Origin of the sequence: Glutamicibacter arilaitensis, from assembly GCF_044793945.1 — a bacterium.
Taxonomy (GTDB): domain Bacteria; phylum Actinomycetota; class Actinomycetes; order Actinomycetales; family Micrococcaceae; genus Glutamicibacter; species Glutamicibacter arilaitensis_B.
The window spans coordinates 1,898,158-2,126,052 of the sequence record NZ_CP084994.1; the positions used below are offsets into that span (position 1 = coordinate 1,898,158).

General features: G+C 58.8%; 233 protein-coding genes, 4 tRNA genes and 1 pseudogene (2 of these 238 cut by a window edge). 56 read left to right on the plus strand and 182 right to left on the minus strand.

Annotated elements, in window-relative coordinates; genetic code table 11:
• On the minus strand, positions 1-2,045 hold the 5' portion of the coding sequence (gene leuS, locus LG294_RS08750) for a leucine--tRNA ligase (RefSeq protein WP_404291712.1). Its footprint begins 475 nt before the window's first position; 2,045 of the gene's 2,520 nt are visible here — the first part of the coding sequence; its start codon is at positions 2,043-2,045; the stop codon falls past the left edge of the window.
• A gap of 495 nt (positions 2,046-2,540) precedes the next feature.
• On the opposite strand from leuS, the gene LG294_RS08755 reads away from it, so the two are divergent.
• Entirely contained in the window at positions 2,541-4,358 is a 1,818-nt protein-coding gene (locus tag LG294_RS08755) for an HNH endonuclease signature motif containing protein (RefSeq protein WP_404291456.1), read from the plus strand.
• Between the two features lie 144 nt (positions 4,359-4,502).
• Here the strand turns inward: LG294_RS08755 and glpK are convergent, their stop codons facing one another.
• Genes glpK through LG294_RS08770 form a run of 3 tightly spaced genes read right to left on the minus strand, consistent with a single transcriptional unit; the run spans position 4,503 to position 8,506 of the window.
• Entirely contained in the window at positions 4,503-6,023 is a 1,521-nt protein-coding gene (glpK, locus tag LG294_RS08760; RefSeq protein ID WP_404291458.1) for a glycerol kinase GlpK, read from the minus strand.
• Between the two features lie 17 nt (positions 6,024-6,040).
• Positions 6,041-6,772, minus strand: coding sequence for an MIP/aquaporin family protein (locus LG294_RS08765; RefSeq protein ID WP_404291460.1), 732 nt, complete (start codon positions 6,770-6,772; stop codon positions 6,041-6,043).
• A 54-nt stretch (positions 6,773-6,826) separates the two neighbouring features.
• A complete protein-coding gene (locus LG294_RS08770; protein WP_404291462.1) occupies positions 6,827-8,506 on the minus strand; it encodes an FAD-dependent oxidoreductase in 1,680 nt (559 codons plus the stop codon).
• A 78-nt stretch (positions 8,507-8,584) separates the two neighbouring features.
• Here LG294_RS08770 and LG294_RS08775 point away from each other — a divergent pair, with 78 nt between their 5' ends.
• Positions 8,585-9,622: a sugar-binding transcriptional regulator gene (locus tag LG294_RS08775; RefSeq protein ID WP_404291464.1), complete on the plus strand. Its 1,038-nt coding sequence runs from the start codon at positions 8,585-8,587 to the stop codon at positions 9,620-9,622.
• 10 nt (positions 9,623-9,632) lie between these two features.
• Positions 9,633-10,499 carry an alpha/beta fold hydrolase gene (locus LG294_RS08780; RefSeq protein ID WP_404291466.1) on the plus strand — a complete coding sequence of 289 codons (867 nt, stop codon included), beginning with the start codon at positions 9,633-9,635 and terminating at the stop codon, positions 10,497-10,499.
• Positions 10,500-10,506: 7 nt separating this feature from the next.
• Here the strand turns inward: LG294_RS08780 and LG294_RS08785 are convergent, their stop codons facing one another.
• The 36 genes from LG294_RS08785 to LG294_RS08960 all read right to left on the minus strand — a co-directional run bounded on the left by LG294_RS08785 (position 10,507) and on the right by LG294_RS08960 (position 43,652).
• Positions 10,507-12,468 (minus strand): primosomal protein PriA, encoded by a 1,962-nt coding sequence (locus LG294_RS08785; RefSeq protein ID WP_404291469.1) that lies wholly within the window; start codon positions 12,466-12,468, stop codon positions 10,507-10,509.
• 7 nt (positions 12,469-12,475) lie between these two features.
• Positions 12,476-13,681 (minus strand): methionine adenosyltransferase, encoded by a 1,206-nt coding sequence (metK, locus tag LG294_RS08790; protein ID WP_404291471.1) that lies wholly within the window; start codon positions 13,679-13,681, stop codon positions 12,476-12,478.
• Between the two features lie 77 nt (positions 13,682-13,758).
• Positions 13,759-14,994 (minus strand): bifunctional phosphopantothenoylcysteine decarboxylase/phosphopantothenate--cysteine ligase CoaBC, encoded by a 1,236-nt coding sequence (gene coaBC, locus LG294_RS08795; RefSeq protein ID WP_404291473.1) that lies wholly within the window; start codon positions 14,992-14,994, stop codon positions 13,759-13,761.
• Between the two features lie 67 nt (positions 14,995-15,061).
• Positions 15,062-15,322: a DNA-directed RNA polymerase subunit omega gene (rpoZ, locus tag LG294_RS08800; RefSeq protein WP_404291475.1), complete on the minus strand. Its 261-nt coding sequence runs from the start codon at positions 15,320-15,322 to the stop codon at positions 15,062-15,064.
• A 10-nt stretch (positions 15,323-15,332) separates the two neighbouring features.
• Positions 15,333-15,896, minus strand: a complete 564-nt coding sequence (gmk, locus tag LG294_RS08805) for a guanylate kinase (RefSeq protein ID WP_404291477.1) — start codon at positions 15,894-15,896, stop codon at positions 15,333-15,335.
• Positions 15,897-15,899: 3 nt separating this feature from the next.
• Positions 15,900-16,235, minus strand: coding sequence for an integration host factor, actinobacterial type (gene mihF / locus LG294_RS08810; RefSeq protein WP_047119171.1), 336 nt, complete (start codon positions 16,233-16,235; stop codon positions 15,900-15,902).
• 134 nt (positions 16,236-16,369) lie between these two features.
• A complete protein-coding gene (gene pyrF, locus LG294_RS08815) occupies positions 16,370-17,206 on the minus strand; it encodes an orotidine-5'-phosphate decarboxylase (protein ID WP_404291479.1) in 837 nt (278 codons plus the stop codon).
• A complete protein-coding gene (carB, locus tag LG294_RS08820) occupies positions 17,196-20,477 on the minus strand; it encodes a carbamoyl-phosphate synthase large subunit (protein WP_404291481.1) in 3,282 nt (1,093 codons plus the stop codon). Before carB ends, pyrF begins: the two co-directional genes overlap by 11 nt.
• On the minus strand, positions 20,477-21,646 hold the full coding sequence (gene carA, locus LG294_RS08825; protein WP_404291483.1) for a glutamine-hydrolyzing carbamoyl-phosphate synthase small subunit: 1,170 nt from the start codon (positions 21,644-21,646) through the stop codon (positions 20,477-20,479). Before carA ends, carB begins: the two co-directional genes overlap by 1 nt.
• Positions 21,647-22,156, minus strand: a complete 510-nt coding sequence (locus LG294_RS08830) for a hypothetical protein (RefSeq protein ID WP_404291485.1) — start codon at positions 22,154-22,156, stop codon at positions 21,647-21,649. It abuts the gene before it with no gap.
• On the minus strand, positions 22,149-23,453 hold the full coding sequence (locus LG294_RS08835; protein ID WP_404291487.1) for a dihydroorotase: 1,305 nt from the start codon (positions 23,451-23,453) through the stop codon (positions 22,149-22,151). The genes LG294_RS08830 and LG294_RS08835 overlap by 8 nt, the downstream gene beginning before the upstream one ends.
• Positions 23,454-23,463: 10 nt before the next feature.
• Positions 23,464-24,426 (minus strand): aspartate carbamoyltransferase catalytic subunit, encoded by a 963-nt coding sequence (locus LG294_RS08840; RefSeq protein ID WP_404291489.1) that lies wholly within the window; start codon positions 24,424-24,426, stop codon positions 23,464-23,466.
• Positions 24,423-24,992, minus strand: coding sequence for a bifunctional pyr operon transcriptional regulator/uracil phosphoribosyltransferase PyrR (gene pyrR / locus LG294_RS08845; protein WP_404291491.1), 570 nt, complete (start codon positions 24,990-24,992; stop codon positions 24,423-24,425). Before pyrR ends, LG294_RS08840 begins: the two co-directional genes overlap by 4 nt.
• A gap of 741 nt (positions 24,993-25,733) precedes the next feature.
• Positions 25,734-26,144, minus strand: a complete 411-nt coding sequence (nusB, locus tag LG294_RS08850) for a transcription antitermination factor NusB (protein WP_096284788.1) — start codon at positions 26,142-26,144, stop codon at positions 25,734-25,736.
• The gene (gene efp / locus LG294_RS08855) at positions 26,144-26,704 is read right to left on the minus strand and encodes an elongation factor P (protein ID WP_404291493.1); all 561 of its coding nucleotides are present in this window, start codon (positions 26,702-26,704) and stop codon (positions 26,144-26,146) included. The genes nusB and efp overlap by 1 nt, the downstream gene beginning before the upstream one ends.
• 83 nt (positions 26,705-26,787) lie before the next feature.
• Entirely contained in the window at positions 26,788-27,318 is a 531-nt protein-coding gene (locus tag LG294_RS08860; RefSeq protein ID WP_404291495.1) for a tol-pal system YbgF family protein, read from the minus strand.
• 2 nt (positions 27,319-27,320) lie between these two features.
• Positions 27,321-28,412 carry a 3-dehydroquinate synthase gene (aroB, locus tag LG294_RS08865; protein ID WP_404291497.1) on the minus strand — a complete coding sequence of 364 codons (1,092 nt, stop codon included), beginning with the start codon at positions 28,410-28,412 and terminating at the stop codon, positions 27,321-27,323.
• A 62-nt stretch (positions 28,413-28,474) separates the two neighbouring features.
• The gene (locus LG294_RS08870) at positions 28,475-28,969 is read right to left on the minus strand and encodes a shikimate kinase (protein ID WP_404291499.1); all 495 of its coding nucleotides are present in this window, start codon (positions 28,967-28,969) and stop codon (positions 28,475-28,477) included.
• Between the two features lie 7 nt (positions 28,970-28,976).
• Complete coding sequence (gene aroC / locus LG294_RS08875; protein WP_404291501.1) at positions 28,977-30,176, minus strand: chorismate synthase; 1,200 nt, start codon at positions 30,174-30,176, stop codon at positions 28,977-28,979.
• A 29-nt stretch (positions 30,177-30,205) separates the two neighbouring features.
• On the minus strand, positions 30,206-31,063 hold the full coding sequence (locus LG294_RS08880; RefSeq protein ID WP_404291503.1) for a shikimate dehydrogenase family protein: 858 nt from the start codon (positions 31,061-31,063) through the stop codon (positions 30,206-30,208).
• Positions 31,033-32,349: an endolytic transglycosylase MltG gene (gene mltG, locus LG294_RS08885; protein ID WP_404291505.1), complete on the minus strand. Its 1,317-nt coding sequence runs from the start codon at positions 32,347-32,349 to the stop codon at positions 31,033-31,035. Before mltG ends, LG294_RS08880 begins: the two co-directional genes overlap by 31 nt.
• Positions 32,350-32,381: 32 nt before the next feature.
• The gene (gene ruvX / locus LG294_RS08890; protein WP_404291507.1) at positions 32,382-32,855 is read right to left on the minus strand and encodes a Holliday junction resolvase RuvX; all 474 of its coding nucleotides are present in this window, start codon (positions 32,853-32,855) and stop codon (positions 32,382-32,384) included.
• Positions 32,848-35,538, minus strand: a complete 2,691-nt coding sequence (gene alaS, locus LG294_RS08895; protein ID WP_404291509.1) for an alanine--tRNA ligase — start codon at positions 35,536-35,538, stop codon at positions 32,848-32,850. Before alaS ends, ruvX begins: the two co-directional genes overlap by 8 nt.
• A 19-nt stretch (positions 35,539-35,557) precedes the next feature.
• Positions 35,558-35,767 carry a hypothetical protein gene (locus LG294_RS08900; protein WP_404291511.1) on the minus strand — a complete coding sequence of 70 codons (210 nt, stop codon included), beginning with the start codon at positions 35,765-35,767 and terminating at the stop codon, positions 35,558-35,560.
• Positions 35,768-35,778: 11 nt separating this feature from the next.
• Positions 35,779-36,150: a DUF948 domain-containing protein gene (locus tag LG294_RS08905; RefSeq protein ID WP_404291513.1), complete on the minus strand. Its 372-nt coding sequence runs from the start codon at positions 36,148-36,150 to the stop codon at positions 35,779-35,781.
• A 301-nt stretch (positions 36,151-36,451) separates the two neighbouring features.
• Positions 36,452-36,601, minus strand: coding sequence for a hypothetical protein (locus LG294_RS08910; protein ID WP_404291515.1), 150 nt, complete (start codon positions 36,599-36,601; stop codon positions 36,452-36,454).
• Positions 36,602-36,863: 262 nt separating this feature from the next.
• A complete protein-coding gene (locus LG294_RS08915) occupies positions 36,864-37,226 on the minus strand; it encodes a holin (RefSeq protein ID WP_404291517.1) in 363 nt (120 codons plus the stop codon).
• 2 nt (positions 37,227-37,228) lie between these two features.
• Entirely contained in the window at positions 37,229-38,635 is a 1,407-nt protein-coding gene (locus LG294_RS08920; protein ID WP_404291519.1) for a peptidoglycan-binding protein, read from the minus strand.
• Positions 38,636-38,730: 95 nt separating this feature from the next.
• A complete protein-coding gene (locus LG294_RS08925; RefSeq protein WP_404291521.1) occupies positions 38,731-39,144 on the minus strand; it encodes a hypothetical protein in 414 nt (137 codons plus the stop codon).
• A complete protein-coding gene (locus tag LG294_RS08930; protein WP_404291523.1) occupies positions 39,137-39,334 on the minus strand; it encodes a hypothetical protein in 198 nt (65 codons plus the stop codon). Before LG294_RS08930 ends, LG294_RS08925 begins: the two co-directional genes overlap by 8 nt.
• Before the next feature lie 209 nt (positions 39,335-39,543).
• Positions 39,544-39,705: a hypothetical protein gene (locus tag LG294_RS08935; RefSeq protein WP_404291525.1), complete on the minus strand. Its 162-nt coding sequence runs from the start codon at positions 39,703-39,705 to the stop codon at positions 39,544-39,546.
• Between the two features lie 8 nt (positions 39,706-39,713).
• Positions 39,714-40,934 carry a hypothetical protein gene (locus LG294_RS08940; protein ID WP_404291527.1) on the minus strand — a complete coding sequence of 407 codons (1,221 nt, stop codon included), beginning with the start codon at positions 40,932-40,934 and terminating at the stop codon, positions 39,714-39,716.
• A 172-nt stretch (positions 40,935-41,106) separates the two neighbouring features.
• Complete coding sequence (locus LG294_RS08945; RefSeq protein WP_404291529.1) at positions 41,107-41,535, minus strand: hypothetical protein; 429 nt, start codon at positions 41,533-41,535, stop codon at positions 41,107-41,109.
• Positions 41,536-41,631: 96 nt separating this feature from the next.
• Positions 41,632-42,981 (minus strand): pyocin knob domain-containing protein, encoded by a 1,350-nt coding sequence (locus LG294_RS08950; RefSeq protein WP_404291531.1) that lies wholly within the window; start codon positions 42,979-42,981, stop codon positions 41,632-41,634.
• Positions 42,982-42,984: 3 nt separating this feature from the next.
• A complete protein-coding gene (locus LG294_RS08955) occupies positions 42,985-43,440 on the minus strand; it encodes a hypothetical protein (protein ID WP_404291533.1) in 456 nt (151 codons plus the stop codon).
• 29 nt (positions 43,441-43,469) lie between these two features.
• Positions 43,470-43,652, minus strand: a complete 183-nt coding sequence (locus LG294_RS08960; RefSeq protein WP_404291535.1) for a hypothetical protein — start codon at positions 43,650-43,652, stop codon at positions 43,470-43,472.
• Positions 43,653-43,682: 30 nt separating this feature from the next.
• Between LG294_RS08960 and LG294_RS08965 the strand changes: the two genes are divergently transcribed.
• Positions 43,683-44,069 (plus strand): hypothetical protein, encoded by a 387-nt coding sequence (locus LG294_RS08965; RefSeq protein WP_404291537.1) that lies wholly within the window; start codon positions 43,683-43,685, stop codon positions 44,067-44,069.
• 8 nt (positions 44,070-44,077) lie between these two features.
• Here the strand turns inward: LG294_RS08965 and LG294_RS08970 are convergent, their stop codons facing one another.
• The 4 genes from LG294_RS08970 to LG294_RS08985 form a co-directional block, all read right to left on the minus strand.
• Complete coding sequence (locus tag LG294_RS08970; RefSeq protein WP_404291539.1) at positions 44,078-44,995, minus strand: hypothetical protein; 918 nt, start codon at positions 44,993-44,995, stop codon at positions 44,078-44,080.
• Between the two features lies 1 nt (position 44,996).
• Positions 44,997-45,974, minus strand: coding sequence for a hypothetical protein (locus LG294_RS08975; protein ID WP_404291541.1), 978 nt, complete (start codon positions 45,972-45,974; stop codon positions 44,997-44,999).
• A 135-nt stretch (positions 45,975-46,109) separates the two neighbouring features.
• The gene (locus tag LG294_RS08980; RefSeq protein ID WP_404291543.1) at positions 46,110-46,742 is read right to left on the minus strand and encodes a hypothetical protein; all 633 of its coding nucleotides are present in this window, start codon (positions 46,740-46,742) and stop codon (positions 46,110-46,112) included.
• 94 nt (positions 46,743-46,836) lie between these two features.
• Positions 46,837-49,995: a phage tail tape measure protein gene (locus LG294_RS08985; RefSeq protein ID WP_404291545.1), complete on the minus strand. Its 3,159-nt coding sequence runs from the start codon at positions 49,993-49,995 to the stop codon at positions 46,837-46,839.
• Positions 49,996-50,030: 35 nt separating this feature from the next.
• On the opposite strand from LG294_RS08985, the gene LG294_RS08990 reads away from it, so the two are divergent.
• Complete coding sequence (locus LG294_RS08990; protein ID WP_404291547.1) at positions 50,031-50,288, plus strand: hypothetical protein; 258 nt, start codon at positions 50,031-50,033, stop codon at positions 50,286-50,288.
• Positions 50,289-50,368: 80 nt separating this feature from the next.
• Here LG294_RS08990 and LG294_RS08995 read toward each other — a convergent pair whose 3' ends face one another.
• The 6 genes from LG294_RS08995 to LG294_RS09020 all read right to left on the minus strand — a co-directional run bounded on the left by LG294_RS08995 (position 50,369) and on the right by LG294_RS09020 (position 52,901).
• A complete protein-coding gene (locus tag LG294_RS08995) occupies positions 50,369-51,022 on the minus strand; it encodes a hypothetical protein (RefSeq protein WP_404291549.1) in 654 nt (217 codons plus the stop codon).
• Between the two features lie 29 nt (positions 51,023-51,051).
• Positions 51,052-51,270: a hypothetical protein gene (locus LG294_RS09000; protein WP_404291551.1), complete on the minus strand. Its 219-nt coding sequence runs from the start codon at positions 51,268-51,270 to the stop codon at positions 51,052-51,054.
• Between the two features lie 89 nt (positions 51,271-51,359).
• Entirely contained in the window at positions 51,360-51,878 is a 519-nt protein-coding gene (locus LG294_RS09005; RefSeq protein WP_404291553.1) for a hypothetical protein, read from the minus strand.
• A gap of 2 nt (positions 51,879-51,880) precedes the next feature.
• A complete protein-coding gene (locus LG294_RS09010; RefSeq protein ID WP_404291555.1) occupies positions 51,881-52,099 on the minus strand; it encodes a hypothetical protein in 219 nt (72 codons plus the stop codon).
• A gap of 13 nt (positions 52,100-52,112) precedes the next feature.
• Positions 52,113-52,535, minus strand: a complete 423-nt coding sequence (locus tag LG294_RS09015) for a hypothetical protein (RefSeq protein WP_404291557.1) — start codon at positions 52,533-52,535, stop codon at positions 52,113-52,115.
• Complete coding sequence (locus LG294_RS09020) at positions 52,536-52,901, minus strand: HK97-gp10 family putative phage morphogenesis protein (RefSeq protein ID WP_404291559.1); 366 nt, start codon at positions 52,899-52,901, stop codon at positions 52,536-52,538.
• 30 nt (positions 52,902-52,931) lie between these two features.
• On the opposite strand from LG294_RS09020, the gene LG294_RS09025 reads away from it, so the two are divergent.
• Positions 52,932-53,123, plus strand: coding sequence for a hypothetical protein (locus LG294_RS09025; RefSeq protein WP_404291561.1), 192 nt, complete (start codon positions 52,932-52,934; stop codon positions 53,121-53,123).
• Here the strand turns inward: LG294_RS09025 and LG294_RS09030 are convergent.
• From LG294_RS09030 to terL, 8 genes are all read right to left on the minus strand, one after another.
• The gene (locus LG294_RS09030) at positions 53,120-53,554 is read right to left on the minus strand and encodes a DUF6093 family protein (RefSeq protein ID WP_404291563.1); all 435 of its coding nucleotides are present in this window, start codon (positions 53,552-53,554) and stop codon (positions 53,120-53,122) included. The two genes, LG294_RS09025 and LG294_RS09030, sit on opposite strands and share 4 nt — an antisense overlap.
• Complete coding sequence (locus tag LG294_RS09035; protein ID WP_404291565.1) at positions 53,539-53,910, minus strand: hypothetical protein; 372 nt, start codon at positions 53,908-53,910, stop codon at positions 53,539-53,541. The genes LG294_RS09030 and LG294_RS09035 overlap by 16 nt, the downstream gene beginning before the upstream one ends.
• 35 nt (positions 53,911-53,945) lie before the next feature.
• Positions 53,946-55,028, minus strand: coding sequence for a hypothetical protein (locus tag LG294_RS09040; protein ID WP_404291567.1), 1,083 nt, complete (start codon positions 55,026-55,028; stop codon positions 53,946-53,948).
• A gap of 17 nt (positions 55,029-55,045) precedes the next feature.
• Positions 55,046-55,390, minus strand: a complete 345-nt coding sequence (locus LG294_RS09045; protein WP_404291569.1) for a capsid cement protein — start codon at positions 55,388-55,390, stop codon at positions 55,046-55,048.
• Positions 55,391-55,402: 12 nt separating this feature from the next.
• Positions 55,403-56,578: a hypothetical protein gene (locus tag LG294_RS09050; RefSeq protein WP_404291571.1), complete on the minus strand. Its 1,176-nt coding sequence runs from the start codon at positions 56,576-56,578 to the stop codon at positions 55,403-55,405.
• A 172-nt stretch (positions 56,579-56,750) separates the two neighbouring features.
• Entirely contained in the window at positions 56,751-57,803 is a 1,053-nt protein-coding gene (locus LG294_RS09055; protein ID WP_404291573.1) for a phage minor head protein, read from the minus strand.
• A 13-nt stretch (positions 57,804-57,816) separates the two neighbouring features.
• Entirely contained in the window at positions 57,817-59,214 is a 1,398-nt protein-coding gene (locus LG294_RS09060) for a hypothetical protein (RefSeq protein ID WP_404291575.1), read from the minus strand.
• Positions 59,215-59,343: 129 nt separating this feature from the next.
• Positions 59,344-60,810, minus strand: a complete 1,467-nt coding sequence (terL, locus tag LG294_RS09065; protein WP_404291577.1) for a phage terminase large subunit — start codon at positions 60,808-60,810, stop codon at positions 59,344-59,346.
• 140 nt (positions 60,811-60,950) lie between these two features.
• Between terL and LG294_RS09070 the strand changes: the two genes are divergently transcribed.
• Complete coding sequence (locus LG294_RS09070; RefSeq protein ID WP_404291579.1) at positions 60,951-61,121, plus strand: hypothetical protein; 171 nt, start codon at positions 60,951-60,953, stop codon at positions 61,119-61,121.
• 261 nt (positions 61,122-61,382) lie between these two features.
• Here LG294_RS09070 and LG294_RS09075 read toward each other — a convergent pair.
• The 9 genes from LG294_RS09075 to LG294_RS09115 form a co-directional block, all read right to left on the minus strand.
• Positions 61,383-61,454: transfer RNA gene (locus LG294_RS09075), tRNA-Gln, on the minus strand.
• 56 nt (positions 61,455-61,510) lie between these two features.
• Positions 61,511-61,581 (minus strand) — tRNA-Met (locus LG294_RS09080).
• A gap of 339 nt (positions 61,582-61,920) precedes the next feature.
• Complete coding sequence (locus tag LG294_RS09085; protein WP_404291581.1) at positions 61,921-62,532, minus strand: hypothetical protein; 612 nt, start codon at positions 62,530-62,532, stop codon at positions 61,921-61,923.
• Positions 62,533-62,733: 201 nt separating this feature from the next.
• The gene (locus LG294_RS09090; RefSeq protein WP_404291583.1) at positions 62,734-63,300 is read right to left on the minus strand and encodes a hypothetical protein; all 567 of its coding nucleotides are present in this window, start codon (positions 63,298-63,300) and stop codon (positions 62,734-62,736) included.
• Between the two features lie 9 nt (positions 63,301-63,309).
• Positions 63,310-63,588, minus strand: coding sequence for a hypothetical protein (locus LG294_RS09095; protein WP_404291585.1), 279 nt, complete (start codon positions 63,586-63,588; stop codon positions 63,310-63,312).
• Between the two features lie 48 nt (positions 63,589-63,636).
• A complete protein-coding gene (locus LG294_RS09100) occupies positions 63,637-64,320 on the minus strand; it encodes a hypothetical protein (RefSeq protein ID WP_404291587.1) in 684 nt (227 codons plus the stop codon).
• Positions 64,310-64,660, minus strand: a complete 351-nt coding sequence (locus tag LG294_RS09105; protein WP_404291589.1) for a hypothetical protein — start codon at positions 64,658-64,660, stop codon at positions 64,310-64,312. The genes LG294_RS09100 and LG294_RS09105 overlap by 11 nt, the downstream gene beginning before the upstream one ends.
• Positions 64,650-64,949 carry a hypothetical protein gene (locus LG294_RS09110; protein ID WP_404291591.1) on the minus strand — a complete coding sequence of 100 codons (300 nt, stop codon included), beginning with the start codon at positions 64,947-64,949 and terminating at the stop codon, positions 64,650-64,652. Before LG294_RS09110 ends, LG294_RS09105 begins: the two co-directional genes overlap by 11 nt.
• Before the next feature lie 110 nt (positions 64,950-65,059).
• Positions 65,060-65,572 (minus strand): hypothetical protein, encoded by a 513-nt coding sequence (locus LG294_RS09115; protein WP_404291593.1) that lies wholly within the window; start codon positions 65,570-65,572, stop codon positions 65,060-65,062.
• Positions 65,573-65,691: 119 nt separating this feature from the next.
• Between LG294_RS09115 and LG294_RS09120 the strand changes: the two genes are divergently transcribed.
• Together LG294_RS09120 and LG294_RS09125 are read left to right on the plus strand one after the other, a co-directional pair.
• Positions 65,692-66,021: a hypothetical protein gene (locus LG294_RS09120; protein ID WP_404285230.1), complete on the plus strand. Its 330-nt coding sequence runs from the start codon at positions 65,692-65,694 to the stop codon at positions 66,019-66,021.
• Positions 66,022-66,076: 55 nt separating this feature from the next.
• On the plus strand, positions 66,077-66,388 hold the full coding sequence (locus tag LG294_RS09125) for a helix-turn-helix domain-containing protein (RefSeq protein WP_404285231.1): 312 nt from the start codon (positions 66,077-66,079) through the stop codon (positions 66,386-66,388).
• A 28-nt stretch (positions 66,389-66,416) separates the two neighbouring features.
• Here the strand turns inward: LG294_RS09125 and LG294_RS09130 are convergent, their stop codons facing one another.
• From LG294_RS09130 to LG294_RS09235, 22 genes are all read right to left on the minus strand, one after another.
• Positions 66,417-66,677 (minus strand): hypothetical protein, encoded by a 261-nt coding sequence (locus tag LG294_RS09130; RefSeq protein ID WP_404285232.1) that lies wholly within the window; start codon positions 66,675-66,677, stop codon positions 66,417-66,419.
• Positions 66,674-67,021 carry a hypothetical protein gene (locus LG294_RS09135; RefSeq protein WP_404285233.1) on the minus strand — a complete coding sequence of 116 codons (348 nt, stop codon included), beginning with the start codon at positions 67,019-67,021 and terminating at the stop codon, positions 66,674-66,676. Before LG294_RS09135 ends, LG294_RS09130 begins: the two co-directional genes overlap by 4 nt.
• Entirely contained in the window at positions 67,014-67,313 is a 300-nt protein-coding gene (locus LG294_RS09140) for a hypothetical protein (protein ID WP_404285234.1), read from the minus strand. Before LG294_RS09140 ends, LG294_RS09135 begins: the two co-directional genes overlap by 8 nt.
• 306 nt (positions 67,314-67,619) lie before the next feature.
• Positions 67,620-68,009: a hypothetical protein gene (locus LG294_RS09145; protein ID WP_404285235.1), complete on the minus strand. Its 390-nt coding sequence runs from the start codon at positions 68,007-68,009 to the stop codon at positions 67,620-67,622.
• Positions 68,006-68,290 (minus strand): hypothetical protein, encoded by a 285-nt coding sequence (locus LG294_RS09150; RefSeq protein WP_404285236.1) that lies wholly within the window; start codon positions 68,288-68,290, stop codon positions 68,006-68,008. The genes LG294_RS09145 and LG294_RS09150 overlap by 4 nt, the downstream gene beginning before the upstream one ends.
• Positions 68,291-68,389: 99 nt before the next feature.
• Complete coding sequence (locus LG294_RS09155) at positions 68,390-69,439, minus strand: RusA family crossover junction endodeoxyribonuclease (RefSeq protein WP_404285237.1); 1,050 nt, start codon at positions 69,437-69,439, stop codon at positions 68,390-68,392.
• A gap of 129 nt (positions 69,440-69,568) precedes the next feature.
• Complete coding sequence (locus LG294_RS09160; protein ID WP_404285238.1) at positions 69,569-70,042, minus strand: hypothetical protein; 474 nt, start codon at positions 70,040-70,042, stop codon at positions 69,569-69,571.
• Positions 70,043-70,269: 227 nt separating this feature from the next.
• Entirely contained in the window at positions 70,270-70,635 is a 366-nt protein-coding gene (locus LG294_RS09165) for a hypothetical protein (RefSeq protein WP_404285239.1), read from the minus strand.
• Between the two features lie 385 nt (positions 70,636-71,020).
• Positions 71,021-71,275 (minus strand): hypothetical protein, encoded by a 255-nt coding sequence (locus LG294_RS09170; protein ID WP_404285240.1) that lies wholly within the window; start codon positions 71,273-71,275, stop codon positions 71,021-71,023.
• Positions 71,276-71,368: 93 nt separating this feature from the next.
• Positions 71,369-71,581 carry a hypothetical protein gene (locus tag LG294_RS09175; protein ID WP_404285241.1) on the minus strand — a complete coding sequence of 71 codons (213 nt, stop codon included), beginning with the start codon at positions 71,579-71,581 and terminating at the stop codon, positions 71,369-71,371.
• The gene (locus LG294_RS09180; protein WP_404285242.1) at positions 71,578-72,231 is read right to left on the minus strand and encodes a DUF6349 family protein; all 654 of its coding nucleotides are present in this window, start codon (positions 72,229-72,231) and stop codon (positions 71,578-71,580) included. Before LG294_RS09180 ends, LG294_RS09175 begins: the two co-directional genes overlap by 4 nt.
• A 157-nt stretch (positions 72,232-72,388) precedes the next feature.
• Entirely contained in the window at positions 72,389-72,970 is a 582-nt protein-coding gene (locus LG294_RS09185) for a hypothetical protein (RefSeq protein WP_404285243.1), read from the minus strand.
• Positions 72,971-73,189: 219 nt separating this feature from the next.
• A complete protein-coding gene (locus tag LG294_RS09190) occupies positions 73,190-73,693 on the minus strand; it encodes a single-stranded DNA-binding protein (protein ID WP_404285244.1) in 504 nt (167 codons plus the stop codon).
• A complete protein-coding gene (locus LG294_RS09195; RefSeq protein ID WP_404285245.1) occupies positions 73,693-73,923 on the minus strand; it encodes a hypothetical protein in 231 nt (76 codons plus the stop codon). The genes LG294_RS09190 and LG294_RS09195 overlap by 1 nt, the downstream gene beginning before the upstream one ends.
• Before the next feature lie 2 nt (positions 73,924-73,925).
• Positions 73,926-75,137, minus strand: a complete 1,212-nt coding sequence (locus LG294_RS09200; RefSeq protein ID WP_404285246.1) for an AAA family ATPase — start codon at positions 75,135-75,137, stop codon at positions 73,926-73,928.
• Between the two features lie 80 nt (positions 75,138-75,217).
• Positions 75,218-76,141, minus strand: a complete 924-nt coding sequence (locus LG294_RS09205; RefSeq protein ID WP_404285247.1) for a hypothetical protein — start codon at positions 76,139-76,141, stop codon at positions 75,218-75,220.
• An 18-nt stretch (positions 76,142-76,159) separates the two neighbouring features.
• A complete protein-coding gene (locus LG294_RS09210) occupies positions 76,160-76,396 on the minus strand; it encodes a hypothetical protein (RefSeq protein WP_404285248.1) in 237 nt (78 codons plus the stop codon).
• Positions 76,393-77,181: a hypothetical protein gene (locus LG294_RS09215; protein ID WP_404285249.1), complete on the minus strand. Its 789-nt coding sequence runs from the start codon at positions 77,179-77,181 to the stop codon at positions 76,393-76,395. The genes LG294_RS09210 and LG294_RS09215 overlap by 4 nt, the downstream gene beginning before the upstream one ends.
• Positions 77,182-77,223: 42 nt before the next feature.
• Positions 77,224-77,373 carry a hypothetical protein gene (locus tag LG294_RS09220; protein WP_404285250.1) on the minus strand — a complete coding sequence of 50 codons (150 nt, stop codon included), beginning with the start codon at positions 77,371-77,373 and terminating at the stop codon, positions 77,224-77,226.
• Positions 77,370-77,573, minus strand: a complete 204-nt coding sequence (locus tag LG294_RS09225) for a helix-turn-helix domain-containing protein (RefSeq protein WP_404285251.1) — start codon at positions 77,571-77,573, stop codon at positions 77,370-77,372. Before LG294_RS09225 ends, LG294_RS09220 begins: the two co-directional genes overlap by 4 nt.
• Positions 77,570-77,851, minus strand: a complete 282-nt coding sequence (locus LG294_RS09230; RefSeq protein ID WP_404285252.1) for a hypothetical protein — start codon at positions 77,849-77,851, stop codon at positions 77,570-77,572. Before LG294_RS09230 ends, LG294_RS09225 begins: the two co-directional genes overlap by 4 nt.
• 38 nt (positions 77,852-77,889) lie before the next feature.
• The gene (locus LG294_RS09235) at positions 77,890-78,165 is read right to left on the minus strand and encodes a helix-turn-helix domain-containing protein (RefSeq protein ID WP_404285253.1); all 276 of its coding nucleotides are present in this window, start codon (positions 78,163-78,165) and stop codon (positions 77,890-77,892) included.
• 280 nt (positions 78,166-78,445) lie between these two features.
• On the opposite strand from LG294_RS09235, the gene LG294_RS09240 reads away from it, so the two are divergent.
• The 3 genes from LG294_RS09240 (at position 78,446) to LG294_RS09250 (ending at position 80,477) form a co-directional block, all read left to right on the plus strand.
• Complete coding sequence (locus LG294_RS09240; protein WP_404285254.1) at positions 78,446-78,925, plus strand: hypothetical protein; 480 nt, start codon at positions 78,446-78,448, stop codon at positions 78,923-78,925.
• Positions 78,926-79,023: 98 nt separating this feature from the next.
• The gene (locus LG294_RS09245; protein WP_404285255.1) at positions 79,024-79,401 is read left to right on the plus strand and encodes an ImmA/IrrE family metallo-endopeptidase; all 378 of its coding nucleotides are present in this window, start codon (positions 79,024-79,026) and stop codon (positions 79,399-79,401) included.
• On the plus strand, positions 79,383-80,477 hold the full coding sequence (locus tag LG294_RS09250) for a tyrosine-type recombinase/integrase (protein WP_404285256.1): 1,095 nt from the start codon (positions 79,383-79,385) through the stop codon (positions 80,475-80,477). The genes LG294_RS09245 and LG294_RS09250 overlap by 19 nt, the downstream gene beginning before the upstream one ends.
• Positions 80,478-80,543: 66 nt before the next feature.
• Here the strand turns inward: LG294_RS09250 and rpsD are convergent, their stop codons facing one another.
• Both rpsD and LG294_RS09260 read right to left on the minus strand, forming a co-directional pair.
• Positions 80,544-81,167, minus strand: coding sequence for a 30S ribosomal protein S4 (gene rpsD / locus LG294_RS09255; RefSeq protein WP_404285257.1), 624 nt, complete (start codon positions 81,165-81,167; stop codon positions 80,544-80,546).
• A 189-nt stretch (positions 81,168-81,356) separates the two neighbouring features.
• Positions 81,357-82,730 carry a replication-associated recombination protein A gene (locus LG294_RS09260; RefSeq protein ID WP_404285258.1) on the minus strand — a complete coding sequence of 458 codons (1,374 nt, stop codon included), beginning with the start codon at positions 82,728-82,730 and terminating at the stop codon, positions 81,357-81,359.
• A 45-nt stretch (positions 82,731-82,775) separates the two neighbouring features.
• On the opposite strand from LG294_RS09260, the gene dtd reads away from it, so the two are divergent.
• Positions 82,776-83,213, plus strand: coding sequence for a D-aminoacyl-tRNA deacylase (dtd, locus tag LG294_RS09265; RefSeq protein ID WP_404285259.1), 438 nt, complete (start codon positions 82,776-82,778; stop codon positions 83,211-83,213).
• On the opposite strand, the gene LG294_RS09270 is transcribed toward dtd, so the two are convergent.
• The 3 genes from LG294_RS09270 to hisS all read right to left on the minus strand — a co-directional run bounded on the left by LG294_RS09270 (position 83,210) and on the right by hisS (position 89,167).
• Complete coding sequence (locus LG294_RS09270; RefSeq protein ID WP_404285260.1) at positions 83,210-85,774, minus strand: AAA family ATPase; 2,565 nt, start codon at positions 85,772-85,774, stop codon at positions 83,210-83,212. The two genes, dtd and LG294_RS09270, sit on opposite strands and share 4 nt — an antisense overlap.
• 201 nt (positions 85,775-85,975) lie before the next feature.
• Positions 85,976-87,769 carry an aspartate--tRNA ligase gene (gene aspS, locus LG294_RS09275; RefSeq protein ID WP_404285261.1) on the minus strand — a complete coding sequence of 598 codons (1,794 nt, stop codon included), beginning with the start codon at positions 87,767-87,769 and terminating at the stop codon, positions 85,976-85,978.
• Between the two features lie 72 nt (positions 87,770-87,841).
• Entirely contained in the window at positions 87,842-89,167 is a 1,326-nt protein-coding gene (hisS, locus tag LG294_RS09280) for a histidine--tRNA ligase (protein ID WP_404285262.1), read from the minus strand.
• 142 nt (positions 89,168-89,309) lie between these two features.
• On the opposite strand from hisS, the gene LG294_RS09285 reads away from it, so the two are divergent.
• Both LG294_RS09285 and LG294_RS09290 read left to right on the plus strand, forming a co-directional pair.
• A complete protein-coding gene (locus tag LG294_RS09285; RefSeq protein WP_404285263.1) occupies positions 89,310-90,668 on the plus strand; it encodes a DUF349 domain-containing protein in 1,359 nt (452 codons plus the stop codon).
• Between the two features lie 58 nt (positions 90,669-90,726).
• Positions 90,727-91,332, plus strand: coding sequence for a hypothetical protein (locus LG294_RS09290; protein ID WP_404285264.1), 606 nt, complete (start codon positions 90,727-90,729; stop codon positions 91,330-91,332).
• 60 nt (positions 91,333-91,392) lie between these two features.
• Here LG294_RS09290 and LG294_RS09295 read toward each other — a convergent pair whose 3' ends face one another.
• The 9 genes from LG294_RS09295 to pdxT form a co-directional block, all read right to left on the minus strand.
• Positions 91,393-93,660 carry a RelA/SpoT family protein gene (locus LG294_RS09295; protein ID WP_404285265.1) on the minus strand — a complete coding sequence of 756 codons (2,268 nt, stop codon included), beginning with the start codon at positions 93,658-93,660 and terminating at the stop codon, positions 91,393-91,395.
• A 221-nt stretch (positions 93,661-93,881) separates the two neighbouring features.
• On the minus strand, positions 93,882-94,856 hold the full coding sequence (gene secF, locus LG294_RS09300) for a protein translocase subunit SecF (RefSeq protein ID WP_404285266.1): 975 nt from the start codon (positions 94,854-94,856) through the stop codon (positions 93,882-93,884).
• Positions 94,849-96,546 carry a protein translocase subunit SecD gene (secD, locus tag LG294_RS09305; protein WP_404285267.1) on the minus strand — a complete coding sequence of 566 codons (1,698 nt, stop codon included), beginning with the start codon at positions 96,544-96,546 and terminating at the stop codon, positions 94,849-94,851. The genes secF and secD overlap by 8 nt, the downstream gene beginning before the upstream one ends.
• Positions 96,547-96,603: 57 nt before the next feature.
• The gene (yajC, locus tag LG294_RS09310; RefSeq protein WP_404285268.1) at positions 96,604-97,014 is read right to left on the minus strand and encodes a preprotein translocase subunit YajC; all 411 of its coding nucleotides are present in this window, start codon (positions 97,012-97,014) and stop codon (positions 96,604-96,606) included.
• Positions 97,015-97,154: 140 nt separating this feature from the next.
• A complete protein-coding gene (gene ruvB / locus LG294_RS09315) occupies positions 97,155-98,204 on the minus strand; it encodes a Holliday junction branch migration DNA helicase RuvB (RefSeq protein WP_404285269.1) in 1,050 nt (349 codons plus the stop codon).
• Positions 98,205-98,213: 9 nt separating this feature from the next.
• Positions 98,214-98,831 carry a Holliday junction branch migration protein RuvA gene (gene ruvA, locus LG294_RS09320; RefSeq protein ID WP_404285270.1) on the minus strand — a complete coding sequence of 206 codons (618 nt, stop codon included), beginning with the start codon at positions 98,829-98,831 and terminating at the stop codon, positions 98,214-98,216.
• A 61-nt stretch (positions 98,832-98,892) separates the two neighbouring features.
• Positions 98,893-99,495, minus strand: coding sequence for a crossover junction endodeoxyribonuclease RuvC (ruvC, locus tag LG294_RS09325; RefSeq protein ID WP_404285271.1), 603 nt, complete (start codon positions 99,493-99,495; stop codon positions 98,893-98,895).
• Between the two features lie 8 nt (positions 99,496-99,503).
• A complete protein-coding gene (locus LG294_RS09330; protein WP_404285272.1) occupies positions 99,504-100,262 on the minus strand; it encodes a YebC/PmpR family DNA-binding transcriptional regulator in 759 nt (252 codons plus the stop codon).
• Between the two features lie 3 nt (positions 100,263-100,265).
• Entirely contained in the window at positions 100,266-100,877 is a 612-nt protein-coding gene (pdxT, locus tag LG294_RS09335; RefSeq protein WP_404285273.1) for a pyridoxal 5'-phosphate synthase glutaminase subunit PdxT, read from the minus strand.
• 211 nt (positions 100,878-101,088) lie between these two features.
• On the opposite strand from pdxT, the gene LG294_RS09340 reads away from it, so the two are divergent.
• A complete protein-coding gene (locus LG294_RS09340) occupies positions 101,089-101,919 on the plus strand; it encodes an aldo/keto reductase (RefSeq protein ID WP_404285274.1) in 831 nt (276 codons plus the stop codon).
• 100 nt (positions 101,920-102,019) lie between these two features.
• Here LG294_RS09340 and LG294_RS09345 read toward each other — a convergent pair whose 3' ends face one another.
• Together LG294_RS09345 and LG294_RS09350 are read right to left on the minus strand one after the other, a co-directional pair.
• Entirely contained in the window at positions 102,020-102,430 is a 411-nt protein-coding gene (locus LG294_RS09345) for a hypothetical protein (RefSeq protein ID WP_404285275.1), read from the minus strand.
• A gap of 533 nt (positions 102,431-102,963) precedes the next feature.
• Entirely contained in the window at positions 102,964-104,106 is a 1,143-nt protein-coding gene (locus LG294_RS09350) for a CapA family protein (RefSeq protein ID WP_404285276.1), read from the minus strand.
• A gap of 72 nt (positions 104,107-104,178) precedes the next feature.
• Between LG294_RS09350 and LG294_RS09355 the strand changes: the two genes are divergently transcribed.
• A complete protein-coding gene (locus LG294_RS09355) occupies positions 104,179-106,191 on the plus strand; it encodes a M3 family metallopeptidase (RefSeq protein ID WP_404285277.1) in 2,013 nt (670 codons plus the stop codon).
• Positions 106,191-106,955 carry a GNAT family N-acetyltransferase gene (locus LG294_RS09360; RefSeq protein ID WP_404285278.1) on the plus strand — a complete coding sequence of 255 codons (765 nt, stop codon included), beginning with the start codon at positions 106,191-106,193 and terminating at the stop codon, positions 106,953-106,955. The genes LG294_RS09355 and LG294_RS09360 overlap by 1 nt, the downstream gene beginning before the upstream one ends.
• A gap of 79 nt (positions 106,956-107,034) precedes the next feature.
• Here the strand turns inward: LG294_RS09360 and LG294_RS09365 are convergent, their stop codons facing one another.
• Positions 107,035-107,589 (minus strand): dihydrofolate reductase family protein, encoded by a 555-nt coding sequence (locus LG294_RS09365; protein ID WP_404285279.1) that lies wholly within the window; start codon positions 107,587-107,589, stop codon positions 107,035-107,037.
• A 317-nt stretch (positions 107,590-107,906) separates the two neighbouring features.
• Here LG294_RS09365 and LG294_RS09370 point away from each other — a divergent pair.
• The 4 genes and pseudogenes from LG294_RS09370 to LG294_RS09385 form a co-directional block, all read left to right on the plus strand.
• A pseudogene (locus LG294_RS09370) lies at positions 107,907-108,368 on the plus strand (Abi family protein); the annotation flags it as partial.
• A gap of 55 nt (positions 108,369-108,423) precedes the next feature.
• On the plus strand, positions 108,424-108,660 hold the full coding sequence (locus LG294_RS09375; RefSeq protein ID WP_404285280.1) for an Abi family protein: 237 nt from the start codon (positions 108,424-108,426) through the stop codon (positions 108,658-108,660).
• A 420-nt stretch (positions 108,661-109,080) separates the two neighbouring features.
• Complete coding sequence (locus LG294_RS09380) at positions 109,081-109,539, plus strand: prevent-host-death protein (RefSeq protein WP_404285281.1); 459 nt, start codon at positions 109,081-109,083, stop codon at positions 109,537-109,539.
• A 128-nt stretch (positions 109,540-109,667) separates the two neighbouring features.
• Positions 109,668-109,892, plus strand: a complete 225-nt coding sequence (locus tag LG294_RS09385; RefSeq protein ID WP_404285282.1) for a hypothetical protein — start codon at positions 109,668-109,670, stop codon at positions 109,890-109,892.
• Between the two features lie 234 nt (positions 109,893-110,126).
• On the opposite strand, the gene pdxS is transcribed toward LG294_RS09385, so the two are convergent.
• The 6 genes from pdxS to LG294_RS09415 form a co-directional block, all read right to left on the minus strand.
• Entirely contained in the window at positions 110,127-111,035 is a 909-nt protein-coding gene (gene pdxS / locus LG294_RS09390) for a pyridoxal 5'-phosphate synthase lyase subunit PdxS (RefSeq protein ID WP_404285283.1), read from the minus strand.
• Positions 111,036-111,200: 165 nt separating this feature from the next.
• Complete coding sequence (locus LG294_RS09395; RefSeq protein ID WP_404285284.1) at positions 111,201-111,797, minus strand: hypothetical protein; 597 nt, start codon at positions 111,795-111,797, stop codon at positions 111,201-111,203.
• A complete protein-coding gene (locus tag LG294_RS09400) occupies positions 111,794-112,402 on the minus strand; it encodes an LppP/LprE family lipoprotein (RefSeq protein ID WP_404285285.1) in 609 nt (202 codons plus the stop codon). The genes LG294_RS09395 and LG294_RS09400 overlap by 4 nt, the downstream gene beginning before the upstream one ends.
• 173 nt (positions 112,403-112,575) lie before the next feature.
• Positions 112,576-113,142 carry an HIT family protein gene (locus LG294_RS09405; RefSeq protein ID WP_404285286.1) on the minus strand — a complete coding sequence of 189 codons (567 nt, stop codon included), beginning with the start codon at positions 113,140-113,142 and terminating at the stop codon, positions 112,576-112,578.
• 23 nt (positions 113,143-113,165) lie between these two features.
• A complete protein-coding gene (gene thrS / locus LG294_RS09410; protein ID WP_404285287.1) occupies positions 113,166-115,178 on the minus strand; it encodes a threonine--tRNA ligase in 2,013 nt (670 codons plus the stop codon).
• A gap of 120 nt (positions 115,179-115,298) precedes the next feature.
• Positions 115,299-115,934, minus strand: a complete 636-nt coding sequence (locus LG294_RS09415; protein ID WP_404285288.1) for a winged helix-turn-helix domain-containing protein — start codon at positions 115,932-115,934, stop codon at positions 115,299-115,301.
• A gap of 79 nt (positions 115,935-116,013) precedes the next feature.
• Here LG294_RS09415 and LG294_RS09420 point away from each other — a divergent pair, with 79 nt between their 5' ends.
• Positions 116,014-117,510, plus strand: coding sequence for an MFS transporter (locus LG294_RS09420; RefSeq protein WP_404285289.1), 1,497 nt, complete (start codon positions 116,014-116,016; stop codon positions 117,508-117,510).
• 55 nt (positions 117,511-117,565) lie between these two features.
• Positions 117,566-118,006: a VOC family protein gene (locus tag LG294_RS09425; protein WP_404285290.1), complete on the plus strand. Its 441-nt coding sequence runs from the start codon at positions 117,566-117,568 to the stop codon at positions 118,004-118,006.
• A 30-nt stretch (positions 118,007-118,036) separates the two neighbouring features.
• Here LG294_RS09425 and LG294_RS09430 read toward each other — a convergent pair whose 3' ends face one another.
• From LG294_RS09430 to LG294_RS09445, 4 genes are all read right to left on the minus strand, one after another.
• A complete protein-coding gene (locus LG294_RS09430) occupies positions 118,037-118,645 on the minus strand; it encodes a GrpB family protein (RefSeq protein WP_404285291.1) in 609 nt (202 codons plus the stop codon).
• A gap of 9 nt (positions 118,646-118,654) precedes the next feature.
• The gene (locus LG294_RS09435) at positions 118,655-122,110 is read right to left on the minus strand and encodes a DNA polymerase III subunit alpha (RefSeq protein WP_404285292.1); all 3,456 of its coding nucleotides are present in this window, start codon (positions 122,108-122,110) and stop codon (positions 118,655-118,657) included.
• Positions 122,111-122,180: 70 nt separating this feature from the next.
• On the minus strand, positions 122,181-122,495 hold the full coding sequence (locus tag LG294_RS09440) for a hypothetical protein (RefSeq protein WP_404285293.1): 315 nt from the start codon (positions 122,493-122,495) through the stop codon (positions 122,181-122,183).
• Between the two features lie 207 nt (positions 122,496-122,702).
• Entirely contained in the window at positions 122,703-123,629 is a 927-nt protein-coding gene (locus LG294_RS09445) for an AraC family transcriptional regulator (protein WP_404285294.1), read from the minus strand.
• Between the two features lie 137 nt (positions 123,630-123,766).
• Here LG294_RS09445 and LG294_RS09450 point away from each other — a divergent pair, with 137 nt between their 5' ends.
• The 4 genes from LG294_RS09450 to LG294_RS09465 all read left to right on the plus strand — a co-directional run bounded on the left by LG294_RS09450 (position 123,767) and on the right by LG294_RS09465 (position 126,725).
• The gene (locus tag LG294_RS09450; protein ID WP_404285295.1) at positions 123,767-124,210 is read left to right on the plus strand and encodes a hypothetical protein; all 444 of its coding nucleotides are present in this window, start codon (positions 123,767-123,769) and stop codon (positions 124,208-124,210) included.
• Between the two features lie 155 nt (positions 124,211-124,365).
• Complete coding sequence (locus LG294_RS09455) at positions 124,366-125,451, plus strand: S-(hydroxymethyl)mycothiol dehydrogenase (RefSeq protein ID WP_404285296.1); 1,086 nt, start codon at positions 124,366-124,368, stop codon at positions 125,449-125,451.
• The gene (locus LG294_RS09460) at positions 125,451-126,080 is read left to right on the plus strand and encodes an MBL fold metallo-hydrolase (RefSeq protein WP_404285297.1); all 630 of its coding nucleotides are present in this window, start codon (positions 125,451-125,453) and stop codon (positions 126,078-126,080) included. The genes LG294_RS09455 and LG294_RS09460 overlap by 1 nt, the downstream gene beginning before the upstream one ends.
• Before the next feature lie 105 nt (positions 126,081-126,185).
• The gene (locus tag LG294_RS09465; RefSeq protein ID WP_404285298.1) at positions 126,186-126,725 is read left to right on the plus strand and encodes a hypothetical protein; all 540 of its coding nucleotides are present in this window, start codon (positions 126,186-126,188) and stop codon (positions 126,723-126,725) included.
• Here LG294_RS09465 and LG294_RS09470 read toward each other — a convergent pair.
• Complete coding sequence (locus LG294_RS09470) at positions 126,722-127,429, minus strand: SOS response-associated peptidase (protein ID WP_404285299.1); 708 nt, start codon at positions 127,427-127,429, stop codon at positions 126,722-126,724. The two genes, LG294_RS09465 and LG294_RS09470, sit on opposite strands and share 4 nt — an antisense overlap.
• 166 nt (positions 127,430-127,595) lie before the next feature.
• Between LG294_RS09470 and LG294_RS09475 the strand changes: the two genes are divergently transcribed.
• Entirely contained in the window at positions 127,596-127,874 is a 279-nt protein-coding gene (locus tag LG294_RS09475; RefSeq protein ID WP_404285300.1) for a glutaredoxin domain-containing protein, read from the plus strand.
• A 98-nt stretch (positions 127,875-127,972) separates the two neighbouring features.
• Here LG294_RS09475 and LG294_RS09480 read toward each other — a convergent pair whose 3' ends face one another.
• Positions 127,973-128,710, minus strand: a complete 738-nt coding sequence (locus LG294_RS09480; RefSeq protein WP_404285301.1) for a biotin/lipoate A/B protein ligase family protein — start codon at positions 128,708-128,710, stop codon at positions 127,973-127,975.
• Between the two features lie 120 nt (positions 128,711-128,830).
• Here LG294_RS09480 and LG294_RS09485 point away from each other — a divergent pair, with 120 nt between their 5' ends.
• Complete coding sequence (locus tag LG294_RS09485; RefSeq protein ID WP_404285302.1) at positions 128,831-129,442, plus strand: uridine kinase; 612 nt, start codon at positions 128,831-128,833, stop codon at positions 129,440-129,442.
• On the opposite strand, the gene LG294_RS09490 is transcribed toward LG294_RS09485, so the two are convergent.
• Positions 129,439-130,257: a thioesterase family protein gene (locus LG294_RS09490; RefSeq protein WP_404285303.1), complete on the minus strand. Its 819-nt coding sequence runs from the start codon at positions 130,255-130,257 to the stop codon at positions 129,439-129,441. The two genes, LG294_RS09485 and LG294_RS09490, sit on opposite strands and share 4 nt — an antisense overlap.
• Positions 130,258-130,329: 72 nt before the next feature.
• Complete coding sequence (locus LG294_RS09495; RefSeq protein WP_404285304.1) at positions 130,330-130,914, minus strand: helix-turn-helix domain-containing protein; 585 nt, start codon at positions 130,912-130,914, stop codon at positions 130,330-130,332.
• A 78-nt stretch (positions 130,915-130,992) separates the two neighbouring features.
• On the opposite strand from LG294_RS09495, the gene LG294_RS09500 reads away from it, so the two are divergent.
• The 3 genes from LG294_RS09500 to LG294_RS09510 all read left to right on the plus strand — a co-directional run bounded on the left by LG294_RS09500 (position 130,993) and on the right by LG294_RS09510 (position 133,717).
• A complete protein-coding gene (locus tag LG294_RS09500) occupies positions 130,993-131,922 on the plus strand; it encodes an NAD(P)/FAD-dependent oxidoreductase (protein ID WP_404285305.1) in 930 nt (309 codons plus the stop codon).
• 46 nt (positions 131,923-131,968) lie between these two features.
• Positions 131,969-132,973 carry a MerR family transcriptional regulator gene (locus tag LG294_RS09505; protein ID WP_404285306.1) on the plus strand — a complete coding sequence of 335 codons (1,005 nt, stop codon included), beginning with the start codon at positions 131,969-131,971 and terminating at the stop codon, positions 132,971-132,973.
• 540 nt (positions 132,974-133,513) lie between these two features.
• A complete protein-coding gene (locus LG294_RS09510) occupies positions 133,514-133,717 on the plus strand; it encodes a cold-shock protein (RefSeq protein WP_096254701.1) in 204 nt (67 codons plus the stop codon).
• Between the two features lie 78 nt (positions 133,718-133,795).
• Here the strand turns inward: LG294_RS09510 and LG294_RS09515 are convergent, their stop codons facing one another.
• The 10 genes from LG294_RS09515 to LG294_RS09560 form a co-directional block, all read right to left on the minus strand.
• The gene (locus tag LG294_RS09515; RefSeq protein ID WP_404285307.1) at positions 133,796-135,025 is read right to left on the minus strand and encodes an FAD-dependent oxidoreductase; all 1,230 of its coding nucleotides are present in this window, start codon (positions 135,023-135,025) and stop codon (positions 133,796-133,798) included.
• Between the two features lie 51 nt (positions 135,026-135,076).
• Positions 135,077-136,348 carry an MFS transporter gene (locus tag LG294_RS09520; RefSeq protein ID WP_404285308.1) on the minus strand — a complete coding sequence of 424 codons (1,272 nt, stop codon included), beginning with the start codon at positions 136,346-136,348 and terminating at the stop codon, positions 135,077-135,079.
• Positions 136,349-136,492: 144 nt separating this feature from the next.
• Entirely contained in the window at positions 136,493-137,467 is a 975-nt protein-coding gene (gene nrdF / locus LG294_RS09525) for a class 1b ribonucleoside-diphosphate reductase subunit beta (protein ID WP_404285309.1), read from the minus strand.
• A 212-nt stretch (positions 137,468-137,679) separates the two neighbouring features.
• Positions 137,680-139,818, minus strand: coding sequence for a class 1b ribonucleoside-diphosphate reductase subunit alpha (gene nrdE / locus LG294_RS09530; RefSeq protein ID WP_404285310.1), 2,139 nt, complete (start codon positions 139,816-139,818; stop codon positions 137,680-137,682).
• A gap of 2 nt (positions 139,819-139,820) precedes the next feature.
• Positions 139,821-140,303, minus strand: a complete 483-nt coding sequence (gene nrdI / locus LG294_RS09535; protein WP_404285311.1) for a class Ib ribonucleoside-diphosphate reductase assembly flavoprotein NrdI — start codon at positions 140,301-140,303, stop codon at positions 139,821-139,823.
• 66 nt (positions 140,304-140,369) lie between these two features.
• Entirely contained in the window at positions 140,370-140,600 is a 231-nt protein-coding gene (gene nrdH, locus LG294_RS09540; protein WP_096284911.1) for a glutaredoxin-like protein NrdH, read from the minus strand.
• A gap of 449 nt (positions 140,601-141,049) precedes the next feature.
• Positions 141,050-141,865, minus strand: coding sequence for a PfkB family carbohydrate kinase (locus tag LG294_RS09545; RefSeq protein ID WP_404285312.1), 816 nt, complete (start codon positions 141,863-141,865; stop codon positions 141,050-141,052).
• A complete protein-coding gene (locus LG294_RS09550) occupies positions 141,862-142,614 on the minus strand; it encodes a YggS family pyridoxal phosphate-dependent enzyme (protein ID WP_404285313.1) in 753 nt (250 codons plus the stop codon). Before LG294_RS09550 ends, LG294_RS09545 begins: the two co-directional genes overlap by 4 nt.
• Before the next feature lie 95 nt (positions 142,615-142,709).
• Positions 142,710-144,434, minus strand: a complete 1,725-nt coding sequence (gene poxB / locus LG294_RS09555) for a ubiquinone-dependent pyruvate dehydrogenase (protein ID WP_404285314.1) — start codon at positions 144,432-144,434, stop codon at positions 142,710-142,712.
• An 84-nt stretch (positions 144,435-144,518) separates the two neighbouring features.
• Positions 144,519-145,298, minus strand: a complete 780-nt coding sequence (locus tag LG294_RS09560) for a YggS family pyridoxal phosphate-dependent enzyme (protein WP_404285315.1) — start codon at positions 145,296-145,298, stop codon at positions 144,519-144,521.
• A 134-nt stretch (positions 145,299-145,432) separates the two neighbouring features.
• On the opposite strand from LG294_RS09560, the gene LG294_RS09565 reads away from it, so the two are divergent.
• Positions 145,433-146,047 (plus strand): DUF2249 domain-containing protein, encoded by a 615-nt coding sequence (locus LG294_RS09565; RefSeq protein ID WP_404285316.1) that lies wholly within the window; start codon positions 145,433-145,435, stop codon positions 146,045-146,047.
• Here the strand turns inward: LG294_RS09565 and LG294_RS09570 are convergent.
• Together LG294_RS09570 and LG294_RS09575 are read right to left on the minus strand one after the other, a co-directional pair.
• Positions 146,044-147,126 (minus strand): PLP-dependent cysteine synthase family protein, encoded by a 1,083-nt coding sequence (locus tag LG294_RS09570; protein ID WP_404285317.1) that lies wholly within the window; start codon positions 147,124-147,126, stop codon positions 146,044-146,046. The genes LG294_RS09565 and LG294_RS09570 overlap by 4 nt on opposite strands.
• 415 nt (positions 147,127-147,541) lie before the next feature.
• Entirely contained in the window at positions 147,542-147,877 is a 336-nt protein-coding gene (locus LG294_RS09575) for an ArsR/SmtB family transcription factor (RefSeq protein WP_404285318.1), read from the minus strand.
• A 180-nt stretch (positions 147,878-148,057) separates the two neighbouring features.
• Here LG294_RS09575 and LG294_RS09580 point away from each other — a divergent pair, with 180 nt between their 5' ends.
• On the plus strand, positions 148,058-148,792 hold the full coding sequence (locus tag LG294_RS09580) for an NADPH-dependent F420 reductase (RefSeq protein WP_404285319.1): 735 nt from the start codon (positions 148,058-148,060) through the stop codon (positions 148,790-148,792).
• A gap of 268 nt (positions 148,793-149,060) precedes the next feature.
• Positions 149,061-149,417 carry a hypothetical protein gene (locus LG294_RS09585; RefSeq protein WP_404285320.1) on the plus strand — a complete coding sequence of 119 codons (357 nt, stop codon included), beginning with the start codon at positions 149,061-149,063 and terminating at the stop codon, positions 149,415-149,417.
• A gap of 849 nt (positions 149,418-150,266) precedes the next feature.
• Here LG294_RS09585 and LG294_RS09590 read toward each other — a convergent pair.
• From LG294_RS09590 to LG294_RS09600, 3 genes are all read right to left on the minus strand, one after another.
• Positions 150,267-152,864, minus strand: a complete 2,598-nt coding sequence (locus LG294_RS09590) for an esterase-like activity of phytase family protein (RefSeq protein WP_404285321.1) — start codon at positions 152,862-152,864, stop codon at positions 150,267-150,269.
• Between the two features lie 145 nt (positions 152,865-153,009).
• The gene (locus LG294_RS09595; protein WP_404285322.1) at positions 153,010-153,366 is read right to left on the minus strand and encodes a hypothetical protein; all 357 of its coding nucleotides are present in this window, start codon (positions 153,364-153,366) and stop codon (positions 153,010-153,012) included.
• A 2-nt stretch (positions 153,367-153,368) separates the two neighbouring features.
• Entirely contained in the window at positions 153,369-153,923 is a 555-nt protein-coding gene (locus LG294_RS09600; RefSeq protein WP_404285323.1) for a DUF6578 domain-containing protein, read from the minus strand.
• Positions 153,924-154,038: 115 nt separating this feature from the next.
• On the opposite strand from LG294_RS09600, the gene LG294_RS09605 reads away from it, so the two are divergent.
• Entirely contained in the window at positions 154,039-155,721 is a 1,683-nt protein-coding gene (locus LG294_RS09605; RefSeq protein WP_404285324.1) for an ABC-F family ATP-binding cassette domain-containing protein, read from the plus strand.
• A gap of 238 nt (positions 155,722-155,959) precedes the next feature.
• Here the strand turns inward: LG294_RS09605 and LG294_RS09610 are convergent, their stop codons facing one another.
• A complete protein-coding gene (locus tag LG294_RS09610; protein WP_404285325.1) occupies positions 155,960-157,699 on the minus strand; it encodes an FAD-binding protein in 1,740 nt (579 codons plus the stop codon).
• Between the two features lie 78 nt (positions 157,700-157,777).
• Here LG294_RS09610 and LG294_RS09615 point away from each other — a divergent pair, with 78 nt between their 5' ends.
• The gene (locus tag LG294_RS09615) at positions 157,778-158,713 is read left to right on the plus strand and encodes a LysR family transcriptional regulator (protein WP_404285326.1); all 936 of its coding nucleotides are present in this window, start codon (positions 157,778-157,780) and stop codon (positions 158,711-158,713) included.
• A 1-nt stretch (position 158,714) separates the two neighbouring features.
• Here LG294_RS09615 and LG294_RS09620 read toward each other — a convergent pair whose 3' ends face one another.
• The 4 genes from LG294_RS09620 to LG294_RS09635 form a co-directional block, all read right to left on the minus strand.
• Positions 158,715-159,380 carry a pentapeptide repeat-containing protein gene (locus LG294_RS09620; protein WP_404285327.1) on the minus strand — a complete coding sequence of 222 codons (666 nt, stop codon included), beginning with the start codon at positions 159,378-159,380 and terminating at the stop codon, positions 158,715-158,717.
• A gap of 53 nt (positions 159,381-159,433) precedes the next feature.
• On the minus strand, positions 159,434-160,408 hold the full coding sequence (locus LG294_RS09625) for an epimerase (protein WP_404285328.1): 975 nt from the start codon (positions 160,406-160,408) through the stop codon (positions 159,434-159,436).
• Positions 160,409-160,527: 119 nt separating this feature from the next.
• A complete protein-coding gene (locus LG294_RS09630) occupies positions 160,528-161,427 on the minus strand; it encodes a VOC family protein (protein ID WP_404285329.1) in 900 nt (299 codons plus the stop codon).
• 156 nt (positions 161,428-161,583) lie between these two features.
• A complete protein-coding gene (locus LG294_RS09635) occupies positions 161,584-162,453 on the minus strand; it encodes an SDR family NAD(P)-dependent oxidoreductase (protein WP_404285330.1) in 870 nt (289 codons plus the stop codon).
• Between the two features lie 243 nt (positions 162,454-162,696).
• Between LG294_RS09635 and LG294_RS09640 the strand changes: the two genes are divergently transcribed.
• The 3 genes from LG294_RS09640 (at position 162,697) to LG294_RS09650 (ending at position 165,886) form a co-directional block, all read left to right on the plus strand.
• Positions 162,697-163,206 carry an Lrp/AsnC family transcriptional regulator gene (locus LG294_RS09640; RefSeq protein WP_404285331.1) on the plus strand — a complete coding sequence of 170 codons (510 nt, stop codon included), beginning with the start codon at positions 162,697-162,699 and terminating at the stop codon, positions 163,204-163,206.
• 227 nt (positions 163,207-163,433) lie between these two features.
• Complete coding sequence (gene hisC / locus LG294_RS09645; RefSeq protein ID WP_404285332.1) at positions 163,434-164,501, plus strand: histidinol-phosphate transaminase; 1,068 nt, start codon at positions 163,434-163,436, stop codon at positions 164,499-164,501.
• Positions 164,498-165,886, plus strand: coding sequence for an amino acid permease (locus tag LG294_RS09650; protein ID WP_404285333.1), 1,389 nt, complete (start codon positions 164,498-164,500; stop codon positions 165,884-165,886). Before hisC ends, LG294_RS09650 begins: the two co-directional genes overlap by 4 nt.
• 78 nt (positions 165,887-165,964) lie before the next feature.
• On the opposite strand, the gene LG294_RS09655 is transcribed toward LG294_RS09650, so the two are convergent.
• From LG294_RS09655 to LG294_RS09670, 4 genes are all read right to left on the minus strand, one after another.
• Positions 165,965-166,654 carry a DNA alkylation repair protein gene (locus LG294_RS09655; protein ID WP_404285334.1) on the minus strand — a complete coding sequence of 230 codons (690 nt, stop codon included), beginning with the start codon at positions 166,652-166,654 and terminating at the stop codon, positions 165,965-165,967.
• A 77-nt stretch (positions 166,655-166,731) separates the two neighbouring features.
• Positions 166,732-167,196 (minus strand): protein-tyrosine phosphatase family protein, encoded by a 465-nt coding sequence (locus tag LG294_RS09660; RefSeq protein ID WP_404285335.1) that lies wholly within the window; start codon positions 167,194-167,196, stop codon positions 166,732-166,734.
• A gap of 13 nt (positions 167,197-167,209) precedes the next feature.
• Entirely contained in the window at positions 167,210-167,836 is a 627-nt protein-coding gene (locus LG294_RS09665) for a GyrI-like domain-containing protein (protein ID WP_404285336.1), read from the minus strand.
• A 16-nt stretch (positions 167,837-167,852) separates the two neighbouring features.
• Entirely contained in the window at positions 167,853-168,947 is a 1,095-nt protein-coding gene (locus LG294_RS09670) for a magnesium and cobalt transport protein CorA (RefSeq protein ID WP_404285337.1), read from the minus strand.
• A 510-nt stretch (positions 168,948-169,457) separates the two neighbouring features.
• Here LG294_RS09670 and LG294_RS09675 point away from each other — a divergent pair.
• Both LG294_RS09675 and LG294_RS09680 read left to right on the plus strand, forming a co-directional pair.
• Positions 169,458-170,795: an MFS transporter gene (locus LG294_RS09675; protein ID WP_404285338.1), complete on the plus strand. Its 1,338-nt coding sequence runs from the start codon at positions 169,458-169,460 to the stop codon at positions 170,793-170,795.
• Between the two features lie 211 nt (positions 170,796-171,006).
• The gene (locus LG294_RS09680; RefSeq protein ID WP_404285339.1) at positions 171,007-172,365 is read left to right on the plus strand and encodes a DUF4232 domain-containing protein; all 1,359 of its coding nucleotides are present in this window, start codon (positions 171,007-171,009) and stop codon (positions 172,363-172,365) included.
• Between the two features lie 288 nt (positions 172,366-172,653).
• Here the strand turns inward: LG294_RS09680 and LG294_RS09685 are convergent.
• The 13 genes from LG294_RS09685 to LG294_RS09745 all read right to left on the minus strand — a co-directional run bounded on the left by LG294_RS09685 (position 172,654) and on the right by LG294_RS09745 (position 185,248).
• Positions 172,654-172,726 (minus strand) — tRNA-Ala (locus LG294_RS09685).
• Positions 172,727-173,253: 527 nt separating this feature from the next.
• A complete protein-coding gene (locus tag LG294_RS09690; RefSeq protein ID WP_404285340.1) occupies positions 173,254-173,712 on the minus strand; it encodes a GatB/YqeY domain-containing protein in 459 nt (152 codons plus the stop codon).
• A gap of 304 nt (positions 173,713-174,016) precedes the next feature.
• Positions 174,017-174,089: transfer RNA gene (locus LG294_RS09695), tRNA-Ala, on the minus strand.
• Positions 174,090-174,171: 82 nt separating this feature from the next.
• Positions 174,172-174,540 (minus strand): ribosome silencing factor, encoded by a 369-nt coding sequence (rsfS, locus tag LG294_RS09700; protein ID WP_404285341.1) that lies wholly within the window; start codon positions 174,538-174,540, stop codon positions 174,172-174,174.
• 47 nt (positions 174,541-174,587) lie between these two features.
• Positions 174,588-176,183, minus strand: a complete 1,596-nt coding sequence (locus tag LG294_RS09705; protein ID WP_404285342.1) for a hypothetical protein — start codon at positions 176,181-176,183, stop codon at positions 174,588-174,590.
• Between the two features lie 81 nt (positions 176,184-176,264).
• Positions 176,265-176,825 (minus strand): nicotinate-nucleotide adenylyltransferase, encoded by a 561-nt coding sequence (gene nadD, locus LG294_RS09710; protein WP_404291714.1) that lies wholly within the window; start codon positions 176,823-176,825, stop codon positions 176,265-176,267.
• 47 nt (positions 176,826-176,872) lie between these two features.
• Positions 176,873-177,082, minus strand: a complete 210-nt coding sequence (locus tag LG294_RS09715; RefSeq protein ID WP_404285343.1) for a hypothetical protein — start codon at positions 177,080-177,082, stop codon at positions 176,873-176,875.
• Positions 177,083-177,188: 106 nt separating this feature from the next.
• On the minus strand, positions 177,189-178,484 hold the full coding sequence (locus LG294_RS09720; RefSeq protein ID WP_404285344.1) for a glutamate-5-semialdehyde dehydrogenase: 1,296 nt from the start codon (positions 178,482-178,484) through the stop codon (positions 177,189-177,191).
• Positions 178,485-178,506: 22 nt separating this feature from the next.
• Positions 178,507-179,652 carry a glutamate 5-kinase gene (proB, locus tag LG294_RS09725; RefSeq protein WP_404285345.1) on the minus strand — a complete coding sequence of 382 codons (1,146 nt, stop codon included), beginning with the start codon at positions 179,650-179,652 and terminating at the stop codon, positions 178,507-178,509.
• 2 nt (positions 179,653-179,654) lie between these two features.
• Positions 179,655-181,238, minus strand: a complete 1,584-nt coding sequence (obgE, locus tag LG294_RS09730; protein ID WP_404285346.1) for a GTPase ObgE — start codon at positions 181,236-181,238, stop codon at positions 179,655-179,657.
• A 126-nt stretch (positions 181,239-181,364) separates the two neighbouring features.
• Positions 181,365-181,619, minus strand: a complete 255-nt coding sequence (rpmA, locus tag LG294_RS09735) for a 50S ribosomal protein L27 (RefSeq protein ID WP_096254657.1) — start codon at positions 181,617-181,619, stop codon at positions 181,365-181,367.
• 49 nt (positions 181,620-181,668) lie between these two features.
• Positions 181,669-181,977, minus strand: a complete 309-nt coding sequence (gene rplU, locus LG294_RS09740) for a 50S ribosomal protein L21 (RefSeq protein ID WP_404285347.1) — start codon at positions 181,975-181,977, stop codon at positions 181,669-181,671.
• A gap of 229 nt (positions 181,978-182,206) precedes the next feature.
• Positions 182,207-185,248: an Rne/Rng family ribonuclease gene (locus tag LG294_RS09745; protein ID WP_404285348.1), complete on the minus strand. Its 3,042-nt coding sequence runs from the start codon at positions 185,246-185,248 to the stop codon at positions 182,207-182,209.
• 496 nt (positions 185,249-185,744) lie between these two features.
• Between LG294_RS09745 and LG294_RS09750 the strand changes: the two genes are divergently transcribed.
• The 5 genes from LG294_RS09750 (at position 185,745) to LG294_RS09770 (ending at position 189,576) form a co-directional block, all read left to right on the plus strand.
• Positions 185,745-186,365, plus strand: coding sequence for a vitamin K epoxide reductase family protein (locus LG294_RS09750; protein ID WP_404285349.1), 621 nt, complete (start codon positions 185,745-185,747; stop codon positions 186,363-186,365).
• On the plus strand, positions 186,358-186,741 hold the full coding sequence (locus LG294_RS09755; RefSeq protein ID WP_404285350.1) for a DUF2809 domain-containing protein: 384 nt from the start codon (positions 186,358-186,360) through the stop codon (positions 186,739-186,741). The genes LG294_RS09750 and LG294_RS09755 overlap by 8 nt, the downstream gene beginning before the upstream one ends.
• Before the next feature lie 159 nt (positions 186,742-186,900).
• The gene (locus tag LG294_RS09760) at positions 186,901-187,485 is read left to right on the plus strand and encodes a GNAT family N-acetyltransferase (RefSeq protein ID WP_404285351.1); all 585 of its coding nucleotides are present in this window, start codon (positions 186,901-186,903) and stop codon (positions 187,483-187,485) included.
• A gap of 186 nt (positions 187,486-187,671) precedes the next feature.
• Positions 187,672-188,967, plus strand: a complete 1,296-nt coding sequence (locus LG294_RS09765) for an AI-2E family transporter (protein WP_404285352.1) — start codon at positions 187,672-187,674, stop codon at positions 188,965-188,967.
• 78 nt (positions 188,968-189,045) lie between these two features.
• Positions 189,046-189,576, plus strand: a complete 531-nt coding sequence (locus tag LG294_RS09770; RefSeq protein ID WP_404285354.1) for a GNAT family N-acetyltransferase — start codon at positions 189,046-189,048, stop codon at positions 189,574-189,576.
• Positions 189,577-190,110: 534 nt separating this feature from the next.
• Here LG294_RS09770 and LG294_RS09775 read toward each other — a convergent pair.
• The 6 genes from LG294_RS09775 to LG294_RS09800 all read right to left on the minus strand — a co-directional run bounded on the left by LG294_RS09775 (position 190,111) and on the right by LG294_RS09800 (position 196,905).
• Positions 190,111-190,344: a hypothetical protein gene (locus tag LG294_RS09775; protein ID WP_404285355.1), complete on the minus strand. Its 234-nt coding sequence runs from the start codon at positions 190,342-190,344 to the stop codon at positions 190,111-190,113.
• Between the two features lie 423 nt (positions 190,345-190,767).
• Entirely contained in the window at positions 190,768-191,184 is a 417-nt protein-coding gene (gene ndk, locus LG294_RS09780; protein ID WP_404285356.1) for a nucleoside-diphosphate kinase, read from the minus strand.
• Positions 191,185-191,221: 37 nt separating this feature from the next.
• A complete protein-coding gene (locus LG294_RS09785) occupies positions 191,222-191,656 on the minus strand; it encodes a DUF4233 domain-containing protein (RefSeq protein ID WP_404285357.1) in 435 nt (144 codons plus the stop codon).
• Positions 191,656-193,011, minus strand: coding sequence for a bifunctional folylpolyglutamate synthase/dihydrofolate synthase (locus LG294_RS09790; protein ID WP_404285358.1), 1,356 nt, complete (start codon positions 193,009-193,011; stop codon positions 191,656-191,658). Before LG294_RS09790 ends, LG294_RS09785 begins: the two co-directional genes overlap by 1 nt.
• The gene (gene ileS, locus LG294_RS09795; protein WP_404285359.1) at positions 193,008-196,247 is read right to left on the minus strand and encodes an isoleucine--tRNA ligase; all 3,240 of its coding nucleotides are present in this window, start codon (positions 196,245-196,247) and stop codon (positions 193,008-193,010) included. Before ileS ends, LG294_RS09790 begins: the two co-directional genes overlap by 4 nt.
• Positions 196,248-196,518: 271 nt before the next feature.
• Complete coding sequence (locus tag LG294_RS09800; protein WP_404285360.1) at positions 196,519-196,905, minus strand: hypothetical protein; 387 nt, start codon at positions 196,903-196,905, stop codon at positions 196,519-196,521.
• Positions 196,906-197,235: 330 nt separating this feature from the next.
• Here LG294_RS09800 and helR point away from each other — a divergent pair, with 330 nt between their 5' ends.
• Together helR and LG294_RS09810 are read left to right on the plus strand one after the other, a co-directional pair.
• Complete coding sequence (gene helR, locus LG294_RS09805) at positions 197,236-199,395, plus strand: RNA polymerase recycling motor ATPase HelR (RefSeq protein WP_404285361.1); 2,160 nt, start codon at positions 197,236-197,238, stop codon at positions 199,393-199,395.
• Positions 199,396-199,506: 111 nt separating this feature from the next.
• Positions 199,507-200,763, plus strand: coding sequence for an exonuclease domain-containing protein (locus LG294_RS09810; RefSeq protein ID WP_404285362.1), 1,257 nt, complete (start codon positions 199,507-199,509; stop codon positions 200,761-200,763).
• A 64-nt stretch (positions 200,764-200,827) separates the two neighbouring features.
• Here the strand turns inward: LG294_RS09810 and LG294_RS09815 are convergent, their stop codons facing one another.
• Positions 200,828-202,030: a glycerophosphodiester phosphodiesterase family protein gene (locus LG294_RS09815; protein WP_404285363.1), complete on the minus strand. Its 1,203-nt coding sequence runs from the start codon at positions 202,028-202,030 to the stop codon at positions 200,828-200,830.
• Positions 202,031-202,262: 232 nt separating this feature from the next.
• Between LG294_RS09815 and LG294_RS09820 the strand changes: the two genes are divergently transcribed.
• The 4 genes from LG294_RS09820 (at position 202,263) to LG294_RS09835 (ending at position 206,798) form a co-directional block, all read left to right on the plus strand.
• Entirely contained in the window at positions 202,263-203,543 is a 1,281-nt protein-coding gene (locus LG294_RS09820; protein WP_404285364.1) for a sensor histidine kinase, read from the plus strand.
• On the plus strand, positions 203,540-204,157 hold the full coding sequence (locus tag LG294_RS09825) for a response regulator (protein WP_404285365.1): 618 nt from the start codon (positions 203,540-203,542) through the stop codon (positions 204,155-204,157). Before LG294_RS09820 ends, LG294_RS09825 begins: the two co-directional genes overlap by 4 nt.
• Before the next feature lie 96 nt (positions 204,158-204,253).
• Complete coding sequence (locus LG294_RS09830; RefSeq protein WP_404285366.1) at positions 204,254-206,359, plus strand: MMPL family transporter; 2,106 nt, start codon at positions 204,254-204,256, stop codon at positions 206,357-206,359.
• A complete protein-coding gene (locus tag LG294_RS09835; RefSeq protein ID WP_404285367.1) occupies positions 206,352-206,798 on the plus strand; it encodes a DUF2871 domain-containing protein in 447 nt (148 codons plus the stop codon). Before LG294_RS09830 ends, LG294_RS09835 begins: the two co-directional genes overlap by 8 nt.
• A gap of 239 nt (positions 206,799-207,037) precedes the next feature.
• On the opposite strand, the gene LG294_RS09840 is transcribed toward LG294_RS09835, so the two are convergent.
• The 11 genes from LG294_RS09840 to LG294_RS09890 form a co-directional block, all read right to left on the minus strand.
• On the minus strand, positions 207,038-208,492 hold the full coding sequence (locus tag LG294_RS09840) for an FAD-dependent oxidoreductase (RefSeq protein ID WP_404285368.1): 1,455 nt from the start codon (positions 208,490-208,492) through the stop codon (positions 207,038-207,040).
• A gap of 18 nt (positions 208,493-208,510) precedes the next feature.
• On the minus strand, positions 208,511-209,290 hold the full coding sequence (gene cobA / locus LG294_RS09845; protein ID WP_404285369.1) for a uroporphyrinogen-III C-methyltransferase: 780 nt from the start codon (positions 209,288-209,290) through the stop codon (positions 208,511-208,513).
• Positions 209,283-210,140: an ABC transporter permease gene (locus LG294_RS09850; RefSeq protein WP_404285370.1), complete on the minus strand. Its 858-nt coding sequence runs from the start codon at positions 210,138-210,140 to the stop codon at positions 209,283-209,285. Before LG294_RS09850 ends, cobA begins: the two co-directional genes overlap by 8 nt.
• A complete protein-coding gene (locus LG294_RS09855) occupies positions 210,115-210,855 on the minus strand; it encodes an ABC transporter ATP-binding protein (protein ID WP_404291716.1) in 741 nt (246 codons plus the stop codon). Before LG294_RS09855 ends, LG294_RS09850 begins: the two co-directional genes overlap by 26 nt.
• On the minus strand, positions 210,855-211,934 hold the full coding sequence (locus LG294_RS09860) for an ABC transporter substrate-binding protein (protein WP_404285371.1): 1,080 nt from the start codon (positions 211,932-211,934) through the stop codon (positions 210,855-210,857). The genes LG294_RS09855 and LG294_RS09860 overlap by 1 nt, the downstream gene beginning before the upstream one ends.
• Complete coding sequence (locus LG294_RS09865) at positions 211,921-213,216, minus strand: sulfate adenylyltransferase subunit 1 (RefSeq protein WP_404285372.1); 1,296 nt, start codon at positions 213,214-213,216, stop codon at positions 211,921-211,923. Before LG294_RS09865 ends, LG294_RS09860 begins: the two co-directional genes overlap by 14 nt.
• Before the next feature lies 1 nt (position 213,217).
• Entirely contained in the window at positions 213,218-214,141 is a 924-nt protein-coding gene (gene cysD / locus LG294_RS09870; RefSeq protein ID WP_404285373.1) for a sulfate adenylyltransferase subunit CysD, read from the minus strand.
• Positions 214,142-214,157: 16 nt separating this feature from the next.
• Positions 214,158-214,856 (minus strand): phosphoadenylyl-sulfate reductase, encoded by a 699-nt coding sequence (locus LG294_RS09875; RefSeq protein WP_404285374.1) that lies wholly within the window; start codon positions 214,854-214,856, stop codon positions 214,158-214,160.
• The gene (locus LG294_RS09880) at positions 214,853-216,553 is read right to left on the minus strand and encodes a nitrite/sulfite reductase (RefSeq protein ID WP_404285375.1); all 1,701 of its coding nucleotides are present in this window, start codon (positions 216,551-216,553) and stop codon (positions 214,853-214,855) included. The genes LG294_RS09875 and LG294_RS09880 overlap by 4 nt, the downstream gene beginning before the upstream one ends.
• Before the next feature lie 100 nt (positions 216,554-216,653).
• Positions 216,654-217,346 carry a sirohydrochlorin chelatase gene (locus LG294_RS09885; protein ID WP_404285376.1) on the minus strand — a complete coding sequence of 231 codons (693 nt, stop codon included), beginning with the start codon at positions 217,344-217,346 and terminating at the stop codon, positions 216,654-216,656.
• A 10-nt stretch (positions 217,347-217,356) separates the two neighbouring features.
• Positions 217,357-218,121, minus strand: coding sequence for an SDR family oxidoreductase (locus LG294_RS09890; protein WP_404285377.1), 765 nt, complete (start codon positions 218,119-218,121; stop codon positions 217,357-217,359).
• Between the two features lie 251 nt (positions 218,122-218,372).
• On the opposite strand from LG294_RS09890, the gene valS reads away from it, so the two are divergent.
• Together valS and LG294_RS09900 are read left to right on the plus strand one after the other, a co-directional pair.
• The gene (gene valS, locus LG294_RS09895; RefSeq protein ID WP_404285378.1) at positions 218,373-220,991 is read left to right on the plus strand and encodes a valine--tRNA ligase; all 2,619 of its coding nucleotides are present in this window, start codon (positions 218,373-218,375) and stop codon (positions 220,989-220,991) included.
• Between the two features lie 201 nt (positions 220,992-221,192).
• Positions 221,193-221,681: a DUF4870 domain-containing protein gene (locus LG294_RS09900; protein WP_404285379.1), complete on the plus strand. Its 489-nt coding sequence runs from the start codon at positions 221,193-221,195 to the stop codon at positions 221,679-221,681.
• Between the two features lie 96 nt (positions 221,682-221,777).
• Here the strand turns inward: LG294_RS09900 and LG294_RS09905 are convergent, their stop codons facing one another.
• From LG294_RS09905 to tig, 7 genes are all read right to left on the minus strand, one after another.
• Positions 221,778-221,960, minus strand: a complete 183-nt coding sequence (locus LG294_RS09905; RefSeq protein ID WP_404285380.1) for a hypothetical protein — start codon at positions 221,958-221,960, stop codon at positions 221,778-221,780.
• A gap of 64 nt (positions 221,961-222,024) precedes the next feature.
• On the minus strand, positions 222,025-223,017 hold the full coding sequence (locus LG294_RS09910; protein ID WP_404285381.1) for a trypsin-like serine peptidase: 993 nt from the start codon (positions 223,015-223,017) through the stop codon (positions 222,025-222,027).
• Between the two features lie 587 nt (positions 223,018-223,604).
• A complete protein-coding gene (locus tag LG294_RS09915; protein WP_404285382.1) occupies positions 223,605-224,213 on the minus strand; it encodes a DsbA family protein in 609 nt (202 codons plus the stop codon).
• Between the two features lie 41 nt (positions 224,214-224,254).
• Complete coding sequence (gene clpX, locus LG294_RS09920) at positions 224,255-225,547, minus strand: ATP-dependent Clp protease ATP-binding subunit ClpX (RefSeq protein ID WP_404285383.1); 1,293 nt, start codon at positions 225,545-225,547, stop codon at positions 224,255-224,257.
• A gap of 167 nt (positions 225,548-225,714) precedes the next feature.
• On the minus strand, positions 225,715-226,374 hold the full coding sequence (locus LG294_RS09925) for an ATP-dependent Clp protease proteolytic subunit (RefSeq protein ID WP_404285384.1): 660 nt from the start codon (positions 226,372-226,374) through the stop codon (positions 225,715-225,717).
• Between the two features lie 51 nt (positions 226,375-226,425).
• On the minus strand, positions 226,426-227,025 hold the full coding sequence (locus LG294_RS09930) for an ATP-dependent Clp protease proteolytic subunit (RefSeq protein ID WP_404291718.1): 600 nt from the start codon (positions 227,023-227,025) through the stop codon (positions 226,426-226,428).
• A gap of 245 nt (positions 227,026-227,270) precedes the next feature.
• Positions 227,271-227,895 carry the end of a trigger factor gene (tig, locus tag LG294_RS09935; RefSeq protein ID WP_404285385.1) on the minus strand. Its footprint extends 710 nt past the window's final position, so 625 of the gene's 1,335 nt are visible here — the last part of the coding sequence; its start codon lies off the right edge, out of view; it ends in the stop codon at positions 227,271-227,273.

Genomic DNA, 227,895 nt, shown 5'->3' on the forward strand with positions numbered 1-227,895 from the left:
ACCTGGCGCAGCGCCTTGTCACCGGTGCTGAAGTCCACGCCCTGGGCGCTGGTGACATCCTGGGCGATGCGCCAGGCGCGGGCCAGGAACTTCTGCGATCCGCTTGGCGACACGTCGGCCCAGTCCACGTCGTCTTCCGGCGGGGAGGCGAAGATCATGGTCAGCCGCACCGCGTCAACGCCGAACTTGTCCAACTGCTCGCCGAGGTCCACACCGTTGCCCAGGGACTTGCTCATGGCCTTGCCGCCGTTGAGCACCTGGCCCTGGTTAAGCAACGCGCTGAACGGCTCGGTCGCGTCGATCAGGCCGAGGTCGTGGATGACCTTGGTGAAGAAGCGCGAGTACAGCAGGTGCAGGATGGCGTGCTCGACGCCGCCGACATACTGGCCTACCGGCATCCAGTCGCGCACTGCCTTCGGATCGAAGGGGCCCTCGGTGTAGTGCGGGGAGACGAAACGCAGGAAGTACCAGGAGGAATCCACGAAGGTGTCCATGGTGTCGGTGTCGCGCTTGGCGGCTTTCCCGCACTGCGGGCAGGCAACGTTGACCCACTCTTCGACGGCGGCCAGCGGGCTGGTGCCCTTGGGTGCCAGCTGCTCGCCGCGCAGATTATCGGGCAGGCGCACCGGCAGCTGGTCATCCGGTACCGGGACCTCGCCGCAATCGGCGCAGTGGATGATCGGGATCGGGGTGCCCCAGAAGCGCTGGCGGCTCAGCAGCCAGTCACGCAACCGGTAGTTGATCGTGTGTTCGCCGGTGCCAGCGGTCTCGACGATCTCAATCGCCTTGGCGACCGCCTCGGTCTTGGTCAGCCCGGAAAGCTCGCCGGAGTTGACCAGCTTTCCTTCGCCGGCCGTCGCGGTTCCCGACACTGCCGGGTCCTCTTCGCCGGTTTCCACGACCACGCGCACTGGCAGGTCGAAGGTGCGGGCGAAGTCCAGGTCGCGCTGGTCGTGCGCGGGCACGGCCATGATCGCACCGGTGCCGTAGTCGGCCAGCACGTAATCCGCGGCCCAGACCGGCAGCTTCTCGCCCGAGAGCGGGTTGATCGCGTAACGGCCGGTGAACACACCGGTCTTTTCGCGCTCGCTTGACTGGCGTTCGATTTCCGAGAGCGTCTTGACCTGCTCCTGGTAGGACTCCAGCGCTTCGCGGTGCTCGTCGGTGACCAGCTCATTGGCCAGCGCGGCATCCGCGGCGACGACCATGAACGTCGCCCCGTAGAGGGTGTCCGGGCGGGTGGTGAAGACCGGGATCTTCACCTCGGCCAGGGACTCGTGGGCCTCGATCTGGAAGGTCACCTGAGCGCCTTCGGAACGCCCGATCCAGTTCTTCTGCATCAGCAGCACGCGCTCTGGCCAGTGGCCCTTGAGCGCATCCATGTCTTCGAGCAGGCGATCGGCGTAATCGGTGATCTTGAAGTACCACTGGTTCAGCGACTTCTTGGTCACTTGGGTGCCGCAGCGTTCGCAGGCTCCGTTGACTACCTGTTCGTTGGCCAGCACGGTCTGGTCCGTCGGGCACCAGTTGACCGGGTGGTCCTTGCGGTAGGCCAAGCCCTTTTCGTAGAACTTGTTGAACAGCCACTGCGTCCAGCGGTAGTACTCCGGATCCGAGGTGTGCAGACGGCGATCCCAGTCGGCGGAGATGGCGTAGCGCTTGAAGCTCTCGGCCTGGGTATCGATGTTCTTGTAGGTCCACTCGGCCGGATGCGCATTGCGCTTAATGGCGGCGTTTTCAGCGGGCAGGCCGAAGCTGTCCCAGCCGATGGGATGCATGACGTCAAAGCCACGCAGGCGCCAGTAACGTGCGACAACATCGCCCATGGCAAAGGCCTCCGCGTGTCCCATGTGCAGGTCGCCGGAGGGGTAAGGGAACATATCCAGCACGTAGCGACGTTCACGGGTGCCATCGTCGGCGGGCTTGAACACTTCTAGTTCATCCCAAACCGGTAGCCACTTGGACTCGAGGTCCTTGAAGTCGTAGGTTCTGGTCTCGTTCGTCGATGATGTCACTGAGCTCGTCTCACAAACTTGCGGAAAAATTTCCTGACGGAAAAACTTGGTATTGTCTCCAGACACAACAAAAGCCCCCAAATTGCCACTCGGGGGTACGGCCTCGGGCCGCTCTTAGACTAGGTCGCGCTGAAAATGCATACAGCGATTCTATCGCAGTTCCCGCCGCACCGGTGCATCGATGAACCGCCAACTGCCCCGCACCAAAAACGGCACGCCATACAGTCGCCTCCCCGCTCCGCTTCGAGCAGACCTTCTCTCGGTGTATCGCTGCCCGAGCGCCATCCGGTGCCGCAGCAATAATCACGCACCACCATCTTCATCCGCAATGCCGCAAAGCCCCGCAGACTCTGGCAGTCAGGGCCTGGAACTAAGCGGTGCGAGCTTTCCCAGTGGCCAACTGCGCTGTGATCCGCCGATCGGCCAATCATCCCTCGATGACCGCGCAAGATTTATTCTGGCGACTTATCCACACATCGAGGGCGAAGCTGAGCAGCAAGATCGCCTAGGCCGAATCATGGAGCTATGAACACGCCAGCACTCATCACAGCGCTGCACACCTTGTGCAGAGCCCCGCTTCAGTTCGGGGCGCACCTCACCGGTGCCATGCTCGTGCAACTGGGAGTCCAATGCCTGGCCCTGTTCACCGCCATCGGCCACCTGGTCCACCAGTCCGGGGACCCGCGGCTCGTCTTGGCCTACTCGGATATGGTGGAGCAATTCGCCCAACAGTTGCACCTGGCTCAGCTGACCATCGCACTGGACGCGGAGGCCAGCGGCGCGCATGCCTTGAGTTTGGAAACCTACGATGCCCTGCGCGACGGTACCTGCAGCTTCGAGGCAAACCCCGAACTAGCCGCCGGCCGCACTTGCTATAAGAGCACCGGGGATCTGCTCGCCGCCTGGCTCGGGCTGAACTACTTCGAGGCTCAACGCCGCATCGAGGATGCCCACTTGCTCATCGGTCGCCGCACCCCGCAAGGCACCATCTGCGAGCCGCGCTTCCCGCACCTGGCTAAGGTATATTCCGAGGGCAGCGCGGACCGCCGCACCATCGCAGCCACCGCACGGCGTCTAGAGAAGCTCGAAACTACCGACACCACCTTCGACGGTATCCCTGCAGAATTGAAAGCACGCGATACCGACGGCCGTTTACTTGAAGAGCACGCTGCAGAGTCGCTACGCGGGCTTGGCCCAAATGCGGCGCGCAAAGAGATCAGCACTCGGATCAGTCTGTACAAGCAACTCAACGGCGATAAGCTGCCGCCGAAACTCGGCCTGTTCATCGGTCCGGTGGTCCAAGGAGTTCACGAATTCACCCTTCGCACTCTTGCCACGCAGGCACAGCTGATCCGCTCGATGGCCGTGCAGTCAAGCGACCCTCGCACCAAGGCTGGCAAAGCGGCTCGCTCCCACGCTCAAGCCGACGGCAATTCCGAAACAATCAACGACCCAGCCTCAGATCCGGTAGCCACTGAGCCCACGGACCTGGCCGCAGCAGAGCCAGTTGAAATATCCGGCTTGCCCGGCACAACCATGGAGACGACGGCCGAAACACCGCAATGGATGCGCACCGAGTTGCCAATGCCCGCTTGGGCCTGCGCAGACCCCGAAACGACCGAGGCTGCACCCGACCAAGTAGCAGCCGGCGGCGAGGATGATGCAAACGGAGAATCTGCTTCCGGATCCGGAGAGGTCAGCGTCGAATTGCGCAGGCTCAACGCGCTCATGGCGATTCTCGCCTCTCCCGCGGTCGGAGGAAAGAGCCATCCGGTTATTCCCCGATTCTTCGTCTATATGTGGCTCAGCGACCTGCAGAATTTGGGCCGGGCCCATGGAATAACTTCTAACGGCGTTCAACTTCCGCCCGGCGAGCTCAGACGGGCCCTGGCAAAAGCAAATGTGATCCCCGTGGTGCTCGGCGGCAACAGCCAGCCCTTGGACATGGGCAGATCCAGGCGCTACCACGAGGGCTACGTGAGGATGGGTGTGCTGGCGCGCGATCGAGGCTGCATAGTGCCCGATTGCACCACGGCACCGGATCAAGTTGAAATCGACCATTACAAGCGCCCATGGTCCGAAGGCGGGACCACGAGTGTTCGTTCCGGGGTGGCAGTCTGTCCCGATGGCCACCACAGCCGCCATGTCGGGCACATCGATATCGTCGACGTCGACGGCCTGCCACACGTCATCCTGCCACCACACCTGGACCCGGAACAGAAACCGCGGCGCAACACCTATTGGGACGCACTGCAGTTGGGTGACGCGCCGATTCCCGACCCCGCCAATTCAGAGTCAGCCGATAGCCCCGAGATGGAAGACCCACCGGAAAACCTCGGTTGATGAGCCCAAATCCTCCAGATGATCGACTGGCATCTGACTGGCACCGCCGGTTAAAAGAAGCAGACCTTGAATCAACGTTCATCGGTTGATTCAAGGTCTGCTTCTTTCCGCTCACCGGCAATGTCGATGGCGGCGAAGGCCGAATTAGGCCTTCGTGTCCTCATCCACCCAGTCGAAGGTGCGAGTAACTGCCTTTTTCCAAAGGCGCAGGCTACGCTCGCGCTCTTCTTCACCCATGGCCGGCACCCAACGCTTGTCCTCGGACCAGTTGGTTTCCAGTTCGCCAAGGCCTTTCCAGAAGCCCACGGCCAGGCCAGCGGCATATGCCGCCCCTAGTGCGGTGGTTTCGGTGACCTTTGGACGAACCACCGGAACACCAAGGATGTCGGCCTGGAACTGCATCAGGCTTTCGTTGGCCACCATGCCGCCGTCGACCTTCAGTTCGGTCAGTGGCACTTCGGCGTCCGCGTTGACCGCATCAAGCACCTCGCGCGTCTGGAAGGCGGTGGCCTCCAGCGCGGCACGGGCAATATGGTTTTTGTTCGCGAAGCGAGTCAGGCCCACGATGGCGCCACGAGCCTCGGCCCGCCAGTATGGGGCGAACAGGCCGGAGAACGCAGGGACAATGTAGACGCCGCCGTTGTCGTCAACCTTGGCTGCCAGCTCTTCGATTTCTGGAGCAGTGGCGATCATGCCGATGTTGTCGCGCAACCACTGCACCAGCGAACCAGCCACTGCAATCGAGCCCTCCAAGGCATACACCGGAGCGTCATCACCCAGCTTGTAGGCCATGGTGGTCAGCAAACCGTTGGAGGAATGCACGATCTCGGTGCCGGTGTTGAAGATCAAGAAGCAACCGGTACCGTAGGTGTTCTTCGCAGTACCGGCAGTGAAAGCCGCCTGGCCGAAGGTGGCGGCCTGCTGATCGCCCAGGATGCCGGCGACAGGAACTTCGCGAAGCAACTGGTTGCCGGCCACCGTTCCGTAGACCTCAGATGAGGAACGAATCTCTGGCATCATCGAAACCGGAACACCGAAGTCCGCCAGAATCTGCTCGTCCCAGGACAGGGTCTTCAAATCCATGAACAGGGTGCGCGAAGCGTTGGTCACATCGGTGACGTGCACACCGCCGTCCACGCCGCCAGTCAGGTTCCACAGCACCCACGAATCGGTGGTGCCGAAAATCAGGTCACCGGCTTTAGCCCGTTCGCGAGCGCCTTCGACGTTGTCCAGGATCCACTTGATCTTGGTTCCGGAGAAGTAGGTGGCCAGTGGCAGGCCGACGCGGTCCTTATAACGGTCCACTCCCCCCTCCTTGGCCAAGTTGTCGACGATGTCCTGGGTGCGGGTGTCCTGCCAGACAATTGCGTTGTACACCGGTTCGCCAGTGTTCTTGTCCCAGACCACCGCGGTTTCCCGCTGGTTAGTGATGCCGACAACTTCGATGTCGTGGCGGGTCAGGTTAGCTTTGGAGAGGGCCTGGCCGATGACTTCGCGGATGTTGTTCCAGATTTCGGCTGCGTCGTGCTCCACCCAACCCGCCGCCGGGAAAATCTGTTCGTGCTCGAGCTGGCCTACCGAGATGACCTCGCCTGCATGATCGAAGACGATGGCTCGGGAACTGGTGGTTCCCTGGTCAATTGCGATGACATATTTTTCACTCATGATTCACATCTCTCTTTCTAGAACAGTAGACCGGCGCCGACGCCGCCTAGTAGACCACCGATGACCGGACCGGTGATTGGCACCCAAGCGTAAGCCCAGTCCGAAGAACCCTTGCCCTTGATAGGAAGGATAGCGTGTGCAAGTCGAGGACCGAGGTCACGAGCTGGGTTGATGGCGTAGCCGGTTGCTCCACCGAGGGACAAGCCGATAGCTACAACTAGCAGTGCGACCGCTAGTGGGCCCAGTTGGTGGGGGGTCTTACCCAGACCGGCGATGACGAAGACGAGCACGAACGTGCCAAATACCTCGGTGACGACATTCCAGCCGTAGGAGCGGATCGCCGGACCGGTGGAGAACACGCCTAGCTGCGTGCCGGCGTTCTGCTTGTCATCGAGATGCTTTTTGTAGGCCAGCCAGGTACCGACCGCGCCGAGGAAGGCACCGATTAGCTGGGCCAAGAAGTAGAGCATGGTATTGGCAAAGGTGATTGCGACGCCCGGTGCATATTCGGTGATATCTGGGTTGATCATGATGCCCAGGGTTACGGCGGGGTTCAGGTGAGCACCTGAGATACCGGCGACCCAGACACCGCAGTAGACGCCTAGACCCCAGCCGAAGCTGATGGCGAGCCATCCGGCAGCGCTACCAAGGGTGCCTTTCAACGCGACATTGGCGCAGACACCGCCGCCCATGAGTAGAAGGATAAATGTGCCGGCTAGTTCGGCAAGAAACACGTGAGTGGACAACATTGACCTCTTAGTGATTTCGTAGGCCGACGGCAATCTGCCGTCGGACGGTGCAGATTACGCGAGGATGACCCCATGGCTGTCTGCAAGTACCGAGAGCGAATGGTCGATCTCGGCTTCGGTCTGGGACTGATCCCAGCCCATTGGTGTCACGAGGTGCGAGGCTACCTCGATGACCAAAGCTTTAGTAACCAACCCGCGGAAGGCGAGATTGGTTCGCCGGATGAAGACGTCAATCAGGCGACCCACCTGCTCATCTTCAACCAAATAGGTGAGTTCTTCGACGGACAGTTCGCTGCTGTGCTCCAGGAGCTCTTCCCGCTCGCCTAGCTGTTCCAGCACCGCGTCTGCCCTGGTGCCGTAGCGCTCGAGCAAGACACGCAGACGTGAATGCGGTGCACGCTGTTCGCGAGCGGCATACCATGCGGCAAGCTCACCATCGTTCTTCGGGAAGTTCTTGCCGCCGCCGATGGCCACGCCTTCGGTGCTGACCTTTGCGCTTTCGCCCAGGAAGGCCAAGGCCTTGCCCCCGAGGTTTTCGGCCAGCGCACGGAAAGTGGTCCATTTACCGCCGATCAGCGAAAGCATCGTGGTGGTATCGGTCAGGCGGGTTTCTTTCACCTGGTAATCGCGCGAGACGAAGCCTGGGGCGGTATCGTCGTGGTTTGGCAGGGGACGAACGCCGGAGAACTTGTAGACGATATCTTCCTCAGCCACGGTGATCCGCGGGAAGACCTGTTGAATCAGGTCGAAGAAGTAGTCCACTTCCTCATCGGTGCAAACTGCAGGCTCACGCATATCGTGTTCCAAGTCGGTGGTGCCCACCAGGACACGACCGAGCATCGGGTAGATCAAAACAATGCGGCCGTCTTCATTTTCGAAGAAGATCTCACGCCCGCCCGTGGCCGCAAGCAGTTCCGGGTGATCCAGCACGATGTGCGAGCCCTTGGTGCCACCGGTCCACTTGGTTTGCTTACCGAGATCCGCGTTAGTCAGGTCAACCCAGGCGCCGGTGGCGTTGATGATGACCTCGGCGTCGAAATCGAATTCCTCACCGGTGAGTACATCGCGTAATTTCGCGGTTCCCGACTCAACTCCTGCAAGTTCAACGTAGTTCGAGGCGCGTGCTTGGTCGTTGGACTTCAATCCGTCACGCAATACATCCAGGGTAAGCCGTTCGGGGTTATGCACGGAGGCGTCAAAGTAGGTAGCCGTGTACTTCACGTCGTCACGCAAAGCCGGCAGATCCTTAAGGGCGGCCTTGGCGCCCTTGAAGTTATGCCACGGGGTGTTGCGTCCCCCAACGCCGGCAAATACGTCATACATGATCAGGCCGGCTTTGATAAGTGCCGCACCTCGTTCGGTAGGCTTTCCCGACTTGTGGCTCAAGAAGCGCATCGGGGCGCTGAGAATTCCGGAGAACGTGGAGAAGATCGGAATCGTGGTCTGCAGCGGTTTCACATAGTGCGGTGCGATCTCCAAAAGGGAGTTGCGTTCCTGCACCGATTCGTGGACCAATCGGAACTCGCCGTTTTCCAGGTAGCGGATACCGCCGTGAATCATATGCGAGCTGGCACCCGAGGCACCCTGGCAGTAGTCGCCTCGTTCCACGAGGGCTACGTCGATTCCCTGCATCGCCAGGTAGCGGAAAGTTGCTACGCCATTGATGCCGCCACCGACAACGAGCACGCGCGCCTTTGGCCGTGCACGTAGTTGCTCTAGCTGGTCCCGATTCACGATTACATGCCCCTTTATTGACGATTGGTACGTGTCAACAGTTAGTCTGGTCACCATGGAACGAAACGGTCAAACGAAATGCACAAACGTGCAGAAATGGTCCGATTGATGCAGATATCCCCCAGCACCGGTCCGTATAAACTGCCCAATCCTGGCACATCCGTGCAAGCCAGCCCGAAGGCGAAGGATGCGCTGCGTGCGGCTCAGTTGTACTACCTGCAGGATATAAAGATGGAGGTGATCGCCCGAGAACTCGGCGTTTCCCGCTCCACGGTCTCCCGCTTGCTCTCCCACGCCAAACGCACGGGGATGGTGTCGGTGAAGATTAATCCCTCCGCAAACATGTCCGCGCTAGTCGGCAACCAGCTCGCCGAGCAGTATGGGATCAGCGTGCATCTGGTCCCCACCGACGGTTCGATGGACGATACCGAACTACTCCAACGCGTTTCTGCGCACGCGGCCTACTTATTGGGCACCATGGTCGCCTCTTCCATGACCATCGGAGTTGCCTGGGGACAAACGATGCAAGCGGTCTCGGCAGCTTTGAACAGCCATCCCACCCATGATTCGGTGGTCGTCCAATTAAATGGGGCTGCAAACCCCGTTTCCAGCGGGGTGCGCTATGCAAGCGAAATCCTCACCCGCTTCGGCCAGGCGTTCACTGCGCGCACCGAGCAGTTCCCAGTCCCGGCCTTCTTCGACAAGGCCAGCACCCGTGAAGCGATGTGGCAGGAAACTTCCGTTCGACGCGTATTGAACATCCAGCAGGAAATGAATTTGGCGGTATTCTCGCTTGGCGCGGCCGATTCAAAGCTTGCCTCCCAGGTGTACCGCGGTGGCTATCTGAGCGAATCCGAAACTAAACAACTCCGAGACAAGGGTGTGGTGGGTGATGTCGCCACAGTGTTCTTCGACAAGCACGGTAACGACGCGAAAATCGATATCAATGCCCGAGCGACCGGACCGACCCTAGCCGCATTGCGTCAGGTGCCACGACGCTTCTGTGTGGTGGCCGGCCGGGGCAAGCTCAATGCCGTGCGTGGGGCACTCAATGGTGGGCTGATCACCGAGCTGGTCATCGATGAGGGCACTGCGATGGCCCTATTGGACGGGTAGGCTTTAAGCTATGAGCCCACGCACTGAATTGGTTACCACCCACGCCCTGTACGGCTCGACCACCAAGGTTTTCAGCTATCCAGCCTGCGCCGATAACAGCGCCGGGGTTATCTTTGCGATCCATGGATTTCGTGGAGATCATCACGGGCTGACCCGAATCATCGAGCAGCTGCCGCAATATACGATCATCGTGCCGGATCTGCCTGGGTTCGGCGCATCGACCTCGATGCAGGTGGATCATGACGTTGATGGCTATGCGATCGCGCTCAACGACCTGGCCGACGAACTTCAGTTACCTGCGGGCGCCATCTTGCTAGGTCATTCCTTTGGCTCATTGGTCGCCGCCAAGCTCGCCACGCAACGCGACTTTGCTGCGCTGCTCCTGCTCAATCCCATTTCCGAGTTGGCCCTTGACTCCTCACAGGCCTTTATCGCCAAGCTCACCGGTTTCTACTACACGCTATGCGCAAAGCTCCCTTCGCGCCTTGGCGAGGCGGTGCTCCGCTCAACGCTGTCCTCGGACGCGATGAGCCTGGTGATGACCAAAAGCAAGGATCCGCAGATGCGTGGATATGTGCGCGATCAGCACCGCGCCTACTTTGGCGGTTTCCATTCTCGCGACACACTCGCCCAGTCCTACCAAGCCTCGATCAGCGGCACGGTTGGCGAGTACTCCCGGGCAATCGGCATTCCTGCGTTGCTGGTTGGCGGCATGCTCGATGAGCTAGGCACGGCTCAAACTCAGGAAACTCTGCGGGCGAGCTTCAACCAAGCGGAACTGGTGATGCTGCCAGAAGTTGGACACCTGATCCACTACGAAAAAGCACCCGAAACCGCCGCAGCCATTACCGAGTTCCTGGCTCGACAGGACGTCTAAACGCGGATCAAAGTACCTCGTCGGGATCCACCGCGATATTGACCACCGGGTCTTTGGCGGCGGACATTCTGGCACGCAGTGCACGCAGGGTCGCGGTAACTGCCGCACCATCAGCGTAGGAGTAAAAGAGCACATAACGGTGTTCGATCGGTGGACCGTCGATTATCGTCGGTCCATGAATCTGAAGTCGGTCGCGCATTGCCGGGTCAAGTGCGGCGATCAACCGTTCGGAACCGGGGCCGGAAATCACCGCGCTGCGCACCGCTGGAGGTAGGCCAAGTTCACGCCGCTCCCCCAGCTCGCGCTCGGCAAAGCTCGCCGGGTCGTAGCGCACCAGAGCGGCACCTGCCGGGCTCGGTGTCCCGGTGAGCACCACTACCCCGGAGCTGCTGGCCATGGAGGCTGCGGTGAACCATCGGCTAAGCACTTCTTCGGTATTGCGCAGGGAATCATGGGCCAGCATCTTGTCGGCATCCAACAGGAGCACCGCGCTGTATCCGGCTTCCACGAAGGGTTCGACCCCCGGAGTGGCGACGACAAGCGCAGGTTTGCCGTTCAACTGCCGCACCGGTTTGGCACCAGTGGAGGAAATCACCGGCACCTTCGGGAAGGCGAGTCCCAGCTCATCTGCTGTGCGGTCGGCGCCGATGCTGGCTGCCCGGATGCGTGGAGAGCTGCATTCTGCGCAACGGTACTCGCGGTATTGCTCTCCGCACCATTTGCAAGCCACATGCTGACCTGAGCCGCCAAGCTGCAGCGGGCCCTGGCATTGTGGGCACCGTGCAAGGGTTCGACAGTCTTGGCAGGCCAGGGCGGGCATGAATCCGGTGCGGGCCACCTGGACTAAAACGGGGCCAGTTTCTAGTGCTTTAGTTGCCTCGCGCCAGGCAAGGGACGGGATTCGAGCCCGAGCCAGTACCGGATCGCGTTCCAGCTCGAAATCGTTGGTGGTGGCCACCACTCGCGCGGTCTGGGCGCGCAAAATCTCACGCGGCACCTTCAGCTCGATGGCCCAGCCGGTAGCGACCAGGCGCTGAGCCTCCACCGAGCGCGAGGGCGAGGCGATCAGCAGCGAGCAGTTTGCATGCGTGCTGCGCAGCAGCGCTACCTCGCGCGCATGCTGGTACGGTGCACGTTGTTCCCGATGGGATTGGTCCGAATCTTGCCACAGGACAATCAGACCAAGATCCGGCACATGGCATTGGGCCGCCGAACGGGTGCCGATCACGATCTGCACGTGGCCCCCGATGGCGCGCAAGAAGTTTCGGTACCGCGGCGTCGGCCCGTCATCGGCCTGCAAGCGCGCATAGCAATCTTTGCCGTAGTGTTCATCCAGGTGCTCGGCTAAGCGTTCCAGGTCGCTGGCATCCGGAACCAAAATCAGGACCCGTTGCGCACGCGCGAGCACCGGGCGGCAGGCATCCAGCAGGAATCCAGGCCAGGAGCCAAAGAAGTTCGGCACCCAGGTGGCCACGGCCCGCAGCGTGTCCCCATTGGCCCAGGCCTGCAGGGTTTGCGCTCCCTGCTCGTAGTGTTCGACCTGGTTCGGTGATTCTGGCAGGGTGGGCAGCTGGTCGAGCAGCTCTTCTTTTTCCACACGCGCGGCGCGTGGCGGCACGGCCAGGCGCACCACATCCCAGACGGTGCCGGCATAGCGATTCGCCACCAGCTCGGCGACCTCAAAAACTTCACGGTGCAAGACGACTTGGTCGCTGACCAGCTTCGCCAGTGCCTTGAGCTTGATCGGCGAGGGATGGTCTTCGAGGATTTCGGTGATGAACCCGGGCAGCTGCTGTGGACCGAAGGGCACCTTGACGCGCGCACCTACGGCCGCTGCTTGGACCATCGAGGGCGGCACCTCGTAGTCGAAAAGCCGGTCCAGATGCGGGACCGAAGAATCAATCAGCACCCGGGCAACCCGTTTGATACGGGCCGGCTCGGGTGCTGAGATCAGGGCATCCTGCTGCACCTGGTTCCTAGGCGTTGAACCAGTTGCGCAACGCGTCCACGCGGTCCAGGCGCTCCCAGGTGAAATCGTTGTCGTCGCGGCCGAAGTGGCCGTGCGCAGCGGTCTTCCGGTAGATCGGACGCAACAGGTCGAGGTCTTCGATAATGCCCAGCGGGCGGAGGTCGAAGATCTCGTTGATGGCGTGGGTGATCTTCGCTGGATCTACCGTTTCGCTACCGAAGGTTTCCACGTAGAGTCCCACCGGACGAGCCACTCCAATGGCGTAGGCAACCTGCACCTCGGCGCGACGAGCCAGACCCGCTGCGACGACGTTCTTGGCTACCCAGCGCATCGCATAAGCGGCCGAACGATCGACCTTCGAAGGATCCTTGCCGGAGAAGGCGCCACCACCGTGACGGGCGAAACCGCCGTAGGTGTCCACGATGATCTTGCGGCCGGTCAGACCGGCGTCGCCAACCGGGCCGCCGATGACGAACGGGCCCGAAGGGTTCAAAATGATCTTCACATTCGAGGTATCCAGATCGATGCGCTCCAGAATCGGCGCAACCACCTCTTCCGCGAGATCTGCCTTAAGGGTTTCCAACTCGTACTCTGCGGCGTGCTGGCTGGAAACCACTACGGTATCCACCGAAACCGGGGTGTCGCCGTCGTAGCCGATGGTCACCTGGGTCTTGCCGTCGGGACGCAGCAATGGCATGCGTCCGTTCTTGCGCACCTGGGTCAGCCGCTCGGAGAGACGGTGAGCGAGGAAGATCGGGGTTGGCATCAGCGAGTCGGTTTCATCCGAGGCATAGCCGAACATCAGACCCTGGTCGCCAGCGCCCTGCAGGTCGCGTGGACCCTCGGCGGTTCCCTCGCGGGATTCCAGCGAGTTGAACACGCCGTCGTGGATTTCCTGGGACTGCTGGCCGATGGACACCGATACGCCGCAACGGGCGCCATCGAAGCCATTAGCCGAGGAGTCGTAGCCGATATCCAAAATGGTGCTGCGCACGATCTCGGGGATCTCGACATAACCGTTAGTGGTTACCTCGCCGGCCACATGCACCAGTCCGGTGGTGGTCAGCGTTTCGACTGCAACCTTGGAGTTCGGATCCTGTGCCAGCATGGCGTCGAGGATTGCATCCGAGATCTGGTCGCAAATCTTGTCTGGGTGTCCCTCGGTGACGGATTCCGAGGTGAAAAGACGAAGTTCGGGGCTAGTTGAAGTCACCTTTTTACTCTATCTGGTCTGACCGACCGATTGCTTTTAGTTGCGACGTTACGTGACCAAGCGCTATATGGCGCGGCTCACTTTATGACGCGTGAATGTCCGATTATTGCGTCGGCGATCTGTTCTATGACAACCCGTGCAACGTCCAGCTTGCTTCCCTTGGCCTGTACGCTCGGGGCCTGCGAGGCGAAAAGCACTTGAATGCTGTTGGTGTCCTCGCCGAACGTCAGCTGCGCGCCGACCTCGTTGACCACCAGCATCTCGCAGCCCTTGCGTTCGAGCTTGGAGCGGCCATAGTCCAGTACGGTGCCTTGCTCATCGCCCGTCTCGGCAGCGAAGCCAACGATCAGCCCGGGCAAGGTGGCATCTTCGGAGCGCGCCTGGACGATCTCGGCGAGGATGTCTGGGTTGCGTACCAAGGTGATCACCGGGGCAGAGTGTTCGTCGCGTTTTTTGATCTTCGAGTTTTCGATGGAGGCCGGACGGAAGTCGGCGACCGCCGCGTTCATGATCAGCACATCGTTGCCCGGCGCCTCGGCAAAAACGGCCGCGCGAAGTTCCAGCGCACTGGAAGCGTGGACGAGGCGGACCCCATGCGGGGCGGGAACTTCAAGATGCGTCGCGAGCAGGGTCACCTGCGCGCCGGCGTCTCGGGCGGCTTGGGCCAGGGCGACGCCTTGGCGGCCCGATGAACGGTTGCCGAGGTAGCGGACCGGATCCAGCGGTTCACGCGTTCCCCCGGCGGTGATCAGCACCCGCTGCCCGGCAAGCATCGGGGTACTCAGCAGTGGTGCGATCTCAGCGAAGATCTCTTCCGGCTCAGGAAGCCTTCCAGGGCCGGTGTCCTTGCCGGTCAGGCGCCCGCTTGCCGGTTCGATGATCTTCACTCCGCGGCTGCGCAGCGTGCTTACATTGGCGCGCGTTGCCTGGTGCTGCCACATTTCGGTATGCATGGCCGGGGCCATCACCACCGGGGCCCTGGTAGCTAGCAGCGTGCCGGTCAATAGATCATCGGCCATCCCGGCGGCGGCCTTGGCCATGATGTCCGCGGTCGCGGGGACGACGAGCACCAGATCTGCCTGCTGGCCTAGCCGCACGTGGTTCACCGATTCGACTGCGTCGAAGACGTTGGAAGTCACCGGGTTCCCGGATAGTGCTTCCCAGGTTGCGTTGCCAACGAAGTTGGCTACGTTCTCGGTGGGAATTACGTCGACGTGATGCCCGGCCTCGCGCAGCAGGCGAAGCAACAACACTGACTTATAGGCGGCGATCCCGGCCGAGACGCCCAAAACTATACGCTTCACGCAGTTCATCCTTGGTGATTTATAACCTGGTGGTTAAAGAAAAAGATGGCGTCCGCACGGGACGCCATCTTTGATATTAGTCTTCGGTGACTTCAGCCCGAGTGATCTTAAGCAGCTGGTTGTCCAATTCGCGTAATGCGATGGTCAATGGCTTTTCGTTCAACTTGGTCTCAACCAATGGACCTACATACTCGAACAGGCCTTCGTTCAGCTGTGCGTAGTATGCGTTGATCTGACGTGCACGCTTGGCCGAATTCAGTACCAGCGCGTACTTCGAGTCGTTGGTCTCAAGCAACGAGTCGATCGATGGGTTAATGATTCCCTCTAGATTGGACACAGGACTCCCTTTAGTCATTCTTCAGCCCCATGAGGGCAACAAGCTCTTCGGCGGCACGTGGAACATCATCATTGACGATGGTTACATCGAATTCTGATTCGGCCGCAAGTTCCAGTTTAGCGGTTTCTAGCCGGCGCTGCTGCTCTTCGGCGGTTTCGGTACCGCGCCCGATCAGTCGGCGCACCAATTCGTCCCACGATGGCGGGGCCAAAAAGACAAATTTTGCGTCAGGCAAAGTCTCTTTAACCTGCCGTGCGCCCTGCAAATCTATTTCCAGCAATACCTTCTTGCCGTTGGCCACCGCGTCATTAACTGTTGAGCGAATGGTGCCGTAGCTGTTTTGCCCGTGCACCACCGCCCATTCCAGCATGTCGTCGTTGTCCACTAGCTGATGGAACTTTTCCGGGCCCACAAAAAAGTAGTGGACTCCATCTTGTTCCCCCGGCCTTGGCTCCCGAGTCGTTGCCGACACTGAGAGCCAAACATCAGGATAATTATCACGGATGTAGGTAGAGACGGTGCCCTTGCCTACGGCCGTAGGGCCGGCTAGAACTGTTACCGACGCAGCGGTCATTGACTACACTTTCGTTTTTGGCGGAGATTGTTTGAAGTGTTCGGTGATTGCCGTGCGCTGTTTGCGTCCCAATCCACGTAAACGGCGGGAAGGGGAAATGCCAAGACGCTCCAGCAAGTTTGCTGCGCGTACTTCACCGACACCCGGCACCGACTCCAAGAGATCCATGACACGCATGCGTCCCACAGCCTCATCTTCGTATACCAAGTCTAGTACCTCCGTGATGGAGATTTTGCCGGCACTGAACTGGGCTTTAATTTCCGCACGGCGGGTGCGGGCGGCCAATGCCTTGGCGCGGGCCCGGATGCGGTCTTCGTCTGAGAGTTCTCGCAGTACCATCGTTCAGCCATCCTTAAATGTGTAGTGGACTAAGGCTATGTTGTGAACATAGCGATCAAACGCGGTTATTGCAAGAGTAATCGCGTTGTGGCTACCAGAAACTGTAGTAGCCACAACGCGATTCTGCTAGTTATTTAGCCTGCGGCCAATAATTCATCGCGAACTTGCGATGCTTTTGCGCGTAATGCGTTTACACTAGGACCCGCCTGGAGGATATCCCGGCTGCTTGTGCCCAGCACCTGATGGTAGCTGCCGGCAAAAGCAGTGGCGATGTCCTGCGCCGTAGCCCCTTGCGCGCCGAGCCCGGGGGTGAGCAACGGAGCCTTGGTCAGACTCAGGTCAATACCCAATTTCTTGGGTGCATCGCCGATCGTTGCGCCAACCACCAAACCGACATGGCCCATATCTTCAGCGCCTGCATTTTCCGCACTGACTTGGTCAATAATCGATTTTGCAACCGACTTTTCCCCGCCGACATGCTGCACAGAGGGTCCTTCGGGGTTCGAAGTCAGCCCCAGGACGAACACTCCGCGACCGGTCTGCGCGGCCAGATCGATGGCCGGGCGAAGGGACTCGTAACCCAAATATGGGCTCAGGGTTACCGCGTCGCTGGCCAGCGGCGAGGCATCGTCCAACCATGCGGTCGCGTAGGCCGCCATGGTCGATCCGATGTCGCCACGCTTGGCATCCGCGAGAGTTAGAATCCCCGCGGATTTTGCTGCGCTGAGAGTTTCCTCCAAGGCAGCGAATCCGGCCGAACCAAATCGCTCGTACAAAGCGACCTGCGGTTTAAGAATCGCTGCCACACCGACCATGGCTTCCACCACGGTCAGTGAGAAAGATCGCACTCCGGCGGCGCTGTTTTCCAAGCCCCACGCTTCGAGCAGCCCTGGGTGCGGGTCAATGCCCACACACAGGGGTCCCGAGGCCTCCATCGCCGCCCGAAGGCGGGTTCCGAAGCTAGGAGGCATCGCGTGCCCCGCGCAGGTTCTTATCGTGCTCCTGCAAGCTGGTGACATCCCACTCATATTCGCGCAGCGCGTCGATTGCCTGCACGCAGGCGCCGAACTCGGCGACGGTGGTGATGATCGGGGTGCCCACCGAAACGGCTGCGGCACGGATCTCATAGCCGTCCCCGCGGGCCTCGGAACCCGTCGGGGTGTTCAAGATCAGGCCGATCTGGCCGGCGTTGATCAAGTCGACGATCGACCCACCGCCCTCGTGGACCTTGCCAACCACCTGGGTTGGGATGCCGTTGCGGCGCAGCACCTCGGCGGTGCCGCCGGTGGACAAGATCTCGAATCCGATGTCAGCCAGGTGCTTGACCGGGATCACGATGGAGCGCTTGTCGCGGTTGGCGACCGAGACGAAGACCTTGCCGCCGGTTGGCAGCGGGTTGTTCGCCGCCGCCTGGCTCTTGGCGAAGGCGGTATCGAAGTACTTGTCGATTCCCATCACCTCGCCGGTGGAGCGCATCTCAGGGCCCAGCAGCGAGTCGACGACCTTGCCCTCCGGGGTGCGGAAGCGAGCGAACGGAAGCACCGCTTCCTTCACCGCGATCGGTGCGGAATCCGGCAGGTGGGTGCCGTCTCCGGTGGCCGGCAGCGAGGTGCCGCGCAGTTCGGCGATGGTGTGCCCGACGCCGATCAGCGCGGCGACCTTGGCCAGCTGCACGCCGGTGGCCTTCGAGGTGAACGGCACCGTGCGCGAGGCACGCGGATTCGCCTCGATCACGTAGAGGGTATCGCTGGCCAGCGCGAACTGGATGTTGATCAATCCGCGCACGCCCACGCCCTCGGCGATGGCCCGGGTGGCTGCCGCCACGCGGTCGCGCACATCCGGGCCCAAGGTGATCGGAGGCAGGGTGCAGGCCGAGTCGCCGGAGTGGATGCCGGCTTCTTCGATGTGCTCCATGATGCCGCCGACGTACAGGTCGGTGCCGTCGAACAGGGCGTCCACGTCGATCTCGATCGCGTCTTCCAGGAAGCGGTCCACCAGCACCGGGTGGTCCACGGTGATTTCGGTGGCGTTGGCGATGTAGCGCTCCAGGTGCGCCTCGTCGTAGACGATCTCCATGCCGCGTCCGCCGAGCACGTAGCTAGGGCGCACCAGCACCGGGTAGCCGATGGTGTCCGCGATGGCCTTAGCGTCGGAGAAGGACACCGCGGTGCCGTTCTTCGGGGCGATCAGCCCGGCGTTGTCCAGCACCTGCTGGAAGGCGCCGCGGTGCTCGGCCAGGTCGATGGCCTCCGGGGAGGTGCCCAGGATCGGCACGCCGGCGGCCTTCAGCTCGGCGGCGAGCTTCAGCGGAGTCTGCCCGCCCAGCTGCACGAAGACGCCGAGCACCCCGCCGGACTGCTCTTCGGCGTGGATGATTTCCAGCACGTCTTCCAGGGTCAGCGGCTCGAAGTACAGGCGATCGGAAATGTCGTAGTCGGTGGACACGGTTTCCGGGTTGCAGTTGATCATCACCGTGTCGTGCCCGGCGGCGCGCAGCGCCATCACCGCGTGCACGCAGGAGTAGTCGAACTCGATGCCCTGGCCGATGCGGTTCGGGCCGGAACCGAGGATGATCACCGAAGGCTTCTCGTGCGCAACCACCTCGGTTTCCTCGTCGTAGGTCGAGTACATGTACGGGGTGAAGGCCTCGAACTCGGCCGCGCAGGTATCCACGGTCTTGAAGACCGGGCGCACGCCCAGCGCGTGGCGGATCCCGCGGATGACAGCCTCGGACTTGCCGGTCAGCGCCGCGATCTGCGCATCGGAGAAACCATGGCGCTTCGCCTCGCGCAGCAGCTCCTCGGACAGGTCCTTGTTCGCGGCGATCAGCTGCGCGGTCTCGTTGATCAGCGCCAGCTGGTCCAGGTACCACGGGTCGATGGCGGTGGTTTCGAACAGGCGCTCGATGGACACTCCGGAGAACAGCAGACGCTGCACCAGCGACAGACGCTCGGTCGAACCCTTCACGATCGAGGCCAGGGTGGCCTCGTGCTCTTCTTCCGGGATCGGCTCGAAGGACAGCTCGGAACCCTTCTGCTCCAGGGAGCGCAAGGCCTTCTGCAGCGCCTCGGTGAAGTTGCGGCCCAGGGCCATCGCCTCTCCGACGGACTTCATGGTGGTGGTCAGGGTCTTATCCGCCGCCGGGAACTTCTCGAAGGCGAAGCGCGGGACCTTGACGACAACGTAGTCCAGAGCCGGTTCGAAGGAAGCCGGGGTCTTCTTGGTGATGTCGTTGGGGATCTCATCCAGGGTGTAGCCCACGGCCAGCTTGGTGGCGATCTTGGCGATCGCGAAGCCGGTGGCCTTGGAGGCCAGTGCCGAGGAGCGCGAGACGCGCGGGTTCATTTCGATGACGACCACGCGGCCGGTATCAGGCTCGATGGCGAACTGGATGTTGCAGCCACCGGTGTCCACGCCAACCTCGCGGATGACCGCGATGGAGATGTCGCGCAGGTTCTGGTACTCGCGGTCGGTCAGCGTCATCGCCGGGGCGACGGTGATCGAGTCGCCGGTGTGCACGCCGACCGGATCGAAGTTCTCGATGGAGCAGACGACCACGACGTTGTCGTTCTTGTCGCGCATCATCTCCAGCTCGTACTCCTTCCAGCCCAGGATGGACTCCTCCAGGAGCACCTCGGTGGTCGGCGAGTACTGCAGGCCCTGGCCGGCGATGCGGCGCAGGTCCTCGGCGTCGTAGGCCATGCCCGAACCCAGTCCGCCCATGGTGAAGGAGGGACGCACGACGACGGGATAGTTCAGTTCCTCGACGGCGGCGAATGCCTCGTCCAGGGTGTGCACGATTACCGATTTGGCGCTCTCGGCGCCGCAGCGCTCGACGACGCCCTTGAACTTCTCGCGGTCCTCGCCGAGTTCGATGGCTTCGATATTCGCGCCGATCAGCTCGACGTTGTACTTTTCCAAGGCGCCGGACTTGTCCAGCGCGATGGCGGTGTTCAGCGCGGTCTGGCCGCCCAGTGTGGGAAGGATCGCGTCCGGGCGTTCCTTGGCGATGATCTTCTCCACGACCTCCGGGGTGATCGGCTCGATGTAGGTGGCATCGGCGAATTCCGGGTCGGTCATAATGGTGGCCGGGTTGGAGTTGACCAGGATGACCCGCAGGCCCTCCTCCTTGAGCACCCGCAGTGCCTGGGTGCCGGAGTAGTCGAATTCGGCGGCTTGGCCGATGACGATCGGACCCGAACCGATGACGAGTACTGATTTGAGATCGGTGCGCTTAGGCATTACTTGCTGTCCTTATCTGCGGCGGAATTCATCGCGGAAACGAAACGGTCGAATAGGTATGCGGCATCGTGTGGGCCCGATGCTGCCTCCGGGTGGTACTGCACGGAGAAGGCAGGGATGTCGAGGCAGGACAGGCCCTCGACCACGCGGTCGTTCAGCGAGAAGTGCGAAACTTCTACCCGCCCGAAGCGAGCCACCGGTGCGGTGACTGCGCCTTCCAGCGGGGCGTCGACGGCGAAGCCGTGGTTCTGGCTGGTGATCTCCACCCGTCCAGTGGATTTGTCCATCACCGGCTGGTTGATGCCTCGGTGGCCGAAGCGCAGCTTGTAGGTGTCGAAGCCCAGTGCGCGGCCCAGGATCTGGTTGCCGAAGCAGATGCCGAAGTACGGCATGCCTGCGTCCAGCACGGAGCGAACCAGCTCCACCTGCTTGGTGGCGGTGGCCGGGTCACCCGGGCCGTTGGAGAAGAACACTCCGGTGGCGCCGGTGGCCTTGATATCTTCCAGGCTCGCGTTGTACGGCAGCACGTGGACGCGCAGTCCGCGCTCGGCCAGGCGGCGCGGGGTCATCGACTTCATGCCCAGGTCCACGGCGGCGACCGTGTGCAGCGGTTCGCCGGTGAAGCCGTGATCGGCCGGTTCCACGGTGTAGGCCTTGTCCACGGAGACCTCGGCGGAGATGTTCCGTCCGGCCATCGCAGGCTGCGCGCTGACCAGCGCGACGAGCTCCGCGTCGCTGCGGTTGGCTTCCTCGCCGGAGAAGATGCCCGACTTCATGGCCCCTGCGTCACGCAGGTGGCGGGTCAGCGCCCGGGTGTCCACGTTGCGGATGCCCACGATGCCGTAGTTGACCAGGTCTTCGTCCAGGGTGCGCTCGCTGCGCCAGTTGCTCGGACGGCGGGCCGCGTCGCGGACCACGTAACCCGAGGGCCACATGCGCTTGGACTCCGGGTCTTCGCTGTTCACGCCGGTGTTGCCTACGTGCGGGAAGGTCTGCACGACGATCTGGTGCGCGTAGGACGGGTCGGTCAGGGTTTCCTGGTACCCGGTCATTCCGGTGGTGAACACTGCTTCGCCGAGGGTGCTGCCCACGGCGCCGTAGCTACGTCCACGGAAGATGCGGCCATCTTCGAGTACCAACACTGCTGGTAGGTTGCTCAGGGAATTCACTTAGTTTGTCTCCTGCTCGGCCGCGTCGGCTTGGTGCGACGCCAGCAACTGATAAATCTTGGCGGTGTCCTCGTGGTAGCGAGGACGGAATCCGGTGTCGAAGGTGAAATCATCCTTCACCCAGGTGATCACGATCAGCCCGTCTTTTTCGACGAACTTTCCGACCATGCCCGAGGAGCGGGTCACCTTCACGTAGGCGGTCCAGGGAATGTGCACATCGCTGGTGCCCGGGCGCATCAGGTGGACGCCGCCCTCGCCGAGTTCCAGGCGGGCATTGGCGCGGACCCCGAGCTGGTGCACGGCGATCCGGTCAAGCCAGTCCTCGAACCGGGTGGTGGCCACGTACATGCCCTCAAAGCTGTGTTCGCTGCTGTCCGCAAACTCGGCGTAGGGTGCCGGGACCCCGGACTGCCGGCGTTTCATATTGCGCCAGCCGATCAGGATCAGCGCACAAAGCAGTACGACGACCCCGATGGTGACCAGCGCCGAGGTGAGTTCGCCGCTAGTCATTGGCAACCCGCGGGCTGGCCAGCGCGCCATCGAGCACTGTGGCGTGGCCGTGGTAGAAGGTGGCGTTCACGGCCCCGGGTAGTTCCATGCCCGCGAACGGCGAGTTGCGCCCCTTGGTGGCCATTGCATAAGGATCGACGATCCAGCGCGCTGCCGGGTCAACCAGGGTCAGGTTGGCCGGCTCCCCCACGGCGATCGGGCGGCCCTGATCGCTCAGGCTGCCGATCTTCGCCGGGGTCTCGGAGGTGATCCGGGCGACGTCGGCCCAGGATAGCAGTCCGGTCTCCACCAGCGTATGCTGCACGATCGACAGGGCGGTTTCCAGCCCTGTCATGCCCATCGCGGCAGCTCCCCATTCGCAGTCCTTGGCCTCGGTGGGGTGCGGTGCGTGGTCGGTGCCGATCACGTCGATGGTGCCGTCGGCGACGCCGGCGCGCAGCGCCATCACGTCTTCTTCGCGGCGCAGCGGCGGGTTGACCTTGAACACCGGGTCGAAGGTCTTGACTTTTTCGTCGGTGAGCAGCAAGTGGTGTGGGGTGACCTCGGCGGTGACCTGGATGCCGCGGGCCTTGGCCCAGCGGATGATCTCCACCGAACCGGAGGTTGATACGTGGCACACGTGCAGGCGCGCGCCCACATGTTCGGCCAGCAGCACGTCGCGGGCGATGATCGACTCTTCGGCCACAGCCGGCCAGCCGGCCATGCCGAGCACCGCTGAGACCTCGCCCTCGTTCATCTGCGCACCCTCGGTGAGCCGCGGCTCCTGGGCGTGCTGGGCGATCACCCCGTCGAAGGCCTTCACATATTCCAGCGCGCGGCGCATCAATAGCGGATCGGAGACGCAGACTCCGTCATCGGAGAACATGCGCACCTTGGCGCGCGAGTCGGCCATTGCGCCGATTTCGCTCAGCTGCTCACCGCCGAGACCCACGGTGACCGCGCCTACCGGGCGGACGTCCACCCAGCCGGCCTTGCGGCCCAGCTCGTAGACCTGCTCCACGACGCCGGCGGTATCGGCAACCGGGGTGGAGTTGGCCATCGCGTGCACGGCGGTGTAGCCGCCCTTGGCCGCGGCCCGGGATCCGGTCTCCACCGTCTCGGCGTCTTCGCGGCCCGGTTCGCGCAAGTGGGTGTGCGGGTCCACGAGGCCTGGCAGCAGCACCATGGCGGAGGCGTCGATCACGGTGGCGCCATCGGCCGCGGTGATGGTGCCGATCTCGGCGATCTTGCCGTCACTGATCAGCACGTCGGCGCGTTCGCCACCGAGCACGGAGGCCTGTCGAATCAAATACTTCATAATCAGTTCCTTAGATCAGGTCGCCGGAGAGGAGCATATACAGGCTTGCCATGCGCACCGCGACGCCGTTGGTGACCTGTTCCAGGACCATCGAGCGTGGCGAGTCGGCGGCAGCCGAAGAAATTTCAAGGCCTCGGTTCATCGGGCCCGGGTGCAAGATGAGGGTATCGCCCCCGTTGGCCTCCAGAGCCATCAGCCGGGTGTCGTCCAGTCCCCAGTAGCGCGAGTACTCGCGCGGATTCGGGAAGAAGGCATCCCGCATGCGTTCGCCTTGCACGCGCAGCATCATCACCGCGTCCACCCCGGAGGCGATGACCTCGTCGAGGCTGTAGCTGATGGTGCACGGCCAAGCGCTCGCGCCCACCGGCAGCAGGGTCGGCGGGGCCACCATGGTCACCGAGGCGCCCAGGGTGTTCAGCAGCCAGAGGTTTGAGCGTGCGACGCGGCTATGCAGGATGTCTCCTACGATCGCGACCTTCAAGCCGTCCAGTCCGCGGCCCAACGGGGAGACTCCCTCGCGCAGCGCCAGCTGGCGGCGCAGGGTGAACGCGTCGAGCAGCGCCTGGGTGGGGTGTTCGTGGGTGCCGTCTCCCGCGTTCACGATCGGCAATCCGATCCAGTCGGTGGCGGCCAGACGTGCCGGCGCCCCAGAATCCGGGTGGCGGATGACAACCGCGTCCGCGCCAATTGCCAGCAGGGTCTGCGCGGTGTCCTTCAGCGATTCGCCCTTGGACACGCTGGAGCCCTTGGCCGAAAAGTTGATCACATCCGCGCTCAACCGCTTGGCGGCGGCTTCGAAGGAGATGCGGGTGCGGGTGGAGTCCTCGAAGAACAGATTCACCACGGTGCGTCCGCGCAATGCCGGAAGTTTCTTAACTTCGCGGGTACCGGTTTCGCGCATTTCCTCGGCGATGTCGAGGATTGCAATGGCTTCGGCGCGGCTTAGATCCGCGGTGGAGAGCAGGTGCTTCATGCGCTGGCCTCGATAATTACTTCGTTGCATGAATCGACTTCGGACAGGTGCACGCGCACCTTTTCGCTTTTCGCCGTAGGCAGGTTCTTGCCCACGTGGTCCGCGCGGATGGGCAGTTCGCGGTGTCCGCGGTCAACCAGAACCGCCAGCCGGACGATGCGCGGGCGGCCCCAATCGGAGAGCGCATCCAAGGCGGCGCGGATGGTGCGACCGGAATAGAGCACGTCGTCCACCAGCACGACGACTTTGCCATCGATGCCGCCTGCGGGCAGGCGGGTTGGCGCCGGGGTGCGGGTGGTGGTGTGGCGCAGGTCGTCGCGATACATGGTGATGTCCAGCTGTCCGACCAGCGACGCGGGGTCAAGCTGGGTCGGCGCGGAAGCGGCGATGCGCTGTGCGAGGCGTTGAGCCAACGGATAGCCGCGGCTTGGAATGCCTAATAGCACCAGATCTTCGGTGCCCTTGTTGGCCTCGATAATCTCGAAGGCCACGCGGGTCAGTACACGTTCGATATCTTCGCCGGTCAATACCGTGCGGGCCACATCGGACTGTGAATTCTCATTCATCGGTGTGCACCTCTCCCTTCTCCGCCTCACGGGACGGGATTTAAAGGAATATTGCTAGTTCAAATTATCACGATCCGGCCGCCAATCCCTAGCGGAAAGCTATGCATGACACTGAATGATCGGTGATGTCTCTCACTGCGGGATTCGGGCTTGCTCAGGCGGCACCTCCAATGGCGGGAAAATACCGCTGCACTGGTGGATCGGGAGGTTGGAATTGTTGTCTTTGCCACAGCGCAACGCTGGAAACACCGAGGACATAAAGTTGAGTTTTCACTCAGCTTGTCCGATGCCTCCGTCCACGCATTGCGTGCCTGCCGCGCCGATTCTTCGATGCGGTTCACCAGTTAGTCAGCAACGGCATTTGTCGGCGACCGAGCCAATGGCCACGATCGGCCGCGGCGCAGAATTTCTGCGGACTTGGCCAGGTGAGGCAGCAGATCCTGCATTCTCGTGCGCGGAACCGAGCGCCCAGCCAACCGCTCGAGGCAAAACGAATCGTATTGGGGCAGGCACGGCCAGTCGGTGGTCACGCGGGGTTGTGTCTAAAGCTGCGCACCCCAGGCTCTGCGTCCCGGGCATCGGGCGGGGCCAACCACATCACGGGGACGATACTCACCGTGGACTAACGCCCTCGTTATCCCCAATTGGCAAAGCTCGGGCTCTGCCGAAAACCTAGGGGTTAAATACCGTAAGCCGAAACCCAGCAGGTTCCGGCTTACGGTAGATCGGGAGAATCGAGGATTAGTCGACCAGGGTGTCCTTGACGCTTTGAATGCGACCGAGCACGCCGTTGACGAACTCGGGAGACTCGTCGGTGGACAACTCGCGTACGTTAACGACGGCTTCGGCCACGGCAACCGCGTCCGGAACCTCGTCGTTGTACAGCAGTTCCCACACGCCGATGCGCAACGCCATGCGGTCCACGGCGGGCATCCGCTCGATGGTCCAGCCCTTGACGTAGCTTTCGAGCACCTCGTCGATGCGGTCCAGATGGGCGGTGACGCCCTCAAGGATCGTCAACGAATACTCGTTGAGCACAATGTCAGAATTTTCGCGGCGCGCGATGGCTACACTGAGCGCATCGACGTCGCGGGCCTCGGCTTCGAAAAGAAACTCAAGTGCACGACGACGCGCCTTGGCGCGGGCCCTCACTAGGAGACACGTCCCAGGTAATCGCCGGTGCGGGTGTCAACCTTCACCTTGGTGTTCTGCTCGACGAACAGTGGAACCTGGATTTCCTTACCGGTTTCCAGAGTTGCCGACTTGGTGCCTGCCGAGGAGCGGTCGCCCTGGAGGCCCGGTTCGGTGTAGGTGATTTCCAAGATGACCGAGGCCGGAAGCTCCAAGTACAGTGGGCTGCCGTCGTACATGGCAATGGTCAGTTCCTGATTTTCCAACAGGTATCCGGCCGAGTCGCCCACGGTTGGAGCAGGCACGGTGATCTGGTCGTAGTCTTCCAGGTTCATGAAGACGTAGTCTTCGCCATCCTGGTAGAGGTACTGGTAGTCGCGGCGGTCAACGTTGGCCAGCTCGATCTTGGTGCCAGCATTGTAGGTCCTGTCCAGAACCTTGCCGCTCATCACATTGCGCATCTTGGTACGGACGAATGCGCCGCCCTTGCCTGGCTTGACGTGCTGGAAGTCGATGATGGTCCACAGTTGGCCATCGATCTTAATGACCTGACCATTCTTGATGTCAGTTGTATCCGCCACGGGTCCTCAAATCCTCTATTTTCGCCAGCATGCACTGGCATTATCAAAAATCCATTTATCACTATAGCAAACCGCGATAACGGCTAATTCCGCGCGCGCTCCTCGGCAAGCGCCAAACACGCGGCAGACGCGTTGACCAGGTGCTGGGCTGAACCCATCTCCTGGCGCTGTTCCAAGGCCGCACGGAAGCGGGTAGCCGCTGCCTTGTAGTCGCCCTTTTCGAAGAAGGACATCGCCAGGTGGTGCTGCATCAGCGGCTCGTAGTAGGTGCCCGAGAATTCATCCACCAGCTTGCGCAGGCGGTTGATCGCGCGATCGAAATCACCTTGCAGGCGGGTCAATTCGGTGTCCAGCACGCGTAGGTGCGCGTTGGTCGGGTCGCTGAAACGCGACTCGGCGATCAGGTTGCCGGCCTGGGCCAGCTCCCCGCGCGCCATGTGAATGACTACCTGGTCGGTAGGAGTGCCCGAACTCATCGAACGGTCTGCGGCTTCTTCATCGGCGATGAAGGGACGCAGGTTGCTCGGGTCGATCAAAACTCCGTCGATGGAGGTGCCCACGCCGTCGTGGTTCACCGATGCGACGTCGATGGCGTATGCGGTGAATTCGCTCATGCTTACTCTCCGATTTCTTGGTAGGCAGCGAATAACAGCGAGTTATCTGGCACCTCGTAGATGCGTGGCTTGCCGATGGCTTCGAGTACTACAAAGCGCAGCTGGTCGCCACGGGTTTTCTTATCGCGCTTCATGCCATCGAGCAGGGCCATCCACTTGTCGTTGCGGTAGCTGGTGGGCAAGCCCAGGGACTTCAGGATGCTGAAGTGGCGATCGGTCACCGCATCGGAAGTGTAGCCAACCGAACGGCCAAGCTCCGCGGCGAAGCACAGTCCGATGGAAACCGCGGCCCCGTGGCGCATCGCGTAGCGTTCGGAAAGCTCGATCGCGTGGCCCAGGGTGTGTCCGTAGTTCAGGAATTCGCGCGGTCCTGATTCCTTCAGGTCCTTCGAGACCACATCGATCTTCACCGCGATGGTGCGTTCGATGATTTCACGCAGCCGTGCGCTGTCCGGACGGATGGCGTCTTCTGGATCTTCTTCGATCAGTTCCAGAATGCGCTCATCTGCGATGAACCCGCATTTGACTGCTTCGGCCAGCCCGGTGACCAGTTCGTTCTTCGGCAGCGTTGCCAAAGCGTCGAGATCCGCAAGCACCCCGGCAGGTGGATGGAAAGCTCCAACCAGGTTCTTGCCTTCGGCGGTGTTGATGCCGGTCTTGCCGCCCACGGCCGCGTCGACCATGCCCAACAGCGAAGTGGGAACGTGAATGACCTTGACCCCGCGCAGCCAGGTGGCCGCGACGAATCCTGCCACGTCGGTGACTGCGCCACCGCCAACGGCAACCACGGCGTCAGTGCGGGTGAAGTCGTTCTTGCCCAGAACTTCCCAGCAGAATGCGGCAACCTGGATGTGCTTGCCCTCTTCGGCATCCGGGATTTCCGCGGTCAGCGAGGTGAATCCGGCTTTTTCCAGATCGTCGCGGACCACGTCCCCGGTGGCGCGCAAGGCCCGAGGGTGGATCACCAAGACCTTCTTAACCGCTGGGCCCAGAAGTTCGGGCAGTTGTCCCAGTAGTCCGTTGCCTACCAGAACCGGGTACGACTCCGCGGCGGTGGCTCCGGTGACTTGAAGTGTGGTGGGTGCTAGTGGCATCCGAGAAGATCCTCCTGATGGTGCTGATCTGTACAGCCTACGCGGGAGCGTACCGTGATTCGCTATCTCGTGGTGTGAATCACATGGCTCTCAATGGCTTCGACAAGCTGCGCAACGCTTAGATTGTCGACCTGTAAGGTCAGATCAGCAAGGGTTTTATAAATATCGTGTCGGGCCTCGTAGAGCTTGGTCCACGTGGTGAGTGTTTGATCACCGGCGAGCAGCGGGCGGTTCGTATCCCCGGCGAGGCGGCGTTTGGCGGTAGCAAGGTTCATCGCCAAGAAGATCACGGTTCCCCCGCGCAGCACCGCCCGGTTTTCTTCGCGCAGCACCGCCCCACCGCCGGTGGCGATCACCCCGGCCTGCAGTTCGGCCAGCGCTTGGACCTCCAGATCGCGGAAGTATGCTTCGTCGTGTGCGGCAAAGATCTGCGGAATCGAACCATGGGCGGCTACGATGTGCGCGTCAGTATCGGCGAAATCGGTGCCCAGTGCCTTGGCCAGCGACTTGCCCACCGTTGACTTGCCGCTGGCCATCGGCCCAATGAGGTAAATCATCTGCCGGCTAGACTCCGGTCGAACCTAGATTGGCGGGAATGCTCGCCAGGTAGCTTTCGATATTGCGCTTGGTTTCGGCTACCGAGTCGCCGCCGAACTTTTCCAACAGCGACTGGGCAAGTACCAGTGCGACCATCGCTTCGGCCACGACACCGGCGGCCGGCACCGCGCAAACATCCGAACGCTGGTGGTGCGCGGTGGTTTCTTCGCCGGTGGCAGTGTCGATGGTGGCCAGCGCGCGGGGCACTGTGGCGATCGGCTTCATGGCCGCACGCACGCGCAGCACCTCGCCGATGCTCATGCCGCCTTCGATGCCGCCGGCCCGATTGGTTTCACGCTTGATTCCGCCCGTGGTGGCCGGCACGATCGCGTCGTGGGCGGCCGAACCGCGTCGGGCCGCGGTGAGGAAGCCGTCCCCGACCTCAACACCCTTAATTGCCTGAATGCCCATCAGCGCGCCGGCCAGCCGGGAGTCCAAGCGGCGGTCCCAGTGCACGTAGGAGCCGATGCCCGGAGGCAGGTTGTAGGCGAGCACCTCGACGACGCCGCCCAGGGTCTCCCCCGCCTTATGCGCGTCGTCAACCTCTGCGACCATGGCCGCCGAAGTCTGCGCGTGGAAGCAACGCAGCGGATCCGCGTCCAACGCCTGCACGTCCGCCAGGCTTGGCAGCGGTGCATCGATGGGCGCCGCGACGGCGCCGATGGCGGTGGTATGCGAGACAAGATCGATGCCAAGCTCGGCCAGGAAGGCCTGCGCTACCGAGCCGAGGGCTACGCGGGCCGCGGTTTCGCGGGCGCTGGCGCGTTCGAGCACCGGACGGGCATCGTCGAAACCGTACTTCTGCATGCCGGTGAAATCTGCGTGTCCGGGACGCGGACGGGTCAGCGGCGCATTACGCGCCATGGAGGCCAGTTCGTCCAGGTCTACCGGGTCCGCGTTCATCACGCGTTCCCACTTGGGCCACTCGGTGTTTCCGATTTCGATGGCCACCGGGCCGCCCTGGGTCTTGCCGTGGCGCACGCCACCGAGGAAGGTAACCTGGTCCTTTTCAAATTTCATGCGCGCGCCTCGGCCGTAGCCCAGACGCCGCCGAGCCAGTGCATCGCGCACCGCTTCGCTGTCCACCGAGACTCCGGCGGGTAGGCCTTCAAGAATTCCAACTAGTGCCGGGCCGTGTGATTCGCCCGCCGTCAACCAACGCAACATGGATTCCATTTTGCCATGACATCCCCGCTTTAACCGCGTCGATGAAGCCCCAGTGAGCGATACATCGCATTTGTGACGTCTTCGCGGGTTTGCGTGTCGAAGTCCGCAGCGCTGAAATAACGGGCTTGTTCCACCGCCTGATGCACCAGCATATGAAGCCCGGAGATCACCGTGCCGGCCCAAGAATTAGCTAGTTTGCTCGGCCACGGGTCGTAGGCGACATCCAGCAGCAGGCCTCGGCCGCGGCCAAGTTTCTCCACCCAGCTATCGGCGGCGCGCGGCGGCAAGGTGCTGATCACCAACCGGTCCGCTTCAATTCCTCCGGGTCCGAGGTCCTGAACCTGGATCAGCTGCACATTCATGCCCAGCTGATCGGCCAGCGCGGTGGCCCGCTGCGCACGGGTGGCATCGCGCACCACCAATTTGAGCTCTTCGACGCCAAGTTCAGCGACGGCTTCGATGGCTGCCAGCGCCGTATTTCCGGCGCCGAGCACGGTGGCGCTTGACGCCTGGCGCAGCTGCGCGTCGGCCAACGCCAGCACGATGCCATCCACGTCGGTGTTCTGCCCAAAGAGCGTGCCGTCGGCCCGCACTACGATGGTGTTCAACGCGCCCAAGCGCGCCACCCGCGCGGAAACCTCGTCCATCAGCGGGACGAAGGAATCCTTCAACGGCATGGTGACCGAGCATCCTGCCCACCCTCCGGCGCGCAGCTTCGCCGCATGCTCCGTCACCTGGGAGGGATCAAGCTCGATGGCTTGATAGTCGATGTCGACACCGAGCAGCTCATAGGCCGCCCGATGCAGCAGCGGTGATTTGGAATGCTTGATGGGTTTGCCGAGAACGCCGGCGTGCCTCACTTGCAGATCTCCGAGTTTGCGTCGCACCAGGCGCGGAATTCATTCTGGTTGCGCAGGTGTTCGTCGTAGTTCGAGGTGAACTTCGTCTCGCCGCTCTGCGTATTGACGGTCACCCAGTAGTAGAAGCCATTGTCTTGCGGGTTCGCCGCCGCCTTGATCGCCGAGGTTGCCGGGGAGCCGATCGGGGTGGGCGGCAGGCCACGGTGCACATAGGTGTTGTACACGTTGCTCGCGTCCCGCTTCTCCTCCTTGGTGAACTGCAGCGAATAGCGGTTCAGCCCGTAGATCACCGTGGAGTCGGTCTGCAGCAGGCCATGGGTTTCGACGTTGGCCGGATCCAGGCGGTTCTGAATGGCGCCGGAGACGATCTCATAGTCCTTCGGCGTGGCTTCTGCCTGCAAAATGGAGGCGATCTTCAACGCCTTGTAGCCTTCGTCCAGGTCGGTGATCCCGGCCTCGGCCAGTGCGTCCTTGGTGGAGTCCACCATGTTGCTCAGCACCTTCTCGGCGCTGGTATCCAGAGCAAAACGGTACTCTCCGGGGTGCAGCCATCCTTCGAGGTTCTTCACCGATTCGGGCAGGCCGAACTTCTCTGGCTGGTTCGCCAGTTCGCCCAGCTTCTTCTCGGTGATGCCGGATCCCTTAGCGATCTCGGCCAATGAGGCCGGCAGCCGCATATTGGCCTGCAGCCCAATGTAGAAGACCTTATCCGGACGATTGTCGACCAATACCTCGGTTGCTTCCGCGGCCGGCATCTGCAGTTTCAGCGGATAGGTCCCGGGGTGGATGACCAGATTTTCCGCATCCGAGTCGGCCAGCGCGTCCATGAACAGCTTGTCGCTGGCCACCACGTCGAGCTCTTCGAGTTTGCGCGAAATCAATGCCGGTCCCCAACCGTCTTCAACGGTGAATTCGACGGCCTGACCGCCCGGGCCCGGGTAGTCGTCCGGGTTGAACTGCTTGACCAGCGAACGGATGAAGTAAAAGGATCCGGCGAGCACTAGCGCGAAGATCAAAAAGGTTGCAAGCATCACCAGATTGCGGCGGCGTTTGCTGCGCTTCTTGCGGGCCTTCACCGCGCCGGCGGCGGGAGCAGCTGCGTGCAAGGGCTCGGGCTGCGCTTCGGGATATTCGGCGGGCAGCGGCTCATGGTGCGGTTCGGACTCCGCCGAATCCGCACCACTGAAAAGCTGCCCACCGGTCAGTTCCGGGGTAGCAGGGGTTGCGAGGCCTTGCGGCTCGCCGGCTGCAAAACGTGCGTAAAGCTCGCGATGTGTTTTACGCTGCCGTTCGCGGCGGGCTTCTTCTCGCATCAACTCTCCCTGTGGATTCTCGCGGCGTGCTGTTATTTCAACACGATGCGGCTGGCTTGAACGCGGACACCATTACGTCGCATTTCAAGCACCTGTTGCAGGATTTCTATGGCGGCCGCCTGGTCGACGACCTGACGATGATCTTGCATGCGGCGCCCCGAGGCGTGCAACGAGCGGTGCGCACTGACCGTGCTTAATCGCTCGTCGACCAAGAAAATCTCAACCTCGATGCTAGCCGCATTTGCCTCTTCGGCCAAGGCTATCGCGTAGTCACGAGCCATTTTTGTGGATTCCGTGGAGTTTCCGGCCAGGGATTTAGGTTCCCCGATGAAGACCTCGGAGACCTCGCGGTCAACAATCATGCGCAATAGCAGGCGCCGATCCGAGTTCTTCTTCGCATCGCGGCGCAAGGTCATCACCGGGGTGGCCAGGATGCCCGATGGGTCCGAGACCGCGACGCCGACGCGGGCCAGGCCCACGTCGACGCCGAACGCAATCTTAGCCATTGGCAAGGGCCGCCCGAATTGCGGCCAGCGCGTCCTCGATCTTCGAGGCGTCTGCTCCGCCACCTTGGGCCATATCGTCCTTGCCGCCGCCGCCGCCGCCGAGCACTCCGGTGGCGGTGCGCACCAGCGCGCCGGCCTTGAAGCCGTTGGCGCGCGCCTCCTCGTTGGTCACCGCGAGCACCAGCGGACGGGAGTTCGACACACCGATCAGCACGATCACCGCGGCCTGCGCTCCGAGCTTGCCACGCAGATCCAGCGCCATGGTGCGCAGCGCGTCGGCCGAATCGATCTCACCGGCGTTGTGTGCCAGCAACCGGGTGTTCCCGATGCTCTGCACTTTTTCCAGCAGGCTAGCCGACTGGGCGAGCATCGCGGCGCTCTTGAGCTCCGCGATCTGCTTCTCAGCGGCCTTCAGCTTCGCAACCGTGTCATTCACACGCTCGGAGACCTGGTTGGAGGGCACGCGGAATAGTCCCGACAGCTCGGAGACCAGCGCACGCTCGGCAGCCCCGTGGCGGAACGCCTCCATGCCCACCAGCGCTTCGACGCGTCGGTTGCCCGAACCCACCGATGCCTCGGAGAGCAAGGTGAGCTGCCCGATGCGGGAGGTGGATGGCACGTGGGTGCCACCGCACAGCTCGCGCGACCAGGCGCCGTTCATCTCCACCACGCGCACGGCGTTGCCGTACTTTTCGCCGAAGAGGCTCATCGCGCCCAGCTGCTGCGCCTCGGCAATGGCCATCTCGTTCGTGATCACCTGGTGGTTCGAGGCGATCGCCAGGTTCACGACCTCTTCGACCTCGGCGCGGGCGGCAGCGGAGAGCGCCTCGGCCCAGGAGAAGTCAAAGCGCAGGTATCCGGCCTTGTTGAAGGAACCGGCCTGGGTGGCGGTCTCCCCGAGCAGTTCGCGCAAAGCGGCGTGCACCAGATGAGTGGCCGAGTGGGCCTGTTCACCGGAGTGGCGGCGGATCGCATCCACCTGGGTGCGCACCAGCGCGTCTGTGGGAAGTTCACCTTCGCGCACGATCACCTTGTGCACGTTCAGGCCCTTCACCGGGGCCTGCACGTCGGTGACCTCGAGGACGAAGCCGTCGCCGGTGATCAGCCCGATATCGCCAGCCTGGCCGCCTGCTTCGGCGTAAAACGGGGTCTCGTCGAGCACGAGCTCAATTTCTTGGCCCTGCTCGGCGAAGTTCACCAACGCTCCGTTGGAAACGATGCCGCGGATCTTCGATTCGCCCACCAGCGTGTCGTAGCCGGTGAAGTTGACCTTGCCGGACTGCGCCAGCTGGTTGAAGACGGTCAGGTCAGCGTGTCCGCCCTTTTTGGCCTTGGCGTCCTTTTGGGCGCGGGTGCGCTGCTCGGTCATCAGTTCGCGGAAACGCTTCTCGTCAACCGCAAGGCCTGCCTCGGAAGCGATCTCCAAGGTCAGGTCGATGGGGAAGCCGAAGGTGTCATGCAAGGTGAAAGCGTCATCCCCGGAGAGGTCTGCGCCCTCGGCCTTGGCTGACTTCAGTGCATCGTCCAGCCGGATGGTGCCCGAGGCGATGGTGCGGCTGAAGGCGCGCTCTTCGGCGTAGGCGATGCGTGCGATGCGCTCGAAATCCTCGGCGACGATCGGGTAGACACCCTTCATCGCGTCGCGGGAGACCGGCATCAGCTCCGGAAGGACCTGCGTGTCCACACCCATCAGGCGCATGGCGCGCACCGCACGGCGGATCAGCCGGCGCAGCACGTAGCCGCGGCCTTCGTTGCCCGGGGTGACGCCATCGGAGATCAGCATCAGCGAGGAGCGGATGTGGTCCGCGATCATGCGCAGGCGCACGTCGTTCGCGTGGTTTGGATCTGCCGGGTCCTCGGTGGAGGTGTAAACGATGCCGGCAAGTTCCGCGGCCTTGTCGAGCACCGGACGCACCTGATCGGTCTCGTACATGTTTTCGACGCCCTGCAAGATCATTGCCAGGCGTTCCAGGCCCAGGCCGGTATCGATGTTGCGCTTGGGCAGTTCGCCCGCCACATCGAAGTCGGTCTTGGAGCGTACCGCGGAGAGCCGGTACTGCATGAAGACCAGGTTCCAGATTTCGACAAAACGGGTTTCGTCGACGGCCGGGCCGCCATCCAGACCGTAGGCCGGGCCGCGGTCGTAGTAGATTTCCGAGCAGGGACCGCCGGGGCCGGGCTGGCCGGTGTTCCAGTAGTTGTCTTCCTTGCCGGTGCCTACCACGCGCTCCGAAGGCATGCCGATCTCGTCTTCCCAAATGCGGCGCGCTTCGGTGTCTTTTTCTTCGCCGTCCTCGTAGACGGTGACCCACAAGCGATCCTTGTCAAGACCGTAGCCGCCGTCTTCCAGCGAACCGGTGAGCAGCTCCCACGCGAAGTGGATCGCGTCGCGCTTGAAGTAATCGCCGAAGGAGAAGTTGCCGCACATCTGGAAGAAGGTGCCGTGGCGTGAGGTCTTGCCGACCTCTTCGATGTCGCCGGTGCGGATGCATTTCTGCACCGAAGTGGCGCGCGTGTAGGGCGCCTCCTCCTGAGCGGTCAGGTAAGGGATGAATGGGACCATGCCGGCCACCGTGAACAACAGCGACGGGTCCGATGAGACCAGCGAGGCGCTGGGTACCGCTGTGTGCCCCTTCGCGACGAAGAAGTCGACCCAGCGGCGTGCAATTTCCTGCGTTTTCATCGTGTTACGGATGATCCCTTCACTTAGCGGTGTCCACGCCCAAGGCGGAACGTAATTCTACTTCGCGGGAGTTCATTCCTTCGCGGAATGCTCCCACTACCTCTGAGATGCGGTCGGCGTACTTGCCGACCTGACGGTTCAGTGCCGCCCCGGAGGATACTTCGGTGTATTTCTTGGTGGCGAGGACACCGAGGCCCACGCCGATAACAACCCACAAAAGCTTTTTCATTCTAGTCTCCCCTAACGGCTGCGGCGGCCCTTGCCGCTGGTGTTCGCATTGATCGCTGCCTGCACACCCGAGGTGAATGCGGTGATCTTGATCAGTGGCTTGCCCACGGTGGCTGCCACCAAGGAGGACAGCGCGGAGACGTTGGCGCTCGCATCGGAAACGTTCGAGGTGATCGCGTCGACCCTCTTGAGCTGGTCATTGGTCGTGGCGACGGTGTTGGCCACCTCGCCAATCAGCGGGGTCGTCCCCTCCGAGAGGTCCTTGATGGAGTTGCGAAGCTCGTCAAACACCTTGCCCAACTTGATGATTGGCACCGCCAACAATGCCACCAAAATGGCAAAGACGCCGGCTGCGATCAGCCCTGCAATATCCGAACCCGACATGTGCTTCCTCTTCTGCTTTGGGTGTTTGCTGCCACTCCAGCTTATCGAATCGCGAAGCGTTATTGGTAGTTAAGCCAATGGCCCGCAACCGAGTCGGTTGCGGGCCATTGAACACGCGCTAGATTTAGCGTGCGTATTTTCCCGCAGTTCCGGGGATGAACGCTCCAAAGCGCGTCCTCCCCAATGTTTATAAGGCGTTCGACCGTGTTAGTGGGTTTGTTCTCACTATTCCAATACAGTCCAAAACAGGCCTAAATCGGCTCGTGCCGGGAGCCAACCGCCACAAAACCGCCACAAGGCACTACTCGCCCCGATCAACCCGAATACTGGTTCGCTGCGCACCTTCGGGAACCATACTGAAAGCTTCATCCCTGGCTGTCTCATAAACGTTGCCATGGACCGCGACGGAACCAATTTCGCCGTCTTGCTCGTAAGTTACTTTTACTTCCATAAGGCGAATCTTACGCTGGATTGACGCTTGCCTTAAATGCGAAAGACCGCCCCACCCTCGTTTTGAGGATGGGGCGGTCTTTCGCTTAGTGCAAGGTGATGGCTCCGTGGATCGCACACTCATTGGTGGCGGTCCACTTGCCTTCAACGGTCTCACCATCAGGCATGATCACAGTTGTTGGGAGCGGGGGTCCTTGTAGAGTTTCCTCACGGGATTTGCTCCATGGCCAAAGCTTCATGCTCTGATCATCTCACACACGGTCCTACTGTGCTTCGTGCTTGCCTGGCTCTTCGTCAGGGATTTTGGCTGGTCCGTGGACAACAATGCGCTGGGTGATTTCGCTTTGTTTTAGTCGTTCTTTCACAGTTTCCGCGAATTCGTCAGCATCAAGTTTTACGGTGACGGATTTTCCAGCGGTGAAATCCGCATTACCAAGGCTCGTTGCCAACGAAAGGATCGCAGACAACAGGCCAACGCCAAGAGCTGTCGGGAGTACGGCTTCCCACGGCACGTCCCATGCAGACACCGCTGCACCAATCGACGCTACCAGTGTTGCAATGAACGATTGAACGAAAGTTTTGGTCAGACGCTCAGCAGCGCCCTTCCAGAATGAGAGGGTGAACATAATTAGAGTCCTAGTCGTTTCTGGGTAATTTCTGCGGCGATGCCGTCCTGGACAAGTCCGGTGCGGCGTTGGAAGTCGCGCACGTTCGCTTCGGTCTGGTCGCCAAAGTCGTTGTCCACGATCTGCTTGGTGTACCCCTCGGAGCGCAGCGCACTCTGCACCCGTCCTACGTCCGCACCGGTGGAACCGTTCTGCAGGTTTCGGTATGTCTTCGAAGGCTTCGAGGCGGTGGGCTTGATTGGCTTCTTCGGACGGCCAAGAGCTTCATACTTGGCTTGAGTGACGGGGCCCCACTCTTGGTCTGGGTAGAGGCCGTGGTCACGCTGGAACGCCTCCACCGCGCCCTTCAACATCGGGCCGTCTACACCGTCGGGGTATCCTGCGTCGTAGCCCAAAAGGTTCAGGGCCTTCGCGATCGCAATATTGTCTTCCTTCGTGTTGCCGCTGGCCGGGGTGGACGGCTTGCCCGAAGTCTTCGACGGCTTGGAACCCGGCTTCACACCGAACTTCTTGAACGCCAGCTGCGGGTCGTAGTGCGAGTTTGGATCCTCCCAGTCCTCCCACAATTCGAAGTGCGTGTGCGGACCCGACTGGTTACCCGAGGAGTCGTTGTAGCCAATGAGGTCACCGGCGTTCACCCAGTCGCCGACCTTCAAGGACGAGAGCGGCATCATGTGGTTGTAGCCGTTGCCTTCACCGTCAGGGTTAGCGACCAGGCCGCCGTTGCCGGTCTTATACGGCGCCCAAGTACTGGACCGGTTGCCGTGCTTCGCGGTGCGGTGAAGCTTCTTGATCGTTCCAGCGAACGAGGCATAGACAGGCTTGCCGGTCTGGCCTGGGCGTGGTGGTGCGATATCAGTGCCAGCGTGGCCTTTGTAGCCACCGCTGCGTTCGTGGTTCTGAGTAAGTCGTCCTTCGAAGGGGCTGATCATTGTGCTGCTCATGGGTGGGGTTCCTTTCGGGTCTGTGAGGTTGAGAAATTCTTGCCAGCGGTTGGTGGCGCGCATCTGGGCCGGGCAGTCTTTGCCTGTCCAGTGCGTGTGGTCCACGACGTCGTCCCGGGTGAGCCCGTGATCTATGCGTAGCTTGCGGACTTCTTCGGCGGCGTTGCGGAAGGCTTGCTCGTAGTCGCCGTCACTGTTGACACAGATCTCCACTGCGATACTGTCCGCGGCCCCTGGTCCTGCGTGCCAGCATTGCGCGGTGTCCGGGTAGGAGCGGATCGCCTCGGTGCCATCGACTTGAATGTGCCAGGATGCTTGGCGCACGTTCCCGGATGACTGGAGATCGGCGTGGGCTTGAGCATTCGCGCCGCGGTCAGCGTTTGCGGTCTCATGGACCGTGATCGACGTACACCGGCTGATACCGCGATACGTCTGGGCGGCGCTCGCGACTAGCTGCTCTTTCACATGTCCACCTTTCGGGCATAGAAAAACCCAGACACCGTTTGCGTCTGGGCATAAGAAAAGCCACTCCGAAGAGTGGCTAATTTGTTGTGCTTATTTTAGTTTTCGATGATACTTTCCATTTCCGACACGATTGAATCAACGGATGTCTCTTTCGCCTTGGCAACAACGTACGCCGCAATCCAGCATGAGATTGCAATGCCAAGTCCCACAACCGAAGCACCAATGAATGCCGGGGTTATCCAAGCAAACTCTAATTTCAGTTCGACTGGTAAAACGCGAGCAGCTGGTAGCCAGGCGAGTAGCCCGAGACCACCTGAAATGAAGATGCCAAGAGCAGCGTACGCGAATGCAGAAAAGCCTTTCTCCGTTTCTTTCAATCCCTTGATCTGGGTTTTGATACGTTCCCAATCTCTTGTACGCATCAAAGTAACACTCTCCTTCGGTACGCTCAGGTTATGGTCTTGTTGAAACTGAATATGTGTTCCTGCGGAACCGCCAATGTCAGCCATTCTCAGGCCCGCCCGTGGCGTAATCGTTCTGTTCGAGGATGCCAGACGATACTGCATTGATCAGCATCGTGTACGCGCAATTGTTGCAAACTACCTGCATTGCCGGATAGGTTCCGGATTCTCCGCCAATTATGAATGCCCCGCCTTGGAATGGGCGTAGTTCCACCATTTCGCCAATGTTCCATGACATCGTGGAGCACACTGGGCAAGCCATTCCATTAGGGGCTTTTTGACTTAACCACGCTATGGTTCTTTTGCGGTGCGCCTCAATGCGCTGTTCTCGGTTCATTTCTGTCATTCAACAAATCATACGATGCAAGCACCCAGGCCCTAATTTGGATGTTTCCAATACAAGTAACCAAATGGGTATAGAGAGGGCCAGCGCTTGCTAGTCCTTGGTTATGGGAGGTCTTCTGCGTTTCCGCCGCCGTCGATGTATTTGGCGGTGAGTTCGCGGATTTGGTCGGGGATGGTGGCTTGTGCTTGCCGCCGTTCTTGTTCGATGGCTACGTCGGTGCGGAGCGCGTCGAGTGCTTCGTCTGTCAGTTCACGCAGGTTCATTGATGCTCCTAGTTAGGGATTCCGGGAAATGTTGTCGGCCAAGGGTCGCCCGTCGTGAAAGTGACTGGAACAATAAGGCAGTTCGCCGCGAAAATTTGGCCATTGTGAACCAGGTTTCCTGCGCTGATACTGAATAATCGCTGCGGGATTCCTAGCGTGTCGCACAACGGGAAAGCGTCGCCTGAATTTCTTGGTCGGAATCCGATAGGTAGCTGTAGAGCAGTGGGGGAAATTGCGCCGGACGCGTTGAAGTACCCGCCAATTGTTACCTTGTTTCTCACGCGCTGAACTTTGAAACTGAATGACGGCGCGCCGTATCCTGCCCAGCCGTTAAGCATGTCCTCTGTGCGATACCGGCGAACCCCTGTGTCTCCCTCAATGACCTCCCACCCCGTGTTCCCGGTGCCGGATTTCTTGAGCCACCGCCACGCGCCCGCCGTGCCAGCGGTGTCGGTGTAATAAGTTCCCGGTGGTGCGGTCACGACACCCAGTGGTGAGCCGACGCCACGTAGCTCGAAAGCGGTAGGGTTGCCGGGCGCGCCAGGGTCGCCGTCCTGCCCGTCGAATTCGCCGTTATTGGCGCGGGTTACTACATCCTCCGCGGCGGCTACTGCGTCGGCGGCAGACTGTGCGGAAGCCGTCGCGGCATCGGCGGCAGACTGCGCGGACAATTCAGAGCCACCCGCGGCGGCAACCGTAGCATCACGCGCAACTTCCGCGGCATCCTTAGCCGAACCCGCCGATACTGCGGAAGTGTTCGCCAGTCCGGCAGACTCCCCCGCCAATAACGCGCTTTCGGAAGCCGACAAAGCCGACCCCGCCGACCCGCTAGCCGACGCGAAAGAATCGTCGGCAGACTGCGCGGCACTAGTCGCGGAACCCTCCGCGTCAACCCGCGCCGCTTCCACATCGCCAGCCAGCGCCTTACCGGCTTCCAACTCCGCCCACCATAAAGGATCGGGTGCGGCTACCGGATCAAGCGTCGCCCTATCCACATGAACCAAATCCGGGTAATCAACCGGCAAAAACTCACCCGGCGCATTTGGATCCGGCAACGGCTCAGGAACGGCCACGTATGCATATTCGGGCGATACTCCGAACCCATGCGAATAAACCTCCCACACCCAACCGTTGCCAGTCGGTGCAAGTTCCACATCGGCACGCCCCGAATCTTTCGGGATTTCAACCGGGAAGCCAACCGGCAAAATCAATTCATCCGGATCACCCACCACCACACGCTCACGCGTCGGAGTAAACCGCAACGTCCCACTAGCAGGGGTGCGAGTACCATCCGCTGTGGGGCGCGTCCGGAAAAATCTAATAAGAGTCACAGCGCAGTCCTTTCGAGGGCATAAGAAAAGCCCGGACCAGGTTGGTCTCGGGCTTGATGTTCAGATTGGGTTATTCGGCAGGTGGCTTGTTGGAGTACTGATCGTGCAAGTCGCGGAGCATCGGAGTCCAGTTCTCGGTTTGCTTTGTGTGGTCGGAGAACTCCTGCCGAAGCGCTTGGGTCTCACGCCGGCCTGCCCGATCCTCCGCATGCAGCATGCCGATGTCCTTGCGAGTCTCGTAGTGGTCCTCGCGTAGACCACGCACGTCACGGCCGAGCTCTTTGAGTAGGCCCATCGTCGCCTCATGCCGTTCGTCCCCTTCTTCGCGGAGGTTGGTGTCATGGCTGTTCTTCACCTGCTCGCGTGCTTCCTTCGCGTCCTTGCCGATCACGGTCAGCTTCTTTCGAAGCGGGAGCCCGACTGTAATAAGTGCTCCCAGGACGATGCCGAGGGTGGTTATGGCTTGGACGATGACAGCTTCAGTCAGCCATCCGGGCATGGCAGCTCCTATAAAAGTTGAGTGATGATTAGACACCCTTGCGGAGGGCATAAAAAATACGCCCTCCACATTGGCGCCAATTGACGAGTGACGATCTCAGGCGGCCACTGTGGACAGGACGCCGGTGTCTGACACTAGAATTTCCCAGAGCGCACCGTTCGGTGACGCAGTGACGAAGTGGCCGTTGCGCTTGATCTTGGCGACGACAACACCGTTGAGCTTGAATTCCAGAATGTCCCCGGTTCCCCACACCTGATTGAACGATGGGGTTTTACGGGTGTCGTTCATGAACTCAAGCTCGTTAGTGAGCCGGAACCAACGTGAGTAATTCCCTGCGTCGTCCCAAGGTCCGAGCATGAAGAAATCTCCGTCACCCTTGTAGTCCGGGGTGATAGACGAGTTCTGGGTGTTGTTGATCTGGATCGACGGCTGAGACCGGCAGTTGTCAATAATCATCGCCGAACGTGCGTTGGAGTACTGGTGCAGCACCCATGCGGTGGTCGCTCCCGGCCAGTTCTGCGTGTTGATCGCATACCCTTGGCCATGGTGATCCTGGTCGATGAACGTCACCGACGAACCAGGTGCGTCCTCCTGCAACCACGGCAAACCTGTAGGTGGCTGTAACGGGGTATATCCGTCCACTACACCGGCTTGGCTCCAAACACCCCACACGCCTGAAGTGTTCTTCGTTTGAGTGAAGACGCCCTTGCTGTTCGTGTACTGGCGGTTATTGCCCGACTGGAGCAGGAATCCTTGCAGGTTTCCCGGGAAGCCGAGGGACTGGGCGACACCGTTGTTCGGTGCTTCCCACCAGCCGTCCTCGAGAACGTCCATGTTCTGCTGCGCGATCAGGACACCAATGGTGACGCCGTCGCCACCGCCACCACCCGGTTTAGGTTCCCAGCCCTGCCAACCGTTGGTGGTGCGCCGGTTGATCCATTCGCGGTTTGGCTGTGCCCACTCTTTCATTTCGGCGTACCCGTACCCAGCAGGATGTGAGCCCTTGCGAATATCGCCGACCTGCACCGGCAGATTCCATACCGACTGCAGCTGCGCCTGGTCATTGAAATACCAGCCGTCAGGCAACGCATCCCACACCATCGTGCCGTGAGTCGCGGTGCGCAACCGGATCGGGCCGAGTGCCTTCGGTGCCCACTCTTGCCAGCCGGACGAGGTGCGCCGGCTGACCTGAGTCGTGCCAACAGCACCCCACGTGGTGAACTCGCGAATACCGAGAGCCCCGGACTTTGCTGTTTCAAGGAAGCCGACACTACTGACCGGTAAGTTCAGGGCATCAGCAACAGCTGGGGACGGGACCAGCCACATGCCGTTAGCGATCGTGTCAAGGTTGCTCGTGGTCGTCAGAGTACCCTTGAACCAGTCCGGGCCAGCTGGACCCACTGGGCCGGGCCCGCCTGCAAGGTTGCTAATCAAACTCCATGTCATGGTCTATTCCCATCGGTAGAGGTCGTTGGTTGATGGCTTGAACCACCACTGGCCTTTTGCTTCTGAAACTGGCGGTATCTCTGAGACCCAGACGAGGAGCTGGTTCGCGCCGCCGACACCTGCGCTTTGGTCGATGAGATCGCCGATGTTGTGAGGCCCACCTCCGGGCACTTTGACGCGTAGTGTTCGGTCACGGAGTGTTCCAGCCGGGGTGTTCCAGACCAGTTCCACGTCGTACCAAGCGTCTGCGTGGAATCCGGAAGTGGCAGTGAGGTTCACTTGGAACGCACCCGAAGAATCCGGGACCACCGGATACGCGGTCGTCGGATAAACGTTGCCCTTGCCACTGCCAGTAGCCGTAACGTTGGTGACCGGCTCAAGATGGAAGATGATATTCGGGACCGCGCCCGGCATGGGTAGGCTTCGCAGGTCAAAAACATTCCCCGTAACTATCGGCATCGTGCCTCCTTAACTAGAAAACCCACCGTCTATGCGGTGGGTTGGTTAGCGAGTTTGAGCAGCGCGTTTGCTTTCGCTTGCGCGACTTGCGAAGACGATAATGCTTGCCTGAGTTCTTCGATGATTGATTCACCGATGAACACCTTTTGCCTCAGCTCGACATTCTCTGCTTCTAGCTTTGTTACGGGATCTTGACCACTGAGTTCCGCCATTTGTCGGCTCCTTAGATTAATGTTTGTGTTATGCGCCCAAAACTTATTGCCCTGATTGCTGTATCCGCTCTCGCGTTGGCCGGATGTGGGGCTTCTGAATCAACTCAGAACGTTGCAGTTCAACCGACAGCGGCAACCGCGGAAGTAGCCGAATCCAGCAGCGCGTTAGATGAGAGCGGAGCCGAGCATTCACAGGTCGCAATTGAAGCGGTGGAGGAACAATTTGCAAACCACGTTGCCTCCCGTTCAAATGCATATGCGCTTCCAGTAGCTCCCAAAAAAGAAAAAGCAATCGAGGCACTTCACGACTATTGCGAAAGCGATAAGCCCATGGATCTTTCTGATACGAAAGAATTGAACGAAACTATGGAGTCGGCCGCTGACCAACGTTATTGTGACGCCCTGGAAACTGAATAGCCCGAGAACTAGGTGATGTGGAAGAACAGTCCATTCGCAGGGTTGAAATAAACATTCGACTGTACGCCTTGGATGCTCGGCAACCCGCTAATTCGTAGGCGCTGATTAGTTATCTCGCTGGCTGAGCCGATGAAGATCTGAGGGAACCGGGCAGCCTGAGTCGATTCAAGCTCACCACGCACCCATATCTTTGTTGCGGTGAGGTCGATTCCATTTGCACGCGCTTTGACTGTCGAGGTACCTAAGAAGTCCAGAGTGGCTCCAGTACTGTCCAGAGCAACCGATGAACTCGTGGACGATGACAAGGCAATACTGTCGCCTCCGCTTCCTGACACCATATTCCCGCCCGGTGCTTGGATCATGTAGATGCTGTTCGGATCGATGACTACATCACCAAACGTTGCTTTCCCGTTCGGTTCGATCTTCGTGACGCCAGCTTTGAGCACTCCACCAGTGAGAAGTTCCAGATCGTTCTTGACCGTCGTGCGTCCCTGAATATCTAGCGTCCCGGAGATAGTCGTGGGCCCGTCAACAGCGAGCAAACCGGTGATCGTAGTGTCGCCACCGATGTCAAGGATGCCGTCCAACGTGGTGGGCCCGGTGACGTTCAGTTCGCCCAGGATGTTTGTTGACCCCGTGATTGTGGTCGTCCCTGAAATTTCCATCGGGCCAGTAACAGATGTTGAACCAGACAAATTGATCTGCCCCGACGCGTTCAACGTGCCCGTCACTGATAGGACACCCGAAACTGTGGCAGTGCCCGCAACCGCCAACAAACCATCCACATAAACCGTGGAACCAGTTGTCCAATGAGTTGAACCGCGCTCCACAGTGGTCGAAGCAAGGTCAGTTTTGGTGCCGTAGTTGCGTTCTTTTCGGTTCTTCCGGGTGATGTTCTCCCCGGTGAGGTCTACCCGACGTGCCACGCTAACCTCCCTTCGGTTGGAACTCGATGTCTACGAAATCGCTCGTAATGTCACCGGAATATTTGAGCACCTGCCACTCACGCCAACCATCGGTGAAGTACGGGTCATCGCGGATGTACCAGTTGATGATCGTTCCAGGGCGTAGTTCCCACAAGTTTCCGAGGATTGGGGAGTCAAGTTTGAGCCTGAACCCCGCCTGCCGCACAGCCCCATTGGTAGCCACCAATGAGGAAGCCGCTTGATCGTAAAGCTCAGGACCCTTCTTGATGTTCTTGAACTGCTCCACACGTTCCAACGCCGGATAATCCGCAATATTCGACGATTGCGATTCTCGGACAAGCATGCCAGGGCTCTTAGCGGTCTTCTTGCCGGAACCTTCACCGACCGCAAACATCTGTGTCGCTACGTCGCGTGCGTTGGTTTTGATCCACAAACCCTCAGCCGGACAATCGACAGCCGAGAAGTTCACTTCGATCTTGTTCAGCGACAGGTCACCAGTACGCAGGGTGAAGCGGACACCGCCAGCGCCGTCCCACTCTGGGCGGAAGTCAACATCTGGACCGTCTGAAAGATCCATGATCTCTTCCATGGCGCTCAGTGCGGTGTCCATGTTGTAGCCGTTGTAGGTACGGGATCGTCCGCCCGTGTAGTCGTCCTCGTAGACCATCGGCACGCTTCGATCCGAACCAGCTACTGCGAGTTGGATGATCCGCTTGATAATGGTGTCGTATTCCAACCCAGAATAAGTTTTCTCCCAGTTGGTGATGTTCTCGTCGCGGACCTCGCTGATTAGGCGTGCATCCCAGAGCGACCAAATATCCTCGTGAGTTAGATCCAAGGTTTGCGAGTCACGGTCATAGTCCGCTTCCCAAATTATCCCCGTATAGACCACGACATTGTCATAATCCACGACGATGCCACGCTGCCCAGGATACGAATCGTTCAGACCCGCAACCGCTGCCACATCAGGATCAGACAAGATCAGTTTGGTTTTTCCGCCGAAACCGTGATTGAAGCCCCGCTCCCATGGTGAGAATTCCGGTTTCAATTCCACCCGGTCAGCCCACGTCTTGCTAGAAACACTCCACACCCGATAACCAGGCATACGGCCTCCTTAGATGTAGGTGTCGTTGTAGCGGACGGTGACGTTTGCGTTACCGGTGATCCACATGGTCTGAGCCAACCCCGGCTTGATCGGTTGAAAATTCGCTGTGGAGAAACCACCCCGAACCACCGAACCGCCGGCCCGGAGAATCCCAGTCCGGTAGTCAATGGTGTGAGCAACGCCAGATACGAGAGGCTGCGTCACCGATACCAAACCGTTGATATTCAACGTGTACGAACCAGAACCAGTCACAGTGACCACAGGCCACGCAGGAACAGTCCCACGATGGAACAACGACGGATAACTAGACCCCGAACCAGTAATCTCGTACGACTCGCCATACTTAAACGGATCAATCGCTTCGAGCGGGATTTGGAATTGGAGGAACGTTCCGGTTACTGCGGTGAACTCCGGTGTGCCTCGCGGGTCGACCGTAGCCCACTGTGTCGGGCCGTGCCCTTCGACCAACAGCTTCGCTCCCCCACGGTGGCCGAGAGCGTTCAAGATGCCCTCGGCCTGGTGGAGGTACTCGTGGTTCTTCGTGAACAGCCGGCCGTTTATGGTGACCAGTCTGTTCTCGTAGTACACGGGGGTTTTGTGGCTTCCGTCGCCGGCGGTGCGTGGTTCGCTGTTGCGTTTCACTGCTGGGCGTTGGTTCCACCCGGGCAGGCTGTTGATTTTCCAGATCCCTTCCCGGCTCGTCCCTGAGAGTGGGAATCCGTCTAGTGTGACTAGCTCACCCAATGCGCATCCCCACCTTCGCTAGTTTGCTTGTGATACGGTCTTCGACGGCTTGTGCTGCTCGCTCAGGATCACCAGCACCGTGCACAATAATGTCGCCGATGCTGATCATTGAGCCCGCTGATCCTGTGTTTGCTGCGTATCCGCCCGCTTGTCCCCCGCCGGCGTAACTGGCGAGGTGTTGCACGCTGGGGTCGTCGGCGTTGATGGCGCCGAGTACACGGTTGTATTTGTTGGCGGAGGTGGCTCGGATGATCCACTCTTCGTCGTCCAAGTTCGCGGCAGGTCGCCCGTCCGAAGTGACACCGAGGATCATGTCAGTGCCCAACCCTGTGCGAGGTAGCTGTCCTCCGTCCTTGTAACCAGGAAGACTGAAATGTCCGCCACGAGAGTTGTTGGTGAGTCCACCGGATCCGCCTCGGTGCACCGTTGATGCGCCCTCGGAGGTGTACAGCGTTTTGACGTTGATGGTGGAGTACCGGTTGCGTGCAGCGTTTCGGAGTTGCTCTTCCGCGGCGCCGGTGATTGCCTCAGCGGTGATCTTCGCGATCCGCTTTTTGGCTGCAGTCTCGTCGATCTTGTTGCCAGCTTCATCTGTGCCGGTTTCGGATACTTCGATACGCCCATCAGGCATTTCGGTGATGATGTAGCCCAACGCCTCCAACGCCCGACGTACCTCCGGGCTGTTCTCCGTGATCTGAACTTTTCCATCCGGTGTGGACTGGACTAGTTCGTGAATCTCAGTGAGCTTTCGCGCCAAGGAATCAGTGTTCGAGTTGAACTGGACATACACGGAACCAGGTATCAGGTTCAGTTCATCTGCAAGACGTTTCGCTTCGTCTGCGTTCATTCCCGCCGCTTCGGCGTTCTTGATGTACTGTTCCCGGCCTTTTCGCATGGTTTCGGAGAGTTCGGCTGTGCTTGCGCCGTTCTCTCGCTGTGCTTCCATGCTTCTGTAGGTTGCTTCAACTACGGCATCGAGAGCGCGACCGTTTTCGCGACCCTTCTCTGTCGTCTCGTCTAACGTCTTACCGTTTTTGGTGATGGTTTCGTTAGCCTTGTCGAATGATTCTTCGAGTGCCCGTAGTGCCTCGTTCTCGTTGAGTTGCACCATGCCAGCGTTGACGAGTGAGTCGTACCAGTCGTCTACAGCGTCAGCGGCTTCCTTTGCAGCCTTCGCAGCGTTCTCATATGCGGTGGCCGTGCCGTCAGCACCCTTAGCAGCATTCTTCGACTCAGCGTCAGCTAAACGCAGCGCGGCAGCGTACTGAGGGAAAATCTCGGCAAGCTTCTCCACTGGCACGCCTGCTTCTTCGGCCTTTGCCGCGAGAATCTCGTAAGTGTCCGCTGCTTGTTCGGTGTTACCGGACTTGACCATCCCAGTGAGGACGGAGTCCAGCTGTTCGAAGTTCTTGGTAACGAACTCCATGTTGCTGGATCCGCGGGAACCGAGCGTCAAAATCTTCGAAATGGTCTGGTCGACGCTGTCACTGATTGAAGGGTCGCCGATGATTCGGAACGCTTCACCTAACCCGTCAACATCAAGCCCGTTGAAGAAGTTACCTTTACCGGTGAAAATGCTTTCGAGGTCTTGTCCAGCCGAACTAGTGCCGAGTAGTAGGGCGTTGAGGTTGTCGATGTTGGCTAGGTCTCCGGAGGAAACCATTGAGCCGATCATTGGGCCGACAGTTGCTAGGGCTAACAGTCCTGCCGCCGCGGTCCGTGCTGCGCCACCCACCTTTCGTGTGCGAGTTTCGAGCTGGGTCATCGGACCTTCGGCGCGTCGTGCTGCTGCGCGCAGATCACGTAGACCGGTGACGGTGCTGATGATGTTTGGTGCGATCTTCATGAACGCACCAGCTACCAGCGCGCCAACACCAACGAGGCTTGCTAGGACGGTGAGCGCGGTTTGAGCAGGCTCGGGCAGGTCGGTGAACCAGCCCACTAGGTCGGCAACACCATCGGCCAGGCTGGCAATGACTGGGAGAAGGCTTGCGCCTGCGTCGATGCCAGCGTCCTTGATATTGTTCCAAGCTACCTTGACCTTGGATTCAGCGGTCGCGTAGCGTTGCGCGGCTTCGTCGGCTAGAGCACTGTTTTCTTCCCACGCCTTGGAACCGAGTTCCAGCGATTCGGTGAGCAGGTCACCGGAGTTCGCGAGGGCAAGCATGACTTGCATTTCCTCGGTGCCCTTGATGCCCATGTCCTTGAGCGTGGCAGTGAGGTTGCCGCCAGCGTCGTTGGTGCGGGCGATACCCTCGGCGACGAGCTGCAGGGCTTCCATTGGTGAGCTGCGGAACTTGGCCGCGAACTCGTCAGCGGAGGTTCCAGCAACGTCTGCGAATGCCTGTACGGATTCGCCGCCCTCATCAACAGCGGTACGCATTTTGAGTAGGACACGAGTTGCTACGCCGCCACCGAGCTCAGCACGCACGCCCATGGATGCGAGAGTGTTGGACAGGGCGAGTACGTCGGCTTCGGAAGCGTTCAACGACGCACCAGCACCGGCGATACGCTGAGCCATCGAAAGGATCTCAGCTTCGGTTGACGCGCCGTCGTTACCTAGTGCGACCAGGGTGGAGCCGAACCGTTCCACGCCTTTGGAACCTTCACGTTCCATCGTGCCCATCACGTTGGAAATCTGGGCGATGTTCGTTGCCGCGTCTTCGGCGGTCAGGTTCGTTGTTTCGCTCAAATCAATCATGGTGTCCGTGAACCCAAGAACATCATCACGAGCAACACCCAGCTGGCCGGCAGCTTCCGCCACACCAGCGATCTCCGCATGCGTGGAGGGCAGTTCTTTGGCGAGGTCGCGAAGCCCGTCTGAGAGCTCCGTGTACCCTTCCTCGGTGTCATCAATGGTCTTGCGAACACCAGCGAACTGGGACTGCCAATCCATGGCCGCCTTGCCAGACAAGGCGAGTCCACCGGTGATCAGCAGACCTGCACCAACCATGGTTTTAGATACTTGATCCCATGATTTTTCGTGCGTTTTCGCTACTGCTGTAAGGCGGCCGATACCCGATTCAGCTTTTGTGCCGGCTTCCTCGGTTTTCTTGGCCGTCTCTTTCGCTTTGGCGGATACCCGGTCCATGTCCTTGAGGAATGAACCGATCTCAGCGCCGACAATGACTCGGAGGTCTTTTACAGCCAAAGGTGACACCGCCTATTTAGTTATGCCTGTCCGACGTGAGTGTCTTTCAGGTAGATCTTTTGTCCCGGCCACGTGTTGCGGTGCTTGTTGGATGTGAACGTTTCGAGTTCTTCACAGACGTGGCAGATCGCGTCGTCGTGGACTTCGAACCTGCCGACGTTGTTGTCACCGCGGGTGACGTGTGCGGGCAGCCCACAACCACTGCATATGGTTTTCAGGTATTTCGTGTATGCGATCTGCATGATTTTGTCTTGGTCGCAGTACTTCCCGTCGTCTTCGCGTACGCCCAGTAGTACGGTGACGGGTATGCGGCAGTCCCGCGCTGTTTCCACCAGGTCGAGCAGGTGGGTCCAGCGCGGGGTTCCGAGGGCATCTACGATTTTGGGACGGTCACCACTGGAATATCTTGGGTAGCACGTGCGGAAGCGTCGGCAAGTAGGCGCATTTGCGCTTCGCCGAGTTTCTCGTACAGGGTGCGGGTCTGGTCGAGGGTGAGGTCGACAAGCGTGCCCTTGTTCATGATGGAGGTTGATTGCGCGATCATGCGTAGGCGTAGTTCGCGTTCAATGACCTTCTTGGTGAACTCGTTTACCCCCAGGCGGACGGATGCGTTCACGTCGGCAGGGTTTTTGATTTCCATGCGTGCAGCGGATTTGAGCGCTTCACGCTTTCCGAGTTCCGCGGCCTTGTCGATTTCCTTGGAGCATTCGGTGAGTACTGCTTCGCGGATCGCATCAATTTCGCTGTTGTTCAGTGAGGTGACGCGGAAGATTTTCTTGGATGCGTGGATGCGCATTTTTAGCGCGTCGATTTCCGCATCAAGTGCGGCATTCGGGTTGTTGTTTCCGCCCAGTGCTTCGTCGCCTTCGGGCTCGGTATCGACGGGTACGCGTTGTGCGTTGAGAGCATCGATCTCGGCGATGAGGTCGAAGCGTGCGTAGAGGTTGACGTTGTGGACGGTGCGTTCGCCCATGGCCAGCCACTCGTCGAGGTCGAGTTCGCTGTTTGGTTCGATGTTCTCTGACACGGTTTGACTCCTGATGTTTAGTGGGGTGGTTACTTGACTTTGAGGGTGTAGCAACGGCGGTCGAAGCCTTCGAATGCTTCGTTGATGATCCGGGCGCCGTTCTCGTCGCGCACGTATTCGATGACGCGGATCCGGTCTGCTGTCATGTTGATCGACACGGTGTTCTCTGGGTTCAATCCCAGCGCTTCAACAGCTGCTTTGAGCTGGTCGCGGGTTACAGTGCCTTCGTAGTGGCGTTTCTCAGCCATGGTTGACTCCTAATGTTTGGGGTGACTCCAAGCTGGTTTAGAGTCCGGGCGGGGCGGGAGTCAAGCACCCCGCCCGGACTGGTCTTTGGTTACGCTGCAGCGACTACAGCTCGGGCGGTGAAGCCCTGGGGGGCGAAGCTCTGGTTGAACTTCTCATAGCCCGCAGTGGCCGGCGACAGCGGACGCGGTGACAGGGTGAGTACCTGCATGACAGATACCTCGTCACCGGTGGTGATTGGGACATCGGACGGGTCTTCACCATCAGCGACCTGACCGATGCGTTCCACTAGGAACCCGCCAATGCCCTTGTCGGTGAACGTAGTCCACGCAATATCTTCGACATCGTCTTTGAAGCGGAACATGTCGAAACCTGCTTCGACGGTGTCCATGCCGGGTGCGCCAGCTTCGATGTCGTCGCAAGGCGATGGGTCAACGACGATAGCGGTACCGGTGATGCCGAATTGGTAGTTGGCAACGGTGACGAGGCAGGTCAGCTGTACACCGGCTGTAACCTCGGCTGCGGTCGGTGACTTGCGATTGGCGATGGTTGGCACCCACCACAGTGCGCGGTTGTTGGTGTTGAGCATCTTTGGACCAGTGGGGGCCATGGTTACTTACCTACTCTCGAGGATGGGGCTTCGGCAAGGTTTGGGAATCGTCCGTCCAGCCATGTTTCGGGTACTGGTCGGCGGACTACCTGACCGGTGGTCTTGTCGTAGACCCGCACTTTCTTGCGTGGGTCGTACGTGCGTTCTGGTCGTACTGGTTCGGTGATTCGGGCTACCACCGCGGGGGTGGCTGGCTCGGTAACCGGTTTGGGGGTTGCCACGGCGTGGCCTCCTTTAGTTGGTGGTGACCCGCCATTGAAGTGGCAGGTAGAACCGGGCCGGGGTGACCTGGTTGTCTGGGAGGGGCACGGCGACCCGGAAGCCGTCGGTGTCTGGTTTCAACGGGTGGTTGCCGATGCGCGTGTTTGTCAGGGCGGCCTGAACCATTTCCGCGCATATGCGGGAGTGCCCGGGGGTGGGGCCGACGCAGTTCGTTTGGGGTGCGTAGTCGTGCACGAGGGTGTCTGTTTTGCCGGTGAGGTCGGGGTCGCCAATGTCGGCGGTGATACCGGAGAAAACTAGGACGTATGGGAGGACATATCCTGCACCGTCTGTAGGGAGCTTCGCGGGGATGGTGCCGTCGTAGATTCGGCCGCCCAGTGCGGTGATTGCTTTCAGAGTGGCCATGAGTTCAGCATGGAATTGTGATGCGCTCATTTATGAATCCATTGCTTTCTCGATGATCTCCGCCATAGCCGCCATGAACGCCGCCCCGTGCTGTTCCGCTGCCGGGCCCATGAATGGTTGGGCTGGCATAACGCTGGTGCCGAATTCCAAATATTGGGCGTAGTTTGCCGATGCGCGCACCTCAGCTGAGGGGGAATCTTGGGTGACGTTGCGCAGGTCGCTTGTTGTGATCGAATTCTTCAAGTTGCCTGTATCCACGGGGGCGAGGGTCTTCGCAGACTTCTCGATATCCTTCGCAGTTTTCTTCACCACGACCTTCGCCATCGCCCCGGTGCGCTTTGACACGTTGCCCAGATTTTTGCCCAGGGTGAGGAATTCTGATGCGTCAAAGCTCATAAGATCCGCCCCGTTCGGTAGGCTTCGGGCATGACTGAAAAACAGGTAAAGCCCGTGAAGTTGACCCGTGCTGCATTCTTCTTCGCTGTACTGGCCGTGCTCGGCTTCATTGCTGGGACTATGGCGCCGATCTGGTCAGTTTTCGGCGGTGTGTTCGCAGTGTTGGCGGTGCTGATTTTGCTCTTATGGTGGATCAACAAACGCAACGGCAGGAACGTCTAAGGGTTTTGTTGGGTTTGGTTTTCCCATGCGATGAAGTCGTGCGCCCAGAGCAGTGAACCGGTCATCCGCTGTTTCAGGATGTACTCAACACCGCCACTGGTGATCAGGTCGCCGCGCTCCCCCACGTAAAGCTTCGGGAGCGGGTTCGCTTCCAAATATGGGAGCTGAATAAGGTATTGGCGGGTTTCGGTTGGTTGCCCTGCAGCGTCACCGGACTGTTCACGCTTCAACTCTTGGACCCGGCACTGGCCAGCCCAAACTAGTTCTCGCGGTGTCCAACCTTCGACCGGTGGGAAAGGCGCTGGGCCTTCGGTGACGCGCTCTACAACGCAGGTCGCGGTCATGCCACCTGCTGCCACTGGGCGGTGGTGTTCAGCCCACCCTTGCGGGATGATCCGGGTTCCGGGGAACGGCATTACAGCACCCGCCATTCCTCAGCTTCTAACCGGCCACCGCCGGGCTCGATGATTTCAAAGACACCACCGAGATCAGGGTCTTCATCATCAGCCTGCCCGCGAAGCCCGCCGGCGAGCTTGCGGAGCGCTTCCGCTACCGCTGGACCGTCGGATGTTAAGTCTTGTGTGCGGATCTTCTTCGACACCAAAACTTCGCTTACTGCGATAGCTTCCAGTGCGTCGGCTGCTGCACGCTTCACAGCCCACCGCGAACCGTCCGCCCAACCCTGCAGTTCCAGATAGGTTTGCAAGGTCTGGTCGTCGATCAAAGGTGGAGTGGCCATGTCTGCGATCAGCACACGAACCTGTCGTATTGGTATTTCGTAGTCCATGACCACCCCTCCTAGGATTGATTTACTGCGTGTGCTTAGGCGGCACCCTTGGACGCGTAAACGCCCGTGGTGAAGCCCTTGTCGATGCCGTACACGTCACGGCCACGGAACCAGATGCTGTCGTCGTTGAACGAGCCAGCATCTACAGGCACTGCTCCACCGCCTGGGCGTTCGCCCTGATCACGCTTGACACGGATGTCGACGTTTTCCTCACCAGAAAGCAGGGTGCGGATGATCGACGGCAGATCCGAGGAACCTGCAGGAACCAGTGCCCAGCCGGTGGACTGCGCTGCGCCGAGACGCTTGCCAACAGCGCGGGATTCCAGCGGGGTCACAACGCCCTTGAATGGGTTCTGCACGCGGGTCTTGGTGACCTTTGAACCGTCAGTGACCTGCATTTCCAGTTCGTACGCGTTCAGGACACGTAGAACCTCGGAGCGCATGCCGGACGAGTGGATCAGGACGAGGTTGGACACGTCCACCAGATCGCCGCGGTGGTCTACGACCTGTGAGAGCGACTTGATCGCAGCATCCAGCGCGTCAGCGCTAAACACCACAGTGGCGACGGTGCCGAAGAACTCGGTGCTCCAGTTGCCGGTAGCGGAGTCGACCAGCAGGTCGGCGACACGGCTGTTCTGGCCCTTGATGGAACCGTTACCGAGCGCTGCGGGGAAGTTCGCGAGTGCGGTGAACTGGCGGGAACGGCGAAGCTCCCACGACAGGCCGTAAGACTTACCGTTCTTGCCGGCACCGTGAGTCAGTTCGGTTTCGCTGAGCGAACCGGACTTGTACTCTTCCAGCTGCTTGACTGGTTCGAACTCGTCGGCGCCCCACAGGTCAATCAGCTTGTGACGGTTGAAGTCGTCAACAGTGATGTTGGTGAGGATCGGCTCGAATTCCTTGACCGCTGCTTTCTGTGCGGCGATAGCCTTCTTGGTGAAAGCGTCACCCAGAAGGATTGGGAAGTCGTCGGTGCTGAATGCTTCGAGCAGGCGTGCTTGTGCGAATACGTCTGCGCCGGTGCGTCCGGTGCCGAACAGTTTGGCGGCTTCGTGTACGCGTTCGTCGTGGGACGATGCGCGGCGGAAGCCTTCCTTTGCAATGTCATGAATAGTCATGGTGTTGACTTCCTTTCTTAGGCGGTTGCGCCGGCGGTGTAGCCGAGCGGCACGACCTCAACGGGTGCGGTGCCGGTGGTCTTGGTGGCCAGCGCTACGCCCCATGGGGTATTGCCGGTTCCGGCGGCGGTGAGTGCGCCTGCGGAGGTGATGAACACTGGCAGGCCTTCGCTGGCCAGTGCGCCGGCTACTGGGATGTTCCAAGAGCCGTCTAGCCAGATGGTGACCTTCTCGCCGCTCAGCGCGTCGATCTGTGCAACACCGCTGATCTGGCCAACCTGTACCGGGTCGCCGGACTTGATGTCCTTGGGAGCGGTGACCGCGATGTGTAGGGCGTTGGTGTAACGCTGATTCTTTGCCATGGTGGAGCCTCCTTAGAGTGCGTTGATGATGTCGTCGTCGGTGATGGTCTTCGACTCGGACACATTGCCGTTGCCTAGTCCGCGTGGGGTGCCTGCGCCCTGGTCGGCTGCAGTTTTGGCGGCGGCTTCGGTGACTTCGGTGCGGAACGCGTCTGCGTCGAAGTCCTCAGCCGTTGCTACGGACTCAGCGAGGCGGGTGTAGAGCGCGGGTGCGTCCTTGCCGAAGGCTTCGGTGACGATGCCCTTGGCCTTGTCGATGCGGTTCGCGGTGGCTTCCTTGGCGCGGTCTGCGGCCTCGGTTGCTCGTGCTTCCTTCTCGGCTTTCAGTTCTGCTTCCAGCGCGGTGGCCCGGCTGGCGGACTCGCGCAGGTCGGCGAGTTCCTTGTCATCAATGGTTGCCATGGTGGCTTCCTCCTGATTTTCGGTTACCCCAGCCGGGACCGGCGGGGAGATTACGGGGTCGTATTCGACGCGTCGGCGCACCTCAACAGGTTCACCGGAGAGGGTGACGTTCACACCGGTCAGTGAGTACTGCTGCCGGTACGTCTTTCGGGAAGTTTCGAAGTAAACGAACGTGTCATCGTGGTCTTCCAAGTACGCCCACGTGTTTTCGTTGGCGTGCGCGTCACGCACTGCAGCAGATAGCCACATGCGAATGTCGTCCGCTGTGGTTTCTTTGACGATGGAACGCGATTCGATGACGCGGGCGGCTTCGAGCACGGCTTCGATCTTTCCTCCACGGCCAGCAACGGTGACGAGGTCTGTCCTGTTGAAAGGGTTGGGGATAATGCGTTCCACAACTTTCTGACCGGATTCGTTCACACTGATATCGGCGCTTGCGCTGATGCTCGCCCCGATGTGTTCGTGGAAGTCGTCAACGAGGTCACGCCATGCAGACGCAACTTTCGCTTCGGCTTGAAGTGCGCCGCCTTCGCCGATGTAAGCGTCCTCTTCCAGCACGATTGCGAGGTTCCGTAGGGATCCTTCGGGACGTTCGAAGCGTTCGGTGTCCGTGTCGTGGTCGATCATGCCCAACGTTCCACGAGGGAAAGCACGCTCAGCGGCTGCTGTGGCCAGCACGTCGGGTTTGTAGTCGCCGCTTGAGCCTTGGCCGGGGCTTATGAGGGTGAGCAGGATACGTCCGGGCCCACGCCGGGTGGCTGTTGCCGCCTCGCGGATCTTTGCCATGGTGTGTCTCCTAGAATGGGAAATTATGGGGTTAGACAACAGGAACGACGCGCCGGGTGAACCGGGTGCTTGCCCGGGGCATGAATGGAAAGTCCATGGCGTGTATCTGCGGAACACGGGTGCGTCGATGGCTATCGTCTGCAAGTGGTGCGGAACGATTCAGTACGAACCGTCACCCACCGACGGGCTGTAGATCCTTCACCGGTGTTGCCACGTAGGAGTCCCGCCAATCAGGCGCGGTGCGTTTGGTGGCTAAAGCGTCCCAGCTGATTTCGCCGTCTGCGAGTAGTTGTTTACGGGTTGGGCCCATAATTGCGAGTTGACTGTCTTCGGTGAGTCCGTCGTACCAGGCGCGTGCGTCCGGGAACGTGTCGGCCGGTTCAGTGACGGTGGTAAAGCCGAGTTCCGACCAAGTTTTGGTGACGTCGATGCGGGCGCAACGGCATTGCGGGTGACCTTCGGGGCCGAACTCGTCAACCTCAAACAAAGTGCCGTGCTTGGCCAAACAAGCCGGGCAGGTGCGCCGGTCAAGGGTGCACTGCCATTTCCAGCCGGTCAGCAGATCCTTGTTCTGCTTCGCGGAGGCGAGCGACCCATTACGGTGCGCATCCAGCATCTCAGTCCGGGCGATACGCTCGGCACGTGCCAGCCCACCATTGAACTGGCCCTCGGTGCGGCGCATAATCTTCCGGGCAACCTCACGCGGGTTATCCCCCACGACGATCCCGCGGATCAGTTCTTTCCGCATCGCGGCCACCGTCCAACCTGCCAACGGTTTCGTGGCCGAATGGATTTGCTGGGTGATGCGGGAGACGATCGCGTCCAACGCATCCGGTGCCGGCGCGTCCAGATCGAAACTCACGCCAGCAATGTTCGGTGGTAGTTGGGTGCGGAGGATAGCTTCATGCGAGGCGACCGCGTCCAGCAGCACATCCGAGAGGTCATTGGTCAGCAATTCGTTTGCGTCCCGTGTGAGCTCATTCAGCGTGGCGCGGGTCTGGCGTAGTGCGGATTGTAGGCGCCGGTTTCGTGCGACTACTGCACGGGTTACCCGGCCTTCCGCACCCTGCAGCAACTCCAGTATCGCCTCGTTGAACAGCGGGCCGAGGGCGTCCCACGCGGTAACCCACGCTCGGGTGAGTTCGATGACCTGGTCATCGGTCATGCGTTGGAGTCGTCGGCGGGCGTCGGCGGCTGCGCGCAGGGTTTCATCTGTCACAGCCACCGACAATCACCACCTATTCGCCTTGCCCGTCACGGAACGCGTCCGCCGCAGCTTGCCCAGCAGCAACTAGCGGATCAAGGAAGTTGCCTTCTTCGTCCGTGAGTTCTTCGAGCCACTCGTCAACGTCACTGACACCCAATGCACGCATGATCAGCTCTGCTAGAAGCAACGGCGGAACATGCCCGTCAGCCTTTTCCAAAGCGTCCATCATCGTTTTCGGATCGATTTTCGAGATGTCTGGGAACACTATGGTCAGCGTCCGGTCGTCCTCATTGGGCAACTGGGTTAGCAACCTGTCACCGTCGCGCACCGTGGTGCCACGCAAAGGGCCACGCGGTGCGATGATCGCCTGGTCGATGATGTAACCGAGGATCTGCCGGCGGGTCTCACGCCACACGTCCTGCCGAGTAAGCATGGTCAGCTCGGTTGGCTTGTCCAATGTCTCTGCGACAGCGCGTGCGCCAGTCTGCCCCGGATCCGCTAACAACATGGTGACCGGGATACCCAGCGCGGTGGCGACCATGGCAGCCAACGGTTTCGCTGAGTTGGAGTCGATGGTGGCGCCGGTCTTCGGGATAGCTTCGAGCTTCGTGTCGTCCGTCGCGTTGACCGAACCGCCCGGCATCATGCCAGCAACTTTTTCAAGCTCACGGCGACCCTGCGCTGCAGTACGCTTTCCGCCCTTGCCGACGCGCTGCCAAACGATCTTTGACAGGGCGTTCATCATGATCGCCCACGCTTCAAGGAATTCCTTGTAACCGCGTGCCCAAGGCAACGCACTATATGCGTCGCCGATGCCGTACTGCCAGCCAGTCAAAGCGTTCACCTTGACGTGGTAGATCGGTGCATCCCAGATGATGTCGTGCTCACCGAACCGCTTGGAACGGATCAGTGGCCGGTAATCGTATCGGGGATGGTAGGTGGTGACTTCATGCTCATTACCGGAGGCGTCGCGTCGGTTCCATACTCGCTTGTAGTAGCGGACGGAGAGGGAATCTTCGGGGTCGGTGATCTGCTCCTGAATTTCTTCAAACGGCAGAACACGTGGCTTCACACGCCCAGTCAAAGGGTTGGTGAATAGTGCGAAGAACACGTTGCCGTCAGTACCTAAAGCAAGCTCGTTACGGGCTTGTGCTTGTGAACCGGCGAATACTTCCCGTACTTCGGGGTCATCTAACCACGCCTGCACGAGCTCGTTCACGCTCTCACCGGTGGCTGTGGTGCCAACACCCTGCCCGAAAACGTACGCTGCACGCAACTCCAAGCCACGCTTGATCAGCGGGTTGGCGATAGCGAACACACGGCACAACTCAGCGTTGCGTCGGCGTGCTTCCGGGGTGAGTTCTCGTTGCCCGTCCTGCAAGATCCGTTCCCAACCAACATCCTCACGAGCCAAAGCCAACTGAGCCATCGACTCAGACAGCGTCTCAACCTGGTGCTGCAAAGTATCAACAGTGCCAACAGGGACAGTTTCAGTGGTGCCAGATTCACTCGCGAATCCTAGCCAAGAGCGAAACCCCACGGGCGGCACCTCAATTCTTTAGTATGGCGACAAGTAATAGCCCTGCTCGTCGACGATGTCGTAATCATCCGGCTGCACAACATCGTCTTCGCCGCCGTCAATCCTGTGCAGGAGCAACTGGTTCACGGCTTGGGACATGGTGTCCAGCTGGTCATCGTTCGCACCTGCAGGGAATGAAAGGGCTTCTTGGGTGAAGTTCTCCACCCAAGGGCACAAGCTCGTTGCTGGTAGGACGATGTTCTTGGAGAACGCTAGCGGTGAGACAGCGGAGACGCGAGCGTACTTCGAGCCGACTGGTTCGACGGGGATCAGCCCGATAATGGTTTTCTGCAACGCGTTCATTACCGCGGGCCCGTTGGCTTTGTCTTCCACGAGTTTCGCGGTTGCTTCGGGCCACTTAGCTGTGAGTGCTGTGATCGCTTCGCAGGTTTCGTTGAAGTTCATCCGCCGGCGCACCTGGTCTAGCAGGTACGCGACGTTGCCGACTCGCAACCAGACTTGGCCGACAACATAGTCTGAGGTGTTCTCACCTTTGAAGGCGAGGTCCCAGGACTGTATGAGTTCGTGGTCTTCGCGGTCGATGCCGGGTATTGTGTGCCGGCCGTCGGGGTGTTCGATCCATAGTGGCTGTTCGTAGCGTGCCCACTCTGTTGGCAGGACTCCACCGTCGTCCAAGGTTGGGTTGCCCTGGTAGAGGGACTGCCACACTTTGGGACCGACCGCGACTCGGATCTGTTCCCACTGCAACGGTGTGCGTTGGCGGGCGGAGTCGAGGAACTCCCCCGGTTTGCGGCCGAGCGGGTCGTTCTCCGTCGCTTCGGCAGGAATGTTGAGGACTGTCCAGCGGTCTGCGTCTTCACCGGCCATGAGACGGCCAGCGAGGTCGTCAGCGTGCCAGCGGGTGAGGACTAGGACTACGGGTGCGCCGGGTGCGAGGCGGGTCATGCCGACTGACTGCCAGAACCCCCACGCTTGCTCTCGATACGTTTTCGAGTAAGCCTGCTCAAGGTTCGATATGGGGTCGTCAATGAACAGTGCGTCAACGGGGCGACCGGTCAATCCGCCACGGATACCGACAGCGCGGACACCGCCCTTGGCTGCGTCGAGCTTCCAACGCCGTGCAGCACCGTTGTCCCTTGCGACTCGTAGGCCGAGGTCGAGGGTTTCGTCTTCGCCGTTGTTCGACGAGATATGGTTTCGGATGTTCCTGCCGAACTCGTCAGCCAAATCTTGGGCGTAGGACACGATAGCTATACGCCGGTCACGGTTGCGGGTGAGGAACCACAGCGGACCAATCGTAGTCACGCGGGTGGACTTCCCTTCCTGCGGTGGCAGGTTGATGATCAGGCGGTCAATCTCGCCGGATTCAACCTTCACCAGGTACTCGTCGATCAGATCCAACGCGGGAGTCTGAATGGTCGTCGGTTCGATAGCCTTCGCGAGCTGGCCGGGAGTCAACCAATCGTGCGTTGGGGCTTCGAACATTCGCGCAGCGTATTCCGCCCAATCAAATGCGGCGGACACGATGCACCTCCGTTTCGTTGAGCATAAACGTCGGTGGGTAGCCTTATGCTCACAGACAACGGCCCAAACTCGTGGGTCGTGATTTGACAAGGACACATTAAATGCAGAAATTCGACATCATAAACAACTCTGAGCGCGTAATCCGAACGGTTGAAGCGACTAATTACCGTTTGGTTGATGGGTATTTCAACTTCAAGAAAGGCGACAGGCTTGTCCTGTCGATTTCATCCGGCGCGGTTTCCATCATCGAAGAGGTCACAGATGGATCGTAGTTGACGGCGGTTAGTATCCGCGTGTGTTTCGCATGAGCCGTGCGCCATCGCTCCGCTAGGTGCGGTGGCGCACGTGCACTGCGTCTTGTTGTGTTGTCGGCTCGTTGGCCGCCGTCAAGTTTGTGGGGCCAGTTTGTTGCCCCGACTGGTGGCGGGCCCGTGTTCATGGTCGGTGGCTAGAGCTCCCACGGTTGGAGCGGTCTCCGACTTTCAGCAAGTGTTTGTGCGGTTGCCTGGGTTCCAGTCAAAACAACCGCATCGTTCCCCGCCAAGGATTTGAACCTCGACTGCCAGATCCAAAATCTGGTGTGCTGCCAATTGCACAAGCAGGGATTGCCGTATGACTGCTACGGCTTGACTGAGCCAATATTTCGTTTCCTTGGACGGAGTGGCAACGCGTGGACTCGAACCACGTTCACCCGCTTATGAGACGGGCGCTCTACCAATGAGCTACAGTGCCGAAGCCCCTTTTCAATTAGGTAGGGGCCACACCTTGCCCCACGCTCCTACGGGAGGTCTGGGGCTTTGTGCGATGCCCGGGAATCGAACCCGGTTGCCATGATGACCCTTGCCTGCTTTCGCTGCTGCATCGCTCCCCGCCTCGTGTGCGGGGCTATACGGTTGTGCGTGCAATTTGGTGCCGGTCTTGGTAGTTAGCTTCACGCCTATGGGGGTTCGTGGCTCTACTCTCGGCTGCTCATGTCGATAAGATTTCCCAATTTGCTGCGCAGATCGTTTCGCTAGTTACAGTTCTTCGATCTTGGCTCTTAGCCTAGGTGCAAAATGGGTGGTTTTGCAACTACTGAGTGCGTGTGTTGCGTTTGGCGCTTGCTTTTTGTTGCATGACTTGGATTACTTCGGCTGGTGTGTGGCCCTCCTGGCGGGTGTTGGTGTCGCATCGTGGGTGGAGCTTTCCGCGTTTGGCCCATGATTTGGCGGTGTTGTAGTTGATTGGGTAGCCGGCGGCTTTCAAGGCGCGGACGATGACGGAGAGCGGCGCGACGTGGTGCCAGGCTTGGGCGATGCGGTCGGTGATGCGCTGCGTTGCGTCGTGTTCGCGGTGGCAGGTGTCGCATCGGCCTGTGGTTTGGGTTTCGTGGCCTTGGATGGTGCCGGCGCATTTGGTGACGGTGCCTTGCTCGTCGAGGTCTAGCGCCCCGCACTCCCCCAATGGACGCTTCACGAGCGGTCGGTCGGCCGCCGAGAGTACACGTCGTTCAAGGTCACGCAGCTCTAGGTAGATATCCCCCACGTATTCACGCTTACGCATCGTCGCGGCCATGGCGCGCAGGTACTCGGCAGCGGGAAGCGACTTAGCAAAGATCCGAGGATTGCTCGGTTCCTCCTGCTGGTTCACCCAGTCCGCCAACTGCATCAACCGCTGCTCAAACTCACCAAGACGCTCCGACATATCCAAATTCACGGGTATCTTCGGCGCCGAAGTCCCAGCAGAACCAACACGAGGCGACACACCCTGATTCGCCAACGTCACCCGCGCCGTGCCTAGAGTGTCCGGCACACGATCCAGCACCGCCCGAAACCGCGTATCGCAATGGTTGCACAAGTAAAGGCCGGAGGCGGTGGAGTACTCACAAACAAGGCAGGCCATAAGTTACTTACCCTTCGATTGGCTTTCATGATTCGGTTGGTTTTGACGATCATATTTCCACAATCGCAGAAGGAGATAGATAAATACGATTCCCCGAATTCTGCGATGTTTCCGGCTTAGAGAAGCCAAAGCTTCTCGGTACTTGTCGACGCGTTGAAGATACAGGTCACGATACCCATATTTAGGCTTACCTTGTCCGGTGGCGGGATGGAGGTACTTGCTAGTCTGTTCGATCACATCCCCAAGTCGTAGGCTAAATACTCGAATCGACCAAGGCGCGTATATAGATAATTTCGTCCATTCCTGTCGAATCTCTTCATTAGATTTGTTGAGCTTTTGAAGGATCACAGTTTGAACATCTTGGGGTGGACTATCGGACAAAATATGATCGAGTGAAGCTTGATAAACCATCACGGAACTCACTAACTTTGCAACATTCTCGCGAACTTTATGGTCTCTTTCAGCACTGCGCTCAATCGCCTGACCGATAAGCGTGAAAACTGCACCCACAATTACACCAGCAAAGCCAACTAGAGCAATGCCATATTTGACCATAAATTCCTCGTCCATGCTCTTATCCTATCCATCCTGATCAAGCACTGATCGGTGCAAATCGAGCCCTGCCGGAGTGGGCGTGCCGGTGATGGTGACCTTGGTGCATGCGGGTACGTCGCCGTACTTTGGGCCGGATGGGCTTTGCACTATGAGTGTGGTGGTGCCGTCTCCGAGGTGTTTTACTGCGATTAGTGCGCCGGAGATACGGTATGGGCCGGTATGTTTCCCGGCGGTGGCGACAAAGTCGACGTGTTTGCCACGGTCTACCCCTGAGAGGTATTTGGCTTGACGGGTGGTGGTCACTTTTTCCTCCTTGTACTTGTGTTTACAACTGCATAGGTTTGTTAATTTTTAGTCTTCGGTGAGTTCGCGTAGGGCTGCGGGGACAATTTGCGGGATTAGTTTGGCTTGGGTTGGGGTGAGTTGTAGGCCGTCGAGGATGGTTTGGATTGCTTGGGCTATGAGGTTGCCTTGTTGTTCGGCGATGCGGACACGGCGTTCTTCGACGCCGGCACGTAGGGCCATGCTGGTCCAGGATGCGAGCTGGTTTTCTGCTTCGCGTAGGAGCTTCCACCAGATGTTCTGTTCGGTCTTCCATGTGGTCATGTCGACTGGGCCTTGCGGGCCAATGCCTTGCTGACGTTCGGTGAGCCCGTACACAAGCGCTTCGTCGTTGAGTGCTTTGACTTTGCGGCGCAGCCAGGAGATTTCCGCGGACTTACCGTGGATTAGGTTGAGGAGCATTTCTACGGGGTTCTCACGCGGTGCGGACGGGTCGATGTGCCCGAGGATTTCCCGTGCTTCCTGCTCCGCCATGCGTTGGGTGGCTGCGGCCTTCGCCTTCGGTGAGTTGCCACCATGCCGCCCGCACCTGGTACCACCGGGTACCGGGGAGGAACCACACGGGTCAGTGGTTTTCTTCTTCGCCCCACAGATCAACTTCCCGTTGACCTCCTGCCCCGGCGCGTACGCTGGTTCGCCACGGTAGCGTTTGATAGCTTTGGTGAGTTCTTGGGCGGTGATCCTAACGGCCATTTACTTCCTCCTTGTACTGGTTGGCGCGAGCGACCATGACGTTTTCCATTTCGGTCATGCGGTCTGCGCAGTGGGTGAAGCGGTATTCGTTGTGCCGGTTTTTTAGGTCAGATTGCCAGCGCGCTTCGGCGTGGATCACGTTCGCTGCATCCTTGTACGCTTCCGCTTTCGCTTCGGCGCGCACGCCTTCGAGCCAGCGGTCGAACTCGGCCCGCGACCTAACAGGCTCTACGCCGTCGGTCACATAGCGGTCGTGCATGTACCGTTCGCGCACGGACTCGGTAACCGGTGCGCCCGCCCCGCCGTGCATTGCGGCTTGTAGCTTCTCATTAGCGCCCATTGGTGGCCTCCCTTATTCGTTTGGCGAGGGTGCGGAGAGATTGCGCTGCGGGGATGCAGGCAGGACCCCACGCACCAACCTCGTCCGCTGCTCTTTCCAACTCCACTACGCGCTCCTCCTGCATGTGCTTTTCCAACACCTCGGCAACATGTTTCAGGTGTTCATCAAGCTGGATCGAACCAGCGAAATACTCATTGTTGTAATAATTTCCGCAACTGCAATGGTTGCCGGGATCTACGAATCCTCCGGGTACAAACAGGTGCGCTTCGAGAATTTCTTGGATGGTCATGGCTTCACCACTTCCGCTTTACGTACATGATGACGAGTGCGGCGATACCCGCGATTACTAGTGATGCAATAAATGCGCCGAACTGCCACAGGCCGTCTATGGTTTCTTGGCTAGGCACCTGGCACCACCGGGCGGTATAGGACGCGGGCGGGCAGCTTTACCTCAATATGCATGAGCCCTTCGTCTTCGTCTTGGTCGGTACCGTACCAACGCGGCGGGTACGGGCTGTCTATGCGGATAAGTTGAAGCACGTTCTGTTCCGCGTCGAGGAGCACCGACTCACCCGGCATCGCTTGGACCTCTTCCACACTGTTCACGAACACCAAATTTTGGTTTGGTTTTGAGTTCGTTAGAACTTCCGGATGGGCGACGGCGATTCTTTCGGCAATACGTGCGTCCACCCATGCGCGGTGAGAATACCCTTGATCCGGTATCGCATGGAACTCTTGCCACTCCGCATTCGTGAGTTCGAGTGGAGCCACCGGCAAAGACGCGAGGTAAGCCCTCACCGCTGCGTTTGCGTCTCCCTTATGTGAGAACTGCGCATAGCCGAAGCCGTTGCGACTTGCGATAGCTTCACCGGCTGCTTCCAGCGCGTCCTGGTTTAGCGGGGTGTTAGTCATCGGTTTTCTCTTTCAAAATAGTTTTGTTCAGAACTTGACGCGTCGTAAATTACGACGTAGACTATTGCTATAAGGCAAACGGCATAAGCCACCAGCCTCACCAGATAAGGACAAAGACAATGAACGCAGCAGCCATGGAACGCCGGATCGCCACCTACGCAATGCACAACCCAGCTGGAATCAAAACCACCCGCACCCTGGGGCCAAAGGCCAGGGCTGCTGGATTCTACGCAGTAACCTGGACCGCTGAGCAGATCGCAGAAATCATCCCAGCCGGTGGCGCAGTCGTTATCTTCGAATCCTTCGGCTACGTAAAGGGCACCGAGCGCTTCGGTCGCAGCACCTTCATTCGCACCGAGGATGCCATCGAGGCAATTGGGGATTCCGGGCAGACCATCATCGCCTACCCATTCGGGGAAGGCCGCACGGCTCGAATTCTCGTAAAGTAGAACCCAGACACTGGCGGGGCTTCGGCCCCGCCAAACCTTCGATAGGAATAAAGCCATGAGCATGACCCCAGCTGATTTCACCATTGCCCGACGATTGATTGGACTAACAGCACAGGAGCTTTCGGAGAAATTGAACGTCCAGCTCCGCTCAGTACAGCGATGGGAATCCGGGCAACACCCGGTCAATGATGGGGTCGCGGGGCTCATGTCCCAGCTGGTTTCGGAGCATTCCATCCTAGTGGGAGAGATCGCTACCCTCGCGATCCAGGGAGAGCAGGTCTCGCTCCCCAAATCGAACTGGAACATCGCCGCTGCTTCCAGGGTGCTGTCCTCGAACCCAGAGGCACGGTTCGACTGGGCCGAGTAGCCCACCCCAGGGAGAATAGGTGCGAGGCTCACTTCCCTACCCTCATTCCGAGGCGTTCGGTAATTTCGGCTACGTCATCGCTCAGATCAACACTTGAGCCCTCAGCGCTTACGTGCAGTTGAGCTAACGCGATCAGGTTGGCTGTGCGCTGCTCGTAAGCGAGTGCGAGGGTGGCGTTCGAGACGGCTGACGTATTGAGGTTCAACTGATCCTCGGCGTTGATCGGCGTGCAGCCAAGTGCATCGTTGGCCATAACCGCAAACGGGTTACCGGGCAGTAAGCTACTCACTTGTTTTCTCCTTGGTTGGTGCGTGCCATACGGTCGGCGTAGGCGATAGCTTCGGCGAATGAATCGAACTCGTCCAGATGATCAAACCCTCGATATACGTTGAAGAGCAGAGTCCCCTCAGAAAGCTTTTCGACTTCAACAGTGACCCGCTGGGGGTTGCTATCCGAGAAGTAGATCGAGAAAATCCGATGCTTTCGAATAACCCCGTCTGACCAGGTGCCGTTATCGAGGCGATAAGGGCCAGTGCGATTCTCTCCCGTGCCGTGGCAGGGTATGCAGTCCCATGAGTCGCCGAATGCGCCATAGAGTTTCCCGCCGCCATGACACGGCTTGCACTTAGCCACGTTCCCCACCTGCCAGTCCTGCGTCTGCCAGCTTGCGGGTTTCGCAGGGGAACGGTGCGTCATCGTAATTGCCTGACGCATCGTACGATGCATCTTCAATGTCATCGATGATCGTCTTCGCTGTGCACTCTCGGCACAGGCGCGCAATCACAATCCGCTCCCCATCTGCATCGAGCTTGAATACATTGCTGTCGTGATCCCACTCGTAAATAGTGATTTCATCGTGCGTTTCTTGGATCTGCTCCAACGCGTTCTTCATGGCCGGGACGCGGTGTAGACCGTTCTCACTCATGGGGTTCACCTTGGATTTCGGTTGGTTTGCAGTCTGTCCAGCACGATGACTTGTGGGATTCGGGGAGTTGGCAAGGCGTGCATTCGTAACCCCGCCCTTGCCTGATTTTGTGGTCACCGTGCCACGAATTGGTGCAGGGGTTCCTGCAGGGTTCACGCGTCTCGTCAAAGAACTGCGCTTCGGTCTGGTCCTCACCGTCCCCGTAGTCAAGTCCGCAAGGTTCACATTCGAGCACTTCACCGTCGAAAGTGGTTTCGGCTCCACAGGCACCACATTTCGGGTACTGGACGCTGCACACTGGAAGGCTCATTCCTGCTCACCGTCCAGTGCCCGGAGAGCATGATCCAGCGCGATGACGGCTGCCTCTGCGCTGATCCAGTAGGCCGAGCCTTCCTGCTCCCACTTGTCGCGCTGGTCCCGCACTCTTGCGTTGGCACGCTCAGCCCGTTCAAGGCGGGTCTTGAGTTCCCCGGCGACTTCGGCGAGGTCATGCCACGAATGCGAGTGCATCGGCTTAGGTTCGCCCTTGAGTGCGTTCGCGGTGGCCAGCAGGATCGCCGCGAGCTTTGGGTTCAGCTCGGCATACTCGGCTTCGGACTCAGCCAAATAGAGTAGGCGGAGCACTGTGGACTTGTCGAGCACGTTGCCGTCATTCACGAGGGCGCGCATCTTCTCGAGGTCTAGTTCGTTGGTCATGGTCGGCCTGCCTGGTGTGCTTCGAAGGCGAGTTTCACGCAGTCAGCGAGCGGCACCGACTCGGGATGATCCGGCGCGTGATCGACTGGGATCGGATGCGCCTGTTCGCAGTCGTACAGGCCGCGTTCCAGCTCGATGCTGGTTCCGAACATGTCCGCCTTCGCTTGCAGTTTCTGGCCGGTGGTGTATTCGACGGTGCTGGTTGCGCGATCAGCCGGCGTGCATCCGACTAATGCCACAGCTATGACCCCTATGGCCATAGCGATGCTTGTCGTTTTCATGTTGGTTTCCCCCTCCGTGCTCCACTCTCAGATGGTGGAGTGTTTGCTTATCGACAGTTGCAAGCCTAGCAACTTGTGGTTGCAACTACAACCACAAAATTATGCGTCCACTGGTTGAATAACAAGCACCTCAGCTAGCGCTTCTGCTCGCCGGGTTTGCGCGTAGTGCTTTCCACACATCCCACGAGTTCGCGACAAGTTTTTACACCCGGACTCCGCGCATTTAGGTCTCAATTTCTGCCCAGGGTTCTCCACTTGCTCCCGTGGCTTACCCGTTACGCCTTGCTTCTTACATGGGTTACACCGCGTGTATTCCTTGCGCGTTGTCCCTCCGCCGCAAATCAGACAGGTTCCGGGAAAATGCTTTGACCGACGTTCCTTGTGAACAATCCTGTCCTGCTCGCGCTTACACTCGTCCGAGCAGTAGTTTCTCTTTCGTACGTGGCATCGTTGGATCGTAAATTCGTTATCGCACATGCAACAGCTGGCAACGGTTCGTCGCCCCTCGTAGGAACATTCCATACTGCAGTACATTGCTTCCGAGGTTGACTTAGGGGCTTCGAACTCGTTCCCGCAGTGCTGGCACTCCCGGCGCAATTTACGTTTCATTGCCGCTTGCGTGCACACCGGCGAGCAATGAATCTTAGGGCTGGAAGAGTTTTCCCATGAGTCGTAAGTCCGGAACAATTCGCCACATTCAGCACAGGGCTTCTTAGGCAGTTCCAAATCTCCGATGAGGTACACCTGTACGACTGTTCGCGCCTCGACCTTCGATACGAACGACTTGCGTGCAGCAATTTCTAGCACCTGATTATCATCAACCCAGGCCACTCGATTTAGACCGTCCAGAACTAGCTTGACCATGTTGTCAACGTCTCGACGCTGACGGGTTCCGTTGTAGAAATGGGCTCGCATCGCATAGGCAGCTTCGGGGTCTTTATTGAACTTTTTGGCAACTTTCAGATACGCGGCCGCCATTGCATGCTCACCGACCTTGGTCTTCTCCGGGGTATAGGCGACCGTCTTACTCCCCTGCTTGGTGAATCTGGCACGGGCTTTTGAGACTGGCTCACCATGGACGGTGAACTCTGCAAGTAGCTTGTGCTGCTCGACCCCCTGCGGGACGAATATTGAAGCCGTAGAATCCATTTTGAGAGCCTTTCAAGAGATTGGACGAGGAAACACCCGTCCGAGTGGTTTGCGTCAGCGTGAACCATGATTGCGTCCGAATTGGGCAGGGTTCGCAAGCACTGAGTGCAACGGTTGGCATAAAAAGTTTTAGAATGGGGCTACGCCCCGGGTTGCTTGGAGTGCTTGACGAACTGCTTTGGCGCCTTCGGGTGTTGCTTCTGGTTTTGTTCCGATGCGTTTGCCGAGCATGGTTTCTGGCCTGTCTCCGAGTTTGATGTCTGCCCAGCAGCAGGTGCAGGTTCGTGCGTTTTCGCCGGCGTGTTCTTCGCAGGGTGGTTCTTGGTGTTTTTTGTGTCGGGATCCTGGGGGTGCGGTTTGGTCCCAGTGTTGGCCGGTGGCTGGGTACATGGCTGGGGTGTGTTTGGCGTAGAACCCTTCGGCGTTGGTTTGGGTGGCGTAGTGGGCTGCTGCGCGGATCGCGTGGTCGAAGTTGTGGCCAGGGAGTCCTCCGTCTTGGTTTGCTTTTTGGAGGATTCGGGCGATTCCGTTGGTGTCGAATTCGGGTCGCATGGCTGCGAGCATCCGGGTGAGTCGTTCGCCTTGGGATTTGGTGAGGATCATGGTTTTTCCTTCCTGAGGTTTTTGCATCAGCATCGTTTTTTCGCGTGTGCGTTAAGTTTCTGGACGATGCTGCTTTTCTTGATTGAATTTCCAAACAGAAAGATGAGAGTTCTAGGTGACCACTTAACTCTTGGTCTTGGTCTTGGTCTTGGGCATTGTTCCGAGCGCGTTCTCGTCAACGTTTAGAACGTGTGTGGAACGCGTTCTAAACACCGTTCCGAGCATTGCTAGAACGGAGCTTCTCCCCCGCTCTGGCCACGTCCCTCCTGCTCCTTCTTGAGCCTATGCTTCTCTTTACGCGCAGCCGCATCCGCCTTGTCTTTGAGCACCTTGTCCTTGGTTCGCTGGTATTCGCCCCATGAGAGAAATTGGTACCCATCTGCGGTTTCTTCCCAGAGTCGTACTTCGACAAGGCGTTTTGCGAGTGATTTCCCGCGGGGCCAAGACTCTATAAACCAGGCGGGCACTGCTCCGTCCGTGAGATAGTCGGTGCAGTAGGTGCCGGAGACGAGCCAGAGACCCAGTGCTTCGAGTCCTGCGACGCGCATTTTTGGGTGCGAGTGCATTTTGTCGTCGGCGTTGAACCATGCCATTAGTCAGTCCTCGCTAACTTGATCAATTGAGGCCAGTCCTCCGTTGGTATTGCGTAGCATTCGTACCAACCTGCACCTCGATTACCTAGGCGATCCGCAGCCTGCGTCCGGCCCTTGAATGCTCGTCTGTACTTTTTCTCTATCTGGGCTTGTAGCCATTGCTCAGCCTCTAGCCCATGGATCAGTTCCCCATAGTCAGCTAGGTCAAGCATTTGGCCACCGCGAGCCAGGAACGTGCCCCAGCGTCGCTGTCCGTGGTTGGTGTTGCCGATTTTGACTACTCCGTCGCCCCATCCGACGACGTAGCGTTGCGGGGTTAGCAAACGTCCTGCAGATAAGTGCGGCGCGGGTTGATCCAACCGAGGTGGGTTCCAATCGCGGATCACTACTTCGCTCCTATATATCGGGCTACTACTTCGTTTCCGGTGGAGTATGCGTCAAAGTGTCCTGCTGGTCGGAAAGCTGCGCGTACACCTTTTTTGATTTGCCATGCCATATTGGCGGCCGCGTTTTGGGTTCCGGTGGTGGTGACTTTGACCCATACCCCAGGGTTTTCTTCGAGGTGTTCAGCTACGTCACTGTGTGCCCGGCGTTCTCGCACATGGGATGGTCCTGGCCGGTATTCGTACTGCGTGGTCATGGTGTTTGCTCCCTCTTTGGATATGTCATGCTTACTAGCTTAGCAAGCGCTAGCGACTAAGATTGCCACTAGCGCTTGCAATTAATTGCGCTACTAATCGAGCTGACTAGGCTTTTCTATCTGCCGTGTCCAGTGCCAGCCGCCTGAGCATTGGTAGTAGCGGATGGGTTCGCTGTGTCCGGTTTCGGCGATGATTTCGGCGCGGATCCGGGCTGCGTCTTTCTTGGTTGGTGCCCAGACTTTCCCGCAGTGAGGGTCTGGGCAGACCGGGCGCGGTGAACGCCACGGATGCGGTTGCGCGGTCATTTCTCACTCCTTTTCGGGTTATGAATCTTGCATTCTTGAGTAACTCCGACTTTCACCCCGCCGTACTGGCTGTGGCCAGGAACGTGGCGTGTACCGTATTTCGTGTTTCCTCGGCAGTCGCGGATCGGCGCACCGGGTCGAACGAACTTCTCCGGGTAGCCGTCTGGAATGTCCCACTTGTACGAATACCCGGACGGCTTGCTTTCGAGCACTGGCAGGTCGCGCCAGCCTGCCCAGCAGTGGTCTAGGTGCGCTTCCCACGCTTCGTTTCCGTCTTCATAGATACCTGTCCAGTGCACGCAGTCGTGGCAGTAGACCCGGTAAACGAGGCTTCCGACGCACTGGCATCCTTTGCCCCAGTGACTACTGCACCGAAGTTCGGCGTCATAGCAGGTCGCTTGATGCGCAGAATCTCTCCCGGACGCTTCCTGAGCCGACCAACCTCGGTATGGTTTCCAGTTGCCCTTATCCACGTGGAACTCACGGTGGTGAGCTTCCTTCGCATCGAACATGGCTTCAAGATCGCCGGGGTGCAAGAACGATCCAATATCGCCGGGAGTTGCTTGCAGAATTAGTTCGCCAGACCATTCGGCGTGCGGCTCCGATGCGAGCAAGTCGAAAATGTCCAACTGCCCGTCGATGACAATCATTTTCTGGTTCCTTTTTGTGTTGATACTGCGTGGGCTCGGAGTAGTTCTTCGAGGGTGAGTCGCTTGCGGACCTGCTGGTCTTGGCTGTGGCACCCGCACTGCTTCTTGTAGGCGCACACCTGAAACGGTGTCCAGCAGCAGGACTTTCGGCAGGCGCTCATGATGCGACCTTTAACGCTCGCTTTGGTGGGAACATTTCGTGTGTGGCAGCGTTCAACCTTTTTCGGCCTTCGATGCGTTTCCATTCAGCCATTTCTTCGGGTGTAACTTCGGCGAGCTCTAGGCCTTCTTCGTAGGCTTGCTTGCGGATCTGCTCGGCCTCCGCCCTGGCGTTGGCGAGTTCTCGGCGTGCGTCGGAGAGTAGTTTGTCTGATGCTTTCTTCGCCCGGATGTTCTCCTTGGCAACGTTGCTGATAGCTTTTTTCTCGGCAGCTGCGAGTACCCGGTCAGCCTTCGCCAGGGTCGTGTCGGCTCGTTTCTTGGCCGCTAATTGGGTTCGTTCAGTGTCCTTCTCAAGGTTTACGCGCTGGGCTTGGACGCGGAGCCGTATGGCTCGGAGTTCTTCCTTCGCAGTTTCACGTTCTATCTGGTGTTCGGCGTTGATCCGTTCGGCTTCGGTGCGTGCTTCGTTGACCAGCTGGTAGGCGTAGGCTCGTGCGTCGGTGACAAGTTGGTGGGCCGGGCGTGCGAGGCGTTTGCGGCGTTCTTCCAACATCCGGTCTAGTCCTGGGTTGCTCATTATTTTTCTTTCTCTTGATGGGTTGGGTGGCCCCGAAACGATTCCTGTCCGGGGCCACCCCGGGGTTTTCAGTTGGTTATGAGGTTGGGCCGTTTGGCCCCGTGATGGGTGCTTCGTATACCCGGTTGCATACTTTGCAGGTCAGCCAACCGCATTTCATGCCTTTGCAGTGCGGTACCGAATACTGGGCCGACAGCTTCCGGCAGCGTGGGCAGACCATTAGAACGGTGCTTCCGACTGCCCGCCGGACTTCCAAGGATCGTTAGCCGGTGCGTTCCAACCGCCACCCTGATTAGCGGTGGGGTCGTAGGTGTTTGCGTTGCTACTCCCCCGATTTGCACCGCCTTCGCCGTTGCCCCGAGCTGTGCGGGTGACCTTCGCGGAGGCGAACGTGAGTGACGGGCCGATCTCGTCTACTTCAAGTTCCATGACGGTTCGACGTTCACCTTCCTTCGTGTCGTAGGAGCGGGAACGCAGGCGACCTTGGGCGATGACGCGCATGCCCTTGGTCAGGGACTCTGCAACGTTTTCCGCGGCTTCACGCCATACGCTGCAGCGGAGGAACAGGGCTTCGCCGTCTTTCCATCCGTTCGTCTGCTTATCGAAGATGCGCGGAGTTGATGCGACAGTGAAGTTCGCAACCGCGCTGCCGGATGGAGTAAAACGCAACTCTGGATCCGCGGTTAGATTGCCGATCACCGTGATAACTGTTTCGCCTGCCATTACTGGTTCTCTCCTTCTAGAATGTCCGCGATAGCGCGGAGTGTTTCGGGCCCGTAGGCGACTCGTGGGTTGCCCGTAGGTTTGAATCCGAGCATGTTTTCACCCCGGTAGATGTGCCCTGCGACGGCGAGCACGTTTTCTCCGTCAAAGTCTTTTGACAGGGTGAAGCTTTCTCGGTCGTCGTCAGCGAGCTGTACGGTCGTACCGTTGACAGTGGTGATCTCGCGCATTGTTACGCGACCTCGCCATCGACGATGGTGTAGGCGCCTTCGTGGTTGCCTTCGACCATTTCCACCCAGATCTGGAAGTCATGTTCCCGGGCGGTTTCTTCGACCAGGGCGAGGGAGTCGGAGTCGAGCAGGCTGCCGTCGCTGATGCGGATGACTCGCAGTGCTGGGTTGAGCGCGATCGCCATGGCCATGGATACGCGGATCTGCTCTGCGGTGGATGCTTGCTTGAATGGCACGCCCTGGTAGGTGACGCCTTCTTCGGTGAAGCCGAGGCCGTCGACTGGGAACTGTGCGGATGCCAGCCCGTCGGCTTTGGTCTTGTCGATCTCGTCTAGCTTTGCGGTGAGCGTGGCAGCCTGGTCGGTGGTTGCGTCGTGCTGGAACTGCAAGGAGCCGCGTTCTTGCCTCTTGCGTACGAGCCGGTTGGTTTCCTCGGCCCCGTCGATCTGTCCGCGCAAAGTTTCGAGGTCTGCGGAGTAGTCCGAAACGTTGCCAAGGAAATCAGTCACCTTAGCCAAGTGCTCCCGGGCCGCCGCTAGCTGTCGTTCCAAATCCTGCACCTTGTACTGTGACTCGTTCAGGTCGGTCAGGTACTTGGCGCGCTCCTGCTGTGCAGTTTCGAACTTGCGGTACTCCCCCAGCAGTTCGGACACGGACACTTCGGTGGCTGGAAGGTCTGCCGGGAGCTCGCCGTACTGGGCTAGTGCGGCTTTGAATTCCTTCACCCGGTTGTTCACTGCCGTTCGCTCCGCGAAGGCTTCCTTGCGTGCGCTTTCCAGCTGTTCCGGATCAAACGGGAGCTCAACCAGATCCAACAACTGGGCGAGCTGCTTCTTGTCATCTAGCAGGGTGAACGCCAGCGGATCCAGCGACAGTTTGCCTACGAGCTCGTCGAGCTTCTGCTGTGCTTTCGGGTACTTCGCACCATCCTTAGACGTGAGGGTGAGCCGGGAACCGGACGGGGTGAACACCCGAGTGACCGTCAGGTCCTCAGTTTCTAGGACGATCTCAGCGCGGTCTTCACCGTCACGGATAGGCTTCGGTGTGGTCTTGCTGTTGGCCCCACCCAAGGCCGCGGCGATGCTGTCGAGGATGCTGGACTTCCCTGCCCCGTTCTTTCCGGCAACAATGACCAGGTTGCCGTCCGGGTCAGGCTTGATTTCGGCGAACTTGGCGCGCTTGTAGTTGGTGGTGGTGAGCGAAATGATTTTCACGGTGACTCCTGTGTTTGTGTGTTTGGTTTGGTGGCCGCCCCGCCCCCAAGCAAGGGCGGCCACCGAATAATTCGTCGGTGTTAGTTCTTGGATGCTTCTTGACCGGCGGTCACGATGCGGTCAAGGGTGAGCTTGTCTGCACCGGCAGCACTTGCACGGTTGTAGAGGCTTCGCAGGGCTTGCGCGTTGCCGGCTAGCGCTTCGAGTTCTTCATCCCACGTTGGTTCCAGTACTGCTGGGCCTTCGTCGTCCTGCATTTCCCCTGTTTCCGGGTCGAAAGCTGGTTCAGGTTCCTGCGGTGCTTGTGGTTCGACTGCTGGTGCCGGGGCCGCTGGTGCGGGTGCGACGACCGGGGCCGGAGCATCTGCCTTTGCCTTGCGGGTGATCTTCGTCGTCTTCACCGGGGCTGGAGCATCTTTCGGCTGCTCCCCCAAGTCCTCCAGCTCCATTTCCTCAGCGCTATACGGCATACCGGCCAGCACGTCCGGAGCAATCACACGGCACGCTTCGGCCTGAGCCTTAGCGGTGAGCATCGCGATAGGGTCCGTCTTGTACTTCGCGTTGCTCGTGTACCCGGCGAGAGTGGCACGCTTGATACTCCAAGTGAATTCCTGCCACCGCTCAGACCCCTTGCGACGGGCGCTGACGGTCACCGACTCGTTAGTGGCTTCGGTACGTTCCACTTGATGCCCTTGCGCCATGACGAGAGCGACCATGGTTCGGGCGTACATTGCTGGTCGCCCGTGCACTACGAAGATGTTCGCAAGCGCGTTCATCGGGTCGAGGCCCACCGACTTGCCGGTGAGGATTGCCGCGGCTGCAGCTTCCGGCTTGCCCATGAAGTCCTTCGGCACGAATGCCGTCTTGCACAGGGCGGTTCCGAGCTGGTGCGCGGCGCCGAGCTCTGCCGCCCATTCGGCCAGCTGGATGGTGCCAGCAGTAGTGGGTAGCGGGTTATTTCCAGTGAGCTCTACGGCTCCGGCGTTGATTGGTTGGATGGTCATGGTGACTCCTTCTAAGGGTTAGGCCGCGTCCGGGAAGTTCTCCCGGATCTTTGCGACCATGGTTTGAAGATTGGTGATCAGGTTCTCGACCTCATCGACCGGCATGATGACCTCGTAACCGCGGTTCAAGGATCGAGCCGCCTCATGCGGGGTGCAGATCGGATTCATGTCGATTGCGATTCGTTCGTCCTCGAACCACAGGCTGACTTCCTCACGACGAGCTACGTCCTGAAATACGTAGACCTCGGAACTCATGCCGCCACGTCCTGGATGTGTGGAATGCTCATGGGTTCGCTGATCAGGGTGTCCCGAGCCTTCGTCGCGTCGAAGGTGGCTTTAGCGTGGAGGAACATTTCGAAGTGTTCGTCGATCTGTTCCGGGGTGCCGGCCAGCTGATACAACGACGTGCCCAACGGCTTGCCCTCGTACCGGGCGTTGATGCCCTCGCGGTCCATCGGCGTCACGTGAGCGACGAACGTTGCGGCAAGTTCCGGGAACGGAACTTGCATATCGCCGTCCATGTAGAACTCACACTTCGCATACGCCGCACACTGCAACGCGGTCTCCCCGTAAACACCCTTGGAAGTTTTCAGGTCGATCATCACCGGCTTGCCACCGGCCAAGAACGGCGACGTGGCGATCAGGTCGAACTTTCCCGAGTACCAGTGCTCACGGTTACCGGCAATGTTCTCGGCCAGCACCGGGGTGACCTGCCATTCCTCAAGGAACGCCAAGTACCCTTCGATGAAACCGAGCAGATCATCAGGTGCGTCAACTTCACCGGTGAGGATCAGATTCTCGGCGAGGTCGTGCACCTCGGTGCCGCGCTCTGCTGCCGCGTCGCGTTCCTTAGTCGGCAATGCTTTGAGGAACCGCACCGCACGTTCAGGATCCCCAACGAGCAAACTGTTCAGTTCGCCAGCGTTCTCCGGGTTAGCCACCCACTCGGCCACGACCTTCGGTGCCCAGCGCACTAATGCTGGCTTCGGGATGCCGCCTCCGAGGATGGTCGTCACGCCGGTGACGTGCTTACCGTCCATGCGGTAACGATGTGATGATTCTTTGAAAACTAGACCCTGCACTTAGATCACTCCCACGTTCGTGTTGATAATTCCTTCGAGCCAGAAAGCCGTTCCCGCCATCAAGACGATCCAGACCCCGAGCCCTGTGACGATGACTCGCTCACCCTTGCTGGTGAGTTTCAACCCGTTTCGTTCCAGCCACCGGTTCATGCTGCATACTCGTTCCTGCGGAGGAACCGCTCAATCGCTGACTCGCGGATCTTCCAGATGCCGCGTCGTCCACCTTGTGTGAACTTGATCGCTGGCAAGTCCCCGCGGCGGATGTACTCGCGGACCGTCTCCTGGTGCATGCGTAAACGCTCTGCAGCTTCGGCAACGATCAACAGCTCGTCTTTGGCTTGCGTGCTCATGGTTGGTTCCCTTCTTGGATTCCCAGCCATTCGTACTGGTGTCCGCCGTGCCGGAATTTAGTCCGGGAGACACTGTTTGCGACCTTGACAATCAGTCCGCGACGTTGCGCGGTGGTGAAGATCGGACCGACCATGTTCTGATGTGGTGCTGGGCGTCCGATCTCCTGCCGGAGGTCGTCTGCTGTGAACTGCCGGCCTTGCGTCGCCCAGCGTTCAACAATGTCCAGCGCGTCTCCGCGCCATTCGGTGTCTTCAATTGCCATTGGTTGTGCAGTCACCGGCGTGTCCTTTCAAAATATTTGTGCAACTACAAGGCTCAAGCTGAGCAAGCAGTGATTGCTTTTTCGGGGTCGAAAAGTACGGTTACGTCCACGCCGAGGACCTCCGAAATACGTTCGGCGGTTTCGGGTTTGCAACTAGTCTTTTTGCCGGACGCTAGCTGGCTAATGAATGCCTGGCTTACGTCGGCTCGGCGCGCTAGTGATCGCTGGGTTGTCTTGCGCGGATCGATTGGTTCACCATTTCTGTAGGCTTCCAGATCTTCTTTGGTGTAGACGAATGTCCTCAATCGCTGCACTGAGGCTAGTCGCATAAACATTCCCTCCTGCCACTTCTTCTTGGTTCTGAACGGGGACATCTGTAGACCTTTCTAGTTATCAGTTCTTGCAACTGGTGATAGTAATATCTTGACACACTGGTTATCACTTATGCAAGTACTGGTTGCAAGTTTTTATTAATGAGACGCTGGGAACTTTGAGCGCACGTCAACCAATTGGTTATCAACACGGGGTTCATGGGGAAGAATTACTGGTTATCAGGTAGAACATGCGTGCGATGGCACCAATGGCAGCGACTGGCAGAGGATTCAACACATGAACACGAAACCAACCCAAGGCATTCGCGAGCTCATCCTCAACAAACGTGGTGACCGCAGCCTAGAAGCCCTGTCCCGTGCATGCGGCGGAGTTCCGACACGCGCCAACCTCGACCGCCTCATCAACAAGCCCGTCCTTAGCTGGCCAAAAGAAAACGCCGTTATCATCGGCCTCGCCAAAGGCCTAGGGGTACGCGTCATAGACGTGGTTACCGCCTACGCCGAATCACTCGGCCTACCAATTGTTTCCGACATGCATGACATGACCTTGCCTGGTGCCGGCGCCTTGCCAGAATCATCTCAAAGAGTCCTGCGGGACATGTCAGAAAACATGCTGTGGTGGCAAGAGCAAGCCGAAATTAGCCATACTCAGCAAGAAGTCGCCAGCGTTCACGAGTTGTTCCCAGCCGACGAACAGCGCCTCGCTGCAGACAAGGGCGAAAAGGGTATCGACCCTGAACAATTGCCAGAGGACTAAGTAACTCCCGGGAGTTCAGCGTGAGCTGATCGCTAGTTGGGGCACCAATGATCTAATTGTCGGTTCAACCTTTTATATTCGTACTTATGTTCGAAGAAGTGCTTTCACGCATACGCCCGAAAATAGTTGAATGCTACCTGCCGCACGGCTGGTGGGGAGCCTACGATCTCACTACCCACACAATCCTCCTGCGTCCCCTCATGGCGCCCATCCAGCGGCGCTCCACGCTCTCGCACGAGACCGCCCACGCATACCTAGAACACACGGGCCATTCACCCCGCCAAGAGCGCCAAGCCGAAGAGCTCGCAGCTTCCTGGCTAATCAAGCACCACGAATTCCAAGCAGCGAGCCGTATCTACGGCACAGCAACCGCGCTAGCCCACGAACTCAACGTGCTCCCCCGAGACATCCACGCATACATGCGCCTACTAGCGCGCACCCAAAAACAGGAGACACCATGGCCACTGGGCGAATAAACGACCTATGGCACCGCAAAGACCGCACCCGTACCACAAGATACGGCAAAGGGAAGCGTTGGCAAGCCGTCTGGACGAACGGGAAAGGCGAAGAGACTAAGAAGTCCTTCGACTACAGAGACGGCGCTCAGGCATGGATAGACGCTCGAACAACAGATTCGGTGATCAACCCGCACGGCCTGAAACCAGACATGCTATTCGAGGACTTTTGGGAGAAGTGGCGCGCCCACCAAACGCATCAGCGCCCATCGTCGCAACGGATGATCACGTCCGCAGGAAACAAAACAATCATCCCCGCTTTCGAAGGCGAATACATGACCAGGATTACCCGGTCGGACGTACAGAACGCAGTGAACGCGTGGCGTGAACGCGGGCTAGCGGCCAGCACGGTGCGTCTTTACTACACGTACGCGAGACAGGTGTTCAAAGAGGCCGTGTACGAAAAGGTCATTCGCGAGTCACCGTGTCAGAGAATTAGCTTGCCGGAGGTGGAGAAAAAACCTTTTAGGTTCAGCAGTGAAACGCTGGCGAAACTATTAGAAATAGTTCCGGAACCATACTCCACGGCAATGAGGGTAGGTGCCGCCACAGGGTTGCGACCCAGCGAGCTTCTTGGACTGACGAAGCAGGATATTGATTTTGCCAATGGGGTGATTCGATTGACCCTGCAGGATTCGAGTAAGCGCACGGGGCAGTTGTTGCGTGGGCCGTTGAAAACGAAGTACTCAAAACGGAATGTGAGCTTCGGACCTGTTGTGAGGAAGATTCTGTTGGATCTTTACAATAATCCGGGGCCGGAGGGTCGGCTATTTCATGACAATGGGGTGGTGCAGATGTGGAAGTTCCACGAGGAGTGGTTGAATGCGCGTAAGTTACTGCCGGAGATTGGCTCGGGGTGGCACCAGTTGCGCCACTATCACGCGAGCGTGTTGATCTCGCACGGGTTCTCACCGGTCGCTGTTGCGGGGCGCTTGGGGCATAAGGATGCCAATGAAACTCTGCGGACTTACGCCCATATGTGGGGCAATGACAGCTCTGAAATGGCTTCGGTTTCAGATACAGTTGTGGCGGCCTAGCAAGGCTAGACCGCCACAAAACCGCTACAGCTAAGCTGGTTCCCTTTGTTTATAAGGGATCAGGTATTAGCGTGCGTAGTACTCGACCACGAGGTTCTCTTCGCAAGTCACTGGGATCTCTGCGCGCTCAGGAGTGCGCAGGTAGGTAGCCTGCAAGGCTTCCAGCTTCACGTCCAGGTAAGCAGGAACTGCTGGAAGCACGCTTGCGTGCTCGCCGGCTGCTGCCATCTGGAAAGGAACCATCTTCTCGCTGCGTTCGTGCACGTGGATCAGCTGACCCGGCTGCACCTTGAACGATGGACGGTCCACGCGCTGGCCGTTAACCAGGATGTGACGGTGCACAACCAGCTGACGAGCCTGCTGGATGGTGCGGGCGAAGCCTGCACGCAGAACCAGGGCGTCTAGGCGGGACTCGAGCAGTGCCAACAGGTTGTCACCGGTCTGGCCGCCAAGGCGCTTTGCTTCCTTGAATGCGTTGAGCATCTGAACTTCGCGGATGCCGTACTGGGCACGCAAACGCTGCTTCTGACGCAGACGAACCGCGTAGTCGCTGTCCTGCTTCTTGCGGGCACGGCCATGCTGGCCGGGACCGTAGGGACGACGCTCCATGTACTTTTCAGCTTTTGGAGTCAGGGCAAGGCCGAGTGCGCGCGAGAGGCGCACGGTACGGCGGGCACGGGCGTTAGCCATAAGTGTGTCCTTTTCGTTTTAGCGACGGAATCTACTGGCCTCCGGGACGGAGAGTGTTGGGGCGTCGCGGCCCTCGACCACTGCAACCTGACTCCCGCACGATGACTCGCGCGGGTTTCATGGCTTGCCAGCCAAGGATCAAGTCTACACGATTGACCCCTGCCAGCAGGTGACCTGTAACGAAGCTCGCTAACGTTTCTTCTTGTCCTTGCCCCGAATGATCTCGCGCAGCCTTGCCAGCCGATCGGCCAGCGAACGCTCCACTCCGTTGGCGGTCGGGCGGTAGTAGTTGGTACCGAGCAGATCGTCGGGCAAGTACTGCTGGCTGGCGATCGAGTGCGGGGCATCGTGCGAGTAGATGTAGCCGACCCCATGGCCTAGTTGCTTGGCCCCCGGATAGTGCGCGTCGCGCAGGTGATCGGGAACCAAGGAGCCTTTGCCTGCCTGCACATCGGCGATGGCCTCATTGATCGCGGTGTAGGCGGCGTTGGATTTCGGTGCCGTGGCCAGGTGCACGGTGGCATGTCCGAGGATCAGCTGGGCTTCGGGCATGCCGATCAGCTGCACCGATTGCGCGGCGGCCACCGCCAGCGGCAGGGCGGTCGGATCGGCCATGCCGATATCCTCCGAGGCGCTGATCATCAGCCTGCGGGCGATGAACCGCGGGTCTTCCCCGGCCGAAAGCATGCGCGCCAGATAGTGCAGGGCAGCATCCACGTCAGAGCCGCGGATCGACTTGATGAATGCGGAGATGATGTCGTAATGCTGGTCCCCATCCTTGTCATAGCGCTGCACTGCCTGGTCCATGGCCAGCTGCACATGCTCGTCCCCGATGTTTATCGGCGGCTTCGCCGAAGTCCCGGCGGCGTTCCAGGCCACCGCGCCGGCGGCCTCCAGCACCGTGAGCGAACGGCGGGCATCGCCCTGGGCCAAGCGCACGATCGCGTCGCGCTGCTCGAGCGGCAGGATCACCTGCGCATCGAAGCCACGCTCGTCGTTAACCGCCCGCTCCAGCAGCGCCGCCACATCCGCGTCGGTCAGCGGGCGCAGGGTCAGCAGCAGGGAGCGCGAGAGCAGCGGCGAAATCACCGAGAAGGACGGGTTTTCGGTGGTAGCCGCGACGAGCACCACCACCCGGTTCTCCACCCCGGGCAGCAGCGCATCCTGCTGGGCCTTGTTGAAGCGGTGGATCTCGTCGAGGAAGAGCACGGTGGTGATTCCGCGCAGGTCGCGGTCGTCCTTGGCTTGCTCGATCACCCGGCGCACGTCCTTCACCCCGGCGGTGATCGCCGAGAGCTCGACGAATTTGCGGTCGGTCGCCCGGGCGATCACGTGCGCGATGGTGGTCTTGCCGATGCCCGGCGGGCCATAGAGGATCACGCTGGCCGGGCCCGCCAACCCGGTGTCCGGATGTTCGGCGAGCTGCCGCAGCGGGGAACCGGGCCCCAGCAGATGCTGCTGGCCGACCAGTTCGTCCAGCGTCTTGGGGCGCATGCGCACCGCTAGCGGCGGGCGCGGGCGCTTGATCGAACCGTCGTCCAGGGCATCCAGCAAATCGTTCACTCCCCCAGCCTACCGATACTCTGGTAGCTGCGAAGAAAGGATCACATGCGCGCAGTATTACAACGAGCCAGCCGGGCCAGTGTTGAAGTCGAGGGTTCGATCGTCGGGCAGCTGCCCAGCCCGGGCCTTGTGGTGCTCTTGGGCATCACGCATGAAGACGAGCAGGCCACCGCACGCAAGGTGGCGCAGAAGATCTACGGGCTGCGCATCCTGGAGGATGAGGCAAGCTGCGAATCAATCGCCGCCCCGCTGCTGGTGATCAGCCAATTCACGCTCTACGCCTCGGTGCGCAAGGGCCGGCGCCCCTCGTGGTCGGCCGCGGCGCCCGGCGCGCACAGCGAACCACTCTACGAGTATTTCGTGGACTACCTGCGTGGACTCGGCGCCGGCGTGCAGACCGGGGTGTTCGGCGCGATGATGGAGGTCAACCTCACAAATTCCGGCCCGTTCACGGTGATCGTGGATTCCGCCGAGCTGGCCTAGCTGCCTGTACCCATCGAAGCGGAATCGGTTTCCACGCTGACTGCAACATCTGAATCGCGCCTGGAGTCAATCGGTAAACGTAAATAATCATTAATCCATTGCTCCAAATCTTTGCTGGACTCTACCGTTAGATAGTGGCTCATATGATGAGGTTGCAATGCAGACATCAGCGCCAGAATCTTCCTGGCAACAATCACCTGCTCATTACGTTCAATTGTCGACGCCGCCCCGAAATCCGCCAATGACAGCATTCTATCTTTCTGATGACTCCCACCGTGCATAACAGAGACCAAAGCTTGGCGTATAGGTACAGATAAGGTACCAATCCCAAGGGCTTCATATGCTTTTATGATCGCAGAGGAGGTGATGCTCTTTTGGCCGTAGATAAATACGCCGAATGCTTCGAATACTCGTCTTAACGCGTTTCCAATACTGATGGCTTCTAACTCTGACTCATGTGGTGTTTCATGATCTTGAGCAAAGTTGTAAATAAACTTAAGGAGCGTCCTGTACTCGTGTAGAGGCTCGTCAAATGATTTTCCTCCTTCGCGAAGCGAAACCTGAATTTCATCATTATTGCCGGTGTTTCGAAGTAACCACGGAACAACTTTCCAAGTATCTTTCGTTTCGTCAGCTATCTGTTCGAGAATTGCCTTCGAAGTCTTTCCTAAATCTTGGAAGATTCCAACGTCATGTGTCAGCATCAGGATTTTCAATCCTCTAGCTGATTGCAACAGGCCTCCGCATTGACTCTCAATGAAGCTAAGAATACCAACACGGTTGTCTACGTCTACGCTAGAAATTGGATCGTCGAGCACCAGCATGGTCTTATTCAAGTCAAGATCTTCAGTAATACATTGCCGTAGGAGAGTAAAGTAATAGCATAAGGCGAGAATGTTCCGCTCACCTACTGATAGTCTGTGTGGCTTTAAGTACCGCCCTCTGCTTTTAATACGGAATTTTCCTGACGCTAATATGTCGCCATCAACAACGATTTTCAATCTACTTGAATCAGCAAAAACCGTAGCAATGTTCCGGTTAATTTCGTCAGCGGCAACTCCTTCGCTTCGTAAAGCCGATGTTAATTTAGCCACTTCTACATCGCAACGTTCTAATTCCCGCTTATACCCATCTACGTAACGTAGCTTGCTTGTCGCTTCTTCCGTGGCATGTTCGTAAGAACTGAGCGATACTTTGACTTCAGCTCTAGTTAGGCGGTCATTAGTAACAAGCGCTTTTCGCTCTAGCTTTCGAACGTTATTCACATTTTCGTTCCATTTGATCTTCTTAGACCCAAGTGTCGACAGATCCTTATGAAGCGTCATAAGCAATGTATGGATCTTAGAAAAATCGACATCCATCGGGGAGTACAAGCGATTCTTTTTGGCCTGAACGGACATATTCCACTCGCGAATGACCTGATCGATCTCTGCAACAAGTCTCTGAATTTTTTCTCCGAGGAGTTCATCCAAAAGATACAGACTTCTACTTAATTCGATTTCTAACTTTCGAACAAGACGCTTGTCCAGCTTTGCAAGAAATAACTTTGCCGGTTCGTCGACGGCTGCCGCAATAGCGTCCAATAGGAGCTTTCTGTGATCCTCACTTACTGCTTGCTGGCACAAGGGACAATGCGTTGGGTGCTCATTCTCAAAAATCTTTTTAGCTTCGCTTACGAGAGCTCCATGATGCTCGAGGGCGAAAGCCACTTGTTTCGATAAGCCCTCACCGGTCGGCGCATCAAGGAAAGCAGCAAATATTTGGTCGTTAAATATTGCTTGTAATCCGTCCAGATCGAATGTCGGTACATTTTCGACAATCAGGTCTCCACTTCGGCTACTTTGCAGTTCAGCTTCCGCAATTTGAAACGCATTTCGCAACTCATCTATGGTTTCGGCGGGCAAGGGCATACTTGAAAATCTGTCCAGAACTTGCTTATTGACTCGAGAATTATTACGGTTCCCCTTTATCCTCCGTTCCCGTTCGGCCCACCCTTTACGTAATTGATCTGAGAGCGCTGCCTCTGACCTCGATACGACATTAAGTGCTGCCTCATATACCGAGGCACTTTCCTCACACTGCTTATCGATCCCGTTTCGGCGGTCGATAGCCTGATCGAGATCATCCTGAGCCTGCCCTGACTTACCAAAGAGCACCAGCGCACGTATTCCGTCGTCCTGGATCCTTACGTTGCTTTCAATGAAACTTTCGTTGAAGACAAGTGTTTGCGCTATAGCCTGCGCTGGAATTGTTTTTTCGTTCTGTCCGCCAACCAGGAGAGTCGACGTGAAATCAATTTCGTGGTCAGATTCATCGATTTCCTGGCGTTCAACTGAATATTGGGCAAAACCTTCCCCAATAGTCGTCTTGCCAGATCCATTTCGCCCGAATACAACAGAAATTCTCTGGTTCCGCTCTGGAAAGAAAGTAAGTTTTGTTGGTTCAACTATTCCGCGACCGCAAAGTTCAATACCAGTAATCATCAATACCATTTTTCTTTTCAAGTCAGCTTGAGCTAGTTGTGCCCAAAGAGGCGTGAAATGCTTTTCACTAGTAAACATAACAAATTCCATAAGTGAAGATGAATATCCGACCTAATATGACCGTTTCATTCACTAGCCAGAAAATACTAAAGTCATCTGTCGCTCAGCGATATTTCGAATGCGAATGAAAAACCAAAAGCCAAGCTGTATCCCAATGGGAACAACTTGGCTTTTGATAATCTTCCATGTCAGGCTTTTAGCCTGATTCCGGTTATCTAGTTACTTCGCTTCGGCCACAGGGGCCTCGGCCTTCTTCTTTTCGGCCTTGAAGTCGATTCCGGCTTCCTTGCGCTGCTGCGCGGTGATCGGCGCAGGAGCCTGGGTCAGCGGATCGAATCCGCCACCGGTCTTCGGGAAGGCGATGACGTCGCGGATCGACTCGGAACCGGTGAGCAGCTGCAGCACGCGGTCCCAACCCAACGCGATGCCGCCATGCGGTGGGGCGCCGAACTTGAAGCCTTCCAGCAGGAAGCCGAACTGAGTCTGCGCCTGCTCGTCGCTGACACCCATCAGCTTGAAGACACGCTCCTGCACGTCGCGCTGGTGGATACGGATCGAGCCGCCGCCGATTTCGTTGCCGTTGCAGACGATGTCGTAGGCGTAGGACAGCGCCGAACCCGGGTCCGTATCGAAGGTGTCCATGAACTCTGGCTTCGGGCTGGTGAATGCGTGGTGCACTGCGGTCCAGGCACCGGCGCCCACCGCAACGTCGCCGGAAGCGACCGCCGCGGAGGCTGGCTCGAACATCGGAGCGTCAACGATCCATACGAAGGCCCAGTCGCCGTCCTTGATCAGGCCGGTGCGGTGGCCGATCTCCACGCGTACCGAACCGAGCAGCGCCCGGGATTCGGCCTTGTCGCCGGCGGAGAAGAAGATGCAGTCACCGGGCTTCGCGCCGGTAGCCTGAGCCAAGCCGGCTTTCTCCTCATCGGAGAGGTTCTTCGCTACCGGACCGGCCAGCTCGCCGTCTTCCTTCAGCAGCACGTAGGCAAGTCCCTTCGCGCCGCGCTGCTTGGCGAATTCCTGCCAAGCATCCAGAGTGCGACGCGGCTGCGCGGCGCCACCGGGCATAACCACGGAGCCGACGTAAGCGGACTGGAACACCTTGAAGGAAGTGTTGGCGAAGTACTCGGTCATCTCGGTCAGTTCCAGGCCGAAGCGCAGATCCGGCTTGTCCGAACCGTACTTGGCCATTGCCTCCGCGTACGCCATGCGGCGGATCGGGGTCGGGACCTGAACGTCGATCAACGACCAGATTTCCTTGACCAGCTTCTCGCCGAGCTCGATGATGTCATCTTCCTCGACGAAGGAAGCTTCGATATCCAGCTGGGTGAATTCCGGCTGGCGGTCCGCACGAAAGTCCTCATCGCGGTAGCAGCGCGCGATCTGGTAGTACTTCTCGAAGCCGCCGACCTGCAATAGCTGCTTGAACAGCTGCGGGGACTGCGGCAGCGCGTACCAGGCACCCGGGCTCAGGCGGGCGGGCACGACGAAGTCGCGGGCGCCTTCCGGAGTGGAGCGGGTCAGCGTCGGGGTTTCGATCTCGACGAAGCCCTCATCGTGCAACAGGTTGCGCGCCGCCCGGTTGACCTCGGAGCGCAGACGCAGGTTGCGCGTGGGAGTTGGACGACGCAAATCCAGGTAGCGGTGGCGCAGACGCGCTTCCTCGCCGACCTCAACGTGCTCATCGATCTGGAAAGGCAGCGCCGCGGCGGTGTTCAAGACGATTACCTCATCGGCAATCACTTCGATCTCACCACTTGGCAGGTTCGGGTTCTCGTTGCCTTCCGGGCGACGCTCAACCTTGCCCTTGATCTGCAGCACGAATTCATTGCGCAGCGGGTGGAAGTCCTCTTCGTCGCGCACCACGATCTGTGCGAAGCCCGAGGCATCGCGCAAATCGAGGAACGCCACACCACCGTGGTCGCGTCGACGAGCGACCCAACCGGTGAGGGTGACCTGCTGTCCAATGTGCTCGGCGCGGAGTTCGCCCAGCTGATGAGTGCGTAGCACTACGATCCTTTCGGTCGGTTGAGACTTGAAATCTCTTCAGTTCTTCTCGATGACGAGTTTAGTGCACCGTAACTAGTTAACGGTGTTGTACAGATCTTCGGCCGGCGGCTGCCAGGTGGCGGCATCCGCGTTGACCTGCTCGCCGGAGCGGATGTCCTTCACCTCGTGGGTGCCGTCTTCCTGGGTGAACCAGACGAACGGAATCCCGCGGCGGTCAGCGTACTTGATCTGCTTGCCGAACTTCTCGGCGCTGGAAGCCACCTCGCAGGCGATCCCGCGGGCACGCAGCGACGCGGCCACGTCCTGCGCCTGGTGCCAGGAATCCGCGTTGGCCAAGGTGACATATACCACCGAAGGCACGCTGCGCGCGGCGCTGACCAGCTCTTCGGCGAGGATGCGCGAGATCAGCCGGGTGACGCCGATGGACAGGCCCACTCCCGGGTAGTTCTTCTTGCCCTTGGAAGCCAGCGACTCGTAGCGACCGCCGGAGCAGATCGAGCCCAGGGACTCATGTCCGACGAGCACCGTCTCGTAGACGGTGCCGGTGTAGTAATCCAGGCCGCGGGCGATGGACAAGTCAGCCATGACCTTGCCCGGCGCACGCTTGGAGGCGGCGTCGATGACCTGGGCGAGCTCATCGAGCCCGGTGTCCAGCAATTCGTGCTCTACGCCCAGGGCGCGCACCTGCTCGACGAAACCGGTGTCCAGGGTGCGGATCGCCGCCAATGCCAGCGCGGCGCGGGCCTGCTCTTCGCTGGCTCCGACCTCGGTGACCAACAGCTGCGCGACCGCGTCCTCCCCGATCTTCTCCAGCTTGTCGATGGCGCGTAGCACCGCATCCGGATCGGCCAGACCCAGCCCGCGGTAGAAGCCCTCGGCCAGCTTGCGGTTGTTCACGCGCAGCCGGAAATCGCCAATAGGCAGGGCGGAGAGCGCGTCCGCGATGGTCAGCGCGAGCTCCACATCGTAGCTGAAGGGCAAGGTCCCCTCGCCGACAACGTCGATATCCGCCTGGGTGAATTCGCGGAAGCGGCCGTCCTGCGGGCGTTCGCCGCGCCAGACCTTCTGCATCTGGTAGCGGCGGAAGGGGAAGGCCAGGTGGCCGGCGTTCTCCACCACATAGCGGGCGAAGGGCACGGTCAGGTCGAAGTGCAGGGCCAGCGCGTTGGGGTCGTTCTTGTCATCGGCCTCTGCGGCCAACCGGGAAAGCCCGTAGACTTCCTTGTCGATTTCGCCCTTGCGCAGCAGCTGCCCGCGGGTTTCCACCGCGCGCGTTTCGATATTTGCGAACCCATGGAGTTCGAAGGTGCGACGCAAGGTGTCCAGCACATGCTGTTCGACCGCCCGCTCGGCTGGAAGCCATTCGGGGAAACCTGATAATGAGGCCTTGCGTGCCATGAAACTCCTTAGTACAAAATGGTTGCCCATCTATCCTACGACGCAACACATTGGATTACTGTGCACGTCGGCTTACTAAGAAACGGAGGTCACAGGTAGAGTAACCTCTAGCAAGTGATCAGTTAGCGAAAGAGTTTCAGCGGTGACCACCAGTCAGAAATCCGACGACAGCCCGAACATCCCCTTGCCACAGGCCCATAAGCCAGTGGCAAAGCCGGTAGTGGCTCAGCCCGTCGACCACAGCACTCCCCTCGAAGAAGCGGCCAAATTTGCCCGTGTGACCGACGATGGGCACGTGTTTGTCATCATCGACGGCACCGAGCATCCGGTCGGGCAGTACCCGGACGCCAGCGAAGAAGAGGCCCTGGCTTACTTCGTGCGCAAGTACGATGACGTCGTTTCGCAGCTGATGCTGCTCGAACAGCGTGTAGCGGCCAAGGCGCCCAGCGGCGACATGCCTAAAACCCTCGATACCCTCGCAGCTACCTTGGCCGAACGCCACCTGGTCGGCGATATCCGCGCCGTCGAGGCGCGGATCGAGTCCCTGCGCGCCGCGGTGAGCACCCTGGCCGCCGCGCAGCGCCAGGCAAATGAGGCGGCCCGCGCCGAGCAGCTCAAGGTCCGCGAAGGACTTGTCGAGCAGGCCGAGGCCCTGGCCGAGAAGCGTCCCGAGCAGATTCAGTGGAAGACCGCGTCTTCCGCGATGAACGACCTGTTCGACACGTGGAAGGAAACCCAGCGTTCCTCCGTGCGCTTGCCGCGCGCTACCGAAGATGCCCTGTGGAAGCGTTTCCGCGCCGCCCGCACCACCTTCGACCGGCACCGCCGCGCCTACTTCTCCCAGCTGGACGCGACCAACTCGCAGGCCAAGACCGTCAAGGAAGAGCTGATCGCCCGCGCCGAAGCGCTGGCGAGCTCCACCGACTGGGCAGGCACCGCCGCCGAGTACCGCAAGCTCATGGACGAGTGGAAGAAGTCCCGCCGCGCCTCGCGCAAGGACGACGACGCACTGTGGAGCCGCTTCCGGGCCGCGCAGGATGTGTTCTTCCAGGCTCGCGCCGCCGAAAACGCTAAGGTCGACGCCGAATACGCGCAGAACCTCATCGTGAAGGAGGCCCTGCTCGAAGAGGCCCGCGCCCTGCTGCCGGTGAAGGATCTGACCATCACCAAGCAGAAGCTGGATGCGATCCGCGGCCGCTGGGAAGAGGCAGGCAAGGTTCCGCGTGCGGATCTGCAGCGTGTCGAATCGGCGCTGCGCCAGGTCGAAGAAGGCGTCAAGGGCGCCGAGGACGAGCAGTGGCGCCGGTCGAACCCGGAGACCAAGGCCCGCTCGAATTCGATGCTCACCCAGCTGCAGGAAACCATCGCTGCCCTCGAAGCGGATCTTGAATCGGCGAAGAAGCAGGGCAATGCCAAGCGGATCGCCAAGGCGCAGGAAGCCTTGGACGCCCGCCAGATGTGGTTGAACACCCTGGAGAAGTCCTCTGCCGACCTAGAGTAGAATCCACAATTCGATAGAACACCCCCTACGCGGCGGCGCTTGCTGGTTCAGTAGCTTCATGGAGAAAGTTACGAGACAGCGCGTCGCCGCGTTGCGTATCCCCGAAGACCTGTTCATAGTCGGCGAACCCTTCACCCGCAATGAGCTCGGCGCCATGGAAACCCATGGGCTGCTGCGCGAATCCATTGGCGGGTGCTTTGTGGAGACCAGGTTCCGTTATGACTCGAGCGCGCGGGCGCGTATCGCCGCGTTCGTCTCCGGTCGCCAGCTGGGCAAGAGCGATGTGCTTTGCCAGCAGACCGCCGCGTGGATCCATGGCTTGCTGCCCCACGTGAATACTGTCTGCATTTCTTCGGCTGCCTATCATCGGCCGTATCGGCCCGGAAACGGGCTGAGCTTCGAATTCGTGCAGCTAGCGATCGAGGAGGCCGATGTGGTGAATCGGCAGCGGGTGAAACTCACCGGATTGCTGCGCACGGTGTGCGACGTGGCCTGCTTTGACCCGTTGCCCATTGCGACGAGCGTGTTCAACCAGATGCAGCGGCTCGATGATCCGTTTCTGAACCTGGCCGCCGTCGGCGAACGGCTCGCCCAGCTCGATTCAGCTCCCCCGGTGGAACGCGCGCTGCGGCTGGTCCAGTCCTACCAGGCGCGAGCGGCCTAAAACCAACGCCGCCACCGGTTGCGCTTTCGCGTCTCGGTGGCGGCGTTCGTTGCACGCGGCTTACCGGCGGCTGCCGGCGGTGGTGCGGTACACGTCGTATACCCCGTCGATGCGGCGGACCTGATTGAGCACGTGGCTCAGGAACTTCGGATCGCCCATCTCGAAGGAGAAGCGGGAGATCGCTACGCGTTCGCGGCTGGTCTGCACGCTGGCCGAGAGGATGTTCAGGTGGCTCTCGGAGAGGATCCGGGTGACATCTGAAAGCAGCGACTTGCGGTCCAGCGCCTCAACTTGAATTTCGACCACGAACACCCCGTGGTGCTTATCCGTCCAGGAGACCGCGACCAGCCGATCCGGCTGCTGGGCCAACTGAGCCAGGTTCAGGCAGTCGGTGCGGTGCACCGAGACGCCGGCGCCTCGGGTGACGAAGCCTTCGATCTCATCCGGAGGCACCGGGGTGCAGCAGCGGGCCAGCTTGACCAGCACGTCGCCCACGCCCTGGACGATGACGCCCGCGTCGTTGCCTGTGGTGGGCTTGGCGAGGCTCGGGTTGACCGTGACTTCCTCATCGACCTGTTCGCCCGCAGGCGGGCCGGTGAGCGCCACCAGATGCTCGATGACGTTCTGCGCACTGGTATGCCCATCGCCCACCGACTGGTAGAGCGCCGAAATGTCCACATGGTGCAGGTTCGTGGATACCGTGGTGAGCAGCTCGTGGGTCATCAGCCGCTGCAGCGGCAGCTGATTGCGGCGCAGCTCCTTGGTGAGCAGCTCCTTGCCCTTTTCGATCGCCTCTTCGCGGCGTTCCTTGCTGAAGTAGGCGCGGATCTTCGCCTTGGCGCGCGGAGACTTGACGAAGTTCTGCCAGTCTTGGGATGGACCTGCGTCTTCGGCCTTGGAGGTGAAGACCTCCACCACATCGCCCTGCTTCAATTCCGTATGCAGCGGAACGAGTTTGCCGTTCACCCGTGAACCGATGGTGCGGTGGCCTACATCGGTGTGGATGGAGTAGGCGAAGTCGATCGGCGTCGCCCCGACCGGCAGCGACATGATGTCGCCCTTCGGGGTGAACACGTAGACTTCGGCGGAGTTGATGGTGTAGCGCAAGCCGTCGAGGAATTCTTCGGAATCGGTGGTGTCTTCCTGCCACTCCATCAAGGAGCGCAGCCATTCCATGTTCTTCTCCGCGGAGAGCATCGAGTCCCCACGCTCCCCGTGCTTGTACTGGAAGTGCGCGGCCACCCCGTTTTCGGCGTGCAGGTGCATTTCGTGGGTGCGGATCTGGATTTCGACCGGCTTGCCTTCGGGGCCCATCACCGTGGTGTGCAGCGATTGGTAGAGGTTCAGCTTCGGCAGCGCGATGTAGTCCTTGAACCGTCCAGGCAGCGGATTCCATTCGGCGTGCACCACGCCCAATGCGCCGTAGCAGTCCTTCACCGAGTCGACGGTGATGCGCACGCCCATGAGGTCGTGGATGTCGTCGAAGTCCTTGCCGCGAACGATCATTTTCTGGTAGATCGAGTAGTAGTGCTTCGGGCGCCCGGTCACCGAGGCGTGCACGTTCAGCTCGCCAAGTTTGCCGTTCAGCCGTTCGCGGAGGCTGGCTAAGTACTTTTCACGCTCCGGGGTGCGGTCCCCCACCATGCGCACGATCTCTTGATACACCTTGGGATGCAAGGCGGCGAAAGAGAGGTCTTCCAGTTCCCATTTGACCGCGTTCATGCCCAGGCGATGCGCTAGCGGCGCGAAGATCTCCAGGGTTTCCTTCGCCTTGCGGGAGCTGGACTCCGGGGACACGTAGCGCCAGGTGCGCGCGTTGTGCAGGCGGTCTGCGAGTTTGATCAGCAGCACGCGGATGTCGCGGGACATCGCGACCACCATTTTGCGGACGGTCTCGGCCGGAGCCGCGTCCCCATAGGTGACCTTGTCGAGCTTGGTGACGCCGTCCACGAGCATCGCGATTTCTTCGGAGAACTCCTTGGTGACCGACTCCAGCGAATAGTCGGTGTCCTCCACGGTGTCGTGCAGCAGCGCGGCGGCGAGGATCGACCCGGTCATTCCCATTTCCGCAAGGATCGTCGCTACCGCCACCGGGTGGGTGATGTAGGGGTCACCGCTTTTGCGCTTTTGTCCCTCATGGTGCTTCTCGGCCACCTCGTAGGCGTGGATCAGCAGGTCCAGATCCGCCTTGGGATGTTTGGACTTCACCGTGCGCAGCAGCGGCTCTAATGTCGGCGAGGTGCTCGGTGTGCTACCTCGGCCCGCAAAACGTACTAGGCGTGAGATCGAGCGCCGCTTCGAATTGTTCAGGTTCGGCGTGTTTGCCATGCCTCGCTCCTTCCCACCGTCACCGGTCATAACGGTGCTAGGTGCCAAGCTTGTGATGCCGGCTCCATGCAATGTTTTAGTTCATTCGTTATAGCACGTTCGCGCGGTGACAACTAATTACGCAAACTTTTCCGAGACCAAAAAGTGCCCCGGATCGAAGGATCCGAGGCACTTCCCGTTCAGCTTATCCGCACGGATTGTGTGGGAAAGCGATTTGCTGCTTAGGCGTCGAGCGTTTCCATCTTCTTGTTGTGCTTGCGCACATCCTCGTCGCGATGGCGCAGCCAGTTATACATCGGCGCCTGGACGAACAGCGTGGATAGCGCCGAGATGATGATACCGACGAACAATGCCAGCGACAGGTCCTTCAGCGTACCGGCGCCCAACAGGTAGGAGCCGATGAACAGAATCGCCGCGACCGGCAGCACCGCCACCACCGAGGTGTTGATCGAGCGCACCAGCGTCTGGTTCACCGCGAGGTTCACCAGCTGCTGGAAGGTGCGCTTCTGCTGCTGTGCAAAGTCCTTGGTATTTTCGCGGACCTTGTCGAACACCACCACCGTGTCGTAAAGCGAATAGCTCAGAATCGTCAGGAAGCCGATGATCGCGCTGGGGGTAATCTCAAAACCGGATATCGAATAGATTCCGGCGGTGATGATGATAACCACGAACAGGCCGACGATTGCCGCTACCGACATCTTCCAGGTGCGGAAGTACGCGGCCATCAGCAATCCGACGAGCACCACGAACACCAGCAGGCCAAGCATTGCCTGGCGTGAGACGTCCTGTCCCCAGGTCGGACCGATGAAGTTACTGGTCACCTCGCTGGATTCCACCCCGTAGGATGCAGCCAGCTCGCCGGCCACCGCGATGGTCTGGTCATCGCTGAGCAGTTCGGTCTGCACGCGCATGGTGCCCGGCGCGATATTCGTGACGGTAGCTTCGGCGCCGGAAGCGGCGCTCTTCACCACTTCTTCGCCAAGGCCGATGTCGGTATTCTCCACTCCGGAAACCATGAATTCCGAGCCACCGCGGAAATCGATGCCAAGGTTGAAGCCGCCCTTGACCACCGGAACCAGAATCGAAGCGATCACCAGGATCGCGGCGATCAGGAACCACATGCGGTGCTTCTGCGTGAACGGGTAGGAACGCTTCCCGGTGTAGAGCTCATTGCCCCACTCTGCGAGCTTATTCATTATTCTCCTCCCGGTTTGCTTCGGCACGGCGGCGTTCGGCGATGGTCATGCGCTTGGCAGCCTCACCGCTCGCCTTGGAGTTCTTCTTGCCCCGGTTCGCTTCCACGTTTTCGTTGAAACGGCGGACCTTGCCAGCGCCGCGGTACAGCGGCACCACACCGAGCAAGGACGGATCCAGCCCGGAGAGGCGGTGTCCGTCGGCAAAGAACTTCGTTCGCGCCAGCAGCATCAGCGTCGGGTGGGTCAAACCGTAAACAACGATGAGGTCGATGATTGCGGTCAGGCCCAAGGTGAAGGCGAAGCCTCGCACGTTGCCCACCGCCACCACGTAGAGCACGACGGCTGCAAGCACGTTGACCGCTTTGGAAGCCAGGATGGTCCGCTTAGCGCGGGACCAGCCCACGTCCACGGCGCTTGCCAGCGAGCGGCCATCGCGCAACTCATCACGCACACGTTCGAAGTACACGATGAAGGAGTCGGCGATCAAGCCGATCGCGACGATCAGACCCGCCACACCCGCCAGGGACAGGCGATAGTTCATCGCCCAGCCAAGCAACACGATCGCCAGGTAGGTGAGCACGCCGGAAACCAGCAGCGACATGATCGTCACCAGGCCCAGTGCGCGGTATTGGAAGAGGGAGTAGATGAACACCAGGACCAGGCCGATGACACCGGCGATGAGGCCGGCCTTGAGCTGGTCGCCACCGAGGGTGGCGGAAACCTGCTGCTCGGACTGGATCTCGAAGCTGATCGGCAGTGCGCCGTATTTCAGCTGCTGAGCCAGCGCTTGGGCGGACTCTTCGGTGAAACCGCCAGAGATCTGCGGGCGGCCATCGGAGATCACCGCGTTGGTGGTCGGGGCCGAGATGACCGTTCCATCGAGCACGATTGCGAACTGGTTCTGCGAACCTTGCAAGGCGATCAGACGCTGGGTGGTTCCCGCGAAGGTATCGGCACCCTGGCTATTGAACTCGATCACTACGACCCATTCGCCGGTGACCGCACCCTGCACGCCACGAGCCAGGTTGGCGTAGGCGTCAGAAATCTGGTCGCCCGGGATTTCCTGCGGGCCGAGAATATACTTCACGCCCTGGCGCGGGTCGCAGGAAATCGTTGGCTTGGTAGGATCCTGCTCGGTGGTTTCACGCTCCGCCAGCACCGTAGGGCAGTCGTAGGCTTCAAACTCCTTGTAGAGCTCTTTGGTGATCCAGTTGGTATCCGAAGGGTTCTCCGGTTCGCCATTTGGTTCTGGCACATCCGCATCGGGGGTGAGCTGTTCCTTGGGCGTCGCCTCGAAGGCACCGGTGATCAGCACCGGACGGAACTCCATATTGGCCGAAGCCTGAATCAGCTCGCGGGTTTCGGCATCCGGGGTACCGGGCATCGAAACGACGACGTTGCGCCCGGACTGGGTGGTGATTTCCGTTTCGGAAACGCCCGAGCCGGCTACACGCTGGCGGATGATCTCCACCGCCTGGTCCAGCTGCTCCTGGCCGATGTTTTCGTCACCCTTGACCCGCGGGGCCAGAATCATCTGGGTGCCGCCTTCAAGGTCTAGCGCAAGCTTTGGGGCGGCACTGGTCTGGCCCGTCGATACACCAGCAACCAGAACTCCGGTTGCGATGATGAAGACGACCAGCAACCACAGCAACGCCTTGCGTGCCTGTTTTACAGGTCCAATTGATGACATCTATTGTGCTTTCTTGAACTGGTGGCGTGATAGTCAACCACCGCGATGGTGCCTGCCTTAGGCGTTGCGGTCGTCCTTGCCTTCGCCGTTCAAACGACGCAGGCTTTCCTCTGGGGATTCGGCGACGGCAGGAGTCTGCGCGGCGTCTTCAACCGGGGCGGCGGCAGGGGCATCGGCGTCCAAGAAAGTCGAGATGGCCTGACGGTGCAAGGTGAGCACGACGCCGTTGGCGACCTCAACAAGAACGCGATCCTGCTCATCGATGCTGATGATGGTGCCGAAGATCCCCGAGTTGGTCATCACCTTGGCGCCCGGAACCGACTTGGTCTTCAGTGCTTCCTGCTGCTTGGAGACCTTCTTGCGGCCGCGGATCATCATGATGATCAGCACTGCGAACAGGGCCACCATCAGGATTATGGATGGGTTGAAGCCGCCACCGGCTGCCTGGGCAAGGACGAGGGAATTCACGTGTAATACCTGCTAACGATTCGTTAAAAGAATTAAGACGCCCGGGCATGCCAAAATCGGGGCATGTGTCGGGCGTCTCCAGTCTAATGGCTGAAAGCAAATCGCCTAGCCATTTACGCGGGCAGAGTAGAGTTATTCACCTAATCCACATCCGTTTCATAGTTTTGAGCTCCGGCAAAAATCGCGTCCTTGGGCATCACAAGTCCCAGATGCTCCCATGCGGAAGGCATCGCGATGCGCCCGCGCGGGGTGCGCCCCATCAATCCTTCGCGGACCAGAAAAGGCTCGGCGACGGTTTCCACCGTCTCGCTTTCTTCTCCGACGGCGATCGCCAAGGTGGACAGCCCCACTGGGCCCCCGCCGAACTTCTTGCACAGCGCTTCGAGCACCGAACGGTCCAGCCGGTCGAGCCCCTTCGGGTCGACCTCATACATTTCCAGGGCCGCCCCGGCAGCACTAGCGTCGATCTGCTCGAGCTTATTGACCAGCGCCCAGTCGCGCACGCGGCGCAGCAGACGGTTGGCAATACGCGGGGTGCCACGCGAACGGCTGGCGATCTCGCTGAACGCGGAGGAAGTCACGCGCAGATCGAGCATCATCGCCGAGCGGCGCAGCACCAGCTCTAATTCTTCGACCGCATAAAATTCCAGATGCCCGGTGAAGCCGAAACGGTCACGCAGCGGTCCGGGCAGCAGCCCGGCGCGCGTGGTCGCACCCACGAGGGTGAAAGGTGGAAGTTCCAGCGGAATAGCGGTGGCTCCGGCGCCCTTGCCGACAATGATGTCCACACGGAAATCCTCCATCGCCATGTAGAGCATTTCTTCGGCCGGACGGGACATGCGGTGAATTTCGTCCAGGAAGAGCACCTCCCCCTCGGTGAGCGAGGAGAGGATTGCGGCGAGGTCTCCGGCATGCTGAATGGCAGGGCCGGAGGAAATGCGCAGTGGTGCGTTCATTTCGGCGGCGATGATCATCGACAGCGTGGTCTTGCCCAGCCCCGGAGGTCCGGAGAGCAGCACGTGGTCGGCGGTCCGCTCGCGGATTTTTGCCGCTTCCAACACCAGCGAAAGCTGCTGGCGCACCCGCCCCTGGCCGACGAAGTCATCAAGGTTCCGGGGGCGCAGAGCTGCCTCGATCACCCGTTCTTCCGGTTCGCTTCCGGCGTTTGTCAGCTGCGTGGAATCATTCACGGGGTCATCCTATCGGGCGCGAGCGCCGGTGGACATGCTGCGCAGTGCCGCACGAAGTATTTCGGAGACGTTGCCGGTTTCGACAACCTCTGGATTCGCTTTGCCCAGCGCCGTCAGCGTGGACTGGGCGTCCTTTTCGGTCCAGCCCAACCCGGTGAGCGCCTCGATCACCTGTGGCTCCCAGACCGAGGCGGTGCCCGGGCGGCCCGTTGCGGTATCCACGCCGGTGGGAACGAGTTTGCCGTTCAGTTCCAGCACGATGCGGCTGGCGCCCTTGGGTCCGATCCCGGAGACCTTGGTGAAAGCGGCGGTGTCCTTGGAGTTCGCCGCGACGCGGACTTCTTCGGGGGTATGCACCGCCAGGATCGCCAATCCGGTGCGCGGTCCGATGCCCGAGATGCCGATGAGCACCTCGAAGACCTCGCGTTCATCGGGCGTGGCAAAACCGAAGAGCGTCATCGAATCCTCGCGCACCACCATTGAGGTGTGCACCGTGGCCTCGCGCCCGAGGTGCAGGGTGGACAGCGTGCCGGGGGTGGCGTGCACAAGCATGCCAAAACCGTTGACGTTGATAACCGCGGTATTCAGGGTTGCCGCCTGGACCGTGCCGGTCAATGAGCTGATCATGCCACTCCTCAAAAATATGTTCGAACGATTCCAGCTTATCGAAGATACCTACGAATGGCGATTAGCGGCGCGTTGCCCGGCGCTTCGAGGAGGCTTCGGCGGCGATCCACGCCTGCTGCGCGGCGGTGAGCTGGTTTGCTCCAATCCGGCCGGCCGAGGCTGAGGCCGAGGCATTGGACCCGACCGCCGCACCACGCCACCCGTGGGCAATGGCCAGAGCCACCGCGTCGGCCGCATCGGCGGGCTTGGGCGGCTCGTCGAGCCGGCAGATCTTTGCGACCATCTTGCCGATGGCAGCCTTGGTGGCCTGGCCGCTGCCGGTGACCGCTGCCTTGACCTCGGTCGGGGTGTGCAGGGCCACGGGAATGCCGCGGCGGGCCGCGGCGAGAATCACGATGCCGGTCACCTGGGCGGTGCCGATCACCGTAGACACGTTCGCCGAAGCGAAGACGCGTTCCAAGGCGAGCACGTCGGGCTGGTGTTTCTCAAGCCAAGCGTCGATCGCGTCGGCGATGGTGAGCAGCCGGGCGTCCAGCGGAGTGCCCGTCGGGGTGCCGGCCACGGTGAAGCCAACCAGTTCAACCTGCCGGTTGGCTGCGACGTCGACCGCGGCCAACCCGCAACGGGTCAGGCCGGGGTCGACGCCTACGATGCGTAAGGCCAAACCGGTGTTTAGTTCTCTTCGTCGAGGGCCGCGCGGACCTCGTCGGAGAGATCGGCGTTGGTGTAGACGCTCTGCACGTCGTCGAGTTCTTCCAGGGCCTCGAACAGGTGCAGGAACTTGCGCGCACCCTCGACGTCCAGATCCACCTTCATCGACGGGATGAATTCCATCTCGTCGGTTTCGTAGGCGATCTCGGCTTCGTCCAGGGCCGCGGCCACTGCACGCAGATCCGAGGGATCGCAGACGATCGCGAAGTTCTCCTCTTCGTCCAGGATCTCGTCGGCGCCGGCATCGAGCACCACCATGAGCAGGTCATCCTCGGTCAGCTCGCCCTTCGGCAGGCGGACGACGCCCTGGCGGGCGAACAGGTAGGAAACCGACCCGGGGTCCGCGACTGAGCCGCCATTGCGGGTGATGCCCACGCGAACCTCGGAGGCCGCACGGTTTTTGTTATCGGTCAGGCACTCGATCAGCAGCGCAGAACCCTGCGGGCCGCGTGCCTCGTAGATGATCTCGGTGTAGTCAACGACTTCGCCGGTCAGCCCCGCGCCGCGCTTGACTGCACGGTCGATGTTGTTGATCGGGACCGAATTCTTCTTCGCCTTGCTGACCGCAAGTTCCAGGGCCGGGTTGCCGGCCATATCGGCGCCGCCGACACGAGCGGCAACTTCGATGCCCTTGATGTACTTAGCGAAGGCCTTGGCGCGCTTGGCGTCGATCGCGGCCTTCTTATGCTTAGTGGTTGCCCATTTGGAGTGGCCTGACATGCTTTAAGCGTCTCCTTGCGTGATATTAATGAAAAATTCGTGGATAGCGCGGCTACCGGTAACTTCCGGGTGGAAGCTGGTGGCCAACAAATTTCCCTGACGTACTGCAACGATTCTACCTTGTGCGCGGCTTTCAGGGGCCGGAACCGTGCTGAGCACCTGCACGTCGGGCCCGACTTCCAGGGCCTCCGGTGCACGGATAAACACCGCGTCGAGGCTATGCCCGGCGAATTCAAGGGGGTATTCGAAGGAGTCGACCTGTCTGCCAAAGGCGTTGCGGCGCACCAGCATATCGATGCCGCCCAGGGTCTGCTGCTTCAGCCCGGCGCTGGAAACAGCCGGGTTCTCCAACCGGTCCGCGAGCATGATCATGCCGGCGCAGGAGCCGTAGGCGGGCATTCCGGCGGCGAGGCGCTCCTTGATGGGTTCTGCCAGCCCATAGCTGCGCGTGAGCCGATCGATCACCGAGGACTCCCCGCCCGGGATGATCAGCGCATCGACCGCGGACAACTCCTCGACGGTCCGCACCGCGCGGGTCTTGACCCCGAGCCCGGAAAGGGCATTGAGGTGTTCGCGGAAGTCGCCTTGGAGCGCGAGCACGCCGATAACCGTCATGAATTTACCTTCGAATATTGCTGGGCTGAGCTGGCGTCGGAAATTTAGCGCCGGATCAACGGTAGTCCTTAATGGCAGCTGACGCGGCGCATGTTTCCCGGTGTGTCGCGGACGCCTTGGTGCGGGCGAACAATATTGATAGCTTGCAATTGAGGTTTGGCGGGAGCTCTGTCGGCCTTCGACTTAACCCGATTCGCCTAGGAGCTGCCCGATGGATGCCCAGTACGAAACCTTAGAACTGCCAGGGGACGTAAACATGCCCGCACTGGCCTTGGGCACCTGGCCGATGCGCGAGCAGGAGGCGCAAGATGCGGTCACCAGTGCACTGCGTCTGGGCTACCGGCATATAGACACCGCCGAAAACTATGAGAATGAGGAAGCGGTGGGTGCCGGGCTGCGCGCCAGCGGGCTGCCGCGCGATCAGGTGTTTTTGACCAGTAAATTCAATAAGCGCTGGCATTCGCTCTCCGGGGTGCACCAGGCGTTTGAAAACTCGGCGCAGCGCCTTGGCGTGGATTACCTCGACCTGTTTCTGATCCACTGGCCGAACCCGGATCAGGGCACGTACATCGACGCGCTGGCCGGACTCGTTGAATTGCGCGAACAGGGAAAGATCCGCGCGGCCGGCGTCTCGAACTTCAAGCCGGCGCATCTGCAGGCGGTGCTAGACGCCGGGTTGCTGCCTGCGGTGAACCAGATCATGATCGACCCCGCGCATCTGAACGCCGAGACGATGGCGGCAAATGACGCGCACGAGGTGCGCACGGTTGCCTATACCCCGCTAGGCCGCATGGGTGATTTCCTGCAGGCCGGGCCGATCACCGCTCCGGCGGCGCAATACGCTAAAACTCCGGCGCAGATCACCTTGCGCTGGCATGTGCAGTCAGGCCGCGGCGCCGCACCCAAGTCGGCGGATCCGCGGCGGCAGGCGGAGAACCTGGAGATCTTCGACTTCGAGCTGACGGATGCGCAAATGCGCGCGATTGATGCGCTGGATTCAGGGGACGGTCCGAAGATGGACTCGGACAGCTTCGGGCACTAGTCCAGCGTCAAACAGCGCTGAACTTCATTGAAAGTTGATCTCCGACCGTGAATCGCGGCTCATGCGCCACTTGCATAGCAGGGTGGCGCATCGACTTCGATTAGCGCACTCCCATGCCGAGGCTCGTGTACGCCTCGACTCCGAAGCCGCTGGCCTGATGCGCCTTGATCACATTGAAGGCCTGCTCCTGGTTTCCGACGATCTGAGCAACCAGCCGGATCGCTTCCGCCAAGTCGACGCCCTTCGGTTCCTGGGCTTCGGCGACAACCGGGAACGCCTCCAATATCGATAGATGACTGACCTGCTGCGGCTTTTCTCCTAGCGCACGGCTCTGGATGGAACCCAATACAAGCGTCAAAGCAGCTCGCGCTTGCCCCACGACGTGGTTGTATGCAACTGCGGCCTCGAACGCCCTATCTTCTCGGTATTGCACGCTGAGTGTGAGACTAGTGAGCAGATCTCGCAACTCCGAGATCTCTTCTTCCAATTTCGCAATGCGGTCTTCGGTCATAATTCACTCCTAAAAGTAGAGGCTGACAAAATCTTACAAAGTACCAAAAGCCCGCCTTCGACAACTGATGCGATGACCATGTGTGGTTCCATCGCCGAGCGACCTTTGAGACCGTTGCAGGTCTCGAAACGGTGCTGATTCCTCGCTATGTCCGGGAAATTGGCCACGCCATCAATGACGTACCCAATCTCGACAGAGCGCCACTTAAGTAATCTTCGTGCCCTCCTACGCACGGCTGGCGCTGCATGCGGTGAAGCCATAGAGAAACCTTGAAAAGTATGTTCTTCAAGCACGACGCCGACGATGACGAGCTCAGACCGCTAGCCGAACTGGAATTCCTTGTCATTCCCGTGGTTTCGGGTAGATTTTTGGAAAGGTTGAGCCACAGATCCGAGAAGTGTTTGGAGCCCCATTGAACAATCGAGCGTTGCCCTGGGCGGTACTATCCGTGAAATTCATGTCGGTCCGGTGCGGAAGGCACATGTTATGTGCCTACTCGATGATCAGCGTGGCCGCTACGCGGGGGCACCTGGCTAATTAACTTCCCAGGGCACCAGCCCGTCGTCGAATGCATCAAAGGCGTTCACGGTTTGCGTGGTGCGCGCAAGCGAAGCCTTCGCATCGGCGGCAGGCAGGCAGTCGCTTACGGTGGCCACCTGGCACCAGCGCACCGGAGAATTGCTGAGCTGATGCGGAACCCAGGCCAGCTCGCTGAGCCCCCACTCATCCTTCGGATTGCGGGTGAAGGTGGCTTTGATGCTGATCCCCTCGCGGTTCAGGATCGTGGGGGTGGCGTGCTTGGCGACCGAGTTGCCCAGGCCGTAGACGATCCAGGTTCCGGCATGCTTCTCGATGGGCAGCACCGAGTGGGTGTGGTGCATGTAGATGAAGTCAATGGCTCCGGATTCGGCCAGGGTGCGTCCGAGCTTGCGTTGCGCCTCGGTGGGTTTGCTGCTGTATTCGGCGCCCTCGTGGATTGCGGCGACGACGAGCTCGGCTCCGTCTTTGCTTGCTTGTTTGGCGCGCTGGATGAGTTTGGGTGCGCTTACCCCGGTATCCACCTGCCAGTCGGTGTCCGCGCGCATCCCGTTCAGCGAATAGGTGCTGGCGATGACCCCGAGCTTCACTCCGTCCACCGTCATGATCGGAGGCGCAGCTGCCTCCTTGGCGGTGCGGTAGGAGCCGGTGGCGAACAGGTCCTGCTTTTCCAAGCTGTCCAGGGTGCGGTTGACCCCGGCGGTGCCCTTATCCACGGTGTGGTTGGTGGCGGTGGTGCAGCCGTCGTAGCCGATCTTGGCCAGGTCCGCGACGATCTGCGCTGGAACGCTGAACATCGGGTAGCCGGAGTAGGGCGCGGTGCCGATCGGCGTCTCCAGGTTGCACAGCGCCGCGTCCGCGTCCTGCACATAGGGTTTCAGCCCTGCGAGCAGCGGCAGGAAGTCATATCCATCCGGCGTTTTAGCTTCATCGAGCAGTTGCGGATGCAGCAGAACATCGCCGGTGGCCATCAGCGAGAATTCCTGCGGCTCGGGAGCTTTGCTGGCACTGGCGCTGGGTGCGGCGGGGTTTGTGGCCGCCGGAGCCGAACTGGTCAGGGAGGGCGCGTCCTCTTCGGCCGCGGAACAGCCTGCGAGCAGGAACAATGCGAGGATCGCGGGCAGCGCGCGTGACTTCATGGGTTCCACCCTATCGGCTGGCCGATCGTGTTAATGCAAGCTAAATCACGTGTCCTGTGGTTATCTGGCACTATGCCCAACCCGCTTCTGAAACCCAGCGTACTGCCCTACCAGTGGCCAGATTTCGCGAATATCACCGCCGAAGACTACCTGCAGGCCGTCCGCGCTGGTGCCGAGGAGCACCTCGGGCAGATAGCCGCCATCGTGGCCGACTCCGCCCCGGCGGACTTCGAGAACACCTTCCTCGCGCTGGAACGCAGCGGGCAGCTGCTGCGCCGCACGCTGATGGCCTATTTCAGCGTGCTTTCGGCGCACGGCACCGAAGAACTGCGCGCGATCCAGTCCGAACTCAGCGGCATCATGAGCGCGCAGAGCGACGAAATCCAGCTGAACCCGGATCTCTATGCGCGGCTTAGCGGTGTAGACCTTGGAACGCTGCAGGGCGAAGATGCCCGGCTGGCCGGCGAAACGCTCAAATCCTTCGAGCTTGCGGGCGCCCGACTGGACGCGCAAGCCAAGGAGGAGCTCAAGACTCTGAACGCGCGGCTTTCCCAGCTGTCCACCGAGTTCTCCAGCAAGGCGCTGGAAAACCAGAACGCCCACGCGGTCTACTTTGCCGAGGCCCAGGAGCTTGAAGGCCTGGAACCGGCCCGTCTGGACTCCGCCCGCGCCGCGGCCGCAGCTGCCGGGCACGAGACCGGTTTCCTCTTGCCGCTGGTCTCCCCCACCGGGCAACCGGTACTGGCCTCCTTGGCTCGGTCCGAGTCTCGCCGCAAGGTATTCGAAGCCTCGCTCAGCCGCGGTTTGGGCGAGAACTCAACGCTGCCGCTGGCCGCGGAGATGGCCGCGGTGCGGGCTGATCGGGCGGCATTGCTCGGTTTTGCCAACCATGCCGAAACGGTGCTGGCCGACGCGACCGCGCCATCCACGCAGGCAGTGGCCACGCGCCTGAAGGAGCTGACCCTGGCCGCAGTGCGGAACGCGGATGCCGAAGCGGAAACGCTGCGCGAATTGGCCGGCGGCCAGCTGAACGCCTGGGACTGGTCCTACTATTCCAATCAGGTGCTGCGCGAGCGCTATGCGGTGGATTCAGCGGCCCTGCGTCCCTACTTCGAACTGGATTCGGTGTTGCACCAGGGCGTTTTCGCCACCGCCGGAAAACTCTATGGGCTGAGCTTTGCCGAACGCTTCGATTTGCCGACCTATCATCCACAGGTGCGGGTCTGGGAGGTAAGCGACGCCGATGGGTCTGCATTGGGCCTGTACAGCGGAGACTTCTTGGCGCGTGGGACGAAGAAGGGCGGCGCGTGGATGACTTCCCTGCGCGATGCAGCTTCGGATTTGGGCGAGCGTCCCATCGTGACCAATACGCTGAACATCGCCGCGCCCGGCGAAGGCCAGCCGATCCTGCTGACCTTGGATGAGACCAATACGCTTTTCCACGAGTTCGGGCACGCCCTGCACGGGCTGCTGTCCAACGGGAAGTATGCGACGCTTTCGGGGACTTCGGTGCCCCGGGACTTCGTCGAATTCCCTTCGCAGGTCAACGAGATGTGGGTACTGCACCCCGAGGTGGTCGGCGATTATGCCAAGCACTACCAAAGCGGCGAGGCGCTGGCGGAGCAGACCATAAAGAAGATCCGCGCGGCAGAACTGTGGGGCCAGGGATTCGCGACCACCGAATATCTGGCGGCCAGCGTGCTGGACTGGGCCTGGCATACGATTGCCCCCGGCACGCGCATCGCTGATCCGGAGCAATTCGAGCGTGAGACATTAACCAACTTCGGGTTCACCCCCGAATTGATCCCGCCGCGCTATCGAACCGCGTATTTCCAGCATATTTTCGCCAATGGCTACTCGGCCGGGTACTACTCCTACATCTGGTCCGAGGTACTGGATGCCGACACTGTGCAGTGGTTCGAGGAAAATGGGGGCTTAATGCGCGAAAATGGAATGCGGTTCCGTGAGGAATTGCTCGCGCGTGGAAATACGCGCGATCCACTAGAGTCTTACGAAATGTTCCGCGGTCGCAGCGCACGGGTAGAACCGTTGCTGCGCCGTCGAGGATTGGTGAACGCAGAATAATGACGACAATTGCCTCCGCGCAGGAAGCTCTCAGCCATTGGCAGCAGGCCCTCGCGGTAGCCACCGGCGGCAAGATCTTTACCACCCACGGATGTTCTTGGGCCTGGCAGCCGGTGCGCAAGCGCCTGGTGCTGCTGTTCCCCGAACATGCCGATCCAGCGGGGCTGCGTCCGGCGCTGGCCGAGGGGATGCGGCTGGGTGCACACCGGGTGGAGGCCTGGGTGAACTCCGGGTCCGATGCCTCGGGGCTGAAGGAAGCCGGCTTCACCGACAGCGCGCAGATCGCTTGGCATGCCGGACGACTGGCGATCCCGATGAATCGCTGGGAGGGGAAAATCCGCTTGGGCAATAACGTTCCCGAGGCTACCGGCGCGGATGCCGCCGAACTGAAGGTGACGAATCTGTGGCGTGACCCTTCCTCTCAGCTTTCCAGCGGGCACCCGGCGCTGCGGCGCGTGGAGCACGCGGTGGCGCGCACCGAAGAGGGCGACATCGTCGGACGCGGATTCGTGCAGCAGGGTCTGGGCGGGCAGCTGATGGTGCATTCTCTGGCCGTGGGCACCGGCTATCGGCGCCAGGGCGTGGGGACCGCGCTCTTGCATGGGCTTTCCCGTGCGCTGATCAACCCGCTTGATCCGCCCGATGAGGAAGCAACCCAAGAGCTGCTGGCCGCCTGCACCCCGGGTAGCGCCGATTTCTTCAGCTCCAATGGGCTGCGTCTGCTCGGCCGCGGAAGGCATATGATTCTGCGCTCCTGGAAGTAGCTTCCAGCAAAGGACTGTGGCGGGACACCGGTTTTCCACCGGTTCCCGCCATTGCCGTTTAACTCTTGTTTTCCCCGATTCAGGGTTTGACCCGGTAGACGAGCCGGGCGAAGGGGCCAGCTTGGCGCGCTTCGGTCAGTTCCAGCTTCTCGCTGCCGATGGTGCGTGGCAGCAGGGCTGCTCCCCCGGCCAGCGTGGCCGGAGCGATTGTCAGCGCGAGCCGATCCAGCGCATTGATATCGAGGAACTGGCCCAGCAGTTCCCCGCCGCCGAGCACCCAGATATCCGCCTCGCCCGCCGCGCGCCGAAGCTCCGGCAGGTGCTCGGCGACCGAGCCGCTAAGCAGTTTCACATTCGCCCCGTCGGGAATCGGCAACTGCCGGTGGGTGAAGACGTAGGTTGGTTTAGCTCCGTAGAGCTCTTGCCACCTAGCCGGCTCCGCCATCAGGTTTTCGTGTTCCAGCACCCACAGGTAGGTGTTGGCACCCTCCACGTGCACGCCCACGTTTTGCGGCAGCAGCCCCGGATCGGGTTCGCCGGCACCGGGGACGTCGAAGAGCCATTGCAGGCTGTGGTTCTCATCGGCCAAGAAGCCGTTCAGGGTGACGGCCGCGTCGAAAATAATTTGCGTCATGGGCTTAGTCTGCCATTCTTCGCAACTGCTGCAAGCACGGCACCGGCATCTTCACGGAATTCTTTGCGAAGGCCGAAACCCCTCGGCGGTTGCCGGCTTTCGACTGGCAAGAACTGATCGTTGTACGCGTTGACAACGGCGCTTTCGCTTCCAAAAGAGGCAGGAACTCAAGCTCCTTGCGTTAGAATTGAAGTCATCATGATCAGCCCGTTGCCGCAAGGTGCGGGCTGATTTTCTTTGTTGGGCGGCCCGTGGCAGTGTACGCGAAACCGTGGCTATCCGTCGACGAACAGATCGATCGACTCATTGGGCACGGTATGGAGATCGAGGATCGAAACCGAGCTGCGGCAGTCCTCCGAGGAGTTGGGTACTACCGGCTTACCAGATACTTATACCCGTTCCGCCAGTCCGAGAAGCACGTCGATGCCCATGGGCAGACTCGGATCCGGGTTCTCAGTGATTACCGACCCGGGACAAGTCTGTGGCACGCGGATCAGGTCATCGATTTCGACCGGCAACTACGGATGCTCGTTCTGGACGGTGTTGAGCGCATCGAGGTCGCCCTGAGGACGCAGATTGGCTACGTACTCGGCCGGAGGTCACCCTTCGCCTACAAAGACTCGAGCTGTTTCACGGCCGCCTTCACGAATCATGGAATCGACGCACACGCCCGCGCACCGAGCCGGCATGAACAGTGGCTCCAGCGAGTCAATGATCGGAGGGCCAGCTTCGACGAGCAGTTCGTCGAGCATTTTCGGGAAAAGCATGAGGACCGAATGCCGGTCTGGGCGTTCACCGAAATTCTAGAGCTCGGACATCTCGCCGTCGTTTATCGTGGACTTCAGAAGGCAAGATGCGGAGGAGATAGCCTCGGCGTTCGGCGTTCCGGCGAAGAAACTCATGATCAGCTGGGTCTCAAGCCTGAATTACGTGCGGAACGTCGCGGTGCACCACGCGAGACTCTTCAACCGGAAGCTACAGAACGCAACGGGCCGACCCAAGACCGGGTTAGTCCCCGCGCTCGACCACTTGCGAGACGAAAATTCTTCGAAGGGCATTTTCGGCACCTAGAATGCCTTAGAGGTCATTGCGCACTTGCTGCCATCCATCGACCAGGGCTCGGATTGGTCGATGGATTGGTCGCGTTGCTACGAGACTTCCCTGAATCTCATGCCCTGTCTATCGAATCAATCGGTGCGCAGCGGAACTGGGAATCTTTCGCGCTCTGGCGTTGAGTTACATCAGGCCTTGGTCCCGTGGCTTTCCAGCTTGAGTAACGTATGGCGAGGTCATCGTCTGCGCAAGGGTGTATCTCCATATCCCCACTGAACATGACGGACAGAAAAAGGGTGGTAAGAACGGTCAGGCACAGGCCGTTGCCTAGCGGTACTTGTCTGGGCCTGTCCTTCGCGTCGCGCGCCAGAAATCCAGTCGCCACTACGGAAAATCAATTCCGTAGACTTCCGAACACATTCCGAATATACTCTTTTTATGAGTTTCGCAGCAAGTCTCCCTTCAGCCACAAGGCGCTCCTCCGATCTGAGCAAGCACTCCGCCGAGGTCTTCGCCGAGGCTGAAGACCACCCAGTGACGGTGACCCGGCGCGACGGTGAGTCGCTGGTGCTCATGTCACAGCGCGAAGCCGAGGGCCGCTCGCAGCTGCTGAATTTCGCCGCACAACTCATCACAGTCACTCTTGACGGCAGCGGCTCGCTCGCCGAACGAATGACCAAGGCTTTCCCATGGATGCTCGCCCTTTCACCGGTAGATCGGGAATCCTGTACGCAAAATCTTGTTGATGCCGCGCGCGCCTCATTCTCAACCAACCAACCGCATCTGGCGATTGCGGAGCTGACGTCTTGGAAGGAAACTGCCACGGCCGTCGCCGCCGGACTCGGCAACGTTGACCTCGAGTGGCTCGGCGAGGACATGACCGTGGAGCGCCCCTAGCCGTGGCGTCCGCAAAAAAGGGCGAATTGGTTCCTCGCCCTCCAAAGCGGGTCGAGTACGAAATCCGGTTCGCAACTACAAGCGCGCGAAGAGGGTGGCAGGACCTCGTCGCCACCATTCGCAACCCCATGACAGAGACTTGGGACTTTCTCACGCTGACTCCCCTGACCACGACACCGCTGAACTATAGGCTCAAGGGCGAGCTCGGCACGATCTCACGCGGGGAGGCGTCGCACGAGCGGTGGCAACACAAACCGACTGCGAAGGGAACGGCCCGCATCTGGTTCTACGTCCACGAGCGCACGGTCTTCCTGGAACAGGTTCACACGAGCCACCCGAATGAAACGAAGTAGCCCCTTTTCGTCGAATGAACTACGTGGACTCGCCACTCTGCGGGCGAGTCATGCCAAACCGTGCCCACATCCAGTTCTGATTTATCTGCATCTCGTGCTGGTCGAAAGGCAGACATCTGCCAACCGCCATCATCCGTTGATCACTGCATCTGCCTGCAACGATGAGCTTAACGAACCGGGGCCACGCCACCCATTGCAGGCAGCATGACCCCGGAGAGTGCCAGTTAGTAGCGTTTACCAGCCGCGCTCGGAGAGGCGGTGTGGCTCGGGAATCTCGTTTACGTTGATGCCGACCATCGCTTCGCCCAGACCGCGGGAGATCTTGGCCAGCTCATCCGGGTTGTCGAAGAAGGTGGTGGCCTTCACGACGGCCGCGGCGCGCTGCTCCGGGTTGCCGGACTTGAAGATACCCGAACCGACGAATACACCATCGGCGCCCAACTGCATCATCATCGCTGCATCTGCAGGGGTGGCGATGCCACCGGCGGTGAAGAGCACCACGGGAAGCTTTCCGGTCGCTGCGATTTCCTTGACCAGCTCGTATGGGGCCTGCAATTCCTTGGCCGCCACGTAGAGCTCGTCTTCTGGCAGAGCTGCCAGCTTGGCGATTTCGGCGCGGATCTTGCGCATGTGCCCGGTGGCGTTCGAAACGTCGCCGGTGCCTGCTTCGCCCTTGGAACGGATCATTGCCGCGCCCTCGTTGATGCGGCGCAGTGCCTCACCCAAGTTGGTTGCGCCGCAGACGAATGGCACGGTGAATGGCCACTTGTCGATGTGGTGCTCGTAGTCTGCCGGGGAAAGCACCTCGGACTCGTCGATGTAGTCCACGCCGAGGGACTGCAGGATCTGCGCCTCGACGAAGTGGCCAATGCGGGCCTTGGCCATCACCGGGATGGATACCTCGGCGATGATCGAGTCGATCATGTCCGGGTCGCTCATTCGCGAGACGCCGCCCTGTGCGCGGATGTCGGCAGGAACGCGTTCGAGTGCCATCACTGCCACGGCACCGGCATCTTCGGCGATGCGTGCCTGTTCTGGAGTGACAACGTCCATGATGACGCCGCCCTTGAGCATTTCGGCCATGCCGCGCTTGACGCGCTGGGAGCCGAGGACGGTATCGCGACGCTGATCTGCTGATGACATTTTCGGGAAATTCCTTTCGAACACGTGATTGCACAATGGTGCTATGCCAGTAATCGTAGGAGCGCTTTGCTTTATTACCTCCCGTGTTGCGTCACAATAGCCGACAGGTGGATTTATCCTCCAGTTGCGGGTTAGTGCGTAACATTGACTATAGAGATCAATCCACTAGTCAACGAGTTTTTTATGCGGGAGTTCAGGGTCCAGCTCCAGGGCGTCCGCGACCCGGTATTTTGCCGGTTGTCCGCAACCTTCCGGATCTGCCTTCTCCAAGCGCGCAACCTCGTCGGAGATGTGGCGCACCAGCGGCACATCGTTGCCGATATCCTCGGCCACCGAACGCAGCTGTTCGGCGTAGGCGACAAGGCGCTGGGTATAGCGCTTGGTGAAGGAAGGATCTGGATCGCTGGCCCGGCGATGGGTCCATTCGAAACTTCCGGCCAGCTCCTCGATAGCGGGTTTGACCGACTCCATCACCTGCAGCAGTGCGCGATCCGCCGCCTGGGGAATTGCGCACAAGCCAAGCTGGTAGAAGTGCTCGGTGCGCACCGCAGCCGCTAGGCGTTCCAGCGGGCTAAGTGTTTCCAGCCAGTCGCGCAGGAACTTGTCGCAGGCCTCGTCGTAGTCAAAGTGCAGCTCTTCGACCAACTCGGCCAGGGTGCCGATTGAGTACTGCGCGGCACCTTGGACTGCCAAACGGATTTCATGCTCGGTGCCGCCGATTATCCAGGCGCGGAGTTCTGCTAGGGTTGCGGTCGATGTCATGGCGCGTACCCGGGTGGGAACCCGCCGTGATGCTTGACGGATTTGGTGTTCTCGTCCCAGATGTAAGTGGAGAGCGCGCGGCCCGAGGCGTCGGCGTTCGATTCTGAGTTTTTAGCGTAGCTAAAGGTGACCTGCAAGCGTGCATCGGCAACGCGTTCTACCTCGGGGTAGAAGCCGAAGCCAGTCCGGGTCGCCGCGCCTTGATAGGTGCTCCCGTGGAAGAGGGCAATGATGTAGGGAGAAGATCCGGTGGCCCCTTCGATGGGAAAGGTGATCCATGACAGCGCGGCGCATGGGTCATAGGTTGCCGCATCTGCGGAGTCCGGATCCCACTTCCAGCCCATGACCGCGCCGGTGGAAATCTTTGGCGCAGGCAGCTTGGCCGCAAGTTTCGCCAGTTCGCCCGTGGTCATTTCAGGTCCACAGGATACCTCGGGTGTTTCGCTCGGTTCAGCTGCGCTGGAAGGTGGCATGGCGCTGGGCTCGCCCCGAGGCGAATCGGACTCGGCTTGCAGAGCCTCGGGCGCAACGCACGCGCCAAGAAGCAGCGCAAGTGCCGCCGACAGCGACAGAACCTTGAGAGTGCAGCCTGCACTACGGTGCATGATTTCCTTCGGCAATGCGCGTGGATCTTGAGCGGACAGCAACAGTCTAGCTACGTTGATCCGAGTTTGATCTAGCAAATCGCCAGATGAGGCAGGGGAAATGGCCTTAAACGCAGCGGGGCGGTAAGAACGATTCAACGTTCTCACCGCCCCGGGTCAAGCATTTCCTATCCCTAGGCCGGGTTTTCGCTATTCCACGCATCGGCAATGGCCTCGCGGACCTCGGAGAGCGTCTGCGGGATGGCTTTGGTCTGCGCGATGATCGGGAAGAAGTTCCCGTCCCCGCTCCAGCGCGGCACGATGTGCTGATGCAGGTGCGCGGCGATGCCCGCTCCCCCAGCTTCGCCCTGGTTCATGCCTAAGTTGAAGCCCGCGGGGTTGGAGACCTTGCGCAGCACGCGCATCGACTGCTGGGCCAAGGACGCCATCTCCGCGGTCTCTTCCACAGTGATATCCGTATAGTTCGGCACGTGGCGGTAGGGGCAGACCAGCAGGTGCCCCGGGTTGTACGGGAACAGGTTCAGGATCACGTAGCAGGTTTTCCCTCGGTGCACGATCAGCGCCTCTTCATCGGTGCGCTTCGGACCGGCGCAGAACGGGCAGCTAGCCTCGTCCTTTACTTGGTCCTGCCCGCCCTTGATGTAGGCCATACGGTAGGGAGTCCACAGGCGCTGGAACGAATCCGGCACGCCGGCGAGTTCAAAATCGTCGGTGACGGACCGATCCGTTTGGTGTTGCATACCCATGGACTCCCTTGCCTGTACTAGTTACTGTTGTCGCGGCTCTTGATGGCCTCGACGATGCGGGCTACCGCGTCATCGACCGGAACCTGATTCTCTTGGCTGCCATCGCGGAAGCGGAAGGAGACCGCATTCGCGTCGGCATCCTCGCCACCGGCGATGAGCACAAACGGGATCTTGTCCTTGGATGCGTTGCGGATCTTCTTCGGGAAGCGATCCGAAGAGTCATCAAGCTCCACGCGCACGCCCTGGGCCTTCAGCTTGGCGACGACCTCGGCCAGATAATCATTGAATGCCTCGGCCACCGGAATGGCACGAACCTGGACTGGGGAGAGCCAGGCCGGGAAAGCGCCGGCGTAGTGCTCGGTGAGCACACCCAGGAAGCGTTCGATGGAACCGAACTTCGCCGCGTGGATCATCACCGGTTCCTGGCGGGAACCGTCGGCTGCCTGGTATTCCAGACCGAAGCGTGCCGGCTGGTTGAAGTCGTACTGCACGGTGCCCATCTGCCAGGTGCGGCCGATGGCGTCCTTGGCCTGAACCGAGATCTTCGGACCGTAGAAGGCCGCGCCGCCGGGATCGGCGACGAGCTCGACGCCGGATTCGGTGGCTACGCGTTCCAGCACCGCGGTGGCTTCGTCCCACTGCTCGTTGGAGCCGATGAACTTATCGGACTCGTCACGAGTGGACAGTTCCAGGTAGAAGTCCTCCATGCCGAAGTCCTTGAGCAGGGACAGCATGAAGTTCAGCAGGTGCTCAACCTCGGCCGGGGCCTGTTCCTTGGTGACATAGGAGTGGGAATCATCCTGGGCGAAACCACGCACGCGGGTCAGGCCGTGGACCACACCGGACTTCTCGTAGCGGTACACATGTCCGAATTCGAACAAGCGCAGCGGCAGCTCGCGGTAGGAGCGGCCACGGCCACGGAAGATCAGGTTGTGCATCGGGCAGTTCATTGCCTTCAGCCGGTATTCCTGACCCTGCTTGGTGATGTTGCCGTCCTCGTCGCGCTCCTCATCGATGTGCAGCGCCGGGAACATGGTGTCCGCGTAGTACGGCAGGTGCCCGGAGGTGTGGAAGAGCCCATCCTTGGAGATGTGGGGGGTGCCCACGTACTGGAAGCCCTCTTCGACGTGGCGATCGCGCACGTAGTCTTCCATCTCGCGCTTGATGATGCCGCCCTTGGGGTGGAACACCGGCAGGCCGGAGCCGAGCTCATCGGGGAAGGAGAACAGGTCAAGTTCCGCGCCGAGCTTGCGGTGGTCGCGGCGCTCGGCCTCGGCCAGGCGCTCCTGGTAGGCCTTGAGGTCTTCCTTGGTTGGCCAGGCGGTGCCGTAGATGCGCTGCAGCTGCTTGTTCTTCTCGCTGCCCAGCCAGTAGGCGGCGGCCGAACGGGTCAGCGCGAAGGCGTTTTTGATCAGCTTGGTGTTCGGCAGGTGCGGGCCGCGGCACAGGTCCTTCCAGACGATGTCCCCACTCTTGCGATCGACATTGTCGTAGATGGTGGTTTCGCCGGCGCCGACCTCAACGTTGACACCCTCGCCTGAGGTGTCATCGGAGTCCGCCTTGGCCAGCAGCTCGCACTTGTAGGGCTCGTCGGCCATTTCGGCCTTCGCCTCATCGGGGGTGACCTCGCGGCGGGCGAAGAGCTGGTTCTGGTTGATGATTTTCTGCATCATCTTTTCCAGCTGCTTCAAGTCTTCCGGGGTGAACGGCTCTTCGACGTCGAAGTCGAAGTAGAAGCCGTCGGTGATGTAGGGGCCGATGCCGAGCTTGGAGTCCGGGCGCAGCTGCTGCACGGCCTGGGCCATGACGTGGGCGGTCGAGTGGCGCAGCACCTCCAGCCCTTCCGGATCGCTGATGGTCACACGGGTGACGGTGGTGCCTGCTTCAAGCTCGCGGGCCAGGTCGCGCAATACGCCGTCGACGTGCATAACAACCACGTCTTTATCCTTGGCATAGAACTGCAAACCGGTTGTTCCCGCGTCCACCTGGACCTGCTCGCCATCGATGGTGAGAGTGCGCTGCTCGCTCATGAGATCGGGTTCTGCCTTTCAATCTGTGATGGCTTCATAGCTTGTGGCATACCTTGGCCACAGCCAGCCATCATCCAGTTTAGTTCAGGTCGCCGACATAGCGTGCTTTCACTACAGGTTTTACGGCGTTTGATCCTCGCCATATGATTCATTCAACAGGGACTCCTCGGAGAAGAGGCTCATGACATGCCATACCTGGCGTGATTCCGCCGGCTGGGAGCTGCTGATTTTGCCGCTCTTCAAGTCCTCGCGGAAGGCCGGGACCACCTCTTCCATCCGGTGTATGAGCTCTTGCATTTCATCCTGGGTGAGCATAAGATTGCTCGTTTGCATCTGCGCCTTCACCGGCCCGGGCTCCTGCCCCCGATAGTGCTGTTCGGCATGGTGCAAGGCAGCCTGAAGACGCCGCTGCTCATCATGGATGACCTGCCCCAGATATGCGTCCATGGCGGTTCCGGTTTGATCTTCCGGCCGCTCCCCGGCCTCGCCGGTGGTGTACCCGCGCGCCGCGGGCTTCCACACGCGATCCCGCTTGTCGCGAGCCAGCTCAGGGGCTTCGAGGATCATCTCGGCTTTGGCCAACTCGCGCAGGTGGAAGCTGACCTTATTTGCTGGAATCCCCAAGGTGAGCGCCAGATCTGCCGCACGAGCCGTTTCCATGGCAGAAAGCGTGTCGAGAATCTGCCGACGCAGGGGGTTGGCGATGGCTTTGAGCATGGGTGTTGTGAATGTGACCGGCGGCTCGTTGTGGCTCATGAGCACATGATAGCAATTCCCCAATTTAAATTGCGCAAGTTCTATTGCGCAATATTATTTGCGGACTTATGGTTGATTCATGCCCCTCACCCCAGCTCCGGATCTGCCCACCGTTGTGCCCGAGGCTAATCAGCTGCCCCGGCTTTGGGCCCAACGCGCCTACCGGCGCTGGTGGGCCGCGGACACCTCGGCCCTGCTGGCCGGCGGCATCTACCAATTCGCCCTCCCCCTGCTGCTGCTCGCGGCCACCGGCTCCCCCGCCCAAGCCGGCGCGCTGGCGGCGCTGGGATTGCTGGCTCGCACGAGCCTGACCATGGCCGGCGGAGCGATGGCGGACCGGGCCGAGCGGACGCGGATGATCGTGCTCGGCGGGCTAACCGGCGCGGCCCTCTCCGGGGCGTTGGCGGTGGCGGCGTGGACCGGAAGCCTTGGAACATTGATCCTCTGCGTGGCCCACGTGCTGATGGAGCTGCGCTCGGGGTACTTCTCAAGTGCCAGCAACGCCGCATTGAAGGATGCGGTGCATCCCGGGCAATTAGGCCGTGCGATGGCGGCGAATCAGGGGCGCGATGCGACGCTGATCCTGGCCTCGGCGCCGCTGGCCGGAGTGCTGCTGAGCTTCGGCGCGGGCCTCACCCTGCTCTTGGTCAGCGTCCTGCAGATCATCTCGGCGATGGCCGGGCGGATGCTCGCCGCCCCGTTGCGCGTCGCCCGCAGCGTACGCGGCATGCCCACGCAGCCCACCGAGAACATCGCCGGCGGAGTGCTGCCGGGGATGCGCTGGTGCTTCGCCCGGCCCCAGCTGCGGATGCTGCTCATCTTGATTGTCGTGGTCAACCTGGGCACCAATGGGATGATCACCACGCTGATTTATGGTTTGCAGCAGCGCGGCGAGGCGCCGTGGTTGATTGGGCTGGTCTCCACGTGCATGGGCGTGGGGATGCTGCTGGGCTCGTTGCTAGCCACCGGGCTGATCGACCGTTTCCGTACCGGCCCGTTGACCTGCTTCTGCCTCACCACACTGGGGCTGGGAAGCCTGTTCATGGGGTTCGGCTCCAGCCTGTGGTGGATGGGTGCGATGCTTGCACTGTCCTTTGTCAGCGTGCCGGCGCTGAATGCCGGAGTCGGCGGCTACTTCATGGCGGTGATCCCGGCAGAGATGGCCGGACGGGCCAGCGCGCTGGTGACCTTCATGGCACTCTCGGCCCTGCCGCTGGCACCATTGTGCGCCGGTATCGGCATCCAGTGGCTGGGCATGGGACCCACGCTGGTCTTCTTCGGATCGCTGGTAATGCTCACCGCGATGGGTGCGTGGTGCTCACCGCTGATTCGCGGGATCCCCGGCACCAAGCAGTGGAATGAAGTTCAGCTGGCAACTACCTCGAATGAGCAGGAGCGCAGCGCCAAAGCAGAAGCGGAGGCCAACCCCAGCGGTGGGTCCCGCGGAACCAGCGCATCGCACGGCGGCAAACGACTGACCCGCGCGCATCATGGACGTTTCCCCGACCCCTACGGCCAGCAACCTCACACCACCCATCGCCCGCTCCCGCCAACCGAGCAGTGGAACTACCTGTAGGCGCGAAGGCACAGAACCTCTACCGCGCGGATCGTTCTGGATCTAGGCTTGAACCATGAACAAGCCGGCCCCGCCGACCATCAGCGCAATCACCCTCGGCGTGCGCGATGTCGGTGCTTCAACAAGGTTCTACACCGAGGGACTGGGGTTCGAGCTGGTCCAGCCGGCCCACCCGGAGATCGCGTTCGTTCGTGCCGGTCACGGACTGATGCTCGCGCTCTGGGACGTCTCGCAGATGCCCGGCGAATACGGCAACATCGGCCACGGCGAGAAGGCTCCCCCGCTATCCTTGGGCCACAACGTGCGCTCCGATTCCGAGGTTGAACATCACTACCGGCGAGCGCTGGATGCCGGTGCCAGCTCGGTCTCCGAGCCGACGGTGCAGCCTTGGGGCGGGATGAGTGCCTGCGTGGCCGATCCTGATGGGTTCCGCTGGGATTTTGTGCATAATCCCTCGTTCGTCATTGGAGCGGACGGGCATGTGACTTCGGTATAGCGGTTGCGGATTGCTTGGCGGCCCGTTGCTTTACCGTGCTCGCCGCGCACGGATGAACTCGGCTTTGCCGGCGAGGTAGCCGATTCGGTCCCCGGGGTTCTGCAACGCCACGCTCCGCTTGAGTGCACCATAGGCATCGCGTTCGACTGGGTGCGTGCGCAGGTAGTTCCGAAAGGCCAGGTAGCCGGTCCATTCGGTTGATCCGTGCTCGATGGCGTGTGCGTTGACCAGCCGGATTCCCGGTTCGATTTCGAATCCGTACATCAGGTCCGGACGGTAGGCGTCCTTTTCGCCGAGGCAGAGAAAGCCCAAGCTCAGCAGCCAGTGATGGATGCGATCCAGATTTGCGGCCGGCTCGAAGCCGATGGCGAGGTCGAGAATCGGTTTGGCGGCAAGCCCGGGAACGGCGGTCGATCCGATATGTTCGATGGCCCTGATTCCTGCCGGCCAGTTCACGTCCAGTGCGTTCGCGACGCCGGTGAACGCCTGGGCCCAGCGCGGGGACGGCGCAGCCAGAGCGACGACTCCACGGCGCAGCCCGAGGTCCGCTTCGCTCAGGCTTGCCACCAGTGCCGAATCCAGCGGCTTGGGAATCTCGGTTCGCAGGCGCCGCGGCCTGTTGGGTGGGCTGGTGCTCATGGAATGATCCTATGCCCCGCGCTGGTCCAGTCCCTCGGCGTTCATGCGCTTGGCCAGTTCGCCCACGCTTTCCCCTTCCGTGGCGGCTTGGCTGAGTTTGGGCCGGTAGCTGGGTTGCGGCCGATTGGCGTCGCCTAGATACCCGGCGGCCGGAAGCGTCTCTGGTTGGTGCAGGTCCCAGGCGTTCAGGGCCTGCAGGGAGATGCCGCGCGGTCCGGTGCGCCGGGTGATGCCATGGATCAGCAGCATGCGTGTGGAGAAGAGCAGCGGGCCGGTGCGCTGCTGGGTGTCATCGAAGAAGGTGGCGTCCACGCACCCCGTTCCGTCGTCGATCGAGATAAAGACCACCCGCTTGCCCCCGCGCATCGGCGGAGTCTGGGTGGCGATGCGCACCCCGGCCACCAGCACTTCGGCGCCGTTGCGCAGGTGGAGCAGTTCCACCGCCTGGGTGATGGGCAGGTGGGCCAGTCGCGCGCGGTAGGAGGTGATCAGGTGTTCGCTCACGTCCAGGTGCAGCAGGTCCAGTTCGGTGCGCACTACTTCTTCGGTGCTCAACTGCCTGCCGGTGGCTTTGATGTGCTCAATGGCGCCCAAGGGCAGGGCGAGCTGTCCAGGGCCGGGCCGGTATTTGGCCGGGATGCTTGCGTGCGCCATGGATTGGGTGTGGGCGATGGTGTCCGCCCTGCTGGTGCCTGCAAGGAGCGAGTCGAAGACGCCGAGCGCCGCAAGATTTTGGTAGCTGCGCCGGGACAGGCCAGCGCGTTGGCGGACGTCCGCGAGGCTGTCATAGGGTTGCCCGGCGACCAGCCGGGTGACCTCGCGTTCGCTCAGTTGGTGGATATCGCGGAAGGCGAGGCGGATGCCGTATTGGCCGGGGCGGATGGTTCCGGCGGCGCGCGGGACGGTCGGCGTGCCACGCACAGCATTTTCGAATACGCGTTCGACTCGGTAGTGGCCGGTGGAGCGGTTGACGTCCAGCGGGAGGATGGGGATGTTCATGCGGCGCGCCTCGGAGACCAAGAGGCGTTTGGGGTACATACCCGGGTCGTGCTCCCAGATGCCGGCGAGGAATGCCTCGGGGTGGTGCGCCTTTAGCCAGGCCGAATGGTAGGTGGGTACGGCGAAGGCGGCCCCGTGGGCTTTGCAGAAGCCGAAGGAGCCGAAGCCCGCGAGCACCTTCCAGACCTTGTCGATGATCTCCGGCGCGTAGCCCTTTCGCGCAGCGCTGGTGCGGAAGTATTTTTCGACCGCGGGTTCTTGGGCCGGGTTGCCCAGATGCCGGCGGTAGACATCTGCCATCCCCAGGGTGCAGCCGGTCATCACGTGGAGCATGCGCAGCACCTGTTCATGGAAGACGGTGACCCCATGGGTTTCGGCGAGCGCGGGCTTCAGATCCGGGTGCAGGAACTGCTCGGGAGCGAAGCCGTGGCGGTGCTCCAGGTAGGGCTTGACCATATTCGATTGCATGGGTCCGGGGCGGAACAGCGAGATGTCGATGATGAGGTCGTTGAATTCGGTGGGGGCGAGTTTGCCGATCAGTTCGCGTTGGCCCGGGGATTCGATTTGGAAGCAGCCCAGGGTGTGCGTGGAGCGGATCAGCTCATAGGTGATGGGGTCATCCAGCGGAACGCGGGCGAAGTCGATCTGCCCATTCTCTTCGATGTACTCCGCGTGCCGGTGTCCCCCGGCGCGGGCGACCGCCTGCTTCGAGGGGTGCAGGCGTTTGATCTCCTCTAGCGTGTAGGCGATCGCCGATTGCATGCGCACTCCGAGCACGTCGAGCTTGATCAGCCCCATCAGGTCCATATCGTGCTTGTCGTACTGGCTCATGGGCAGTCCCATCCCGGAAGGTTGGACCGGGGTGCGGTCCAGCAAGCTCGCGTCGGAGAGGATCACCCCGCAGGGGTGCATGGAGATATGCCGCGGCAGCCGGTCCAGGCGTTCGGTCGCGTCGATGAGGATGTCCAGTTGCCCGTCGGAGGTGATGCGCTTGGCCAAGGGGGCGAGTTCAGGCTTTTCCTCCAGCGCCTCGCGGAAGGAGGAGGCCGAGAAGCGCCAGAGCTGCTTGGCGATCTCGTCGACCTGTTCTGGCTCCAGACCGAGTGCGGCTCCGGCGTCGCGGACAGCGCCGCGTGCCCGGTAGGCGTTTTGCATGCTCATCAGACTCACGCGCTCCTCGCCATAGGTGTCGAAGATCTTGTGGTAGATCTCGTGGCGGCGCGCGGATTCCACGTCGATGTCGATATCCGGCAAGGTGGTGCGGGTATCGGAGAGGAAACGTTCGAAGACCAGATCGTGCTGCAGCGGGTTGACCTGGCTGATGCCCAGCAGGTAATTGACCAGGGAGGAAGCGCCGGAGCCGCGGGCGGCCACCCGCACGCCCATGCCGGTGATCAGGTTGACGGTTTCGGCGACGGTGAGGAAGTAGCCGGCGAAGTCCAGCCGTTCGATCACCCCCAGCTCCAAAGCCAGCTGTTTCTCGATCTCGCTGCGGCTGGTGTTCGGCAGCAGCCGCGGAGCGGCGGCGAAAACCCGTTCGGTCAGCTCCTGCTGGGCCGGACGGTGCAAGCCGATAATTTTCGCTTCGGGGATCACCGGCTGCTTCCAGCCAAGATCCGTATGAGCATCCAATGCCGCCCAGTCGGCGAGCTGCTCCGTATTGCGCAGGAGCTTGTAAGCCCAGGCGCGTTCGGTCACCCGGGAGAGGTCTTGGGCCAGCTGGTGCATCTGGGCCGGGGATTTCAGCCACCCCTGCCCGGTGGGCTGCAGTTCTTCCAACGCGCTGAGGCTGCCGAGCACCCGGGCAGAGTCGAGAATGTCGGCGGTGACCGCCCCGTCGGCATCGGCATAGCGCACGGCGTTGCTGAGCACCGGTGCGACGCCCAGCTCCGCGGCGAAACGCAGCAGCTTGCTGGCGAAGCCCAGGCTGTAGCGCTTGCCGGGAGCGGAGAGATGGGTGGTGATTTCTGCGCGCAGCTGCCCGCCGGCCAGCTTCTTCCAGTGGGCCATCAGCGCACGGGCCTGGGAGTACTTGCCGCGTTCGATGGCCCGCGAAACGTCGGATTCGGCACCGAGCAGAAGCATCAGCTGCCCGCCGGCCAGCCGCGGCGCCAGGTCGGCTTGGCTCAGCCCGATGATTCCGCGTGGGTTTTGGTGCGCCGCGGAGACCGCTCGGCACAGCGCGGCGTACCCGCGTCCTTGCGTGTTTCCGCGGGCGAGCAGGATAATGCGTCCGGCGGGTTTTCCATGGCCGTCAAGTATCGCGAGGTTAACTCCGAGGATCGGGCGCAGCCCCTCGGTGAGGCAGGCTCCGACATGCTTGACCGCGCCGAAGAGCCCGTCCCGATCGGTGAGCGCCAGCGCCTCGGCTCCCTGCGCGCGGGCGGCGGCCGCCAACTGGGGCGGACTGGAGACGCCATAGTGCGCGCTATAGGAGGAGGTGACATTCAGGTGGGTGAAGCTCATGGTCGGATCCTTCGAAACAGCTTGGAATACCATTAGAACAAAGTTTCGAAAGATGTGCATTTATGCCCGGTCAGGCGCTGATTGGCAGTTCCTGGTTTACCCGGATCAGTCGCCAGTGAGTGGATTGCGGGTCGAAGCTTACGTCGATGCTCCGAGTGGGACCGCGGCCCGCCGCTTGGGTTATTTCAAGTCGCCAGATCTCGTAATCCACTAGTCCAGCACCGATCCCGCGGGGTATGCGCAGGTTTTCGTCCCACCACTTGCGGCGCTCGAACCATCGCTGAGGCTCAGCGACCAGCCGATATTCGCAACCCTGCCAGGAAATCCGCAATGGCACCCCGCTCGGGGCGCAGGAAACCTGAATCGACTCGGTAAAAATGCCCACGTGCAACTCCTTCAACCCTGCTAACTCAATCTTATTCGAATACGTGTTCGAACAATAGTTACGCTAGTCAGATCGACGGACAGTTTAGGTTGGTGACGTATCAGAGCCCCGGCCGCGTCTAGGATTCGGGAGCTTCGCGGGGCCACGCCGCCAAGTGGCGCACTTTGCCGTCGCGCAGCGTGAGGAACGGTTGAGCCGGTGGAGGGTTCAATTATTCCTTCGGATCGCCCGAATTCCAGAGGGACTGAGCGAATAGACCCGACGCATGGCAGCGCTCAGCGCAAAAGAGGAGGAATAACCGACGTCACGGGCTATCTGCCCCAATGAAGAATCGGTGCTCTGCAGGGCATCCCAAGCCAGCGCCAAACGCAACCGGGTGAGGTATCCAACCGGCGGCATTCCCATGGCTTCATGAAACGCCGCGGAAAAGGCCGAACGGGACATGGCAGCGATCCCGGCAAGCAGTGCAACGCTCCAGGGCTCCTCCGGCTCGGACCACATTGCCCCCACAGCAGCTGAAATCCCCGGTTTTGCGCCTGGGACCATGCCAGCCCCCGGCATTTGCTGCAGTACTTGGAGTGCGAGGATATCCAAAAGCCGATCTAAGACCAGCGACTGCACAGGCCCTTGCCGCTCGGCTTCAAGGTGCAGCAGCTCAACCCAATTCCAGAGCGCTGCATCCTCTATCAGGCATAGCGCTCGCCCCTCGCAGATCAAGTCGGTAATCGCGCTGGTCGTGGTGAAGGTGCAGACCAACAGCTGGTCCGCACCGTCGCGGGCGTTACCCCACGAGCGGACGCCGTGCCGCAGGGTCTCAGTGACCGGCCGGGCCGCAGGGCCGAGGCATTGCTGGTCTGGTCCAATCAGGTATGTTTCAACGGCGGCGGCACGCGGCTGCGTGCTGTCCGCAAACACCCGATAAGGCGCCGTCCCATGAATGACCACTAAATTTCCCGGTTCGGCTTGGACCGTTGCTGCACCGCGCTGCACCGCGCAAGATCCGGTGCGCACCGCCAGGATTGTCAACGCGCAGCGATCTTGGACTTCGACTTCCCAGTTCCCTTCCATGCTCATACGCAGGATGAAGCCATCACGGGCACGCGGCCCCGTGGGAAAAGCATGTTGAGCGCTCACTCCCTCAGATTGGACGATGGCGCATGCTTTGTCGAGTTTCAAACATTCTGCATCTGCAATCCGTGCGCTTGAATGAATACCATGCACAGGAAAACGGCTCCCACCCCAGCTCTCACGTCCCGGACAGGGGCGGTGAGATGATCCCCGAATGGCTAGCGGCCGCATTGCTCATAGCAACTATTAGCAGCGCTGGGATTGTTGCTGGATTTTATGCCGCCTTCGCACTGGTGGTCTTCCCGGCACTGACCTCGGTCCAGAATTCGGCGGCCGGCGACTTCATGATTTCGGTGAACCAGCACGCCGAACGGCCAGCGTTTCTCGGCTTGTTCTTTCTTAGCCTCTTGAGCAGTCTTGGCTACACCGCGTACGCCTTGGCGCAGGGCCTGCTGGTCCCTGCGATGGGCTCCCTGCTGGTGCTGTCCGGCGCGCTGCTCACCATCTTCCTCAGCGTTCCCCTGAACCGTGCCCTGCAGCGCGCAACGATACCGTGGACGCGCTATCGGCGCCGCTGGCACCGAGTCAATGTGCTGCGCGCAGTAGGCTCCGCAGCCGGGGCACTGCTGCTGCTCCTCACTGTCTGATCCATCGCATTGCCATGGCCGAACGCAGCGACGCCGATGCGTCGGAGTACGCCGCGCGCGAAACTTCTTACGTCACTGTGTCCCGAATACTCGATTAGCTTGGAGCGCACCGATAGCATCAAGACACACGAACAATTAATCTCAGGAGCAAATCCATGCCGCATAAGGTCAAAGCCGTTATTTCCCGCGCCAAAGACGCCCCGGTTGAGGTCGTCGATATCATCGTTCCGGACCCGGGACCCGGAGAGGTCGTTGTCGACGTGCTGACCGCCGGGGTCTGCCACACCGATCTGCACTACAAGCTCGGCGGAATCGGCAACGACTACCCGTACCTGCTGGGCCACGAGTCCACCGCGGTAGTCAGCCAGATCGGTGAGAACGTCACCAATGTGGTCGTAGGCGACCGAGTGATCCTGAACTGGCGTGCGGTCTGCGGCCAGTGCCGTGCCTGCGCCAAGGGCCAGGCGCAGTACTGCTTCAATACCGCGAACGCTACCCAGAAGATGACCTTGGAGGACGGCACCGAGCTCTCCCCTGCATTGGGCATCGGATCCTTCGCCGAGAAGACCCTGGTTGCCGCGGGACAGTGCACCAAGGTGGATGAGGACGCAGACGCGGCCGCCGTGGGCCTGCTCGGCTGCGGCGTGATGGCCGGCATCGGTGCGGCCATGAACACCGGTGAGGTCAAGCGCGGCGAGTCCGTAGCGGTTATCGGCTGCGGCGGCGTAGGAGTGGCAGCGATTGCCGGCGCCAAGCTGGCCGGTGCCACCACCATCATCGCTGTGGATCTGAACCCGACGAAGCTGGAGACCGCAAAGCAGCTCGGCGCCACCCATACCGTCGATTCCTCGAAGGTCGATCCGATCGAAGCGATCAAGGAACTGACCGGCGGCTTCGGCGCAGACGTGGTTATCGACGCGGTGGGCCGCCCGGAAACCTACAAGCAGGCCTTCTACGCCCGTGACCTTGCCGGCCGCGTGGTGCTCGTCGGCGTGCCGACCCCGGATATGAAGCTGGAACTGCCGCTGCTGGACGTCTTCGGACACGGCGGATCGCTGAAGTCCTCCTGGTACGGCGACTGCCTGCCGAGCCGCGACTTCCCGATGCTCGTGGAGCAGTACAAGCAGGGCCGGTTGGACCTGGACGCCTTCGTCACCGAGCGGATCAAGCTGGACGAGATCGAGGCAGCCTTCGACAAGATGCACGAAGGCACCGTATTGCGTTCGGTGGTGGAGCTTTAATGAGCGCGCAGATCGAGAACATTGTCACCTCGGGCACCTTCTCCCTGGACGGAGGCACCTGGGAAGTCGACAATAACGTCTGGATCATCGGCAACGATTCCGAGGTCTTGGTGATCGACCCGGCTCATGACGTGGAGAAGATCCTCGAGCAGGTCGGCGACCGCGAAGTGATGGCCGTATTGCTCACCCACGGGCACGATGACCACATCCGCGCCGCGGTCGAATTCTCCGATGTCGTCGAGGCTCCGCTGTACCTGAACCCGGCCGACACCATGCTCTGGGAGAACGTTTACCCCGAGCGCAAGCCCGATGCCGAAATTCAGGAGGGCGATACCTTCACCATCGGCGACACCACGCTGACCGCGCTGCATACCCCGGGCCATTCCCCGGGTTCCACCTGCTTCTACGCCGAGGACCTGGGTGTGCTGTTCAGCGGTGACACGCTGTTCCACGGCGGACCGGGGGCTACCGGCCGCAGCCACTCCAGCTTCGAGACGATTATCGAGTCGATCCGTACCAAGCTGTTCGTCTTGCCGGAGCAGACCGTGGTGCACACCGGTCACGGAGATGCCACCACCATCGGCGCCGAAGCGCCGAATCTTGAAGAATGGATCGCGCGCGGACACTAAGCTGCGCAGCTTTCTTTGACTACCGGCCGGCTTCCAGAAGCTGGCCGGTAGTTTTTAACTCCAGATACACGCGGTAACTGGAGTGGGCATGGGAAGATAGTTCCCATGCCAGAATCTCTAGCCGCGGCACCGCGCAAGATCCCCACGCTATCCTTCGGCCTCGGAATTTTCCTTTTACTCGCAGGCGTCGGACTGCTCTGGTGGGACAGCCGGCAGATGGTGACGATCTATTCCGGATCCTATGTGTCGCTGCGCGAGGATACGTTCCATTTCGGGCCCAGCGCCACCATGCTGCTGGGCCAGCTTTTGCTTGGACTCGGGCTCGCCGGCTGCGCTCTGGGCTGCGGCTTTCTGCTCTCCAAGGGCACCTGGCTTGGCCGGATCGCGCCATGGATCCCGCTCGGGATCGGTGTGCTGTTGCTGCTTGCCGCCGGAGGTCTGCTGTGGTGGGACAGCGTCCAGGTGAAAACATTTGGCTGGTTCGCCTACGCGCCCTTGAGCACCGCGGAACTCCATGGGCAGATTTCGGCGAGCGCCGCGTTGATCTTCGGAAAGATTGCTTTGGGACTCGGCTTCGTGATGCTGGGCGCCAGTACCGGGCTCACGCTTGGCCGGCGCGCCGCGCGGCGGGGCCAGGAGAGCTAGAACAACGACTTGTGCTCTTCGATCAGCTCTGCCGAATCGTTGCGCACGTTGCCTACCGCGGGGTCCACCTCGTACAGGCTCCAGGTGGAAGCCACATCGTAGGCCCGCGCGCGGACCTCTTCGATGAGCCCCTCGCCGTCAGCGTCACTCGGGTTCAGCCAGCGGGAGAACATCTCCGGATCCAGCGGGATCGGCAGCCGGTCATGCAGCCCGGCGAGCTCGCCTAGCACTCCGGGCTCCTCGACAGATGGCGAATCCATGGTGAGGATCGAGGTGGACAGGATCCAGTCACCGTTTTCGTCCTTCCACCATTCGTAGAGTCCGGCGAAGAACATCAGTTTCCCATCCTCGCGGTGCACAAAGAATGGCCGCTTTTTGCTGCCTTCCTTCTTCCACTCGTAGTAGCCCTGCATGGGGACGGCCGCGCGGCGCTTCTTGACCGCTGACCGGAAGGTCGGTTTGCTGGCCGCGGTCTCGCTCCGGGCGTTGAAGGCGCGCACCCCCACCGACAGCTCTTTGGCCCAGCCGGGAACCAGGCCCCACCGGGCCACATGGACCTGGCGGTGCAGTGCATCGTCGATCAGCCGTTCGAGAACGATCGGCACATCCGTGGTGGGGGCGACGTTCCATGAGTGGCGCAGCTGGAGGTTGTCGTCTGCCTCGGCTTCGGCCTCCGCGACGAGGTCGCCAATCGCTTTGGCCATGACGTAGCGTCCACACATCTTTTTCGCCTCTCTTCGAACCTAACCGATGGGCACCAGTGTAGTCCGCGCCCCGAGCTTGGGTGCGGACAAGAAGTGCGTCGCAAAATTCTTCTGACCCGCGGGCGCAAAGTGGAACAAATCGATAGTTCACGTGGTTGCATGAAGTATGAGCAACGAATTAAATCTTGAAAAGTATGTTCCTGCTGCGGGTGGGGTCACCATGTTCACCACCAGCTGGTGCGGATACTGCCGCAATCTCAAGCGGCTGATGGATCAGAAGGGTGTGGCGTACACCGAGGTAAATATCGAAGATGTCGAAGGCACCGCCGAGATCGTGGAGTCCTTCAACGGCGGTAACCAGACCGTCCCGACCTTGATCTTCCCTGATGGCACCGCGGCTACCAACCCGCGCATCGAAGAAGTCGTCGAACGCGTCGGCCTCTAAGCCCCCGCACTAGACCGTTCTAAGCATTCGAAGCCCGGCGCTTTTCCCCGAGAGGGGAAAGCGCCGGGCTTCACTTGTTGAACCGCAGCCGTGGAGGCTTAGGCCTCCAGCAATTCGGTGTGCTCCCGGTAGACGGCGAGCAATGCCTCGATAAAGCTCTCGACGGTGACCCCGGAGACAAGATCATCTGCGGCGCCCACGGTGGACGGCTCCATGGGGATTTCCATCGCCCGGTACACGGTATCGAGCACCGAACGCAATGGAGCGGAATCCTCGATGACAAAAACGCTACTGAACAGCCATGCCCCGGAGATCACCCGTTGCGCGGTACCGATAAGTTTTACCGGGACCTCGCTGCGTGACCCAGCTGAGGGAACCCCATGGACCGAGTAGTCCCCCGGGCAGTACTCGCCGGGGATCGGCCCCACATGCGCATCAACTTTCAGCCGGCGGAAGGCTCGCGCATAGAGGTCGGCGAAAACCTTAAAGCGTTGCTGTTGCCCAATGATCGCTTCGGCGTGCGGTTCGATATGATCCACGATCAGCGTGCCGCGGTGATAGGCCGCCGCTCGCCCGCCGGCCTTGCGCACCAGCGGCGCGAAGCCGGCAGACTGGGCCGCTTGGGCGGCACGTTCAAATCCAGGCAGACGGATATCGCGCTGGCCAAAAGCCAGCGTTGGATCGGGTCGATAGAAACGTAATAATGGGCCCTTGGTCCCGGCCTGAACTTCTCGCAGCAGATGAACCCCGCGCTCCAAGTCAGCTTCGGGATCTCCGCTGGCTTCCTCAAACTGGTAGGAAAGCGGCGCGCTCGATTCGGGATTCCAAAGGGTCATGTTCCGAGTCTAATTCAGTCCGCTTCGTACACTGGCTCACCGCGCCTTAAAGGAGCGCTCGAGGCTGTGATGAGAGGCTCAGAATTCGGGTAACGGCAGGTTCTGCGTGATAATAATCTGGTGCCTAATTCTTCCACCCCAGTGATCCTTCTCGGCGGTCCATCCGGTTCTGGCAAGTCATACCTTGCCAACCGTTTTGGCAATCCGCACCTTCCACTGGACGAGTTCTACCGCCAGATCAGCGAAGATGGGCACCCCGAATTGTTTCCGCGCACCGGATACGGGGAAATCGATTGGGATCATCCGCGTACGTGGAACCAGCATGCAGCTTTGAACGCGGTCGATGAACTGCTGCTCCAGGGCCATACTGTGGTGCCGAATTATTCGATCACTACCTCCAGCTATCACGGGCATCGCGAAGTGCATGGAACCGGCGGTCCGATTATCGCCGAAGGAATTTTCCTCTCCGAGGTGCTGGAACCGTTGCGTGCCAAGGGAATCAACGTCCAGGCCTACTATGTGGATGAACCTGCGCTTCTCACCACGGTACGACGCTTCATCCGCGATGTTTCCGAGCGCCGAAAGCCGGTCCGGTTTTTGATTAAGCGCGGCTATGCGCTGTTCCGCGCTCACGGCGCAGATCGCGAAACCTACCGGGCCAAGGGCTTCACCATCATGCCTAAAGCCCAGCTGAAGAAGCTACTGGCTGAATTAGCGGCTGCTAACGATTAGAGCTGGCGCACGGTCAGTATCTGCTCGGCGCGGCCAAAGGGTCCGTTGACATCGTGAAGCACGGTGGAGGTCAAGCCAATACCGTCGCTGCCGTAGCTTTGCTGCACTTCGAGGCCCAGCCATTCTCCATCCGGCACACGGTACATATGGATCTGCAGATCCAGATTCGGGAACATCCAGCTGCCATCGCCAGGTTCGACGCGGGGCACCACTCCATTGGCGGTATCCACCAGCCCGATCAGACTTGCCAATCGCGAAGCTTGTACACCATCTAGCAACGCATAAGGTGTCCGCAGCCAAGCGATTCCCTTACCCGCACGGCGGCCGGGAACAGCGCGTAATTCGATGGAACGGATGTACCCACCGGGCCACTGCACGGAGATGTTCTGCGGTTCGCCGTCCTCGGGACCCGGTACCTTGGAATCTTCAATTCCAGCAACCGCGGTTGAGTCTGCGGTGATCACTCGCCACGCCCTAGCTACGATGCTAGTGCGTCCCTTGGCCGTCATCTCGGCTTCGATCAGTTCAATGGTCCGGCCCGGACGAATCATCCGCGTGGTGACCTCAAATTCACCTGCGTGAATCAGTCCGTGGATTTCGAAGCTCAGCCGGGCGATGCGCATGTCGTCGCGAGGCTGGAAGTTCTCCAAAGCATGGGTCAAGATCCCCGAAGCCGGGGCCATATGCTGTTCGTGAGGATTCCATGCGCCCTGGGTATGCCAAGATGACCGATAGCGCCCATCTCCCAGCTCTTCAAAGTAGAAGTCGCCGTTGGCAAGGATCTTGTCCAGTTCATCTTCGAGCTGGTGTGTCATGAATCGATCTCCCGGTCTGCAAGCTGAATGGTTCTTGGTCACAGCCTAGCCAAACTTGGTTCGTGGTGCGGCTTAGTTTGCATGCCCGTCGTGATGATGCGCGCGCGTGCCTGCGCTGTCCATCATGCTCAGCACCTCAGCGACACCACCGATGGCGCGAACCGAGTGTGGGGTCATGGTGTCGAATTGCGCGGCCTGCCCTGCCTTCACGTGGAAGACACGTTCACCGAGCCTGAGCTGCACTTCGCCCGAGAGCACGGTGAACCATTCTTTGCCCGGGTGGACCCTGTCCTCTGTCGGGATCACCTGCTGCTGCTGCGGGTCGTACCGGATCTTCGTGACGATCACCCCGTTGACAGCATCGTCGTCCGATAGTTTCCACATCGTCATTCCGGGAACAGCAATCGGCTCGGGTCCGATGATCACCCCTTTCCCGTCGGCGGGCGCCACGAGCTCATCCAAGGTGGTGCCCAGGGACTTGGCGATAGGCACCAGCTGGTCCAGGGCGATCCGGCGGTTTCCGGTCTCAATCCGGCTCAGCGTCGAAACGCTGAGTCCTGCCCGGTGGGCAAGGGCCTCCAGAGACCACCCCTTGCCTTGGCGTAGGGCTCGAATTCGCTGTCGAATGACCGAGTCTAAATCCAGTTCTTGCGTCATACGCAAAAACATACACGATAACTGCAAGGCATCGATAGGTTAGATAGTGATTCGATAACCCCAGCCAAGGAGAGCACCATGGAAAAATACGACGCCATCATCGTTGGAGGCGGCAACGCAGGACTAGCCGGAGCGATCGCACTAGCCCGTTCGCGGCGCAAAGTCCTAGTGGTCGACGAAGGCAATCCACGCAACGCAGTCTCAGCTCACGCGCACAACGTGCTTGGCCATGAAGGCATCAGCCCGCACAAGCTATTGGAGTTAGGCCGCGCGGAGGCCACTGATTACGGAGTCGAGTTTGCATCAGCCCGCATTGAGTCACTGAGCGGCTCGCTAGAAGAAGGATTCATAATTTCCACCCAAGCCTCCCAATGGCAGGCGGAACGAATCCTTCTAGCAACCGGCCTATCCGATGCCTTGCCAGAGATTCCAGGACTTCAAAAAGCTTGGGGCACCTCTGCCCTGCATTGCCCGTACTGCCATGGATGGGAGGTACGCGATCAGCAGATCGCCATTTTAGGTGTCAGCGAAATGAGCACACATCAGGCTCTACTCTTTCGCCAGCTCAGCGACACTATCACCTACGTTAACCACGCGCCGAAATCCCTGACAGCAGAAAACCGCGCACTGCTCGCCGCAGTAGGAATAGAAGTTGTCGATGCGCAAGTCACCGACATAGCCGTCAGCGACGACGGGCAGGTACAGTCCTTGGCTTTGAACAACGGGAGCACCCTTGGCGCTCAGGCAGTAGTGGTGGCAAGTCAGATGAAGGCAAACGCATCGCTGTTCCTCGGCTTAGGCGGAGATTTGAGCCAAAACCCCATGGGAGAGTTCATCTCGGTCAACGAAATGGGAGCCACGAGCGTTCCCGGGGTTTACGCCGCCGGAAACATCTCAAACCTAGGGGCAATGATCGGTTTGGCGACCGCAGCCGGAACTATGGCTGGCGCCGCCATCAATGCTGATCTAGTTATGGAATCGGCCAAGAAAAAATTAGCTAGAAAGTGACTCAAGGCTTGAACCCTCCCCCAAGGGCAGACAATACGATATCTACATGGAATACAGCATTGGGGAATTTGCCGCGTTGATGAACGTGACGGTGAAGACGCTTCACCACTATGAGAAGCTCGGTCTGCTCATTCCGACTCGGGTCGATCAGTTCACGGGCTACCGAAAATATAGCTCGGCTCAGTTTGAAACAATGATGCAGATTCGCCAGCATCAGCATCTTGGACTCCCGCTGGCTGCTATCAAGCGGATCATTATCGACGAAGTCGATGATGACTCGTATGAAGCTATCCTCGAAAGCAGGAAGGTCGCACTGCGAGATCGGATCACGAAGGATTTACAAACCTACGGTGCGCTTGCCGCCACTTTGGGCGTCGAAGATGCGCTTTCAGGGTTTGCCGAGATGCATTCGAGTATGTTCGTCATCAATTACGACAGGATCCCGCCGCCAACACTCAGCGGATGCCTGCGTCCGATGCCACCGCAAGTTGAGGGCTCCGGCTTCAGTCCAGTGCCTCATTCTGAGCTGGTCAGCATTTCGGTCCCTCTCTCGTCAAGAAGCGTCGGCAATCTCAAGCAAGCAACAAAGGCTCTTGCCGACAAGCTTTTGCCGGGAACCGACGATGGTGAAATCAAATCTCAGATCTGGTACTGGATCGAGACAATGGACGAGCCGGATGCCGGGACCCCATTCAGAATGCACGCGGGCATCGAGGCAAGAGAGGACATATCGTTTGCACCGGAAGCCGTGAAAACTAATTTGCCTGATTTTCAAATTTCTTTCACCGGTCAGAATTTCCGAGCATTTGGTTCTGGAGCATGGCGTCAAATGACCAATCATGTGCACCACGAGATGTATGAGCAAGGCGCTCTGCCAACCGGTCCGCTATTTATCCAACTAGGAAAAAACACTGATTATCTCGGGGATTCCTTGGCATTCCAAGGGGGTGTCCACGACGATTCAATTCGTCGATCCTTTGACGAAGACGATGACCCGGACGGCGGAGACGGACCCACCAACCCATTCGATCACTGGTACTCCGATATGTAGCCCTGAGTGCCCATGTCCTACGGCCTGGCTCTTGATGAGAGGTCGACTGTAGGACAAGCTCGAAAAATGATGGTACGCTTAATTTGTTACCTCGACGTTTGAAGGTGTGAGTCATCCGCCAGCGAATGTTAGCAGTTTAGATTTGTAGCAAGACAAGCAAATCGTCTGTGCAGCAAATCGGTTCAACGATTCTTCGGAATTAGCGAACTCCTATCGAAACGAATTTTCATCTTCTCTTCTTCACCGCTTACAGCTCGTCCAGACGCTTCTCAGCGTTTCCACGATGCGGCTTCCAAATTCTACTCCACTGACTCTGGCCATGATTCCACAGTCATGTCTATGGACCGCAAGGACATTTAGCGTGCGTAGCGACCTCCGTTTTGGCCGGTATCGGCAAAATCAGCATTCGATAGCTGATACCGACGGCATGGAAATCGCCCAAGATAGTACTGCTCGAGGTAACCACTAATTTTCCGTTTCGGATTTCGACTCGGCAACAAGGTCACGTAGTGGCCAATGAATAAATAAGGAAATAAAAACATGGCTACTGGCACTGTTAAATGGTTCAACGCTGAAAAGGGCTTCGGCTTCATCGCTCCTTCTGATGGATCGGCAGATGTGTTCGCACACTACTCCGCTATCCAGAGCTTCGGTTTCCGTAGCCTCGAAGAGGGCCAGAACGTTGAATACACCTTGGAAGCCGGTCCAAAGGGCCCACAGGCAACCAACATCCAGGCTCGCTAAGCTTTAGCAACCGCCAAACTTCTGGTGCAGTATCGTCCGTTTCGGATGGTACTGCACCATTGGTGTTTCTAGGGGTCTTTATCGTTCCGTTGAACTTCGCTTTGCAGCTTCTGGCGGTCGTTCACGCAGGATACCTACGCCTAGAAGCCGAGCCGGAATCGAAGCTAGCTTGGGAAACGCACGCAAGATTTTCGCAATAGGTACCGGCAAGAGAACATCACTGCTCGTATTCATCAACCGTTGTAGCCCTAAATGCATAATCCGCTGAGCGCTCTGAACCAATATGGTTGGGAGGATGCGTCGGTACTGTACAGCGGCCACGTCTCGATCTGAAATTGTTCCGGCTTTGAGCGGTTCGGCAAGTATTCGGGCCGCCGCGACTGCATCCTGAACCGCTAGGTTCACGCCCACTCCCCCAACCGGGCTCATGGCATGTGCCGAATCGCCGATGCATAGTAGTCCGCGACGCCACCACCGTATCGCGCGGTTAAGTTTCACATCCAGCAATTTAGCGTCCTCGAAGGTCAGCGCCGATACACCATCTTGGAGTTCGGGCGCAGCTTCAATAATTGCCCGGTGCCAAGCTTCAATACCCTCAGCACGAAGCTCTGCGTCTTTCCCCTTCGGTAAAAGCATGGCGGTTTGAACGTACCCGTGCCTTGGAATGAGCACAAATGATCGGTTCCTGGCGAAAGCCGGAGACAGAACATTCTTTATATTCAGTTCACCGGAGATCTTGAACCACCAAACATCTATGGGCACCGCAAACTCTTTAATGGCTATCCCCGCGGCATTCCGGATGTTTGACCATCTGCCATCTGCGGCTATGGTCAAAAGCGCACGCATCTCGCCGATTCCTTCGGGACCCGAATAGCGCACACCCACGACGCGATCCTCCACAGTGAGCAGCTCGGTCACTTCGCAATTCATCCGAAGATCAAAATTCTCTTCGTCCTCTCCGGCGCGAGCCAATAGATCGAGGAAGTCCCACTGTGGAGCCATCGCGATGAACGGATAGGGATGCTTGACCAGCGACAGATCAAGTATCGTGGTGCGGATCCCGTCTTGTGCTGGAAATTTTGCCTGCGTCACTTTGCTGTAATTGATCTTGTCGAACTCTTCCATCAGTCCGAGTTCGTCAAGTAGCTGCAACGTCGATGGGTGAATGGTATCTCCGCGGAAGTCGCGAAGAAAATCCTTATGTTTCTCGAATACGGCCACCGGGACTCCACTACGTGCTAGCAAAAGTCCCGCCACCATACCGGCCGGGCCTCCTCCAACGATGATGCACCGAGTCCTAGGTTCCATGAGAGCTATCCCTTCAGCGATTGTCCCTGAATTTCACCTTGGCACTAATTATTATTCATGGATAGTCTCGGACGTAGAGCTTTTGATATTTAGCATGCTCATGATGACAGCGAGAGCCAACAGGACTAGCGCTAATCCTTGGAACCCGATGGCGGCAAGAATCGGACCCGCGCAGAGCCCACCTAATACGCCAGCCAAGCTCATGCAAAGGTCTGAAGTTCCTTGCAACTGTGGGCGTTCGTTGATTCCCACCGCACCGGAAATCATGGTTGACCCCGCTACCGTTGAGGCGGACCAGCCCAGGCCCAAACAAAGCAAAGCTATGGTAGTAACCACATGATCCGCGGAGTTGGTCCATACCAAGATGCTGGCGGTGATGAGTAGCGCCTGCCCTACCAGGATGATCACACGTGAGCCGCATTTATCGGTCAGCCATCCAAAGACCGGTGACAGCGCGTACATTCCTGCCACGTGCATGGATATGGTGAAACCTATTAAGGTGAGAGTTGCTCCATGATGTTGCATATGGATCGGGGTCATCGACATCATCGATACCATATACATGTGCGACAAGGCGACGGTGAGTACTGCACGACGGGCTGGCATAGACGTACGCAATATATGCCAGCCACCGCGGCGAGGCTGGCCGGAACCAGCTCGGCTCAAAGCCTGCCGTTGTGCTACCCGCAGCGGATCGGGCCGTAGCCCAATCCAGTAAACGAGTGCGCCGGCTAGCTGAGCACACATGGCGATAAGGAAACCGCCGGTATAGGGCGGCAAGTCGATGTATTTGGCGATAACTTCACCGGGTTCAAAGAGATTCGGACCAATGACTGCACCGATGGTCGTTGACCAGACGACTACCGAAAGATCACGTCCGCGAGTTGCCTTTGTGGAAAGATCCGTGGCGGCGAAACGCGATTGGAGGTTCATTGCGGCCCCCGTACCAAGGACCAACATACCCAGCATTAATAGCGGCCAGAAGTTGAGGAATGCGGCGGCAATAATGACAACAACGCCGCTTGCCGCCAGCAGGGCACCGCTCGAGAGGGAGATTCGTCGGCCGTGTTTCTGGGCCATCAATGCCAGCGGAATCGCCATAAGCGCCGCCCCCAGCGTATTCATCGTGGCAGCCATACCTGCAAGTGAGTCCAGACCCGAGATGCTGACAATCAACAAGGATCCCAGGGTCAGCGTAGCTCCGCCGCCTAGCCCTCCAAGGATCTGGCCAGCCGCAAGTACCGAAATCGATTTTCGTCGAATCCGTTGCACTTGCTGTTCATCTAATGTGCCGAGATCATTGGACGCCGATTCGATCTGCACATTCACCCCCCGCGTTCGCTCATCAATGAATCCGTTTCTACTGTCCAAGTATCCACGATACGCAGCTGGTCGGGGGCGAGTTTCTTCGGGCATGACAATGGCCCCGTTGAGAAACGGGGCCATTGCCAGGAAGTGACTAGGAACTTAGAAGTCCCAGTCCTCGTCCTCCGTGTTCACAGCTTTGCCGATCACGTAGGAGGAACCCGATCCGGAGAAGAAGTCGTGGTTCTCATCGGCATTCGGGCTCAGCGCCGCAAGGATCGCCGGCGATACGTCGGTGACTGTTGCCGGGAACATCGCCTCGTAGCCCAGGTTCATCAGAGCCTTGTTGGCGTTGTAGTGCAAGAACTTCTTAACGTCCTCGGACAGGCCAACCGGATCGTAGAGATCATGGGTGTACTGAACTTCGTTTTCATACAGCTCGTACATGAGCTCGAAGGTGTAATCCTTCAGCTCCTGCTTGCGCTCTTCGCTGGCTCCTTCAAGTCCCTTCTGGAACTTGTAGCCAATGTAGTAGCCGTGAACGGCTTCATCACGGATGATCAGACGGATCAGGTCCGCAGTGTTGGTCAACTTCGCGTGCGAAGACCAGTGCATCGGCAAGTAGAAACCCGAGTAGAACAAGAAGGACTCGAGCAAAGTCGAAGCAATCTTGCGCTTGAGTGGGTCTTCACCGTGGTAGTAGCTCTCAATGATCTGAGCCTTCTTCTGCAGGTTCACGTTCTCCGTGGACCAACGGAAAGCTTCATCGATTTCCTTAGTGGAAGCCAAAGTAGAGAAGATCGAAGAGTAGCTCTTTGCATGCACCGATTCCATGAAGGCAATATTGGTGTACACGGCTTCTTCGTGAGGGGTCAACGCATCCGGGATCAGCGAGACCGCGCCTACGGTGCCCTGCAGGGTATCGAGCAGGGTCAAGCCGGTGAAGACGCGCATGGTGAGCAGCTTCTCGGCCGCGGTAAGAGTTCCCCACGACTGAATGTCGTTGGACAGTGGAATCTTTTCCGGTAGCCAGAAGTTGTTAACGAGACGGTTCCAAACCTCTACGTCTTTATCATCCTGGATGCGGTTCCAGTTGATTGCTTCAACCTTGTTGGCGAGCTTAATCTTCTCGGTCATTGCCCCTCATCGAAACGCTAAATCGTGTTAAGAACTTGCTTACAACTCTACCGTTCTTTCGAACTCTACAGATGCAGCCAAGCATAAAGTTATTGTCAGATCGGTGAGGACCTGACGTGGTATTTCATATGCAACAGCTGCCGTTTGGTCAAACCAAGCGGCAGCTGTTGCGTGATGTTAATGACCAGCTAACCGATCAAAAACTTGAGGTATTACAGTGCGCAGGAGACGCAACCTTCAACCTCGGTGCCTTCCAGCGCAAGCTGGCGTAGGCGGATGTAGTACAGGCTCTTGATGCCCTTGCGCCATGCGTAGATCTGCGCCTTGTTGATGTCACGAGTGGTCACGGTGTCCTTGAAGAAGAGCGTCAGGGACAGGCCCTGATCTACGTGCTGGGTTGCAGCGGCGTAGGTGTCGATGATCTTCTCGTAGCCGATTTCGTAAGCGTCTTCGTAGAAGTCGATATTCTCGTTGTTCATGTAAGGAGCCGGGTAGTACACGCGGCCGATCTTACCTTCCTTGCGGATCTCGATCTTCGCTGCGACCGGGTGGATCGAGGAAGTCGAGTTGTTGATGTACGAGATCGAACCGGTTGGCGGCACAGCCTGTAGGTTCTGGTTGTAGATTCCGTGCTTCATGACCGAATCCTTCAGCGCACTCCAGTCTTCCTGGGTAGGAATGTGGATTCCGTCGAAGAGTTCGCTCACTCGCGCGGTGGCCGGAGCCCACTGCTGGGTGGTGTACTTGTCGAAGAATTCTCCGGATGCGTACTTCGAGTTTTCAAAGTTGTCGAAGGTTTCGCCGCGCTCCATGGCGATCTTGTTCGACGCAGTTAATGCGTGGAACAGGATCGTGTAGAAGTAGATGTTGGTGAAGTCGATGCCTTCTTCGGAGCCATAGTAGATGTGCTCGCGGGCCAAGAAGCCGTGCAAGTTCATCTGGCCCAAGCCGATGGCGTGCGACTTCTTGTTTCCGTCAGCAATCGATGGCACCGAACCGATGTAGGACATGTCCGAGACGGCGCTCAATGCACGAATGGCGATATCGACTGAACCTTCAAGGTCCTTGCCATCCATAGCCTTGGCAATGTTCATCGATCCAAGGTTGCAAGAGATGTCCTTGCCAACCTTGGAGTAGCTCAAGTCATCTGCGAACTCGGAAGCCGAAGATACCTGCAAGATCTCCGAGCAGAGGTTCGACATCGTGATGCGACCCTCGATCGGGTTCTCACGGTTTACGGTGTCCTCGAACATGATGTACGGGTAACCGGATTCGAACTGGATCTCTGCCAAGGTCTGAAAGAATTCGCGGGCGCTGATCTTGGTCTTCTTGATGCGCGAGTCATCGACCATCTCGTCGTACTTTTCGGTAACGGAGATTTCGCTGAATGGCACGCCGTAGACGCGCTGCACGTCGTATGGGCTGAAGAGATACATGTCTTCGTTCTTGCGGGCAAGTTCGAAGGTGATATCCGGGATGACCACGCCGAGGGAGAGGGTCTTGATGCGGATCTTCTCGTCGGCGTTTTCGCGCTTGGTGTCCAAGAAACGGTGGATATCTGGGTGGTGCGCGTTGAGGTAAACCGCGCCTGCACCCTGACGTGCGCCAAGCTGATTTGCGTAGGAGAAGGAATCTTCAAGAAGCTTCATCACTGGGATGACGCCGGATGACTGGTTCTCGATCTGCTTGATCGGTGCGCCGTGCTCACGCAAGTTGGTTAGCGACAGCGCTACGCCGCCGCCGCGCTTGGACAGCTGCAGTGAGGAGTTTACCGCGCGGGCGATGGATTCCATGTTGTCTTCGATGCGCAGCAGGAAGCAGGAGACGAGTTCGCCGCGCTGTGCCTTGCCGGCATTGAGGAAGGTGGGGGTTGCGGGCTGGAAGCGGCCAGCGATGATTTCATCGACCAGGCTCGTTGCAAGCTCCTCATCGCCACGGGCCAGGTGCAGGGCAACCATGCACACGCGATCCTCGTAGCGCTCCAGGTAACGCTTGCCATCAAAGGTCTTCAGCGTGTAGGAGGTGTAGAACTTGAAAGCACCCAGGAAGGTTTCGAAGCGGAACTTCTTCGCGAAGGCGCGCTTGAACAGATCGCGGATGAAGTTCATCGAGTACTGGTCGAGGGTTTCACGCTCGTAGTACTCGTGCTTCACCAGGTATTCGAGCTTCTCATCCAGGTCGTGGAAGAAGACGGTGTTGTTATTAACGTGATCCAAGAAGTATTGGCGGGCTGCATAGCGGTCCACCTCGAATTGGATCTTGCCGTCTGGACCGTAGAGGTTCAGCATGGCGTTCAGATCGTTGTAGCTCAGGCCCTGCATATTAGCTGGGAGCTCTTTGGTGTCATTCATCGTTACTTCTTCTTGTGCGACGCTGGTGCCCAAAAGGTTTCAAGCCCTTCATTGACGTTGAGAACATCTTCCGGCGTTCCCATAAGTTCGAATGTGTATAAAACGGGTACGTTGCACTTGGCGGCAATTTTCTTGGCCGCGATGCAGTAGTACTCGCCGAAGTTCGTGTTCCCTGCGCCAATCACGCCGCGCAAGTTTGCGCGGTTCTCTTCGTAACCCAGAAATTTCATAATCTGGGGAAGGATTGAACGCTTTCCGCTTTCGCCGCCGTAAGTAGGTATGAGCAATACATACGGTGCCGTTGCGATCAGTGGCGGTTCGGTTGCAAAAACCGGGATTCGAGCCGCACTGACATCTAATTTTTCTACAAAGCGCAAGGTGTTCTCCGATACCGAGGAGAAATAAATCAAGCTGGTATCGGTGTGCACCTTGGCCTCGCGAGCCTCAGCGTTTTGCCTGCGATCGGCAACTGCTGCTGGTGGCATTTCTTCGCCTCCGCTGGATGGTCGACGAGTAAGTTGCTTGGACCCCGCGAAGGATCCGGATGCCGACTAGTTGGCTACAGCCAAGGTAGCGATCTTGTCTGGGCGGAAACCCGACCAGTGATCGTTGTCGGTGATAACGACAGGAGCCTGCTGGTAGCCAAGGCCGCGGACGTGCTCCAGGGCGGCGGCATCCTGCGAGATGTCTACCTTGTTGTACTCGATGCCCTGCTTGTCCAAAGCGCGGTATGTAGCGTTGCACTGCACGCAGGACGGCTTCGTGTAAACGGTGATTGCCATTTCCCTGTTTCCCCTTTGTAAAAAGTCCTTGTTGTGGCTCGGACTCCACCATTTTCTGGTGCTTCCGGCTATCCTTTCGGATGCCCCAAAATACTATCTATGGGGTGTTTACGGTGTTTCACTCACCAACGCTTCAATACTACATCTTGTGTTTGGTCGGTCAAGTGAACACAAGATGATGTATTACAAGTATGTCATTCATCCACCGAGCCGTCCACAGCCACTGTGGATATTAACGGTCATTTAAACCCCGATTTCTCGCGGTCGGCCAAAACTTGTCCACAGTCTCGCGGATGGTCAATGTGGTTTAAAAATTCTTCATGTGAGATGTTCCTCGGCGTGTTCTCGTCACCTTGTCTGGCGACCGGACACAAGATGTGCCCTAGCCCTAGTGTCCGGCCTCGAACCGACATTTTAGGCGCGCGCTGGCGCACTGTGGGTAAGTTATTTCAGGACCCTTGCCCCGCGAAGGCCGGGTGCACCCCGGCTAGCGCCTCGGAGGTTCCGGCGACCGCTAGAGGCACCGCCTCGGGTAGAGCGAGTCCGGAGAGCAACGCGCCGGTGAGCTGTCCGAGAAAACAATCCCCCGCGCCTTTTGCGTCAGTGGCAATACGGCCGGTATCGAACTGCTCCAGCTCTTCCTCGTCCATAACTAGCAAGCAGCCGATGAAATCGTCGTCTTCGGTGGGCGCGGAGGTGACGATTACGTGCTCGGGGCCAGCCTCCATGAGATCCAAGGCCGCGTTGGCCGCATCTTGCTCGTCATGGATCTCGGTCTCGGTGAGCAGCCCAAGTTCGAAACAGTTCGGCGTCATCAGCCAGGCATGTTCGATCAGGTGCTCGGCATAGCTGGAGGCGACCTCCTCGCTCGCGTAGAGCCCGACATCCGTATCGCCGAAGGCGGTATCCAAGATCAGATGCAGCTTCGGGTAGCGGGCTTGGGCAGCGACGAACCACTCTGCGATGATCCGCCCCTGGCTGGCCGCCCCGAGGTAACCCACTACGACGTAGCGGGCATTGCGCAGCGCGTCGCGGTTGATCAGATCATCCAGAATAGCGCCAAGCCACTGATCAGAGATCGGGCCTCCGGCCACCGATGGGTAGTGCGGGAGGTTGCTGAGCAGCACGGTGGGGATCGCCACCGTGCGATGCCCGGCCAATTCAATCATCCGGGCGATGACGTTGTTGCCGACCGATCCGTAGGCCAGCTGGGAACTGAGCACCACGGCGGCGACCGGGCGCGTGTCTAGCTCAAAGCCGCTCACGCGGTGGCCTGAGGGTACTGGCGGGCGCCGAAAATGCCCTGGCCCACGCGCACCACGGTGGCGCCTTCTTCAACGGCCAGCTCGAAGTCCCCGCTCATGCCCATGGAGAGCTGATCGAAACCTTCGGGGGCTCCATCTGCACGCAGCTGCGCCGCGGTGGTGCGCAGCAGTGCGAAGCTGGCACGGATGGTGGACTTCTCGGTGCTGTTCGCAGCCATGGTCATCAGCCCGCGCGGGATGAGCCGATCCAGCGGTGCGATGGCTTCGAGCAGCGCGCCTGCCTGTTCGGCCTCGATCCCGGATTTGGTTTCTTCACCGGAGGTGTTCACTTGGAGGAAGACCTCCAAACTGCGGTCTTCGGCTTCGAGGCGGCGCTGCAGGGTTTCGGCGAGCTTCAGTGAATCCAGGGCATGGAATTCGTGGGCGAAGCGGGCCACGAATTTTGCCTTATTCCCCTGCAGCGGACCGATGACCGCATAGCGCAGCTCGGGGTAGTCGGCGGAGAATTCCTCGTATTTGGCCAGCGCCTCCTGAACCTTGTTCTCCCCCAGGGTGTGCACCCCGGCCTCGATAGCCAGACGCAACCGGGCAGGTTCAATGGTTTTGGTCACCGGCAATAGGCGCACCGCACCGGCTTCGCGGCCGGATCGGGCGGCGGCATCTGCGATCTTTTGGTTGACGGTCGCCAGGTTCCGGGCGAAATCCTCGGTGGTTGCCGCCTGTGCCGCGGCCGGTTGCGAAGTGATCAAAGCGCCTGCGCCTCTTTCTGATTGGTACTGCTCACTGCTTAAAGCCGGCCCCGCTAACGCGGGACCGGCTTTAAGCATAGGCATAGTTCCCGGCGCTAGAACATTTGGCGCCAATTGGTCTTGGCCAGATCGAATAGTTCATCACCCCGCCCGGAGAGCACCGTGCGGATGGCATAGAGCGCGAAGCCCTTGGCCTGCTCGACCTTGATGCTCGGCGGCATGGACATTTCCTGCCGGTCGGTGACCACATCCAATAACGCCGGCCCATCGTGGGCGAGGAATTCTTTGACCGTGGCTTCAAGTTGAGCGGAGTCCTCCACCCGGAAGCCCTTGAGCCCGGCGGCGTTGGCTACCGCACCGAAGTCAGGGTTCTCCAGTTCGGTGGCGTAGGTCACGAACCCGGCCGCCTTCATTTCAAGTTCCACGAAGTTCAGCGAGGAGTTGTTGAAGACGACCACCTTGATCGGCAGCTTATTCTGCGTGGCGGTCAGCAGCTCGCCGAGCATCATCGCCAGGCCGCCGTCCCCGGCAAAGGCGATCACCTGCCGGTTGCGGTCGATCGCCTGAGCTCCCAGGGCGTGGCAGAGGGCATTGGCCATCGAGCCGTGGTTGAAGGAGCCCAGTAGTCGGCGGTCTTCGGTCATGCTCAGGTAGCGGGCAGCCCAGATCACCGGGGAACCCACATCTGCGGTGAAGATCGCATCTTGATCCGCCGCCAGATCGATCAGCCGGGCCAGGTACTGCGGGTGGATGGCCGCTTTGCCCCGCGAGGGGGTGGCCAGCTCGTCGAGTTTGGTGCGGGTTTTCGCGTAGTGCTCCAGCGCGTCATTCAGGTGCTTGCGCTTGGCCTGCCGGGGCAGCAACGCCGACAGAGCCGTGGCGGTGTCTTTCACCGTGCCCACCAAGGGCACATCCACGGTGGTGCGCCGGCCGAGCTGCTCACCGCGCAGGTCGACTTGAATGATGCTGGCATGCTGCGGATAGAACTGCTGATAGGGGAAATCGGTGCCGAGCATCAGCAGCACCTCGCACTCATCGATCGCGCGGTAGCCGGAGGCGAAGCCGAGCAGGCCGGTCATGCCCACGTCGAAGGGGTTATCGTATTCGATATGCTCCTTGCCGCGCATCGAGTGCACGATCGGGGCGGCGAGCTTGTCAGCCAGCTCCATGACCTCCGCGTGCGCCCCGGCGGTGCCTGCTCCGGCCAGGATGGTGACCTTGGAGGAACCTTGCAGCAGCTGCGCGGCGCGGGCAAGTTCCTCGGGCGCCGGCAGAACCCGCGGGTTGGTTTTGACGATCGCCTGGGTGCCGGTGCGCTCCATCTGGGAGAGCGCCACATCCCCGGAGATCACCAGCACCGCAACCCCGCGCTTTTCGATGGCCTCACGCATGGCAATGCGCAGCATCCGAGGAAGCTGCTTCGGATCTGATACCTGTTCGGCGTAGACCGAGCAGCCGCGGAAGATTTCTATCGGCTGGGTTTCCTGGAAATAGTTCGACCCGATTTCCTCGGTAGGGATCTGCGCGGCAATGGCAAGCACCGGCACTCGGGAGCGTTGCGCGTCGTAGAGCCCATTGATCAGGTGGAGGTTTCCCGGCCCGCAGGAGCCGACGCAGACGGCCAGTTCCCCGGTGAGTTCGGCTTCCGCGGTCGCGGCGAAGGCGGCGCCCTCCTCATGGCGATGATGGATCCATTCCATCTCACCGTTTTCACGCAGCGCATCGGTCAGCCCGTTCAGCGAATCCCCCGGGACCCCGTAGATGCGCTTGACACCCTGGGTGTGGAACTGTTCGATCATGTGTTCGGCGACGGTAGGCATTAATTTCCTCCTGCAAACAAGGGTCCGGTTGCTACCGGCTGATATCGCTCAGCCTACGAGAAAAAAGCGGCGCCTGGCCAACTGCTAGCCGGCAAAGCCTGGCCAGTAATGCGAATCGGGCAAGGCGCGGGCACCGAAGATCCCCTGGCCTACCCGCACCACCGTCGCGCCTTCGGCGATGGCCAGCTCGAAGTCTCCGCTCATCCCCATGGATAATTCTTCCAACCCGATCCCCTCAGGTGCCTGCTCGCGCAGCTGGTCGCGCAGTTCCCGCAGCGTGGTGAAGCAGGTACGCACCGCCTGCTGGTCGGTGGAGAAGATCGCAAGGGTCATCAGGCCTTTCACCCGCAGCCGATCCAGTCCCGGCAGGGAACGCAAGAATCCCGCCGCCGAAGCAGGTTCCAAACCGAATTTGGTTTCCTCCCCCGAGGTGTTCACCTGAACGAAAACATCCAAGGTGCGGTCTTCAAGTTCCAAGCGGCGCTGCAGCGCGGTGGCCTGGCGAAGGTTATCCAGGGCTTGGAATTCGTCGGCGAAACGCGCCACGTCTTTGGCCTTATTGGACTGCAGGTGACCGATCACCGAATATTTGAGACCAGGAATGTCGGCTAGGTTTTCGGCCTTGCGCGCGGCCTCTTGCACCTTGTTCTCCCCCAGCCACTCCACGCCTGCCGCTATGGCCAGGCGTAGCCGGTCTTCGGGCACGGTCTTGGTCACCGGTAGCAGCCGCACGCTGCCCGGCTCCCGCCCGGCAGCCTTTTCGGCCGCCGCAATGCGCATCCGGACCGAGGCCAGGTTGGCTTTGAACTCCGCGACGGTTCTCGCGGTAGGCGCTGCGCTTGAATCCGGCATTGACTGGCCCATACGGTAATGCTCCTGCATCAACTAAAGAAGTTACTGATCTGGCTTCATCGTAATACGCCAAAGGCGCCCCCACGCCCGAAGCTACTAGGCTGGAGGCTACCAGCGGGCAGAAGAGCCATACTTTGGAGGTTGCAGTGGACGAACAGTCAAGCGGTCACGTGGTCGATGTGCGAAACATCCCGAAACCCGAACGCCACAGAAAAATCATGGAGACCTACGACTCCTTGCCCATCGGCGGATACCTGAGCCTGCTCAATGACCACGAGCCGGTGAACCTGCACACGGAATTTGAACGCAACCTCCCGGGCACCTATGCCTGGGAGGCGAACGAACGGATCGGCGGGGACTGGGAAGTCATCATCACCAAGCTCGCCAGCACGCCGGCGCCGCGCATCATGACGAATACTGCATGGCTCGGAGAACAAGCCAGCCCGGTAGACGGTGCCATCTGGAAACTCGAACCAGACAACCGTGATCTAGATGCGAATGTCATCGCGCTGGCGCCCAACCAAGAAATCGGCGAACACCGCGGCCCAGACCTGGACGTGCTCATCCACGTGTTCGAGGGCACCGGAACCCTGCGCACCGAATCCGATTCGATCTCGCTGAAGCTCGGAGACGTTCTCTACCTTCCGGCACGTTCCCGACGGCACTTCATTGCCGGGGTCCATGGGCTGAAGTACTTCTCGGTGCATCAACGCAAGAAGACGCTGGGACTCATGCCGGTGATGCGGCCCGACGCCGGTTAGCCTTCGAAGCGTCCGGAGTCCAAGAATCCTTCGAGTTTCGCGCGGTGCGGGGCGAGGTCCAGTCCTTGGGCGTCCAACCACTGCTGGCTGTAATAGGTGTTGGCGTAGCGCTCGCCGGAGTCGCAAATGAGCGTGACGATACTTCCCTTTTCACCGCGTTCGAGCATTCCTGCGATGATCTGGAAAACCGCGTAGAGGTTGGTTCCCGTCGAGCCACCGGTCCAGTGCCGGGTGTGCGCCCGCAGCAGATACATTGCGGCCAGCGAGCCCGCATCGGGCACCTGGATCATATGATCGATGACCCCGGGCACGAAGGACGGCTCGACGCTAGGTCGGCCGATCCCCTCAATCCGCGACCCAAGCCCGGTGGAGTGCGCCATATTGCCGGTTCGCCAGCCCTCGTAGAAGGATGAGTTTTCCGGATCGGCCACGGCCACCTGCGTGTCATGTTGGCGGTAGCGCACATACCTGCCAAAAGTTGCGGAGGTGCCGCCGGTACCCGCGCCGACTACGATCCACGAAGGGATCGGGTAGCGTTCGGCCGAAAGCTGGGAGAACACGGATTCGGCGATGTTGTTGTTTCCACGCCAGTCGGTGGCACGTTCAGCGTAGGTGAACTGATCTAAGTAGTACCCACCGGATTCCTCGGCGAGGCGACGGGCCGCAAGATCCACTTCACCTGCGGCATCAACTAGGTGGCACCGGCCACCATAGAATTCGATCAGCTCAATTTTCTCCAGGCTGGTAGTCCGGGGCACTACCGCAATAAAAGGCAGGCCAAGCATGCGAGCAAAATAGGCTTCGGATACCGCCGTGGAGCCGCTGGAGGCTTCCACAAGCGTGGTGTGCTCATCGATCTTGCCATTGACCAAACCGTAGAGCAGCAAAGAACGAGCCAAACGGTGCTTGAGCGACCCGGTGGGATGCACCGATTCGTCCTTCAAATACAGGTCGATCCCCCATTGCTTTGGAAGCGGAAAGACGTGGAGGTGGGTATCGGCGCTGCGGTTCGCATCCGCGTCAAGCAGCGCGATAGCTGCTCTGACCCAGTGGTTTGATTTGGTAGTTTGCTCAGTCACGAACCCACTCTATCTCTACTCCTTGGCTCGGCGCAGAACGCCCACGCGTGTGGCCTTCGGGCTGCCTAGCGGCTGGATCAAGAGCACAGCCTTGGGGCAGGCAATTGTGTAGCTTACCTTGCCAGAAAGAGATCAACCTGCGTCGTTATGCACGGTTCGCTTTCGTTGCTCCCGCTGCTGGCTGGTCCGATAGGGTGTACCGCATTATTCATGAGCCCAAACAGGGCGTACTCCATCAATTGGAATCTAAGTGATTTCAGGAAGTTTGCCGGAGATAACAAGCAGAGTTTTTTGCGCCCTCGCCGATCCGTGCCTGCAGTGAGACTCCGCCCCTTGAATGCGTCCGGTGCTTACCGACCTAGCATCCACCGCTCGTGTTGGCCAGGAACCGCGCAAAGCCAGACAGACTCAACAACTAAGATTCTTTGGACCCTCGAACCGATTCTTCGAGAACCAGCGTCAGGAGACCGGGGAAGCGTCGATCGAGTTCTTCATGGCGGATCCAGTTGCGGTGCCTGTTTCCCTGCACCTCTTGCTTGATGAGACCAGACTCGCGTAGGACACGCCAATGGCGGGTGAGCGCGGATTTGGACACGCCGAAGTCCGAGTTGCTGCATGCTCGGCCCGGTTCTTCCGCGAGCTGCATGATAATCGCCCTGCGCACAGGGTCCGCGAGAGCTGACATCACGGCGAAGAGGTCAAATTCCTCCTCTTCCGGAATGGTGAGCGGGTTTGCCAAGCGACTTGCCATGAGTCCTATCCTAATTTGCCACAGAAAAGATGTACACCGTAAGGTGTACATGATGTACGTTTGATGTACGGGGCTGCGCGTACATAAATTGTCCCGACTAGCTTCCCGAAGCGCAAGCCCAGGTAACCAGCGACACTGACCCATGCCCAGGAGCTCGACATGAACGAAAGAAGGACACCCGTGAAAATTTCCATCATCGGCGCCGGCGCAATCGGCGGCAACCTCGCCCGTCGGCTCAGCGAAGCCGGACACGACGTGCTCATCGCAAATACCCGCGGTCCGCAAAGCATAGAGGCCGAGGTGACCGCTACAGGTGCACGGCCAGTCTCGGCGGAGTCCGCGACCCAGGACAGGGACGTCGTCATTCTGGCGGTTCCGTTCGGCGTTCAGCCCCAACTGAAAAAGTTGCTTGCAGCAGCGCAGGAGTCCACTGTCGTCGTCGACACCTCAAACTACTACCCCGGCATGAACGGGCATATCGAGGCCGTCGTTGATGGCCAGGTCGAGAGTCTGTGGAGCCAAGAGCATCTGGGACGTCCGGTTGTGAAAGCCTGGAACGCCGCCTTGGCCGAAACCCAGCGGAATATGGGACAGCCGACCGGTGCCTCTGACCGCATCGCCCTCCCAGTCGCCGGAGACTCCGATAGAGCTCGCGCAACCGTGATGCAGCTCGTGGACGAGAGCGGTTTCGACGCATACGACGCCGGTGTCCTAGCGGAATCGTGGCGCCAGCAACCCGGAACCCCCGCCTACTGCACCGAGTTGGGACTCGAAGAGCTCGAACATGCTCTCCTCGCCGCGGAGAAAGACAAGGCTCCCGCGACCCGCGACCGGTTGATGGAGCATTTCGGTGCATTGAGGACTATGCCTTCACATGAGCAAACTGTTGCGATCAATCGCGCCGCCCACTACTAACCCAGTCAGCCCATAAGCCAAGGGCGATAGAGAGCTCCGAGGCGTCCGGAAAGGTGGCCAGGAAGCCACATTTGCTTCGGTGTGCAGTCACGCTGCATATTTGGCTTGGCCTAGAGCACTCAATATCAGCTTTGCGGCTGCTGTGAGTTCGCAATGAGCTAAACCCTCTCCTATTGAGAGTTATCTTCACGCTGGCTAGGGTAGATTGAGTGGCCCGAGTTACCAAAAAGTAACAAACCACGGAAACCTCAACGAGAGTAGGGTAAAAATGTCCAAGACTGCCAAGACTTTCAAAGAAGTCGAGAAATCGCTGAACAAATTCGCTAAGTCAGCCAAGGCAGAAATCCCGAAGGATCTTCGCGAGACGTGGAATAACGCCATCTCCGGAGTGAACGGTGAAGCCATCGGCAACGCGGGTGCCAGCCTGATCGAAAGCGTCAGCGGCAATTCAAAGGCCGCACAGCGCACACGTTCATCCGTTGAGAATGCGGTAAAGACGGCGCAGCAGAAGTTGGGCGCGCCTAAGAAGTCTTGCAAGAGCGGCAAGCTGATGCTGGTCGGCGCGATCGTTGCAGCGGTTATCGCAGTGGTTGTTGCCAGCACTAAGAAAAGCGCCGCTCACTAATTCTCTCGCAATCTCCATAGTGACTAAAACCGTGGCTCTGAAATTTTCAGAGCCACGGTTTTCGCGTTCTCAGCGCAAGTAAAACAGCCGAAGCTACCGAACGCTTATTGCCTCTATCTAGCGAGAACGCCACTACTCTCTTCACGGCTAGTCCAGGATCTCAGTAAGCTCCGAATCGGCTTTCAGAATACATAGTCCCGTTTGCAGCCGGAAGGGTTAAGGGCTCGGTGGAGGCAGAACAAGGAAACTGTATTAAGGCTCCCACTCAACGAGCAAAAGCGTGATTTCAACAAGGGATCGATCTCAAGTCAGCAACCTACAAACAAGGACGACCTAGGACTAGGGGCTGCCTTCCCTCAAGTCCCGTAATTTTTTCAGATACGCATTCTCAGCCAAAAGGCGCCGGCTTTCCTTGCGAAGCTGTTCTTCCTCGTTCAACGGTGGTTTATTTACTGCTCCAGGTGGGCGACCTCTACGCTTCGGTTCAAGCGCTTCGTCGCTGCCCCTTCTCCAGCCCCTTGCCTACTTCTGAACCACTTGGTTTGAGCTGTGGTGGAACTCGGTAGCTAGGTTGATAGATTTCTCGCCTGCGAAATAGCGCCCTATGACTTCGTCCTTAACCTCGAAGGTGCATGAAGCATGTGCTATTTTCCATGAGGCAAAGCCTGCCATGCAACCGCCACCCATGCATCCGCTCGAACAATTCGGCTAGGTGCTCGCATTGATTCTCAGATAGTTCGCTTCCTGCGCGCATGAAAAACTCCCCAAAAGTTGTTCTGATTACTCAGTCCAATTCTTGAGGAGCTGTTCAAAACCTCCGGGCAAAGCCGATGCCAGGAGTGCTAACCGCTACTTTTCCAATGGATTTCGACGAGCACGCGAGTTCTTCATCGCTGCAGCGATCCCTAAGCCTGTGGCAACCAATCCGACTGGAATCAGCCAAAGACTGTTTGCCCCGGTGTCAGCGAGTCTTTCGATTTTGCGCTGCTCGGAGCTCTCCTCTGAAGGTTCCACGGTAGGTTCGGAGCTAGGCTCCAGTTCAGGTTCTGTGGTATCCACGTTCGGAGATTCTTCCATGTCTGGACGCTGGGTGGCCTCGGCCGTCGGCGAGGCTTCAGTTGATGGCGACCCTTCTGGCACGTCAGTCTCTTCTGGAACCTGCGACGCAACTGGGCGTTCAGTTATCCCAAAGACTTCTTCAGCCGTACCCAAATTAGCGAACACCGTCTCACCGCTTGCATCATCCACTGCGTCATTATCGGTGACGATGTAAACATCGCCGTTGCCGGCGACGGCGAGGCCCTCGAGCTTTTCCTGGGTCCGGCCATTGGTTGCTTCCAGGGTCGGAAGCACATCTACTGCGAGCTCCTTTTCCAGCATGGTTACCTCACCAGCCGCACCGTCTGGAAGTTCGAACTTATAAAGGGCCTTTAGCTGGGCGTTCTCACCGATGCGCTTGTCGCGCTCGATGACGGCGAACGATCCGTCCGGAAGTTCGGTGATTTCCGACAGCCCATTCCACGAACCGTCTTCACCGGCGGGTTCAAGCTGGTATCCATACCAAGTGAATTCACCAGATTCCGGAACATACTTACCGATGCGGACAAAGTCTTCGCTAGGCACTTCACGCTGCAGGGTGAAGATCACTTCTTCATCTGAGCCTTGCCCACGCACGCTGACTCCCTCGAGCCCCTGCCCGCCCAGTTCTCCGACGACTTCTGGTGGCAGCGGAACTGCCTTGGTGACTGCGCCGGCTTCATCAATGAGTACTAGAGCATTTCCTATGCCTTCTTCACCTTCATGCGCTGCCCAGAATCCGCCCTCGGCACGCGCCGCGATGCCTTCAAAGTCTAATTCGGCCGGTCCACCGTCCTGGGTCACAGGCAGGGAACTCTCGATCAGCGCTGGCTTCTGCGAGATGTCGATGGAATATATGCGTGGTTCATAAGCACTGTCGCTGACTGCATAGAGCTTCTCCGGATCATCGATGTTGCCACTCAAGCCGCTCAGTGCGCCGAAGGGCACGAGGTTCTCTGTGCTGGATGCCAACGCTGGGAATTCTGCTTCGGCTGCGCCAAAGGAGAACAGCGTGAGAGACGAACGTACGCCCTTATCTGCTTCATCAGTTTCCGAGGCCACGGCCAACAAGTCCCGGCCTGGGATCGGCAGAATACCTTCCGGGCCGTTGGTGGTCGGCAGGGTCTGCACGTATTCCGGGTTGGTTGGATCGCTTAGCTCGTAAACCGCGACGAAATTTCCTCGTTCCGAGGCGACGAAGGCGTAGTCGACTCCGTTGAAATTATCGATCGCGAGCCCCTCGGGTTCCGTGCCCTTCTTCCCGGCGCGCTTCTCCGGGAACAAGCCTTGGGAGAGCGCCAATCGTTCGAAGGTGTTTCCTGCGTCCCAGGCTACCTCGCCGGTTTCGGAATCGAAGATAGTGAAACCGCGGCTGCCGCCTTTCCAGTCCCCTTCATTGGCCGTAGCGAGGTAGCGATCTTGGATCCAGCCGATCGCGTCCGGTTCGCGCGGAACGTCCTTCAGTGAGCCGGTGGGATCCAGCTTTCCGTCTTCTTCGATGTCAATGTTCTCTAGATCAACGCTTCCTGCACTGAAGGCGTTGACAATTTCACCGCTTGGCAAGTCGATGAGGACTACGCCGTTGTTTTCTTGGAGGGTTACCGCCAATTGGTTTTTGGCATTGATGGTGACGTACTCGGGCTCAGGATCCTGTGGGGTGTCGAATCCAGCGTCGATAAGCATCGGAAGGGCAACTGGGTCTTCGCGGGTTCCCGACGTCAGCGGTACTTCGCGGATGCTCCAGGCTTCGGGGTTTTCGCCTGCGAGATCTAGGATCTCAATAGCACCGGCGGGCGCCTGCGGCAGACCACCGTCGCCGGCGTCTTCGTCGCGTTCGTTTTCGATGGCGATTGCCGCGTAGGCGCCGTCCTCGGAGATAGCGATCGAGTCCGGCTGTCCGGTCAGTTCAATGCTATGGACCAGAGTGCGGTCTGCGATGCGCACAACGTCAACGCGTCCCGAAGGGTTCGAGTAGCTTTCGGAAGTATTCACTACAACGAAAACGTACTCGCCATACGCGGCGACGCTGGTTGGTTCATCCTCTGGGCTGCCGAGCTGATGCAGTGGCAGTGTTCCCAGGCCCTTCGGTGCAGCGGGGTCACTGATATCCACGAATCCTACCTGGCGGGCGAGCGCATCAGAGTAGATCAGAGTTTTGCCGTCTTCGGAAACGGTCGAGATTTCGGCGGCAGTTTCAGCTGCGGCCCCGTCTGGGTGGTTCTGGTACACCGGGTACGTTGCGGTGCGTTCAAAATAGCTCCCAGCATCGGCGGTTGCGACCCCCGCCATAGTTAATGGCGTAACGCCAACTGCGCCAACCACTATTGCTGCGGCGAGAATGCCTGCAGATTTCTTTACGACTCGGTTCACGTTTCCTGTCCCCATTAAGCTTAATGTTTGCTTGTAATGTCCTCCTAAGATTGGCAAACGATAACCACCAGCCCGTGAACACCGAGTTAATCCGGGCCGACACGTAGGAACCGAATTGGGGTTGGGGGTACTCAGTTGGCTGGCATTAGCTCCATGCGGCAAAGCGGTGGTTTCGGCGCTCCATCCGTTCACCCATACGACCAGATACGGCAAAAGTTCCATGGCCGAGGAATCCACGAATTTTTTCGCGTTGCTTCAAAGTGTCGCCTGAGTCGAGTTCAATGCGCATTTCCATGGACATCGCCCTAGCCCACAGTCCTCGACGGCGATCGGTGATGCGTCCAGTCGCGACGGCGTTGACGATCTGCCCCAGCAACTCAATGCTCTTTGCATTGAGTTCGAATTCCCATTGCGAATCAGCGATCTCTGCTAGCGCCCGGGGGCTGTCCGAATCGAATTCAAGGTGCCAGTGAATTGATGCAGTTCCATCGCCGTAAGGCAAAATTATGCATTGCCAAGTTGATCGAATCTGATCGTGGCCACATTTCCATAGGTGCCCTTCAAACTCTCAAGAAGCTCTACCAGCTTTTGTCGAAGGTTCGAGGCCCTGAAGCTCCAGCTGCGTAATTCTTCTAGCCGGTCCAGTTCGTCGGTCATCTCAAAATCCGCTTGTGGATTCCAATCGTGAACCCGAGGCAGAAGTTCTTCATCTGCGACGTCCAGGTAGACGAGGATGGCGTCATGATCAAAGTCGGCGCCCTCTGGCACGGAGACAACCGCGGTGACTGCTGGCGGTTCGTCTGCTGGAATCATCTGGCGAGGATCCCCCACTGCTGAGACATACCGACGATCGACGTACTCGATGGCTAGGACGCGCGCCGTTACCGGAGCTACTGGAACACCAGAGGTACTTAGCTGTTCGTGATCATCTAGTTGAAAGCTGATTTCGCCATTCGGGCTACGTAGTTGTCCCAGCACCCACCGAATCGTGTCGCCTGTGCTGAACGCCGATCCGCAACAGCCGTGCAGGGAACCATCTAGTTCTACTTTGATCTGCATGTAGTCAATCTAGTCTGGAAAATAACCCAATGAAATAACGCTGAGGACAAAGCCAGAGTGACACATCTTATGTGCTCAACTGAGCCGAAATAGTAATCGCGGTTAGGATGGGTTGGTGGCACATATCGACGTTTCCGACATCCAATACTTCCTTTCCGACGGCACCCAGCTGCTGGGCGGAGTCACCTTCAAAGTTACAGCCGGTTCCAAAACCGCATTAATCGGGCCAAACGGCACCGGTAAGACCACCTTGATCAAGATCATCTCCGGTGACCTCAAAGCCGACGAGGGCGCGATTAATCGCTCCGGCTCGATGGGTATCATGCGCCAGTTCGTGGGGCAGGTTCGCGACGAATCGACGGTGAAAGACCTCCTTCTTTCCACTGCGACGCCTTCCGTAGCTGCTGCGGCTGCAAAGGTCGCAGCGTGCGAAGCGAAGATGCTGGTCAGCGAGGATGAAAAAGTCCACATGCGCTACGCCGAAGCGATTATCGAGTGGGGCGACGCCGGTGGTTATGAGCTTGAAACCACTTGGGACAAGGTCTGCATGGCAGCGCTGGGCATCCCGTTTGATCGAGCCCAGGACCGCCAGGCGCGAACCTTGTCCGGCGGCGAACAAAAGCGCCTCGTCTTGGAAGCGCTTTTCGAAGGCAACGATGACCTTCTACTCCTGGATGAGCCGGATAACTATCTGGACGTACCAGGTAAGCGCTGGCTTGAAGCGATGATGGCTCGATCCCCCAAGACGGTGCTATTCATCAGCCACGACCGCGAGCTGCTCAACAACGCGGCGACGCGCATCGTCACGCTGGAGCCAGGCCATGGTGGAGCCACCGCGTGGATCCACGGTGGTTCGTTCGGCTCCTACGTGCAAGCACGCAAGGAGCGCAACGAACGCTTTGAGGAACTGCGCAAGCGCTGGGATGAGGAGCATTCCAAGCTCAAAGAATTGGTCATCATGTATAAGACCAAAGCAGCGTTCCGTTCGGATATGGCGAACAGATATCACGCGGCACAGACACGCTTGGACAAGTTCTTAGAAGCTGGTCCGCCTCAAGCGATTCCGCTCGAGCAGAACGTGAAGATGCGGCTGAAGGGCGGCCGCACCGCCAAACGCGCGGTCGTAGCCGAAAAGCTAGAGCTAACTGGGCTCATGAAGCCCTTTAGCAATGAGATCTGGTTTGGTGACCGTGTTGGCGTGCTGGGCTCCAATGGCTCAGGCAAGTCCCACTTCCTGCGGCTCCTGGCCGCTGGCGGTACCGATCCTGAACGCGAGCACCTGCCGGTTTCAGACGTGAAGCTTGCCGAAGTTCCACATGAAGGAACTGTAAAGCTCGGTGCGCGAATTCGCCCCGGCTACTTTGCACAGACTCATACCCGTCCCGACCTATTTGGCCGCACCTTGCTGGAAATCCTGCACCGCGGTGACGAGCACCGTTCGGGACTTGCCCGTGAGGCTGCAGCTGGCGCTTTGGATGGATACGGACTGGCCGCTCAGTCGGAGCAGAAGTTCGAGTCGCTGTCCGGTGGCCAACAGGCCCGTTTCCAGATCTTGCTCTTGCAACTATCCGGAGCGACCTTGCTGTTGCTTGATGAGCCGACAGATAACCTCGATCTGCATTCCGGCGAAGCACTAGAGCATGCGATCGATTCCTTTGAAGGTACCGTGCTCGCGGTAACTCACGACCGCTGGTTTGCAAAGTCGTTTGACCGCTTCTTGGTCTTTGGCTCTGATGGCAAGGTCTACGAGTCCGATACTCCCGTGTGGGACGAAAAGCGCGTCCAACGAGACCGCTAATCGCTGAGTGGATTGTCCCGCGTGAGGAACTGCCATATGTTTCCAGTTCCTTGCGCGGGACTATCGCAATCAATCAGCAACGAATGAGTTTGATCCCGATATGAGTCGCGTCCAAGAGATTTTTATTCTTGGCAAACATCCGCGCATCTGAAAATAGCTCCACTGCTGCGCACCGGACCGCGGGCAACCCGCAAACGAACTACCTGTCGTTTTCGCGCTGCCCGCGTGGGCGAATGAATTATTCGACAAGCTTGCCGACGGCGGAGACTTCTTGAATCAATTCCGCTATTTCTTCTGGAACCTCCACGATGGGCTCCCGGCTGATCCCTGTTTTTGGCGACCAAACCAGATTGACCTGCAAAGCTGGGTCCATGTCCGGGAAGTCGCTGCGGTTGTGGCAGCCTCGAGTTTCGCGGCGTTCCAAGGCAGCCTCCAGAGTTGCTCGGGCGGCCAGCGCCGATGACTTCAGATCAAAGGCATGCGACAGGTCTTGGAACCCTGCGATGTCAGGGTGAATTCCGACGTTTGCCATGCGCTCTTCGATCGCGTCCAGTTTTGCGAGTCCGGTAAGCAGCCCTTGCTCGTCGCGGACCACTCCGGCGTGCGCGGTCATCAAATCACGAATGGCGCGCTGCAACGCACGTACGTTCTCCACGCCATCTGCGGCCAACAGATTCTCGATGTCGCCTCGGGCCTCGTTGATAGCCTCCGCGGAACGTGGCTGCGACTCAAGCCCCATGGCGTACTTGGCCGCAGCCTGCCCGACGATGCGCCCGAAAACCAGGAGTTCAATCAGCGAGTTGCCGCCTAAGCGATTCGCGCCATGCAGTCCGCTTGATGCCTCACCGATCGCGTAGAGCCCGGTGACTTCTGTTGAATGATCATAAGGGTCCACCCAGACGCCGCCCATCGAATAATGTGCGGTTGGTGCGATCTCGATGGGCTCGCGGGTGATGTCCAGCATCTGCTCTTCGAGCATCGTCTGGTAGACCCGGGGCAGTCGCTCCATGATCAGCTGGCGCGGCAAGTGGGAAACATCGAGCCAGACACCGCCCTTCTCCGTTCCGCGTCCTTCCCGAATCTCGGTATAGGCTGCGAGAGCAACTCTGTCACGTGTTGAGAGCTCCATACGTTCCGGGTCGTAGTTCTCCATAAATCGTTCACCTAGCTGGTTGCGCAAGATTCCGCCTTCTCCGCGTGCGGCTTCGGAGATAAGCGTCCCTGCAACCGATTCGGGCTCGATAATTCCCGAAGGATGAAATTGCACGAGTTCCGGATCCCGGAGGCGTGCACCGGCCTCGACAGCCAGCCGGAACGAATCTCCGGTGTTCTCGTCACGTCGCGAGGAGCTTCGACGCCAAATGCGGTTGTGCCCACCGGCGGCAAGGATAACCGAATCAGCATGGATCAGATAACGAGTTCCGTTGTTGACGTCGAACCCGTAGGCGCCGAAGATCTGATTGTCTTTGACGAGCAATCGGGTGATGTAGACGGTGTCAAGAATTGGAATCTCGAGTTGCTCGGCGCGTCGTATCAGCGTGCGTTGGATTTCCAGTCCCGTGTAGTCCCCGGCAAAGGCGGTGCGGCGGAACTTGTGCGCTCCGAAGAAGCGCTGTGAGATCCGACCGTCTTGTTCCCGGGCAAAATTCATCCCGTACCGTTCAAGATCTTCGATTCCGCGTTGTGCTCCTTGGGCTACGGTCTGCACAGTACGCGGGTCGGCGAGGAAATAGCTTTCCTTGATGGTGTCTGCAGCGTGTTGCTGCCAGCTGTCTTCTTCGTCCATGGTGCCAAGTGCTGCGTTAATTCCACCGGCCGCCAGAGAAGTGTGCGCATCGTGACGCGGACGCTTTCCTACAGCCAGTACATCTACTCCGAGTTCGGCCAGTTCGATTGCCGCCCGAAGGCCGGAACCGCCGGTCCCGATAACTAGGACGGAGGTCGAAATCTGCTGTTCTTTGCTGGTGTATGTGGTCATGCCATCAAGCATCTGCCCTTTGATAGCATGCGTCCAATGAATTATCTTCATGGTTTCGATAGCCGTATGCTATTAGACATGAATCTAGAGCAACTGCGGGGTTTCGTCACAATCGCTAAGGTGGGTCACTTCACACGTGCAGCCGAGGAGTTGCATCTGACCCAACCCTCATTGAGCCGTCAGATTGCGACGCTCGAACACGATTTGGGTTCCCAGCTATTTCATCGAGCGCGGGGCAATATCACGCTGACAGCAGCCGGTGAAACTTTGCTGCCTCTGGCACGGCGCATGCTCGCCGATGAAGAAAATGTGCGCATTGAAATGGCGGAGCTCGCAGGCTTGCGCAAAGGTCGAGTTCGGTTGGGAGCTCCCCCGACCTTGTGCGTCTCGCTGGTTGCCGAAGTGCTCGAGGTATTTCACAACAGGTTCCCTGGAATTGAGCTTCACCTCAGCGAAGCCGGATCCAAGAAACTGTTGGACGAACTAGCTGGCGGACAGCTGGATTTAGCCCTGGTTGTCACCTCGGAGCACTCGGTGGCTGAGCAAAATCTGGACAGTCTCCCACTGTTATCAGAAGAACTTGTTGTCATCGATTCAACTAGCAAGCCACGTCTTGGAGGCAAAGCATCCTTAGACCTAAAGGCCTTGTCGAGGCTGCCCCAGATAGTTTTTTCGCAAAGCTACGACCTGCGGGCAAGCACGATGAACGCCTACCGCGCACAAGGGCTCACTCCCAACGTGATCTTGGAAGGCGCCGAGATGGATGCGGTATTGCGCTTCGTCGAAGTCGGGTTGGGTGTTGCGGTTGTTCCGGCGACCGTACTTGTTGATCGCCCGGGGCTCAGCGCCGCCGCGCTGAATAATCCGCAGTTGACGCGAACCATTGGACTGGCGCATCGCCGGGACGTTTCACTGACTCGTGCAGCTTCTGCCATGCAGGGAATCATTCTAAGCACGGCTCAGGAACTGGCCGAACGTCAACCTCGAATCACAAGCCTTCAGTCCGTTGGCTAACTCAATCCTTGACTCGCAGCCCGAGGTAAGTGGCGAACTCATGCGAAAGAGCATTCAGCTGTTGCTCGCTAATCGTTGCACCGCGCAATCCTTCGATGCCTTGAACTTGCGAGAATTCCAACCCGGTCAGATCAACCGATGCGAGGTTAGCGCGCTCCACATTCAGAACGCCGGTACGACAATTTTCAAACCTCACCCGTTGAGCCTTGGCCTGTTGCAAATCAATTTCATCAAAGGTGCAATCCCGGAAGAGCACGTCACGCAACTGTGCCGAGCGAAGGTTGACCCAACCGAATTTGCAATGATCAAACACTACCGAGTCGGTCGAGGAATCCGAGAGATCAGCCGAGCCAAAGCGACTGTGGATCATCCGCACGTCATTCAAAGTCGCCCCCGCACCTTCGACGATAGGCGCGCTGAGCTGCTTGAACTCGCATTGAATGTAACGTGCGTTGCGCATAGAAAGTTCACCAATATTCAATTCAGAAAATAGGCAATCCTCTAGGCGACCGTCGGTTAGGTCAAGTAGATCCCGGTCATACCCGGCGAAATGGAGCACCTCGACATACCCGCCACTAAGCAGGTCCTCCACCGTTCCAGCTTCAAGATCTGGAAGTCGAAATTCACGAATGCGCGGAGCCATACCGTTTGTTTTGAGACGAGCCATTCCTAGCTACCTTTCAATTCTGCAAAAATATCCCCACCGGAACTACACGGTGATTATTTTGCGACGTCTGCCAGCGCGGGATTCAACTCGGGCCACTTAAATTCGTAGCCGGAGCCTTCAAGAGTCTCGGGTAGTACCCAACGGGACTTCAGCAGCATTTCTGGTTCAACCCGAAGCACGAACATCGCTGGTTCCAACATCCAACGATACGCCGGTATCCCGAACCTACGCCCGGCGACGCGTCGCAGGCTCGACATGAGTTCGGTGTTTGTCACCGGGTGCGGAGAGCTGAGGTTTACCGGTCCGCGGATTTCTGAATGCTCAATCAGATGCCAGATCGCGCCGATGACGTCATCGATGTGAATCCAGCTAAACCGCTGCTGGCCCCGCGTCGGATAGTAGCCACTTTTCTCCGGCCCCGTAGGTTCTGGACCTATTCCGCGGTATCTTCGGTGCGCAGGCCACCAACCATCTATTTGCGGCCCGCCGATACCCCATTTAGCAAGTCCAAGGAGCTTCTGGCTTGCCGGCCCATCGCCGAGCACGATCGCCATGCGCAGAGCCACCCTACGGGTCGCAGTCAACTCGCCTGCCAGGAACTCCTGCTCCCAGTTGCGTGCGACATCTACGGAAAAACCCTCGCCGATTTCTCCGTTGCTTTCAGTATTTGGGCGGTCCATTGCGTGGCGATAGATTGTCGCAGTCGAGGCATTCAGCCACAGTTTTGGCGGATGCCCAGCCGCGGCTACCGCCCGATGCAACATTCGTGTCGTATCAACCCGGGAACGGAGAATTTCGTTGCGCGCCGCATCGCTGTATCGACAGCCCACGTTCTTTCCCGCCAGATTGATCAGCAGCTCGGCGTCGTTGACTGCCTCATCAATTGCAGGCTGATCAGCCCAACTGACCGGTCCGCTGCGGCCAACAATGCGCAGCTCATACCCTCGAGCCGACAGCTCATGGACAAGCCGCGCTCCGATAAACCCGGAGGCTCCGGCAATCACTGCACGACGTGCTGACAACTGCATTCTCCATCCATCAAGTCCGGCATGAACTGAAGTTTGGTGTCAGGATACCGCTGGCGCCGCGACCAGCCGCAATCCTTGGTGAGTCGCCATCTAGTTTGTGCTTTGCACAAATCCAGTGTTTAGAAGTCTTCGATCACAAGTTTCTTCATATTCAGCATCTTTTCGAAGGCTCCGGGGCGCGACATCAGTTCGCCCATGTTCTTCGGAACCACCTGCCAGCTCACGCCGAATTTATCCTGCAACCAGCCACATTGTTCGGCCTCCGGCACGGCGGAAAGCGCCTCCCACAACCTGTCGATCTCCGCTTGATCTTCGCACTGGACTTCAATTGAAATCCCCGGAGTGAAACTGAATGGTTGGGCGACGGCAGAATCCATAGCTGCAAAGTTTTGCCCGGCCAGTTTAAAGTCACTGAACATCACCGCACCGGGAACTGTCACCTCGGTTGGCTCCGGGTAAGGAAATCGGCTGCCTAGCTGCGCGTTTTCGAATACCTCAACATAGAAATCCACTGCAGGTACCGCTAGATTCTGGGCGGTTCCACCGAACATCAATGACGGGACAATGAAAGATTCAGTTTGTCCCGGTTCGGACTGCATTAGCTGCCAACTGATGCCATAACGATCCTGCACCCAGCCGTAGCGGGCGCTGAAATCGTAGGTATCTAGCCCCATCAGGACGCTACCGCCGTCAACGAGCTGATCCCACGTTTGATCGAGCGCTGAACGGGCAGCGTCGGCATCACCAGAATAATTAGCTGGATCAAAACTGACAATGAATGAGATAGACGGGTTAGGAGTGAAGTCATTTCCGGCATTGATCAGCGTGAGCTGCGTGCCGTTCAAGTCCACGGTTACCGTCAGCGGAGCACCAGCAAGTGGCTCTTGAAAATCGAGCAGCCCTTCGGTGGGGTAGCGCGATTCTACGAAGGTGGAAGTGTTGGGAAATACACCTGCGTAGAACAGTCCAGCTTCTTCAGCATTGGCAGTGAACCAGAGATTCGGGATGAACTTTTGCATGGTAAGTCGCTCCTGGTGAGTGGAATCCCGTCTAATGACCACCAAGAAGTCCTTGAGCCGCCTAGGTCATATTCCGGGTTACCACGCCTACGCTACTCCGGGCGTGTGAGCAGGTAAATAGAGGGACGGTGAATTCTGCGCCAACCGCAAACTACGCTACGAAACCGGCTCGTTCGTAGGCGTTTCACGCTTGCGTCCGGTGAAGTCATCCATCGAGCTATAGATTTTCAGAACCTTATCGGCTACAAGGTCCCACGCGCCACGCGGCAAGACACCGCGAAGCAGCTGCCCGAACTTACTCGTCCACGGAAGAAGCACCAGTGGCGTTCCGCGCAGCATCGCGGTCCATGCCTTGGCCGCCACATACTCGGGATCCATAATTGGGGTGAGCAACATACTTTTCGCACCGGCGAACATTCCGGTCGAGACGTAGGTGGGACAGAATGTGGTGACCTTGATATCTGATTCGGTATCCCGTTCCAGTTCTAAGCGCAGTGAATCGCTCCAGCTCATGGCGGCTGCTTTAGAGGCTGCATACACGCTCATATTCGGATTCGAAACTAAAGCGGCAGCTGAAGCGATCGTGAGGATTCGGGCAGGACGTCCATCCTGACCCATTTGCCCCAGAAGTGCGTGAGTCAGATGCATTGGCGCCAATGCATTAACCGCCATGATGTCGCTGATTTGCGCAGCCCGATGATTCGCAAACGACGCGCCAGTGACGACCCCAGCATTATTTACCAGCACGTCCACCGAACCGGCGGCGAGAGTCTGATCTGCTGCGGCAATGATCGCTGCCTGATCACGCAAATCGACTGTTTCGGTCTCGATGATGCTTGCGGAATTCAGTTGCTCCAATTCATTGGCGAAGGTGGAAAGCATCTGGCTGGAGATATCCCATAGAATGACTCGCCGGGCACCGTCAAGGCAGGCTTTTCGAGCGAAGATCGCCCCCATGCCTTGGGCCGCTCCGGTAACCAGGACGGTCAATCCCGCTACAGATTCCAATGGCGTATTCGTACTCATCATTTCTTCTTTCGCAGACGGTCCATTAATGGCCAAGTGAACCTTAGCCTATAACGTGAGCCGCATTACATCGGGTTAGTCAGGGGCGCGCCCACACCATCAAGTCCGCAGGCTGATGCTCGCCGAAAATATTCGAGCACGGATCTTCGCGCTACCCTTGAAGAAGTGCTCAGAAATAACGCCCTAATACGTATTCTTTCTGGCAGCCATTCCGATGTTTGCACCCAGCAGAGGATCTAAGTAGTGCGTATTGACCGTCTCGACGCTGACCTCATCGAGCTTCTCACCGAGTCCCCCATGCTTCCGGTAATGGAATGCGCCCGTCGCCTCGGCGTGGCCAGGGGCACGGTCAGCAGCCGCCTTGCCCGCCTGCACGAAGGCGGAGTCATCCGGGCCATCATCCCGCAAGTTCAGCCGGCCGGCTTCGACTACCAGCTGGTCGCCTTTTGCTCGGTGGAAATCATTCAAAAATACGGCCACGAGCCGGTCGCCACAGCCTTGGCCGATTCGATCCCTGAGATCGTGGACATGTATACGGTCACGGGAACCTCCGACCTTCAATTGCGCGTGGTCGCTCGCAATGCGGTTGACCTACAAGCGATCTTCGATCGGATCAACCAAGTTCCCGGAGTCGCGCGCACCTCGTCGTCGCTAGCCTTGCGCGAACACTTCCAGGGCAGAACTTTGCCGCTAGTTAAGGCTTACGCAAAAAATTCTCCGCCAGAAGAAAAGACTATACAGATCGACCATTAATTTTGGCCGACGAAGTCCAAACGGTATACAGGGTGCATAGCCGACAGCGCATCGATTGCGCCCTGTGATTGCCACCACCTACAGTTTTTTCTTGTGACTCGCTTCACCTTCATTTGGGCCTTGGTTGCCTAAGGGAATGGCGAAACCTTGAGCCCGTCTCAATTTTTTGGGCGTACCGAACACCACCGGAATGTTCCAAGCGGTTCATGACTTTTAGAGAGGAATCAATGAACATCAATCAACGCCCCTCCCTTGCCGCCGTACCGGCCTACCGTCAGGGAAAATCTGCTGCTCCGGGCGCTTCAAAGCTCTCGTCGAATGAATCACCGCATGCGCCCTTGCCTTCGGTAGTTCAAAGTATCGCTGAGGGTTTAGAGCATATTCACCGCTACCCAAATATGGCGGCACCGGAGCTGATCACGGCGTTGGCTGATGAATACAACCTGGATCCAGAAGAGATTAGCCTGGGCGCCGGTTCAGTTGAAGTTGCCTCCCAACTCATTCATGCTGTCACTGGCGAAGACGACGAGGTCATGTTCGCTTGGCGCTCCTTTGAAGCGTACCCATCACTGGTGCGCATTGCCGGTGCTGTTCCGGTCGAAATACCACTGGATGCCGAATTCAAGCATGATCTGCCAGCGATGCTGGACGCCATCACCGAGCGCACCCGGCTCATTTTCATCTGCAACCCGAATAACCCCACGGGTACAGTTGTTGCGGCGGACGCTTTGGAAGAATTCGTGGCGGCCGTCCCCCGGAATATTCTGGTGGTCATCGACGAAGCCTACGTTCATTTTGACCGTTCGGATATTCGCGCCGATGGGCTGAGCCTATTCCGCCAGTACCCGCATGTTGCGGTGCTCCACACCTTCTCAAAGGCTTACGGTTTGGCTGGCCTGCGTATCGGATATGCGATCAGCCCCAAGCCGGTGGCACAGAATCTGCGTAAGGTTGCGGTACCTTTTGGCGTCACCGATCTGGCTCAGCGTGCAGCGGTTGCCTCTCTTCAAGCCGCCGATGAGCTTGCCGTGCGCATCGACGAGGTCGTCGAACAGCGCGAGCGGATGCTTGAAGGTCTACTTGCTGCCGGTTACCCGGCAGTGCCTTCCGAAGCAAACTTCGTCTGGGTAGCAGCGGCGGAACGTACCGCCGAGCTGGAAACCTTGTTAAACGAAGGCAATGTGGTGGTCCGTGCCTTCCCAGGTGAAGGACTGCGCATCTCCTCCGGTAGCGTTCAGGACGTTGACCGCGTCTTGGCTGCCGTCAACAGCAAGGTACAGGTAGCTAGCCTATGAGCACGCGAACCAACGTCCGCCCGGCGGAAGACTCGAAAAAACTCCATGCAGGTCTAAGCCAGCGTCAGATCTCAATGATGGGTCTGGGCGGTGCGATTGGCGCGGGCCTGTTCATAGGTTCCGGCCAGGCTATCTCCATTGCTGGCCCGGCAGTACTGCTCTCCTACCTCATCGCCGGCACAGTGGTCATCGTGATCATGTCGATGCTAGCCGAAATGGTAGCAGCCGACCCTTCGTCCGGTGCCTTCAGTACCTTCGCGCACAAAGCCATGGGCAGCAGCGCAGGAAGTACCGTTGGCTGGCTGTATTGGATCCAGCTGGTCGTAGTCATTGCCGCTGAAGCCACCGGCGCTGCGGCCATTGTCGCCGCTTGGTTCCCAAGCTTCCCGCAGTGGACATGGGTCTTAGGTTTCGTGGTGCTGTTCACCGGCGCGAACCTGCTGGGCGTTGGCAATTACGGCAAATTCGAATTCTGGTTTGCTTTCATCAAGGTCGCGGCGATTATCGCTTTCCTGGCCGTCGGCGCGATGGTCTTGTTCGGCATCATCCCGACCGATGCACCCGTTGGCCTGGCCAACCTCGCGTCGCACGGTGGTTTCGCACCGGCTGGTCTCACCGGCATTGCAGCTGCCTTGCTGATCGTGATCTTCTCATTCGGCGGTACCGAAGTTGTTTCTATCGCCGCAGCCGAATCCGATGATCCACAGGGCAACATCAAGCGCACAATTAAATCGGTCATGATGCGAATCATGTTCTTCTACCTTGGTTCCATCATCGTGATCGTTGCGATCCTGCCATGGAATACCCCGTCCATCGTTGACGGTCCGTTCTCGGCAGTCTTGGGCGTGCTGAACGTACCTGGTGTGGAATTGCTGATGAGCGCCGTCGTGGTGATCGCGCTGCTCTCAGCCATGAATGCGAACATCTACGGTGCTTCGCGCATGCTGTATTCCCTCGGTACCCGCAAGATGGCCCCTCGTTCGGTCACCCACGTGACAGGGAAGGGAGTACCCGCCAAGGCAGTGCTTAGCTCGGTTGCTTTTTCCTTCATTGCCGTCGGATTGAATTGGATCTGGCCGGATGCTGTAATGCCGATCCTGTTGAACGTGGTTGGCTCGACAATCATTGTGATCTGGTGCTTCATCGCGGTGACCCAGTACATCCTGCGCCGTCGAGCTGAACGCGAGGGGACAGAACTTCCACTGAAGCTCTGGGGCTTCCCGTACCTGTCGTTGGCGACCATCGCCATGATGGTTCTCATCGTGTGCATCGCGATGACCGACGCAGTGGCCAGGACCCAGCTACTGCTCACGCTCGGGCTAACCGGTCTATTGTGGCTGGTTTCCAAGGCATTCCGCCTAGGCGCCACCGCGCCCAAGCGCTAGCGCGCAAAACGTAGTAGCTCAGAGGCCGGCGGAACCCAGAAAGGGTACTGCCGGCCTCTGAGCCATTAAAAATGGAAACTAGGCCGACTGGCGCTTGACCATTTCATTGATCCAGATGGGCGCAAATGGGGAGGTGCATCCTGGCGACGTAGGATAGTCGGCCAAGACCTGCAGCGACTCGCCGATTTCCAACGCCCGGCCACGCAGTGCCAAGTGTTCGATACCAATCTGCGCCAGCGTATTATTCATGGCCCACTGCAGGCGCTCCGGAGCCTGTTTCATTTCAGCTTCGATCACATCCAGCAATTTGTCCAAGTCAAGGTTTTCGGGTGCCTTGACGACCTGATGCGCGGTCAATTCCCAACCGGCACTGGCGACCACCGGGTCCGGATCCTGCATCAATCGCTGACGTAGGTCTTCAAGATGCTTGCTCTTCTTCACCACGTAGCTCAAGAACCAGCCCTGAACCTTCGGACGGTCACCTTCACGGATCCAGGCTTCAAGGTCATCCAGCGAGAAGGCACGGGGCTTGCAAATAAGAATGGCCACCAGACGCGACGTCGTTTGGCCGGTCTTCCACAGTTCTGCTGCAAGCTCCTGGTTGCTCTTCAGTGCTTTGGCCAACGCTCGCAATTTGCCAAGGTTTACTCCGAAATCATCACCGCGCTTTTCGTTGACGGCACGCATTTTCGGGTTCTCCAAGGCAGCCAAAGCCGCTTGGACGTCGGCTACGGTGCTCGACGGGTTCAGGCTAATATCGGCGCTCATACCTTCATCTTCTCTCAAATTCTCTTCCGGCGCCGCCTGCGCGGGGTCAAGCGCTGCTGGATTGGTGAACAGCATTCCTATTTCAAAGCCAGCTTGGGCAAGACAGTTAGCAGCCAGCGTCGTTGTCCCAACGTCTCGACCGCTTTTGGATGGTAGTTATCCCTGACCCATTTCACCGCGTCGGAAGCAGGGATCCCAGCGAGCACAGCTAATACCGCCATTGCTGTTCCGGTTCTTCCCACTCCCCCACGGCAAGTAATTTCGACTCGTTCCACGGCCGCTCGCCCATATGCTTCGCGTAGCGCGTTTAAGGTGTCGTCCGTCGACGAAGGAATCGAGAAATCACGCCATTTCACCCATAGATATTCACGGTCAGTGAATTTCGGATCTCTTCCCAGAAGATACACGCCAAAATCAGGTGGTGGCAATATCCTGCTTCGTTTCAAGCTCGAACTACGGACAAGGATCCCATCGGGAAACCGCACCAGATGTGCTTGCTCAGTCCACATATTCGGCTCGTCAGGTGAACGCTGATCGGTCATGCGCTGTACCCCCCTATCCGACGCTGGAGCGGACCGGTTGGCGGAGGATCGTTCGCAGCTTGGCAGGCGCTACACGACGCGGATCGCTGAGGTAAATCTCGTGATGTTTACCAGTCATCTCAAATCCCTGCTCGGGGATAAATTGATGGTGCATCCGGTGCAGCGTTTGGGCTTCGTCGTCGTATGCACCTATGTGCAAGGTTTGCACACATAGCCCCTCTCCGAATGCCTCAAATCGCACCTTGCCCAGAGCAGCTGGAGGCTCCTTCTTCTCCAGTTGCTCGTGGATGGTTTCAAACATGGTCCTGTCGATCCACTCGGGCAGCATGATCATCATGGTCCAGTCCCACTGGGATTTATCTCTGTGTGCAGTAAATGCAGACATGTCTTGGGCCCACCAGAGTCCCTCTAAGGGCATCACAACGTAGTCTCTGCCAAGTTCACGTTTACTCATGAACTTCAGTTTGTAGGCCACCGGATACAGCGCTTGCAGGGCGTGAGCGTACTCGGCCGAGGTATTCGGATCCCCGTGCCCATCAATCATGAGGTACTTCAGCTCGGGCACCTCGACTAAGCCGAACACCTCATATTTGGCCTGATAGCTCGGCAGAGCTTTCTTGAGATCGACTTTCGCGTTCATGAAAGCATCCGTTTCTTTAGAACCACCGACGACGCCTGAAGATGACGTAAAGGAACGCTGCGAATCCAATCATCAAGACGACTGCGGCCGGGTAGCCAAACGCCCAATGCAGTTCGGGCATCACGTCAAAGTTCATTCCGTATATTGCCGCTATCAGGGTCGGTGCGAAGAGGATCGCTGCCCAGCCTGAAATTTTCTTCATATCCTCGTTTTGACGTTGCGCCACCAGAGTCGAGTTTACATTCAAGATCTGCGACAAGGCATCACGATATTCAACCGTTTGGGCGTGTGCTCGGGTGAGGTGATCTGTGACGTCTTGCAGGTAGGTTTGCAGTTCGTCGGGCACATCGTATTTGGTGAAACCGGAGGAAAGCGAGCGAACCACTTCAAGCAGTGAAGCAGTAGAGTGCTGCATGTCGATGATCTCTTGACTCAGCCGGTAAATACGTTCGGTGACCGCCGCATCGCCGCTAAATACTTGCCGTTCAATCTGTTCCTTATCGATTCCCAGACCTTGCAAGACCGGGACGTAGCCGTCAACAATCTCGTCTAGCAGGCGATAAAGGACCGCCTCGGCACCCATGCTCAGTAATTTGTGGTCCGTCAGTAAGGTCCTGTCACGAGCCACAAATTCATCGGCGGCGGTGGTTTCAAGTTCTAAGCCCGGCGTACCGTCGATCCAACGGTGATCTTGGCAAAGCACCGCGATGGAACCTTGGCGAAGGAGGATGTGAAATTCTGAAAGCTCGACTTCTTCAAGATCATCCAAGTATCGAGCCGAACGCACCACCAATAACAACACGTTTCCATAGCGCTCAAGTTTTGGCCTTTGCCGCGCATGCATCAAGTCGTCAACCAGCACTGGGTGTAATTCCCAGGCCGCAGCAATCTCGTGAATATCTTGCTCGTCTGGCGTCGGATACAGTGTGAGCGATGCGCGTCCTGCGGCACTGGCAGCGTATTCCAGGGCACCCGTAGGCGAAGTAGCAGCCGGTGCTGCCTTCACCGTTCCGTTGTCAACGAAGCGCACCATAAACGGCGCATGTTCATACTTCAGAGCATCTTTAGCTCGGCTCGTACGTCGCAATACCTTGCGGGTTGGTTCCCTCATCTGGGCTCCTATCCAAAATTCTACGAAACTTGGGTGTAGGCGATTCCCGCGGCAGTCCGGTGTCTCGAACGGGCTTCGACGTATCGTACCTCTCTAAGCTATAGCTCCAAGTGGGTTATTGATGTCTCTACACGTGTCTTTTCGAGTGTTACTGGTCATTTTGCAGCAATGGGAGCAACCCGCATTCACGAGCCGTCACCGTTTCCGCAGTAGTCAAAAGGGAAAAGTATAAATGAACCAAAAATTCGATGCGCTGATCCGTTTACTCTGCGTCACAGCCGGACACAGTTCCCCATGTGATGTGTTTAACAATAGCTTCATTTTCTGCGTGAATAGCTAGTCGACATGGTCGTTTGCGTTTTATGAACTCGTTCGTGCAGGGTCGCAGGTCACAACCCCAGGTGATTAGTTTAACTATCAATCGTTGTCACTGCTAGCCTACCTATCGTTCAGTTATTGAACTGGAAGTTCGTTTATCGAACCAATAATCACTTTCTTTAGGTAGGTCGCATGAACATCAAGGCACGCATCGACGCGTCCCCCATGTCGCGGATGCAGATGGGCGTAATCACCATCTGTTTGGCGTTGAACTTCATTGACGGGTACGACGTGTTGGTCATGGCTTTTTCTGCCGACAACATTTCTGCTGATCTTGGACTAAGCGGTGGACAGCTAGGCATTCTGCTCGCTTCAGCATTGCTCGGTATGGCCCTGGGAGCACTGTTCATTGCCCCTGTGGCGGACCGCATTGGCCGACGCAACGCAATCATTGCCAGCACCAGTGTCATCACGCTGGGCATGCTGGCCTCGGCTTTCGCACCGAGCTACGAAATCCTGCTCATCTTCCGCGTTATCACCGGCCTAGCCGTAGGCACTATGCAGACCTCACTGAACGTCTTGGTTTCCGAGTATGCCAATAATCGTCGTCGCGCCACCGCGGTGTCGATCTACAGTACCGGGCAGCCCATCGGTGGCGTCATCGGTGGCATGATCGTTGCATGGCTATTGGCTACCTTTGCCGATTGGCGAGTTACTTTCATCGTTGGCGCAATCATCACCGCAGCAATGCTGCCAGTGATATTGCGGTGGCTCCCCGAATCAATCGACTATCTCAACGCCAAGCGTCAGCCGAACGCCTTGGAAAAAATCAACAAGGTACTGGCGCGTATGCATCAGCCGGCTTTGGACTCATTGCCAGAGCCTGAAATAACCGATACCGGAAATGCCAATCTCGCTTCTCTCTTCCGCAACGGCTTAGCCTTGAAGACAATACTGCTGGCCTTTGCAATGATGATGATCATGGGTAGCTTCTACTTTGCGAATTCTTGGACTCCCAAGCTTCTGACCGAGTCTGGCTTCTCATCAAATGCCGGAATCACCGCAGGCGTGCTGTTCAGCTTCGGCGCGATTATTGGCTCGTTGCTCTTCGCCTGGCTTGGCGCCAGATACGATACCCAGAAAATGGTGGCGGTCTTCGCAGTGGCAGCAGCTCTCGCTTTTGCCGCCTTCGGATACTTCGCCGACGGTATCACCGCAGCGCTGGTTGCTGCAGTCTTCTTAGGCATCTCGGCTAACGGTGCGATCGCCGGAATGTTCTCGCTGGCTCCGAGTCGCTACGACGCGAATGTCCGGGCAACAGCGGTGGGCCTGATCGGTGGCATCGGACGCGCAGGTGGCGTGATCAGCCCCATCCTTGCCGGTTCCCTGATTGATGCGGGCTGGATTCCTGCAGACATCTACTTTGTCTTCGTCATTCCGTTGGCGCTGGGAGCCTTGGCCCTGTTCATTGCTCCGCGTGCAGCAGCGCGACGTGCAACACGAACCGAACAACTCGTTACTTCGGCCTAACGCCGAGCAAGCAATACGCCGCAAGGTAGCCCGTTCTTAACACAAGAGCGGGCTGCCTTGCGGTTTCTGTCCTTAAAGTTCTGGCTGGCAGCACCGTCTAGTACTAGCCGCTCCCCCGTCTAAACTGATACCGCCACTGCGCGCCCGCATAACGGCTCCTAAAAGGTCCTGCTCCGACCGTTGGACTGTGTACTTTTGATACGGTAACCAAGTGAAGAGATCTCAAATAATCGCGCTGGTCGCGGCCCTCATTATTGCCGCCGCGGGGCTCGCCCTTTGGAATCCTTGGGATCCCTGCGATGCACCTTCAGCAGTGTGCGAAAAGTTCGGCGAGATCCAGAAGCTGGACGGTGTAGCCTCGGTAAAAATCGACTACGAGACAATCACCGTTGACCCTAAGGATGGGGGTAGCGCCTCGGCCTCATGGACGGTTAATCTCTCAGAAGATCAGCAAGACAGCGAAGCCATTGCCACAGCAGTTCGTGCAGAAAAGATCCTTCAAGGAGCGGCCGTTCCCGCCGTTCAGCTGCGCAATTATTCGCAGTACGTGCTTGGTAAACCTCGGGTCATCAAGTCGGCTGAGGCAACCGGAGAATACTTTCCGCTGCTTGTCTCCGCTGATGAAGATCTTGAAGGTGAACTTCAACAGGCCTTCACACTCAGAAATGCCGGAGCATTGCGCGTCACCAACTCCTCCGTGGTCGCCGCCGATGCTTCTAGTATGCGTGAGCTAGCAAGACTGTCTCACAATAGCGACTATGTCGTGAGTCTGGAAACGGAAGACCGGAAGGTGCGCTATACACCAGACCCTGGAATCGATTTGGAAAAGCTCGCATTAGTCATCGAGGCCGGAGCATTGCCCAACGTAGAAACAGCCATTTACGGCAGTCAGATGCTTTCCGTTCACAGCGCCTCGGCCGATAGCACCGTGGAAACCAGCGCCATTCAGCATTGGCTCGAGCAGCGTACACCTCCAAACGACGAACCGTTGAAGTACTCTGTTTCTTCGCCGGGATACGCGAAAATTCTCGAGGGGTGGATCGGCTCGGTGCCCCCGGACTCGCATACTCCATCACCTGCTCCGCTCCCCGAAGGAGTCGCAGCATGGCCCCGTGACCCCGACGCGAACTACTGTACCGCCGACGATGTTAGATTCACTCTCAGCACCCCGGACGCAGCACTAGGATCAAGATACCTTTCGATCTACGCCACCAATGTTTCCGACCAGCACTGCGCGCTCCAAGGCCTTGCAACGATCGACTTTTACAACAAGGACGGAGTTACACAACAAGATGTCACGATCTCCGCAGACCCCGGTATCAGCCCTGATATAGTCGTCATTCCCGTAGGAGAAACCGCGATCTCCACCATGAAGTGGGGTGCGATGTCGACGACAAACGATCCAGATGAAACGGAATTTCTGGAGATTAGCCTGCTGCCGGGGCTCGAACCGGTGAAGCTCACACCAAAAATTGACGGTGCCGACACCTCGTTGGACATCCTTGATGAGGCGGAAATCAGAATTAGCCCGTGGGTTCAAGCTTTAGAAGGCTGGAACAAACCCAACTAAAAGGAACGAATCGTCAGCCAAATATCCAGGGGCCAAGAGGTTCGTCTTCAAAACCTCCGCTGGCCCGGCTGCCGTCACGGAATTCTGTCCGCGGAAGAATAACTCATCCGCAGTATTGCAAGATTGCGATGTGTTCACTGATCGTGGATGCGGATGCCATTCTGGGAATTGCGATGAATCTTCGTAAATCAGGATGACTGCGCCTCATACGCCAAGATGTATATATTAGACGTCACACGTACAGTTCCGAGCCGAAACTGTAAACTATGTCGCGACTCTTCACATTTGTGGAGCTAAGGGGAATTGAACCCCTGGCCTCTTCGTTGCGAACGAAGCGCTCTACCAACTGAGCTATAGCCCCTGAACAGCTATGACTCTACTCTCACGGATATTCGACGGTTGGGTGATCGCATCGATAAGGATAGAAATTATAGGAATTCCGTGCTCGGGAGCACTCATTCCAGTAGAGCTCAACATCGAAATAACCGAATGGCGAGGACCTGCGTCATACAAAGTTGACTGTCCCGCAAATCGCCTGCCACGACTTCAGATAGTTGGCGCTACCTCGGTTTTGGAACCGACGGTTTTTAGGACTCCAAGCTTGTTTTAGAGCGAACCTCTCGAAGCCGTACGCGTTACTTTGTACTGGCTTTATTACCAGATGAGCTGTTCACGACTTGTACAGGTTCTAGGATTCTTGCAATGCATTGAAGTGCATTTTCGCCTACGACGATAGCTACGCTCACGAACGTTCAAACTCAGAAAAGCTCAGGGTACCAAGCAGCGCTCGCTACTTGGTACCATGACGTTTCGACGTCCAGTCCATTTTGCAGGCAGCATACCTACGTAAGCCCGCTGGATTAGCATTCAATTAGATTATGAAGTTACTTAGCTGAGTTTCGCGCGCACCATTTGCGACACAGCCTTGCCATCGAAACGTCCAGCGATCTCGGCACCAACTGACTTCATAGCAGATCCCATATCTTTCATGGTGAGCGCATGATCGGCCGAAAGCTCAGCCATGATCCGGTCCACGATGCCTTGAGCCTCAACTTCGGTCAGTAGCTTCGGCAAATAAGTCGAGATGAATGCAGCTTCAGCTAATTCTCGCTTGGCCATTTCGTCGCGGTTGTCTGCTGCGGCAACTCTGGCAGTTTCTTCTCGATTAATGACTTCTTTACGAAGAAGGTTTTCGACGTCTTGGTCGGTCATCTCAGTGGGATTTTTACCAGATTTTTCTTTGGTGCCGATTGCGCTCAAGATATTTCGCAAGGTGGTCTTTTCCAGCTCGTTACCTGCCTTCAGGTGAACAATGCTGTCATCACGAAGACGTTCTTTTAAACTCATGGCTCTTCTCCTCTAGTAACTACTGAGACTGACTCTACTCGTTTGTTCAAGCGACGTTTAGACTGACTTTTTCCGAATCAACCTCAGGCTCTCAATCCGTAAAATCAGAAACCTGGCAGATGATTTCCACGTCGACTTGTCTGAGTCCGGTAGCAATACTCTCTAACTGATCCAGAATTCAACGTGGACCAGCTCGGTTGATGGCCGGATCATTGTTCTTGGCTCGACAAACAGAAAACCCCGGCCATCGGCCGGGGGAACCCGATAAAGATTTGTATAGCCTGTCGCGGCTCTTCGAAATTTGTGGAGATAAGGGGATTCGAACCCCTGACCTTCTGCATGCCATGCAGACGCGCTACCAACTGCGCCATACCCCCAAAAGGATTGCTACCTGATAAGGCAACTCACTCATCATAGATGAACGCCGAATCAGGAAGCAAATCCCATACTACTAGGTCTTTATTTGGCTTCCGTAGGAAGTTCGATGACCGGGCAGTCAGACCATAAACGCTCTAGAGCGTAAAAAAAGCGGTCTTCCTGATGCTGTACGTGGACAACAACGTCGCCGTAGTCTAGGAGGACCCAACGGCCCTTGCCGAAACCTTCACGGCGTACCGGACGAATCTCGAACTGTTCGAGGACCTTGGATTGAATTTCGTCAACAATTGCGTTTACCTGTGGCTCAGAGCCACCGGAGACGATAAGGAACGCGTCGGTTACGCCCAGTCGTTCGGCGACATCAAGTGCCACAATGTCTTCTGCCAGCTTGTCGGCTGCGGCAAGTGCCGCAACGTTAACTAGGGCGATAGAGTCTGCGTGTGCTCCCATGAAGTGGGGGTCTCCTTTTAGAGGTATAGATCAAGAACTTAATTGTCCTACGAAGTCAGCGAACTGATCAACATGACAATGCCCGCAATAAGCGCTGCACCACCGACGCTGAGCGCCGCAATCATGGCAATCAGTCTGTTGTTTGCTCGTCGCACACCGTGGGTCTGAGCGTCCAGAGGCTGTAGCCCTTGGGCGTTCACCGCGTCGACGCGTGGCATTTCAACATTTGCTTGCGTGGCCCCAGATTCAACTGGAACAGGTGCCGATGCCGCTGGAGCCTTTGGCTTTGAAACGGGAGCCGGCTTGCTTGCTGGCTTAGGAGCAGGCTTCGGCGCAGGCAAAGTCTGAGGCTTGGCGGAGACTGGTGAAGGTTTGCCAGGTGCAGCTTTTAATTCAGGCTTGACTAAAGGTTTTACAGTTTTTGGTGCAGGTTTTACTGGAGCTTTCACATTGCTTGGCTTCTTTGCGGCCTGCGAATTGTGCTTCAGTTTGTCAGATAATTTTCCACTGGAATCGAGATCTAACGAGACGCTTTCGGTCTGTGGACTCTGTACACCGGTCCTGGCGATCCGATCTTCGACTTCACGAATATTGCCCAGAGCGCCGGTGAATGGATCAGACAACGCCTGATCCTTGCCATTCTTGGCGTTCTCAATCCGGAGCCGTTCGCGTTCAGCAGCCCGACGGGAAATAATGGCTGCTCGCGCTGCCATTTCACGCTGGTGGGCAAGAACTTCGAGATCAATCTCACCGTCGTCTTCGTTCAAAAGATTCGGATCGACGAGCGATTCGGGAGCATGTGAACGTCGTGCGGCTAGCGCCTCTTCGACACTCATCACGGTGGTTTCCGGTGAATCGTCACTAGGCTTCGGTTTGGCCACAGGCTTGGCAGCACTTGACTTCTGGCTTCCCGCGTCGGCATTCTGATCCGCTAGCGTCTGAAGCCGTAGCTGACGGCGAGTCAGGGGCTTGGGCTCTTCGGCAGGTTCGACCGTTGGAATATTCGTGGTGAGTGCGCCGACTTCTTCCTGAAGGCGTCGACGCTCACGTAGCGCTTCTCGGTCGCGAGCGCGGCGCAAGGAGGCGCGCTCCCCCATTGGCTTGTCCGCTGAATCGTCTGAGGTGTCGTCAGCCGGCGCCGAACCGGCCGCGGGCTTGGCCTTGGGTGTGCTAGCGGTAGGCTTCGCAGGAGTCTGAGCGGGCTTAGCTTGTTCATTCTTCGCCGGAGCGGATGAAGCATTGGCCTGTTCGGCCTTTTTAACCGGCGGTACAGCCTTGGGCTGCTCGGCGGGTTTTCCAGCTACCGCCTTCGCCTCGGCGGCCTTGCTTGGTGCGCTGGGCGCGCTTGGAGCATTTACCGGTTTCGAGGCCGAAGCCTTAGCCGCTGGTTTGTTTGATCCTGGACTTTGCTGTGCGCCAGCTGCTGGCTTTACAGGTGCTTTTGGACCAGGGACGGAAGTTTTCGGGTCAGCTGGGCTAGCACCTGCCGAAGGCTTTACATCCTTCTTTTCAGTTGCTTTCTGATCTGCGAGCTGCTTGGCATCCTGCTCGGCTTTACTGCTAGCCAGCATGGCTTCCATTTCAGCGCGCCGCTTTTCACGCAAAGCTCGCCGGCTTGAAGCCGGCTGCGTGCTATCGCTCATCCTGTTCTTCTCCCGACCGCGTAGACAAATACCGTCACCCTTACCTAGAGATTATGCCGTGTTGGACGTATCAATGTGAGGTTACGACTCGGTATAAAGCCCATATTTTGCAATGTACTGCACCACACCGTCAGGCACCAGGTACCAAACGGGCTTGCCTTGGGCTATTCGCCCACGGCAATCTGTGGAGGAAATCGCCAATGCTGGGATTTCTAAAAGTGAAACATTCTCTTGCTCTAGTTCTGGAAGAACATGGCCTGGACGGCTGACGCCAACAAAATGTGCCAAGTCCCAGACTTGATCTACATCCTTCCAACTGGCAATCTTACTCAGCGCATCCGCTCCAGTGATGAAGAAGAGTTCGGCCTCTGGCCGTTCGGCACGAAGATCAAGCAAGGTGTCGTGCGTATACGTCGCACCCTCACGATCAATGTCGACACGACTCACGGTGAAACGCGGGTTCGACGCAGTGGCAACCACCGTCATCAAGTAACGGTGCTCTGCGGCGGTCACATTTCGAGCGACCTTCTGCCAGGGCTTGCCCGTAGGCACGAAAACAACTTCGTCTAAATCATACTCAGCCGCGACCTCGCTGGCAGCGACCAAGTGACCATTGTGGATGGGGTCAAAAGTACCGCCCATCACGCCAAGGCGCAATGGGCGGTTCTTGTCCTGTGGATCCGCCAAAACTAGTGCTTGTCTCCGTGGACCTTAAACTGACGGTGAATGTCTTCTACTTCGTCGTGATCTGCGTGACGCAACCCAACATTGGTGTAGGAAACGGTGACCAGCAGCAGAACCATCAATGCTAGGAAGATACCACCACCGACGATGATTGCCATGGTATGTGGGTCAATCCCGGTGGAAGCAGCTTCAGAAGCCATAATCAGCGCGTTCAACTTATTTCTCCAGACGTTTTATCGAGACCAGATCCGCTAAGCAAATACAGGTCCGAAAAGTATCGGTACGATTCTTCTACATCTTACCGAAGACAGAGGCTATAAACTATTTACGGATATGCCCGTCGCCCTGAACGATCCACTTGGTGGTCGTCAGTTCTGACAAGCCCATCGGCCCACGGGCGTGCATCTTCTGCGTAGAGATGCCCACCTCAGCACCCAAGCCCAGCTGGCCACCATCGGTAAAGCGGGTCGAGGCATTAACAATCACTGCCGCAGACTCGATTTCCGCGATGAACCGTTCGGACTCGGCCAACGACGAAGTAACGATTGCTTCGGTGTGACCGGTGGAGTATTCGCGGATATGCTCCAACGCTTCGTCCATCGTGTCAACGAGCTTCACCGCGATATCCAGGTCAAGATACTCGTTGCGCCAGTCATCTTCCCCAGCAGCAATCGTTTCCAGCTCCGGGACCAGAGCCGCAGCACGTGCATCGGTGTGCAGGGTGACCCCGGCCTCGGCCAGGGCTTTGAGCACGCCTCGTGCGGCAGGAGCGTCCTTGGAGATGAGCAACGTTTCCACGGTGTTGCACACGCTTGGGCGGTGGGTTTTGGCGTTGAGCAGGATATCGGTTGCCATTTTTTCATCGGCGCTGGCGCCCATGAAGATGTGCACGTTGCCCTCGCCGGTTTCGATAACCGGAACCTTGGCGGTGGTGACCACGCGCTGGATCAATTCACGGCCTCCGCGTGGGATCAATACGTCGATACGTCCGCGCGCTGCCATCATCGCGTCTGCGCCTTCACGCCCAAATTCGTCCACCGAGATCACGAGGTCCCGAGGCAGGGAAACGGATTCGAGGGCATTACGGATGTAGCCGACCAGGGCTATATTCGAGTTCAAGGCAGCGGAACCGCCGCGCAACAAGACTGCGTTGCCACTCTTCAAAGACAGTCCAGCGATATCAACAGTTACGTTGGGGCGGGCTTCGTAGATGGTTCCGATCACTCCCATTGGGACGTTGATCTGACGCATCCGCAAGCCATTAGGAAGCGTTTCGCCGCGTACGACGCGGCCAACGGGATCTGGCAGTCCGATGAGCTCTTCAAGGGCTGAGATCAAACCGTCGATGCGCTTGTCATCAAGTTTCAAGCGATCAAGCATTGCGGCGCTGGTGCCGCGTTCACGACCATTCTCCAGGTCTTTGGCGTTTGCCGCCATAATTTCTCGGCGATGGCTATCGATGGTCTCTGCGATCGCACGCAAAGCCTTATCTTTCCAATCACGGTTTGCCCGCGACAGAGTACGCGAGGCCCGGCGGGCGCGATCTGCCAGCTGGTTGACCGACGTGATGACGTCGGTGGTGGATTCGGTCTTGGTTTCGGCTGAATCTAGACTCATATCTCCCATTCTATTGGCCTCCTTAGATCAAGGCCAGATCGTCGACATGTACTACTGCCTTGTCGTAACCCTCGCCAAGCATTTCGGTCAACTCGACGGTGGTGCGTCCAAGCATTTCCGGAAGCTCTTCGGCCGAGTAGTTCACGAGTCCACGGCCAATGACATTTCCGTCTGCATCGCAGATTTCCACTGCGTCCCCGGCTTCGAATTCACCGCGGATTGCCGTGATACCGGCGGCAAGCAAGGAATTCGTTCCATTGGCCACCGCACGCACCGCACCGGCATCCAGGATCAGTCGCCCCTCGGACGAGGCAAGGTGTGCTAGCCATACGTCACGGGCCGAACGGCGTGTATTGCGCGCGGCGAACCAGGTGCCAACGTCTTCGCCCGCCAGCGCCTTTGCGGCATTGTCGGTGCTGGTAACCAGTGTCGGAATGCCCGCCGAAGCGCTCATGGTGGCTGCGTCGACCTTGGTGATCATGCCACCGGTGCCAACGCCTGCCGAACCTGGGGTACCCAGGTCAACGGCGTCGAGCTCATCGGGGTGGCCCACATGCGAGATACGGCTTCCACCCTCCTCCGGGTGCGCGTCATAAACCGAATCAACATCGGAAAAGAGCAACAGCGCATCGGCCTTGATCAGGTGGGCAACCAACGAGGCGAGCCGGTCATTGTCACCAAAGCGAATTTCCCGGGTAGCAACCGCATCATTTTCATTCACGATTGGGAGCACGCCCAGGTTCAGCAAGCGCGTCAGCGAACGAAGCGCGTTGGTGTACGTGGTGCGGTGCATCAAATCATCCGCGGTCAGCAGCACCTGACCGACATTGATGTTATGTCTAGCGAATTCTTGGGTGTACTGCGCCAGCAGCAATCCCTGCCCGACGGCCGCTGCCGCCTGCTGGGTGGCAAGGTCCTTGGGACGCTTGTCCAACCCCAGCGGCGACAGCCCGGCGGCGATCGCGCCGGAGGAGACCAGCACAATCTGGGTGTCGTCATGCACCGTATGTGCGAGCGTATCTGCCAAGAATTTCAGCCGCTCATGGGAGATTCCCCCGCTGACGGTTGTCAGCGAGCTGGATCCCACCTTGACCACTAGTCTTCGTGCTTGAGGCAGATCTCGAAGTGAGGAAATTGAAGATAGTGTCTTGGTTGCTCGCACATTCATACTTAGTCTTCCTTATCTGCTGCCCGTTTCTGAGCAGCGCGTTCAGCGTTCTTCGCATGTACCGATTCGGTCCAAATACCCGCCCGACGCTCGGCTTCAAGCTCTTCACGTGCGGCGGCTTTCGCCGCACGGCGCTCGTCATGCTCCTCGCGCTTTTGTTCACGTGTCTTGCGGTTTCGGTCTTCCAGACGTATATCTTCGCCACGGCGCGAGCCGAGCAATTCGGCTCCGGCTGCCATGGTTGGCTCCCAGTCGAAGACCACAGAGTTATCTTCGGCACCGATAACGACCGCGTCGCCTGGCTTGGCACCGGCCCTGAACAACTGGTTCTCAACACCCAGCTTAGCTAGGCGGTCTGCCAGGTAGCCGACAGCCTCATCATTACGGAAGTCGGTCTGCACGATCCAGCGCTCAGGCTTTTCACCGATCACTCGCCAGAGCGGTTCGAAGTTCACCTCTTCGCGGCGAATGACGAATTCCGTCTTCTTTCCGGTGCGCTGACGCAGCATCGGAATTTCAACGACAGGGGCTTCCTCAACACGCTCGGAGCGCGCCTGTTCTACCAATTCAGCCATGGCGAAGGTCAATTCGCGCAATCCATTACGGGCAAGTGCGGAGATTTCAAAGACGCGGTAACCGCGTTTTTCGAGCTCTGGGCGCACGAATTCAGCCATGTCGGCACCGTCAGCCATATCAACTTTATTGAGCGCGATAAGCTTTGGGCGCTCGGTCAACGCAATGACATTACCGTCGGTTCCAGCGAAGGTGGAGTCAGCTTCGTAGGCTGCCAGTTCGGCTTCGATGGTTTCCAGATCATGGATCGGGTCGCGGTCAGTTTCCAGCGAGCCACAGTCGAGCACGTGCACGATGGCGGCACAACGTTCGACGTGACGCAGGAACTCATGACCCAGTCCCTTACCTTCGGAGGCACCTGGAATAAGGCCGGGAACGTCGGCGACGGTGAAGCGCACTTCGCCTGCCTGCACGACGCCCAGGTTTGGTATCAGCGTAGTGAATGGGTAATCGGCAATCTTTGGCCGCGCCGCGGAGATGGAGCCGATCAGCGAGGATTTACCTGCTGAAGGGTAGCCCACCAAGGCGATGTCTGCCACAGATTTAAGTTCTAGGACTACTTCTTGGCCGGTACCCGGGGTGCCTAGCAGAGCGAACCCAGGTGCCTTGCGCTTATCGGAGGCGATGGCGGCGTTACCCAGTCCGCCCATGCCGCCTATGGCGGCCACGTATTCGTCGCCGGTCTTGACCAGGTCAGCGAGGAGGTCGCCATCCTTGGTTTTGACCACGGTGCCCGCAGGCACGCCGAGGATCAGGTCTTCGCCCTGCTTTCCTGGGCGTAGTCCTCCCTGGCCGGGTTCGCCGTTGCTGGCCTTGCGGTGTGGCAGGTGATGGAATTCAAGCAGCGTCGTGACCTGTGGGTCGACGCGCAAGATGACGTTTCCACCGTCACCGCCCTTCGCCCCGTCAGGACCGCCTAGGGGCTTGAACTTCTCGCGCTTGATGGACACACAACCGTGGCCACCATTTCCTGCGGTGACATCTAGAGTTACGCGATCAACGAATGCAGCCACGGGGCCATCTTCTCCTATAACGGGGGTGCGAGTTACTACTCGCTTAAAGTCTATCTATACGCACACAAGGGGCGGACCGAAATCGGCCCACCCCTTGTGCACTCAAAAAATTGTCTGTCGCCTAAATTAGGCAGCAGTTACAATGTTCACCACGCGGCGACCACGACGGGTGCCGAACTCGACTGCGCCAGCAGCCAAAGCGAACAGGGTGTCATCCTTGCCACGGCCTACGCCGGCGCCTGGGTGGAAGTGGGTGCCGCGCTGACGAACAATAATTTCGCCTGCCTTGACATCCTGGCCACCAAAGCGCTTTACGCCTAGGTACTGTGCGTTGGAATCGCGACCGTTGCGAGTGGAACTCGCACCTTTCTTATGTGCCATGCCTTTTAGCCTCTTTCGCTACAAAAATGGTTAGTACGATCAGCCCAAATTAGGCGATCGAGGTGACCTTGACCTTGGTCAGAGCGGCACGGAAGCCCTGGCGCTTCTTGTAACCGGTCTTGTTCTTGTACTTCTGGATAACAATCTTCTGGCCGCGAAGGTTTTCTACAACCTCGGCGGAGACCTTGACCTTAGCCAGGTCAGCAGCGGCGGAAGTTACCTTCTCGCCATCTACCAACAGCAAAGCTGGAAGCTCAATGGAGCTGCCTAGGGCAGCCTGAAGACGGTCTACGGTGATGAGGTCTCCAACGGAAACCTTCTCCTGGTGGCCGCCTGCGCGGACAATTGCGTACACCACGTGGGTACTCGCTTCTACTCGACGTTTATTGTCTTACCGGCGCAGAAATCAACCCGAACACCTAATAAATTAGATGCCTGAATCAGGGATCTCATGCGCTTGTGCCTTGACGCCGAGCGGATCGAAATCCGTGATCTTGGCGTTTAGCACCGATGAACCAGATTACGCTAGTCCACACCACTGGGGCAAATAGAAACTGCCCCAGCGGGTGAAGCGTGATCAAGTTCATCTATTTCAGTTCACGAACCGGAACCCCAACTCCGAGCATAACCGGTTGCCCGGCAGCCTCGGCTGGCTTTACGTTTCGTGCACTGCTGGTATCCATCTGGACCACCGAACCGGTGGCAGCGGATACCTCCGCCACACGAACCTCTGCATTCGCATCGCCCTGGACCGAGGTGGCCCGACGGCTGCGTCGCTTTGGTTGTGTGGAACTCTGTGGGGCTGCAGCAGCTGCTGCAGCCGGTGCGCTTGCCGTGGAAGCCGCAGCAGCGGCAACCTCGGCCTGCGAGGCGGGCATCGCCAGTCCGGTCAGCGTTGGCTGGTCCGAACCGCTAGGAGCCACAGCGGACTCACTCTGGACGCGCGTGGCTCGACGGGATCCACGTTTGCGTGCGCTTGTAGGCGCAGGCTGCTCTTCTGCAGCCTGTGCCGGCGCCGGTGAAGGCTCGGCATCCGACGCAGCGGATTCATTCTCGCCTGGCTCACCGGCTTGCGCCTGCTCGCCCTGGCCGCGGCCGCGTGAACGCGAACGTGAACGACGGCGTGACTTGCGCCCGCCCTCGTGCTGCTCTGCGCCTTCGGCTTCTTCTCCCCCGGGCAAAGCTGCTTCCAAGGCTTCCAAAGTTACCGCAGCGTCTTCGGCAGAGCTGTCGGAAGATGTTGAGCTCTTGGCGACCGGCACGGTGGCTCCATCGAACTTCAATCCTTGTTCGACTGGCTGGTCCAGGTGCGAAGCGGCTGCAATATTTGCCAGCGCGTGGCGGGTTGCTTCATTCTTCTCGCCGCCCTCCACCTCGGTGATCTCGGTGGCATGCTCGTTGAACTTCGGCTCTTCGCGTTCATTACCGCGACGGCGGCGACGTTCAGCACGAGGAGTCGAAGGCTTCTCCGCGAACTTCTTGGAGTGCACTTCGCCCGAAGCCGTGAATGACTTGCGGTGCTCAACAGGCTCTTCGTGAGTGACGAAGCCGCTGCCGGCACATGCCTCGCAGGATTCACCAAAGACCTCAAGCAGGCCGGTGCCCATGCGCTTGCGCGTCATCTGGACCAGGCCAAGGCTGGTGACCTCGGCGACCTGGTGCTTGGTGCGGTCTCGACCCAGGCATTCAACCAGACGGCGCAACACAAGGTCACGGTTGGCTTCCAGCACCATATCGATGAAGTCGATGACGATAATGCCGCCGATATCGCGCAGACGCAGTTGGCGGACAACTTCCTCGGCTGCTTCCAAGTTGTTCTTGGTGACAGTCTCTTCGAGGTTGCCGCCGGAACCGGTGAATTTGCCGGTGTTCACGTCGATCACGGTCATCGCTTCGGTACGGTCGATAACCAACGAGCCGCCCGACGGAAGGAAGACCTTGCGATCGAGTGCCTTGTTGATCTGCTCATCGACGCGGAAGTTGCTGAAGATATCTTCGGACTGCTCCCACTTCTCCAAGCGGCTCATCAGGTCAGGGGCCACGTACATCACATAGGCCTCGATGGTGTCCCAGGCCTGCTCGCCGGAGACGATCAGCTTGGTGAAGTCTTCGTTGAAGACGTCACGCACCACCTTGATGGTCAGATCTGGTTCCGAGTACAGCAACTCTGGAGCCAGGGTCTTGGTCGAGGAAGATTGCGCCTCGATGCCTTCCCACTGGGCACGCAGACGGTTGATGTCATTGGTCAGTTCTTCTTCGGATGCACCCTCGGCGGCGGTACGGACGATGACGCCCGCATTTTCCGGCAGGTGGTCCTTCAAGATTTTCTTCAGACGCTGGCGTTCCACGTCTGGAAGTTTGCGGGAAATGCCGGTCATCGAACCGCCCGGCACGAAGACCAGGTAACGGCCAGGCAGGGATACCTGGCTGGTTAGCCGTGCGCCCTTGTGGCCTACCGGATCCTTGGTGACCTGAACGAGAACCGAATCTCCGGCTTTCAACGCGTTTTCGATACGACGCGGCTGGCCTTCCAGCGCAGCTACATCCCAGTTGACTTCGCCGGCGTAGAGCACCGCGTTACGGCCGCGTCCAATATCAACGAAGGCCGCTTCCATGGATGGCAATACGTTCTGGACCTTGCCCAGGTACACGTTGCCGATCAGCGAATCCTGCTGGGTCTTGGAAACGAAATGCTCGGCGAGCACTCCATCTTCCAACACACCGATCTGGATACGATCCTCGCGCTGGCGCACGATCATCTTGCGTTCCACCGATTCGCGGCGAGCCAAGAACTCGGCCTCGGTGATCACCTGACGACGACGGCCGGTCTCGCGGGATTCGCGGCGGCGCTGGCGCTTGGCTTCCAAACGGGTGGAACCGCGCACCGAAGTGACTCGGTCCGAAGCGGGAATGTGCGATTCGGTGCTGGCACGCGGAGCGCGCACACGGGTGATGGTGTTTGGTGGATCGTCTTGCGAACCTCCGTCGAGCTCCAGATCAACTTCACCGCGACGACGGCGGCGACGGCGACGGGAGGTCACATCGTCCGCGTCCAAGTCCTCGTCCATCTGGCGCGCGCTGGGTGCGCTCTCCGGCTTGGCGGATTTCGATACCGCATGCTGCACAACCGTGTGAGCGGCCTCAGGGATCGCGAACGGGTTCATGATCATGGAGCTGCCGTGTTCGGCCAGCAGGGCGCCGGTATGGTCCTCTGGTGCAGACTCGGAACCTTCGGGAGCCTTCGCCGGCTCGGTCACCGCGGCTGCCAGCTTGATGCCGGTTTCCTCTGGCGCCTGCGGCGCGGTAGCTACCGGACTCTCGGTGGAAGGGATTTCCTCGGAGGCCGCGGCAGCCTGCTCGACAGCGTCGCGGGCGACCTGCTGACGGCGTTCAGCCTGGCGGCTCATGCGCTTGACCGAGTCAGGAGTGGATACCTGGGTACGGCGCGTTGCGCGCCAACGGTACGGGCTTTCTTCGACTCCGGCAGCGGCATTTAGCTCTGCCAGGGTCAACGCACGTCGCAATGGACGTGATGGGGTGGTGGCTACAGTGGTGCGGCGGGCTCGTGTTGAACGATTGCCTCGCTTACTTCCCTGCGCCCCTCCTTTTCGCTGATTTGATGCGCTCATTTAAATTCGCGTGCTCCTAGTTCAAATTCCCGCTTCGGCGACCTCCACAGACGGTGCCTAGGCTGAAACAACATTCGTCACGTGTCTTTCGGCCGTCTTCGAAGAGTCGGCCAGACACAAAAGTCCTTGTGTGTTCCGCATCTTTGTTCTGACTTGAATCAGTTAACCGATTCAAGAGAACTAGCTGCGGTTCAACGTGGCCATTGAAAACCGGCTGCTTTCCTTTGCAGCCCTACGATCCGCGGTATTCCTTCGGGAGGCGCACGTAATGGGCACTCAACCGAAGCGATGCATCGCTTGACGATCTGTCGTTTCAAAAGTCTGTCGTTGGGTTGAAAGCAGACTGTGGATCCGCGAACAACCGCTTCCATTCTCTCATAGTTAGTTCATCGCTAGTTCACTAGCTCATATATATTGCACAGAAAAACTTCATAGTATGTGGAAAGCAAGGTGCGCAATGACCCGCACTCGTCTGAACATATGGAATAGTCAAGACATGGTTTCATCACTTGAGAGTCCAAAGAACTCGGGCGTGTTGCCCTGGTGGGCAAAAGAACGCGGTTTCGGAGTATTTGCCGTGCTCACCGGCACGATTGCTTGGATCGCGTCTGGGATTTTAGTCCTTGAACGCCTTGAGCTGTACAAAGATCCCGATTACATCACCGGCTGCGATATCAACCCTTGGGTTTCCTGTGGCACGGTCATGAAGTCCGACCAAGCTGCACTGCTGGGTTTCCCGAATCCACTACTGGGCATCGTCCTTTTTGGCGTGCTGATTACCATCGGAATGGCGCTGCTTGCGGGGGCCAAGTTCCGCCGCTGGTTCTGGATTGGAATTCAGACTGGAATCACGCTAGCCATGGTGTTCATCGCCTGGCTATGGTCCCAGGCCCTATATGAGATCAACGCCCTTTGCCCATACTGCATGGTCGTGTGGGCGATGATGATTCCGCTCTTCGTCTTCACTACATCCCGCAACATCGTCAATGGAGTGATCCCCGCAACCGAAGGCATGAAGAAGTTCGCTACGGAATGGAGCTGGATCGTCATCGCCATCTTGTATGTACTGGTTATAGCCTCCATCGTCATACGCTTCCCGAACGCTTTCTTTGGATAAGAACGCCCGACGCCGAGTCATTTTGGGGATCAGTGCGATTGCGCTGGTCCCCCTTGGCTTGTTCCTGCGTTTTCTGCCTTGGGGACTCTTCGCCGACCTCGCTGGCGGGGTTTTATATGCGGCGCTGATCTACGTTTTAGTCGCCTTCATTGTCCCAATGCGTTCGCGGCTCACCGTCGGACTCTGGGCGCTGGGGTGGTGCATGGCGGTAGAACTTCTGCAACTCACCGCATTGCCGCGAGAGGCTGCGATCCTCTTTCCCCCCTCGCGGCTGGTCTTAGGTACCGGCTTCGCGGCTACCGACCTTCTGGCGTATTCCGTTGGAGTATTGCTAACTGCGCTGGCTGATCGATCAGCTCGCCTCCGACGGTCCTAAATCCAGCTAACAGCGAAAGGCGGTGGCGCACATGCACCGCAAAAAGCTTTATGAATACGCGGATTCTCGGCGAATTTTCGCCCATTGCCTTGCGATGGCACGGGCCCATCAAATGACGCAAGTCACCCATACCCAAGCTAAAGAGACTAGATTGGGGTCATGGGAAGCCACAAATGGAACACAGAAAACGCCCAAGATTACGGCATCAACCTCCTGACTTCGGATACGATCCGGCTACGCGAACTACAAGATGACGATCTGCAGATCTTGGCCCAATGGTGGAACAGCCCTGAATTCATGGCGCTGCAGGGGAATATCGTACTTCCGCATCCAGGCGTCGAAGCGGCGAACCTTTTCAAGGACTGGAGCCTGAACCGTGGCACCAAGGATGGCGTGGGCCTCTCGGTGACCTTGCCCGATGACACCTTGATCGGCCACACCGCACTCTACAATTACAATGCTCCGGCCCGATCGGCCGATCTCATGCTGATGATCGGTGGATCAAATGTTGGGCAGGGCTACGGCACGGTCGCAACCAAGATGATCGTTGACTTTGGCTTCCGTGAAATGGGGTTGAACCGGATCGGACTAGGGATCTGGGCCTACAACGAGCGCGCCTTGCGCACCTTCTCCCGCGCCGGTTTCCGCGAGGAGGGACGCCACCGTCAAGCTGGTTTCCACGACGGCACGTTCCACGACCGTATCCTTATGAGCCTGCTGGCCGACGAGTACTTCGGCCGCTAACCCGGGAACTTGGAAATTGGGGTGTTTCTTCAACCTTAGGTGGAGAAACACCCCAATTTCATGTGCTCTGAGACCACAAAAGCGAAAGCCAGCGCAGAAATCACGTTTTCTCGGCGTTGTGACGATTCCTAATCAACTCGTTAGCCTATTGTTGGAGCTAGCTAGTACCAGTCTCAAGGAGCACCCATGGATTTTCTCCGCAAATTAAAGCTACCTAAGCGCAAGCCGCCGGCCGCTCCGGCGCCGTCCCCGGAACGACCCGTGGGTGAATTGCTCAGTGAGTCAGAAGTTACCAAACCGGACTTCACCGTTCATTCACTGTGGACAGATATGCTCGGACGACTCGGCATCCGAAGCGCTCAGATCTTGATCGTTGGCGCCTTGGCAGCCTGCTTCGTCATCGGATTATTGCGACTGACGATGATCGTCATTCCAACCTTGCTTGCCGTGATCATCTCGTGCGCGCTATGGCCCTTGGTGCTGAAGCTCCGCAAGGTCTTTTCCCCGTTAATATCCGCCTGGATTGTATTCCTCAGTTCGCTGTTGGTTCTTGGCGGCATTGGCACCGGCTTGGTCTTCTCGGTCATCAAAGAATGGCCGAAGCTCGTAGACCAAGCGGTGGAAGGCTTCAATCAGCTCAACGACATTGTTCTAGGATTCATTGGCACTATGCCGTTGTCCATCGACCAGGCCCAGATCGACGGCGTCGTGGATACCGTGACCTCGTTCCTGACCAGCTCCCAGTTCGGTACCGGTGCTCTCAACACGCTTAGCGCCGCAGGTAGCTTCGTCACCGGCTTGGTCTTGCTCCTGGTGATCTTGTTCTTCTTCCTGAAAGATGGAGACCGGATCTGGGCCTTTGCAGTATCTTGGACGCCTAAGCACTACCGCAACAAGTGGATCCTGTCCGGTGACCGCGCGCTGCGCACCTTCGGTGGCTATATTCGCGGAACCGCTACCGTGGCTGCGGTAGATACCTTGGGCATTGCCGCAACCTTGCTGATCTTGCAGGTTCCGCTAGCGCTGCCCTTGGCTGTGATCGTATTCCTCGGTTCGTTCATTCCAATGGTTGGTGCCACCGTGGCTGGCATCTTGGCTACCCTGATTGCATTGGTCACCAACGGCCCAGTCGTGGCCCTGATCGTGCTCGCCGCAGTCATCCTGGTCAACCAGCTCGAGGGCAACTTCCTCCAGCCGGTAGTGATGGCAAATGCATTGAACTTGCACGCACTGGTGGTATTGATGGCCCTGACCGCTGGTACCGTGCTGGCAGGTATTATCGGCGCCGTCCTGTCCGTGCCGCTGACGGCTGCGGCTTGGGCAGTGATCAAGGTGTGGACCGATCGAGATAATTCGGATGCCGTGGATGATGCCCAGAAAGACATCCGGGCGAAGGTCAAACCCGGCGAGAAGAAGAATCTTCTAGAAAAAGCCAAGGAAACAGCTAGCCCAGAGCCTGCCCCTAGCGCAGAGAATAGCTAAGCCTTTCTTGCCTCAGGTCTTGGCCTCGTCCTTCGGATGAGGCCAAGACCTTTTTATTCCCCTCAGATAGGTGCCTCGATGAATCCAACCGACCGAGAAGTAATCATCACCCGAGAAGGTGTGTCGCTGGGGCGATACCGCGCTTCCGATTTCGCGGCAGTCCATGAGTACGCCACGGACCCCATGGTTTACCGCTATGCCGAGTGGGGGCCAAATTCCGTCGAACAGACCCGGCAGTACCTCTCAGAGGCCAGTATGCAGAACAGTGAAGCACTGACGTTGGCGGTCCTTGTCGAAAATCAGGTCATTGGCGGCGCGGCGGTGTGGACCACCAACGCCGACCACCGATGCGGTGAACTCGGCTATAGCCTGAATCAGAAATTCTGGGGTCGCGGATATGCGACTCTTGCAACGAGGATGCTGCTCGATCTTGGATTTTCCTATTTAAATCTCCACCGCATCACTGCTACTTGTGCACCTGAAAACTCGGCTTCTCGACGTGTTCTAGAAAAGACTGGATTTAGCTACGAAGGGCTCATGCGCGAGCATAAACTCATCGGAGATCGGAGACGTGATTCCTTGCTCTTTTCACGGCTTGTTACCGACTAGATCTGTCACATGATGACCTGAAACATTGCGCTTCCATCGACTGATGTGTTTAATGTGACTCAAGTGAAAGATGTGTATTGAAGTGACAAGAGCAAGTACACGAGAATTCTTGCCACCGCCCCGACGCTCAATCAGCAGGAAGCACTAAGCGCCAGTTCGGGACACACTTCCATTCAAATTCGAAGTGCCGCGAGGCACTCACCGCGATATTTGGGAGGTACTCATGCTGAATTTCAGCTATGAGGAAGCACTAAAGAATTTCTCGAGTCTTGTCGACAACGTAGTCTCAGAACATGCTGTCGTCTCCTTTTCCAGGTCCCCGAGAGAATCTGTCGTCATGATCTCCAAAGACGACTATGACTCGATCCGTCAGTCTTCGGCGCGCTCTTCAACAAATGCCTTTTGTGGCCCATCGCCCTCCCCCAGTGCGGCTCTGCTCCCGCATACCCATAACTCCCTCGACGACTGGCTCTAATGCTTGCCGGGCGCACCGTGCAACTGAAAATTGCCGCCGCACGGATCAGCTGCACCGAGCTATGACATGGTGATCTGCTCCAAATAGTGTCCTGCGGGGGCTGACAGGCACACCCCGAACCCTCCAATTTCTGCGTTGCTCAGCCCTGTTTTGGTGCGCTGCGGATCGGCCCAAGGCTGAAGTTCTTGATCGGTAAACCACGCATAGGCATGATCAAAATGTTCCGCATCAAGCAAGAATTCGTAGCGCTGAGCCGGACAATCGATGTGCCGTTGCGCAAATGACAGCAGCACGCCAACAGGCAAAGACAGGTCCCTGAGCTGCCACCAGACTTCGCTTCCTGAACTTACACGGTGACGCGATAGAACGTGGAGCTTTGTTGCGCGTGGAGGCCAGCGAGGATTAAACGGCTAAAATTTGAGGTCGTAAATTCTCCTGCGAGTTGCGATGAGGATTAAATTTCAACTCCGCCCAGGAGGGCCACAACTCATTTGATTGCCGGATGGCCTTCGTTGCAGTGTCGCAATGCGAGAATTCCGGTATCCACGGGCAATAACGAAATTTTTCGTCGGTGCCGCCATACAAGCACGCTGTGATACTGTTCGGCGGCATCGCGATCCTGCGGTCTTGGCATTAGAAAATCCCTGCGGGGAACCACCTCAGTGATGGATTCCCACAGGGATTTCTAGCGCTTTCGCGAGCAGTTCTAGGCCGGTCTACTTTCCGAACCAGATGTCGATCTCACGTTCTGCGGACTCAACGGAGTCTGAACCGTGAACCAGGTTCTGCTGAACCTTCAGTCCCCAATCGCGACCGAAATCACCACGGATGGTGCCAGGTGCGGCGGTGGTTGGATCGGTGGTTCCTGCCAACGAGCGGAAACCTGGGATAACTCCTTGGCCTTCGGCAACAATCGCGACGACCGGGCCCGAGAGCATGAACTCAACCAGTGGCTCGTAGAATGGCTTGCCTTCATGTTCGGCATAGTGCTCGGCGAGCACCTCGCGCGAAGCGTCGACCTGCTTCAGCTGCGCGATGGTGTAGCCCTTCGCTTCGACGCGAGCAAGGATCTGGCCCGTCAGGCCACGCTTCACACCGTCTGGCTTGACGAGAATGAGTGTACGTTCGGTCATGTTTCTACCTCTTCGTTTGTGGATACTTTTGGTCTGATTAAGATTCTACGTTTGGATGGGCGCGGTCCCACTCTTGCTGAGCTTCCGCACGACGCTTGTTCTCCAGGTCGATTTCCCCACCCTTCTTCAACGCGTACCACCAGCACAGTCCGAAGAAGACCGACAGGTAGAACATGTCCACCAAGATGAACCCGGTCAGGAAGAAAATAACCTGAAGGATCCAGCCGATCAAGTAGCCGGCAGGCTTGCGCAACAGCGCGCAGGTGACAATGCACAGCACAGCCAGCGCAGCACCGAGGCTGAGCACCACGGCTGGTTCGGCACGCTTGAGCCCAAAGGCGGCCAAGGTGACGAAAATCGCCAGAAACGCCTCGCAGGTCAATACGGTCGAAGCAAACATCACCTTGGTGGAGCGTTGCTTCTTCTTCATTCCCGGACGCCACTCGCGCTGCGCCCTAGTTAGCTTGGCCATTAGGAGTTCTGCCCTCCCTTGAGCAGTAGTGAGATTTCGCCTACCAGTGTAATCGAACCGGTTACCAGCACACCGCCGGCCAGGTCGTCCCCGGCCTCTGCCCGGCCCACGCACCATTCGACCGCGTCTTCAAGATTCTCAGTGACGTGCAGGTCTTCTTCGGGCCATCCGGCTTCGACTGCCATGGTGGCCAATTCCCCTGCAGGGATGGCTCGCGGCGAGGAAGACTGGGTCAGGCACAGGTCATCAACCAGATCGCCATACTCTTCACGCATGGTGTAGAGCATCGCTTCTGCGTCCTTATCACGCAAGATGCCCACCATGAGTACCAAGCGGGAGAACCCGAAGGATTCTTTGAGGGCCAAGGCGCTGGCCTTGATGCCGTCCGTATTGTGCCCTGCATCAACCAGGACGCTGGGAGCGCTGCGCACCAGTTCCAGACGGCCCGGGCTGGTGGTTGCGGCGAACCCGTTGCGCACCAACTCGACGTTCAGTTCGCGTTTCCCGCCGCCGAGGAATGCCTCGACAGCTGCCAGTGCCACGACGGCGTTCTGCGCCTGGTGCGCGCCGTAGAGCGGCAGGTAAATCTCGTCATAGCGCGCGGCCTGCCCTTCGATGGACAATACTTGGCCGCCAACGCCCATGGTGCGTTCGAGTAGCTTAAAATCCAAGGATTCAAATGCCATGGGAACTTCAAGTTCGCGTACCTTGGCGGCCAGCACATCCGCTGCGTCCGCCGGCTGTATTGCGGAGACCAGGAAACCACCGGGCTTGAGGATCCCAATCTTTTCCTCGGCAATCAACCCCGGGGTATCCCCCAGCAGGTCGGTGTGGTCCAAGGAAATCGGAGTGATCACCGAAACGTCGGCATCTGCCACGTTGGTCGCGTCCGTGATTCCGCCGAGGCCTACCTCCAGGACAACAACCTCCACCGGAACTTCGGCGAAAATCGCGAAGGCCAGGATGGTCACCGCTTCGAAGTAGGTCAGCCGGTTTTCACCGCGCTCGGATAATTCTGCATCCACCAGCTCCACGAACGGTGAAATTTCGTCCCAGACCCGCACGAATGTCTCATCATCCACGGGTTCCCCGTCGATGCTGATCCGCTCGGTGACCTTCACCAGGTGCGGCGAAGAGTAGCGACCGGTTCGGATATCGTGCGCCTGCAAGAGGGACTCGATCATGCGTGCAGTTGAGGTTTTCCCGTTGGTGCCGGTGATGTGAATGACCGGGGAGGATTTCTGCGGTTCGCCTAAGATCTCCATGGCGCGGAACATCGGTTCCATGCGAGGTTCTATCTTATTTTCTGGCGCGCGCGCCAGCAGCTGCGCGTAAACGCGCTCTAGATCGCTCATGCGGTCGGCTCCACTTCAATCTTCGCTTCGGTGAGTGCCCCATTGGCAACCAGCTCCAGCTGGGCGGTTAGGGTTTCGCTGCTCACCAGCTCGCGGTTCAATTCCAGAGCTGCCACAACCTCGGTGGAGGCGGTGATCACGGTGCGGATGCGATCCGAGACCTGCAGGTCAGCTTCCTTGCGTGCGGACTGGATTGCACGGATCATATCGCGGGCGGTGCCCTCGGCTGCCAGTTCGGTGGTGACCTCGGTGTCTAGTACCAGGAAACCTCCGTCGATGACCGCGGCGGCGATTTCGGCTGCCTCATCCACCACGGTGTCCAGGGTGTATTCGCCCTCGACCAGTTCGAGACCGCCGGCGGTGACTACTCCCTCGGTCACCGACCAGTCACCTGACTTCGCTCCCTTGATGGCCTGCTGCACGGTCTTGCCCAGGCGTGGGCCGGCAGCGCGGGCGTTGACCACGAGCTGCTGGCTGATGCCGTAGCTGGCGGTGTCTACGCCCGCGGCGTCGATCAGGGTAACGCTCTTCAGGTTCAGCTCGTCCTTGATGATCGAGGCATAGGTGCCCTGGAGGCGCTCGGCACCGGTGAGCACGATCTTCAGCTCGGCCAGCGGCAGGCGCACGCGCAGGTTCTTGGCCTTGCGCAGCGAGGAGCCCACCGAGCAGATCTTGCGGGTTGTTTCCATGGTTTCGAGCAATTCGGTATCTGCCGGGAAATCGTTGGCATCTGGCCAATCGGTCAGGTGCACCGAACGTTCTCCGGTCAGCCCGCGGAAGATTTCCTCGCTGGCCAGCGGCAGCAGCGAGGCGGCGACCTTCACCAGGGTTTCGAGCGCCGTGTACAGGGTGTCGAAAGCCTGGGTGTCTTCTTCGAAGAAACGCTGGCGGCTACGGCGCACGTACCAGTTGGTCAGCGTGTCCATGTAGCGGCGCACCGATTCGGTGGCATCCGAGACTTCGTAGGCGTCAAGCGCTTCGGTGACCTCGCGGACCAGCGCGCCGGTGGCTGCCAGCATGTACTGGTCCAGCGGATCGGTGGAGCTGTGCGAGCGCTTCGCCTGGTACCCGGCACCGCCATTGGCGGAGTTGGTGTACAGGTTGAAGAAGTGCCACACGTTCCACAAAGGCAGCAGCACCTGGCGTACGCCATCGCGGATTCCCTGTTCGGTGACAACCAAGTTGCCCCCGCGCAGGATCGGTGAGGACATCAGGAACCAGCGCATGGCGTCCGAGCCGTCGCGGTCCAGGACCTCGGTGACGTTCGGGTAGTTCTGCAGTGATTTGGACATCTTCTGCCCGTCCGAGCCGAGCACGATGCCGTGGGAGATCACGTTCGTGTATGCAGGGCGGTCGAAGAGCGCGGTGGACAGCACGTGCATGGTGTAGAACCAGCCACGGGTCTGGCCGATGTATTCCACGATGAAGTCAGCCGGGTGGTGCCCGCCGTCAAACCATTCGCCGTTTTCGAAGGGGTAGTGCGCCTGAGCATAAGGCATCGAACCGGAGTCGAACCAGACGTCCAGGACGTCTTCGACGCGAGTGAGGGTGCCGGACTCGGCGCAGCCCTCGTGGGCGCGGGTCAGCTCGTCGATGAACGGGCGGTGCAGATCTGGCTCACCTTCGTGGTTCAGCGGCAGGCGCCCGAAGAAGTTCTTGATTTCTTCCAGCGAACCGAAGACCTCGCGGTGGGTGCATTCGACTCCCGAACATTCCCACACCGGGATCGGCGAACCCCAGTAGCGATTGCGCGAGATGGACCAGTCGCGGGCGTTTTCCAGCCACTTGCCGAACTGGCCGTGCTTGACGTTGCCCGGGATCCAGTTGATCTGCTCGTTGAGCTCGACCATGCGGTCCTTGATCTTGGTGACCTCCACGTACCACGAGGAGATCGCGCGGTAGATCAGCGGGGTGCGGCAGCGCCAGCAGTGCGGGTAGGAGTGCTCGTAGGAAGCCTGCTTGACCAGCTTCCCGTCTTCCTTGAGCACATTGGTGATGGTCTTGTTTGCATCGAAGACCTGCACACCTGCGATGTCGTTGAGCGGTCCGCCGGCGAACAGGGGCAAGAACTTCGCGCCCTCGTCTACCGAGAGGATGACCGGGATGCCGTGCTCTTCGCAGACTTTCTGGTCATCTTCACCGTAAGCCGGAGCCTGATGCACGATACCGGTACCGTCGGAGACCGTGACGTAATCCGCGGTGACGATCTGCCAGGCGTTCTGCGTTTCGTACTTCTCCACGTCGGCGAAGGTGTCCCACAGCGGTGCGTAACGCACCCCTGCAAGTTCGGAGCCCTGATAAGTGGCGGTGATGGAAGCCGTTGCTTCCTTCACATCCTTGTAGCCAAGCTCCTTGGCGTAGGAGCCGAGCAGGTCCTTGGCAAGCAAGAATGGACCGGCTGCCGCGGAAGCCTTCACCCCTGCCTCACCGGCAGGAACGACTACGTACTCGATGCTTGGGTGGACCGCCAGCGCTTCGTTGGTTGGCAGGGTCCATGGGGTGGTTGTCCAGGCGAGCGCCTGGACGCCGGCAAGCTCCTTGGAAGCTTCGGTCTCACCGGCAAGAACGGTGAAGCCCACGGTGACGGTCTGGTCCTGGCGGTTCTTGTAGACGTCATCATCCATGCGCAGCTCATGGTTGGACAGTGGAGTCTCGTCCTTCCAGCAATATGGAAGCACGCGGAAGCCCTGGTAGGTCAGTCCCTTGTCGCTGAGCTGCTTGAAGGCCCAGATGACCGATTCCATGTACTCGACGTTCAACGTCTTGTAATCGTTTTCGAAGTCGACCCAGCGTGCCTGGCGAGTGACATAGTTCTGCCATTCGTCGGCATACTTCATCACCGAGGTGCGGCAGGCATCATTGAACTTGTCGATGCCCATGGATTCGATTTGTTGCTTGTCGGTCATGCCCAGCTGCTTCATGGCTTCCAGCTCGGCTGGCAGGCCGTGGGTATCCCAACCGAAGCGGCGTTCGACACGCTTTCCACGCTGGGTCTGATAGCGGGCTACCAGGTCCTTGACATAGCCGGTGAGCAGGTGGCCGTAGTGCGGCAGGCCGTTTGCGAAAGGGGGGCCGTCGTAGAAGACGAACTCTTCGCCCTCTCGCTGATCTATGGAGGCCTGGAAGGTGTCGTCGTTCTTCCAGTATTCGAGTACGCGCTTCTCAATTTCTGGGAAACGCGGTGAAGCCGGGGTTGAACCGGTCGGGTCGGTGGTGACCTTTGGGTAGAAGCTCATCGAAATGGCCATCCTTCAAGCGTAGGGTCGAAAAATCTTGCCTACGAGGACGACACTTGGCCGCGGTACCACCCCGCTTATTCCCCACCGTGATGCTTGCGCACAATTGTGGCGAACCGCTTCTCATCAGCTATGTCGGGCTGGACCCGCTTGGTTCTACTAAGTCAGGAGCGAAAGAGGCTTCCTGACTGTTCTTCCAAGGACTCCCCGGTGATATCCGGATCAACGTCGTCTAGCTTCCAGTCTAGCGCGTCTTTCAAGCACTGAAAACTCAATTCAGCGTGATGAAAGCTGGATCACGTTCAACGTCTTCAACGTATTCTTGGATCTGCTTTTCGCCGTCGCGTAGCGCGATGCTGTAGAGCAAATATGCGGCGCCGGCACAAAGCAGCAAACGCGCCAAGGGCTCCAGCTCGGAGAGCATGCCCGAAGCGATGGTCATGAGCACCAAAAAGATGAGCAGGCGCGGACTCAAGGCGATACGCTGCTGATTCGGTCCTGCTTTTCGCTCAAGCACCATACGTAGTGCACCAAGGACCGCCAAACATCCGGCTAGACCCATAGCCCAAGCCAAACCGAGAGATCCGGATTGCCCGGCAATAAACATGATGAGCGCAATACCAGCCGCGCTTCGTCGAAAAGACTGCTCTTGAGTCATCGGTCGCTTTCGTCCCTTGCCAATAGAAGTGGCTCCCAGTCAAGCAGGCTTTGGGACGAACCTCAAGAATTTGAGAAACAAACCACAGGTCAAGGACGGGAAAAATATTCTTGCCAAACACGCACGGGCAAGGCGAGATTGTCGAGCACTGAGAATAAACGCAGAGTGCCGAGGGTAGCTTGAACTTGCAGGCAAGGGGATACGGAAAATTGCTTGTCCCTACATTTTCAGAATATAGCGTGTAGGGGGCCTTGCCGCAAGGCCCCCTACAGGGCTCACAATAGGTACTTGTCCCCACCGTGCACGCAGTAACAGGCCGGAGCAACGAACATGCGCACCGATCCGATTCACAGCTATTTCCAGCTAACCGACCATTTGGAGGACGAGCAGATAACTGAGCAAATTTTCGAAGATCAAAATCAGATGCGCCGCATCGCTCAACGCTTGGACATGCAACGTCAGGAGGTGACCCAGCGTATTGCCCTGCGCGGTCAAGACAGCGCCGGAGCCCTCCAGCAGTCACTCGAACGCGATGTTGACTTGCACCAGATGGCCCGCAGACTGCATTCGCTCGAACGTTTAGGCCCCGATGCGTGCTTGGGGTTCATGGTTGATGCCACTACCGGACAACGCACCTATGTGGGCAGAGCCGGACTGGCCGATGAGAACTCCCACCAATTGCTGGTGGATTGGCGCGCACCGGCCGCCGAACCATTCTTCGCTGCCACGCACGCTCATCCGATGAACCTTTCGAGCCGGCGCCGCTATCGCTGGCGCCAAGGGGTCATAGTTGATTTTTGGGACGAGGTCTTTGACCTGACGCAACTCACCGCCAGCCCGTCCTTGGACGAACATTCCTCATTTTTGGCATCTCTCGGAGCCAGCAGGATAGGAAAAATGCAGGATGTGCTCTCAACCATCCAGGCGGATCAGGACGCAATCATCCGCACCTCTGCCAAGGGAGCGCTCGTAGTCGACGGCGGACCCGGGACCGGTAAGACTGTCGTCGCGTTGCACCGCGCCGCTTATCTGCTACATGCCGATGCACAGCTGCAAAGTCGTGGAGGCCGGGTGCTCGTGCTCGGCCCGCACGACGCCTACACCGCCTATGTCTCAGATATCCTGCCCAACCTAGGCGAAGAAGAAGTGCTCGTTTCCACCTTGCAGGCAATGGTTCCCGAAATTCGGGACGCGCGCACCGAAGACTCCGCCCAAGTTGCGGGGTTGAAGACCTCAGGGGCAATGCTGGATTCCCTGAGCCGGGCGGTGAGCGTCTTTGAACAACCCCCAGCCCAGGATCTGCTCATCGAGACCCGGTGGGCGGACCTGCGGTTAACCGTGCAGCATTGGGAGAACGCCTTTGCTGGCGTGGTCCCGGGCAGCAACCACAACGAATCCCGGATACAGATTCAAGAGGCACTCGAAGAACTCTTGATCGATCAGCTTCCCGAAGGCTGCGCACCCGAGAAGCAAGTCCGAGGCGAACTGGCCCAAAATATCCAATTGGCCGAAGCCTTCGAAGAGCACTGGCCGTTGTTGGACCCGACAAAACTGCTGTGCGCGCTGTACTCCATCCCGGCACTGCTGAGTTTCAGCGCACCCTGGTTAACCGATGAACAGCGACAGCTCCTGCTACGCGAGGATCCCAGCGCATTCACCGTCGAAGATGGTCCGCTATTAGACGCCGCGCGTTTTCTGGTGGGTGACCCGGATCTAGAGTTTGCCAAGCGTCGACGCGAGGCCTTGCTTTCCGCCGAGCGCGACATGGTGAGCCGTGTTATCGATGATCTAATTTCAGCCGCAGACGATATGGAAGATCTTTCGTCCCAATTGCGCCACTCAGATCTTCAAAACACGTTGATTCAGCAGCGCACCGAAGAGGAGCCCTCTTCCGACGTCTTAGTGGGGCCGTTCGCACATGTCATCATCGATGAGGCGCAGGATCTCACCGAAGCCCAGTGGGCCATGGTGCTACGGCGTTGCCCGTCCGGGAGCCTGACAATCGTCGGTGATCGAGCCCAAGCCGCTGGCGGATTCACCGAAACGTGGGAACAGCGCCTAGCGCAGGCTGGCATTTCCGAGTGCCGTGTTGCCTCGTTGAGCGTGAACTACCGCACCACCCAACAGGTCATGGACGCCGCCGAATCGGTGATTCGTGAGCAACTTCCAGATGCAAACGTGCCCACCTCGATTCGAACCGACGGCGCGGCAGTCATTTACGCCAAACCAGCCCAGCAGCAGGAACTATTGCGTCAATGGCAGCGAGATCACCCAATGGGGGTCGGTGTGGTCATTGGCGACCCCACATTTAGCGAGACGGACCGGATCCGTTCGCTGAGCCCGGAACATGCGAAGGGACTTGAATTCGATTTGGTAGTCCTAAACCGTCCGGAAAATTTCGGTCAAGGAATATCCGGCGCCGTGCACAGATACGTGGCGATGACGCGTGCCACCGCTCAGCTGATTATTCTCACCGACCAGCCTAGATAGCGAGCCGGTGGTTGGTCGGTGCAACCCGCTTAATCGCCCAACCACTAGGCCCGTCGCCTGCCCTATTATTTCTCCTGTGTCTCCGGCTAGATTGAATGCAGGACACCATATATGGGGGCAGAAATGAATCACGGGCTGTTCGCGGTAATAGACACAGAAACCACCGGCTTATTCCCCGGTGCGCACGACCGAATAGCCGAGATCGCAGTGCTGACAATGAATCGTGACGGGGAAATCTTGGACCGTTGGGAAACCTTGGTCAACCCCGGACGGGATCTTGGAAAGCAGAGCATTCACGGGATTCAGGCCCGTGATGTGCTCACAGCACCTGCCTTTGAGCAGATTGTCGACGAGCTGGAGTGGCGGCTTTCCGGCACGGTGGTCGTCGCCCACAACTTATCCTTCGACGCGCGATTCCTCGAAGCGGAGTTTGCACGAGCCGAGCGTTCACTGCCCGACTTCTACTTGCCCCGCGGACTATGCACTATGAAGATGTCCCACCAATTCCTGCAAGGTGCCGGACGATCCCTGCAAGACTGTTGCGACTCCTTTGGCATTAGCTTGCACCAGGCTCACAGCGCCGCGGGTGATGCCGAAGCGGCGGCTGTGCTCCTCTCACGCTATCTGGAGCTGGAACCTACGCTGCCCGACTGGGACGTCCTCCTGGAACAAGCAGCCTCGACGCATTGGCGGTCGAACGCTCCGGAGGTCTTGCTTACCCCCGCAAAACGGAGCACAGGCGCTGGTGATCCGACGGAACACTTTTTAGAGCGCCTGGTCCAGCGCTTGCCGGAATTGACCGGTTCGGAGCAATTCGACGACTATCTTGCCGTGCTGGATCAAGCACTAATCGATCGTTACCTATCTGCCCACGAGCAAGCGCAACTTGTTGAGCTGTCTAAATCCTTGGGAATCGATCGAGCTCGAGCCGAGCAACTTCATCTGAATTACTTCAATTCATTGGTTAGCGCGGCTTGGCATGACGGAGTACTCACCGAAGCCGAACGCTCGGACCTAGAGCAGGTAGCAAAGCTCTTAGGCATCGACCAAGCGATGCTGGAACAAGCATTGCGTCATCCGGTAGACGGTGATTCCGCCAATGCTGTCCAAGGTGCCGGTTCGGTTCATAACCGACTGGAACCAGGAAGCCTCATAGTCTTGACCGGCGATATGAGCCGCCCCCGCACGGAAATAGAAACCTTGCTATCCCACGCCGGATATAAGCCACACGCCGCGGTCACAAAGAAGGTCAGCATGCTGATTGCTGCTGATCCCGATTCGCTATCCGGCAAAGCACGAAAGGCCCGTGATTATGGCATACCCGTAGTCGGCGAAAAATATCTCTGGGATAACGTGCTTGATCGCTAACTGAGGCAATTCGCCGGGCAGAGTCCGCTTACGGCTCTGCCCGGCGAGCTACTATTTCATGGAATTAGTTGGCGAAAGTATCGGCCAACTTGCCCTCTGATGTCCACAGGGCCACCGAATCGCCACCGTTGTTCAGCACGCTAGCGGTGCCGCCGTTATAGTAGGCATCATCCGCGTTGGTGCCCGGGCCGGTGTAGACACGCAGCTCTTCGCCAGGCTCCAACACGTACCCCTCGCCAATCGACAACAGGTTATTTCCAGCATCTCGAACGAGGTAGCCGGAGACGTCGACTGTCCGCTTGCCAGCGTTGTTCAATACAACATGCTCGCCGGTCTCGGCCTGGACATCATTGCCCGGGACGTCGTTGACCGAATCGCCAATGACCACGCCGTTATTCGATGGGAAGACTTTCTGCCCCTTCAGATGGCGTTGGATCTCCTGCGGGAAGTCACCGGTCAGGCGTTCAACGCCAAGATCCAAGGAAGCCTGCGCGGCTTCGGCAGAGTTCACCGTGTACACGCCCAAACCAAGACCTGCATCCTTCACACGCTGCGCACCTGCTTCGTCCAAGGTGCGGTAGCTGGTTCCGAAGGAATCGGCGAAGGTGGAAATTTCTGCCAGCTCGGATTCGCTTGGAACGGTACCTACCAACTGCTGCAAGGGGACGTCTGGAGCGATTTCGGCGAACTTCTTGTTGGACGTCGCATCGAAGCTGAGCACCTCGATCTTTCCGGCTTCTTCCAGAGCTTTCCACTGCGGATCGGTGGCCAGGTAGTCGGCGACTACCTGCTCGATGCCAGGAGAGTCAGCTGGCGACTTGATCTCAATAAATACACCGGTTTCGCCATTCAGCGAATCTGCCACTGCATCGAAGTGTGGGATTTTTTCACCAGTGAATTCCGCGGAGAAGTATGAACCGGCATCCAACTGCTGGAGCTCGGCCCAGGTGAACGAGGTGATTGGGTCATTCTCGCGGCCGGGGAAAACCTCGGCCACATTGGTGGTGCGGGCGGGAGTATTGTCGTGGAAAATGAATGGCACCCCGTCGGCGGAAAGTTGAATGTCAATTTCCACGAACTGAGCACCGGAACGGCTGCCGGCGTCTACCGCTGCAAGGGTGTTCTCTGGAGCCACTCCTGCGGCGCCACGGTGACCGATCAAGATGGTCTCGCCCTTTTCATCCTTGGGCGCTGCCATTGCGGGACTGAATGCTGTTGCTGCTACGCAGGCGGCCAATGCGCCTACTGCGATTGAACGAAATTTCATCTCAGAAGTCTCCTCATTGTTCCATTGGGTCCTCTGCCACGATCGCTGATGGAAACATCGCGCTTCTAAACGCGATATGAATCAGAGCTAAAGAAACGCTTGAACCGGTGTTCGGCATGCATTACAGCGAATTCGAAATCGTGCCTTAGCGCGGCGGGGAGCAACGTTTCGATAGAGTCAGAGACATGAATTCTTGCGCTAATGCAGATGGTGCCGTGACGGTGGGCGCATCTTGAAGGCCCCTGACAGCACCGCAACTTCAGTACTTGGCAGCCAGAAGTCTTCAGAGAAGCTTTCCAAGCAACGTGTGCTTTCGGTGCGCGCGCTGCGTTGGGGCCAACACCTGATCACCGCGGTGCTTCTGCTCGTCGCACTGCTTCGAGCTATCTCCAGCTCTGACTCCAACACATGGTTGGCCAGCGCAGCCGCCACGCTATTTGCCCTGTGGTATCTCTTCGGGTTCGTGGTGTTGCGGTCCAAGGGAAGCACCAAACTCCCGGGCTACTGGCTAGCGTTCTTGTTGGCCAGCTGGGCTCTAGGCATGGCGGCCTCACCAGAATTCATGTGGGTGGCGTTCAGCCTCTGGTTGCTCATCGGTCACCAGCTTGCATTGGGGCTGTCTGTGCTGTGGTCCGCTGCGGTATACGTGGTGACGGTCGTGGCACCGTTCCTGCATCAGGGAGAATCAACTGTTTCTGGAATTGTGGGGCCTCTAGTCGGCGGAACCTTCGCGTGGGGAATCTCGCGCGGATACTTACAACTTGAACGAGACATCGCCGAACGCAATGAACTGGTCGCCTCACTATTGCGGGCCCATCAGGAAATGGCTGACCTCCAAGAGGAACTGATCCGTTCCCAGCATGAAGCCGGCGCCCTGGCCGAACGTACCCGTGTAGCACGAGAAATTCATGACACCATAGCCCAGCAGCTGTCTTCCATTGGCCTTCATGCCAAAGCAGCGCTGGATTCACAACAGGCCCCGCAGGCATTCATTGCCCTGGAACGGATCGAATCGCTTTCCGGACAAGGACTTACCGACCTACGTAGAATCATTGCCGCGATGTCACCAAGCGAACTGGATACACAAGCCCTAGCCGGTGCTTTACGGCGCATGCTGATAGATTTCGAAAAGGACTGTTCAGTGTCCAGCGAACTGCGAGTTGATGCCGAACTGCCAGTATTGGATCCGGGGATTCAGGTCGCGTTGCTGCGAACCGCTCAGTCCGCGCTGGCCAATGTACGCAGGCATGCGAAGGCCTCTAAAACCGTCGTTTCGCTAGCCGATACGGGCGACGCCATCAGACTGGACATTGTTGACGATGGTATTGGATTCAACTTAACCAACTGGCAGTCGGCACTCGGCAAAAATCTCGAGTCCGGTGGATTCGGACTACCCGCCATGCGCCAACGCTTACGCGAATTAGGTGGCGGGCTAGACATCGAAAGCACGCTGGGCGAAGGTACCGCGCTATCGGCCTACGTCCCATTGAAGAACCCTGAGGCGGGAAATTGATTAACCTGATGCTGGTTGACGACCATCCGATTGTGCGAACCGGGCTGCGCGCACTTTTCGAAAACTACGACGAAATTACCGTGCTATCCGAGGCAGGAAGCGGAGAAGAAGCGGTCAGGCTGGCCACCGAAAAACCGGTGGATGTCGTTTTGTGCGACCTGCGGCTAGGCGACGGAATGAACGGCGTCGCCACGACCGCAGCACTGCGTGCGCTACCCGATCCACCACAGGTCCTCATCTTGACCACCTTCGACAAAGATGCCGAGATCCTGCAATGCATTGAAGCCGGAGCCGCGGGGTATCTGCTGAAGGACGTCGCCTCCCAAACGATCATCGATTCGGTACGCCAAGCGGCAGCCGGATACACCGTACTGGCACCCGAAATGGCCCAACGTGTCGTTGCCGGTCTGCGCAAACCAAGAATTGCTTTAACAAGCAGAGAAACAGAAGTTCTCAAACAGCTGGCCACCGGGTCGAGCAACCGCGAAATTGCGCGTACGCTGTTCGTTTCTGAAGCAACAGTGAAGACCCACCTGGTGCATATTTTTGACAAGCTTCAGGCGCCAACTCGTACCGCAGCGGTCCAAGCCGCGCGCAACCACGGACTAATCTAGCAACCAGCAACCGCCGGCGGTATCAACCGATCGGTTGACAAAGAGTTCGAACGCTTCCACGATTTGCCAAACCTATCTTTGGCATTGACTAGAAGTATGAAACATCCAGTCCTCACTTCGGTAGCGAACTCGCTGACCTCACGGCGCGGTGCGCGCCTTTGGTTGCTCGGCGCGCTCGCAATCATCCTCGCAGTTTTCGGTTTGCTAAGCTCCATGCCGGCAGCCGAACGCAGCACCAGCACCCTGGTCGACGGTTCTGATTCGGCCAAGGTAGAAAAACTTCTGGAAGAAATTCCCGATTCCGGAAAAGAATCCGCTTTGCTCGTTGCGGGTCATCCCGATCAGCACACGTTGGATACCAACGACCTCAAAAGCCTGGAATCCATCTCGGAGAAGCTCAGCACCGAGCTTCCCTTAGAGATCTCCAAGCCGCTGCTCAGCGAAGACGGCCAGCTCTCCTTGCTGACAGCTTCGTGGGACAGTTCGGGAACCGACGGCGATCGACAGCTCGTCACCGATCTGCGCGAACAGATCAGCGTTGGCAACAACACGGGATTCTTGATTGAGGTCTCCGGCGCTCCAGCGTTCGGCCTGGACCTGTCGGCCACTTTCGCCGGCGCAGACTTCACGCTGCTCGCGGTGACCGTTGGCATCGTTGCAGTCCTGCTGATCCTGACTTACCGCTCACCGATCCTCTGGTTGATCCCACTGATCGTGGTGGCATTGGCTGATCGAAGCGCGAGCCTGATCGCCAACGCACTAAGCCAGCCGCTGGATCTGCACTTCGACTCAGGCGTACTCAGCGTCTTGGTCTTCGGCGCCGGCACCAACTATGCCCTGCTGCTGATTTCGCGCTACCGCGATGAACTGCAGCAACATTCAGATCACCGTGCAGCGCTGGCCAGCGCCTGGCGGAATAGCTTTGAGGCGATTGTTTCCTCGAACCTGACTGTTGTTTTGGCCTTGGCCACTTTGGCGCTTGCGGTTATGGAAGACACTCGCGGATTGGGCATTGCCTGCGCTGCAGGGCTGCTGATCGCTGCGGCGTTCAACTTGTTCTTGCTCACCCCGCTGATGGCTCTGTGCGGCCGCAAGGTGTTCTGGCCTTTGGTACCTCGACCAGATCAGGTAGTGGCAAAGCGTTCTCTGTGGGGCAAAGCCGCCGCCGCGGTCATCAAACGCCCCATAGTCAACCTTTCGGCGCTGGTGCTCATCTTGGTGGTCCTGGCTTCCGCGCTCGGGGCAACCAACGTTGGGTTGCGCCAGACCGAGCAGTTCCGTAGCGCCACCGAATCCACTTCCGCCACCGAACGAATCGCAGAGCATTTCCCGATCGGTGAAACCGCTCCGATCACCGTGCTGGCAAAACCTGGCACCGGCGAAGCGGTCACCGAAACCGCCGAAAATGTTCCAGGCGTGGAGCGTGCAAACCTGCTGCCTGCCCTGCCACATTCTGCGCTCGAACGAGTGATGGTCATTGGCAGCAGTGAATCTGGTTCACCAGAGAGCTTTGAACTAATCGAATCTCTCCGCAGCGAATTGAAGCAGGTCCCAGGCGCCGAGCCCTTGGTCGGTGGAACCATCGCTGAAGCTTACGACGCGCATCAAAGCCACCTGCGTGACTTTGCCGTCATCGCACCGCTGATCGTGGCTGTATGCCTAGTGATGTTGTGGGTAGTTACCGGTAAATTCCGCACGGCGTTGGTGTTGTCGCTGACCAATTTGCTCAGTGCTGCAGCTGCGGTTGGTTTGGGGTCTTTGATCGGTTCGATGCTCTTCGATACGGCTGCCCTGGATGTTCAAGTACCGCTGCTGGCCTTCGTCTTCCTCGTCGCATTGGGCGTTGATTACACGATCTTCTTAACTCAACGCGTCAAGCAGGAATCGAAACAGATGCCCCTGGACGCAGCGATCGTCAACGCGACAAGCCGAACCGGTGCCGTGATCACCAGCGCTGGCGTGGTCTTGGCTGGCGTCTTCGCCGCCCTATCGAGCTTGCCGCTGATGGTTCTTGGCCAACTTGGCCTCATCGTAGGTCTCGGAGTCCTGTTGGACACCTTCGTGGTGCGAACCTTGCTCCTGCCAGCACTATTCATTTTGCTAGGTCGTGCCAAGTCGCCGGTCTTCGGTTACCGCGGCCCCAGAATTACCCCCGAAAATTCCTCAACTGTCGAACTCATTGAAAGTAAAACTCATGCGTAAGCTCATCAACATCGCCTTTGCCTACATGCTCGTAGGCGTTGCTTCCGGACTCTTCTACCGTGAATTCACCAAGATGAACGAGTTCCCCGAGGGTGGCTGGACTCAGCTGTCGGTGGTTCACACCCACCTGCTGGTCCTTGGTTTCATCGTCACCTTGCTGGTCCTGCTGCTGGAGAAGGCCTTCAATATCAGCGCTCACCGCAAGCTGTACGCGTGGTTCCTTGGCACCTACAACGCCGGTGTAATCCTGACCGCAGGAATGCAGGTCACTCACGGAATGCTCACCGTTCTGGGTCTTGAGTCATCCAAGATGATCTCCGGAATCGCCGGGCTTGGACATATGGCACTAACTGCAGGGATGATCTTGCTGTTCGTCATGCTTCGTCGCAGCGTTCCAGCGGGCACCCAAGCTGACAAGGTCGAAAAGCTCAATGTCTAGGGGACCTGAAAAGGGATGAATGTTATGGGAGGGGCATTTGCCTCTCCCATAACCGCTTTAATCAAGGCCCCCGGTTTTCCCGACTGTCGCCTGAACTCGGGCGCTCTTAGGATCGGGTGGATCGTTTTCATGCTTTTGAGGGGCTCAAGAGGATTTCAAGGTTGCCCTGGTTAAAGGAAAATGGCACTCGATGATCCGAAGATCATCGAGTGCCAGTTATTCCTGAACCTGTCTACTCGCTACAGGCTCTTAGCTAATTTTTTTGCTCGCGCAAACTCCAGCATCTCGTTTCGCTCGACGACCTTGATACGGTCGCGGGTGATTTCACCGAAGCGAGTTTCCAGGGTGCCGGCAGCAGCGCCAAGCGCCTTTTCCTGCTTGTCCAGGCTCATCCAACCGTCCCAATCCGCATAGTCCACACCACGGGACTCCAGGAGCTCGGCTGCACTCTGCTCAGAGGCAGGGACCGGAAGGCTTCCTAGGTCCGAAAGCAGGTGATTGATGGTTTCCAAGGCATCGCCCTTGGTGTGGCCGATCAATCCAATTGGACCACGCTTGATCCAACCGGTCGCGTACAAGCCATTGATGTGGGCGCCCTCAGCGTCCAGCACTCGGCCTTCAATGTTTGGCAATACGCCTCGCTGGCCATCATATTCGATGCCATCCACTGCTGAGCCGAAGTAGCCCACCGCACGGTAGACGGCCTGAACTGGGTACTCGATAAATTCGCCGGTGCCCTTGACGTTACCGGTGCCATCGAGTTCATTGCGTTCAAGCTTCAGGCCGGTGACCTTGCCGTCTTCACCAAGGACCTCGACCGGGGACTGCAAGAAGTGCAGGTGCAGGCGGCGTGAAGCGCTGGCGGTTTCCTCGCGCTCTTCCTGTTCAATCAACCAGTTGGTCAAGGTCGCCACCATGGTTTTGGTCTGATTGCTGGTTCGGATTGCTTCTTCAGAACCTTCATCAAAGTCGAAGTCTTCTTCGTACAGGACGATATCCACGTCCTTGGAGTGCGACAGTTCGCGCAGTTCCAAAGGAGTGAACTTCACCTGTGCTGGGCCACGACGGCCGAAGACGTGCACGTCGGTAACTGCCGAGTCATTCAGCTGATCGAAGATGTGAGCCGGGATTTCGGTTTCCAACAGCTGGTCTGCATGCTTGGAGAGGATACGGGCGACGTCCAACGCGACGTTGCCGTTGCCGATAACGGCAACTTCCTTGGCCGACAGGTCCCAGTTCTTATCTGCATCTGGGTGTGCGTCGTACCAAGAAACGAAGTCTGCGCCACCGTGGGATCCATCAAGTTCAACACCTGGGATGTTCAGGTCTGCGTCCTTCTGGGCGCCGGTTGAGATGATGACCGCGTCATAGCGTTCGTGGAGTTCTTCCAAGCTGATGTCGCGTCCCAGACCAACGTTTCCGTAGAAGTTGATCCAGTCATTGTCTAGCACCTTGTGCAAGGCGGTGATGATGCCCTTAATGCGTGGGTGGTCCGGGGATACGCCATAGCGAATCAGGCCGAACGGGGTTGGAAGCTCATCGAAGAGGTCCACCTTGAGGGACAACTCGCCAGAAGATACGGGCTGGCTCTTATTGAGCAGGTCTGCTGCGTAGATGCCTGCAGGACCGGCACCGACAATGGCAACGCGCAGGGCGCGGGAGGTCAAATGCTCCGGTACGTGAATTTCACTCATCAAACAACATCTACTTTCTTAGTCAGCGAATGAGGCCGACGCTGCGGCGTCGACGGTGTCCAGCGGTTGAACTCCAACCAACTGGGTTGAAGCTTCAGGTGCTAGACGAACAACGTCACCGATCACGATGACGGCCGGATTCGCCACGGCGGCCTTATGGGCGCGCACTACAATCTCTTCTAGCGTACCGATAGTTGTCCGCTGCGTCTGTGAGTAACCTCGCTCAACTATCCCAATTGGCGTACTTGACGCTAAACCACGAGTAAGCAAGGTCTCAACGATTTGTGGCAGGTTAGACACCCCCATTAATACTACTAGCGTGTGGTCCGCGCGCAGCGGGACGTCGGTGAGATCGTCGTGACCGCTGATCACCGTGAACCCGGCAGCCACGCCTCGATGGGTCACCGGGATTCCCGCTGCGGCAGGTACCGAAATGGAACTGGTGATCCCCGGAATGACACGAGTGGAAATTCCATGCTCCGCGGCGAAGAGCATTTCTTCACCACCGCGACCCAAAACGAATGGGTCACCGCCTTTCAAGCGAACCACATCCAGTCCTTCGGAAGCGTACTTGACTAGCAGTTTATTGATTTCATCCTGTGTTTTGACGTGGCAACCAGGAGCTTTTCCGACATCGATGACCGTGACTTCCTCGGCAAGGTCCGCCAAAAGTGCGGTGGGACCAAGTCGATCGGCAAGCACCACATCCGCCGCCAAAAGTGCCTTGTATCCGGCCACGGTGATGAGCTCAGGATCTCCCGGGCCACCGCCAATCAGGGTTATTTTTCCCTTAGCCATTATTTCCTCCAGTTCGATTCATACCCCGGTCGCGCAACAGCTTGCGCTCCAAGGGGGCAAAGCATAAAAGTTCAATGAGTACACCGACGAGCAAAATCACCAATATGACCAACATCACCAAGGGAAGGTCTGCGAGGTCGCGACCTCGTTGCAGCAACGAGCCCACACCGAGTGCCAGCGATCCACCAACTGCGATCAGTTCCGCGGCCATCAATGACCGCCAAGCGAAAGCCCATCCTTGCCGGAGCCCGGCTACATATCCAGGCAACGCGGCGGGCAGTTCAACGTGCCAAATATGCTGACGTTTATTTGCGCCGAGCACCGTTGACAGTGCCCGGTATTGTTGCGGGATCAGATCAATTCCGGAGAGCAATCCGTTAATAATTGAAGGAACCGCGCCCAGCAGCAAGACCGTGTAGATAGTCGCATTGCTTAAACCGAAGAGAATGATGGCCGCCGGAACCCAAGCAATAGATGGAAGTACCTGCATGGCCGAAATCAGCGGCCCAATGCCTTTTCGGGCCAGTGGCTGATGCGCCAACAACAAGGCAATTGGCGTTGCGATGAGCACCGCGAGCAGAAATCCCGTCAAGGCACGAAACAGGGACGTGCCGACGGCAGATACCAGCGTTCCATTGGCCAACATTTCAGGGAGTTTCGCGGCGACAGATCCAGGGCCTGGAAAGAGATCCTCCCGGATCGGAACCGCCCACGAAGCTATCTGCCACAGACTAATGAGCACGACCACGGTGATGATCGGTGCAATAACCGCATCTAGTGATTTCGTCGACTTGGCTTGGCGTGCGGCTTTCGCCGCAGACCCGCTAATTTGCTGAGTCAAGGTGCTCATGTTTTCGCTGCTCCTTCCTGAGAATTGTTGTCAGCTCATCGGCGAGGGCGGCCGATTGCGCGGGGTTGTTCCTTAACTCGGTGGAGATACGCCGGGTCTCTAGAATTCGTCCCGGATGGGAAGAAAGCACCAAGATCCGCCCCGATAGCCGAATCGCTTCGCGCACATTGTGGGTGACGAAAACGATTGTCTTGCCTGTCTGCTGCCAGAGGTTCCGCAATTCTTCATGCAACATGTCTCGGGTGATCGCATCCAATGCAGCAAATGGCTCGTCCATCAGCAACACCTGCCGGTCTTGAGCGAGTGCCCGCGCCAGCGCCACACGCTGCCGCATGCCTCCGGAAAGTTCATGTGGCTTTTTCTTTCCTGCATGCCCTAACTGAACCAGTCTGAGCAGTTCCACAACTCGCGCTTCACGTTGTTCGGCCGGATATCCCCCAAGTTTCAAAGCCAATGAAATATTCTCGGCTGCGCTGAGCCACGGGAGCAGATTTGCATCTTGGAACATGAAGGCAGCACCGTCTTTAGGGACTTCAATCCATCCGGAGGTGGGCTGAAGCAATCCGGCAATCAGGTTCAGCAGTGACGATTTACCGCAGCCCGAGGCACCGAGAATGGCGATGAATTCGCCGTCTTCAATCTGGGCGCTGAGATTCTCTATCACCAGGTCCGAACTTTCATAGCTCAGCGACACTTCATGGAGTTCCACACCCATCAGCTTGTCCCGATCCATTGGCCATCTACGATCTTCGAAAGATCTCCGGATTCACCCAAACCGACGGATTTGATATGTTCCATCAACGTCGGAAACGTACTCTCCAACGGTTCTTCATCGAAACTGACCTCGCCAAGAGCCGCGCCGATGACCGTATCCGGCAGGCTGCTCCCGTTGAGCTCGGTCAAAGATTCCTGAACCGCGGCCAACCGCTCGGCGCTCTCGGCAGAGTTCAACCAATCGATGGCTTCGGAATTAGCTGCGACAAGCGCCTTGACCGTCTGCGGGTGCTCTTCCAAAAAATCCTGGTTCACCACCAAAACGGTTGTCGGAAACTTGCCATCCGGCCACAGCTGCGCTTCGTCCACCAACCGGCGAGCGCCGTATTCCTCGACGAGCAGCGACGCATGCGGCTCCGGTAGCCATGCCCCGTCGATTGCCTCGCGGGCGAATAACTGTGGAACTGTGCCATTTGAGCTTGGCGTCACGGTCACCGAGTCCTGAATCCCGCGTTCGAGCAGGAAGTGCCGCAGGGCCACATCTTGGGTCCCGCCGAATTGCGGCGTGGCAAGCTCAGTACCGGTCAGCTGATCAACCGACGCAATATCTGCTGATACCACCAGGCTCGCTCCCCCGCTCGTAACACCGGCTACTACCTTCAGCGACGTTCCTCCACTGGACAGGTAGCTGTTCAGCGCGGGAGTGGGACCCAGATATGCTGCATCCAGCGCCCCGCTGTTGAGTGCTTCGATGGCAGCCGGGCCGGCGTTGAAAATCTGTGTCTCCAATGCCGTGGAATCCTCGCCCAGCGCCGATTCCAAGAACCCACGCTGATCGGTGATGAGCGCCGGGGCATGGGTGACGTTGGCAAAGTACCCTAGGCGCAACTGCTGAGCTGGGCTTGGCGCGGCCAGCGAACTTCGTTCCGTGCTCGGCGGCGGAACAACGGTAGTGGTCAGCGCAAATGCCGCAAGCAAACCAACGAGCACGATCCCGGCAAAGCGGGCGCGGTGATTGGGCTGTTCAACTAGCGAGGTGAATCGTTGGCGTTCAAGGGACTGCTGATCAGGCGGCTGCATTCTGAACCTCGATAATTCCCGCTGCCAGGGTCTGCCCGCTGCTCGGTTCGATCAGCAGAAATGATCCGGCGGTGCGTGAGTCTTGGTAGTCGGCGACGGATAAGGCCGCCGAGCTGCGTACCGTCACTCGTGCCAGGTCATTCAGATTCAGCTCGGTGGCTTCGCTCTGCGAGAAGTCGGCCACGTTGATCACATGGTCCAGGGTTTGGATCTTCGCCTTCGCTACCTTCGTGCCGTGCTTGATGAGAAGCTGCTGTCCGGCGGTGAGCTTTGCCGGAGCAAGGACACAAATGTTCGCTTCGATTTCGCGCACCGGCTCTTCAAGTTCCCCCAAAACGATGGTGTCCCCGCGTGCGATATCGATCTCTTCGCTCAGCTGCACGACGACAGCTGCTCCGGCGAGCGCGGTATCCACCGCACCGGCAGGGGTTCGGATGGCCTTGATTCGGCTGCTGGTTGGCTGCCCATTGGACAAGATGGCTACCGAATCACCGACCGATAGGCTCCCATCCACCAGGGTGCCAGCGTACCCGCGGAAGTCGCGGTACTCGTCGGCATTCAGTCCTGCGGCAAGTGCCCCTTGCGGGCGGATGACGTACTGGACATCCAATCGGGCGACACCGTGGTTGATGGCCGGTTCGAGGTCTTCGAGCAGGCCTAGCAAGGTGGGGCCGGCATACCAGTCGCTGAGCGCCGACGCCTCGACGATGTTGTCTCCGTTCAGCGCCGAGACCGGGATGACCGCGCTCTGCGTAATCCCAAGTGCGCCCGCGATACCTAAGATGTCGCTTTCAATGTCGCTGAAACGTTGCTCGTCCCAGCCGACCAGGTCCATCTTGTTTACGGCCACCACCAGCTGCGGCACGCGCAGCAATGCAAGCACCCCGAGGTGGCGGCGGGTTTGTTCCAGGACACCGTGCCGCGCATCGACCAGCACTATCGCCGCATCCGCCGTGGATGCCCCGGTGACGGTATTACGGGTGTATTGCACGTGGCCGGGGCAGTCGGCCAGGATGAAGGAGCGGTTCTGGGTGGAAAAGTACCGGTAAGCCACGTCGATGGTGATGCCTTGTTCCCGTTCGGCACGTAGCCCGTCGGTGACCAGCGCCAGGTCCAGGGCCGGTGTCGCTCCCCCGAAGCCGCGTTCGGCGCTGGTTCGGGCGATATCGTCCAGCGAGTCTGCGAGGATCGCTTTGGCATCGTGTAGCAGCCGGCCGACAAGCGTTGATTTTCCGTCGTCTACCGAACCTGCGGTGGCGATACGGAGCAGTGTCGTAGTCATTTTAGAAGTACCCTTCGGTCTTGCGGTCTTCCATTCCCGCTGCTGATATTCGGTCATCTGCCCTGGTCGCGCCGCGTTCGGTCAAAGTTGCCAGGGCTAATTCGTCCAGTACCTTGGGCACGGTATCGGCCGCGGAGAGCACCGCGCCGGTGCAGCTTGCATCTCCCACGGTGCGGTAACGCACCTGGCGGATGCTGACGATTTCCCCTTTGGCTGGTGTCGAAACGGCGGTGACCGCCCGCCACATGCCATCGCGTTGGAAAACTTGGCGTTTGTGGGCGAAGTAGATCGGCGGGAGCTGGATTTGTTCCTGCTTGATATAGGCCCAGATGTCGCGTTCGGTCCAGTTGGAGATCGGGAAGGCGCGCACATGCCCACCGGGTGCATGCCGGCCGTTGTACAAGCTCCAGATTTCTGGGCGTTGGTTCCGTGGATCCCAAACCCCGAATTCATCTCGCAGGGACAAGATGCGTTCCTTGGCGCGTGCTTTGTCTTCGTCGCGGCGCGCCCCGCCGAAGACTACGTCGAAGCGGTTGGCCTCGATGGTGTCTAGCAGCACCCGAGTCTGCAACCGGTTTCGGGTGCCATCTGGCAGCTCGGTCAACTCGCCGCGGTCAATATATTCCTGCACAGAGCCGACGACTAGGTTCAGTCCGTAGCGGGCCACCACCTGGTCACGGAATTTGAGTACCTCGCCGAAATTGTGGCCGGTGTCGATATGCACTACGGGGATCGGTACTCGTGCCGGGAACACCGCTTTGGCTAAGAGGTGCAGCACGACTACCGAGTCTTTGCCTCCGGAGAAGAGCAAGCCGGGATTCTCGAATTCGGCGAGCACTTCGCGGATGATGTGAATTGATTCGGCTTCTAAGGCGTCAAGGACGCTGCGCCGCGCTTGGGTGGGCGCATTAGCTGTGATGGTCATTTGCTTCTCTCCTCGACTAGATGTGTATGCCGCATTCGGTTTTCGCAAGCCCCGCCCAGCGACCTGCACGGGGGTCTTCACCCTCGGCCACCGGCCGGGTGCATGGTTGGCAGCCAATGGATGGATACCCATGGGCGAGCAACATATTCACTGGAACTGAGTGTTCCGTGGCGTAGCCGATGAGCTCCTCGAAGGACCAGGCGGCCAACGGGTTGAACTTCACTAATCCATGGGTTTCGTCAAAGGTCACCAGCGGCGTGTTCGCTCTGGTAGGTGCCTCGTCGCGGCGCACGCCGGTGAACCAAGCCCCGTAGCCGTTCAGGGCTTTCTTCAGTGGATCCATCTTTCGTTGCTGGCAGCAGGATGCTGCATCGCGGGCAAATAGGTCCTTGCCGAATTTGGCATCTTGCTCGGCGACCGTGAGCTCGGGCAGCACGTCGATGATGCGTACCGGAAGAGCTCGGGCTACCTCGTCCCTTGCCGCGATGGTTTCGGCGAAGTGATAGCCGGTGTCCAAGAACAGCACATCGACTTCGGGAATCTTTTCGGAGACCAGATGTGGGAGGACTGCGTCGGCCATGGAGCATGCCACCGCAATCTCACGCAGTTCAAAATGCGCAGCCGCGAACTTGATGACCTCTTCGGCGGTAGCGTCCCAGCCAAGCTCTTCGGCCCCCAACGCGGCAATCTGCCGGAGTTCTGCTTCGGTGCTCATACCAGCTTCTCCTCGTCCGCACGGTGTGCCCATGCGGCGAAAGACTCATTGTCTTCGGCGTGGGTTGAATAGCTTTTGACGACGCGTTCCACATATTCAGGTAGCTCATCGGCCGCGACCTTCAGTCCGCGCACGGTGCGGCCGAGTCCGGCCTCCCCGTTTTCGAAACCGGCTAGCGTTCCGCCGAGATGCACCTGGAATCCGGAGACTTGCTCGCCTTCGGCGTTGGTAATCAGCTGTCCCTTCAGGCCAATGTCTGCCGTTTGGATACGGGCGCATGAGTTCGGGCAACCATTCACATGCAGGGACAAGGCTTTGGGAAGCTTTCCCTCGTGATCCGCTAGCCTTGATTCGATTTTCTTGACCGCGTCGATGGTGGTGTCTTTGGTGTCGACGATGGCCAGTTTGCAGAATTCGATGCCGGTGCAGGCGATTGCCGAGCGTTTGATCAGTCCGGGGAATGGATCCAGCCCGAGTTCCTGCACCGCAGTGGTGAAGGTATCTATCTGCTCTGCTGGAATATCCAGCGCGATGACCTTTTGGTGCGGAGTGGTGCGTAGCCTGGTGGATCCAGCCGCTTCGACGAGGTCTGCCAATCGACCAAGAATGCGTCCGGAGACCCGGCCCACCGGTGGGGTGAGCCCGACATAGAATCGGCCGTCTTTTTGCTCATGCACCCCGGAGTGGTCACCCGATTCTTCCGGCTTGGCCGCTGGCGGACCGTCGGGAAGCTCGTAGCCCAGGTATTCGTCTTGGAGGACCCGGCGGAACTTCTCGGTTCCCCAGTCTGCGAGCAGGAACTTCAGGCGGGCTCGGTTGCGCAGACGGCGGAAACCGTAGTCGCGGAAAATGGAGGTGACTCCCTCCCATACTTCGGCCGCGTTTTCTTCACTGACGAAGGCGCCGAGCCGTTCGCCCAGCCTCGGGTTCGCAGACAATCCGCCGCCCACCCAGAGGTCATATCCCGCACCGAGTTCCGGGTGCACGACTCCGACCAGCGCGAAGTCATTGATCTCGTGTACGACATCCTGATTTGGATGGCCGGTAATGGCGGTTTTGTACTTGCGAGGCAGGTTGGAGAATTCCGGGTTGCCCACATAGCGTCGGGCGATCTCTTGGATCACCGGGGTGGGGTCGATGATTTCATTTTTAGCGATCCCTGCCACCGGTGAACCCAAGATGACGCGCGGGACGTCTCCACAGGCTTCGGTGGTGTTCAGGCCCACGGCTTCGAGCCGGCGCCAGATTTCGGGCACATCGACCACATCCACCCAGTGCAATTGAATATTCTGGCGGTCGGTGAAGTCTGCCGTGTCACGTGCAAATTCGGTGGAGATCCCTGCAATAACGCGCAGCTGCTCGGTGCTCAGCGCCCCGCCGTCAATGCGCACTCGAAGCATGAAGTACTTGTCTTCAAGTTCGTGCGGCTCAAGGGTGGCGGTCTTTCCTCCAGGAATGCCCTGGGCGCGTTGGGTGTATAGACCCCACCAACGAAAACGACCGTGCAGGTCATCTGGATCTATCGAGTCGAAGCCCTTGAGTGCGTAGATCTGCTCGATTCGTTCACGTACGTTCAGGCCGTCGTCGGCGGCTTTGAGTTCCTCGTTGTGGTTCAACGGCTGTTGGCCGTCTATCTTCCATTGACCTTGAGGTTTAGCTGCCCGCTTGGGGCGAACAGGTGCGGTTGATTGCGTCATGTAAGCCAGCGTAGAAACCAGCCCCTAGGGGCTGGCAACCACGAGTAGTCACATGACCGCGCTTTACTCAAACACGATGAACTTCGTCATCTGGGGACAACTAGCAGGCCGCTTTAAGCGCCTCTTGGAGTCTTACGAAGAAACATTTAGCGATCATGACGTCCGGTAGCAGCGGGCTTGTTATCACCGAGGCGCCCGTGCTAGCTAAGCGGGTTTGAAATAAACCGTCGGCTAAAAGCGCGCTCAGCACGAGCACTGGTGCCTGAATTTCGGTGGCTAGCAGATCCTGGATAAGTGGCTTGGCGCCCGCACAGTATGCAACCTGGACTTCCCGTCCAAGTTCAGCCGAGACTAATTTCGCCAGTTCCCCGATCTGTTGTTGACCCGTTTCAAGTCTGGTTCCGGCAGCAGCTAGAACAACGGTTGAGTGAAGTTCAAGATGAGCTTGCGCGCGTCGCGCCAAAACGTGGGCAAGCTCGGGCAAGGAGCCAAGCGGAGCGGCCGCGGTGGTGTTAGCTCTAGCTTTCACCGCGCCGGCAATGTCGTATGTCGTGTGCACGCCATCGGCCACCAGCAGCGGCAACACCACTGCTGGTTCATCCGCGGGCAGCGAGTCGAGCACTGCGGGAATCTGCGGATGCTGGACATCTACATAAGCCTCATGCCACACCAGCTCGGTGAGCCCCGAGTTGCGTGCCAGTTCTTCGAGCTGTGCACGCAACTCGTGGATAAGTCGTTGGCCGCGTTCGTCATCGGTGCCGTGCGAAGCGGCAAGTACGTGAATTCGTCCCATCTACGGAGCCCTAGCCCTTGCGGATCAGCTTGTGATTGGCGGCCTGAGCCTGTGGCCGAATCACTATTTCGTCGAGATTCACATGCGCCGGCGCGCTGACCGCGTAGCGGATCACCTCGGCCACGTCTTCTGCGGTCAACGGTTCAGCGACCCCAGCGTAGACGTTCTCAGCGGCTTCTTTGCTCCCCAGCCGGCGCAATGCGAATTCTTCGGTCTGCACAAGTCCAGGAAGAATCTCGATCACGCGAATGCCGTTTTCAACTTCCTCCAGACGGAGCGCCTGGCTCATGGCTCGTTGCGCCGACTTTGCGGCATTGTATCCACTACCGCCTTCGTAGCTTGCCAATGCAGCGGTCGATGTGACGTTCAGGATCGTGCCGCCGGTGGTACGCAGGGACGGCAGCAGCGCTCGGGTCAACCGCATGGTGCCCATAACGTTTGACTGCCACATGAATTCCCAGTCTTCGTCTTTGGCTTCAGCCCAGTAGTCGCTGCCGCGTGCGCCACCTGCGCAATTGACCAGCGTGTCCACGCCGCCTTGTTCAGCGACGCTAACTACCAATGCGTCAACATCAGACTGCACGCTCACGTCGGCCGCCAACGCTATCGCACCGCTTTCCTCGGCGAGGGCGTTGAGCCTATCGGCACGGCGGGCCACTGCAAATACCTTCCAGCCCTGCTCGCGCAGCGCGCGAACCGTCGCCTGTCCGATTCCGCTGGATGCCCCGGTGACGAGAGCCGAGCGGGTGCTTTCATGATTCTGAGAAAAAGTCATGTCCCAACCATAGAACTTCGCAGCTTCGAGGCGCGAGGCGATGAATCTGTCTTACGTGAATGCCTTCTGAATCCCATTAGCGTCAGCGGACCTGCATGTGCTCAGCCAGCCGGGCATAGCCGGCTGCTGAGGGAAGGGTAGAAGATTCAGACCAGCATTCGAAGCCCGCCGTACAGACCGCCACTGGTCAAGTGGTCGAGACCATGAATCACAATGCCTGCCTCCCCTGCAAAACATGGAAGAATGGAGCCATGGCAGAAGACAACTTGGGCACAGACACGCCCGCAACGGTTTCCGTTCCTGACAAGCCCGCTTTGGAAGGCTTGGAGGAACGTCTTTCGTCCCGGTGGCGCACCGAGGGCACCTATCACTTCAACGAGGACACGACCCGCGAGGCCGTTTACTCCATCGACACTCCCCCACCAACTGCTTCGGGTTCCCTGCACGTAGGACACATGTTCTCCTACACGCAGACCGACGTGCTGGCTCGTTTCCAGCGCATGAGCGGCAAGAACGTGTTCTACCCGCTGGGCTGGGATGACAACGGACTACCGACCGAACGCCGTGTACAGAACTACTATGGTGTTCGCTGTGATCCGACCAAACCATACATTGAGGGCTACCGCCCCCCGGAATCCCCGGCCAAGAACCAGCGCGATTGGGATGTCGTTAGCCGCAAGAATTTCATTGAAATCTGTGAAGAATTAGCAGTCGAGGACGAGAAGGTCTTCGAGCACCTGTTCAGCACGTTGGGCCTATCGGTTGACTGGCGCATGACCTACCGCACGATCGATGACAATTCCCGCGCAGTATCGCAGCGTGCCTTCTTGGAGAACCTGGCTGAGGGCGATGCCTACATGGCAGAAGCGCCGACCCTGTGGGACGTGACTTTCCGGACTGCAGTGGCCCAGGCCGAACTTGAAGACCGCGAAATGCCCGGCGCCTACTACCGCTATGCATTTGATGCCGAGGGCGGTGAGCAGGTCTTTATCGAGACCACCCGCCCGGAACTGCTTGCAGCCTGCGCAGGTCTCGTGGCCCACCCCGAAGACGAGCGCTACAAGCACCTCTTCGGCAAAACCGTCACCTCGCCAATCTTCGGCGTTCCAGTTACCGTCTACCCGCACCCGCTGGCCCAGCCAGATAAGGGTTCAGGTATCGCCATGGTGTGCACCTTCGGCGACTTGACCGACGTCACCTGGTGGCGTGAACTGCAGCTTCCAACCCGAGCCATCATTGGCCGTGACGGTCGCATCCTGGCTGACACCCCGGAGTGGATCACCACCGAAGCAGGTCAGGCCGCTTACGCAGAGATCGCGTCGAAGACCGTATTCTCCGCCAAGGAAACCGTCGTCACGATGCTCACCGAGGCAGAGCTGCTCGACGGCGAGCCGAAGAAAGTCTCCCGTCCGGTGAACTTCTTCGAAAAGGGCGACAAGCCGCTGGAAATCGTCACCTCCCGGCAGTGGTACATCCGCAATGGTGGCCGCGACGAAGAGCGCCGCAGCCAGATGATCGCGCGCGGAGAGCAGATCGATTTCCATCCTTCGTTCATGCGCTCGCGCTACGAAAACTGGGTCTCGGGGCTAAACGGCGACTGGCTTGTTTCCCGCCAGCGTTTCTTCGGCGTTCCGGTACCTGTTTGGTACCAGGTCAACGAACATGGCGAACCGAATTATGATGCACCGATCTTGCCCGAGATAGCGCAGCTTCCTATCGACCCGGCTGCCGACGCTCCAGCAGGTTTCAGCGAAGACCAGCGCGGCGTGGCCGGCGGTTTCATCGGTGACGCAGATGTGCTCGACACTTGGGCTACCAGTTCGTTGACCCCGCAGATTGCGGGCCGCTGGGGACGCGACGATCAGTTCTTCTCCAAGGTCTACCCATTCGATCTGCGTCCGCAGGGCCACGACATCATCCGCACATGGCTGTTCTCCACTGCTGTGCGTGCAGATGCGCTGCACAATGATGTTCCATGGAAGCACGCGGCCATTTCCGGTTGGATCCTAGATCCAGATCGCAAGAAAATGTCCAAGTCCAAGGGCAACGTGGTGGTTCCGAACGAGGTTCTGGAGAAGTTCGGTTCGGACGCAGTACGTTACTGGGCGGCCAGCGCCAAGCTGGGCGCGGATACCGCCTACGAGATCAACCAGATGAAGATTGGTCGCCGTCTAGCGATCAAGATCCTCAACGCTTCGAAGTTCGTCTTGAACTTGGGCGCCACCGAAGCCAACGTTCTCACCGATGATGCATCGGTGGTGATCAACGGTCTAGATCGCTCACTGCTACTGCGCCTGTCCACGGTTATCCAGGACGCGCAACGTGCCTTCGAGAACTACGACTACGCCCGCGCCTTGGACATCACCGAGTCCTTCTTCTGGTCGTTCACCGACGACTATGTCGAACTGGTCAAGGATCGTGCCTACGGTGGCCATGGAGCCGAGGAGCAGGCTAGTGTCCTGGCAACTCTCGCCACGACCTTGGATTCGGTGCTGCGTTTGTTCGCACCGTTCCTGCCGTTCGCTACCGAAGAGGTCTGGGGTTGGTGGCGCACCGGGTCAGTGCACCTGTCGCAGTGGCCGAGCACCACGCACCTGACCGCTGCTACCGAAGGTGCCGACGCAACAGTACTCCCGACCGTTGGAATCGCGCTATCTGGCATCCGCAAGGCCAAATCGGATGCCAAGGTCAAGCAGCGTACCGAGGTCCTTTCCGGTGAGATTCATGCACCGGCAGCGCAGATCGAACAGCTTCGTGCAGGCTTCACCGACCTGAAGTCGGCGGGCAACGCACGCGAACTGACGTTGGTTGAGGCCGACGGCGAGCTGAGCGTAGTGAACGTGGAATTGGCTCCTGCCGAAGAAGCCTAAATTCCGAAATAGTGAATGAGAAAGGCCGTCGAGAAACTCTCGACGGCCTTTCTCATGCCTGAACAGTATCTTGAATCGGATTTTGCGAGAGACGTTCAAGTTAGGCAATGGTTCTTGACGCCTTGATATTATTTATTCATGGCCTAGAGTCAAGGGGTACGCTCATACTACATATTCAAGCTACTCTCTAGAGAGGCTCGTATGACTACCGCACCGGAAGACCCACATGACTCCGATCCGCTCAGCGAGGGACAACGTTCGAACCCCGTGCCTGGCGAATCGCCTACGCCCCCAGCCAACTCCGAACCGGTTGGATCATATCCAGGTCAAGGGAATCAGCCGCAGCCGGGTTACCAGGCACAAGGCCCGGATGAGAACCTCCAGCGGATTCAGCTCAACGGCTGGCTTTCTGCGTTCTTCGGCATTATTCCAGCACTGATCTTCTTCATCATCGATAAGGAACGCACCAACCCGATAGTTAGAGATTTCCACCGAGATACCCTGAATTTCAGCATCATCCGCGCGATCATCGGTTTACTGGCCTTACTTCCCGTGATCGGTTGGGTCATCGGGTTACTAGGCGGAATCGCCTGCTTCGTGGTGGCCATTATGGCTGCAATCAATGCTCCGAACGAGTATCAGGCAAGGCGCTCCTACAAATATCCCTTCAACTTCACGTTCGTGAGCTAGCCAAGCAGCTAGGTTGAAGGAAACATACTAAGCACTGCTCTCGAACCCTCGGGTTCGAGAGCAGTTGCGCGTTATCCATAAGACACCGAGGCAGACTCAGAGGTCCTCATCATCATCGAGTTTCCCCGCTGGGCTTTGGATTTCTACATGCATCGGTTTAGCATCCTGTTTACGTATATCGTCAAAATAAGCGAGCTGTTCGCTGACAGTTTTAGGCAACTTCTGGCTAGCACTCTTACCTTTGGCGCATTCGCCAGCATCGTCATCTTTTGATTCCAAAGCCTGCTCCTCAAAGAGTTTGGGCGGAATGTCTTCATCGACATTCCGCCCAAATCACTTCTTGCTAGTTCTGTGCTGCGTTATATGCCTGTTCTACGACCGACCCCCAGTAGGGGCCGAACATCGTGTTTCGCACTCCACTGTAGCCGAAGCTGTTGACGGAGTTCTGGTATCCATCAGATCCACCGAGGAACCATGGACCGCCGGAGGAACCGCCAGTCATGTCGCAAGGAATGCCTTGGGATTGCGACTGTCCGTAAGGATCAGCTGTGGCACGTCCGCTGCAGGACTGCAAAGTCTCTCCGTTGAAAGGGCTCGCGGCAGGGTATCCGAAGGCCGTGTAGCTCAATCCGCGCGCCTGGTTGAAGGCGACGCCTGAAGCTCCAACTTGATCCGCGAGGCTTACTCCGCTGTTGTCGGTGACAACCGCGAAAGCGGTGTCGTAGCTAATGTCTCCGCCGTTGCTCCACTGCGTTGGGGCGACCAGTTCGGTAGCCGCGAAGGATCCGTAGGGAGCGTTGCCATTTTCATAGGCGGGAACGAACACCCATCGAGTTGCGAATGCGCCCGGTCCTTCATTGGCACAGTGGCCCGCTGTGGACACGGTCGACTCATTTGCCGATACAACCGAGTTGCCCGAGCAAACGTAATCAGAGCCACCAAGGGTGAAGAATACCTTGCCGATGTGTGACACCGGAGAGACTGCGGAACCCCGTTTCGGCTTGTTGGCGTTTTCGTTGCGCATCTTCGCGTCCTGGCCGGCAATCTTCTTTGATTTGCCAGCCTTCAGCGGAGCGTTTGAAGTGGCCTTACCGTTCGTGAGACTATCAGCGGACTTGGCATTCTCCATACGCTCGGGAGTCCAATAATCAATGGCATTTTCTGCCTGCGACAAGGTAATGCTTGTCGACTCGATCTTGTCCGTGGGGGCTGTGGGGGCAGCCATGGCCATCGATGCGCTTCCACCGATGAGTCCTCCGGCGAGCAAAAGCGCAGCGAATGCCCTGCCCTTGTTTTTGCCTTTTTTCGGGCCTTGATTTTCGTATCTATCTTGCACGTTTTCTCCCTATTTGGCGGATGGGGGCCGCCATCGAAAGCATGTGCCGAAGCACCTGTGGGAGATAGTCAAACACACCTTTCAGGCATTACCTAGGGGTTACCGACAAGAAATTTGAGGGTTCATTGTCGTAACCGTCAAAAAATCTGAAACTGATTTCTTCCTGCTAATAACTTCTGACTGGAAGTTTCAAAGCACTGAAAACCAATGCCCATCTTTCGCGTAAGGGAAATTTTCGTTACTCACCAGTAATTTCCGGGAAGCGCCAAACCCGCGTGCCGATCGACTGGACCGTCCGTTCCGATGGGTAACGGCTTTAATTTATGAAAGCCTTGTGAGGCACTTCATATTATTTGCATGGAAAATTCCTACAATTTTTTTCGGAACAATTAGTAAGAATTGATACAGTAACTCCGGACTAGTCACTGAGAGCGCTCCCCCGGGACGAACGAGGTTACTTATGATGCGTCGTGAATTAATTGCTCATGAATGATTGGAACCAGATCTATCGGTTATCTCGTTTCAAAAGCAATGAGCCCGGCCAAGAGGACTTGGCCAGGCTCATTGTTGGTGGTTACAAATACGGATTACTCGAAAATCGGGTCTTCGGTCCGGCTACGCTTCATCTCGAAGAAGTATGGGAACGATGCGAGTTGCGCTGCCGCGTCAAACATCTTGCCGGCGTCTTCTCCTGTTGGGATGCGTGTGATAACCGGCCCAAAGAACGCGACACCATCCACAGCGATGATTGGCGTTCCGACATCTTGGCCAACCTTGGAAATGCCTACCTCGTGACTTGCACGAAGTGCAGCGTCATTTTGATCGGTATTCGCCGCATCTGCGAGTTCTGCAGGCAGACCTACCTTCGCAAGTGCCCGTGCAATTACCTCATCACGATCTGAAACCTTTTCGTAATGGAAAAGTTCGCCCATGGCCGTGTAGAGCTTGTCCCGCACTTCATCGCCATGATCTTGAGCGGCCTTAATCACGACGCGGACTGGTCCCCACGAGTTGTCCATGGAAGCGCGGTAGCCTTCTGGAAGCTCCCGCCCTTCGTTTAGCACCGATAAGCTCATTACATTCCAGCTCACATCGATATCGCGGACCTTCTCAACTTCCTTGATCCAGCGGCTGGTCGCCCATGCAAAGGGACAGATCGGGTCGAACCAGAAATCAACTTGAGTGCGCTTGGGCATGAACCCTCAACTTTCTACCGAAAACTCAACGGGATATTAAACTACGCGGACTTCTTATTTCGCTTGGCCGCGACATCGTGTGAAAGAAGTAGCGGCGCTTCACGGTCCATCACCGTGCCACGGGTGACAACCACTTCCGCAATTTCTTCAAGGCTTGGCAGTTCAAACATAATCCCACCAAGAGTCTCCTCCAAAATGGCGCGAAGCCCACGAGCACCGGTTTCACGTTCGATAGCCAGCTCCGCGACCGCGTCCAACGCCTGTGGTTCGAAGCTCAGCTCCACACCATCCATGCGGAACATTTTCTGGTATTGCTTGACCAATGCGTTCTTGGGCTCAGTCAAAACTCGAACCAGGGATGCGCGATCAAGATGCTCGACGGTCGTGATCACTGGCAGTCGACCGACAAATTCGGGTATCAAACCGAATTTCAGCAGATCTTCCGGACGAACATCGGAGTACGACGGGGTTTCGGATTTCAGAGCGGTCAAAGGCGCACCGAAACCGATGCCCTTACGTCCCGCACGCGAAGAAATAATCTCTTCGAGTCCTGCGAATGCGCCAGCCACGATGAACAGAATATTCGTGGTGTCTAGCTGCAGGAAATCTTGGTGTGGATGCTTTCGTCCCCCCTGCGGTGGAACTGCGGCGACGGTACCTTCAAGAATCTTCAGCAGTGCCTGCTGGACCCCTTCACCCGAAACATCGCGAGTAATCGATGGATTCTCGCTCTTTCGCGAGATCTTGTCGATTTCATCAATGTAGATAATGCCTGTCTCGGCTTTTTTCACGTCGAAGTCTGCGGCTTGGATTAGCTTAAGCAGAATGTTTTCAACGTCTTCACCAACGTAACCAGCCTCGGTCAGGCTAGTCGCGTCTGCAACGGCGAACGGGACATTGAGTTTTTTAGCCAGCGACTGTGCCAGATAAGTCTTGCCGCAACCGGTAGGACCAATCAACATGATGTTGGACTTTGAAACCTCAACATCATCCAGTGGGTTGTCACTGTTTAAGGCAGCGACCGGAGCATGCTCCTTCGTGCCATGTATACGTTTGTAGTGGTTGTACACGGCTACGGACAGAGCGCGCTTCGCGTTCTCCTGGCCGATCACGTACTCCTCTAGGGAATTGAAGATTTCAAGCGGTTTTGGCAGCGAGAAATCCTCGGAGACCTGTTCTTCAGCAAACTCCTCTGCAATGATTTCATTGCACAGTTCGATGCATTCGGTACAGATGTAGACTCCGTGGCCTGCAATTAGCTTCTTAACCTGCTTCTGGCTCTTTCCGCAGAAAGAACACTTCAACAGATCCGAGCCTTCGCCCATACGTCCCATCGCACCGATCTCCTGTTTGCTTGAGTTGCCGTGGACTATCACAATTCTAGGTCAGATAACCCCAAAATTAGCTGAATATGGCGGTCTACCTGCGTGGTGTCCTCCTCTTGTGGAGAACACACCTACAAGGTAAACCGCCAATATTCAATGATTATTCCGCGTAATGCCTAGATGCCGAGCTGAGCGCGGTTTACCTTACGTGGAGTAAGCACTTCGTCAACGATGCCATATTCCTTGGCGTCGGCGGCAGTCATGAATAGATCGCGCTCCACATCGTCGCGAACCTTCTCCACGGACTGGCCCGAGTGCCCTGCGATGGTCTCTTCCAGCCACGCACGCATACGCATTACCTCTTCGGCCTGGATCTGCAGGTCGGTCGCAGTACCGCGTTCGCCCCCACCCATCGATGGCTGGTGGATCAGCACGCGGGCGTTTGGCAGGGCCAGACGCTTGCCCGGCGTGCCCGCGGCAAGCAGCACTGCTGCTGCAGAGGCTGCCTGGCCGAGGCAGACGGTCTGTACCTCTGGGCGAATGAACTGGATAGTGTCATAGATCGCGGTCATTGCGGTGAACGAACCACCCGGTGAGTTGATGTACAAGGTGACATCGCGTTCCGGGTCCATGGATTCGAGGACCAACAGCTGTGCCATAACGTCATCAGCCGATGCGTCGTCGACCTGGGCGCCGAGGAAGATAATGCGATCCTCGAACAGCTTTGCGTATGGATCCTGTCGCTTGAACCCGTATGGGGTGCGCTCTTCGAACTGTGGCAGGATGTAGCGGGCCGACGGGGTCTGACCGCTAATGGCTTCCGGATTGAAGTTCATGGTTTTCTCCTAGGACAAATCTTTGGGATTCAGGCGGATGTGTAAGACCGACTACTTGTCGGTATCGACGCCGCCACCACCGGTGACTGTGCCGGCATTCATGGCGATCTGATCGTAGAAGCCGTATTTAAGGCCTTCTTCAGCAGTGAACCACTTATCGCGCTGGTTATCGATAAGGATCTGCTCGACGCTCTGGCCGGTCTGCTCTGCAGTCAGCTCACTCATGATCTTCTTCATGTGCATGATCAGCTCTGCCTGGATCTTGATGTCCGAGGCGGTACCGCCGATGCCGCCGGAAGGCTGGTGCATCAGGATTCGAGCGTTCGGGGTAGCGTAGCGCTTGCCCGGAGTGCCCGAGGACAACAGGAACTGGCCCATCGAAGCGGCCAGGCCGGTTGCCACAGTCACGACATCATTGGGAATGTACTGCATGGTGTCGTAGATTGCCATGCCCGCGGTGATGGAGCCACCTGGTGAGTTGATGTAAAGGTAGATGTCCTTCTCAGGATCTTCCGCCGATAGCAACAGCAACTGCGAGCAAATAGCGTTCGCATTGTCGTCGCGGACTTCGGAGCCCAGCCAGATGATGCGCTCCTTGAGCAGGCGGTTGTAGATGTAATCCTCACGGCCGGCCGGATCAACGGTGGCCATGGTGGGAGTGCGCGAATCATTTGACATGTTCTCTACCTCTTCCAAACGTGTAGATCAGATTTTGAAACCCTATTTCGAATCTCAAAGCTGCAACTGGTTACTTTGAGATTACTGACTTCAACCCAGCCATGGGGCCTTTCATGCCCCGTTTTCGCTCACGGCGCATGACTACCCCGTGAGCGAACAAAAAATGGCCGCCAGCCAGCTTGTTTCCAAGCTGACCGGCGGCCATCTAAATTCCGGGACTACTTGGCCTCGGTGGTCTCCTCGACCGCTGCAGCTTCGTCTTCCTCGGCTGGCTTCACGAAGGAAGTCAGATCAACAGCTGCACCGTTCGAATCGGTGACGGTTGCGAATTCCAGAACCTTGGCAAGCGCCTTGCGACGGCGAACTTCGCCCATCAGCATTGGTACCTGGCCGGCACCATCTAGCATCTGTGCGAACTGGTTTGGCTCCATGCCGTACTGACCTGCGGTCTGCACGATGTAGTCGATCAGCTCGGACTGCTCAACGCCAACTTCTTCAGCGTCTGCAACAGCGTCCAAGATGATTTCGTTCTTGAAAGCACGCTCGGTGTTCTCACGAACCTCTGCACGGTGCTCTTCGGTGTCGTGGTCAGCTTCAGCGTCTGGTGCGTTGAAGTGCTGTTCGATCTGCTCTTCGATGACCGATGCTGGAACAGGGACCTCGATCATTTCGACCAGCTTGTCCAAGACGAGCTCGCGCGCCTCAACACCCTGCTCAACAACCTTGCCTTCTGCAGCGTCCTTGGTCAGCGACTCGCGCAGTTCAGCGATGGTGTCGTATTCGGAAGCAAGCTGAGCGAAATCATCGTTCGCTTCTGGCAGTTCGCGCGACTTGACGGCCGAG

Excerpts from the sequence above, each read along its gene's own strand:
- LG294_RS08915 (WP_404291517.1), bottom strand. The coding sequence starts at position 37,226 with ATGTTCACCCTCTCATTCTGGAAGGGCGCTGCTGAGCGTCTGACCAAA.
- LG294_RS09925 (WP_404285384.1), bottom strand. The coding sequence starts at position 226,374 with ATGAACTTCAATCCGGAAGCCATTAGCGGTCAGACCCCGTCGGCCCGC.
- clpX (WP_404285383.1), bottom strand. The coding sequence starts at position 225,547 with ATGGGACGTATGGGCGAAGGCTCGGATCTGTTGAAGTGTTCTTTCTGC.
- LG294_RS09270 (WP_404285260.1), bottom strand. The coding sequence starts at position 85,774 with ATGTTTACTAGTGAAAAGCATTTCACGCCTCTTTGGGCACAACTAGCT.
- LG294_RS09600 (WP_404285323.1), bottom strand. The coding sequence starts at position 153,923 with ATGCAGATCAAAGTAGAACTAGATGGTTCCCTGCACGGCTGTTGCGGA.
- LG294_RS08830 (WP_404291485.1), bottom strand. The coding sequence starts at position 22,156 with ATGACTAGCGGCGAACTCACCTCGGCGCTGGTCACCATCGGGGTCGTC.
- LG294_RS09020 (WP_404291559.1), bottom strand. The coding sequence starts at position 52,901 with ATGAGCTTTGACGCATCAGAATTCCTCACCCTGGGCAAAAATCTGGGC.
- LG294_RS09930 (WP_404291718.1), bottom strand. The coding sequence starts at position 227,025 with ATGGCCACCGTTGATCCGGCCGGCCGTGAGGATTACATCTACAACCGC.
- LG294_RS09355 (WP_404285277.1), top strand. The coding sequence starts at position 104,179 with ATGCCCAACCCGCTTCTGAAACCCAGCGTACTGCCCTACCAGTGGCCA.
- cysD (WP_404285373.1), bottom strand. The coding sequence starts at position 214,141 with ATGACCATCACAGCTAATGCGCCCACCCAAGCGCGGCGCAGCGTCCTT.
- pdxS (WP_404285283.1), bottom strand. The coding sequence starts at position 111,035 with ATGTCATCAGCAGATCAGCGTCGCGATACCGTCCTCGGCTCCCAGCGC.
- LG294_RS09750 (WP_404285349.1), top strand. The coding sequence starts at position 185,745 with ATGGTTTCATCACTTGAGAGTCCAAAGAACTCGGGCGTGTTGCCCTGG.
- pyrF (WP_404291479.1), bottom strand. The coding sequence starts at position 17,206 with ATGCCTCCTAGCTTCGGAACCCGCCTTCGGGCGGCGATGGAGGCCTCG.
- rsfS (WP_404285341.1), bottom strand. The coding sequence starts at position 174,540 with ATGGGAGCACACGCAGACTCTATCGCCCTAGTTAACGTTGCGGCACTT.
- LG294_RS09835 (WP_404285367.1), top strand. The coding sequence starts at position 206,352 with ATGCGTAAGCTCATCAACATCGCCTTTGCCTACATGCTCGTAGGCGTT.
- terL (WP_404291577.1), bottom strand. The coding sequence starts at position 60,810 with ATGTTCGAAGCCCCAACGCACGATTGGTTGACTCCCGGCCAGCTCGCG.
- LG294_RS09635 (WP_404285330.1), bottom strand. The coding sequence starts at position 162,453 with ATGAGTACGAATACGCCATTGGAATCTGTAGCGGGATTGACCGTCCTG.
- LG294_RS09400 (WP_404285285.1), bottom strand. The coding sequence starts at position 112,402 with ATGCACCGTAGTGCAGGCTGCACTCTCAAGGTTCTGTCGCTGTCGGCG.
- hisC (WP_404285332.1), top strand. The coding sequence starts at position 163,434 with ATGAACATCAATCAACGCCCCTCCCTTGCCGCCGTACCGGCCTACCGT.
- LG294_RS09620 (WP_404285327.1), bottom strand. The coding sequence starts at position 159,380 with ATGGCTCGTCTCAAAACAAACGGTATGGCTCCGCGCATTCGTGAATTT.
- LG294_RS09235 (WP_404285253.1), bottom strand. The coding sequence starts at position 78,165 with ATGCGACTAGCCTCAGTGCAGCGATTGAGGACATTCGTCTACACCAAA.
- nrdF (WP_404285309.1), bottom strand. The coding sequence starts at position 137,467 with ATGACCGAGAAGATTAAGCTCGCCAACAAGGTTGAAGCAATCAACTGG.
- rpsD (WP_404285257.1), bottom strand. The coding sequence starts at position 81,167 with ATGGCTAACGCCCGTGCCCGCCGTACCGTGCGCCTCTCGCGCGCACTC.
- LG294_RS09660 (WP_404285335.1), bottom strand. The coding sequence starts at position 167,196 with ATGACCGATCAGCGTTCACCTGACGAGCCGAATATGTGGACTGAGCAA.
- LG294_RS09115 (WP_404291593.1), bottom strand. The coding sequence starts at position 65,572 with ATGACTAACACCCCGCTAAACCAGGACGCGCTGGAAGCAGCCGGTGAA.
- LG294_RS09705 (WP_404285342.1), bottom strand. The coding sequence starts at position 176,183 with ATGAGCGATAGCACGCAGCCGGCTTCAAGCCGGCGAGCTTTGCGTGAA.
- LG294_RS09330 (WP_404285272.1), bottom strand. The coding sequence starts at position 100,262 with ATGTCAGGCCACTCCAAATGGGCAACCACTAAGCATAAGAAGGCCGCG.
- LG294_RS08965 (WP_404291537.1), top strand. The coding sequence starts at position 43,683 with ATGCGCCCAAAACTTATTGCCCTGATTGCTGTATCCGCTCTCGCGTTG.
- LG294_RS09190 (WP_404285244.1), bottom strand. The coding sequence starts at position 73,693 with ATGGCAGGCGAAACAGTTATCACGGTGATCGGCAATCTAACCGCGGAT.
- LG294_RS08945 (WP_404291529.1), bottom strand. The coding sequence starts at position 41,535 with ATGCCCGGATGGCTGACTGAAGCTGTCATCGTCCAAGCCATAACCACC.
- nadD (WP_404291714.1), bottom strand. The coding sequence starts at position 176,825 with ATGGGCGGTACTTTTGACCCCATCCACAATGGTCACTTGGTCGCTGCC.
- LG294_RS09005 (WP_404291553.1), bottom strand. The coding sequence starts at position 51,878 with ATGGCCCCCACTGGTCCAAAGATGCTCAACACCAACAACCGCGCACTG.
- LG294_RS08870 (WP_404291499.1), bottom strand. The coding sequence starts at position 28,969 with ATGATTTACCTCATTGGGCCGATGGCCAGCGGCAAGTCAACGGTGGGC.
- LG294_RS09625 (WP_404285328.1), bottom strand. The coding sequence starts at position 160,408 with ATGCAGTTGTCAGCACGTCGTGCAGTGATTGCCGGAGCCTCCGGGTTT.
- LG294_RS09015 (WP_404291557.1), bottom strand. The coding sequence starts at position 52,535 with ATGAGCGCATCACAATTCCATGCTGAACTCATGGCCACTCTGAAAGCA.
- LG294_RS09465 (WP_404285298.1), top strand. The coding sequence starts at position 126,186 with ATGCCAGAATCTCTAGCCGCGGCACCGCGCAAGATCCCCACGCTATCC.
- pdxT (WP_404285273.1), bottom strand. The coding sequence starts at position 100,877 with ATGACGGTTATCGGCGTGCTCGCGCTCCAAGGCGACTTCCGCGAACAC.
- LG294_RS09495 (WP_404285304.1), bottom strand. The coding sequence starts at position 130,914 with ATGACGCAAGAACTGGATTTAGACTCGGTCATTCGACAGCGAATTCGA.
- LG294_RS08925 (WP_404291521.1), bottom strand. The coding sequence starts at position 39,144 with ATGGCTGACATTGGCGGTTCCGCAGGAACACATATTCAGTTTCAACAA.
- LG294_RS09185 (WP_404285243.1), bottom strand. The coding sequence starts at position 72,970 with ATGAGCAACCCAGGACTAGACCGGATGTTGGAAGAACGCCGCAAACGC.
- LG294_RS08930 (WP_404291523.1), bottom strand. The coding sequence starts at position 39,334 with ATGTCATGGAACATTGGCGAAATGGTGGAACTACGCCCATTCCAAGGC.
- aroB (WP_404291497.1), bottom strand. The coding sequence starts at position 28,412 with ATGCCACTAGCACCCACCACACTTCAAGTCACCGGAGCCACCGCCGCG.
- LG294_RS09000 (WP_404291551.1), bottom strand. The coding sequence starts at position 51,270 with ATGGCTGAGAAACGCCACTACGAAGGCACTGTAACCCGCGACCAGCTC.
- LG294_RS09420 (WP_404285289.1), top strand. The coding sequence starts at position 116,014 with ATGCCCCTCACCCCAGCTCCGGATCTGCCCACCGTTGTGCCCGAGGCT.
- LG294_RS09475 (WP_404285300.1), top strand. The coding sequence starts at position 127,596 with ATGAGCAACGAATTAAATCTTGAAAAGTATGTTCCTGCTGCGGGTGGG.
- LG294_RS09170 (WP_404285240.1), bottom strand. The coding sequence starts at position 71,275 with ATGACCACGCAGTACGAATACCGGCCAGGACCATCCCATGTGCGAGAA.
- LG294_RS09365 (WP_404285279.1), bottom strand. The coding sequence starts at position 107,589 with ATGACGCAAATTATTTTCGACGCGGCCGTCACCCTGAACGGCTTCTTG.
- secF (WP_404285266.1), bottom strand. The coding sequence starts at position 94,856 with ATGAATAAGCTCGCAGAGTGGGGCAATGAGCTCTACACCGGGAAGCGT.
- LG294_RS09085 (WP_404291581.1), bottom strand. The coding sequence starts at position 62,532 with ATGTCGGAGCGTCTTGGTGAGTTTGAGCAGCGGTTGATGCAGTTGGCG.
- LG294_RS08950 (WP_404291531.1), bottom strand. The coding sequence starts at position 42,981 with ATGACATGGAGTTTGATTAGCAACCTTGCAGGCGGGCCCGGCCCAGTG.
- LG294_RS09035 (WP_404291565.1), bottom strand. The coding sequence starts at position 53,910 with ATGGACTACGAAATACCAATACGACAGGTTCGTGTGCTGATCGCAGAC.
- LG294_RS09850 (WP_404285370.1), bottom strand. The coding sequence starts at position 210,140 with ATGAGCACCTTGACTCAGCAAATTAGCGGGTCTGCGGCGAAAGCCGCA.
- LG294_RS09650 (WP_404285333.1), top strand. The coding sequence starts at position 164,498 with ATGAGCACGCGAACCAACGTCCGCCCGGCGGAAGACTCGAAAAAACTC.
- glpK (WP_404291458.1), bottom strand. The coding sequence starts at position 6,023 with ATGAGTGAAAAATATGTCATCGCAATTGACCAGGGAACCACCAGTTCC.
- LG294_RS09885 (WP_404285376.1), bottom strand. The coding sequence starts at position 217,346 with ATGGGACGAATTCACGTACTTGCCGCTTCGCACGGCACCGATGACGAA.
- LG294_RS09785 (WP_404285357.1), bottom strand. The coding sequence starts at position 191,656 with ATGGCCAAGCTAACTAGGGCGCAGCGCGAGTGGCGTCCGGGAATGAAG.
- LG294_RS08840 (WP_404291489.1), bottom strand. The coding sequence starts at position 24,426 with ATGAAGCACCTGCTCTCCACCGCGGATCTAAGCCGCGCCGAAGCCATT.
- nrdH (WP_096284911.1), bottom strand. The coding sequence starts at position 140,600 with ATGGCAATCACCGTTTACACGAAGCCGTCCTGCGTGCAGTGCAACGCT.
- LG294_RS09500 (WP_404285305.1), top strand. The coding sequence starts at position 130,993 with ATGGAAAAATACGACGCCATCATCGTTGGAGGCGGCAACGCAGGACTA.
- cobA (WP_404285369.1), bottom strand. The coding sequence starts at position 209,290 with ATGGCTAAGGGAAAAATAACCCTGATTGGCGGTGGCCCGGGAGATCCT.
- LG294_RS09175 (WP_404285241.1), bottom strand. The coding sequence starts at position 71,581 with ATGACCGCGCAACCGCATCCGTGGCGTTCACCGCGCCCGGTCTGCCCA.
- LG294_RS09830 (WP_404285366.1), top strand. The coding sequence starts at position 204,254 with ATGAAACATCCAGTCCTCACTTCGGTAGCGAACTCGCTGACCTCACGG.
- LG294_RS09790 (WP_404285358.1), bottom strand. The coding sequence starts at position 193,011 with ATGAGCGATCTAGAGCGCGTTTACGCGCAGCTGCTGGCGCGCGCGCCA.
- LG294_RS09340 (WP_404285274.1), top strand. The coding sequence starts at position 101,089 with ATGGATGCCCAGTACGAAACCTTAGAACTGCCAGGGGACGTAAACATG.
- LG294_RS09875 (WP_404285374.1), bottom strand. The coding sequence starts at position 214,856 with ATGAGCACCGAAGCAGAACTCCGGCAGATTGCCGCGTTGGGGGCCGAA.
- LG294_RS08910 (WP_404291515.1), bottom strand. The coding sequence starts at position 36,601 with ATGGAAGTAAAAGTAACTTACGAGCAAGACGGCGAAATTGGTTCCGTC.
- LG294_RS09860 (WP_404285371.1), bottom strand. The coding sequence starts at position 211,934 with ATGCAGCCGCCTGATCAGCAGTCCCTTGAACGCCAACGATTCACCTCG.
- LG294_RS08755 (WP_404291456.1), top strand. The coding sequence starts at position 2,541 with ATGAACACGCCAGCACTCATCACAGCGCTGCACACCTTGTGCAGAGCC.
- LG294_RS09675 (WP_404285338.1), top strand. The coding sequence starts at position 169,458 with ATGAACATCAAGGCACGCATCGACGCGTCCCCCATGTCGCGGATGCAG.
- LG294_RS09415 (WP_404285288.1), bottom strand. The coding sequence starts at position 115,934 with ATGAGCCACAACGAGCCGCCGGTCACATTCACAACACCCATGCTCAAA.
- mltG (WP_404291505.1), bottom strand. The coding sequence starts at position 32,349 with ATGCGAGAAGAAGCCCGCCGCGAACGGCAGCGTAAAACACATCGCGAG.
- LG294_RS09165 (WP_404285239.1), bottom strand. The coding sequence starts at position 70,635 with ATGGCATGGTTCAACGCCGACGACAAAATGCACTCGCACCCAAAAATG.
- LG294_RS09765 (WP_404285352.1), top strand. The coding sequence starts at position 187,672 with ATGGATTTTCTCCGCAAATTAAAGCTACCTAAGCGCAAGCCGCCGGCC.
- LG294_RS09810 (WP_404285362.1), top strand. The coding sequence starts at position 199,507 with ATGGGGGCAGAAATGAATCACGGGCTGTTCGCGGTAATAGACACAGAA.
- LG294_RS09070 (WP_404291579.1), top strand. The coding sequence starts at position 60,951 with ATGCAGAAATTCGACATCATAAACAACTCTGAGCGCGTAATCCGAACG.
- LG294_RS09060 (WP_404291575.1), bottom strand. The coding sequence starts at position 59,214 with ATGGCTCAGTTGGCTTTGGCTCGTGAGGATGTTGGTTGGGAACGGATC.
- LG294_RS09030 (WP_404291563.1), bottom strand. The coding sequence starts at position 53,554 with ATGGCGGGTGCTGTAATGCCGTTCCCCGGAACCCGGATCATCCCGCAA.
- LG294_RS09515 (WP_404285307.1), bottom strand. The coding sequence starts at position 135,025 with ATGGAACCTAGGACTCGGTGCATCATCGTTGGAGGAGGCCCGGCCGGT.
- LG294_RS09435 (WP_404285292.1), bottom strand. The coding sequence starts at position 122,110 with ATGAGCTTCACCCACCTGAATGTCACCTCCTCCTATAGCGCGCACTAT.
- LG294_RS09160 (WP_404285238.1), bottom strand. The coding sequence starts at position 70,042 with ATGATCCTCACCAAATCCCAAGGCGAACGACTCACCCGGATGCTCGCA.
- alaS (WP_404291509.1), bottom strand. The coding sequence starts at position 35,538 with ATGAAAACGCAGGAAATTGCACGCCGCTGGGTCGACTTCTTCGTCGCG.
- pyrR (WP_404291491.1), bottom strand. The coding sequence starts at position 24,992 with ATGAATGAGAATTCACAGTCCGATGTGGCCCGCACGGTATTGACCGGC.
- LG294_RS09240 (WP_404285254.1), top strand. The coding sequence starts at position 78,446 with ATGAACACGAAACCAACCCAAGGCATTCGCGAGCTCATCCTCAACAAA.
- LG294_RS09045 (WP_404291569.1), bottom strand. The coding sequence starts at position 55,390 with ATGGCAAAGAATCAGCGTTACACCAACGCCCTACACATCGCGGTCACC.
- LG294_RS09900 (WP_404285379.1), top strand. The coding sequence starts at position 221,193 with ATGACTACCGCACCGGAAGACCCACATGACTCCGATCCGCTCAGCGAG.
- LG294_RS09140 (WP_404285234.1), bottom strand. The coding sequence starts at position 67,313 with ATGAGTGAGAACGGTCTACACCGCGTCCCGGCCATGAAGAACGCGTTG.
- LG294_RS09405 (WP_404285286.1), bottom strand. The coding sequence starts at position 113,142 with ATGCAACACCAAACGGATCGGTCCGTCACCGACGATTTTGAACTCGCC.
- LG294_RS09455 (WP_404285296.1), top strand. The coding sequence starts at position 124,366 with ATGCCGCATAAGGTCAAAGCCGTTATTTCCCGCGCCAAAGACGCCCCG.
- LG294_RS08765 (WP_404291460.1), bottom strand. The coding sequence starts at position 6,772 with ATGTTGTCCACTCACGTGTTTCTTGCCGAACTAGCCGGCACATTTATC.
- LG294_RS09100 (WP_404291587.1), bottom strand. The coding sequence starts at position 64,320 with ATGGCCGTTAGGATCACCGCCCAAGAACTCACCAAAGCTATCAAACGC.
- valS (WP_404285378.1), top strand. The coding sequence starts at position 218,373 with ATGGCAGAAGACAACTTGGGCACAGACACGCCCGCAACGGTTTCCGTT.
- proB (WP_404285345.1), bottom strand. The coding sequence starts at position 179,652 with ATGAATGTGCGAGCAACCAAGACACTATCTTCAATTTCCTCACTTCGA.
- LG294_RS09430 (WP_404285291.1), bottom strand. The coding sequence starts at position 118,645 with ATGAGCACCAGCCCACCCAACAGGCCGCGGCGCCTGCGAACCGAGATT.
- LG294_RS09385 (WP_404285282.1), top strand. The coding sequence starts at position 109,668 with ATGACAGAGACTTGGGACTTTCTCACGCTGACTCCCCTGACCACGACA.
- LG294_RS09350 (WP_404285276.1), bottom strand. The coding sequence starts at position 104,106 with ATGAAGTCACGCGCGCTGCCCGCGATCCTCGCATTGTTCCTGCTCGCA.
- ruvX (WP_404291507.1), bottom strand. The coding sequence starts at position 32,855 with ATGGCTAAGATTGCGTTCGGCGTCGACGTGGGCCTGGCCCGCGTCGGC.
- LG294_RS09470 (WP_404285299.1), bottom strand. The coding sequence starts at position 127,429 with ATGGCCAAAGCGATTGGCGACCTCGTCGCGGAGGCCGAAGCCGAGGCA.
- LG294_RS09145 (WP_404285235.1), bottom strand. The coding sequence starts at position 68,009 with ATGACCAACGAACTAGACCTCGAGAAGATGCGCGCCCTCGTGAATGAC.
- LG294_RS09560 (WP_404285315.1), bottom strand. The coding sequence starts at position 145,298 with ATGGGCCAGTCAATGCCGGATTCAAGCGCAGCGCCTACCGCGAGAACC.
- LG294_RS09610 (WP_404285325.1), bottom strand. The coding sequence starts at position 157,699 with ATGACCACATACACCAGCAAAGAACAGCAGATTTCGACCTCCGTCCTA.
- LG294_RS09180 (WP_404285242.1), bottom strand. The coding sequence starts at position 72,231 with ATGATTGTCATCGACGGGCAGTTGGACATTTTCGACTTGCTCGCATCG.
- LG294_RS09815 (WP_404285363.1), bottom strand. The coding sequence starts at position 202,030 with ATGAAATTTCGTTCAATCGCAGTAGGCGCATTGGCCGCCTGCGTAGCA.
- LG294_RS09460 (WP_404285297.1), top strand. The coding sequence starts at position 125,451 with ATGAGCGCGCAGATCGAGAACATTGTCACCTCGGGCACCTTCTCCCTG.
- LG294_RS09105 (WP_404291589.1), bottom strand. The coding sequence starts at position 64,660 with ATGGGCGCTAATGAGAAGCTACAAGCCGCAATGCACGGCGGGGCGGGC.
- LG294_RS09150 (WP_404285236.1), bottom strand. The coding sequence starts at position 68,290 with ATGAAAACGACAAGCATCGCTATGGCCATAGGGGTCATAGCTGTGGCA.
- LG294_RS09025 (WP_404291561.1), top strand. The coding sequence starts at position 52,932 with ATGACTGAAAAACAGGTAAAGCCCGTGAAGTTGACCCGTGCTGCATTC.
- LG294_RS08905 (WP_404291513.1), bottom strand. The coding sequence starts at position 36,150 with ATGTCGGGTTCGGATATTGCAGGGCTGATCGCAGCCGGCGTCTTTGCC.
- LG294_RS09720 (WP_404285344.1), bottom strand. The coding sequence starts at position 178,484 with ATGAGTCTAGATTCAGCCGAAACCAAGACCGAATCCACCACCGACGTC.
- LG294_RS09890 (WP_404285377.1), bottom strand. The coding sequence starts at position 218,121 with ATGACTTTTTCTCAGAATCATGAAAGCACCCGCTCGGCTCTCGTCACC.
- LG294_RS09215 (WP_404285249.1), bottom strand. The coding sequence starts at position 77,181 with ATGGACGGTAAGCACGTCACCGGCGTGACGACCATCCTCGGAGGCGGC.
- thrS (WP_404285287.1), bottom strand. The coding sequence starts at position 115,178 with ATGAGCGAGCAGCGCACTCTCACCATCGATGGCGAGCAGGTCCAGGTG.
- LG294_RS09480 (WP_404285301.1), bottom strand. The coding sequence starts at position 128,710 with ATGACCCTTTGGAATCCCGAATCGAGCGCGCCGCTTTCCTACCAGTTT.
- secD (WP_404285267.1), bottom strand. The coding sequence starts at position 96,546 with ATGTCATCAATTGGACCTGTAAAACAGGCACGCAAGGCGTTGCTGTGG.
- LG294_RS09770 (WP_404285354.1), top strand. The coding sequence starts at position 189,046 with ATGAATCCAACCGACCGAGAAGTAATCATCACCCGAGAAGGTGTGTCG.
- LG294_RS09690 (WP_404285340.1), bottom strand. The coding sequence starts at position 173,712 with ATGAGTTTAAAAGAACGTCTTCGTGATGACAGCATTGTTCACCTGAAG.
- LG294_RS08780 (WP_404291466.1), top strand. The coding sequence starts at position 9,633 with ATGAGCCCACGCACTGAATTGGTTACCACCCACGCCCTGTACGGCTCG.
- nrdE (WP_404285310.1), bottom strand. The coding sequence starts at position 139,818 with ATGAATGACACCAAAGAGCTCCCAGCTAATATGCAGGGCCTGAGCTAC.
- LG294_RS09090 (WP_404291583.1), bottom strand. The coding sequence starts at position 63,300 with ATGGACGAGGAATTTATGGTCAAATATGGCATTGCTCTAGTTGGCTTT.
- poxB (WP_404285314.1), bottom strand. The coding sequence starts at position 144,434 with ATGCCTACCGTCGCCGAACACATGATCGAACAGTTCCACACCCAGGGT.
- LG294_RS09840 (WP_404285368.1), bottom strand. The coding sequence starts at position 208,492 with ATGAGTGAAATTCACGTACCGGAGCATTTGACCTCCCGCGCCCTGCGC.
- helR (WP_404285361.1), top strand. The coding sequence starts at position 197,236 with ATGCGCACCGATCCGATTCACAGCTATTTCCAGCTAACCGACCATTTG.
- coaBC (WP_404291473.1), bottom strand. The coding sequence starts at position 14,994 with ATGAACTGCGTGAAGCGTATAGTTTTGGGCGTCTCGGCCGGGATCGCC.
- LG294_RS08775 (WP_404291464.1), top strand. The coding sequence starts at position 8,585 with ATGCACAAACGTGCAGAAATGGTCCGATTGATGCAGATATCCCCCAGC.
- LG294_RS09295 (WP_404285265.1), bottom strand. The coding sequence starts at position 93,660 with ATGGCAAACACGCCGAACCTGAACAATTCGAAGCGGCGCTCGATCTCA.
- LG294_RS08860 (WP_404291495.1), bottom strand. The coding sequence starts at position 27,318 with ATGAGCGAATTCACCGCATACGCCATCGACGTCGCATCGGTGAACCAC.
- carB (WP_404291481.1), bottom strand. The coding sequence starts at position 20,477 with ATGCCTAAGCGCACCGATCTCAAATCAGTACTCGTCATCGGTTCGGGT.
- LG294_RS09760 (WP_404285351.1), top strand. The coding sequence starts at position 186,901 with ATGGGAAGCCACAAATGGAACACAGAAAACGCCCAAGATTACGGCATC.
- nrdI (WP_404285311.1), bottom strand. The coding sequence starts at position 140,303 with ATGCCACCAGCAGCAGTTGCCGATCGCAGGCAAAACGCTGAGGCTCGC.
- LG294_RS09450 (WP_404285295.1), top strand. The coding sequence starts at position 123,767 with ATGATCCCCGAATGGCTAGCGGCCGCATTGCTCATAGCAACTATTAGC.
- LG294_RS09395 (WP_404285284.1), bottom strand. The coding sequence starts at position 111,797 with ATGACATCGACCGCAACCCTAGCAGAACTCCGCGCCTGGATAATCGGC.
- LG294_RS09205 (WP_404285247.1), bottom strand. The coding sequence starts at position 76,141 with ATGACCATCCAACCAATCAACGCCGGAGCCGTAGAGCTCACTGGAAAT.
- LG294_RS09225 (WP_404285251.1), bottom strand. The coding sequence starts at position 77,573 with ATGAGCACGCAAGCCAAAGACGAGCTGTTGATCGTTGCCGAAGCTGCA.
- LG294_RS09155 (WP_404285237.1), bottom strand. The coding sequence starts at position 69,439 with ATGGATTCTACGGCTTCAATATTCGTCCCGCAGGGGGTCGAGCAGCAC.
- aroC (WP_404291501.1), bottom strand. The coding sequence starts at position 30,176 with ATGTTGCGTTGGTTGACGGCGGGCGAATCACACGGCCCGGCACTAGTT.
- LG294_RS09380 (WP_404285281.1), top strand. The coding sequence starts at position 109,081 with ATGAGTTTCGCAGCAAGTCTCCCTTCAGCCACAAGGCGCTCCTCCGAT.
- LG294_RS09855 (WP_404291716.1), bottom strand. The coding sequence starts at position 210,855 with ATGGGTGTGGAACTCCATGAAGTGTCGCTGAGCTATGAAAGTTCGGAC.
- gmk (WP_404291477.1), bottom strand. The coding sequence starts at position 15,896 with ATGACCGCTGCGTCGGTAACAGTTCTAGCCGGCCCTACGGCCGTAGGC.
- LG294_RS09745 (WP_404285348.1), bottom strand. The coding sequence starts at position 185,248 with ATGAGCGCATCAAATCAGCGAAAAGGAGGGGCGCAGGGAAGTAAGCGA.
- LG294_RS09110 (WP_404291591.1), bottom strand. The coding sequence starts at position 64,949 with ATGACCATCCAAGAAATTCTCGAAGCGCACCTGTTTGTACCCGGAGGA.
- LG294_RS08960 (WP_404291535.1), bottom strand. The coding sequence starts at position 43,652 with ATGGCGGAACTCAGTGGTCAAGATCCCGTAACAAAGCTAGAAGCAGAG.
- LG294_RS09120 (WP_404285230.1), top strand. The coding sequence starts at position 65,692 with ATGAACGCAGCAGCCATGGAACGCCGGATCGCCACCTACGCAATGCAC.
- LG294_RS09880 (WP_404285375.1), bottom strand. The coding sequence starts at position 216,553 with ATGACGCAATCAACCGCACCTGTTCGCCCCAAGCGGGCAGCTAAACCT.
- LG294_RS09630 (WP_404285329.1), bottom strand. The coding sequence starts at position 161,427 with ATGCAAAAGTTCATCCCGAATCTCTGGTTCACTGCCAATGCTGAAGAA.
- LG294_RS09490 (WP_404285303.1), bottom strand. The coding sequence starts at position 130,257 with ATGACACACCAGCTCGAAGATGAACTGGACAAGATCCTTGCCAACGGC.
- LG294_RS09360 (WP_404285278.1), top strand. The coding sequence starts at position 106,191 with ATGACGACAATTGCCTCCGCGCAGGAAGCTCTCAGCCATTGGCAGCAG.
- LG294_RS08835 (WP_404291487.1), bottom strand. The coding sequence starts at position 23,453 with ATGAAGTATTTGATTCGACAGGCCTCCGTGCTCGGTGGCGAACGCGCC.
- hisS (WP_404285262.1), bottom strand. The coding sequence starts at position 89,167 with ATGGCACGCAAGGCCTCATTATCAGGTTTCCCCGAATGGCTTCCAGCC.
- ileS (WP_404285359.1), bottom strand. The coding sequence starts at position 196,247 with ATGAGCTTCTACCCAAAGGTCACCACCGACCCGACCGGTTCAACCCCG.
- LG294_RS09345 (WP_404285275.1), bottom strand. The coding sequence starts at position 102,430 with ATGACCGAAGACCGCATTGCGAAATTGGAAGAAGAGATCTCGGAGTTG.
- ruvA (WP_404285270.1), bottom strand. The coding sequence starts at position 98,831 with ATGATCAGCTCATTGACCGGCACGGTCCAGGCGGCAACCCTGAATACC.
- LG294_RS09220 (WP_404285250.1), bottom strand. The coding sequence starts at position 77,373 with ATGAACCGGTGGCTGGAACGAAACGGGTTGAAACTCACCAGCAAGGGT.
- LG294_RS09040 (WP_404291567.1), bottom strand. The coding sequence starts at position 55,028 with ATGACTATTCATGACATTGCAAAGGAAGGCTTCCGCCGCGCATCGTCC.
- LG294_RS09585 (WP_404285320.1), top strand. The coding sequence starts at position 149,061 with ATGTCCAAGACTGCCAAGACTTTCAAAGAAGTCGAGAAATCGCTGAAC.
- LG294_RS09575 (WP_404285318.1), bottom strand. The coding sequence starts at position 147,877 with ATGGCAAGTCGCTTGGCAAACCCGCTCACCATTCCGGAAGAGGAGGAA.
- LG294_RS09665 (WP_404285336.1), bottom strand. The coding sequence starts at position 167,836 with ATGAACGCGAAAGTCGATCTCAAGAAAGCTCTGCCGAGCTATCAGGCC.
- LG294_RS09210 (WP_404285248.1), bottom strand. The coding sequence starts at position 76,396 with ATGAGTTCCGAGGTCTACGTATTTCAGGACGTAGCTCGTCGTGAGGAA.
- LG294_RS08955 (WP_404291533.1), bottom strand. The coding sequence starts at position 43,440 with ATGCCGATAGTTACGGGGAATGTTTTTGACCTGCGAAGCCTACCCATG.
- LG294_RS09915 (WP_404285382.1), bottom strand. The coding sequence starts at position 224,213 with ATGCCCAAGCGCACTCAAGTTGATTTCTGGTTCGACCCGATCTGTCCC.
- LG294_RS09865 (WP_404285372.1), bottom strand. The coding sequence starts at position 213,216 with ATGACTACGACACTGCTCCGTATCGCCACCGCAGGTTCGGTAGACGAC.
- LG294_RS09670 (WP_404285337.1), bottom strand. The coding sequence starts at position 168,947 with ATGAGGGAACCAACCCGCAAGGTATTGCGACGTACGAGCCGAGCTAAA.
- LG294_RS09510 (WP_096254701.1), top strand. The coding sequence starts at position 133,514 with ATGGCTACTGGCACTGTTAAATGGTTCAACGCTGAAAAGGGCTTCGGC.
- LG294_RS08935 (WP_404291525.1), bottom strand. The coding sequence starts at position 39,705 with ATGAACCTGCGTGAACTGACAGACGAAGCACTCGACGCGCTCCGCACC.
- LG294_RS09425 (WP_404285290.1), top strand. The coding sequence starts at position 117,566 with ATGAACAAGCCGGCCCCGCCGACCATCAGCGCAATCACCCTCGGCGTG.
- LG294_RS09050 (WP_404291571.1), bottom strand. The coding sequence starts at position 56,578 with ATGGCAAAGATCCGCGAGGCGGCAACAGCCACCCGGCGTGGGCCCGGA.
- LG294_RS09250 (WP_404285256.1), top strand. The coding sequence starts at position 79,383 with ATGGCCACTGGGCGAATAAACGACCTATGGCACCGCAAAGACCGCACC.
- LG294_RS09505 (WP_404285306.1), top strand. The coding sequence starts at position 131,969 with ATGGAATACAGCATTGGGGAATTTGCCGCGTTGATGAACGTGACGGTG.
- LG294_RS09195 (WP_404285245.1), bottom strand. The coding sequence starts at position 73,923 with ATGCGCGAGATCACCACTGTCAACGGTACGACCGTACAGCTCGCTGAC.
- LG294_RS09800 (WP_404285360.1), bottom strand. The coding sequence starts at position 196,905 with ATGACTCAAGAGCAGTCTTTTCGACGAAGCGCGGCTGGTATTGCGCTC.
- LG294_RS09290 (WP_404285264.1), top strand. The coding sequence starts at position 90,727 with ATGGAGAAAGTTACGAGACAGCGCGTCGCCGCGTTGCGTATCCCCGAA.
- mihF (WP_047119171.1), bottom strand. The coding sequence starts at position 16,235 with ATGGTACTGCGAGAACTCTCAGACGAAGACCGCATCCGGGCCCGCGCC.
- dtd (WP_404285259.1), top strand. The coding sequence starts at position 82,776 with ATGCGCGCAGTATTACAACGAGCCAGCCGGGCCAGTGTTGAAGTCGAG.
- rpmA (WP_096254657.1), bottom strand. The coding sequence starts at position 181,619 with ATGGCACATAAGAAAGGTGCGAGTTCCACTCGCAACGGTCGCGATTCC.
- ndk (WP_404285356.1), bottom strand. The coding sequence starts at position 191,184 with ATGACCGAACGTACACTCATTCTCGTCAAGCCAGACGGTGTGAAGCGT.
- LG294_RS09615 (WP_404285326.1), top strand. The coding sequence starts at position 157,778 with ATGAATCTAGAGCAACTGCGGGGTTTCGTCACAATCGCTAAGGTGGGT.
- LG294_RS09655 (WP_404285334.1), bottom strand. The coding sequence starts at position 166,654 with ATGAGCGCCGATATTAGCCTGAACCCGTCGAGCACCGTAGCCGACGTC.
- LG294_RS08900 (WP_404291511.1), bottom strand. The coding sequence starts at position 35,767 with ATGAAAAAGCTTTTGTGGGTTGTTATCGGCGTGGGCCTCGGTGTCCTC.
- LG294_RS09125 (WP_404285231.1), top strand. The coding sequence starts at position 66,077 with ATGAGCATGACCCCAGCTGATTTCACCATTGCCCGACGATTGATTGGA.